Here is a 230,686-nt window from a genome sequence, read left to right on the forward strand (position 1 = left end):
AAACAATTCTTGTCGGATAACAAGTTGCAAGTATCTTTTTTGGGTTGGGTTCATTAAGCTGGTTTGGTGTTTGGCTAACTTCATGAATGCCATAAGTTCATTCTAATCTATAGCCTGCGGCTCGCTTAACATGTAAACACTTCTACGAGGCGCCGTGAACACTTCCCTGTGGGCTCTGCCAAAACGTCCTTGTTTCGGAAGCTCGCAGCCCCGTTCACACCTGATTATTTATCTCTTCGAACTAGAGTTTTTTGGTTGTAACTCACTTTTTGACATAAACGTGCAAGAGCATCGAGTCTAATTAAACTGACATTGATTAGAAAAATTATCTTGGTTTATTCGAAATCCCTAATTATCACCAAGCCTTTGTAGATAATTTATATACGACTAAGGCGAGGGGTGAAGTGCATTACTGCTGGCTTTACCTTTACACCATAGCCCACAGTTATGTTGCTTTTTGAAAGCACACATAGCATCCCAACGACCACTAATACCACTGTATTGGCGGCGAAACTCTTTTGCTGAGGTTATCCAGGCATCGGATGATATACCAAGTTCATCAAGTAATTTAGGGCGACTTGAGTCGATGAAACCTCTTTTGTCTGGCCTAATTGCTCTGCCAGTCCAATCGATAAGTTGTAAATAATCACAGAAATGAAATGGGACGCCTGATTGAGTCGCTAAATGAGCTGCACCATCAAATTGGGCAAGGGGTTTGAGTCGCTCACTCGAGATTAGTTCTGATTCATCATTTGGTTTAGTGTCTTTATCTGGTGTATTGAGCTCGTTAATGCGCTCCTGAATAGACGTATAATCAGAAGCTTGAAGTGTGTTGGCAATTCCCGCTCTAATAGGATTTAAATCAACATACATCATGCAGGCTAATAGTGCTTGCTCATCAAGTAAAGCTTGTGACTTAAAGCGCCCCTCCCAGAAAGCCCCTTTACATCCATCCTCACGATTGGCCCTACGCGCTATCTCTTCATTGAGGCACCTCATAAACCAAGAGATACTGGATAGACGTTCGTGCCACTCAGCCAATAACCCATCAAGTAGTAAACGCTCCCCCTCGATTAAGGTCTCTCCATTCATAAATTTAGTCGCTACATCATGCCCTTTTGTCACCTTACACCATCGACTAATAACCTGACGGTTACTCAATGACTTGGCTTTGTCGGTATCGATTTTAAGGACTAAATGATAGTGATTATTCATCACCGCATAGGCACAAACATCAATACAAAAAATAGCAGATAGAGCCTTAACTTTATCGACAATCCAGCCGCGTCTATGCTCATAGCTTTTAGCTGTGAGTTTATCCTCTCCGCACAAAAAAGCCCTTCTAACACAACGATTTATTATGTGATAAAACGGAGTCGATTCTGCATCGATAAGGATTCTTCGAGCTGAAGTCATAATCGTTATCCTGAACAAAACTAAGTTGAGGTAACTTAAAGGTTAGTAGAGGGGATGAGCTAAAGCACAAAAGATATGGCTGTCCCGTCTTTTTTCTCCCGTCTTTTTTCTTAGGATTAGTCCCAACAATAAACCCATTACTTCCTGTCGTTACTGCCATTCTATGGGTTTGACCGCCAAAGCCAACTTCATATATTGGTCTTCCAGTTCCCTTACCTTGATAGCCCACAACCTTACCTCTGGTTACCGCAGCCATGACAGCTTGAGGGATTTGAGATTGACTTATACCACGATTGGCAAAGTCGGCTCCGTGTCTCTGCACCATGTGTTGCAACCCTGCGCCCGAATTACCAGATTCAAGAAACATTATTTTACCGTCTGCATTCTTCCCTATTTGGACTATGTTCGCGGGGTTGTGTTTGATGCCTTGTTGAGTAAGTTGCGCTGTTAGAGATGTGGACAGAATAACTAAGACATCCATTCTTATTTAAATTTAGTTGCAATGTCTCATCATGAGGTGACTTCATTGAAAACTTTAGTATCGGTTTCAATGAAGCAATGTCTTCTCACTCATTAAACAATCATCTGTAAAGTATTGGCTATTTCGTTGAAATGCAAATACAAAGAAAACCAAACAGCAGTCCGGTTAGTGGTATTTCTATCGTAATTTGTAGCTGTTGTTATGCACTATCTAGCCATCGGTGGCAGTTGGCTGCACCTTGCCTTCGTTTACCCTCTAAATGTTCACAATATGCATCAAGTTCTTGAAGCGTCCCAACGGGACCTTTAAATAGTTTAGTAAACTCAATTGTTTTGAGCGTTGGCTAATCGCTCCACGCTTATCATCTCTAATGATGCGTCCTGTATCATCAAGGAGTTGTAAATAGTCTTTGGTATCAAATATCAAGCCTTTTGGCATATCTTTATTCTCATTTCCCATAAAGGGTAGCAGTGATGTAGGTTGCTCACCTTTCATGGCTGCTTGGATGCGTTTTTTAATACTGGTAAAATCAGAAGTATCTGGTGTCTTGGCTATTTTGGCTCGAATAGGATTGAGGTCTACGTAGGCCATACAGGCCAATACTGCAGTTTCATCTAGCAGTGCTTGAGACTTGAATCTTCCTTCCCAAAATCGGCCTTTACAATTGTCCTCAGTATTAGCTTTACGGGCGATAGGCTCGTTCAATGCTCGCATAAACCACGAGATATCCATTAGTCTTAGTCAATACTCTTTTGCCCGTTTATTGATGATAACCTGTTGATAGGACTCAAGTGGTTCACCTTCAACAAAGTCATGATTAAGGCTATCGCCTTTGAAAAGCTTTTGCCATTGAGCCACCACATCCCTATCAGACCAGTTTCGAACCAATTCATCATCGACCCGTAGTACGAGATGCAGATGATTACTCATTACGGCATAAGCACAAATATCGATAGCGAACACTGAAGCCAATTCTAACAATCGACTTTCAACCCAATCACGCCTATGCTCATAGGATTGACCTGTATAATGATCGACTCCACACAGAAAAACCTTTCTAACACAACGAGATATACAGTGATTAAATGGACCGACTCTTAAATAGAGAGTTCCAAACTTACTAATGCTTTCCTTGGTGTCGGCATAACCAATCCTCCTCAAAAACTCTTACCTAAGCTTAGTTAAGGGAGCTGGCTCTGACAATTTTGGGTGTTTTAGTTATCTTACAGAGCGTGCCATTAACCATGTCTGTCCTTATTTATTACTCAGCTATTCTTTGGTTGAAAATCATTCAAAGCATGCTCTCACCCTGCCTTGATATATAGTCAATTCATAATTAGCATAAATAAAATTTAATTAAAGTATAAATTAATTCAAATATTTATAATGTTGGTACAAGTATACTATTTATGCCTTTGATACAGTAAGTAAAAGGCTAAAAATGAAAGGGAAACATATATCATGCGCAGTTAATAACGTGGATGCACTATCTCACTTACCAGTACACTCTCAAAAAGTAGCATTAGTGACTGAAGGGGGAGGGCAACGTGGTATTTTTACTGCGGGGGTTCTAGATGCGTTCTTGGAGGCAAAGTTTTGCCCCTTTTCGTTAATGATAGGAACATCAGCAGGTTCACTTAATTTGGCGTCATATCTGTGCGGTCAAAGTAAGCATGCTTATGATGTAATCACTAAAGCGACCACTACTAATCATTTTTTTGATTTAACTAGATTTTTATCAGGTAAAGAAGGTTTAGATCTAGACTGGTTATTAAAAGAGATGCAAACAAAAATACCTCTGAATTGGCTGCAGGCTCGTGAAAGAATGCGCTCATGTACAGTGCTTGCTTGCGCTAGCCATGTAGATACTCATAGGCCATTTTATTTTGATCTATACGATGATAATTGGCAAACATCTTTACAGGCATCATGTTCAATTCCTGCATTACGAAAACAGCCAGTTTTAAACCAAAAACAGTATTGGATAGATGGGGGTTTAGGTGCACCTATTCCAGTTCAAGAGGCCTATAAGCGCGGGTATAAGGATATTGTTGTGATCCGTACTGTTCCGATCACAACTAAGTTCAATCATTGCTGGATGTCAATCCTAACTAAATCACTCGGGAGGAGTAAGCTTTCAAATTTAATTAGTTTGCTACTTGAACATGAAGAGAATTATCGGCGAACTCAATCCTTTCTAAACTCTCCACCAAGTGATGTAACTATTTATGAGATCTACCCCAAAAATGACCTACGCTCTAAATTAATTGGCAGTAGTAAGCATTCACTGGAAAGTGATTATGAACTCGGTTATCGTTCAGGCCGCTACTTTAAGGAAACTCTAGGTAAAAAACTTTTCAAACTAAATAACCAATAACCAATAACCAATAACCAATAAATAACAGAATATATATACAATAATAGATAGCATTATAACTTGCTAATCATCATCCTAAAGTTAGTACAGCATAATAGCTAAACGTAAGGAAATAAATATAAGAAAGTAACTTAAAAAGAATACACTTCACATAAAGTCAATTTATAAGAATGCTGCAACATTCCATCTTGACCAATCAAATAAAAGTCTGTTAGAGCAAACACATAGATTAAACCTATGGGTTAGAAATAATCTTCAGGGTAGATTTAATTTAACGGTAACACTTTCAATAATTAGGACGTAACGATGAAGATAGAAACAGAACTGTTAGATAGAGCTGAAGAACTTATAAAAAAATACGGCGCGTTAAATATTAGTATGGCAGAGGTACATCTTGGCGTGTGTTCATCAAGCCACATGTTCAGGATTTTTAAAAATAAGAATTCATTACTTGCAAGACTTTGTGTAAGAGAGATGATGAGCAATGTCGAAAAAATAAAGTCTGATGCTCCTGACTATATGAGTAGACATTTCAAGGTTGTAACTGACCCTTTTATTTACGATTATTTATCCATACAAGATAAATATATGGTTAAGTACTATTTAAATATCTTCCTATCTAAACTAAGAAAAAGTAATTTAGCTGGAGTAATAGGTTTCAAGCAAGCTTATGACGTTCAATAGTTTTATATAGAGTTATTCACACGCATCCCACAATAGTTATAGAAGATGTTTACTTATACGCATAAAAAACAACAGCCTAAGTAAATGTAACCCAATCTAAATTAAATTTAGTGATACCTATGCATAAATTTTCACATTCCCTATTAAACATATCTAATTGAGGTGTATTCATGTCAATAATTACCAGCTTAATGGCTGCTAGAGTCTATTCTGATTGCAAAATTCACGCCCTTAGTGAACAGCAAGCATCATTAGTTGCGAGTATCATAATAGCTCAAAGACACAATAATGGTATAAAAGGTGTACCGAACTCTCTATCAAATTTAAATAAAGATGAACTTTTTTTAGTTCAATTACAAGTTTGTAAATTCTTTAAATCTAATTGCCATGTTGAAATTTATGACAATATTAAAGACCCAAGTCATATTGAAATTGCAGCCGAACTACTAGTTGAGTCAATTTCAATATCCATTTTATACACATAAAACTCCAAACGAAGAAGTAAATAATCCAATGTAGTTGAATCCGCTCAGACTGCTCTGAAACCTGCACTTTGAAGTAGAATGGGTATCGTTCATTTGTTAGAATCCCCCTAATTTTTATGGCAACAATCCTGACATAGGGGCTTGCTGCCACACTCTGCTTGATTCTGAAGGTTTCGTACTGACTGTTTCGAACCGTTCATTTTCACACAGAGTATTCAGATTTTACGATTTAAAGGCAGGTTATGACCGTTCTTCTAATGACTCCACCTATGACCCAACTGAATACGCCCTACCCGGCAACAGCGTATTTAACTGGTTTTTTACGCTCTCGAGGCTATGAGGCGGTTCAGCGAGATCCTGCTATTGAGCTTTTCCTAGAAATGATGACAGCGCCTGCGCTGGAGATTATTCGTCAGCATGTGGAAGAAAACTTCGAGCACTTTGAAGACAATGAGCTGCCTGATGTGATCTTTAGTTTTCTGGCTGAGTTTGACCGTTACCACCAGACAGTTGAGCTTGCTATTCGCTTTTTGCAGGGCAAAGATCCAAGCCTTGCACTGCGTATTAACTCCCGTCGTTTTTTACCAGAAGGCCCGGCGTTTGACACTATTGCTCAGATGGAAGCGGTATCCGGCGATGTGATGCAAGCGGCCTTTGGTAATCTAGGCGTACAAGATAAAGCCAAATATCTAGCAACCCTGTTTATTAATGATCTGTCTCAGGTCATTACTCAGGGGGTTGATCCCTACTTTGAAGTGAGCCGTTATGGCGAGAAATTAGCGGCAGCCAACCCAAGCTTTGACAACCTCTACGATACCTTGATGGGCGAACCTAGTTTCAGCTCGGAAATTTTGGAACAATTGGTCGAGCAGTATCTGGAAGAAACTCAGCCTAGCGTAGTCGCGTTAACCGTGCCTTTCCCCGGAAATATGCTAGGAGCCTTACGTATTGCGCAAACTTGTAAAGCCATCAATCCTGATATTCCCATCGTAATGGGCGGTGGTTTTATCAATACCGAGCTGCGCGCACTGAAGGACCCTCGAGTATTTGAGTTTGTCGATTTTATCTGTCTCGACGACGGCGAACGTCCTTTTATCACGCTGCTGGAATACTTTGAAGGACAACGTGAGATAGACTCCCTGATGCGCACCTTTTTCCTCGCAGAGGATGAAAATGGCCAAGCATACGTACACTTCAATGAAAATGCGCAGCTCCACGATATCCCACAAACCGATGTCGGTGCACCGATATACGATGGCCTGCCATTGGGGGAATACCTGTCTTTGTGTGAAATGCTCAATCCGATGCACCGCATTTGGAGCGATGGACGCTGGAATAAACTGACCATAGCTCATGGTTGTTATTGGCGTAAATGCAGCTTTTGCGATGTCAGTCTGGACTATATCGACCGCTACGACACCGCTGGAGCCGATATTCTGGTGGATAGAATCGAACAACTCATCGAAGAAACCGGACAGACAGGTTTCCATTTCGTCGATGAAGCCCTACCGCCAAAGACGTTGTTTGCGCTAGCAAAACGGCTAATTGAACGCGGTGTAGTGATCAGCTGGTGGGGCAATATCCGTTTTGAGAGGACGTTTAGCCAAGCCCGTTGCCAGTTGCTGGCGGATTCTGGTTGTATAGCTGTTAGCGGCGGTCTTGAGGTGGCATCAGATCGTCTATTGAAACTGATGAAAAAAGGCGTGAGTGTTGAGCGGGTCGGCCACGTAACCAAAGCCTTCAGTGAAGCAGGTATATTAGTTCACGCCTATTTGATGTATGGCTTTCCAACACAAACCGAGCAAGAAACCATCGATTCGCTGGAAATGGTGCGTCAGATGATGGAGCAAGGTTGTTTCCAGTCCGCCTACTGGCACCGTTTTGTGGCCACGGTTCACAGTCCTATAGGCATGAACCCTGAGAAGTTTGGCATCACGCTTGCCGAGCGCCCTGAGATCTTATTCGCTGAAAACGATGTGGACTTCACCGATCCAACCGGCACGGATCATGAAATGCTTGGGGTCGGGCTTCGTATGGCGATCTACAATTATATGCACGGTATTGGCTTTGAGCAGCCGATGAGCTTCTGGTTTAAACAGCCTGTTGCACGCACTCAGATGAAAAAAGACCTGATATCAAAAGCGGTTAACAATCTAATCGCCAGCTGTGAAGGATAATTAGACTCAGGCGAATACCAATAGATTTAATCTATAAAAAGGCCACTTTCTTGTAAATCAGTCAGTATAGATGCAGCTGCGGGCTTCCCAAAAAGGGTGAGGTATCACGAAGTTATACTCTCCGAACGAAAGGCAGGGATGCCGAACTGGCCGTTAAACAAGGACGTTGTTTGATTTGGTAGAGCCCACAGGGGCTGTACTCGAATGATATCCTATCTAAAAGCCAGTTCGGCAAAATATGTCCAAATAACCAAGACACCCAGGATTGTCACTTGCCTGTATGGCCTCCCTTGTTCAAAGTAGAAGTGCACCACTCTCCACCAAGAGATAGGCTATCCGCGCTAAAATGGCTACTACACTTCAAATTTCACTAGCATTAAACTGCGTATCAAGGCAACGATACAAGGTGAGCAGCCAACATCACTGCAGCCCTTTGTCGGCAACGAGCATAAAGCAATGCCTAAAGGACTCATGTTCAGTGCTAAAGATTATCTGCAACTTGTTGATGATACAGGGCGAATAGTCAGAGCTGACAAGCGAGGCTCTATGAGTCAAGAGTCGGCTAATATTTTAAATAGACTTAATATCCCGCAAGAAAACAGGATAAAGCTGACCACAGAGTTTACCAAGATTTTCAAAGAGCCCGTGGGCAACACCCAAGAGTTAACTGTCTACTGTGAACATCTTGACCGCAAACGTAAGCAAGGGGCTGCCAACTGTCATCGATGGCTAGATAGCGCTTAATCAAGACCCTATATACCCAATTTAAAGTCATTTTTTCATACATAACCAAACCCTTGTTTGGGGTTTATGATGTTTTATTTTTAAGGAAATAGTCGATATTTCACTCATAACAGACTATTTGAGTATCGTTTGGTCTGTAATACCAATCGGTATAAAGGTGTGGTCACTCAGCAAGAGTTTAGCGCTTCAGAGGCAAGGCAACGAGTGAGGAACATAGTTATTCTACGTTTAAGTTCGTTAACGCCGTATCGGAAGTGCTAAAACTCGCCTTTCAGGAGTGTTTTTGGCAGCCTACTTCTGTGTTGAATGAGTTCAAAAGGGATCACCATTCCCTCACTCATCCACCTTGAATTATGCAGTCAAAAATAACTCTGAGTTGGCCACTTTCTTATACCGATTGGTATAAGTGGGCGGATTGATAAATCGAGGAGTTTATCTAGATGTGTTCGGCATTGACGATCTTGCTTAGAATAAGAATGGATGATGGGATGAACGCTCCCTAATTCGGCTCTGCTAAGTCCTTATAACTTGCCAATTATGAATGTCATGTTCAATCGACTTTGAACAATATTTTAGGATTAACCATGGTTTTCATTTCAAGAATATTGCCGTTCGGGTCTTCAATAAAAAAGGTTTCCTGTTCATATTTACTGTCTATAAAGCGACGATAAGGCTTGTCTAAATAGGCAATGCCAGCCGTTTCAATACGCTCTTTTAAGGCTTGAAACGCCCCATCAGGTAAATGTATACCAAAGTGGGGAACGAGGACGCTACCCATGTCCACTTCATGGCGTACTTTTGGCAAACGTTCTTCGCTTTGGTGTAAGGTCAATTCGTTGCCCCAAAAATCAATATCTACCCAATGGTCCTCCTCGCTATTGCCACTCTTACAGCCAAGTACATCGCAATAAAACTTTTTAGCCACATTTAAATCGCCCGCTGGAATGGCAAGATGAAAACAGTTGGTCATAAATGTCCCCTTGTTTTGTTTTATTTTAAACGCATGAATTAAATAGCTACTCTATTTTATAGAACACCAATCCATAGAACTCTACTTTAAAGCCAAATTTAATAAAAAGAGCTGCAATGCTTTGTTGCGCTGAGTAAAGACGCACGCGCTTTATATACCATATGTATGTTAAATAGAGGTTGAATTATTAATTGAATAAATTTAGCTAACTAACTATTCAACAGTTCAGCATTTGTTGGGTATTTCTCAAGTAACTCAACAAGTTTCCTAGCACCCTCTACAGGTTTAAGACCGGTAAGCGTCCTGCGCAACACGGTTACCTTTTCGAGCTCTTTCGAATTGAGCAGCAGTTCCTCACGACGCGTGCTGCTTTTAGCAATATCCAGCGCGGGAAAAATTCGTTGATTTGCAGCCTCACGCGATAAAACGACTTCCATATTACCCGTACCTTTAAACTCCTCAAATATCACCTGATCCATTCTGCTACCAGTATCAACCAGTATGGTTGCTAGAATGGTAAGCGAGCCACCATGCTCAATTTTTCTCGCTGCGCCAAACAATTTTCGTGGTATTTCCATCGCTCTAGCGTCAAGCCCGCCCGATAGGGTACGACCGCTGCTCCTTTGATTGGCATTATGTACTCGTGTCAGTCTTGTCAGAGAATCAATGACAATCATTACATCAAAGCCTTCACCTGCTTGCCGGCGAGCGACTTTAAGAAGGTCATTAGCTACACGAACGTGTTGGTCATAGTTTTCATCCGTGGATGAGGCGTATACTTGTGCCGGTACGCTGCGCTTAAAATCCGTCACCTCTTCGGGACGCTCATCAATGAGTAACGCATAAAGCTTTATTTCTGGATAAGCCTTCCCCACCGACTGACAAATATGTTTTAACAGGGTGGTTTTTCCGGAGCCTGGTGGAGCAACAATTAAACCTCGCTGCCCCATTCCTATTGGCGTGAACAGATCCATAGCTCGGGTGGAAAGTTGCTCAGAGCCTAATTCTAGGCGAATACACTGATGAGGATTGATGGCTACGCCATTTATAAAACGCTCTTGTGGGTCAACGTGAGGTACAACCTTGGCCACTTGCTCGACTTGTTTGGCGACCTTTTTTCTTTTCACATTCAAAGTTAATATTTTTCTTGTCATAATATCGGTTTATCAATAAAGGAATAAAGGTGTCAGAGCGAATAAGGTCAGATCTTGGCAGAACCAACAGGGATTTACAGAGCCAGGCTAGGAGGTTTCCCAACCCGACTAATATTTATTGCTAAGCGAAGAAGAGACGCCATAACCAGGAAGAGTCGAGATCTTCTTTACAGGTCTTATATTGTGCGGCGTAGCGCCTGGATCTGGCATCGACCTTAGCCGCAACCTTGATCAACCAGGCTTTCTGGTTATAGCTCTTTCGCTTATAACCACCCCAACCTTCGTGGTAATTCAGATACTGATTTCTGGCATCCCACTTAGAGACTCCGTTGATTTTATGAGTTTTATAGATAAACCAGCCCATAAAGTCCATGGCATCGTCGAAATTACTCCGACTTGACCAGGAGTTACCCGTCTCCCTGACGTAATCGTCCCAGGTCATGGTCTTAGCCTGAGCATAGCCATAGGCATCACTGGCGCGTCCAATGGGAATGAAGCCGAGAAAGTACTCCATAGGCGGCGCAGCATTGTGCTTAAAAGAGCTCTCCTGATACATCATGGCCAAGGGGACATGGACAGGCACACCCCACTTCTCTTGGGTTTTCTGTGCGGCGCTATACCAGTCGCGATTTTCCTGATAGATGGAGCATAAATTTTCAGGGTTTTCCGGCGGAGCCGTGGCGCAACCTGAGAGTAATAATGCCAAAAAAGCTGCTGTTAAAACCGAAAAGCCTTTCATAAGTGCGGATACCATGTGTAATGCTAAATTAAGTCATGAAACGAATCAAAACGTTAGTGTCACACCCTTAGGTTAAAGAAGCAATTATCCAAGCTCAAAAGTATCGAGTATTAACGTTATGTCACAGGTTACTTCACGGGTAATTCACACTCATGCGCTTCTTCAAGCCAGATCACCGGCTGCCAAAACCCAGAGTCATTGCCACGATAGCGTTTACCTGTATTAAATTTAGCCGCAAAATGATACCTGCGGTTAGCTTCGACTCTGATCACTAAGTCTTTAGGCGTCCTGGCAGCTAGCTTCACTTTCAGAGATGGCGCACTGATCAACTCGGCAAAGGTAAAGGTATGTTCACCGGGCGAGATCCGATAGTTTGGCTTAGAGATGACAGGCTTGCCGTCTAAATGAGTCACGACGGCTCTATAGAAATCTTGGCTTTGATCTGGATCGAGATAACCTGAGACTACACCACATCTAAGACCATCATCGGGCTGTGAGGCACAGCCCGAAAGCAACATAAACATGGAAAGTAGAACGAGTAATGGTTTCAAATCTTCACTCTCAACGAAAAGTTTTATCTAAGCCATCATTAAAATATCGACAGATAAGCTCAAACCATAGGCTAAAAAGTATTTAGCCTATGGTATTGCAACCTATGAAGGGATAGCGACCTGTTGTGCCGGTTTGTTCGATGTTTCATCTCGGAAATAATCTTCCAGAAAAGCCTCAAAACTTTGGCTAGACTCGGCCTCCATCTTAGCTTGCTTAGACAAGGAGTCTAACGCAGCCTGTTTGTATCGGGTGATGACTTGCTCTGGTAGTTCATATTCACTCAAATCTTTATAGTACTGCTTGGCTAAGCTCTTGACCCAGCAACCATGATCAATTTGACTCTCCAGCAAGTGCGACATGACCCTTCCAGAAAGGGTTAAATCAGGATCATTGACCGCAGCTAACCAGGTATCTAATGCCTGACGGTAATGATTTTCACCATCTTGATCCAATAGTTTGGCAATCGAAGTCAAAGATGAAAACATCTGCTTCATCCAATCGGTAAGGAGAACAGCGTGTCCATTATTGCTTAATTCCAGACCCGGCTTACGCCCTTCCATAATGACTCGGTTCAAGTTAGCGGATATTTCGGCTTCTTCATTCTCTCCCGATAAGGGGGAATCACTTAACAAACAATAGAGAAGGAACATGTCTAAGAAGCGTACCTGAGATGCTTCTATGCCTATCGCGCTGTATGGGTTGACATCCAGGGCTCGAACTTCAATATATTCCACTCCGGCTCGCGCCAGTGCCTGCGAAGGTTTTTCACCATCGAGAGTGACTCGCTTAGCCCGGATTGGCGAATAAAATTCATTCTCTATCTGCAGTACATTGGCATTAAGCTGCCTAAATTCTCCATCGACCTTAACGCCAATTTTCTCAAAATTAGACGAGGGCATGTTGATGGCATTTTGCATCCCTTGCAGAAACTGATCCAAAGAATCATAACTGATGCTTAAGCTGTCTTGCTCCTTATTGGTATAACCAAGGTCACTCATTCTCAATGAGGTGGCATAGGGAAGATACAAGGTCCCCTTGCCCATCTTCTCAAACTCGATGTCTGTCTGCTGGCCTTTAATGAACGAGCTACACAGGGCTGGGGAAGCGCCAAAAAGATAAGGCAACACCCAAACCATGCGTCGATAATTACGTATAAGTCCTAGGTAGGACTCAGAGATGAAATCGGTTTTGGAACTCTGCTGATCGCTTAAAAGGTACAACTTGTCCCAAAGCGGCTGAGATACGGAGAAGTTAAAATGAACCCCGGAGATAATCTGCATCTGAGCGCCGTATCGATAGGTTAATCCCTTACGATATAAGCGTTTCATCTGTCCTGAATTTGAATTGCCGTATTGAGCAATGGGAATTTCGCTCACATCACCGACATAACAGGGCATACTCACAGGCCATAAACCTTGTTGATTAAGATTTTGCACCGTAAATGCGTGGGTATAGGTCAGATCTTCCAGCAAGTCATCGATATCACTGAAAACAGGAGTGATAAATTCAAGCAAAGACTCACTATAATCTGTCGTTATCCTGGAATGAGTGAGCGCGGCACCTAGTTCTCTAGGGTGAGCATCTGTCGCCAGCTGACCTGACTCACTGATTCTTAATGCTTCGCGTTCTATACCGCGTTGCATCCCCTGTAGTGCTGCACGCCCCTCTGAGTCAGAGAGTTGTTCGATCGATGTATTGAAAGAGTTCAATATTTTATTCTCTAATTTTTGTCATCATTTAGGCTTGTCTGGATCAGACCCGCTAACAGTGCATTTTCTTTCATTAACACAATCGACGGTGGTTAACTCTCTCAGGCAAGTCATCTTTATCTAAGCCATAAAGCAGCGACATCCACTTCTAACGAGATGCCGCAACTTACTACCATTAGATATATGGCCTAATTCAGCGATTACAACTCTAAATCTTCCACCGGATAACCGAGTGCTTTAATATCCGCCTCGATCGACGCCTTATCACCCACGATTAATACCAGCATACTCTTAAGATCTAACTGTTTTCTAGCCAGCTGATTCAATTCATCTTTGCTGATTGAATTAGTGATCTTAGTTTGTTGCTTGGTGAAGTCAGCATCGAGCTGATAACGCTGTATGCGGCGCATGAAGCCCGCTTTTTGATAGGGCGTCTCATAATCCAGTGCATTTCCTTGAGAAACTGAGGCCCGCATAAATGCCAACTCCTCATCAGTCATTCCCGACTGGCTGTACTTGTTAATCTCATTGAAAAATTCCACCAGGGCCAGAGATGTCACATCCGTTCTCACGCTTGCCTGGGCTTCATAAACCCCCTGCTCAATGCCACCAGCAAAGTAACTACGGGCACCATAGGTATAACCTTTATCTTCGCGTAAGTTAAGGTTTATACGACTATTGAAGGCACCACCTAAGGGATAATTCATCAGATAAGATTTAAAGTACTCTCCCGTTGCATCATAGGGCAGCGCACGCTTACCAATTTTAATGACAGATTGCGCGGCGCCGGGCTTATCTAAAATATAGATCTTGCCCCCTTGGAGTTGAGGTAGATCTGCCAATTTAGGCAGAGGCGTAGCTTCGCCTTTCCAATGACTAAAGCCAGCTAACTTACCCATAATTTCGGATTCACTCAGATTACTCACCGCAATAATTTGTGCATTACCGGCTCGATACTGCTTTTGATAGAAAGCGTTAATATCATCTAAGGTTAACGAGGAAACAGACTCTAAGGTGCCGCTACTGCTCACCCCCAATGGGCTAGCACTGCCATACATCAAACTATCGAAAGCCGTATTGGCCAAAAAGTTAGGATCAGACATCATGTGCTGCAGACTCTGCAGTTGCTGCTGTTTCAGTCGGTCAAAATCTTCAGCCTTGAACGCCGGCTCAAATAATCGCTCCTGAGCAATAGCCAGTGTCTCATCGAGGCGTGAGGTCAGGCTCGAGATTTTCACATAACTCTGATAGGCACTGGAACCGAAGGTGACACTACTGCCTAGCATCTCTAATGCTTGAGCAAGCTCTTCTGAACTGCGTTTCTTACTCGACTCATTGAGCATGGCAGCGGTTAAGCCTGCAAGCCCCGCATCTTCGACCGGCACTAATCTATGACCGCCATTAAGATAGATGATGAGCTCGACCGTGGGCGTCTCCTCACTCTCTGTGCCCATCACCTGGATATTGTTAGCCAGTTTTCCAGTCCACAATTGGGGAACCTTAAGTACAGGTGCTGGTCCCGCAGCTGGCATTATGGTGCGATCGAAAGCCGAAACAATCTGCTTATGATCAGCCACCCCTTCTACCGCGGTGTTGGACACCGTTAGCTCTGGGGGCGTGAAAGTATCTTCATGGGCGATAAGCTGTTCTTGTCCCTCGGGAACCACGCTCATGACCACCATAGGTTTGTTCTTAATATATTTGTCGAATACCCGCATCACATCGGCCTTAGTCACGCTGGCGTAGCGCTTTAGATCCGATGAGATCATGTCGGGGTTACCGGAAAAAGTCTGGTTAAATGCTAAGGTAGAAACTTTACCCGATACGCTCTGCAAGCCAAAAATCGTCCCGGCTTCAAACTGCACTTTGACCTTCTCCAAGTCATCATCGGTAACACCACGCTGCTCAAATTCGGCAATGGATTGCTTCATTAGCTTCTCGATGTCGGCTAAATTACCTCCTTTAGCAGGATTAGCCAAAGCATACATAGAGAACTGACAAGCCAACTCCTGACAAGGGTGACTCACACCGGCCTGCACCGCATAGCCATCTTTAACCAGATTCTTGTAGAAGATTGAGGTCTTGCCGCCACCTAAGATATTAGACAGCAGATCTAGGGCAGCCTCATCCTGATGACGGGCGTAAACTGTTGGAAAGGCGATACGCAGCAATGGAAGATGAATCTTATCTTCCATTGAGATATAGCGAGTCTTATCTAAGGTCAATAAGTGCTTCTCATCGGCTTTAACTGCAGGACCTGCTGGGATCTCACCAAAATACGTGTTAACCCAAGCTAAAGTCTGAAATTCATCGAAATCTCCACCTATGGTGAGGGTGGCATTATTGGGGCCATACCAACGCTGGAAGAAGTGTTTCACGTCATCGAGATTGGCGCGTTCCAGATCATCCGGCCAGCCTATGACAGGCCAAGAATACTGATGACCTTGGGGATAAAAAGCTTGATTAAACTGCTCGCCCATTCGCCCGTATGGCTGATTATCGATGCGCTGTGCTCTCTCGTTCTTAACGGTCTCACGCTGAACTTCGAACTTCTCTTCCGTTAAAGCTGGCAAGAAGAATCCCATACGGTCAGACTCGAGCCAAAGCATCTTCTCAAGCTGGTTACTCGGCACAGTCTCGAAATAGTTTGTTCTGTCGGTATTGGTGGTGCCATTCAGTGTACCACCGGCCTCGGTGACGGTTTTGAAATGCTGTTCGTCGCCGACATGTTGTGATCCCTGAAACATCATGTGCTCAAATAGATGAGCGAAACCCGAACGGCCTTCAAACTCTCTGGCAGAGCCCACATGATAGGTCACATCCACATGGACTAAAGGATCTGAGTCGTCCTGATGGAGAATGACGATGAGTCCATTGGCAAGCTGATACTTCTTGTAAGGGATCCCAATCTCAGACTCGGCAACCTTAACCGTTTCTAACAAGGTCACTCCCGCAGGAAGATTGACTGGTGACTCTTGGCTGGCACACCCCGCTAAAGCAGCTGAGATGGCTATAGCTAATATCCATTTTTTCACTTTCAAATCCTTAATATCAAATTATCTGAAGTAACATTACCCAATCTAGAGCAGTCGCCGCGACCAATATAGAAGGTACACTTTTACCTGTCTATAACCAATGAAGTGCAAATGCGGCGACTAAAAAATAACGCACACTTTTACCTATTAATATCATCAGAGTCGATCTGAGTAAGGGAAGTTTCATCCACCCTGCTAATAAACACAATAGATCGCCGATAATCGGAGTCCAGGCTAACAATAGGGCCCAATATCCATATTTCTCGATGAGGGCAATAGAGCGCTTATATTTTCCTTTAGCCATCTCCTCCGGACTGCGGGCAAAACGACCTAAAGTCCCCAGATAATAACTGGTTATCGATCCTAATGTATTACCCACACTGGCAAGAATAACGAAAGCCAACCAGTTAGAACTGTCATCATTGAGTAATGCTACCAGTAAAATTTCTGATCCACCCGGTAACAAGGTTGCAGCAAGAAACGCCGCACTAAACATCAACCATAACTCTGTCATAAATGCTTACCTAATGAAAAAAAGCAATTTTTTGTGATAAACCCAGTGAAAAAAACCATGTTACTCAAGTGTTAACCTTTAAAGTTATTAAAACAAACTTAATTATCACAATAAGTTATAACGAAATCGGTTTGTTTTGCAAGCCACTCTGTCTATACAATGCAGCATCGGATAATTGTCTGATCTAATTTTGTTCTAAAAAGGCTTAGGCAAGTATTCAGCGCTTTTTTGAATGTTAATAATAAAAATCACTTGGAATTACATAATGTGGCAAACCATTAAACAGATCCCTTTTTGGCAGAAAGTCTTAGCAGGCTTTTTTTTAGGGGCAATGATAGGGGTGATCTTTGGCGAGTCAGCCACAGTACTTAAACCCTTAGGCGACCTCTTTATCGGCGCCATCAAGATGTTAGTGGCACCTTTGGTATTTTGTGCCATCGTTGTTAGCATCACAGCACTAGGCTCACAGGTGAGCTTGAAGCGTTTAAGTTTTAAAACGTTAGCCATGTTTATGTTTACCGGTACTTTAGCCTCCTTAATAGGCTTAACCGTAGGCTCGCTTATCGACATGGGCGGCAGCATGGATCTGGTTGCAACGGAAGTAAGAGAGCGTCATGTTCCCGGCTTTGTACAAGTATTGCTGGATATGATCCCGGTCAATCCTTTCGCCTCTCTGGCCGAAGGCAAGGTATTACAGATCATAGTGTTTGCGGCATTGATAGGCATAGCCATCAACAAGGTAGGCGAGAAGGCTGAGCCATTAAAACGCACCTTCGAAGCTGGTGCAGAAGTCATGTTCCAGCTGACCCGTATGGTCCTCCAATTGACTCCTATCGGTGTCTTTGGCTTGATGGCCTGGGTAGTGGGCGAATATGGCCTGTCTACCCTGTTGCCTTTAGGTAAGTTCATCGCCGCCATCTATATCGCAGCCTTTATCCATATCATCTTCGTCTATGGTGGCTTGATTAAATTTGTCGCTAAACTGAGTCCCCTCCAGTTTTTCCGTAAAGCCATGCCGGCACAAATTGTTGCATTTACCACAGCTTCCAGCTTCGGTACTCTACCGGCCAGTACACGCTGCACCGAGTCCATGGGTGTTTCGAAACGCTATGCCTCCTTCGTATTGCCTCTTGGCGCAACCATGAACATGGACGGTTGTGGTGGCATTTATCCTGCGATTGCAGCCATATTTATCGCACAAATCTACGGCATTTCACTGGATATGACCGATTACATGCTTATCGCAGTGACTGCAACAGTAGCCTCAGTAGGCACGGCAGGTGTACCAGGTAGTGCTATGGTGATGCTATCCGTGACTCTGGGTGTCGTCGGTTTACCATTAGAAGGCATCGCCTTCATCGCTGCCATCGATCGTATTATCGATATGATTAGAACCAGCACCAACGTCACTGGCGATATGATGACAGCTGTGGTCATAGGTAAGTCTGAAGGGCAACTTGATGAAGAGCAGTTCTACGCCGCAGAAGATGAGCCCCTAAAGCAAGAAGCAAGAAGCTAACACCTGCTAACCCTCAGTGTTAAAACAAGCCGCGATAGCGGCTTGTTTTCGAATAGCCTGTTCAAAATCCGTCTGCTGATATTAGAAGCAAAGGCAAAGCCCTTTATGCTATGTTAGATGTTCTAGAGATACGACTGAAAGATCAGATATTTAGTAGGATTGGTATTATACTTACCCCATCTTAATCTTGGCTTACAAGCCTGACTTGCAACACTGAAGGATACACAATGGCAAAAGTCTTTCTGCTCCCTATTTTTCTTTGTCTCTTATGGACACTTTTTTTGCATTTCAACGGTGTGCCCATTAAGCAAGGAAAGAAAGGTTTCATCTATATCATAGCCATTAGCGCGACGGTGATCCTCTCCCTGGGACTGTTACTCTGGGTGACTGCCGAGCAAAATATTCGCAGTTAATTTTCTGCTCTACACCCATAACCTTGTCTCATCAGTTTAGTATTTAGCGCCGTTTAACTGTCTAATAATCGCTATCGAATAGGGATTAATTGGAAATCTTGCCGCGTTTATAGTATAAGCTCACACAAATCTGCTTTATCTCATTTCTAACCGTTAACTCTGGAACAAATCATGTCAGATAAGTTTTTCTTCATGGGGCGTAAAACTCCAAAACCTAAGCACGAAAGCTATGGCTTTAACACTAAACGCACCCAAAAAGCTGGCACCAGTCAAAATCCACTGAGTCTATCCGTGGTTTCAGATGAGCGTAAATCAGAGGTAGAGGCCATTCTTGAGCAGCATGGGCTACTGGCGAACATAGAGGTCAATGCTGAGGGGGTTGAAGATATCATCGAGCTAGATGGCATCTTGAACAAGCCTGTCACGACTCGATTCGAGAAAACACCCAACAGGAATGATCCTTGCCCCTGTGGTAGCGGTAAGAAATATAAGAAGTGCTGTGGTTAGGACGTATTAACTACCGAGCAATGCAATAAAGCTACTGAACTCTCTGGGACAGTGGCTTTATTTTTATCGGTCAACTTATCGCTTTCTAAAACTATCGCATATGAATATTCCGCTTCTATTCTTTATTGACCAAGCTTTCTGAGATACACGTTAAGTGCATCTCTAATTCACCTTCCGTTGTAGGCATAGTGTCTAATTCAAATGATAGCGGGCTGCTACCGTTAAGCATGAATACCGCCGTCTCTCCATGGTCATAATGAAACCATTTCCCGTTGATACAAAGATCTGTATAGCAATTCGGCAATAACTCCATGGGTACACCTCTTATTGTTTTACGACATCTGGCTGCCGTCTGGTCATCTTTATTCGAGACTGTCTTAGCAACTAAAAGTTGTCACTGTGATTTGGATCACCTTTATAAGACCTCACATGACCTAGAGATGTCTTGATCTAAATCAAGCACGGATGCATTAGAGAATTTGAAATAAAATCACAGATAGATAAAACACTAAAAATCATTTTTCATCAGTTCACATTTAGATAGATACATCAGTTAAGAGGCGTTTTATAGCTGAATATATTAGGGGCTACAAAAAGGTTTTCATACCAGCATCTTTATCTTGCATACGTAAGGTTAGTCCTGTCGAAGACAGAGAAAGAATATCTCCCACAGGTCTATCTGAGTGATCTGTTAAGGTTACATTGAGCGGTGTTTGTACACGCCAACTACGATCGCTTCCATTGATGTCTATAATTTCTGGGGTACCCAAATTGGGCTTGAATTCCCCAAACTCATCAATATCTAGATGCAGTGGGATCCATAACTTATAACCTTATCCTTCGGCCAATAGTGATAAATTAGAATGTTGTAATATAGTGGCCAACCTATTGGGGATCTGCGTTTGAACCGAAAGAGTTCGAGAACTAACGGCGTCGGTTTGGGTCGGTTTATTTGAGAAGAGTTCCTTGAAAAAACCAATTCATCTGCTGAGAAATCCATATCTGCTTCGATGTAAAAAAAGGTGCGTTGATTATAAAGCCATCAATCCTTTGCTTCAATCTCACCATAGCTTTAGTCGAGATTATTTAATCTGAGTTAATACTTATGTGATCTACATCACCTAATAACACGGACATACTCATGCTTTCGTTTACTACAGCCACTGATTTTAAATCACTTAGCCAGAGATATTTCCAGATAAGAACAAAATCAGTTCATTAATCTAAAGCAGATTTTTTTGATAAGTTGCTCAAAGTCGAAGGGTTTAAGCATCACCTCATCCATACCTGCTAACTTACATGTCTGAGTTACCTCCTCAGAGACACTCGCCGTCACAGCAAAGATAGGCACCCGATTGCCATTAACTTCCATTTTACGTATTGCTTTTGTCGCGTCAAAACCATCCATGACAGGCATAAGACAGTCCATCAAAATCAAATCAATGTCGTGCATTTTGAAAAGTTCTACCGCTTGAGCCCCATTTTCGGCGAGGTATAATTGAGTATCTAACTCCTCAAGAGGCATTCTGATTATTTCCCTATTTAGCGCTATATCATCCACGATCAGAATACTTTTCCCCTTGATGATAGAAGCATCATGGCTGCGCGTTTCTTCTACACAGTGTCCCTTGCCAACGACAATGTCATGGCTTATATCCAAAGATAAATTGATAATAAACTGACTGCCTGCATTGGGGAGACTTGTTACATTAATAGTCCCCCCCATTTTTTCTACCAAGTGTTTACAAATCGATAAACCAAGGCCTGTTCCACCATACTCTCGGGTTGTAGAAAATGAATGCTGAATAAATGGATCAAAAATATGCTCAATTCTCTCCTCGGAAATACCGATACCTGTATCAGCCACTTTAAATGTCAGCTCACAAGATTTACTTATCCTTGATCTAAGCTCCAAGATGAAATTAACCTGTCCCTGATGCGTAAATTTGAGGGCATTGTTAACTAAGTTAATTAAGACCTGCTTTAACCTAATATCATCGACCATGACCAAAGGGATATCAGGACTCATTTGGGTATGGAACTCGACATTATGATCAGATAAAAGCTGATCACCACAAATTTTCGACACTTGAGTCATGATAGATGCCAGATCAGTGACTACCGGATGTAAAACTAACTCCGACGATTCTATTTTTGAATAATCCAGCACCTGATTGATCACTGCCAATAATTGCTGTCCTGAACAGTTTATAGTCTCCAAATAATGACTCTGAGAACTTGTTAAGCATGATCTACCTAGTTGCTGCACCATACCTAATATGCCGTTCAACGGGGTCCTTAATTCATGGCTCATTGCAGCAAGAAACTGATCTTTAGCGCTATTTGCCGCTTCCGCCTTTAACTTTTCCTCTAAGAGTAACTGGTTATTTTTCTCTAATAAAATGGCATGATTTTTAACTAATGCCTTCAAATGCTTATCAGAATTATTGACTGAAGCTTGAATAAGCAAGAACTCTTGGTTATCTAATAGAGAAATGGTACTGCAAATAAATTCTATTGTATCCTCACGAGAATGAATTGAATACGCTTGGAAAAAGCGATATTTTCGTTTTTTTTCAATCGAACGCTTAATGCGAACTATATCCTCAGCGTTAATGTGATCACTTAAATAGTTTTGGTTCGGCCCTAACTCTAACCAAGCAATCAGAGCTGAATTGGCCTCCAAGACCTCTAGAGTTCCCACAGAACACAAGCCGACGCCATGATCCATAAGGTCAAATAGCTCAAACGTTAATGGCCGCATATACTCATCCTAAGTTCAGTGCGATTATCTATGTTTGCATTACAATCTGATCTTGTAAGCTGCCTACTATCTGAATAATAGACTCGACATCATCACCTTCGACGCCAGCCTCTTCAAGTGACTCTTGGAGCAGTTCAGCAACTTCCAAAAAATGAGGCAATGTAATATCAAGGTTGATATGGGCCTGACGAAGATCGCGGCCTTCATAAGCATCGGGGCCACCTAGCGCTTTTGCTATGAAATTAGTTTGGTGAGCCATCAAATTATCCATATTAACGTTTCTAAAATAATGCTCCAGCTCATCGCTATCTAGCACCTTTTGATAAAAACGACTCACGACCAGAGTAAATGTGTCGAACCCTCCATATTTATCGAACAGAGATTCAGCCATAGTAAAGTCCTTTTAATTGACATAATTTTGAAACCACCCTCTACTGAGAATAGAAGATATACAAACAGAGTCAAACAGAGATACATAAAGGTAAAATGATAAGAATCAAACGAAAAGCGGACGGGAAATAAAAAGCCCATCAGATGATGGGCTCAATGTTATAAGGCTCTAACCAATTGGTATAAGGCTTAACCAAGCACAGCAATCAACACACCTGCGGCTACGGCGGAGCCAAGTACTCCAGCCACATTAGGGCCCATGGCATGCATTAACAGATAATTATGCTGATTCGCTTCCAGCCCCACCTTATTGACCACCCTCGCAGCCATAGGGACCGCTGAGACTCCAGCGGCACCAATCAGCGGGTTAATCTTACCGCCAGAGAGCTTACTCATTAGCTTAGCCATCAAGACGCCTGTAGCCGTGCCTATGGCGAAGGCTATCGCGCCGAGTATTAAGATCCCTAAGGTCTCGAGTTGAAGGAACTTATCGGCAGATAACTTAGATCCGACAGCCAAACCTAGGAAGATGGTCACAATATTAATAAGCTCGTTCTGAGCCGTGTTCGACAGTCTGTCGACTACACCGGATTCCCGCATCAGATTGCCCAGACAGAACATGCCGACCAGGGGCGTCGCAGCAGGCAGGAACAAGATAGTTAATCCCAGCACCATCAGAGGAAAGATGATCTTTTCTTTCTTGCTCACTTCACGCAGCTGCTCCATCTTTATCTGACGCTCAGACTCAGTGGTTAACAATCTCATGATAGGTGGTTGGATCAGAGGAACCAAGGCCATATAAGAGTATGCTGCTACCGCAATGGCTCCCAAGAGTTCAGGGGCGAGTTTAGAGGCTAAGAAGATGGCTGTAGGACCGTCGGCACCTCCTATGATCGCGATGGCGCCCGCGTCTTTCATGCTAAATTCGAAACCAGGTACCCAGTTAAGCGCTATTGCACCGATTAAGGTAGCAAAAATACCAAACTGGGCCGCTGCACCTAACAATAGCATCTTAGGATTCGCGATTAAGGCACCAAAATCGGTTAACGCCCCAACTCCCATGAAGATAAGCAGAGGGAACACCCCAGTTTCTATGCCTACATGATAGGCAAGAAACAGTAAGCCCCCTTCATCGATGAAGCCACCATTGGGAATATTGGCCAAGATAGCCCCGAATCCTATCGGCAATAATAACAGGGGCTCAAATCCCTTCACTATCGCCAGAAATAGCAACAAGGCACCGACAGCCATCATCAATACTTGGCCACCGGTAAAATTAGCAATTCCCGATGCAGCCCAAAAAGCAATTAATCCTTCCATTGAGACTCCTAAGCTATGCCAAGTAATTGATGACCAACGGCGACAGAGTCACCTTCTTTGACCCATACTTTGCTGATCACCCCATCGGTTTCAGCGCGAACTTCTGTTTCCATCTTCATCGCCTCTAAGATGATCACCACATCTCCCTCTCGGACCGTGTCACCCGGAGCCACATTCACTTTAAAGATATTGCCGGATAGAGGGGCATTCATCTCAAGTTTAATCACTGCTGCAACTTGAGGAGCGGCTTGAGCCACATTTGGCGCAACGAAAGGAACGACATTCTCACTGGATACTATTTGATTGATATCGCCGCCCGGTGAGACCTGCACCACATAACTCTGACCCTGAACATTGACAGTGTAAGTCTCTGAACCTCGTTCAGATACTGAAGCTGCAGGCTTAGCAGGAGTCGCTACACTCTCTCCAGGCTTAGGTTCGAATGCATCGGGGTTATTACGATTCTTGATAAACTTAAGACCAATTTGCGGAAATAGCGCATATGTCAATACATCATCGACCGACTCACTCGCAAGTTCAAGCCCCTCTGCATCAGCCTTCTGGTGTAATTCGGCGGTAAGCCTATCGAGCTCAGGAACAAGCAGATCCGCTGGACGACAGGTTATCGCCTCCTCCCCCTTAAGCACGCGCGCTTGTAGCTCGGCATTGACCGGGGCTGGAGTGGCGCCATACTCGCCTTTTAACACACCTTCAGTCTCTTTCGTCATCGACTTGTAGCGCTCACCAGTCAATATATTGATAACCGCTTGAGTACCGACAATTTGCGAGGTTGGCGTGACTAATGGCAGATAGCCAAGATCTTGCCTCACCTTAGGTATCTCTTCCAGCACTTGATCTAACTTGTCGCTAGCGCCCTGCTCTTTGAGCTGGATCTCCATGTTCGTCAGCATACCGCCGGGAACCTGAGCCCTGAGGATGCGAGAGTCAATGCCTTTGAGTTCACCTTCAAATTGCGCATATTTCTTACGTACGACTCTGAAATAGGCGGCAATCTCTTCGAGCAAGGCCATATCGTATCCCGTAGCCCTGTCAGTCCCCTCTAGCATGGCAACTAAGGTTTCGGTCGCACTATGGCCATAGGTCTGACTCATGGAAGACACTGCGGTGTCGAGCACGTCGATACCAGCTTCGATGGCTTTAAGATAAGTTGCAGTACTGAGTCCGGTTGTAGCATGACACTGCATCGAGACCAGTAGATCTGTCTGAGATTTTATTTGGCTAATCAAATCGAAAGCATCATAAGGTTTTAATAGGCCAGCCATGTCTTTAATACACAGTGAATGGCAACCCATATCTTCCAGACGTTTTGCCATGTCGACCCAAGAATCTAAGGTATGCACCGGGCTCGTGGTATAGCAGATAGTCCCCTGAGCGTGTCCACCGACTTCGACCACTGCCTTCACCGATGTTTCCAAATTACGTACATCATTCATGGCATCGAATATTCGAAACACATCGACGCCGTTTGTATGAGCTCTCTCGACAAACTTGTACACCAAATCATCGGCATAATGACGATAACCCAGTAAATTTTGTCCCCTTAACAGCATCTGCTGAGGTGTATTTGGCATCGCCTTCTTTAGCTCACGCAATCGCTCCCAGGGATCTTCACCAAGATAACGAATACAAGAGTCAAACGTCGCGCCTCCCCATGACTCCAGAGACCAGAAACCAACTTTATCTAGTTTGGATGCGATGGGGAGCATATCCTCGAGTCGAAGACGTGTGGCGAGGATTGATTGATGTGCATCTCTTAAGACAACATCAGTTAATGCAAGTGGATTGCTCATGAAAACTCCCTACTAATATTATTATGCTTTTGCGCGATATTGATGGATGGCCGAAGTGATCACCGCGACAATTTTTGGATCCATTCCTGTTGGCTGAGTGCTTTTATTCTCTGTAGTCCTTGTTGCTTTCTCTTGGGGCAAAGGGGCAAATTTCATCGCCACCAATTTAATGCCTAAAATGAGTATTGTCAGAAATACAAAGACCAGACCCATGCCTAAAAACATGATGCCTACGGCTTGCACAATTTGCTCAGATATCGAGTTCATATCATCCTCAGTATTAACAGAAGTTAGTTAGCGTCGTATGCACTCTCTACACAAGTATTCAAAATTGAATACAAACAGAACCATTCCAGTTTTTTATTCACTTACGAGCTATTTTTCATTATTTAAAAGATAAAATATAGTCGTCTAAAGAAGCATTAAGTGTCTATCACTAGAAAAACAATAACCAATCTATAACAAAATAGCGAGACACTTGTAAATTGGTCATACCAAGATTAGTAAAAACAAACACCCACCAATGAGAATACAATAACTAAAACCGGTATCTACCAAACATTCATCAATGAAAAGTCCGTGGAATGGAAATAACGATTAAAAAACAGATAATGTTCGGAAAGTGAATTCAGCTGAACGAACAGAAATAGCCATAAATGAGAATTTATGCAATTTAGAGTCGAAAATTGATGCAGGGATAAGCAAGAAGGAAAAGATTACTGAAACATAGATAAATAAAAGAGAAAATATCAGGCACAAAAAAACCCGCGGACATGAGTCGACGGGTCTATTGGTGATGACGCAGAGCGCTAGAGAAATTCGAACTCCTAACACTTGATTTGGAGCCGGTAACTCTATCCAGCTGAGCTACACAGGTAAATCTCGTCATCTTGGTTATCTAAACAAGATAACCCTATTTCCAATTAACATTCGTTAATCAGAAATGGAATATGGTGCGGATGGGAGGAGTCGAACCTCCGACCGCCTGGTTCGTAGCCAGGTACTCTATCCAGCTGAGCTACATCCGCATAAATAAAACTTTACTACTTTACTTTACTACTTTTTACATTGTATTGAATGGTGCGGATGGGAGGAGTCGAACCTCCGACCGCCTGGTTCGTAGCCAGGTACTCTATCCAGCTGAGCTACATCCGCAACGCTGTTCAATACTATTCTAATACAAAATGGTGCGGATGGGAGGAGTCGAACCTCCGACCGCCTGGTTCGTAGCCAGGTACTCTATCCAGCTGAGCTACATCCGCATATTTTGTATATCTGCTATCTGGCCAGAGATAACAACATTATTAGTAGAATATAAACCACTAGCAATGATTTGGGACAAAAAAGCCCGAAGACGTTGTCTACGGGCTTATTTGTAATGGCGGAGAGGGAGGGATTCGAACCCTCGATGGGATTTAAAGCCCATACTCCCTTAGCAGGGGAGCGCCTTCGGCCACTCGGCCACCTCTCCGAAAATCATAAAACGAGTAAATGGTGCGGATGGGAGGAGTCGAACCTCCGACCGCCTGGTTCGTAGCCAGGTACTCTATCCAGCTGAGCTACATCCGCAAATCTCGTTTTACTTAACTTTTCAATCAAACATCAATGAAAAATCAATAATTCCAGTCAATATATCAACTAGAAATTTAAATATGGTGCGGATGGGAGGAGTCGAACCTCCGACCGCCTGGTTCGTAGCCAGGTACTCTATCCAGCTGAGCTACATCCGCACAAATAAAACTTTACTACTTTTATATTATATTGAATGGTGCGGATGGGAGGAGTCGAACCTCCGACCGCCTGGTTCGTAGCCAGGTACTCTATCCAGCTGAGCTACATCCGCAACGCGTCTCAATATTCCCGTCAACTTACAAAAGATGGTGCGGATGGGAGGAGTCGAACCTCCGACCGCCTGGTTCGTAGCCAGGTACTCTATCCAGCTGAGCTACATCCGCAACTTTTTTTGCAAGTAAGAAATGGCGGAGAGGGAGGGATTCGAACCCTCGATGGGATTTAAAGCCCATACTCCCTTAGCAGGGGAGCGCCTTCGGCCACTCGGCCACCTCTCCGTTTCTTGGCGCACATATTACTGTTTGACGAAAATAAGTCAAACCATTTCTTATAAAGGTTTTCTGTTTGAGCTGTTTTTAAACAGATTAGTCAGATATCAATCAAACTCTGTATAAATCATCGTATTTATGTAATTAAAATGTCGTTCTAACACCGGAACACACTTAGACTATCAGTGTAAAAAAAACGAGAAACTAAAAGCCAGAAAACAAAAAAGTCAGTTAAAAACTGACTCTTCTATTTTAAGAGGTAACTCTTAAGACTTTTAAGGCTAGAAATTTCCACCCTCAGACGCATTGCCTGCTTTTTCAGACTGAATACGTTGGTAGATCTCTTCACGATGCACAGATACTTCTTTAGGTGCATTAACACCAATACGTACTTGATTACCCTTAACGCCTAAAACAGTGACAGTCACTTCATCACCAATCATCAGTGTTTCACCAACACGACGAGTCAATATCAGCATTCGTTTACTCCTTTAGTTCCAAATTTAGCTTTATACGATACTATTCCGTTATATGCTTATTATAAGGTTAGCTTAGTACAAATTAATAGTACCCTAGTGGAAAACCACCATTAAAATACACCTTATTTAAGTCAAAAGCGTGATCTAGTCCTCGAACAGCACTCCCATATGGCTAGATCCTCGAGCCCGCAGGATAACTATTATCAAACCATTAGATTAAATTAGCATTAAATCCCAGCCCTACCAAGGGTTAAAGCAGCACCCAAGCACAATGCATTAAATATTGACCATTTAACTTGACAAATTTTACATAAACAACTCAACAGAACTTACAACAAGCCAGAAAGCTTCACCTAGTAAGGGTTACAGTCGACGAAACTAAAAGCGTATTCTTTATACATCTCATTGCAATAATAGATTTTCTTCTCGCCTCAGTCTACTAATCATCAGCAACAACAAAGGAGCCTCTATGCATATAACGTCAATAAAAAAGGACGCTATATAAATATAGCGTCCTTTTGTTTACATTAGATAAGACATTGTAAAACTATCTAGTCGAATACAAATTTATGGCCTAATCAGCATCGGCTATGTCTTCACTTAATCTAAGCGCTCTTTTAACCAAGATGACACTTGAGCCAGAGCGGCATCTAAGTTCTCAGGCTGACTTCCGCCAGCCTGAGCCATATCAGGGCGACCGCCACCTTTACCACCGACTTGTGCAGCGATGTTAGCAACCAATTCACCGGCCTTTACTTTAGAGGTCAGATCTTTGGTCACGCCCACAATCAGGTTAACCTTAGCGTCACCTGCGATACCCAATACTACAATTCCTGATCCCAGCTTTTGCTTTAACTCGTCCAGTAAACCTCTTAAGGCACCTGGCTCGACGCCATCAAGCTTCTTAATTAAGACTTTAACGCCGTTAATCTCTTGAGCTTCACCCGCTAAATCTGCACTCGTGGCAGCCGCAAGCTTATCCTTTAGCTGAGATAACTGTTTCTCAAGCTGTTTCGTACGCTCTAGTTGCGCCTTAAGCTTAGTCACGACAGAGCTAGTATCGGCCTTGAGTAGCTTGGCTGCTTGATCTAACTCAGATTTTTGACCAGCCACATAAGCCATTGCAGCAGCGCCAGTCACAGCTTCGATACGGCGTATACCCGCCGCAATGCCGCCTTCCGAGGTGATCTTAAATAAACCTATATCTCCGGTGCGTCCTACATGGGTACCACCACAGAGCTCGATTGAGAAGTCTCCCATGGTAACGACACGCACTTCATCGGCATATTTCTCGCCGAACAAGGCCATAGCGCCCTTCTCTTTCGCCGCATCGATAGTCATGACTTGTGCTGTCAATTCATGATTGTGACGAATTTGGGTATTCACTAAGTCTTCAACGGCTTGCAACTCTTCAGGCTTAACCCCTTCAAAGTGTGAGAAATCGAAGCGTAAACGCTCAGGGTCGACCAATGAACCTTTCTGGCTCACATGAGTACCAAGTAACTGACGCAGCGCCGCGTGGAGCAGGTGAGTCACAGAATGGTTAAGCTCGGTGCGCTGACGCAGCGTCTTATCGACACTCGCCACTAGCGATTGCCCAACGACTAGGCTACCCGTCTTCAAGGCACCAAGATGACCGACGGCTTGGCCATACTTCTGAGTATCTTTAACGATAAACTCTATACCATCCGTACTTAGCGTACCCCTATCACCGCATTGACCACCTGACTCACCGTAAAAAGGCGTGGTATCGAGCACAACAACGGCCTCTTCGCCGGCATTTATCTCAGTAACAGATCCACCTTCTTTATATATAGCGGTGATTTTTGAGTTCGAAACAAGATCGATATAACCTGAAAATTCAGTCTCTTCATCTATCTTAAGTGATTCGTTGTAATCGGTATCGAACTGACCCGCTGCTTGTGCACGTTTTCTTTGCTCTGACATAGCAAGTTCAAAACCTGCTTCATCTACCGTTATTTCACGTTCACGGCAGACATCTGCTGTCAGGTCGACCGGAAAACCATAAGTATCGTAGAGTTTGAAAGCTGTCTCGCCATCGAGAACATTACCGCTAAGTGCGTTAAGCGCGCTGTCTAAGATCCCTAAACCACGTTCAAGAGTACGCGCAAACTGCTCCTCTTCAGCCTTCAATGATTTAACCACAATGGCTTGAGTTTCTACTAACCCCTTAGCCGCATCACCCATAACTTCGATTAAGGTTGGCACCAACTTATAGAAGAAGGAGTCGGTTGCACCTAACTTATTACCATGGCGAACCGCACGACGTATGATGCGACGAAGTACATAGCCCCGGCCTTCATTGGATGGCATCACACCATCAGCAATTAAGAATGCGCATGAGCGAATATGATCGGAGATAACTCTTAACGATTTGTTTTCTAAATCGGTCACAGCTAATATTTCGGCCGTCTTCTTGATCAGCGCCTGAAAAATATCAATCTCATAGTTAGAGTGCACACCCTGCATGATGGCCGCAATACGTTCAATTCCCATACCTGTATCGACAGAAGGCTTAGGAAGCGCCAACATGTCGCCATTGGACTGACGGTTATACTGCATGAAGACTATGTTCCAGATCTCGATGAATCTGTCACCATCTTCTTCTGGCGTACCAGGACGACCGCCCCAGATATCCTCGCCATGATCATAAAAAATTTCGGAGCAAGGACCACAAGGACCCGTGTCACCCATCTGCCAGAAGTTGTCAGAGGCATATGGAGCGCCTTTATTATCACCGATGCGGATCAAGTTTTCAGCCGGAACACCTATCTCTTTGGTCCAGATATCATAGGCTTCATCATCTGTATCATAAATGGTGACGCACAGACGCTCTTTAGGAATGTTCAGCTCTTGAGTCAGGAAGTTCCACGCAAATGTGATCGCTTCACGCTTAAAGTAATCACCGAAGCTGAAGTTACCTAACATCTCGAAGAAAGTATGATGACGTGCAGTGTAACCTACGTTATCTAAATCGTTATGTTTACCGCCGGCACGTACACAGCGCTGGGACGAGGTAGCACGAGTGTAATTACGTTTATCTTCACCCAGAAATACGTCTTTGAACTGGTTCATACCCGCGTTAGTAAAGAGTAACGTAGGATCGTTAACAGGGACCAGTGAACTGCTGTCCACAACCTGATGACCATTTTTGCGGAAATACTCCAAGAAAGCAGTTCTTAGCGCTGCAGTGCTTTGATACATGAAATCACCCTGAATTGAGATTACTTAAATTATTGGCATTGTGTTGGACGATTAATTAATCAAACTGACAATCGTTATTCAAAACACTTGCGCTATTTTGAGCCGTATTATAAGCAGTCTAAAGAATAACAACCAGAGTTTTAGGGAGGGTATTGCGCGAAATGAAGATAGAGTGTGAAAAAATAGGGCTTTACAACGGATGAACTCGATTAATCGTCAAAGCGATCCTAGTCCAGTATGAGGGGATTTGATCTTAGACGTAACCTATTTTAGTTATCACCTGTTTGATACGTGATGGGGGTTGGGCCATGGCCCTTACTGATATGGTTAGAAATAGTCGCGGCGCGCAAGTTGCGAAACCGCGATCTAGTGGGCCGAATGGCCCACCGAGTGACTTATATTCTATCGCCTGTGATTAAACACATCTCTAGAATACTTCACCAGTCTCGAGATCCACATTCTCATCACCAGTCGCTGATTCAGCCGCATCGGGAGATGCGAGTAACATGCCACGAAGTGCAGTTTCAATTTCTTCCGCAATTTCAGGATGTTCAATTAGATACTTACCTGCATTTGCACGGCCCTGACCAATTTTATTGCCTTTATAGCTGTACCAGGCACCCGCTTTCTCGACTAATTTATGTATCACACCAAGGTCGACGAGTTCACCAGTACGGTTGATGCCTTTTCCATAAAGAATTTGGAATTCAGCCTGTTTAAATGGTGCTGCTATCTTGTTTTTAACCACTTTGACACGGGTCTCGTTACCGATAACTTCGTCACGATCTTTGATTGCACCGATACGGCGAATATCGAGGCGAACAGAAGCGTAAAACTTAAGTGCATTACCACCGGTTGTGGTTTCAGGGTTACCGAACATTACACCAATCTTCATACGGATCTGGTTGATGAAGATAAGCATGGTATTGGTCTGCTTCAGGTTACCGGCAAGCTTACGCATCGCCTGACTCATCATACGGGCCGCAAGCCCCATGTGTGAATCACCGATTTCCCCTTCAATCTCAGCTTTCGGTGTCAAGGCCGCAACCGAATCGACGACGATGACATCGACGGCACCAGAACGGGTCAAGGCATCACAGATCTCTAACGCCTGCTCACCGGTATCTGGCTGAGAACAGAGTAGGTTATCGATATCGACACCTAACTTTTTAGCATATATAGGGTCTAACGCATGCTCTGCATCGATAAAGGCACATACTCTACCTTGGCGTTGTGCGGCAGCAATGACCTCTAACGTCAGTGTTGTCTTACCCGAAGATTCTGGTCCGTAAATCTCAACGATACGTCCTAAAGGAAGTCCACCGGCACCGAGTGCAACATCTAAAGAAAGTGATCCGGTAGAGATAGTCTCAACATCCATCGAGCGATTCTCGCCCAGTTTCATGATAGAGCCTTTACCGAACTGTTTCTCAATCTGACTTAAAACGGCATTCAGTGCTTTCTCTTTGTTCGCATCAATCTTCATTCCGATATCCTCTTCGCGCATAATCTAAGTCACGGCAACAACGCCGATATAAACTCGTGGCGACTCCGCTATTTGAGCTTAGGAAAACTTTATCCTGCTCGAATAGGGGTCTCAATATGCAAACTAGTATACTGTACAATCATACAGTATCAAGTGCTGATCATGATTATTTTTTTCTAGCCGTGTTCACTCAATTAGAAGCACTTGTTGCAGAAGAAAAATTCAATCTGACTATTTATTCTTTAAAGACGCAACTGGCTCGAAAAATTGCTAATATTGGCATCATATTTTTAAGGCGGCTCCAATGGAGCACCTTGCCTGTTCAATACCTCATAGAAGAAACGAGCTGTAGATGAATGCAATCGACACCCAAAACCTAGAAAAACACACACCTATGATGCGTCAATATTTGACGCTCAAGGCCGAAAACCCAGAAATGTTATTATTTTACCGCATGGGTGACTTCTACGAACTCTTCTATGACGATGCAAAGCGAGCATCCGAACTCTTAGGTATTTCGCTCACCGCCCGTGGTAAGAGTGGCGGCGATCCAATTCCCATGGCGGGACTGCCCTATCACGCCGTCGAAGGTTATCTCGCCAAACTTGTTCAGCTTAGGGTCTCTGTCGCTATTTGTGAGCAGATCGGCGATCCAGCTACCTCTAAGGGTCCGGTTGAGCGAAAAGTCGTTCGTCTCGTCACCCCAGGTACCCTGACCGACGAAGCTTTACTGCAAGAGAGACAAGATAACCTACTTGCTGCTGTATACCATGGCAAGGCAGGCTTTGGTTATGCCACCTTAGACTTAAGCTCCGGCCGTTTCGTGGTCAGTGAATTAGAGACAAGAGAAGGATTAGAGGCTGAGCTGCAACGTACTAATCCAGCCGAGCTTCTCTATAGTGAAGACTTCAGCGAGATGCCTCTCATCAAAGGATTCAATGGCAAACGCAGGCGCCCGGAATGGGAATTCGATTTCGATACCTCCCGTAAACTGCTCTTGGATCAATTTAAGACTAAAGATCTGCGCGGATTCGGCCTAGAAAACGCGCGTTTGTCACTGCAAGCGGCTGGATGCCTGATGCAGTACGTCAAAGATACTCAAAGAACCGCACTTCCCCACATCAACTCTATCGTGCTATTCAATCAAGATGACAGTATCGTGCTCGATGCCGCCACGAGAAGAAACTTAGAGCTGACAATCAACTTGCAAGGTGGGCGTGAAAATACCCTATCTGCCATATTAGATAATACAACGACCCCGATGGGCAGTCGTATGTTGCAACGTTGGATCCACGAACCGCTGAGAAATAAACAACAGATAGAATCTCGCTTAAGTGCACTCACCGAGTTGCTCGACAGCGGCCTGTTTGACACTCTGACTCCACATTTAAAAGCACTGGGCGACATAGAACGAATCACGGCCAGACTCGCACTGAGAAGCGCCAGGCCAAGGGATTTTTCTCGACTGAAGCAAGCATTATCTACCTTGCCCGACATTCAGCAGCTACTCATTGGTTGTCAGTCACCACATCTCAAGCGTTTAGCGACTATTATCGGTGAGTTCCCCGATGAGCTCGCGCTCCTCGACAGAGCAATCATAGACAATCCGCCTATGCTGATCCGCGATGGTGGCGTCTTGCGAGATGGCTACAACGAAGAGCTGGATCAATGGCGCGCCTTGAGTAAGGGGGCAACGGATTACCTCAAAGAGTTAGAGGCTCGTGAGAAAAATTCGACCGGTATATCTACCCTTAAAGTCGGCTATAACCGGGTTCATGGTTACTATATCGAAGTCAGCCGTCGGGAATCTGATCTGGTGCCTCTGAGCTACCAACGAAGACAGACCCTGAAGAATACCGAACGTTACATCATTGCCGAATTGAAAGAACATGAAGAGAAGGTACTCTCAAGTCAGGGCAAGGCACTGGCACTCGAAAAGCAGCTCTGGGAGCAGTTATTCGATCTTCTGTTACCGAAACTCCATGAGTTACAGCAATTCGCTCAGGGTGCGGCAGAGCTTGATGTCATCAGTAATTTTGCCGAACGCGCCGAAACGCTAAACTATCGATGCCCGACACTCACCGACACCTCGGGTATACATATAGAATCTGGCCGACATCCCGTGGTCGAGCAAGTCAGTCAAAGCCCTTTCATCGCGAATCCTGTGACCCTGAATTCGACGCGTAAAATGTTGATCGTCACTGGGCCAAATATGGGCGGTAAGTCAACCTATATGAGACAAGTAGCCTTGATCACTCTCATGGCACATATCGGCTCCTATGTACCGGCCCAAGACGCAATTATTGGTCCTGTTGATCGCATTTTTACACGCATAGGCGCATCTGATGATCTCGCTTCCGGTCGCTCAACCTTCATGGTGGAGATGACAGAAACGGCAAATATTCTCCATAATGCCACGACTCAGAGTTTGGTATTGATGGATGAAATAGGTCGTGGAACGTCGACATACGACGGACTCTCCCTAGCCTGGTCGGCAGCGGAATACCTGGCAGAAAAAATTGAGGCGATGACACTATTTGCGACCCACTACTTCGAACTCACCCAACTACCTGATCTCATAGATAATGTAGAAAACGTCCATCTTGATGCGATAGAACATGGAGACACCATAGTCTTCATGCATGCGGTACAAGAAGGCGCCGCAAGTAAAAGCTACGGTTTGCAGGTTGCCGCTCTGGCAGGTGTACCGGCCAGAGTCATTGCCGCAGCCAAGCATAAACTGCATCACTTAGAGAGCCGCGATAGCAAGGGGTCCACTCAGGAGTCACCACAACAGGCTATGGTCTTTCCTGAGCCACAAATATCGCCAGTCGAAGATGCATTGCAAGGTATTAATCCTGATGACCTCAGCCCGAAGCAAGCCTTAGAGATATTGTACAGACTAAAACAGCTAGCTTAGAAAATACCAAGCCTCCAGGAGAGGAGGTTTGCAGAGCTTGTGCAGTACAGAGTGACATAACTCTTTACAAGAGATGCCAGACACAAAAAGCGCACTAAAAGTGCGCTTTTTTTGTAGTGATATTGATATGTGATGCTAACAGCTATTTGTTAAGGCTATTTACTCAGTCCATTCACTAAAACAAATGACTAAGTCTACTTTCTGGGCCTAAACTTGAAAATCTAATCACGAATGCATCAATAGAAACTGTTATCCAAAAGATGGACAGGCTTGCTCAAAAAATACTCTCATACTCATAATGCGTGAGGATAGCCTTTACATTTACACCCTAACCAACAATAAAAGGTAAAAATAAACAGGTTACGACTAACTCTTAAAGATAGCCTCTACCGATAAACCCTGGGCACCGAGTAAGTCTTTAAGGCGTTTGAGGGCTTCGACTTGAATTTGGCGTACACGCTCTCGTGTGAGACCTATCTCTTTACCCACATTCTCCAGCGTAGATGGTTCATACCCCAACAAGCCAAAACGGCGCGCTAATACCTCTCTCTGCTTAGTGTTGAGTTCATCGAGCCATTTAACCACGGACTTTGACATGTCTTCGTCTTGTACCTTGTAATCTGGGCCCACATTATCATCGGCGGCAAGTACATCGAGCAAGGCTTTATCATTATCTCCACCTAAAGGCGTGTCGACCGAAGTGATCCTTTCATTAAGTTTCAACATACGACTGACATCAGAACTGGGCAGATCCAGTTTAGCCGCTATCTCTTCGGCGGTCGGCTCATGATCTAGCTTGTGAGCTAATTCTCTTGCAGTACGCAGATAGACATTGAGTTCTTTAACCACATGTATAGGTAGGCGAATCGTTCTGGTCTGATTCATGATGGCACGTTCTATGGTCTGTCTAATCCACCAAGTCGCATAGGTAGAAAATCTAAATCCTCTTTCAGGATCAAATTTCTCAACCGCTCGGATCAGGCCTAAATTACCCTCTTCAATAAGATCTAATAATGCGAGTCCACGGTTGTTATAGCGACGAGCTATCTTAACGACGAGTCTAAGATTACTTTCAATCATGCGGTTACGTGACTTACCACAACCTTTCAACGCTTTACGAGAGAAATACACTTCCTCTTCAGCGCTCAATAGAGGGGAAAAACCAATTTCACCTAAATACAACTGAGTTGCGTCCAGGTTTTTCTGCAGATCATCCTGAACCTGCTGTTCAAGCTCTGCTTCTTGTAACTTATTTCCTTTCTTTGTTTTTACGTCAGACTCGTTTTTTGACAAGTCCACTAAAGGCTCCGCTATTGCGGTACTAGTTCTACGACCCATAAAATGATCTCCCAAATTTCAATTTAAACTACTGCACTTTACTATCCTCCAAATGCCAAACTGGCTCCTAAACCATTATTGTTTAGGTAAATATTTAAGTGGGTTAACAGACTTCCCGTGATATCGGATTTCAAAATGTAACATGACCCGATCGGTACCCGTATTACCCATTGTTGCAAGCGTTTGCCCCATTGAGACAAACTGTTTTTCTTTGACTAAGATCTTATCGGCATGTGCATAAGCACTGAGAAAATTGTCACTATGTTTAATGATGACTAAATTTCCATACCCTCTAAGGGCACTGCCAGCATAAACAACTCGGCCATCGGCTGCAGACTTAATTATCTCACCTCGATTACCTGCGATCTTAATCCCTTTATTCCCTTGCTCATTGGCAGAGAATCGACCAATCAACTTTCCTCTCACTGGCCATAACCACTTGCTTACTTTAGTGGGTAGCTGAGTCGTCGGCCTGTGGACAGATTTGTTAATATCTTGTTGACTAGTCGTTACAGAATACGCAGACTCTTTGACAGGATCAAGTGGTTTCTTTTTAGCCACTTCAGGCTGCTTACTGGTCGTCACTACAGGAGTATGTGTTTGTTTTTTATTCGTTTTGGTCTTAGTTGATACGACTTTTGGAGGATTATTCGGCACTGTTTTAGTCGTTTGGCTATTTGTAACAGTAGATGTCAAACTAAGGTTTAACTTCTGTCCAGGATAGATAACATATGGCTTTTTAAGCTTATTTTTCTTAGCTAAATCAATGAAGTCATTGTTAGATGCCCAAGCAATAGAGTAAAGGGTATCCCCTCTCTTAACGAGATAAGAATCGGATTTTAATGACCCTTTATTATAAGTAGCCATGACGGGAGTCGTGACATTCACCACTGGAGCGGGTCTATCAGACTGAAAGCTACAGCCTACGAAGCAAATGCATAGCGCTAATAGAAGTAGATTCTTGCAATTCATCTTCAACCCAGTAATCAAAAATACACCCTACAATAATCAGCCAAGCAGGCTGATATAAGACCCAGTAAATATCTAAACTAAAAAACATTTAAAACTTAACAACAAGCTTTGGCCGGTTAAGCCAGCTCCCCATTAATAAGAGGGACAAAGCGAACCATTTCGACCACTTCTGAAGTAAAGCTCTCTCCCTTACGTACGACTTTCAGCAGTTGCTGGGACTCCTCTCCCACAGGAATAACCAGTACCCCGCCATCGACTAACTGAGTCAATAACGCTTGTGGAACACTGCTCGCCGCTGCCGTTACCATGATGGCATCAAATGGGCCTTTATTGGGCCAGCCTTTCCATCCATCACCATATTTGAACGATATATTATGAAGATCGATTTTTTTTAATCTTTGGCGAGCCTGGATCTGTAGACTCTTGATCCGCTCGACAGTACATAGCTCTGGCACAAGTTGAGCCAATATGGCTGACTGATATCCAGAGCCCGTACCGATTTCCAACACCTTAGATGGGTTACGATCCAGAAGTAGCTCGGTCATTCTTGCAACGATATAAGGCTGAGAAATTGTTTGCCCTTGCCCAATAGGTAAAGCAGTATTTTCATAAGCTTTATGTCCTAAAGCAGCGTCCAGAAAGAGTTCTCTGGGTGTATTGGCTAATGCCTGCAACACCTTCTCACTCTCTATACCGGACTCATGTAAACTTCTGGCTAAATTTAATGCTGAAGTCGTCGCAACACCATTCATATTTTATCAATCCATTCTTGCAGTGGTGTAATTCTCTCGAAAGCGGTCAAGTCTACAGTTAAAGGGGTCACTGATACATAGCCATGATTCACAGCATGAAAGTCCGTTCCTTCACTGGCATCCTGCTCATCTCCCGGGGGCCCCAACCAATAGATGTCTCTTCCCGCTGGATCTTGAGCCTTAATCATACCTTCGGCTCTATGTCTTGCCCCTAATCGAGTGACCTTAATCCCTTTAATCTCATCAATCGGTAGATCAGGAACATTAATATTTAAAATCTGATCCTGAGCAATAGGTTTGTTCAGTAAGCCCGCAATGATTCGACAAGCAAAATGGGCTGCCGTGTCGAAATGTGCCAATTTAGAGCCCACCAGTGAAACGGCAACGGCTGGCAAGCCAAGAAAACGCCCCTCCATTGCTGCCGCTACGGTACCGGAATACAAGGTGTCATCACCTAAATTAGCACCGGCATTAATCCCAGCTACCACCATATCGGGCTCATCGGAATACAACTCACGTATTGCAAGATGAACACTGTCGGTTGGTGTGCCACTTACAGAGACAAAACCATTACTTAACGTATTAATTCGTAAAGGGTTCGTCAAAGTTAATGAACTACTCGCTCCTGAGCAGTTACGATCAGGCCCCACAGTCATGACCTGATAGGACACTGATAATGCATCCGATAACGCCTTAATTCCCGGTGCAGTGACACCATCATCGTTACTTACTAGGATCTTTATCATTATTGACCTGCTATAAATAATTATACAAATATTTAATAAATCTGAAAATGGCACTGAAATCTTGGTGTTAACTTAAGGCTGAAAACCCCAATATTTCCTAGCTATGCTGAGCCTTGCTCTTGCTCACGTCGCTCTAACTGACGTTGACGAAATTCCCGTTCTCTAACATCTTCATAATCAAACACTTCTCGCAGCACGGACGTTGCGAAGCTGCCTGCAGGAAGTGCGAATTTAATGACTATCACATCGTCTCCCTCTTGTTGATATGATAAATGCTGAGGCTCTAGTAACAGAGGTCGGCGCTCTTGCTCTAATCCCGCATGTTCTAATCCATCACGATCTGTGTCAAACTCGGCTAACGCCTTAGCCTCGAAATCTGCCGCATTACCTTGAGGCAATGCCGATCCCCTGCCCCACATAGGTGCCGACAGCTGAATATCTTTTTCGTCCAGACGCTTAAGTAACGCATCATCCCATTGCTCGGCAACAAAATAACTTCTACTTCCCGCTAACATCACACTGTCGCCATCGAGTTTCTCGAGGCCGTGTTCGGTCAGCCTCATCGATGTAACGTAATTGAACAGATAGGAGCGAACGGCAGATAGATACATGCTGCGTTTTTTCCTGTCTTTCACCTTACGACCGGTAAACATCTGTCGACCAAAGACTAAATTTTTGCCGTCATGACCAAATCTTTGCTCACCGAAATAATTCGGCACCCCGGTCTCGTTTATTAGCGCTAATCTAGTAAGTACATCTTGCATATCGGTCACGTTACGCAGAGTCAAACTAAAGCGGTTACCGGCCAAGGCACCTATTCTTAACTTTTTACTGTGACGATCACTAGACAAGATAGTGAGTTCATCGCAATTTAAGCTGGCCCAATCCGGAGTCTCTTTACCTGGAATACGCACGCCGAACCACTGCTCAGTGACCGCATTCTTATCCTTCTGACCCGCATAGGTCACCTCTTTAGGGTGAACATGGGCAAAACCAGATAATATCTTAACCACATCGGCAGTATTTAGCCCCTCTTTACGTATATGCAGAAGGTGGTGCTCTCCCTCGCCCGTCGGGCTAAAAGGCAATATTTCCTGCACAATGAAATCGCTATTTTGCGTACGAAGATCGGCCTTGGATGCTGGTTTACCGTGTAAATAATGCAGTTCTATCATGGTCACTCTTATTCTCTAATTGGGTCAATTGAGTCTGTTTGAAAAACTTATATGGCTATCTTAGTGACCAATACGACGGCTTCGACGGCAATGCCCTCTTTACGACCGGTAAAGCCTAGCTTCTCGGTCGTGGTCGCCTTAACATTGATATTATCTATATTGGTCTCTAAGTCTTGGCTTAGCACTTCACGAATGGCTGCTATGTGGGGCGCCATTTTAGGTACTTGAGCGATAATGGTGACATCTAGGTTGCCAAGCTCGAAGCCTTTATCCCTTGCCAACTTGTAGCAATGGCGCAAAAGATGACGACTGTCGGCTCCCTTAAATTCTTCATCGGTATCGGGAAAATGCTTGCCGATATCCCCTAAGGCGACCGAGCCTAAAATAGCATCGGATATGGCGTGTAGCACGACATCGCCATCAGAATGTGCAATCAAGCCTAGCTCATAGGGGACATGCACACCGCCTAACAATAATGGGGCATCACCACCAAATTTATGTACATCAAAACCATGGCCTATGCGTATATTCATTATTTATTCCATTTAGCGTATTCAATTAACACGACGAGATAATCTAGATTAACAATTGAGATTATCTCCCGGTCAGTTTCCAGAGCCCATTAGCAAGCTAAGTTATTCTATTCACCCTGGCTCAGAAAGAGTTCAGCCAATCGAAGATCGTCCGGATGAGTGATCTTAATATTATCGGCTCTGCCTGTCACTAGTCCCGGCGCGATTCCGGCCCATTCCATGGCTGAGGCTTCGTCGGTAATGTTTACTTTCATCTTCAAGGATTTGGCTAAATTATCTCTGAGGGACACCACAGGAAAAAGTTGCGGAGTGAGGGCATGCCATAACTGTTCACGACATACTGTCTGTTCAATTTTGCCCTGTTTATTCCCTCTCTTCATGGTATCTCGAACGGGTGAAGCTAAAATGGCTCCCTGAGGAAATAAGCCTCTCGAATCTATAAGCTTGTCGATATCGCCGTGAGTCAAACAGGGACGGGCGGCGTCATGAACCATAGCCCAATCGTCTCCATCGACCCGATTCAGGCAGGCTAAGACTGAGTCTGCACGCTCTTCACCACCGACAACGCTGAGTAATTTGGGGTGTCTAGCCTCAGGTAGAGAGGAGAAATAACTATCTTGTGGGTGAAGCGCTACGATAACACGGTCGATTCCGGGATGAGTGAGGAGCACTTGTAAAGTTAAAGATAGAATTGGCTTGCCGGCTACTTTCAGATACTGCTTAGGAACATCGGCTCCCATGCGGCTGCCTATACCGGCAGCAGGGACTATGGCGACAATCTTTTCTTGGAAATCATTCATGGATAAATTTCTGCTTTTTTAAGATTAGGAGGTCAATCAGTTTGCAGGCTGTAGGCTACCACCCACGACACGAAAAAATGTTTCACCTTCTTTTACCATGCCCAGCTCATTTCGGGCACGCTCTTCAAGTGCTTCAGTGCCACTGCGAAGATCAATTATCTCTTCTCGCAACACTTGATTACGTGCAACTAACTTGGCATTGCCTTCTTGCTGAAGCGCTATTTGTTCGCGAAGTTGAACAGATCCAGGCAGGTTGTTTACCCCACACCATAACTGGTACTGGAGTACGCCTAACAAGCCGATCAATACAAATAGGAAACGTTTCATTACAATACCAATTATTCGACACTCAGCCGAGATAATACAACAAAAAAGGCCACCCTGTGGTGACCTTTTCATTAATAGCGACAATTTAATCTGGCTTACTGACTCATTCTATGGAGAGTATGTCTCTAATCCAGAATAGATCAGCGAGTCGATTATTATTGACCCTTTATTTCGCTACGACCAAGGTATGGCGCTTTCTCACCTAGCTGCTCTTCGATACGAAGAAGCTGGTTGTACTTGGCTATACGATCTGAACGGCTCAGAGAACCAGTCTTAATCTGACCGGCACAAGTCCCGACAGCGAGATCGGCGATAGTCGAATCTTCGGTCTCACCACTGCGGTGCGAGATGACCACGGTATAACCGGCTTCTTTCGCCATACGGATAGCCGCAAGCGTCTCAGTTAGTGTACCAATCTGGTTGAACTTGATCAGGATAGAGTTACCTATCTTGTTGTCGATACCGCGCTTGAGGATCTTAGTGTTAGTCACGAACAGATCGTCGCCCACTAACTGGATCTTATCACCTAAGATCTGAGTCTGGTATGCCCAACCATCCCAATCTGACTCATCTAAGCCATCTTCGATCGATGCGATAGGATATTCTTCAGTCAGCTCCTTAAGGAAATCAGAGAAACCGTTAGCGCTGAATACCTTACCTTCACCAGCGAGATTATACTGGCCATCTTTATAGAACTCAGAAGCCGCACAATCTAGCGCAAGCGTCACATCTTCACCTAGCTTGTAACCGGCTTTCTCGACAGCAACCTTGATCACAGCCAGAGCATCTGCGTTTGAAGCCAAATCTGGAGCAAAACCACCTTCATCACCAACAGCCGTGTTCAGACCTTTATCCTGAAGTACTTTCTTCAAGTTATGGAAAATCTCGGCGCCCATACGTAAGGCTTCGCGGAAGTTCTTAGCGCCAACAGGCTGAACCATGAACTCCTGAATGTCGACGTTATTATCGGCATGCTCGCCACCATTGATGATGTTCATCATAGGTACAGGCATAGTGTATTGGCCTGGAGTACCATTTAAGTCGGCGATATGTGCGTATAAAGGTACACCTTTAAATGCAGCTGCCGCTTTTGCCGCAGCTAAAGACACAGCCAAGATAGCGTTAGCGCCTAGCTTATCTTTGTTTTCGGTGCCATCGACATCGATCATGATCTGATCGATGTCGGCCTGAGCCGCAGCATCTTTACCTAGCAGGGCATCACGGATAGGACCATTGATGTTGGCAACGGCTTTAAGTACGCCCTTACCCATGTAGCGACTCTTGTCACCATCACGTAGCTCTAACGCTTCGCGACTACCTGTAGATGCCCCTGAGGGTGCTGCCGCCATGCCATGAAAGCCACCTTCTAAGTGTACTTCGGCTTCTACAGTTGGATTTCCGCGAGAATCCATGATTTCTCGACCAATGACATTAATAATTTTAGCCATAATTTCCTCGGTTTAAGTTTAAAAATAAAATCAAAAATATAATAAAACTAAAATTTGTTCATCCAAATTTACATCATCAGAAAACAAAAAAGCCGCTTCCAAACTTTGGAAGCGGCTTAACGTCACTGATTTAGCCTAAGTCGCGTTTTTGGTACGCGTTGGCTGCAGCAATAAAGCCTTTAAATAATGGCTGACCATCACGAGGCGTGGATGTAAATTCAGGGTGGAATTGACCGGCGACAAACCAAGGATGATTGGGTAGCTCGATCATTTCAACAAGCTGGCGATCAGAAGAAAGACCGCTGAATATTAGACCAGCTTGCTCTAAACGTTCTTTATAGTTGTTGTTCACTTCGAAACGATGACGATGACGCTCGACACAAGAATTGCCTTCGTAAGCTTCGGCAGCCTTACTTCCCTCTGAGAGGTGACATAGCTGTGCACCCAGGCGCATTGTACCGCCAAGATCTGATGATTCGTGACGCTCCTCTAGAGCCCCGTCTTCATTGAGCCACTCGGTGATCAAGCCAACGACAGGGTACGGCGTTTCCTTGTTAAATTCGGTAGAGTGAGCATTTTCCAAACCGGCTACGTTGCGTGCGAACTCGATTAATGCGACCTGCATACCCAGGCAGATGCCGAAATATGGCACATTATTTTCGCGAGCAAACCTGGCTGCCAGTATCTTACCTTCTATGCCACGCTCACCGAAACCACCCGGTACCAGGATACCGTCCAGGCCTTCCAGATCTTCGACACCCTTAGCTTCAAGGGTCTGAGAGTCGACATACTTGATATTCACCGATACCCGGTTAAACAGACCCGCATGCTTCAAGGCCTCATTGACAGACTTATAGGCATCTGGCAGTTCAATATACTTACCCACCATGCCGATAGTGACATCACCGGTAGGGTTGGCTTCTTGGTAGATCACTTGTTCCCACTCATGCAGATCGGCTTCTTTACATTCGATGCCGAAGCGCTTGACCACGATATCATCCAGGCTTTGAGCCTTGAGTAGCGCAGGGATCTTGTAGATGCTATCCACATCTTTGAGTGAGATAACTGCACGTTCTTCAACATTACAGAAGAGTGAGATTTTCGCTCTCTCGTTGGCAGGAAGCACACGATCACCACGACAGATAAGAATGTCCGGAGCGATACCGATAGAGCGCAGCTCTTTCACTGAGTGTTGTGTCGGCTTAGTCTTGACCTCACCTGCGGCGCCTAAGAAAGGCACCAGAGTCAGGTGCATATACAGGGTACGTTCACGCCCCAGTTCAACACCTAACTGACGAATAGCTTCTAAAAATGGCAGGGACTCAATATCACCTACCGTGCCGCCAATCTCGACGATAGCAACATCATGACCTTCACCGCCAGCAAGCACTCTGTCTTTGATGGCGTTAGTGATGTGAGGAATGACCTGAATGGTCGCACCTAAATAGTCACCACGACGCTCTTTACGAAGGACTTCTTCATAGATACGGCCTGTGGTGAAGTTATTACGACGGTTCATCTTGGTACGAATGAAGCGCTCATAATGACCTAGATCGAGATCTGTCTCTGCTCCGTCCTCGGTAACAAAAACTTCTCCGTGCTGAGTCGGGCTCATGGTGCCGGGATCCACGTTAATATATGGATCTAGCTTCATAATGGTTACGTTTAGGCCTCTAGCCTCTAAAATTGCCGCTAACGATGCTGCCGCAATGCCTTTACCTAGTGATGAAACCACACCACCAGTTACGAAGATATACCTTGTTGTCATTATGAACCTGAGAAAATGAGTTGGAAATATGTGCTTGTAAGAAAGCACTAGGACGGGGCGCAATTGTAGCAAAACTCCAGCGATACGACAAACAAGTTCAGCGATAATTTTTATCTATTTGTGCACTTCATTACGCTTGACTTGATCCCAATAGCCATCGAGTTCGATTAAACTATGCTCCTGCATCGACTTACCGCTCTTGCTCGCTAAGGTTTCTACGCCTCTGAAACGTCGTTCAAATTTTGCATTTGCCTGACGCAGGGCCTGTTCCGGTTCAATGCCTAAGTGACGTGCCAGATTAGTCACGGCAAACAGCAGATCGCCCATCTCATCTTGTATCTTCTCTTGTATAGGCTTATCTAACCTGACCTCATGCAAGACTTCGCCGATCTCCTCATGAATTTTATCTACCACAGGGCCGAGATCATCCCAGTCGAATCCGACTCGCGCGACGCGTTGCTGAATTTTGACCGAGCGAGTCAGTGCTGGTAAGGCTAGTGGAATGTTATCTAATACCGAGTGAAGGGATTTATCCTTTCGCTCTTTGGCTTTTATGGTTTCCCAATTTTGCTTCACTTGCTCGGCGCTCGCCTCTTTGAGAGAACCAAACACATGGGGATGTCTGGAGGTAAGCTTGTTGCATATTTTCTCTACGACATCTCCAAAATCGAACAAGCCTTGCTCTTTACCCAACTGACAATAGAACACCACCTGAAACAGCAAGTCTCCCAGCTCATCGGGAAGCTCGTCTAAGGCCATGCGCTCTATGGTATCGGCAACTTCATAGGCTTCCTCTAATGTGAAGGGCACGATAGTGCTAAATGATTGAGCGAGATCCCAGGGACAACCCGATTGAGGATCTCTGAGCCTTGCCATCACATCCAGCAGAGGTTGAATTTCACTGTTTTTCATCTTAATTCCGTAAGCATATAAAAGGCGGCAAAAGCCGCCTTAATGGGTCAATAATCCCAAATTAAACGTCCTCAGGATTATAAACGTCTGGCTTCACTCACGCCTTCCACCTGATTAATTTTCGCCAGTACCTTGGAGAGTCCATCGAGATTATACAATTCCAACTCGAGTTCGATAGCAGCCGTCTGTGTCTTAACATCCGATGATGTGCTCATCGCCATCACATGGGTTTTCTCGGCGGCGAGTACTGAGGTCAAATCACGCAACAGACCCGAACGGTCATTAGCTATGATACGCAGGCGGATCTTATAGCCGCCGGAGTAGTTTTCTCCCCACACCACATCGACAGTACGTTCAGGATGGGCGCGTATTAACTCTTTGACCTGATCACAATCTGCCCTGTGCACCGAGATCCCGCGGCCCTTAGTGATGAAACCGAAGATCTCATCGCCGGGTACCGGCTGGCAACAACGTGCGATATGACTCATCAAGTTGCCCACACCACTCACTTCAACCTGGCCCTTACCTTTCTTTCCTGCTTTACTCTGACTCTTTTTGACCAGATCTTCGACCGCTTCCTCATCGGATAGCTCATGCTTACGCATCTGGCTCTGTACATGATTAACCACCTGATTGAGCCTGACATCTCCGCCACCGATCGCGGCTAAAAGATCATCCATGCTCACCATATTAAACCGCTCGACCGCACTTTGAGCGTCTTTGAGCTTGAGTCCCACACGTGAAAGCTCAGTTTCCATCATCTCACGGCCGGCGGCACTGTTCTTATCTCTATCTTGCTGTTTAAACCAGTGCTGAATTTTAGAGCGGGCACGGGATGAACGAATGTAACCTAAGTGTGGATTTAGCCAGTCGCGCTTAGGATTAGGCTGCTTAGAAGTGATGATCTCGATGCGCTGGCCCGTTTCCACCTGATAGGTAAAAGGTACGATGCGACCATCTACTTTTGCCCCTATACACTTATGTCCCACATGGGAATGAATATAGTAGGCGAAATCGAGTACAGTCGAGCCAAGCGGCAGGTCGACCACCTCACCGCTGGGGGTAAACACATAAACCCTGTCTTCGAAGACCTGGCTGCGCACCTCTTCGACTAGATTACCACTCTCGGCCACATCCTCTTGCCACTGCAAAATCTTACGCAGCCAATTAATCTTCTCTTCATAACCAGTCTGCTTACTACTGCTGGTGCCCTCTTTATATTTCCAGTGAGCGGCAACCCCGAGCTCGGCATCTTCATGCATCTGCTCGGTGCGGATCTGGATCTCGACGGTTTTACCCTCGGGACCCACAACTATGGTATGAATAGACTGATAACCATTGGGTTTGGGATTAGCGACATAATCATCGAATTCCCGGGGGATATGATGCCAAAGCGTGTGCACCACACCTAAGGCGCCATAACAGTCCTGCAGTCTATCGGTGACAATCCGCACGGCGCGGACATCAAACAGTTCATCGAACTTAAGATCTTTACCCTTCATCTTCTTCCAGATGCTATAGATATGTTTAGGGCGGCCATACACCTTGGCCCTGATGTGATCTTTATCTAATCTGGCTTGCAGTTGACCGACAAAATTATCGATGAATGTCTCACGATCCAGCCGCTTACCATCGAGCTGTTTGGCGATATCTTTATAAGTTTGAGGATGAAGATAGCGAAATGAAATATCTTCCAGCTCCCACTTCAGCTGGCCGATTCCGAGTCTGTTGGCCAGTGGGGCATAGATATCGGCAATTTCACGGGCCAAAAGCACTCGCGTCTCTTCATCGGCATTTTTCACTTCTCTGAGCAAACAGATACGTTCGGCAAGCTTGATCACCACGGCGCGGACATCTTCCACCATGGCCAGCAACATACGGCGGATGTTATCTATCTGAGGCTCTGCGGCGCGGGACTGGTCATTGATTTTCAATGCACCAATGGCATTCATGGTTTCAACACTGCGCACTAAGGTGGCGAGGCCTTTACCGAAGGACTCCTCCAGTGACTCCTTAGATAAAATACCCGCATCATAGACCACGAAGATGACGGATGCCTGCAAGGTTTCGATGTCCATGTTCAGAGGCGCGAGAATTTCTATCAACTCTCTGGCACGCTGGAGCAAATTAGTATCATTGCCGTGCTCCGACACCATGGTCTCAATCTGACGCAGCAGTTCGAGTAAAGATTGGGCTTCGTCAGTGTCACTGATGTAACGATTGACCCACTCTTCTAACTGAAAATCCGGATCACTAAAATGTGCTTCTCGAACTGATACCATCTCAATAACATCCTTAACTTTAAATCTTAAAGTACGCTCAGGAACTTAATCCCTTCTCACCGAAGGCCCATCTTGAGCATTCCACTTCTAATGTCAATTAACAAACCTTGACTCAAGCGTTAATTAGTTACTAATTAAACAATTAACTCAGCTCAAACAAGGCCATGGCTTCGATGTGATGGGTTTGAGGAAACATATCGATCAAACCTAATTTTGTTAACTTGTAACCATGTTTTAACAGAGACTCACTGTCTCGAGCCAGGCTCGCCGGATCACATGACACATAGACGATGGATTTAGGCTTCATCTTCTTCAGCCATTGCAGACTCTCGAAAGCCCCTGCCCTAGCGGGGTCTAACAGCAATTTATCCACTTTACCTAGCCAGGACTCTTTAGAGAGGTCGGCGCTAAGATCGGTATGAAAGAAAGACACATTATCTAACCCACTCAGTGTGGCATTCATTTTGGCTTGTTGCACCATCTCAGGCACACCTTCGACACCTATCACCTCGGCGCCTTTCTTAGCTAATGGCAGACTGAAATTTCCGACACCACAAAAGAGATCTAACACCCGCTCATTGGCTTCGACGGATAACCAGTCCACGGCTTGATTGACCATGGCATTATTGATTTCGGCGTTGACCTGAACAAAATTCCCTGGGGTAAAACTTAGCTTAACCCCGTTATCCAGCTCATAATAGGGCAGTTCATCTGAGTCAAGGGTCAGCGTTTTGGGCGCATCACAAATCAAGGTTAAGTCTGAATCATTGCCTTGTACTATCAAGTTAATCCCGTGACTGAGGGCAAATGCTCGCAACTTATCGGTGTCTTTATCCGGCATAGTTTTTGTCATTCTTATCACGACAAAATGTCCATTATTGGCATCAATCAGTTCTACATGACCCAAGGCCTTTTTACTCGAGAGTTGATTGAGCAGCTTAGACAAAGGCAAGATGAGGTCTGACAAAGGCGTCGCCAGCACAGGACAATGCGCTATCTTAATGACTTGTTTACTCGCCTTAGCCCTGAAACCTAGCGTAGTGTACTTAGTATTTCGATCATAGAAAGTCGCGAGTCTAGCACGGCGTCGATAATCCCACTCTTGACCAATCAGTGCCGGCGCGAGCGTTTCTGCTTCAGCCTGACCTAGCTTAGCCATAAGACTGACTAGGGCATCTTGTTTATAGCTGCGTTGTTTATCGATTACCAGATGTTGTAGGTCACAGCCACCACACTGGTCATAATGAGCACATTTTGGCATGACTCGATCTGGGGACTGTGTGACTATCTGTTGCAATGTTGCCCGAGCGTGGCGCTTCTTCTGTTCGGTCAATTGCCCTCTCACGCTCTCTCCCGGTAACGCCCCCGGCACAAAGATAATCTTGCCATCCTGATGAGCAATACCCGCACCCAAATGATCGAGCTGAGTCACCTCTAAGCTTATTTTGGCTGATATTTGCTTAGATCTATTTGGTTTTGCTTTAAAAAACTGTGCCATTGAGGCCTCTAAATCGATAATAATACTGGCCAAGACCGCCTATTTTCTGGCAGTCTAGTGACACGTTTGTCAACAAACTGGTAGATTAGCTAACTTAATGAATAACGCCGATAACATGACGAAATACAGTCTCCGCTCTTGGGTACTTGTACTTGCGTTAGCGCCGACGATTCTCGTTGGTGTTCTACTGGGCAGCTATTTTACCATAAATCGTTTCTATGAACTCGAACAAACTCTCATAGAGCAAGGCAGTAATATTATTGAGCCACTGGCGATTGCTGCTGCCATTGGACTTGAGAACAATGACTTTGAAAGTACTAAAAAACTGATCACGGCCATCCAGCTAAATAAAGCCTCTTTAGTGCAGTTTATTGCCATTTTCGATACCAATAATCGTGTCATAGTCACCTCACATCATTATAAAAATCATGAAATGATGCGCTACGATCAGCCTTTTACCAGCCTACTCAACACTCAGCTCGAACAAGTCGGCGACAGCATAATACTTCGCACTCCTATTTTTTCATCCGATAATGAACTTCACCTTAATACCGATGAAAACAAAGATACTGAGCGCCTTATCGCGATTAAGCTCGGCTATATAGCGGTCTTAGTGAATAAAGAGAATGCACTACTCGAACAACATAGGGCCGCCGTTGCCGCATTTATTATCGTGTTAATCGGTGTTCAGCTGAATTTACTCTTCACCTTCAGATTGGTTAAAAACGTCACTCAACCCATCACAGAGATGGTACGAGTCGTGGCTAAGATCCGTGAAGGCAAGCTAGATACCCGGGTAGATGGTAACCTGATCGGCGAGCTGGATCTGCTCAAACGTGGCATTAACGCCATGGCAGGCTCCCTGTCCGAATATCACGATGAGATGCAACAGAATATCGATCAAGCCACCTCGGATTTAAGGGAAACCTTAGAGCAGATCGAGATCCAGAACGTCGAACTGGATCTCGCCAAGAAACGCGCGTTAGAGGCGAGTCGAATAAAATCAGAATTCCTGGCCAACATGTCCCATGAATTAAGGACTCCGCTCAACGGCGTCATCGGCTTTGCCAAACAGCTACTCAAAACGCCTCTGCATTCGAGTCAACAGGACTATGTCAATACCATAGAAAAAAGCGCGACTAACCTGCTGGGGATCATTAACGATATCTTAGATTTCTCGAAACTCGAAGCGGGAAAAATGGTGTTGGAGAACATGCCTTTCGCACTGAGAGAGACTTTAGACGATACCATCACCTTGTTATCTAACAGTGCCCGTGACAAGGATATTGAGTTAGTGGTAAATATCGACCAAGCGATACCGGAAGATCTCTCCGGCGATGCGATGCGGTTTAGCCAGATAATCACTAATCTGGTGGGAAATGCCATCAAATTCACCGATATCGGCAGCGTGCATTTAAAAGTACAGCTGACCGAAGCGACCGATGACAAGGTCAACCTAAGATGCGAAGTGATAGATACAGGTATTGGTATCGATGAGGATCAACAAAAACTGCTTTTTCAGGCATTTGGCCAGGCAGACTCATCCATTTCCCGTCGCTTTGGCGGAACGGGCCTTGGGCTTATCATCACTAAGCGACTGATCAACCGTATGGGCGGCCAGATAGGCTGTCATTCAAAGCCTAATACAGGGTCAACCTTCTGGTTCACCCTTCCTCTCAGCACCAGCATATATCCAATAGGTCAGATCCAGTCAGTGGATAAACTGCTCAATAAGACTATCTTGCTGCTTGAAGCCAGAGAGCTGTCTAACAACACCTTAGATCGTCAGATAAGGCATTGGGGAATGCGGCTGACTAACATTCGATCCAGTGAACAGCTGGCTCATCATTTCAGTCAGTACGATACTGTTTATGATTACGCCCTGATCAGCAATAAGGGCCTGGACCAAGACTGTGATATTGCCTCACAGCTGAAAAAAATTAAAACTAGGTGTCGCTATCTCATCCTGATCGGCGGAGATCTAGAGCATGAACTCCACTTTATCTTACCCTTTGTCGATAAAGTGGTGCCGGCACCAATAGGCGAAAAAGTACTGGCTCAGATCTTGATTGATCCCCAACCTAACTCAGAAAGCCAGCAACTACTCAAAGAATACACGCCTCCCGAGCCTATTTCGAAAGAAGCCATGAGCGTATTGGCTGTCGATGATAATCCGGCAAACCTAAAGCTCATCGATACCTTGCTAAAAGAAGTCGTCAGTCAAGTCACGGTAGTCAATAGCGGCCTGGGCGCCATCAAGCAGGCTCAGGAGCGTAGTTTCGACCTGATATTTATGGATATACAGATGCCTGGCACTGATGGCATCAGCGCCACTAAACAGATACGTCAACACTCCCTCAACCGTAACACTCCTATCATAGCGGTGACGGCACATACCATTGCCGAGGAGAGAGAACGAATCGAAAACAGTGGTATGGACGGTTACTTACCTAAGCCCATAGATGAAGCCTCCCTTAGAAGTGTCATCAGCCGCTGGAAGACCCGCCCCAGATTCACCCACTTCGATCAGTTCACCCTAAATTGGGATCTGTGTTTAACCCAAGCAAACAATAAGACTGACTTAGCCCTGGATATGCTTAAAATGTTGGTGGACTCACTACCTGAGACCACAGACCAGCTCCAAGACTCCTTAGATAGCTTCGATGAAAAACAGATGCTCACCACTGTGCATAAGCTACATGGCGCGAGTTGTTACTGCGGCGTACCGACGACACAGAAACTTTGCCATGAGATAGAATCTAGGTTAAAGCAAGGAATAGGTATCGCCGAGGTGGAACCTGAAATACTAGAGTTACTTGATGAACTAACTAAGGTAGAATCGGCGGCAAATCAAGTGTTATCACAGTTATCAACGGATGTATTAGATGACAAACAAGCTCGGCTTCTTTAAACGCGTAAAAGCGTTAGACTTGCAACAGAAAAAAGTATTCGCCATCGCATTGTGCCAACGTATGCTGCCTAACTATCAACTTTTTTCAGAGGTATGTGAGTTTGGTGATCCACAAGTACTCGATACTGCACTTAGCCTGCTATGGCAATCTATCTACGATAAAAAGTTAAAGCTCAATATTGATATCTACCTAGAAAGGTTAGAGCTAATCACTCCAGATCCTGCCGACTTCGATGTCTATGGTGTCTATCCAGCCATGGATGCGACCACGGCAATTATTGCCCTCTTGAGTGCCATACAGAGTAAAGTCGAAGAAGATATCGTCAACATCAGTAAACTCTCTTCGAGCACAGTCGCCAACTACATAGAAGCGATTTCCGATGTCGAACTTGACGAAGATGCGTTCGATGATTACATCTTTAATCATGAGGTCATGGTTGAAGAGAAGGAGCTGCAAGGCACACTACTTCAACTCATCGAAGACAATCCTAAGTTGAATGCCGACTTTGTAAAATCATTGCGAAAAGAGATCATTGAAGCGGGCGTATCAAACATAGGTATCGGACTGCCTGAGAGCTAAAGCTAAAGCTATCAATGAGAAAATTGATTTATGAAGGCTATATCCTGATTAATTCAGAGGGCCTAACAGACACTTGGAAACTCACAATAGGTGAGCAGACTAGAGTGGGCTCTCTGTTTGAATTAAGAAGACAGATCAACTTTTTTCAGGAGCTAGGCGTTCTCCCACCAATGCAGGGCCATATTCCAGCTCAAGCGCCCAAAGCAAGGCTCTCTAATAGAGACTCCACAAAGCAAAACCGAAACACCCCCTAAGACCTTAGCTTAATCCCATCCCAATGAAAAACTGTGTTACTTTGATAAGAAAGTATAAAAACACGACTCAAATAAGGGATGGTATTGATGTCACCTATCTTAACCCCATTGTTTGCCGTACTTGGGATCATGTTGCTAGGCTCGCTTATCCAGAAAAGCAGGATCCTGTCACCAGATACCGATCAGGTATTAAACCAATATGTCTATTACATCGCTTTTCCGGCGATCATGCTGATTGCCTTGGCAGAAACGCCTATCGAAGGGATCTTACAGTGGGGATTTATAGCCGGCTATAGCTTGGCTATGATACTGACCTATCTTTTGGTGATGCTGGTGTCCTATATCACCAACAAAGGCCGCACAGATATCGCATCACTCAGGGCGCTAAACACCACATTCGGTAACTGTGCTTTTATCGGCATGCCGCTACTCACCATACTGTTTCCGGATAATGCTAACGCATTAACGGCAGCGGCTATCGCGACGCTTCTATCGGTCATTATTTTTGCCCTAGTCTTAGTCACTATCGAGTTGTATCAAGGGCAGAAGCAGGCATCCCCCCTTGTCGTCATCCTTCAGTCCCTGGTACAGAACCCTATTGTGATTGGTAGCAGCATCGGCATGGCAATTTCGGCCCTCAACATTCAAGTCAATGAATCGTTATCGATTATGTTACGTCAGATAGGCATGACTTCTAGCCCCTGTGCCCTCTTCGCGATAGGCATGGTGCTCGTCAAAGCGAGCGCAGAGCAAGAACTCACTTTGACGTCGTCAGCCACCGGTGAGGCTCTTCAAGTAAAGGCTAAACAAGGGAGACTTCAGCATATCGCCGAATTGAGCTGGATTAATGTGTGCAAATTATTTATACAACCTGGCCTGGCCTATGTACTCTTAATGGCCTTTGGCATCGAGGGAGACTTGCTGATCATGGGGGTCCTGCTAGCTTCATTACCCACGGCAGCGAGTGTGTTCTTATTGGCACAAAGGTACCGAGTGAAAGCCAGCATCAGTGCTCAAGCTATCATGTTAGGGACAGTGTTGAGTATTGTGACCCTGCCCAGCATAGATTATCTACTGCGCAGTTAATCGGTTAAGCAAAGAGTGATACAAGCGACTCAGTGTCCCATTGAGTCATAATAATATTGAACACTATTCACTCGGAGCTTTACTGTATATAAAATCAGTATATACTGTTTAAAAACACAGTACATTAAAGGGATGTCATTATGCTCTGCCAACTCAGCATCAATAATTTCGCCATCGTCCGCTTTCTGGAGCTGGACTTCAAGCCTGGAATGACCAGTATTACCGGTGAAACCGGTGCGGGTAAATCGATTGCAATTGACGCCCTGGGTCTGTGTCTGGGTAACCGAGCCGATGCTGGCACGGTAAGGCCTGGGGCTACGAAAGCCGAGGTGAGCGCCAGATTTTCCTTAAATGATATCCCAGTTGCCAAACGTTGGCTCGAAGATAACGATCTCGACCACGATAATGACTGTATACTCAGGCGAACGGTTGGCAGTGATGGTCGCTCCAGGGCATACATCAATGGCAATCCGGTGCCCTTATCACAGGCTAAAAATCTTGGCCAACTGCTTATTGGTATTCACGGTCAACATGCACACCATGCCATGCTTAAGAGTGAACATCAGCTGACTCTGTTAGACAGTTACGCCAATCATAAAATGCTTCTCGACTCAGTCACCGCCGGTTACCAGCGCTGCAAGCTGGTAGAGAAGGAGCTTAAGGCCTTAACTCAGTCACAACATGAACGTATTTCTCGAAAGCAGCTGCTCCAGTACCAAGTAGAAGAACTCGATGAATTTAGCCTTTCTCCCGGTGAATTTGAACAGATAGAAGCTGAGCATAAGAAACTCGCCAATGGCACAGCCCTGGTCGAGGCCTGTAAAAATGAGCTGTTTATCTTGCAGGAGAATGATCAGGGCAGCGTCGAATCCTTGATCAACGCGGGTATCACTCAAGCCCAGGAGCTCGAGTCATATGATCCTCTGCTGACGAATGTCGTTAATATGCTAAATGAAGCCCTTATTCAAGTTCAGGAGAGCAGCAGCGAGCTGGAGAATTACTTAGCAGGATTAGAACTGGATCCGGAACATTTTGCCCACTTAGAACAAAGATTATCCCAAGCCATGCAGCTGGCGCGTAAGCATCACGTCAGCCCGAGTGAGCTGGCTGCCCACCATCTCACACTTAAAACTGAACTAAGCAACCTAGATTCTGACGAGGAAGCCTTGGACGATCTCAAGCAACAAGTTGCCGCCAGTCGAGACAGCTATCTGGTACATGCCAAGAAGCTCAGTCAGAGCCGTTGTCGTTATGCCAAAGAGTTAGACAAGCAGGTCACTCAATCTATCCATGAACTGAACATGCCGAAGGGAAAATTTACTATTTTGGTCACATTCAGTGAAGATCTCAGCTCACCGAATGGCTGTGACACCATAGAGTTTCTCGTCACCACGAACCCAGGACAGCCGCTTCAGCCCCTGTCTAAGGTCGCATCGGGTGGTGAATTATCCAGAATAGGCCTGGGTATCCAAGTCATTACCGCCAGAAAAGTATCGACACCAACGCTCATTTTTGATGAGGTCGATGTGGGTATTTCTGGGGCGACTGCGGCGGTGGTTGGACGAATGCTGAGAAAGCTAGGAGACTCCACTCAGGTATTGTGTGTGACCCATCTCCCTCAAGTTGCCGGCAATGGACACCAACACATGTTTGTCGACAAGAAGAGTAAGGCAGGAAAGACAGAGACGTCCATGACGCCATTGGACAAAAATCAGCGCATAGAGGAGCTGGCCCGTTTACTGGGCGGTGATGAGATCACTAACAATACATTGGCGAATGCTAAGGAGCTGTTGCGATTGTAGATTCTATATACCGACCTCATTAAATATTGGATATAGCGCTTCCCTTGGTCTATATTTTTCTTAGAGTCATTAGATGAATGGCTCTAAGGAAACGAGCTAATCGGTAATAAGGCAAGGGATATGAATTATTTACTGAACACATGGAAAAGTGCGGCCAAATACTCTCTCATTGTCGTCATTAAGACGCTTCATTTACTCGCTTATCTGATGCTTTTTTTCACACTCCCCAGCCAGGCGGATGGCAGTTTTTATGGTCATGCGACCGTTACTACAGATCATAGAGCCTATGGGGTGTCTTTGACGCAGACAGATCCAGCCGTACAGGTACTCGCCGGATACGACGTCGGTAATGGATTTTACCTGGGCACCTTCATATCGACATTCAATTTCATCGATGATGCCAGCCCCTATGAGGCTGGAGAAAACCTGGAGACCGATGTTTATGTTGGCTACCGTCATCTATTTAACGAAGAAGTGTATCTATCGGTCACCCTCTACCAATATCTTATTCAGGGCTCCAATGCGGCAGACATCAGTCTGGACTTTACCGAGTTGATGTTTGACCTGTACACCCCTTATGGACAATTCTCTTTTAGCCATACCTTAAATGATATCTTAGGGGACTTGAGTCAAGATAAAGCCTACCGAGTGGAATACAACAAGTCGCTGTCACTGTGGGATACCGGAGTAAGTTTAGATATGCAGCTAGGATGGTGGGACACCGAGGAGGCCCTAGGTGATGCTTATACCTATTTTAACTTAGGCTTAAGCTACCCCATAGGTCCGGTAACCGCGTGTATCACCTACAATGGTACCGATAACGCGGGACAAGACCTGTTTGGTCATATCGCCGACCCCACCTTTTTCGCCAAAGCCACCTGGGTGTTTTAAGCGAAATAGTAAGCTAACACCTGCAGACAAATCAGCGAGAAAATACCTGCCAGCACATCGTCAATCATGATCCCGAAGCCACCTTGTACCTTGGCATCCAGCCAACGAATGGGCCAAGGTTTCAAAATATCGAAGAAGCGAAACAAGGCGAATCCTATGACTAACCAGAGCCAACCCGCAGGCGCGGCAATCATAGTAATGAGTAATCCGGCAATTTCATCCCACACGATAGCACCATGATCGTGAACCCCCATGTCTTTAGCGGCCTTATCACAGATATAAAAACCAGCGAGCACACTCAATAAGGTGAGCGCCAGATACCAAGGTAAGCTAAGGGGTGCCATCAGGAGAAAAAGTGGAATAGCGGCCAAGGTACCGAAGGTCCCCGGCGCTTTTGCCACTAAGCCCGAACCAAACCCAAGCGCTAAAAAGTGAATGGGATTCTTCAGGGAGAGATGAGTTAACGCTTTGTCTTTAGATAATATGTTCATCAGGAGAAATGCTCGAAACCTATGTTGGTGAGATTAAATGGCTCTCCATTGCGTATCAATCTCAGTTGTTTATCTGACGTCACTTGTCCTACCTGGGTAAATTCGACACAGGCATGGGCTAACGCCATCTCCAAAGCGCCTTTTTGCGCCTCTGGAACGGTAAAGAGCAATTCGTAGTCCTCACCGCCAGATAACGCATAGCTTAAGGCTTCTTGCTCAGATACTGAGTCTTTTACGGCCTGGGATAACGGCAATAGATCCACATCGATAACCGCACCGACCTCAGAACGCTCCAGCACATGCAAAATATCCGATGCCAGACCATCGGAGAGATCGATGGCACTCGAGGCCAGGTTTCGCAGTGCTTGCCCCGCCAACACTCTCGGTGTCGGATAATAATGACGATTAATCAGATATTCGTTATATTCGGCATCGACTCGCCGGTTTCCGCGTATCACATCCAGACCCAATGCCGAATCACCTAAGGTGCCAGTGACATAGATCCAGTCACCATTTTTAGCACCACCTCGCGTCAGCGCGGTTCCCGTAGGTACTAATCCGTTGATGGTAATGCTGATTGCACGCGGGCCACGAGTCGTATCTCCACCTATGAGTGACACCCTGTAATACTCGGCGGCATCGAACAAACCGGTACTAAACTGCTCCAGCCAAGTCTCATCCACATCGGGCAAGGTTAATGCCAGTGTCATCCATGCGGGCTCGGCCCCCATGGAAGCAAGATCGGAGAGGTTAACGGCTAAGGATTTATAGCCCAAGGCTTGAGGTGGTATATCGGGATAGAAATGGACATTCTCGACTAAGGTGTCACAAGAGATAGCGATGGATTTATTCGGAGCGACTTGCACCAGAGCACAATCGTCACCTATGCCTAACTCGACATCACGGCGCGTTTGACCACGGCGATTAAAGAAGTGTTCGATTAATTGAAATTCTTTCAAGGATTAGTCTGCCCGTATCTGAGTAAGATAAGTACATCTGATTTTAGGATAAATACTAGGTTCGCGAGGCAAAAAAAATGGCATCCTGAGATGCCGTTTTTCGTATTACTTACGACCCACTATCTTGTCGAGAATACCGTTAACAAACTTATGGCCATCTTCTGCACCAAAGGTCTTTGCCAGTTCGATAGCTTCGTTAATCGCAACCTTATAGGGTACATCCTTGCGGAATGTAAGCTCGTAGGTCGCCATTCTCAGTACCGCTTTCTCGATAGGAGATACTTCGTTAAATGGACGCTCAACATGAGGAATAATTAGTTCATCTATTTGAGCGAGTTTCGTTGCCGTTCCAGTGAATAACTCACGGAAGTATGCGACATCGATACCATCGACTTTTTGCTCTGTAAGAAACTCATGCTCCACATCGGCAATATTATTTCCGCTTAACTGCCAAGAGTAGATGGCTTGTACGGCTAAACGGCGGGCCTTGCGGCGCTCAGAAGGTTTCATCTTTTTTCCTAATCTTGCAACTGCTGTTCTAGTTCTTGCAGCACGTTAATCATTTCAATCAGGCTAAGTGCAGCTTCGCCACCCTTATTGCCCGCTTTAATACCTGATCGCTCAATCGCTTGCTCTGTGGTATCGGTAGTCAACACACCGAATGCAACAGGAACATCGTACTCAAGTGCAACTTGACCTAATCCCTTATTACATACATCTGCAACTAAATCAAAGTGTGGCGTACCGCCACGGATAATTGCACCGAGGGCAATAATGCCATCAAACTTACCACTAGCGGCAACACGACGTGCAGCTAAAGGCAGCTCTACGGCTCCGGGGACTCGTACGACTGTGATGTTATCATCAGCGACTTGACCGAAACGCTTTAGTGTATCAACCGCACCCTCGAGTAAGCTCTCAACAAGAAAACTGTTGAAGCGAGATACTACGATAGCAACCTTGGCGTTTTTCGACTCGATATTACCTTGAACTATGTTCATTTATCTTACCTAAATTAGCTGATTTAACCGGCTCGGACACGGAAGAGGCGGTATGATATCACAGCCCCCTACGTTGTTCTCCATGCAAATCACCAGAATTGATTTAATTTGAACAGATTTTATCTATTCACTTATGTACTCGGTCACTTCTAAGCCAAAACCTGAAAGTGAATGATAACGTTTAGGTGAACTGAGCAGACGCATCTTAGTCACCCCCACATTGGCTAATATCTGCGAGCCGACACCCACTTGACGAGACGTTCCTTGCCACTTTGCAGGAGTGGGCGCCTGGCCACTGTCTTCGAGCTCGAATGCTTTTACTTTGGCAAGAATATCACTACTGTGTTCCTGGTTACCCAGAAGTACCAGTACTCCGCCTTCATCGGCAATACGTTGCATCGCCTTCTCGAGGGGCCAACTACGCTTCTGATCACGTTCCGAGTGCAACAGGTCATTGAAGGTATTTTGCAGATGCACGCGCACCAGCACTTCATCTTTAACTTCACCCTTGATCAAAACATAGTGGAGCTGATTATCGATAGTGTCTCTGAAAGTCAGCATATCGAACTCGCCGAAACGTGTGGGCAGTTTACACTTAGCCTCACGTACTACGTTGCTCTCTTTGGTATTACGATATTCGATAAGATCGGCGATGGTGCCCATCTTAAGACCATGTTTCTCGGCGAACACCTCAAGATCCGGGCGTCGAGCCATGGTGCCATCGTCATTCAATATTTCGACAATCACAGATGACGCTTCAAAACCTGCCAGCCTGGCTAAATCACAACCCGCCTCGGTATGACCCGCACGAATAAGCACTCCGCCCTCTTTCGCCATCAAGGGAAAGATATGACCCGGCTGCACTATGTCACTGGCCTTAGCCTCTTTTGCGACCGCAGCTTTCACCGTCACCGCTCTGTCTTGCGCCGATATACCGGTAGTCACTCCTTCAGCAGCCTCGATAGACATAGTGAAGTTAGTCGAAAACTGGGCATTATTATTGACGACCATCAAAGGTAAGTTCAGCTGCTGACAACGTGATTGAGTCAATGTCTGACAGATCAATCCGCGGCCGAAGGTCGCCATAAAGTTAATCGCTTGTGCCGTGATCATGTCTGCAGCCATGATCAGATCGCCTTCATTCTCACGATCTTCATCGTCCATCAAGATAACCATTTTACCGAGACGAATATCTTCGATGATCTCTTCTATACTGTGTAACGACATTGTAAGGCCTTAAATTTTATAGTTTCGAGTATCTGGTTTAGGCAAAACCTATGAACCGATATTTTATTATCAATTTAATCTTCTATTCACAGGTATTCTAGTGTCTAACGCAAAAAACCTGAGCGAGCTAACAGATCCATGGTCACATTTGACTCAGGCTGCGTTTCTTTATTGGTATATGTCATCAAACGCTCTAAATGACGGGCAATCAGGTCGACTTCGATATTCACCTTGTCACCCGCCTTGAGACTTTCAAGGGTCGTCTCTGTGGCGGTATGAGGCACAATAGTCAGTCTGAAGCGATTGTCTTGCACCTCATTCACGGTCAGGCTCACCCCATCTATGGTGATCGAGCCTTTGTGGGCGATATAACGGGCCAACTCTGCCGGTGCGCTCAGCCAGAACTCGATGGCCTTACCCCGGTATTGCCTGTCATCCACGGTCGCCACGCCATCAACATGACCGCTAACCATATGTCCACCTAATCGAGTGGTTGGCGTCACGGCTTTTTCAAGGTTAACTCTGGTACCCACCTGGTATTTGGCAAAGCCTGTCAGGCTCACTGTTTCAGCCGAGATATCGGCGACATAACCATCACTGAGGCATTCGACGACGGTCAAACAGACGCCATTGGTGGCTATGCTATCCCCTAGACGCACATCGGACAGGTCGAGTTTATTACTCGCCACGTTGAGGCGAATATCATCACCTAGCCGCTCTATCTTTCTTAAGGTTCCAACTGACTCTATGATCCCGGTAAACATGAATTATGACCTTATTTTTAACGTCAAACGGGTGTCATCACCCAATTTACGTTCATCGATTAATTCGATGGATGGAATGTCTGCCATATCTGTATAGTCAGGCAGAGAGATTAAATTACGTCCGTTCGAGCCTAAAAGCTTCATCGCCTGATAGAGGATTAACTCATCGGCATGATTCTGGCTAATGACACTGCCGGCCAGTGTTGCTCCTGCTTCGATTAACACTGAATTACAGGTTTTACCTAAGTGAGAAAACAGCGCCGTCAACTCGACTCTGCCGTCATCATCTGGGGCCAGTGTGAGCCCGGAGACATGCTTAGGCCAAGCGTCCTGTTCAGCCTGAGGATAATCGACACAAGAAACCAGTAAGATAGGGCTGGTGATAGCAAACAGTTTCGCTGATGATGTGAGTCTGGCGCGGCTGTCGAGTATGACTCTAAGTGGCTGGTGCAATGAGTCTGCATCGACTTGCTGCGATAACAAGCCTAATTCACTGTGACGCACATTGAGGGATGGGTCATCTAACAATACGGTTTCGATGCCAGTCACCAAGGCGCAGCTCCGCGCTCTTAAGCGCTGCACATCACGGCGAGACTCAGGGCCGGAGATCCATTTTGATGCGCCGTTACTCAAGGCCGTCTTGCCATCTAAGCTAGCGGCAAGTTTTACCGTCACCCAAGGAAGCGCGCTTTGCATACGCTTCATAAAGCCAGGATTAATTTGAGCAGCCTCATCACCAAGCAGGCCAACATCGACCTTTATGCCGGCATCCTTGAGCATCTTAATGCCTCGACCCGATACCTGAGGATTGGGATCTTCTACGGCCACCACGACACGGGATATACCGTGTTTAATCAGCGCCTCTGCGCAAGGAGGCGTGCGGCCATAATGGCTACAAGGCTCCAGGGTCACATAAGCTGTCGCGCCCTTTAGATCGGCTAGGCCGCCGGCGCGCTCCGTGGCCATGGCTAAGGCATGCACCTCGGCATGAGGGCCGCCGGCGCGAATATGAAAACCTTCACCGAGGATCTTATCATCTAATGTGATGACGCAACCGACACAGGGATTAGGGCGAGTGGTATATAAACCTCGACGTGCAAGTTTGATTGCACGGCTCATAAATTCAGTATCTTCTATTGACCACATAAGTTCACAGACCAAAAAAGTTTAAAAAATCACTAATCGATGGGATTGAAACTTTATTTACTTCTGCAGCTTGGCGATAGCATCACCAAACTCGGAAACATCTTCGAACGCCCGGTAGACCGAGGCAAAACGGATATAGGCGACCTTATCCAGGCCCACCAGCTGATCCATCATCAAATTGCCGATAAGCTCAGACTTGACCTCACGCTCGCCGGTTGCCCTCAGGGTCGACTTGATCTTAGTCAGGGCTTGCTCTATCTGATCAATAGAGACGGGGCGCTTCTCTACCGCCCTCAGCATGCCGCCCCTGAGTTTCTCTTCATCGAAAGGCTGGCGACTGCCGTCTTGCTTTATCACTCGGGGCATCACAAGTTCGGCACCTTCAAAAGTGGTATATCTCTCGTGACACTGGACGCACTCTCGGCGTCGTCTTACCTGATGTCCGCCGGCCACCAGACGAGAATCGATCACCTTAGTATCGGTTGCGCTACAGAAAGGACAATGCATCGAGCCTCCAAAAATAAGTGAGAAAAAAACTAATGGCATTTTTACTCTAACGAAAAAACCAACAAAAATGGCCGCTAAGTAGCGGCCATCGAAGTTTACCTGAATTAACCTTAAAGGTTAACCGTAAACAGGGAACTTAGCACACAGTTCCAGAACCTGCTTCTTAACACGCTCGATAGTGCCTTCATTAGTGATGTCATCCAACACATCACACATCCAGTTAGTCAGCTCAACTGCTTGCTCTTCCTTGAAGCCGCGGCGAGTGATGGCAGGAGAACCTATACGTAGACCCGAAGTCACAAATGGTGAACGTGGATCGTTTGGTACCGAATTCTTATTCACTGTGATGTTAGCAAGACCCAGCGCCGCATCGGCATCTTTACCCGTCATATCTTTGCTGATCAAATCCAGCAAGAATAGATGGTTATCGGTACCGCCAGAAACCACATCGTAGCCACGCTCGATGAAGGTCTTTGCCATCGCCTTGGCATTAACAACGACTTGCTTCTGATATACAGTAAACTCAGGCTCTAGCGCTTCTTTAAATGCAACCGCTTTAGCAGCGATAACGTGCATCAAAGGACCACCTTGACCACCAGGGAATACCGCAGAGTTTAGCTTCTTGTAGATAGCTTCATCATCGATAGCCGAAAGGATCAAACCACCACGCGGACCGGCTAAGGTCTTATGGGTTGTAGTAGTCACAACGTGAGCGTGTGGGAGAGGATTCGGGTAGATACCCGCAGCAATCAGGCCGGCAACGTGTGCCATATCGACGAACAGGTAAGCACCAACTTTATCGGCAATTTCACGGAACTTGCTCCAGTCGACGATGCCTGAATAAGCACTAAAACCTGCGATGATCATCTTAGGCTTATGCTCGATAGCAAGGCGCTCAACTTCGGCGTAATCTATCTTACCCGTAGTCTCATCGATACCGTATTGAACCGCATTATACAGTTTACCTGAGAAGCTAACGTGTGAACCGTGAGTCAGATGACCACCATGAGCCAGACTCATACCCAGTACAGTGTCGCCGCCTTGAAGCAGAGCCATAAATACTGCGGCATTTGCCTGTGAACCTGAGTGTGGCTGCACGTTGGCATAAGTGGCACCGAAAAGCTCTTTAGCGCGAGAGATAGCCAAGTCTTCTGCGATATCTACATACTCACAACCGCCATAGTAACGCTTACCTGGGTAACCTTCGGCGTACTTGTTGGTTAGCTGAGAACCTTGTGCTTCAAGAACACGAGGACTCGCGTAGTTTTCTGAAGCGATAAGTTCGATATGCTCTTCCTGGCGGCGAGTCTCATCTTCAATCGCTTTGAAAAGTTGTGGATCGTAGTCCGCGATATTCATATCTTTTTTCAGCATTAGTCACTCCAGCTGTCATTTCTTATAGGTAGGGTTGCGCGGTAGTCTACTCTGCTATCGATCACAATCCCAGTATTTACAACATGAAATTCCTTGGCTTTACTCATTAGTTATACTCAATACGCGCGCATCAAGCAGAGATGTTAGTATGATATTTATGCCATATCACAGGCCTAGATTATTCATATCCAAAGACACGAATCTGGATTCCACAGCCCAAACCCGTGCCATTCACGGGTTTATGATTAAGTGTAGAAACTAAGTTTAAAAGCCATAGCTGAAACCTAGCATGCCTCTAACTCCATAATATTCCACTTGTAGCGGCCTGGCTGGCGAGCCTTGATAATAGGTCAGAGGCTCATCGGTCAAATTATTCATCTCCAGGTATACCGAAGCACGCTTGCTCAGGTTATAGGAGGCCGACATGTCCAGACTTTGGTAGGACCCATAGTAGCGATCAGAATCCGACCTTCTGCCGTGAGACTCGATATATTCTCCCTTGTAATTCATCGCAACACGTAATGAGAAGGTGTCATCGTCATAATAGACAGTCAGGTTATATAGCCTATCGGCCTGACGGGGGATCTTAGTTTTCTCCTCCCGACCCGGCACCGTCATCTCTGAATCCATCAGGGTATAATTGGCCAGTATGCCGAAACTTTCCAGTGAGTCAGAGATGAAATCTAAACTCTGGCTCAGGGATAATTCTGCGCCATACAAGCGAGCATCATCACCATTTTCCGGGCGATTGATTAGCACGCCAGTCTTGCCCTTATATTCCCCTATGCTGGTATGTTCGAAGATGGGATCTTGGATATCTTTGTAGAAGAATCCCGCCGATATCAAGCCCACATTGTCGAAATAATATTCCGCCATCAGATCCAGATTATTGGAATAAGTAGGTTCGAGTTCCGGATTCCCCGTATTGAGCTCATTGTCAGCCTCGAAATAGGTCGACCCCGGAGATAAGGCACCAAAATCGGGACGACTAAAACCCCGGGTCAAGGCGAGTCGATAATTGGTCATCTCATCCGGCGAATATTTAACGTGCAAAGAGGGCAATACAGAAAGATAATCCTTGCCGCCTTTGGATGCCACCAAGGCATCCTCATCGGCAATATAGGTATAGCCCTTCACCTCTGTATCAGTCTGAGTCAGACGCAAGCCCCCCATCACGAACCACATGTCATTAAACTCATAGCTCGCCATGGCGTAGGCAGAAATATGAGTTTCATTGACATCGAAGTGACGTCCCAAGGCGCCGCCATTGGAGACCAGCAGAGATTCACTCTCATCTAAGATGAAGTTATCCCGATTCTGAGTCCAGAAATCGGCCAGTTCAGGCAGTGACGCCACCGGAGAAAATTGCTCATGATAATCACCATTAAGTGCCCCGAGATAATCAGCACCACCGGGCTGACCAGACAGGGGAAAATCACTCAGGGTCGGCACTGGCCCAGCACTGGGGTCCCAGGAGTAAAACTCGTCGGAGAATCGCGCATTACGCTCCTTGTTACGGTACTTAGCCCCTAACTTCAGGTTCAGCTCATAGCTGATATCCTGATTAAAATTTATCTGAGCGACTATCTTGTCTCTCTCTTTGACATTGACCTTGTATAACTCGACCCAAGACAACATAGACTTAGCGGGATCCATGATAAAATCATCTGACAGATGGGTATCTGGCCTGTTAGCGCTATCTTGGCCGCCATCGACCCGATTGTAGGCATTGTTCCCCTCGCCGCGATCTTCCAGCCCGGTATAACCCACATTTTGTTGATCGAAGCGCATCACAAAGTAACTGGCATCATCGCCATTTGGCGTGTCGCCATAACGAAACTCGTTGGTATAGCTCGCCAATTGCCAATCTATGCTCGATGCCTCACCGATAAAATGTTCACCACCAAGCTCGAATCCCGTCATTTCGGTGATCAACTCATTGCTGATATGCTGCACTTCGGCCCTGTCTTTATCGAAACGGTATCTGTGCTTGTAATGCAGTTCATCATCTCTCAGGGAGCCATAAATCATGCTGGCATAGAGCTTACCATCGTCGAGCAGGTACTCGAGTGCACCATTGAAACCATAGGTCTCCCGGGTACCCGTGTAATCTCTCAATTCGAGTCGATAGATCCCACCATCTTGATCTCGTCTGGGTTCATAATTATCCGTGGCCCAGTCTCTCGACCAAATATTGGCATTGATGATAAAGCCAAATTTATCGTCCGCACTGCGATCGCCGTAGAGCAGATTGGCAGTATAATCCAAGCCATCTTGGGCCTGAGCGTGTTGCCCGACTCCGGCTGAGAGGCTAAATGTCTGCTCCTTGGCAGCTTTACGGGTGATAAAATTGACGCTGCCTCCTATGGCATCTCCCTCTATGTCGGGAGTCAGTGCCTTAGTCACCTCTATGTATTCGATCATTTCCGATGGAAAGAAGTCGAATGCCGTCGAGCGACCTGTGGTTTCCTCTTCGGCGGTAGGGATACGATTGCCATTGATGGTGGCACTGTTCCACTCAGATGGCAGTCCGCGTACGGCAACGAAGCGCCCCTCTCCCTGATCTCGCTCGATTGATACACCTGGGATGCGCTGCACCGCTTCGGCGGCATTTCTATCGGGTAACTTACTGATCTCACCTGCTGAAATTACATTGATTATGGTATTGGAGTTTTTCTGGGTGTTGAGTGCCAGCATCTCGCCGCGCTGAATCGCTCCACGCACCTGAATGACCTCTAAGGTGTTACTGTCCAGATTCAGCACTAACTCGCCTAACTCAAGACGTTGCTCACCCTCTATCTTCAGTACCTGCTGGTATTTTTGATAACCCAGATAGGAGATCTCCAGCCGATACTCCCCCTCGGCCAGCTGATTAAGGCTAAAGTCACCGTTATAATCTGTCACGACTCTGATCCCTGTGCCCAGTACCACCACAGTCGCTCCGGCCAGAGCCGACTGATTGTCCTTTACCGTTCCCGTCACCAGGTGAGTCTGCGCCAATACCTGAGGTGAATGGGACAAGATGATGGCCACGACTAATGCTTTGAGCTTCATTGTTATTATCTCCTCGAATTTATTAACTGGTCTAGTCCAAATAAACTGAATAAATCCTAAGCAATATTTCTTACAGGGAGATGAAACAAATGTTAAAACTTGTAATGAATGGGATGAGGATAAGTTAAATCTTGAAGTCGAAGGCAGGTTTAACAGAAATGAAATAATGTGGACTAGACCAGATGCTATATTAAGCATAACTATTACTCTGTCAGGTCTTAACAATGCGACAAAATGAAGCATATCTATTACTCACACCGGGTCCGCTGACCACCTCTAATCGAGTCAAAGCCACCATGCTAAAAGATTGGTGTACCTGGGATGATGAATATAACGCTGGGGTCGTGCAGGATATTCGTCAGCGTCTGGTTGCCATCGCCACCACAGAAAAACACCAACATGACTATACCTGCGTACTCATGCAGGGCAGCGGAACGGCCAGTGTCGAATCTGTGATAGGCACGGCGCTGGGTAACAAGGATAAGCTACTGGTCATCAATAACGGGGCTTATGGTGCCAGGATGACTGAGATAGCCGACTATCTGGGCATAGATAACACTAGCCTAGATTATGTAGAGACTCAGATGCCGACGACGATCGAGCTGGAGCAAGTCTTGTCATCGGATCCTGACATCACCCATGTGGCTCTAGTACATTGTGAAACCACAACCGGCATGCTAAATCCAGTCGAAGCATTAGCTAAAATCATAAAAAAACACAATAAAGTCCTTATCCTCGATGCCATGAGCAGCTTCGGTGGCCTAGCACTGGATGTCGCCGAGCTGGGTGTCGACTTTTTAATAAGCTCGGCAAACAAGTGCATTCAGGGGGTGCCGGGATTTGGATTTATCATAGCCAAGACCCGTCAACTCGCAGCCTGTGAAGGCCGTGCCCGTTCGCTGAGTCTGGATCTCTATGCTCAGTGGCGCTGCATGGAAGACAATAACGGCAAATGGCGTTTCACCTCACCGACGCACACGGTGAGAGCCTTTCAACAGGCCTTAAATGAACTGGATGAGGAAGGTGGCGTCCCTGCCCGAGCCAAACGTTACCGTGAAAACCAGGCGCTTCTGGTCTCGGGCATGGAGAGGTTGGGCTTTAAGCCGCTGCTGCCCACCAGACAGCAATCTCCAATCATCAGCTCGTTTCACTCCCCCACACATCCGGGATATTGTTTCAGTGATTTCTATGAGCATTTAAAGCGCCAGGGCTTTGTCATCTATCCAGGCAAGGTATCCAATGCCGATTGTTTTCGCATCGGCAATATTGGGCATATTTTCATTGAAGACATCCAACGCCTACTCGAAGCGATGAAAATCAGCCTGCCGGAACTGGCAAATGCATAAATAAGTGAAGACAGTTAATAACTGGGTGTAGGAGTCATAGTTTGCCTATGGCTCCTACCCTATGGCTGAGAGCAGGATACTGAGTCTTAATTAGAAAGCTAAAAGAGATTAATGACTGGTCACCAACATCTCTATGGCGCCGTGTAACCAGTACTCGACATTAAGATCGATCAAGACGCCCTTCGCATCATAGCGGCGGCGAATAATTTTCAGGCAGGCGGCCCCATTGCCCGTCTCCAGACTGTTGGCAAAGATATCGGGCAGAGCCGTCACAGAAACCAAGCTGGTTTCAGATCTCACATGAATGTGATAGTCACTGGCCATGATCTCTGTGATAGAGGCGTCCAGCGCTTTATTTTCTATGCCGGGAAACATCTCGGTGGCAAAATGGATCTCTTCCAACATCACAGGCCTGCCATCCAAGAAACGGGTGCGCACCAGCTTAGTCAGAGACTGGCCAGCAAACTCCTGCCAATCCAGTCTCGAGTCTGCATCATCATTGAATGGCCCGATAGACAGCACCTGAGTTTTGGGCTCGAAGCCCTGCTCCCGTGCCAGGCCATAGAAATTGACCTTAGTCACTGGGTTCCATTTCAAGCGCTTGGGAGACACGAACCAGCCCTTACGTTGCCGACGATAGATAAGCCCCTCGGACTCCAACCTCAAGAGCGCATCGCGCACCGTGATCCTCGATGATGAGAAGACCTCCACCAGCTCCCGCTCGGAGGGTAACTTGCCGCCGTCACCGAAACTGCCGGCTTGAATCAAATCCTGGATATATTTGGCTATCTTTTGATACAAGAGCATGGCGGTTCACCTCCTTAGGTCATGGCCCCCACATTACGAACATGGAGACATATAAATACAAACGAAGCGCGATAAGCGCTCTGTTAAAAACCAGTAGATTATGCAAGTCTGTGGGGACAAATTCAATTCTGTATATCTAGTTGACTCAAGTCTGGCAATGCAAAACCGATTCAATGATCCGCCTTGCCAGCCGAAGCAGCCAGGTTTGCCACAGCGGTGATCACGCCTGGCACAGATAAATCTTGATCTTGGCGACGCTCCTGATATCGAATCGCGTTACGCACCAGATTAGCCCCAAGATAGCGAAACGGCTCAACGGGAAACAGTCCCCTTGGCCCCGTCACTAAGCCGGAACGCGTCCATGAATTATCCAACCCAAGCACCAAGGAAGATAAAATATCGCCCCCGAGATAGCTCTGCACCACACCGTTGCCCGAATAACCCAGTCCATAGAAAACGTTACTATGCTCGGTTAATCGACCAAAGAAGGGCATGCCGGTCACGGAGCGATCCGATGCGCCGGTCCAACTGCGCGCCAGCGGCAGACGAATACCGGGGAACATCCAGGCCAGTTTATCGGACAATTGTGACGAATAGACACTCGGCTCATCAAAAAAGTTTCTAACCCGATTCCCGAATGAGAAGGTGTTGCCTCCCTTACCTAACATCAATCGACCATCGGGAGTGCTACGATAATAATGCACGAAAGTGCGCGAATCTATCACTGCGGCTCCGTGGTTCAGACCGATTGAGGCCAATGACTCGGGCACAGGTTCGGTGATCACCATATCGGAGGAGACTAAGATTATACTGCGGCGAAGCTCGGGAACCAGCTCAGGCATCCAGGCATTAGTGGCCAAGACTAATGACTTGCAGATAAGCTCGCCCTCGTCGAAATTGAGTCTATTACAGCTACCATAGTCAATGCTATTAACCGAGCTTAGTTCATGGATCTCGACTCCGAGTTTGATTGCGATCCGTCGCAAACCCCTTACCAATTTCCCCGGATGTAAACTGCCAGCGGCTTCTGAGAAGTGCCCCTCCAGATGAACCTCAGAACCCGTTTTCTGCTTGAGTTCCTCCGGCGAACACCTATACCATGAATTAATATCATGCCGGTTCAATGACTGTAACATTGAGCTCATTCCGCCTAGCTGAGACGGATTCGTGGCGGTATAGAAAGTACCATCGGCTCTAATATCTGCATCGAGACCGTGAGAGAGACAAAAATCCCTGATCTCGCCAACACCAGCTTCAGATGCCTTGACTAAACGTATCGCCTCTTCCAAGCCATAAAGACGACACAGGCTGGGAAACTTACTTGACCAGGTCAACATGGCCCCACCATTGCGACCCGAGGCGCCACTGCCACACAAGTGTTTCTCCACTAGCGTCACCCGTAATTCAGGCCGGGCTAATTTCAGCTTGATACCGGTCCACAGGCCGGTGTAACCGCCACCGACGATAGCCACATCCGAGCTGTGCTTCCCCCTCAGCGCAGTGGGCTGAGTCTTATCGCCCGCCATGGCATCATCAAACCAGAATGCTTGATGACCCATCTAAGGGCGCTCTCCCCTCGCCAATCTGGAATTAATCAGCTGCATAACAGGGACTATGTCGGCTAAGGCATCCACCACATAATGAGCACCTGCCTCATACAAGGTGTCATAGGCAGCTTGAGTCAACTGCTCACGCTGCTCATCACTACATGCCTGCCATTCATCTTCTGTCATGCCTACGGCATTGCCCGTTATTGCTATACCGACAGTCCACATGCCAGCGTTAAGCCCTTCTTCTATGCCAGGCACAGAATCATCGACTTTAACGCAGGCCGCCACAGATTGAATTCCTAAGCGATTAACATTCTCCAACGCCATCCAGGGACCCGGACGCGAACCGGCAGCGAGCTCATCGCTGGCCACTACACAATCCGGCGCATAGCCTAAATCGGCGGCAACGGGAACCAGCACATCCATGACGGCCTTGGGATAACCCGAGCAGCTGCCAATCTTGATGTCCTTACCCTGCATCCAGGCAATGGCAGTCAATGCTCCCTTTATAGGCGCGGCATGCTCGACAACCTTGGCCTGTTGCATGGGCATAAATGTCCGATAGATGAGATCCACATTCTCATGACTCATGGGCTGACCGAATTGCTCTACCCAGCGGCTATTGACGCTGTCCAGTTCCCCCAAGGCACGAATATGATCCCACTTTCCCATCCCCATGGGCACTCTGGCCTCGGCCAGAGTAATTGGGAAATCGAAGGCCTGGGAGAAGGCCTCGACGAAAATAGTCGTGGGAGCAACAGAGCCATAATCGACGACTGTACCGGCCCAATCTAAAATAACTGCTTCTATGTGATTCATATTAAATCCTATGTTGAGAGTGGTGAGGTTAAATTTAAGAGACCCATTTGCTAGATGTGCTGGCCAGCCTTAACCGGCTCAGGTACAAGGCTAGGTCCCCGTAACAAGCTAGAGAAATAGGCCAATGAGGCCAGCACCAGCGTCCCAGCCACGATGGCGACCAGATAAGTGGTATTGATGAAAAATGTCAGCCAGCTCAATTCAGGTGATCCGAAGGTGCGATAGAGTAATATTCCCACGCTGCCCAGATAACCGGCCGAGTCCGATATATAGATGAGAAATCCGGCGTTGGCACTCACGCCGAGGGCGGAGATCATGCGATCGAACAGGAAGCAGTTATAGGGAATATAGGCAATATAGACACCGGCGCCCAAGGCCACCATCCAGGTCTTACCTTGGATCATGCCCGCTTCGAACATCAGGGTAGACAGGCCGAACAGGCAGATCCCCAACAGGATCACCAGATGATTGGCATAAAAGGCCTTCACGTTATTCTTGATCAGTACCATGGCTCCGAGCGCCAACAAGACGATGAAGGCGATACGGATCCCCGTATAAGCAAATATATTCGCCTCTTGGCCGTAACCCAGGGCGGCCCAGATCTCGGCTTCGAAATTATCTCTGAAATCCCTCAAGCCGGTTAACATCATGAAACTCAGCACCAGAAAAGTGATGCCTGGGGCGAAACGGCAGAAGAAGCGCCACCTTTCTTTGCCATTCATAGGCAACCTTTTCTGTCTCAGGGCAATATCCGCTGCCGAAGGGGGCGGCAGCTGACTCAACGCCACCACAGATACCAGCAAGGGCAGGATGAATATGCCACCGGTAAACGCAGGCATCCAGAGCTCGGGCACCCCCATATCGACAATCAGCCATTTGCCTATGGTACGAACCCAACCCGAGGCCACGATAAAAGTCACACTCAGCGCCGCGCCGAGGATCTCCGAGACCCGTCGTCCCTCGAGATAGCTAAACACCAGTCCCCAGATCATTCCAAGAGGTAAGCCGTTAAGGAAGAGTAAAATAAGATTATAAGGAGCGGGCACTAAAGGGAAAATGATCAAGGCCAGCTGAGCGAACATCACCAAGGCGAAGATGCAATAGGCCCGCTGGGACGCCTTCATCTCGGACACCACCTTGATGCCAATAATTTTAGATAACAAATAGCCAAATACCTGAGCCAGCACCAGGGCAACTTTAAAATCTATCTGAAAATCCCAGCCAGTGACTGTTTCATAGGTCGCAGCGGTGAAAGGTTTACGAAAAGCGTACATGCAAAAATAGGTCATAAAGGCGGCTGAGGAGGCATACACGATCAGCCAAAATTGAGATTGGTGTAATTTTTCTGTTAGCTTAAACACAACTCACTCCAAGTAGTCGACAACTGGTCTAGTCCAATCCTTAGAGATTAAATGAAGTGTGTGACGCTAATATGTCAGAAGTAAGACAATACGATTGATGAAATAATTCAGGATGAACCACAGTGCATCTGGCGAGTACAGAGCCAATTTAGTACACTGCCTGCAATTTCCGCTTCGCAGAGAACCATTATGGCTCAGTTCGTATATAGCATGCTTAGAGTCGGCAAGATTGTGCCGCCGAAAAAGCAAATTCTTAAAGATATTTCTCTTAGCTTCTTTCCCGGCGCCAAAATCGGTGTCCTGGGCCTCAACGGCTCGGGTAAGTCCACCCTACTTCGTATCATGGCCGGTATCGACACTGAGATTGAAGGCGAAGCACGCCCGATGCAGGATCTTAAAATTGGTTACCTGCCCCAGGAGCCTAAGCTCGATGAATCTCAAACCGTGCGTGAAGCCATCGAGGAAGCGGTTTCTGAAGCTAAGAATGCCCTGACTCGCTTAGATGAAGTCTATGCCCTGTACGCCGAACCCGATGCCGATTTCGATGCCTTGGCCAAAGAGCAAGGTCAACTGGAAGCCATCATACAATCTCAAGATGCCCACAATCTGGATAACATCTTAGAGCGCGCCGCGAATGCCCTGCGTCTTCCCGACTGGGATCAAAAGATTGCAGTGTTATCCGGTGGTGAACGTCGACGCGTCGCCATCTGTCGCCTGCTTCTGGAAAAACCAGACATGTTACTGCTCGATGAGCCAACTAACCACCTGGACGCCGAGTCTGTCGCCTGGCTGGAGCGCTTCCTCAAAGACTACACAGGTACAGTCGTGGCCATCACCCACGATAGATATTTCCTCGATAACGCGGCGGGTTGGATCTTAGAACTGGATCGTGGTGAAGGTATCCCGTGGGAAGGTAACTACTCCTCTTGGCTTGAGCAGAAAGATGCCCGCCTAAAGCAGGAATCCGCCACCCAAAGTGCTCGCCAGAAGACCATAGCCAAGGAACTCGAGTGGGTACGCCAAGGTGCCAAGGGCCGTCAGTCGAAAGGCAAGGCGCGTATGGCACGCTTCGAAGAGCTTAACACCAGCGATTATCAGAAACGTAACGAGACCAATGAGCTGTTCATTCCACCCGGACCGCGTCTGGGAGACAAGGTCATCGAAGTGAAGAACCTGACCAAGTCCTATGGCGATCGTGTACTCATAGATAACTTGAGTTTCTCGGTGCCAAAGGGTGCCATCGTCGGCATTATCGGTGCTAACGGCGCGGGTAAATCTACCCTGTTTAAGATGATCACAGGCGCAGAGCAGCCAGACAGTGGCACAGTGGAAATCGGTGAGAGTGTACAACTGGCTTCTGTAGATCAGTTCCGTGACTCCATGGATGATAAGAAAACCGTCTGGCAGGAGATCTCCGGCGGCCATGACATCATGCGCATCAACAACACAGAGGTTCCGAGCCGCGCCTATGTGGGCCGTTTCAACTTCCGCGGCGGCGATCAGCAGAAGATCATCGGCACCCTATCTGGCGGTGAACGTAACCGAGTACACTTGGCGAAACTTATCCAGTCAGGCGGCAACGTCTTGTTACTCGATGAGCCTACCAACGATCTCGACGTCGAGACCCTACGTGCACTGGAAGAGGCGATACTCGAGTTCCCGGGTTGCGCCATGGTCATCTCTCACGACCGTTGGTTCCTCGATCGCGTCGCCACCCATATCTTAGATTACCGCGACGAAGGTCAGGTGAGTTTCTACGAGGGTAACTACACCGAGTATTCGACTTGGCTCAAAGATACTTATGGTACCGATGTGGTTGAACCACATAGATTGAAATACAAGCGTATGAGCTAGCTCGTAGCTCGTAGCTCGTAGCTCGTAGCTCGTAGCTCGTAGCTCGTAGCTCGTAGCTCGTAGCTCGTAGCTCGTAGCTCAGCATAATAACTAGCCACCCTTTTTAGGGTGGCTTTTTTTGTTTTTACCAAGTAGGGTTGTTGTTTACTTGTCGGATAACAAGTTTCAAATATCCTTTGAGTTGGGTTCATTGGGCTGGTGTTGGGTTCGCTCACTGAATCATTTTACTTCAATTTTATCTATCACCTGCCGTGGGCTTAAGTACAAACGCTTCTGTGACTCGCTGTAAATATGTCCCTATACGCTCTGCGGTTTCATCCTTGAAACCGAAGGTCACAGCCGCGTTTGCACCTGAGTGTTTACTTCTTCGATTTGAGCTTTTATGTGCAGCTAAACACATTTTGGACAAAAGCTTGTTAGATCTTCTGCCCTAATCCCGTTGCTTCGGATAAGGTGTGGTATCTCAAACCACACTTTACCAACCCACGTTAAGCATTCCGCTACGCTCGCAATCGGGAAAAAGCGTGCGCCGCAGTTCCTACGTTTTTGGACACTTAAACACGCTGTCAGCGTCGGTTCAACACACTGCGGTCACCCGTGAAACCGCAAGACCACCTCAAATTAGGTGGCCTAATAAACCGTACCACTACAATATTCACATGCTATCTACAATGGATATCCTTGCTTAGCTTGATCGCTTGGGGCTTGTCCTTGAATCACTCATTCAATTACCGCGTTACAGGGCTGGTTGAGCAATTGCCCGTTTCAGCATCACAACTCAGGGCATCTACGGGGAGTGAATAGAGGTGTCCGTTGCCTGCTTTGCTTTCTAGCAAGACGCCAGCCTGTGCCATACTTTTTAACCGTGCCTGTGCTGCTTCGAAACTTATACCGTAGACGACTGCGATTTCCACAGGGGCCACTTTACCGTAGCGCGTAACAAAGTCCACAATCTGGGTAGCACTTTCAACAGGCGTCCTGCGGGACAAGGGTTCGGTAACCAGCTCCTTAAACCAATACTCAAATTGCTCATAACGTGTAAAGCTGCGCAGCATAGCTTCCGATTCTGGTCCCCGTAGCAGATAAGTCGGAAATCCCCGCACAGCTCGCTTACGGCATGCTAGGAGATCTTCCCGGAAGGCCTTTTCTGCATTGCCCTCGCTGATATCCCGGACAAAGCGGTCGACATTCAGGCCTGCCTCCCCGGCAATTTCAATCTGAACCTCGAGTCTATGTATGGCCCTGCTCTCGGCTGCGGCACCCGAGCGAAGGCGTCGCAGATAATCTGTTGCCGCCGTTTCACTCTGGAATTGAGCAGCCTTAAAGGCGATACAGGCTGGGTAGGTAGAACGATAATCGTCCTTGATGTCGAAGAAAATCTGTTCGTCCACCGGCATCTTATGCTGCTGTGATGCCTCCACCCAATGATCGGCAACCTTCGATACCATTGGCGGGATCGCTGAAATTGCCAATGTCCTCGACCAGCCCGCCCATGATATAGGAAATCTTCACCTGCCCGGCATACACCTCCTGGATTTTACGAAGAATAGGCTCCGATCCCCAGCACCAGGTACAATAGGGATCGGTAAAACAAATTATCTCTACTACTGGGTTATTCGTACTCTCGCTATCAATATCGACCAGTTCGTCTCTTTTCTTTGGCATCTTCAAAATCCTCATTTCACTCAGTTGACATGCAATGAAGTTTATCAATCGGCAAATTGGTCAACTAGATGGGAAACGCGAGTTATTCTATCCCGAAAATGGGACAACCAAGGATGTTGTCATTGCACCGAATGAGTCGATATTTTTCCAAGAGTCGCCATGAAGCTATACCCCCGGGTTCAGAAGCGAGTTTATCCGTCTTATGCCCGCTGCTAATAAAAGCGAGCACTGCCCATAAAATAGCTAATCACAGAGCTTAATCAGACCCAGCTGATTACTCACGCAAGTGGGACAGTGTAGCTTTATTTCACCATCTAGTTACCCAATAGCCCCCTTGTTAAGATTTATCCGTCGTTAAGCAAACATTAGGTTGGATAAGAACATGGTAGAAAATAAAGTCATAGTGGTAACAGGGGCAACAGGCAATCAAGGTGGCGCGGTAGTAAACACCTGATGAACAGCGGTTTTACTATCAAGGCGGTAAGCCGCAACCTGCAAAGCCAATCGGCGGACAGGTTACGCCAACAAGGTGTCGCAGTTGTCTATGGCGATCTGGACAAGCCGGAAACCCTCGCACAAATTTTGAAGGGGGCCTATGGCGTCTACTCGGTTCAGAATAACTGGACCAGTAGCATAGAGGTCGAAATTGCTCAGGGTAAGGCGTTGGCGGATGCGGATGCGGCAAAATCTGCCAGGGTGCAGCACTTTGTCTATTCTTCGGTGGGCGGGGCAGAACGTCAAACTGGCATCCCCCACTTTGATAGCAAGAGGGAAATTGAGCGCCATATACTCAACATAGGATTGCCATATACTTTTATCCGGCCCGCTTTTTTTATCGAAAACTTTCTGGCAACCGGCAGCTTCGCTTTTATCAACTGGAGCCTGTTGTCCTGGGCATTGAAAAAAATCGCAAGCTACAAATGGTTGCCGTCGATGATATCGGCGCCTTTGCCGCCCAGGTGTTTTCCCGTCCGGCACAATACCTGGAAAAGGGAGTCGAACTGGCCGGGGATGAAAAAACATTCAAAGAAATTAAGGCTATTTACACCCGAATGATGGGCCATAAGCCACGTTACCTGACCCTGCCAGCTTGGTTGTTCGCCCCAATGAGTAAGGAGATGTCCACCATGTTTACCTGGTTTAAGCAACAAGGCTTCCAGGCGGAAATCCCGAAAATTAAGGCCGCTATGCCTCAAGTTAAAGGCCTGCAACAAGCTCTGGCAGAGATTAAGCAGCCAAACTAAAAGAGGTGCTTAGCCTGCCCGTTTGCTGACATTGTGGATCATGTGATTTGCTCGATCACATGGTCCACAAACAAGCGAATATTTTGGGTTAAATATTTATGAGACTGATAGATGATGTACATATTGCCTGCTGGCATTTCGTAATCTGTCAGTATCAAGTTAAGCGAGTTATTTGCCAGATAAGGCTCAACAAGGGGCAAAGGCACCTTGGCAATGCCTAATCCGGCCACCGCAGCCTTAATTAATAAATGATTAGCATCTGTGGCATAGCGACCATTTATCGCAATATCTACTACCTCCTCCTTGTCTATAAATTTCCAATGCTGATTTTGAAGAGCATCACCCCATAATATACCAAGATGTTGAGTCAATTCTCTGGGGTGTAGCGGTTCACCATATCGGGCCAGATAATGGGGACTGGCACAGCAGACACTGTGCTTGGGTCTGATTCGACGCGCAACCAAATTGGAATCCTTCAGCACACCGGATCGAAAAGCGATATCAATTCTGTCATCTATCAGATCCAGCTGATGATCTGTTACTTTCAGCTCAATTTTAACCTCTGGATACCTGATAAGAAATTCATTGATCCAGGGTTGAGCGTATAGGGTGGCATAATCCAATGGAGAGGTTATTCGCAGAGTGCCTTTCGGCTGATTTTGAGCCTCAGTTACCAGCAGATTGGCCTCTTCAATTCCCATAAGATGCTGTTGGCATTGCCTGAAATAGAGCGCGCCCTGATCGGTAAGCGACAGCTTCCTGGTGCTTCTATGCAATAGCCGCACACCCAAACTCTCTTCCAACTGCTGAACCTTGCGGCTAACCGTGGTGGACGGTATGCCGAGCAGCCTTCCCCCGCCAACAAAACTACCGGCTTCGACAACCTTAATGAAAATATTAATTTCGTTGAGATCGACCATCTATTACACCTAAATATGGGGCAGACAAACCTAATTGTACCATCTATTCAGGGAATGAACTGTTATCTAGAATATAGTCATTCCAACGAAATCAGAGAGCAGATATTGAGCCGATTCATTCAAAAAATTCGTACTGGTGCAAATCATGGGCCTGTCGCCAGTTTTGTTTCCAGAGGCAATGTAACCGTATTGAACCCCTTTGTACTGTGGGATCACTTCTCTATTTCCGGTGCAGATAACACTGCTGGATTTGGCTTCCATGGTCATTCAGGTGTGGCTACCATCAGCTACCCTATGATTTCGAGTATCAAACATGAAGACACGGGGGGCATACTGGCCATCTACTTGCGGGTGGCATACAGGTCATGTCGGCAGGTAGTGGTGTCTTGCATAAAAAAACCGTTTATCCCGATGCGGGTAAAGCAGAGGCATTTCAACTGCGGACACTACTGCCAGCGGCTGACATTGAAATGGGCCCTGTCACCTATTATTCCGCTCAGAGTGATGCGTTACCTGAGGTGGAAAAACTCGAAAGTCGAACTAAAGTTCTTGTAGGTGAACATCAAGGGGTGTGCAGCCCAGTACAACATTCCGTTGCCATGACCTATCTCCATGTAAACCTTAAATCGAAATCTAAGTGGCAACATCAGGTCGCTAAAGGGCAGACAACAGCGTTTATTTATCTGCGTTCTGGCCAGTTGACGGTTGGTACCACTCATTTATCCGCAGGTGAAATGGGGATATTTAACGCCAGTGACAACGAGATCCAGGTTAGCACCACGAACAATGCCGTTGAGTTCTTGTTGGTTACGGGAAAACCATTAGCACAACCGATTATCAGTACAGGGCCATCGGTACACTCAAGCCGACACAATGCAATACTCGGCTCTCGTCAAATAAATAAGCTTCAAATGCAATTAACACATTAACAGCCAGTAATCGTAATGGCACAACCAAAGAGAGAGATAAAATGAATCACACTATATTTACTCCAGAAAATTCAGCGATGTTATTGATTGATCATCAAGTTGGTACCATGGGTTGGGTTAAGTCTGCGGATTTGGAAGAGATTAAGAGACATACGATTGCATTAGCGCGTGCAGCGAATGAAACGGACATGCCCTTGATTCTCACTTCGAGTATGGAAGATCAAGCCCAAGGCCCCTTGTTTGAGGAATTACAGAAAGCGGTACCTGAAGCGTTTGAAAAACGCGTCCAGCGTGCGGGTGTTGTCGATGCGATGAAAGATGCTGATTTTGCGGCCGCAGTTAAAGTAACGGGACGTAAAAACCTGATCATAGCGGGTATTACAACTGACGTTTGCGTCGTTTATCCCGCCATCACGTCAGTGTTGGAAGGGTATAATGTACAAGTCGTTGTTGATGGCTCTGGCTCACCAAGCAAAATAGCTGATGATACGGCACTGCGCCGCATGGAATCCCATGGTGTCACGCTCACCACAACCAATCAGTTGATAGCGGAATTAGCTCAGGACTGGAGTAGTGAGCATGGTCAAAAACTCATGCAGGTACTGTTTGAAGAAATTCTGTCTAAATTGCACGAATAACGCACGATATCTAAGAATGGCGTAGTGTTTACAACGCCATTCTTAGGGTAACTCATTATTTTATCCAAACTACCTCAAGATGCTTGGGTTGAATCGCCCCCATCACCAGATTAGTACTGGTATTGCAAATCAAGATGAACAGGGTACGAATGAGCAATCAATCTAAGTGGAAAAGGGGCAGAAGTGAGTTACAAACCCAGACTAGAGTTACTCACAAAACCCGAATCGATGAAGCTAGATGTTGAAGAATATATCCGGTATTACAACCACGAACGGCTGCATACTACGCTTGAGGATTTAACACCGATCAGCTATGAGAAATTACAAAGTAAGGTGTCCGGTTGGACTTGACCAGAATAGAGTTCACACACGACTAATGGGCAATAAAACCAGCTTTTATGCCGTCTTTTAATGTGAACTCATCACCCACTGAGCCCACTACCATATGCTTTCTATCCGAGTGAAGATGATCACGTAGGGTATAGAGCGCATCGATACCAGTGCAATGAATGCATTATGAAAAACCACATATCACCCCTGGGCGCGTTTCGCCTTAAACCTCTTTTATACCGCAGTATATTTGCTTCGAGCCTGCTACTTCCCGGCGTCAGTCAGGCAGTTGATTATAATAGCTTAGTTATTTGGAATGGCGATCAAGCCTATAGTGGCGGCGCTCAAGTTCAACATCTGGATATCGCTTACTCGGCTAACTGGTGGACAAAAGGCAATGACCCAGAGGCAAGGTCCGGCCCTATCAGGAATGGAGTAACTTAGGAGCTTGTGATGGCAGCCCGACAAACACCCCACCTCAGGTATCACTTACCTCTCCGTTAAATAACGCTTCTTTTAGCAAAAATAACAACGTTGTCATTGGCGTTAATGCCAGTGATAGCGATGGCACCGTCGCCAGTGTCGAGTATCTGGTGGACGGTGTGTCGATAGGCAGCGCTAGTCAGGCTCCTTATGATCATAGCTGGACAGCCAGCACAGGCAATCACGAGATTAAAGCCATAGCCACTGACGATCTTGGTGCCAATGCAACTGCCATAGTCAATATCAGCGTGGCCTCAGTAGGCGGTAATGTTCCGCCAAGTGTCACACAAACCAGTCCCACAGCCGATTCACAGATAACCGTCGGTGATATCACCTTACTCACAGCCGATGCAGCCGATAGTGATGGCGCGATCACTCAAGTCGACTTTTATCTCGATGATGCCTTACTTGCAACTGTTGCCAGCGCACCATTTGAACATAGTTGGACCGCAACAGAGGGGCTCCACAGTTTCAAGGTCAAGGCCACAGACAATGATGGAGCCCAGACCTTCAGCAGCTCTGTTCAGGTCAACAAAAGATATGGCTGTCCCGACTTTTCCTATTACTGCTTACCACGAAGAACAATGATAGAATAAATATATCTTATTCATAAATAGTTAAAACAAGCTATATTGGGGGGCTGGAACAATATCATTCGTTGATTCAACATTATTATGGTGATAAATCCATACCATATTGCTCCGAGGAAATTCGACTTTAAATGCCTTTTTAATCACTTTCCCAACCTCGGCAATATCACCTATAATAACTTCCTCTATATAGCCAAACTGCATTATTTTGAATTTATCATTCGTACTTTTAGCGACTCGAAATCCACGATCCTTTTTAAACGTCAACACTTCGAAGACATCACCCAATTGCATTGTTTTCATAAAACGTTCGCATGAAGATTTAACCTGACCAATATGTAATTTTGACATGCCTACCTCATTATTCTTTTTAATCAAGAAGAGCAGTTTTGGCTAATAACTTACAAAACTGTGCTTTAAATAATATATCGCTAATAAAGATCACCTTAATGGTATGCTTATCAACAGTAAAAGCCACTCGACATGCCATACATCCATCAAAAACCACCTTATATTCCAACACTTGCAACTGGTGATGTTTTGCATACTTTACGGGCTTAATTTTACCGTTATGCAACGTTAACAAACTGGGTAAACGTTCACTAATATCGCAAAGAATCTCAGTATGATAATCAGCATACTGATAAAAAAACTTACGCAAGTGGCGATTATCATCAATACAAATATTCATATTCATCGACTACCTAGTTTGAAAACACCTTAATACTATATTTAGTACATATTACACCGCTTAAAATAAATATGAGATACAAAAAAATTTAACCATTGTATAAATTTCATTTAATTATAGCGAAACTAAAATGCAGGGGCTGATCCTTAGGCATCCCCTCATAAAAACGACTGGTGACAAGTGGCCTGCGTAGAGGTAGCCTTCTCCGACCAAAAGTAACCTAGCACTCTCTCATGATTAACCAAGATCTTATTTACCAACATATCAATGAACTTTTTGGCCAAGATATGTACGCTAAACGAGTATTATCTTTAGCTAATGCAACTCATGCGGTGATAGAGAAAGGCTCTTTGGCTATTCATGCTATTGGGGTATTAACGTGTTACCAATTAAAGCTTAGGCTTACCAACAAAATCCAAATCGGAGAAATAACTTATCTTGTAAATCATCCAGTGTAGATAATTGGACTCCCCACTCTCTAATCAGTTACGTTATATCTCAATTCTCACGAGATTCCGGAGTCTAAAATGAAAGGGACTATTGTTGGCGTTGATCTGGCTAAAAATGTAATTCAAGTTTGTGTCTTCACAAATAACAAGGTGCACTCAAATACTGAAATGACACCGAATGAATTTATCGACTGGCTGGCCAACTTAGCCCCCGTAACTATAGTGTTCGAAGCGTGTGGAATGTCTAATTATTGGAAACAAAAAGCAATATTATTTGGTCATGAGGCTAAGTTAATTTCTGCTAAGTTAGTCTCAGCCGTCAAGCAAAATCAAAAAACGGACAAAAATGATGCTTTAGCGATTGTTCAGGCCGCACTGTTACCCGAGGTCAATTTCATCACAGGTAAAACGGTCGAGCAGCAACAACTGCAATCCATTATGAGATTACGAGAACTTACTATCAAACAAAAAACCGCGATGAGTAACCAGCTCACCTCGTTGTTGGCAGAGTTTAACCTTATGGTGTCAAGCAGAAATGGCGGCTTACGTGGTGTGATTGAATCCACGTTAGAAGACGCTGAAAATGATTTCTCTTCTGAGTTTCGAGCCGCACTTGAAGCTGCCTGACAACAGTATTTATCCGTAGTAACATCCATCACGACTTATGCTCTGTGTTTGGAAAAATCACTCGTCACTCATCCTGAGGCTCAAAAATCATTAAAAATTGAAGGGGTGGGCACTCTCAATGCGATTAATCTCTATATCGCATTAGGTTGCGCTGATATTAGTGTCGTTTCCACAGGAAAAGATGCATCCGCCTGTATTGGATTAACCTCGATTCAGTATTCTTCAGGTGGAAAGGTCAAACTGGGGTCCATAGGAAAACACGTTAAAAATAGCATTCTCAGAAGCCAGTTAATCACTGGCGCATTGTCAGCGGTCAGTCAAATGGTCAAAAGAGAAGCCAAGACGACGAAGGGGTGCTGGGTCCAGGCCTTGGTTGAGCGACGGGGTAAAAAATGTGCGGCAGTGGCGTTAGCCAATAAGACGGTCAGAACCGCCTACGCCATGCTCACACAGGATACAGAGTATAGAGCAGAGTTAATTTCGGCTTAAAAAGCGTTCAAACAACAAAAATGCACAATCGAAGATTAGAAATCAGCCAGTTAAGGTAGCCCGCATCAAAGAGTCTTGATGCTCGCAGTGTAGAATTATCAACTAGTTCGCGTAAATATCATAGAGCCTGAGTTCGCTACTCAATTGAGAGCTCGTACATAAGTTCGCATTTATTTCTTCAAGAGTGCCTGTTTGTTGTTGACACAGGGGAGTCCACATAAGATGCGGCTGTGGCCGTTGACAGCATGGCCAACAATGTTCCATACATTTTTCGGCATTCCCTACGTCCGTGTAGGTCAGATGCTGCCGCAGAGACTACAGGGATTGTACTCACGTCGACTCGCAGAAGCATCTGCACAACCCTCGCCTGACAGGCGTTAGGTAACATTGAAAGTACGACTTCAAACACACAACTAATGGGCAATAAAACCGGCTTTAACGCCATTTTTTAATGTAAATTCATCACCCACTGAGCCCACCACCATGTGCTTTCTATCTGAATTGAGGTGTCCGCGAAGGGTATAAAGCGCATCGATACCAGTGCAATGTGCACCAATCATCTGCTCTAGCCCGAAACCTTGCAGCTTTTTAGCAGTCCAGGCTAAATGCTCATCCGAAGCGGACACCAAGTGAAAGCCACCTATCGCCGTGGTAATTTTACCTGGGTGGATATGGGCTGTAATGTGCTCCATAGTATTAATTATTCCCGCGTGCCCGCAGCCAGAAACGAGTACGAAGCCGTCATCTGTATCTATGACTAATGACAAATCCTCTGGAATATTATCTTCAATCAAGCCTGAGTGTGTGGCAATCTGTCCTCTGCCACTCCAGTTTTTCTCAGCATGTATCCTAGGTACTTGTCCTGTTAACCAAACTCCAGGAAATATCTCAGTCGGCTCATCATAAACAATAAACTCACTGCCCAAGGCGATCAGTTTATCCCGGGTCTGCCAAATGCTATTTTTACTATTGGCACGCTCACTGAATATGCCTTTACCGACATGAACCCGGCTTAAGGCTTTAGGGTTTTGTTTGCGTAGCGCTTCTCTGAGATAAATTAACCCACCAGTGTGATCGCCATGGTTATGGCTTAAAATGACATCTTCTACATCGGACAGATCAATATCCAAATCTTTGGCATTTTGCAGCACAGTCTCCGGACGGTTACCGGTATCAAACAAGATCTTCTTGCCATCAACTTCAATAAGCGCAGCATAACCCCACTCACCTATGCCACGACTGGCAAGCATGGTTGATAAGGTCGTGACTTTTAGTGATGCAACCTGAGTAAATTCCTGTGCGTGAACGGTTTGAATGTGAAATATAAAGCTCGCCAAAAACACCGGCAATAATGCACATTTATTCATGTATCTTCCTTAATTATTTATATCGATTAGTAAATAGCCACTTTACATTCATCCCTAAAACACTTTAAGTTGAATTAAGAGTTAAGGAAAGACTCATCATCTAAGTGAATTTACCCTATCACTTCGAAATAAGAATAAACGGACAGTTGGATAAGTAATCAGAGTAACGCATACGACATGGCAGTTGGCCTATGGCTACATTTCGTGATGAAAACAAAAACAACATCAGGAATGCATTATGAAAAACCACATATCACCCCTGGGCGCGTTTCGCCTTAAACCTCTTTTATACCGCAGTATATTTGCTTCGAGCCTGCTACTTCCCGGCGTCAGTCAGGCAGTTGATTGTAATAGCTTAGTTATTTGGAATGGCGATCAAGCCTATAGTGGCGGCGCTCAAGTTCAACATCTGGATATCGCTTACTCGGCTAACTGGTGGACAAAAGGTAATGACCCAGAGTCAAGGTCCGGCCCCTATCAGGAATGGAGCAATTTAGGGGCTTGTAATGGCGGCCCGACAAACACCCCACCTCAGGTATCACTTACCTCTCCGTTAAATAACGCTTCTTTCAGCGAAAATGACAACGTTGTCATTGGCGTTAATGCCAGTGATAGCGATGGCACCGTCGCCAGTGTCGAGTATCTGGTGGACGGTGTGTCGATAGGCAGCGCTAGTCAGGCTCCTTATGATCATAGCTGGACAGCCAGCACAGGCAATCACGAGATTAAAGCCATAGCCACTGACGATCTTGGTGCCAATGCAACTGCCATAGTCAATATCAGCGTGGCCTCAGTAGGCGGTAATGTTCCGCCAAGTGTCACACAAACCAGTCCCACAGCCGATTCACAGATAACCGTCGGTGATATCACCTTACTCACAGCCGATGCAGCCGATAGTGATGGCGCGATCACTCAAGTCGACTTTTATCTCGATGATGCCTTACTTGCAACTGTTGCCAGCGCACCATTTGAACATAGTTGGACCGCAACAGAGGGGCTCCACAGTTTCAAGGTCAAGGCCACAGACAATGATGGAGCCCAGACCTTCAGCAGCTCGGTTCAGGTCAATGTCAGTAGCGGTCAAGTCGGTGGAGCTTGTGCTGGCGTGCCTGCATTTGTCGCAGGCAAGAGTTATCAGAGTGGCAACGAAGTCGAAAACATCAATCATAAGTATCGCTGTGATATTGCCGGTTGGTGTTCATCAAATGCCGCCTGGGCCTATGAGCCTGGCGTAGGTGAGCACTGGGGCGATGCCTGGAGCGATCTGGGTATCTGCGCCATAGTGCCTGAAATGACCATCACCTCACCTGCGGCTAATGCCGTGGTACTGGCTAATACCAGTGTCGATTTCAAGGTCGATGCCAGCGATAGTGATGGTAATGTCACCCAAGTGGAATTCTTCGCAGCAGGCGCTAGTTTAGGTGTCGATACCACGGCGCCCTACTCGGTCAGCTGGACTGCAACAAACACAGGTGACATTCAGCTCAAAGCCGTTGCCACTGACAACGAAGCTAATACGGCCGAAGAGACCTTGTTAGTCACAGTCAGTAACGAGCCCATTGTCGCCAGTATCAGCGCCACAAATACAAGCGGCACAGTCACACTGGGCAAAACCGTCAACTTTACCGCAACCGCCTCTTCCGTGGTGGGTGAGATAACAGCTATCGAATTTATGGTTAACGGCGCGGCGCTTTCCAGTGATAGCAACGAGCCCTACACGGCGAGCTGGACGCCGGGATCAATGGGAAGTTACACCATTACCGCCAAGGCCACAGACTCCCAAGGTAATAGCATCACAAGCTCGGCACTCAGCATCAATGTCATCGGTGCACCGGTCGGTCAAACTCATAAGTTGATTGGCTACTGGCATGACTTTGTGAACCCGGCAGGCTGTCCTATGCCGCTCAAAGAGATCTCATCGAAATGGGATGTTATCGATATCGCCTTTGCCGATAACGATAGAAACTCAAACGGCACTGTGCACTTCAATCTGTTCAGTGGTGATATTCACTCTACCTGTCCAGCCCTCGATGCCAGCGAATTTAAGCAAGACATGGCGGCGCTTCAGGCACAAGGTAAGAGAATCGTGCTGTCCTTAGGTGGGGCCGAAGGTAATATCACCCTCAATACCGATGCCGATGAAGCCAACTTCGTCTCCAGCCTGACTGAGATTATTGCCGAGTGGGGCTTCGATGGTTTAGATATCGATCTCGAGAGTGGTTCCAACCTGCTCCACGGCACCCAGATCCAGGCCAGATTACCTAGGGCTCTGAAGCAGATTGAAATCAATATGGGCGGTGACATGTATCTAACCATGGCACCAGAGCATCCCTATGTTCAGGGTGGCATGGTTGCCTACTCGGGGATTTGGGGGGCTTATATCCCACTCATCAACGAGCTAAGAGATACCTTAGACTTGCTTCACGTTCAGCTCTATAACAATGGTGGACTTGCCAATCCTTACATGAGTAGTGCAGCGCCAGAAGGCTCGGTAAACATGATGGTGGCCTCGGTCAAGATGTTAGTCGAAGGGTTCAAACTCGCCGACGGCTCTCAATTCTTGCCTCTGCGAGACGACCAAGTGGCCATAGGTTTGCCATCTGGACCCGCTTCAGCTAACTCGGGTCAGGCGCCGACACAGAACATCATAGATGCACTGGACTGCATCACCAAAGGCATCGCTTGTGGCAGCATAGTACCGAGTCAACACTTCCCCAACTTTGGGGGCGTGATGACCTGGTCAATCAACTGGGATAAGTATGATGGGTATAATTTCTCAGGGCCCATAGGCGATAAGATTGATGCCATGAACGCGGAGAATTAATAAAACTATGGGTTGTCACTTCTCAGGGGCATCTACATGGCGATAAGATTGATGCCATGAACGCGGAGAATTAATAAAACTACGGGTTATCACTTCTCAGGGTCACCTACATGGCGACAAAATAGATGCCATGAACGCGGAGAATTAATAAAACTACGGGTTATCACTTCTCAGGGTCACCTACATGGCGACAAAATAGACGCCATGTAGGCGGAGAATTAATAATTCAGCGATAAAATAGATTCAAGGAAGTAAAACGGTCAGTCTGTAACGGGTACAGTTGCAGGCTGGCTATTCAATCAGGTCTATCCACGCACAAAAAAATCCTGATTATTAAATATGACGAACCAAAAATCAGTAACCTCGTTTTTATCTCTATTCTCTATCTCTTCTATATCTTTTCTCTATGTTTGGCCTCTTCATGCCTAGATGCTCTGTTAAAGATAATGCTAGTATGTTGCCGGGCAGTGAATACGAGAAGGGATGCAGTGTGAATCAAGTCGTCGCCGCGAAAAATAGCGAAAATAAAAATAGCGAAATCGAAAAAGTTAATCCGCCAAAGAAAGCATTTCTCAACAGCATCAACCATTTCCGTGGTATCGCTATCATCTTTATTGTGATGGCCCATTGCTATAGACCCGCAGGCTGGCAAGTAGAAACCTTAGCCGACAAAGCTTGGTTTAACTTGATGATGAACGGCACCGTCTTCTTCGTGTTTATCTCAGGCTTCCTATTTCACCATGTATTCTCCCATAGACTGGATTATAAGAAATACATGAAAAATAAGACCAAGTTTGTTTTTCTGCCCTACCTGTTTTTGTCATTACCTTGGATTATTTGGCATATCACGGCGGGGACAGATCCGCTTATGCATCTCAACTATACCCAGCTCACTAACCCAGCTCACTAACCCAGCTGAAATTGCCAGTTGGTATGTGATAACAGGTCGAACGCTCACCGCATACTGGTATATCCCCATGGGCATGATGCTGTTTGCACTATCACCTTGGGTGATGCATCTTCTGAAGAAACAACACCTGATGCATTATGCCATCCCCCTCTTTATCATCGCCATGCTAATCCATAGACCCGAGTCGAACCTCAACGCCATTCAGTCTCTGTTCTATTTTCTTCCTGTCTACCTTTTCGGTGTCTGGAGCTCTGAGCACAGGGATAGCCTGTTCCCTTTTATCGGAAAATTTTGGATCCCCATGCTTATTGCAGCCATCGGTTTAGCCGTGGGGCAAGCCTACTTTTTGGGTGCGGGGACGCTAAACAAGCCGGCCTTTGAAATAACGGTTCCAGATCTTATGTTGCCACAAAAAATGCTATTAACTTTAGTGTTACTGGCCATTCTCAACAAGTTCGAGCATATCAGCATCAAACCACTGCAAAAGCTCGCAGAGGTTAGCTTTGCCATCTACTTTATCCATCCGTGGATAACCACACCTTGGTGGATGCTCTATGACAGCCCGGACATTTTTAATCTTCAGGGACAAGGCAATATTTTTACCACGCTTCTGGTTACCTTAGGCATAGTCGTCATCTCATACGCTGTTGCAGTCACGATAAAAAAACTGCTCAATAAACGTAGCCGTTACCTTATCGGTTGGTAAACAACAAGACTGGTAAATCGACAAATCAGAGAACTTCATGACTCTGACTATCAAATAAGAATAATAAAGAGTGAGATAACATTGAAAAAAACCAAAAAATTTGCAGCTATGAGCTTGTTATTAATCTGTCATATCGGCTTTGTCGGCGCGGTTGAAAAGCAACAAACCTCAGCACAGGATCCTCTCTACGACGGCCCCTATCTGTTCGAACAGACGAAAACACAGCAGTCTCAGCAAGCCTACTGGATCTGTGCCAGCGAACTTCAGGCAACACGAGTCATCAACAATGAACTCAAACGCCCTAATGAATGTGGCAAGTTACCCGAGCCAAAACTCAACCCTAAGGCTAAAGAGATCGCTGCCAACACTTATACTAATGTCAGCAAAATCGTCGCTCTGAGTGACGTTCATGGCCAATACGATGTACTTATCACACTGCTTAAAAATCAGAAGATAATCGATGAGCATAATAACTGGGCCTACGGTACCGGTCATATGGTGATGACCGGGGATATGTTCGACCGTGGTCATCAGGTCAACGAAGTCCTCTGGTTTATGTATAAGCTAGATAAACAGGCCAGTGATGCCGGCGGTAAGCTTCATTTGTTAATGGGTAACCATGAGCAGATGGTGATGCGCGGTGACTTAAGATACGTTAACGAGCGCTATCAAACCGCAGAAAAGCTACTGGAACGCAGCTACGATGAGCTCTATGACAGTAGCAGTGAAATCGGTCAGTGGCTGCGCAGTAAGCACACCATAGTCAAGATAAACGATAGCTTGTTTCTCCATGGCGGGATCAGTGGTGAGTGGGTCGACAGAGAGCTGACTTTAGACAAAGCTAACCAAGTGTACCGCGCCAATATCGATAAGAGTAAGCCTGAGTTAAAAAGTGATGACCTATTAAACTTCCTGTTTTTAGGCAACGGCCCGACTTGGTTCAGAGGCTATTTCGAAGATGATTACCAAGAGAGTGAAATCAATAGGGTATTGGCTTATTTCGATGTGAAACATATCGTCGTCGGCCACACCTCACAGACTAGAGTGTTAGGCTTATTTAACAACAAGGTATTAGCGGTCGATTCGAGCATCAAGAATGGCCAATCCGGCGAGCTGCTGTTAATCACCCCAAATGAAGGCCAAGACACATTAATCCGTGGCCTATACGATGGCAGCCGCGTGACTCTATAAATTACTGACATCCAATGAGCTTGCAAGCTGCAGGCTCACTAACCCTTTCTAGTTTATAAGTGAAGTAATATTGAGACCTGATCTTTCTTGGTCATCTTATCCACCACCAGCTGAAATGAGTTATCGATCATTCGCTCGATCTCACCCGCCGGGATTGAGCCGTCCAGAATAATGGTATTCCACAGCGCCTTGTTCATGTGGTAACCGGGAATAACGGCGGGAAAGATATCCCTCAATATTGCGGCTTCATCCGGGTCGCACTTTAGGTTCATCCACCAATGCTTATTACCTGAGTCATTATTAGAGTCATCACCTTTACCCATCTTGCCAATGGCCAAGGTGGCAAACATTTTCCTCTTCACCTTAAACACATAAACATCGGCGCCAAAGGGGAAATCCAGTACCGTTTCAGGTTTATTTATCAGGTATTTTTTTGCAGCATCAACATCCATTTGGACTCATCCTATCGAACAATCATCACTTTCAGCTTACGTTCATCTTCGCCTCTTTATAATCGATACACAATCAAAATAGGTGTTTGGAGACGATATGAAGATTCACACTCGACAGAATCGAACCGGGGAGCTCATAACCCTGTGTATGATTCTCACTCTTACGCTATTTACCCCCCTTTCAAAAGCACAAGCCGAGTCCAGCGGACAAGAGACCAGCTTTAGTGAAGCCGAGCTAGCGCAGATGCTCGCGCCTATCGCCCTGTATCCGGATAGCCTGCTGACTCATATTCTTATCGCATCGACCTACCCACTGGAAATCGTGCAGGCTAAACGCTTACAGAGCAAAAACAAACTACTCCCTACAGAGCAATTGATGGAGAAGGCCGAAGATGAAGAGTGGGACCCCAGTGTCACCGCCCTGCTTGCTTTTCCTACCGTACTCGACAAACTCAGTGAGGATTTAGAGTGGACACAAGATTTAGGCGATGCCTTTTTGCAAGATGAAGAGAGGATGCTCGCCAGCATTCAGACACTAAGACATCAGGCAGATAAAGCAGATAGCTTAGCCGAGATGGAAAATATGTCGGTAAGCCGTGTCGATAACCAGATCATCATAGAGCCAATCCAAAAAGAGATAGTCTACGTGCCCTATTACGATCCTAGAGTCGTCTATGGTCATTGGGCCTGGTATAACTACCCGCCTGTATATTGGGCACCCTATCCTTATTATGTACGTCCACCCTATGGTCATTTTTACTGGAACAGTGGCGTTCATATCTCTTTTAACTACTATTTTAGCGCCTTCCATTGGAACAAGCGTCATGTGGTGGTCGTTCACCATAACAATGCCCGTCACTATCGTCACCATGGCCGTATAGTAACCAGCCATGGTGCACAGAGATGGCACCATAAACCTGCACATCGCCGCGGCGTCGCTTATCGCAGCCCAGCAGTGAAACATAGATACAAGAGCCATCGTCCGAGCACGCTTTATAGCAAACAGGTACGTCAAGCCGATCGTCACACAATCAAACATGCGAGCACGAGCAATAAGCTTCACTCAAAGTCTATACATACTACACGCTCAACAAGCGTGAATAACCTAAGCCATTACAACAAACAGATAGCGAAACAGAGGGAGCAGAAGTTTGCCAACCAGATGCACCACAAGAGAAACATGCAGGTCAGTGACCGCTCAGTGAATAAGCACAAGGTAAGCAATCATCAAGATCGCACTCAAACACAGCAAAGATTGAAACAAGCATCAAGCAAGCCGTCACATTACAACCGGGCTCAAACGAGGTCGAGTCAGAAGCCAACTCACAAGGCGCACAATAGCTCACAACAGAACAAGCCATCACACTACAACCAGGTTCAAACGAAGGCGAGTCATAAGCCAACTCAGATGAGAAGCTCTGGCCCGTCTAACGCTAAGACACATCATCAAAAAAATGCTAATCACAAAAGTAATAGCCAGAGAAGTAATAGTCGATCTCACACTAAACAGAGAGACTAGCTGATACTTGAATCAAAACCAAAACAGCGAGCTTAAGCTCGCTGTTTTGGTTTTTTCTCATCTTTATGGTTAGCATCTATAGCTGATGACTCGGGCTAACATCTAAGGTTCACTTTCCACTCAGATATCGCCTTTCCAGCCACCAATGAGTCCAACTCTAAAGCACAAAACTAAAATCAAATAACCGACTCATAGCAATTAAACCCACTGACTTCATCTTCTGTCAGGTATCGCCACTCACCAAGTTCTATATCTAAGATCAATTTCCCCACCTGCAGTCGATGTAAGCCGACCACACGATTTCCCACGGTAAAGAACATACGTTTTACCTGGTGATAGCGTCCCTCACAAAGAGTTAACAGTACCTGATGCGACGCAATAACCTCAAGTTTAGCGGGTAGCGTCAGAGATTTTTCGCCCTGCAGCTGCAGTCCTTCTTCGAATCTGGATACCAGCTCATCGATACCCCCATCTTCGATAGGATCTCGCAGAGTCACCCGATAAGTTTTCTCACAGTGATACTTAGGGTTGATGATGTTAAACGACCAACGTCCATCATCAGTGAGCAGCAAGAGGCCTGTAGTATCGGCATCGAGCCTGCCTGTGATATGCAGGTCCTCGGCCCTGTCCACGTGGATATATTTCATTACCGAGGGATAGTCGCCATCGACGTTGGAACAAAGGGTATTGATTGGCTTATGCAGCATGATATAGCGCGAAGGCCTGGCAATCAGGCGCTGTCCGGCTAACATGATGTTGTTGTTTTCATGTACTTGCGTCTGGGGCGTGACAATAACAAGCCCGTTCACCCGCACCTTCCCGGTCTCAATCAAGTCAGTTGATTCGGCACGGGTGAAATCAGTACTCTTGCAGAGGAATTTATCGAGGCGCATTTATCGGTAATATATTGGAGGTGAAACGAGGTGCATCATTATCGCTATTCACCGGCAAGGGTCAAGCTTGTTTATTTTTCACTCGGAGCTTGATTATTTATCAGGCATGCAGCAGATTAATAAGCATATTTATACTTTTAGGGGGTAGCACTGATGTTAACTAACCAGTATAGGTACAGCATACGGTAATTAAGTATCAGCTAATGTCCTTCTGCGGCATGCTCTGCAATCACTGAATTACATATTATCGTTTTTAAGTCACAACTAACTGTGTCAATTCTCTTTTTTATGAGTTACAGGAGAAGTAATGATCAGATTTATATGCTGTTTAATACTCTTGAGTATCTCCACTCTTGTCTCTGCAGAAGAGAAAATGTTACACGCAGATTTCAGGCATAGGCCCCCTGAGATGATAGTCGAAAATAATCGAGCGGCAGGCCCACTGAAAGATGTGTTGGATGAGGCCGCTGACGTCATTGGCTACAAGATAGAGTGGCGTATAGCCCCCTTCGCCCGCAGTTTGAAAGGCTTGAAAAATGGTAAGGTAGATCTGGTACCCAGAGTGATTAAGACAAGCCAACGAGAGAAGTTTATCGATTTTCTCGGTCCGATTGGGCACAGGCAGAAAGATATCGTTTTTCTCGTCAGGAAAGGCAAAGAGAAAACGATTAACGACTACCATGACCTATATCAATTTGAAATAGGCATTAAACGCGATACCGCCTATTTTACCAAATTCGATGATGATAAAGCGCTGCATAAAATATTACTGCTCGATGACAGAAACATGTCCAGCATGTTTGCGGCCCATCGCTTCGACGTCATGGTGGTACTCGACAAAGACTCCATCGAATCAGCCTTCAAACAGATACACTTTACCGATTATGCTTACGCCCACTACAGGCATAAGCAAAATATCGGTATTTTTTACGGTCTATCTAAGCTATCTGCCAATACTAAGGTCAATTCCAAACTAAGCAAGGTACTGCTTAATATGTCACAATCGGGTAGGGTCGCTCAGATCTACCAGGACTATAAGCTAAAGCCTCCACTCAGGCTGTTTTAGGCTGGCAGCGCTACTTACCCCTTTAGCACGCTGAAGATATGCCTCCATTTCATTTTCGGGTACCATACCGCCAATGCCGATGGCTCAAGCTTAATAGCTTGTGAGTCATAAAGTAGCCCCAAAAGCCCATAAATCTCATCGTCTGTAATGGTGATATAGCCATCGTTCATTCGCTCCATGGCCTTGCCCACAAAGCCTGATAGCGCGCACTCAATCCGGCCTACATCTCAGGTATAATCTGAAGTGGTGACTCTATGATGCCAGCGCTGACTTAGGGTTCAGGAAAGACGCAATAGTTTTCCTATGCACATAAGTAACTGGCTTACCTTTCCGGGACAAATTAACTTCATGTAATCTGATGCTTAATACCCGTTTAGTTGGCCATCATTAGTTTAGAAACCACTGACTAATAATCCTTTCTGAAACAATAAACAGGAATTGAAACACTTGTGACACATTTCACAACTCGAGCAATAACAGTTAAACAAGTTGCATCTTTACACTGTAACCCTTGATAGTGAGATTGATTAGCATTAACATCCGCGAAATTGATCTTACATTCACATAAACATCTCATTACTGCGCGTAAAACATGATACGGCCATCACTTTTTATCTCAGATGCCTAGGGAAAGGCACCGCACACTTTGAGTCATTTAGGCTTACTCTATGAAGACCCAAGTTAAATTAATCTCTGCCGTCATCACCGCGATTCTTCACTCAACAGCATTCGCCGCCCCACAAATCAGTGAAACTCCAGATAAGACAATAGTGGCCAGCAATGCCCAAGCCAGTCAGGATATCGAGGTGATCACAGTCTTTGGTCGCCAGCAGCACTACAAAACTGATCAGGCTCATGCCGCCATGCGCTCAGATGTGTCTCTGCTTGATACCCCTCAGTCGGTGACCGTGATCCCAACTGAGATCATGGATGACCAGATGATCCTCACCTTGGGCGATGCACTGAGAAATGACGCCAGTGTATCCATCGGCCGTGTCACCACAGACAGAGAGAGATTTAGGCTGCGAGGCTTTAGCTTAGATGAGAGCACTAACCTGCTTAAAGATGGCCACCAGCACTTCTCAAAATACCGTTTACCTATGGCACTCGTGGATAGTATCGAAGTCCTCAAAGGCCCATCCAGTCTGCTTTATGGTCAGTCGACTCCCGGCGGCCTGGTTAACCTGGTGACCAAGAAGCCAACCTATGATTCATTTTTAGAAGTCGGCGTAAAAGGTGATGACAATGGCTCGCTGCGAGGTATGCTCGATGCGGGTGGCAGCTTAAATGAAGCACAAACCATACGTTACCGCGCCATTGTCGAGAAGCAAGACAACAAGAACTGGCGTGAATACCAAGATGGCAGCGCACAAGAGAGTGACTTCTTCGTCGGTAGCTTGATGACAGACTTCGACATAGGTGACAATCTCACCCTGTCACTACACTATGACACGTCTGACGAAGTGGCAGGCCAGGACAGCGGTTCTCTTATCGATGACCAAGGCAATGTCATCGGCGGCGATGAAACCATCTGGGATATGCCCTGGACTAAGATCGATGCTCAGAGCGAGAACTATGGCGCCGACATCAGCTACCAGTTAAGCGACGACTGGAATATAGATGCGGGCTATAACAAACAACATAACGAGCGTGAGCGTTGGGAAAGCAAGCCGCAAACTAGCAGCTACGATCCTGATACCGGCAGCTACAAGAACAAACCCTATAACAAGCTGGAAGATTGGCAGCAAGAGTCCTCCTATTTTGACTTAGTCGGCACCATAGAAGTTGGCGGCATGCAGCATGACCTGCTGGTCGGTGGTAACTATCTCAAGCACGAGTACAGCTCACTGAAAGTCAAAGGTAAGATGGACTCTGGTAATATCGATACAGGCATCATAGTGCCTCAGCCCGATCTGGACTACGCCGACGGCAAGTCAGAAACAGAGAATTACAAATACTATGGTGTATTCGCCCAAGACTTGATCACCTTCAACGATCAGTGGCAGCTGCTCCTGGGCGTACGTTACGACAAGCAGGAAAAAACCAATGCAGACAGTCAGTCGGTACTGCCTAAGTTTGGGATCATCTACCACCCTACAAATTATGCCTCTATCTACGCCAATTACAGCGAGAGCTTCGAGCCACAGGGCCGAGTAATGGATGATGAAGATGCCAACGATGGCATGGAGCTGGATCCAATCAAGGGCGAGATGTATGAGCTAGGCACTAAGTGGGAACTGCTATCGGGCAAACTTCGCCTCAACGCCGCCCTATTTGATATCAAACGCAGCAACATCATAGTCAACCAAGGTACATTCGATGACCCTATCACCACCCAAGGCGGCGTTCAGCGTCACAAGGGCTTCGAGTTAGGCGCTATCGGCCAGATCAACGATGACTTATCATTGATCACCTCACTCATGTATCTTGATGCTGAATATGAAACCCAAGATGAGTTTCAGGGTAACCGCCCCGAAGACGTCCCCGAGTGGACAGCCTCTATCTGGGCCAAATACTCGATCACAGATCGCGCCGCCTTCAACTTAGGTGCCTTCTACGAAGGAGCCCGTTTCGGCGACGCCGATAACACCTTCGAAAAATCCGCCTACACCCGTATCGACACTGGCATCAGCTATATATTACCTGTGGCCGGAAACGACCTGCAGCTAAGATTGAAAATCGAGAACCTATTCGATGCCGACTACTTAGGTGGCGGTGAAAATGGAGAGGTGAATGTGGGTAAACCGAGAACGCTGAAGTTTGGCATTAGCTACAAGATTTAACTAAGGAATTAGTCCAATATAAAAAAGCCGCTCTGTTCTAAGAGCGGCTTTTTAAGTTCTTATTGAGCTAATGAGTCACACTCATGCCTCACGTTAGGCATTCCCTATCCAAAGCACTGAATTGTTCTGGATAGGAATAATCAGCTTATTTACACTCCATGCGGACTTTTGTCCTAATCCCCTTGTTTCAGACAGCCTTACTATCGAGAGCATTAAACAACATTTAGCTGATTAACCCATCCAATAAACTCAGCATAAGCTCAACTGCATATGAGTTTACTCATCTAGATGTTTCGAACTGCCAACCGACCAACTTATAAGAGTTGTAAAAAGAGAGATAAGTATGACTGCACATATCAGCGGTAAGAAAGGCGACTTTGCCGAAACCATCATCATGCCAGGTGACCCACTGCGAGCGAAATATATTGCCGAGACCTTCCTAGATGATGCTGTAGAAGTAACCAAGATTCGTAATATGCTGGGCTACACAGGCTTCTACAAGGGTCAACGTATCTCTGTGATGGGTCACGGCATGGGGATCCCTTCCATGGTACTTTACGCCCATGAGCTGATTAATGATTTTGGCGTGAAGCGCATCATACGCGTGGGAAGCTTAGGCGCGACCCAAAAAGATGTGAAATTGCACGATGTGATTCTGGCCCAAGCTGCGGGCACCGACTCTCCAACCAATGCTAAACGTAGCAGCGGCTATCAGATGGCCACATCGGCCACCTTCGAGTTGCTTCATAAAGCCTATATGTCGGCATTAGATAAAAAGATCAGCGTCAAGGTAGGTAACATCTTCAGTGGCGATATGTACTATGACCCGGATGAAGATATGATCCCGGCCTTAGAGCGTTTTGGCGTTCTGGGAGTCGATATGGAAGTGGCTGGACTTTATGGCTTAGCCCATCAGCATGGTATCGAATCTTTAGCCATTCTGACAGTGTCTGACCACTGCTTAACCGGCGAAGAAACGTCGGCACAGGAGCGTCAACTATCATTTAATCAGATGATAGAGTTGGCCTTAGAGACGGCTTGTGGCTAATACAGGCTGCTGACTTTAGCCCCTTGTAAGACACTTTTAATAAGCAATTTATTTCAGCTTATGCTCGCAGTAAACCGATATCATTAATGGCAGGGTTAACCTTAACGCTAGCCAATAAAAAAATAACTAATGAATCAACTGCGAGCCTTTAAAACGATAACTAGGTATAGATGATGAAAAACAAAATTTCCTTAACCATTTTAAGCTTCCTCGCCAACTTTATCATGGCGGGCTTTGCGACTCAGTTCGGCATGTTGATTGAACCTATCGCCAGCAAGTTTGCAGCAAACGTCAACGAAGTCGCTTCGATCTTCTCTCTGCTCAACGGGGGCGCGTTAGCCGGGACCATAGCCGCCTTCTTCTTAATTGAGAAGATAGGCGTCAAGCGCATGACCTTACTCAGTTACCTTTGTATTGCCTTAAGTGCTGCCGCACTTCACTTCACCTCGTCACTCAATGTGGTGATGATTGCCATGACCATTATCGGTCTGTGTGGCGGTGTTGGACTCTGTATTGCCGGCACCATCGTGGTGTCGGTGTGGAAAGACAAAATCCAGAGCACCATGCTCGTTGTACAAGACGCTACGTTCAATGTGGCTGGCGTGGTCTTCCCACTCATTACCACTTATGCACTTAGCCATGCACTGTCATGGAGTTACAGTTACCTTGCGGTAGGATTAGTGGCGCTGGGCACGGCTATGATGGCCATGATGACTAATTTTGACTTATGCGAAAGTAAAAGTGAAAACTCGAATGAAACAGCTTCAGGCGGCGAAAAATCGGAGTGGAACTTCTCAATCATCAGTGCGGGTATTGGTTTATTCCTAGGCATGTTGGCGCTTTATACCTTCCTGACCTGGGCACCTATGTTTGTTAAGCAGAAGTTTGACATTCCCTTCGAAGAAGCCGGTAACATCATCACCCAATACTGGTCAGCGGCCCTTGTCGGCGCGCTCATTTCGACACTTATCGTGTCCAGAGTGAAGATCCAACACTTCCTGATGGGCATGATGACCTTAGCCTTAATCATCACCAGTCTCATTGTCACCACAGACAAACTGGAGTGGATGAGCTATCTGACCTATGGCTATGGTTTTGCCTGTGCAGCCCTCTATAATGCCTTTATCGCCTACGGGGTGTCATTTGTGAAACAGGCCAGCAGTAAGAATGTGTCTTACATCTTAATCAGCGGTAGCGCTGGCGCCATGTTTAGCCCGGCTATCAGCTCCATGTTTGAATCCGTGATAGGTTTGCAAACTGTGATGTACGCCATCCCCGTCATTTACGCCATCATTTTAGGCATGCTAGTTATGTCTCGTCGCCAAGCGGCAGAAAACAGTTTAGCCATGGCTTAGATTGGGACTTAAAATTGGTATTAAAAATCCGTATAATACCGGTAACTTTAATGTAGATAATGACAGATAAGCTAACTGCCATGCGCAAACCAAGAACGATTAGAGTTAAGAATAGAGTACGTAAAATCAGAAAGAGGCGAGCGAGTATACTCTGTTTGTTGATGAGGAAGGCCTGTCAGCAAGATGAGCAGCAGAGGAGCCTCAAGCTGCAAGAAAAATAATACTCCCTATTACATTAAGCCCCGGTAGTCTGACTGCCGGGGCTTAATTTTATTCAAACTATAATGCTGGCAATTCGGCTATTCAAGATAGGCTTTCAGTCCTTCTAGATTACTTATCACTATCCCCTCTTCCTTATCCTTGTGGATCAGGCCTAATTCCTCAAGCTTCTTGACGGCACGGCGATACACACGATCTGTCGTCGCAAAACGCTCAGCCTCCAGGTAGCACTTAGTGAAGCCATCTACAGGCAGATCGTCTAAATATTGATGGTAGAGGTCGTAAGCTATGTTATAGGCGATGGGATACAGCATTCTGCGAGTCAGGATATCGACGGTATCTTGATAATCGACGGCGATGGCACTGGCAAAAAACAGGGCAAACATAGGCTGCTTGATGAGCGCCTGCTGCAGCTTATCACCACAGATAACCTCAATTTCGACGTCATCTTCGGCCACGATATCCAACTGACACTTATAATCACTGAAAAACTCCATCTCACCAAACAGTTGAGAATCACACACCATAGTGCCTAACTGAAAACAGCGGCCATTGCGGGCCGTATAGCCCATAGAGATCCGGCCATGCTTGACTAAGATAAGCGAATCCACTTTCTGCCCCTGCCGCATCAGTTTTTGATGTGCCGGAACTAACTTAGTTTCACTGATGCACTCGAGCATGATCTGCTCAATTTCATCGTGTTCCTGTTCCCAAAGTGATTGGAATCGCCCTTTAGACAGAGGTTTTAGTTGCATCAAGTATGCTCAGTATCGACGTTCTAAACATCATTATAACAGTCAAAAACCATGACTAGCGAATATCCACATATATGCTGCTTCAAGCGAATTAAGCGTTAATAAACCGATTGGGCGTCTCCCCCATATGCTGCCGAAAAAAGCTGATAAAGGCGCTATCGCTGGAAAAATCCAGAGAAAAAGCCACTTCCGAGATACTTCGACCCTCGGCGAGTCGGACTATTGCCCCATGTAACCGCCACTGCTGGCGCCAAGCTTGATAAGGCATCCCGGTTTGCCTGATGAAGATACGCGAAATGGTTTTCTCACTGGCACCAATCCTTTTGGCCATTTGATTCAATGGCTGGGGCAAGGTCTCTCCAGACATCACTTGTGCCAGCCAAGGTTTCAAACGAGGATCATCAGGAATAGGCAGAGGTAACATCTCTTCCGGCGCAACCAACAACTCCTCAATAAACAGGGACAGTAGGTTCTTTTGTTGCTCGGCTGGCATGTCCCAGGGCCACAGAGACATACGCTCAATCAGTTGTTTAAACAGATCGTTAACGCCGATGATTTTGATCTTGTCAGGCAAATCGATAAAGGAGGCGGTATCGAAGTATAGGGAGCGACATGTCACCACCTCACGCATCTGCATTCTGGCGCAATGCTCTATTCCTGCGGGGATCCAGGCGGCCTTGGTCGGTGGCAATACATATTGCATCTGCTCCAGAGCTATGGTTATACACCCTGTGGGCGCATAGAGCAGCTGGGCCTTCTTATGGCTATGTACGCCTGAGTCATAATTTCCCACCCCAGATGCGATACCGACCACCTGAGCCTCAAAATCATCTAAGCTTGCCAACACCTCTGCTGCACAATCTGAGTTTAGGATCGCCATAAGTCTTATTTTTGATAGTTAATGTCCTTATCATTGTAATCGGACACGCGGCTGATCGCTATAGTTCCCGGCATCAAATTTAATATTCAATGCCACGGAGTCACCTCCCATGAAAACAATGCCAAATCTCTGGCTTATATTAGCCTTAGTTATGTTTCCACAAGTTGTCGAAACCATCTATAGCCCGACTCTACCTCATATTTCACAGGCGTTCGGGGTAACAGCCCAGACCGCTTCACAAACCATATCTGTGTACTTTATCGCTTTTGCCTTCGGGGTACTTGTCTGGGGAAGGCTGAGTGACACCATAGGTCGTCGAAAAGCCATGCTGCTTGGATTAGTCACCTATGGCGTGGGTGCCACACTGGCTATTTTTGCAACCAGCTTTGAGGCGCTGATGCTGGCAAGGATCATATCGGCTTTCGGTGCGGCCACAGGCTCAGTCGTGACTCAGGCCATGCTAAGAGATTGCTACCAGGGAACCGAACTGACGAAGGTATTCTCGGTGATCACCATGGGCGTTTCGATCAGTCCGGTTATTGGATTATTGAGTGGCGGCATCATAGTGACTCATTTTGGCTATAACGGGATATTCTGCAGCTTGCTGATGCTAGCCATCACACTCTGGCTGCTTGCCCTTATCACGTTATCCGAGACCAATCCGAAAGTGAATGCTAACGCCGAGTCAGTAAATCCCCAAAAAATTGGCGTTTTTCAGCTGGCCAAGCAGATGAGTCGAGACTCGAGTTTATGGTGCAACGCCGGTCTGATCGCAACCTTTAATATCATGCTATATAGCTACTACTCGCTCGGTCCCTTTATCTTTAATGATTTAGGCATGACATCGACCGAGTTTGGCTATAGCGGCATCGTGTTACCCATAGGAACGATACTGGGCAGCATGCTCAATAAGCGCTTGATATCGAAAGGCTGGCAGTCACACCACTTGATCTCTGCCGCCTCAGTTCTGGCCTTAACTTGCGCCTTTGGCGTCTGGTTACTCAGGTCTGATCTCTTGTTCCTAATACCTATGGTAGGTATGTTGCTTTGTATTGGCATGGCTTTGCCCAATATAATGAGTCAAGCGTTAGTAAATTATCGACACGCGGTTGGCACAGCTGGCGCCTTGTTTGGGTTAACTTACTACTTGCTGTTCGGTGCGGGTCTTGCGCTCACTGGGATATTACAAAATCTGGGGATGGTACTCATCTTGAGTGCAGGCTTATCTTGCTTACTCAGTGTAAAACTAAACCTTGGCACTGTTGCAAGAAAACAGTGCCAAGATAGCTAACCAAGCTCAAACGTAGTGATGCCAAATATCTTTCCATTATCGATATTTGGCATCCCTTTTTGATACATGCGCACTGTTGCAAACACCACCTGCATATCTTCACGTTCAGCCAAAGCAACGGCGGCGGGGTTATTTTCAGGCACATCTAAAATGAGAGTTTCCCCTTCGATACCTGACTGAGCTTGATTCAATAACACGCCCGCAATGTCAGCATTATCCGCAAATAACGGCCCGACTTTATAGCCTTCGATACAAGGGCGTCTGACTAAATACCCACTGATTTTCCCCTCTGAGCGGTAAACTAACGTCAATCCATCGCTCTGAGTCATCCAAGCCTTTAGAAAGGTCTCACGATTTGCAGGAAAGCATTGGCGGTCATAGAGGTTAATGGTATTTAACTCAGTACTGCTCACATTGTTATCTAGGACAGTAATGGCTTCAATTGACTGAGAACGATATGAAGCTAATTTTTGATATCTGCGATTCTGGTAATAAGGCTGATAACCGATACGCTGATATATTTCGACATTCTCAAGCACGCCATCGATGCCAACATTACGCTCACCGCAGTAAGCTAACCTGTGCTTAGTGAGTGCCAAGCCGTAACCTTTGCCTCTATGCTCTGGTGCGACGATATAGAGTCCACAAAAAGCAAAGTCCTTACCATAGGTTACTGCACTGCCTACCGCGACAATTTCCCCCTCTAGCTCACCGACAAAAAAGCCATTGGGATCGGCTCGGTAAAACAGAGCCGCATCGTTAAGACCAGGGTTCCAGCCCTCGGCTAGGGCCCACTTCAACGCCAACACCAGCTCATCGGCAGTCATATTGCGGATCAGTAATTTCAATTCAGTCATCTTGCCTCTCCTTTTACTCAGAACAACCTAGCTATTATCCTTGGATTCCAGCCACTGATTAGGCCCACTTCAGCGCCAACACCAGTTCATCGGCAGTCATCTTGCCTCTCCTTTTACATTCAATGACGCATTATGATTTGGCGGAAGCAGGTATCATATTTTTCAGTCACTTCCCCCACAGACCTATTCCAACTAATCCCTCAAACTAGCATCTGGCTTGATAAAAAGTACAGGTTATAAATCGATATTAATATCGCTAAAAGCAGCCTGTTCTATATGGATGACCCGGCTTACTCCGTCCCTGTTATCGACCATATCTGAAATAAGAGTCGAACCATCGGGCTGTTTATCTAGAGTGTACTCAGCTGAGCTACCGCTAAAGAACACGATGTTGGTTGCCGCATTACCCGTGATGCGGTTATCAAAGCCATTGACTATGACATTACTGCTCTTATCACCGGTTAAGGTGACATCTTTAAGGTACTGAGCATGATAGGTGTATCCTAAATCCGCATTAAATCTCAGGCTGAAATTGCCCTCAAAACTCGCATCAATGCGGGCATCATAGGTCAGATAAGGATGAAAGAATTTGTTATCCATCAGCTTAGCTCCCAAGAGATCTTCACTGGTGATCTCAGCTCTGGTTTTCGCCACATAACCTCCCCACATGCCGTGGGTTGAACTCTCACTCCAGGCCCCCCAGAGGCCATAATATGAGTCAATAACTGAGGCTAAATACTCCTGAGTCAGGCTGTTTTCCGGCGTGAGCTCGGCAATCCAATCAGGCATGCCAATACCCCATAACTTGTCATTAAGTGCGACAATCTGAGCGCTGCGAATTTCGGCCTGATAATCGGCTAACGCGCCAACAAATTCAGGGTTTTTATCGACGCCAATGCCGTAATCATGAACCAAGTGCAGTATCTCTTCGAAACTGGCATCACGATGACCATCATAAGTTTGATTGATATACCAGTTGCCTCCCTCGACCTGGATTTCATTCTGATAAAGCGGCTGACCGCCTAAATCTGTCGCCGGATTAGTACCGTCATCCTGGCCATTGAGCAGTAATAATATAGCGCCGTTATCTGCCATCTTAATCGCCACAGCAGACTTATCACTGCCATATTCTGAACCCGGATAATCGGTGAGATAGTGAATCAAGATAGAACGCGCTCTGACAATTTGATTGTCAGACAGTTTATCCTGAGCGATAAGGTGTATCGACTTGCCATTAGCGGCCTGCATTTGGGTGTAACGGTTAAATTTAAGCGCTGAGCTGTATGTCGCCGACAGAGAATCCGGCACACTGGTGATATCCAAGGCTAAGGTTGCAGCCGACAATTTACTTCCCGGGACCATAGTGTCAGTGTCAGTGTCAGTGTCTGTTTCTGTGCCCGTCGAATCAGGGGCTGATTTGGTACTTGAAGAATCTGAGTTACACGCCGCCACTGTCACTAAACTTGTTATCAGCAGACTTGCCAATAATACTTTAATCATAATATGTCCCCGGAATCATCGTATGAACAAAATTATCATGGGAAGAAAGAATAGAAAGTAAGCGGCTGTAAGCTAAGGGACAACCAATGTAAGCAGGTGTAAGCGCGCTATCATTAACGGTGAGAGTCTGTAAAAATAAGCGCTTCTAGCTGCTCACCTATAGCACTTGGTATTAGGAGTTTCTGTGGTAAAAGCGCACATACTCATCATAGAAGATGATTTAGAGATCTCACGATTGACCGCCATGTATCTGGAGGCGGAAAATTATGAGACTAAGATTGTCAATGATGGCCTACTCGCAGTCGATACCATTAAGCGCTATAAGCCTGATCTGGTCATACTCGATCTCATGTTACCCGGCTTAAATGGTATCGAAATATGCAGGCAATCCCGCAGTTTCTATTTTGGACCCATACTCGTACTCACTGCCTGCGCCGACGATATGAGCGAAGTCAGCTTGTTAAAACTGGGGGCCGATGATTATCTGACAAAACCCATACGCCCCCATGTGATGGTTGCGCGCATTGACGCTCTCCTCAGACGGGTTGGCAATCAGCCTCCGAGTACGGAAGTGATAGCGATAGGCCAGCTAAGGCTTGATACCGCCACGAGAGAAGTCAATCTTGGCCGACTCAAGCCTGTGCTCACAGAAGCGGAATATGACATCTTACTCCTGCTAGCCTCGAATCCTGGCAATATCGTCTCCAGAGATGACTGCTGCCGCTCCCTGCGCGGCATAGATTATGACGCTAATGACAGATCTGTGGATATGCGAATTTCAGGCTTAAGAAAAAAACTTGGCGATATCAGCTCACCTTATAAGCTTATCTTAACTGTGCGTAACAAGGGGTATATGTTAGTCAATGGCTAAATTTATTCCTCCCCTATTCGCCCGCCTCTATCTGGGGATAATACTCGCTCTGGGCGGCAGCGTATTTATCACTTTATCATTTAGCTATGAAGCTCTGGAACAAAGCGATCTACTAGATTTTAATGCCGATACCGATTACATTTTCAATGAAATATCTGTTGCTTTGGAAAACAATGATGTTGATCCAGAACAATATATTCAGTCCTTGCCAAAAACTCTGCTTACTTTCGATATAAAATGGCAAGAGACATGGGATGGCGCTCCAGAATGTAATATATGTGAGTACTTATATACCAGTGATAACAGTTTAATCTACAATCTCGATGATGAAAGATTGTTAGCCGTTTATCCCCTGGATAATGCTAAAGGTGCGATACTTATCAGCGACCAATATCACTTTTTTGATGGTACACACTCTGAGGTCGACGATGAAATAAAGCTGCAAAACTTAGCCATCTTATGGCAACAACATCCGGAAGACATACTCCCAGTGATACTGCTCTTTGTAGCCATATTCGCGATAAGTGCCCCCCTCTATTTTCCTATCCGACAATTACAGAAACAGATAAACCAGCTTATCGACACCAATGATAAATTTGGTCGCGGCGAGCTTATGGTACGCGCCTCCCCCAAGTTATCAGAGCCAGTGAAGGCCTTGGCGACGAGTTTTAACCAGATGGCTGAATCAATTACCGAAACCGTGAAAGAGAATCAGATATTCGCACAGGCCGTACCCCATGAAATGCGTACTCCTCTGAGCCGCATACAACTGGCCACAGGCCTGTTACGAAAGAGGAGTACCCAGCCACAACAAGTCGCCCTACTCGACAATATCGATACCTATATAGATGATATCGATGAGCTCACCAAACAAGTACTGACTTTCTCTAAACTCAATGCCGCAATTGATGAAGACAAGTCCATAGGCAAGCAAGTCATTAAACTCGAACCCTATTTAGACGAGCGTATAGCTCAGTTGAACCAGGATCAGACCAAGAAAGTTATCCTCTATTGTCATCAACAGGAGCTGGAGTGCGACCCTGCCTATCTCAGATTAATGTTCGATAACTTAGTTAAGAATGCCATCAGATATGCCAAGTCCACCGTGATCATCTCTGTTGAGATTAAAGAGGACTTAGATACGAGTAAAACCTTAATAGGGAAAAGCTCAGAGTGGATACTCTCAAAATGGAAAGTATCAAAATGGAAAGCCGCCAGCAAAAGAGTGAATCAAGCCGACACACAGCTCATCATCACAGTGGCAGATGATGGCCCGGGTATAGCGAAGGAAGATTTCGACACCATCTTTATCCCCTTCTCCCGCTTAGACAAGAGCCGAAATCAACAAACCGGCGGTTTAGGCCTAGGCCTAGCTATCGCCAAGGCCGCGACCAAACGCATGTCCGGTGAGTTGAGCATGAGTAGCAACTCGGCAGGGGGGGCCAGTTTCAGCTGCCGTATACCAAGTGGCTATTCACTCAAAAGCAATAGCTAGCTCCATTTAAGCTGTTTTCGCCTGAGTGCTGGATTTCTTAACAAAATCGGCAAGTTGAATTGTTAATTGGGCTACTTGTAGCTTGAGATCCTTGCTCTTTTCTTTACCGGATTCAGTCTTATCTCTGACTGATTCCTTCAACAGCTCCTTGATCAGTTTCAATTTCTTCTGCAAACGTTCTAGCTGTTATTCCAGTGACATTCATACAAATCTCTTTCTTTAAAAAGTGGCTATTTACGATACCAATCCAATTAACTATTACTTGCACTTGCATGTTGAATGCTAGCTTCAATATTTGGATCCCGATTCGATCTATGGCTAGCTTCTCAATTCTGGGTTCGGTATTCAGTAAGCGTATGTAAGCAGGAGCAATAACAAGGCTCTTATCTCAAGAGGAATTCAAATTACCTAGGCTTCTTTATACCTATAGGCAATAAGAAAACAATCGATTCAGAATTATCCACTAACAGACTGATTAAAATGAATAAGCAGCATTCCAGAGCTCAATCTTGAATCATCGAACACAAAAATAGACAACCAAAACGCCCAAGAAAGGCGAGTTTTACCGGTTCTGATATTGCGTTAATGACTGGCATAGGATTATCGCGACACAGATGTAACCAATGCCGTTAATATGCTAGTATCTTGTGAATATCAAGGCTTCATTGTGTACGATAATACATTGCATAATGAGAGAGTAATCTTGTTCCCAAACATCACCCAAACCAGTGTATTTTATTGGTTTTTTTACTAGTCAGATCGAATTTAATAACAAGATGTGCGCCTATTGATTGGTTGTAAAAACTTATCTGGGGGTTCGCCTAAGTTTGGGCGTTAGCTGCTAAGGCTGTAAGAAGAAAGTGCGGTACTCGACAACCACAGTTAGAAGAACGAAATGAGCAATAATGTGAATAAAATGAGCGTGCGTATTATTCGAGCAATTCTCTTAACCTTGATGATTATTCCAGGAGTTTCAGCTGCGTCAGACATTGCCAGCAGTGTCAGCGGTGGCGTAGAAGATCGCCTTGCCGATGGCGGTTACTTTGAACTCGGTGTCAGCGTTTATGGCGTCAATAAAGTCGATATCCGCCAAATAGATCATCAATCTGTGGAACCTTCGCTGTTGATCAGTGGTATGTACCAGTACAAAGGGCTCTTTGTGGAGATGATCCACCAATCTCAGGATGGAATTAACCTAGGATTTAACTTCTGGAATTCGGAAAACTGGTCCTTGGATCTACTGCTAGCCAATTTGCAAAGCTCCAGGAGCCGCCCGGAAGGTGTGGATCCCAGCATGCTTGATGAAGCCGACCGCAACGCCTACCTGATGTCGGAGGACTCCTGGTACGTAGGTGCTGGTTTCCGCGCCACCCGCTATTGGGGGGACCGCTACGTTTTCCAATACAGATTGGTGAGCGATTATTACGATGGTCAGGGGATATCGAGTACCGCCAGATTGGGGACATCCTGGCAGGTTCGTAATTGGAATTTCCACGCACTAGGCAGCATAGAATATTCATCAGCCACTTTGAATCGCCACTTTTTTAGCGTCAGCGACGAGGAAGCTACTGAGCTGTTCCCCGAATATCAGCCAGGCAGTTCCTTTAGTTACGGCATGGAGTTGGGAGTGGCTTATCCTCTGAGTGAGAGTTTTGTATTCCGTGCCATGTATCGCCTTAACGTGCTGTCCAATGAAGTGACTGACAGCCCCTTTAACCAAACTGGCTATGTGTCGTTCTTTAACGCCTCTATCAGTTATGTGTTTTAGGCGGACGACATGAATAAATTTACTCAATGGTTGGCTTTGGCGTTGTTGGGAGTTCCCATGACGGCCTGGAGTCAAGACGATTCAATAGCCTTTACCGCCACTCCTAAACGATGTATCGCCTTACACAAAGGCCAGACTTGCTATCAGGATGTACTGTTTCGTTGGCAGACACCTGAGCTCGGCCAGTATTGTCTGGTACTGAGCAAAGATCATCGCAAACTGACATGCTGGAATGGCAAAGCCATTCAGCAGTACCAGTACAGTTTTGAAGGGGACAAGACCACCAGCTTTAGTCTGATCCACAGTGATGAAACACAACCGCTGGCACAGCTAAAAGTGGTGGTAACTTGGGTTTATAAGGCCCCAAAACAGAGTGGATCCGGCTGGAGGTTATTCTAAACATGCCAGTTACAAAGCAGATATTGGTGGTGGAAGACGATGCCTCGCTAGCGGAATGGATTTGTGACTATTTACTGGACCATGGCTACGGGGTAACACTGGCGAGCCAGGGTGACTATGCGCTGGAGATGATCGCCGAAGAGCAGCCAGATCTGGTATTGCTGGACGTAATGATACCGGTGAAAAACGGATTCGATGTGTGCAAAGAAGCGAGGGAGTTTTATTCCAAGCCGATCCTATTTATGACTGCCTGCAGCGAAGACGGAGACGAGATTCAGGGGCTGGAGGTTGGGGCCGATGATTACCTCACTAAACCAATTCGTCCACGGGTGCTACTGGCGCGCATCAAAGCCCTGTTACGCCGTACCTGTGACGAGGAACTTAAACAACAACTGAAGTTTGGCTCGCTGGTCCTGAACGCGACCGCCAAATCGGTCACCATTGACCAGCAGTCGGTGGGCTTGAACGCCAATGAGTTCGATGTATTGTGGCAGTTAGCATTGAAGGCGGGCACCATAGTCAGTCGCATCGAACTGGTATCCCAGCTGAGAGGGATCGAATACGACGGTCTGGACCGTTCAATAGATATCCGCATCTCGCGCTTGCGTAAGAAACTGCAGGAAGCCCAGAGCCAACCTTATAAAGTCAAAACAGTCCGTGGCAAAGGATACCTTTTCTGTCGCGATGACAGTGAGCCAGCGTCATGAAAAAATTGATAGCCTCTCTGGTGTTAGTGGTACTCACCACCATCGCCAGCCTAGGCTGGTCAATCAGCGAGTTTGCAGCCCTTCAGAACCCTGATACAAATAATCCCAGTGTAGCCAACCGTCTTACGGCACTGAAACTCATGGGCAGCACGCTGGCACTGAGCCTAGATAACGACACCACCCACATTGATCTATTTATTGATAACTGGAATCGGCATAATTCCGAGCAGTTGTCTTTGATAACCGAAGCTGAGTTCGGCTTACCTGCCCCCTTGAAGGCACAATTCGATACCGAGGCAGCCCTGCTACTCGAGTCCGACGAAGGGATCTCCCTGCATTACCGAATGCCTCACAAAGGTCAAATACTGAACATCAATACAGAACTGATGACACCAATAGATGCCAATTGGAGCCTGAATAAACTGTATACCATGCTCTTCTACGTTGGCGTGATGCTGATTATGCTGCTATGGGTATCTCCCCTAATCCGGCGGCTGGTGAACCTAAGCAAGGCGACACAGGCGTTTGGCATGGGTGAATTACAGCAGCGAATTACGGTCAGCAAAACATCTTATATAGGCTCCATTGAAACCGAATTTAACCGCATGGCGGATCGTATTCAGCAATTGCTGGATGACAACAAACTGCTCAGTCGAGCGGTATCCCACGATCTGAAAACACCAATTGCACGGCTAAGATTTGGCATCGAGGCTCTGGAAGAAACTCAAAATGAACAGCTACGGGTTAAGTACTTCCAACGGCTAAACCGGAATCTTGACACCATGGAAGAGTTGGTGATGACTCTACTCAGTTATGCCCGCCTGGATCAGGCCAATATCCAGCCGGATTGGCAGTCCATTGAACTCAATGCCTGGTTGCAGGAAAAACTGGCATGCCTACTCGACCCATCTCACCCAATCGACTTCGTGCCATGTACAAAATCACTGACTGTCAGCACAGATCCCAAATACCTGTCGATGCAGGTGAATAATCTCCTCAGTAATGCTCAACGTTTTGGGCATTCACAGATTAAGTTAACAGTGGCTATTGAAGAAGGCCTTGTATGGATACATGTCGACGACGATGGCCAAGGCATCGATGCTCAGGAAGCAGACCAGGTGATAAAACCCTTTGTGCGAGGCCAACAAAGCCGAGACAATGCCGGCCACGGCATGGGCCTGGCCATTGTCGATCGCATTGGCTCTTGGATGGGATCGAAATTACGTATTGGCCGAGCTCCAGAATTAGGTGGTGCCCGCATGTCACTAAGGTTTGAGCCATTATCGCAAGCAACTTATACCAGTCCCACTAAGTAGGTGATCAGTTCAGAGCCATTCAGGCTTTTCAATTCAAGGCATTGATGAAGAGATGCTTGTTCCCTTTGAAGTTTACTTTCAAACCCTATACCGTTAAAGGTTAAGCTGTTTGGGTTATGTCGAAAACAGAGACCTAACCTTATATATGGAAAGGTCTACTCCCGCGATCTATTTTTAACCGATATAGCACAATTTTTTTAATTTACTTTCGCTAAACCAAATTGACTAAATTCCTCACTGGTCATCCAATGCTCGCCCTCTGCAGGAGCAGCGTTTAGTGTAAACAAATAAAATGGAATACCTTTTTTACCGAGCATCTTATTGAAGTAAGACCCTTGTTTATGATGACTTTCGTCGGAAAATGGAATATCTAACGCAACTTTTTCATCACCAGCCCAACTATGAACTCCGACCTGTTTATGTAGACTAATTTCAATGTCGCTATTTCTACTGTTAACTAGCCTCTCAACACCTGCTGAGAATAAATCGGTTCCTCCTGAAAATACAGAACCATTAGCACTAACTACAGTGTTCATTCCTCGGTCCCTAATCAGTAGGCCTGTATACATGTTAATATCATCATCACTGGAACCGTCAATGACACTGTCAAAGACGAGCGTCATTTTTAAAGCTGGATCTAAACTATTAACCAATTTTTCTAATTTAAGGTAGGTTGTAAACCCGAGATCAGAACTATCGCCAAACTCAGGGAAAACATTAACAGTTTTCAAAGTAACGCTAGTATCAGTCAAGTCTCGCACCTCAAAAGAAGTAGAGCCTATCGCGTTTATATATTGTGAAAACTCTAATCCCACATCATTTCCATTTAAAGTCGATTGAATAAATGTTAAATCCTCATTTTCACTTCGTTTATCGGCAGAGCAGCTAAATAACTTACTTTCAGTTTGAAAAAACAATTGGCAATACTGAGCTTCCTTCGTATTTTCTAAGGATGGAATAATCATATCTATCTCATCCCCTGTATCATTCTTTATTTTAAGTAAATCAAAAACATTAATTTTACCTGTTTCATCCTTAAAGCGAATTTCTTTCCCATATAACAAAGAAAAATAATCACCACCTACCGATAATTTAAATGAATTTAAAATTTTATGACGCTCTGAAATTATGTTCTCTTTATCCGTGGTGAAATCATAATCGATTTTAGGTTCTTTTAAAGCTGCTGACCCAGTATCGCCACAAGCCGATAGCAATATAATACTTAAACTAAAAGTTGCGATTTTTTTAATCATTTTTATTACCTTATAAAAATTGCCCCCCAAAATAGCAGGCGTTAATGAAGTTAAGTACCATGCCAATCAATGATTTCGATGCCTCATTACCACAATCCATCATCTTGTTAATTTCTGCATAGCAATACGGTTTTTTGTAAATATTATCCAGTGAGTGTCGGAGGTAGTACAAGAAAGGATAGAGTAGAGAGCGCCTGTCAACAGTGGCAGGCGCAGCTTAGTATTGGAAATTAGTCTTCGACATTCACATGGTTAAGAATGTAGTTGGTGTCATACACCCGTGAAGCGGCATTGCTAGGTTTGCTGCTCAGGCCAGTCACTTCGACCACTACCGAGGTCTCTTTATCAATGGTCGAACTACCCCACAGCAGGCTATTGCTGCTGTCCCCTATCCCGAACTGGCCCACAGAGTCGCGATCGGTTTGCTCACGAGTGAAAGTAAAGTAAGGGTAGCCAGCCTGTTGGCACAGCTCTGCCGACTTGCGCATAATGTACTTACGCGCTAATGCCCGATCTGTGCTGGTATTACCCACAAAGCTTATCTGCCAACCATCCGGGGCAATCTGCACGGTTTCAAATCCTTTACCGAAAGACCAGAACTGCTTTTCGGTATCATAGGGAGTTGCACAAGCTGCCAGCATCAAGGCCAGTCCAGCACACACCCATAAGTTTCTTATCGATTTCATCTCTTGGCTCATCAAGTTAGTTAGAAGCTGTAGTTCACACCCAGAGTTGTTACCCACTGGTTACTGCTGTCCACTAAAGGAGAGTCAGCCATGTTGGATGCCAGATGCGAATACCCGGTAGACTGAGTGATGTCCAAGTGTTTAGTGACTGGGATGACCATAGCATAACCCACATTGTAGGCTAGGCTGCCGCTGCCCTGATAAGCCGAACGCTTTGGGGTGACTTCCGAGCTAGATACGCCAGTGTAATAGTTTACGTAGTCTTTGCTGAAGTAGTGCACACCGGCGTAAGGCACCAGAGAGGCAAAGCCAAGATCCATTGGGTGGTAATAGGTGATGTCGGCCTGATAGCCTTTGTAAACACCGGTAACGTCGTGTTGAAATTTAGTCGATAAGGTTCCTTTTCCCAGATGGATATCGGCATTTAAACCCAAATCACCACTAATCTTGCGATCTTTCATGCCTGTTAAAATATCGGCATCGTCGGAGTCGAAACCAGGATTGGCAACCAAAAAGGCGCTGAAATTGACTAGGCTGTCGTTGTCGCCGAAAAAACGGTAGTTAATACCGGCCAGATCTATGTTGAAGTCTTCACCATGGTAGCCTCCGTTCAGGTAGACACCGGTCTTGTGGTCCTGATCTTTATAAAATTCGCTTCCAGTAGCAACGCCGGCACCGGCGAAAAATTGGCCCTGATGGCTGTAGATATTACCGTTGAGAATATAGGTATTGTTTTCTGCCATGGCGTGGCTGGACATCAAGGTTACTGAGATAATTAAGCATAACTTTTTCATTTTTTGATCCTTATTACATCTGTCGAATGACTGTGGAGGCACTATATTCCACTTGCAGACAGGACTCTGTATCCAAATGTAACCTGAGATCGGTTGAGGGCTTGGAGGCCCACTTATAAGACCGTATCTGCTAGATCGCAATGAGTAACAGTGCATCTAACCACTTAGTTATACTGTTTCCTGTTGATGATTCCCCCTCCTTAAAATATACTCGAATTCGTTAACTCTCTAACCCAACAATTTCAATATGTTAATGGCGATAAATGTTAAGTTGGCTGAATATAAATCCAAAATAACAATTTAACTCTTGTCTTTCTTATACAGGTTTTGCTATAACAATAGGAACGAATTAGATCCCCTCGAGGAAAGTAATGAAACGATTAATTGCAGTTGAGATAACCACCACCACATCAACCTAGAGTTGTTGTGTTGGCATTGTAATTACTGATTTATTACGCAAAAAATGGCTAACATGATTTCATGTTAGCCATTTTAGTTTTACCGCGCTTATTTTGATTTCATGTTGGTCTCCACTGAAGAAACGGAGATGTACAAGATGAAAAATGAACACAGAAAAATAGGCAGTGAACTTGAGCTATTTAGCCTCTCGGACTATGCATCCGGCATGGTGTCTTGGTATCCTAAGGGCTATGCAATCTATCGCAAGGTAGAGGCCTACCTCAGAGAGATTCAGGAACAATATCATTACCGCGAGATCCGCAGCCCCATTCTGGCCAACAGCCAATTATGGGATAAATCCGGCCATCTGGAAAAGTTCAGAGACGACATGTTTCTGCTGCAAAATGACGGTCAAGAACAGGCGCTTAAGCCGATGAATTGTCCTTTTCATATAGAGATGTTCAATCAGCTGTGTCAATCCTATCGGGAGCTACCCCTGAGGTTATCTGAGTTTGGTCTGTGCCATCGCAACGAGGCATCCGGAGCGCTGAACGGCCTGTTAAGGCTTAGAAGCTTCAATCAAGATGATGGTCATGTATTTTGCCGTGAACATCAGATCCAATCTGAGCTGATGTCCTTCGTCGAAATGCTTTATCGGGTCTATGACAAGTTCGGTTTCGATGCCGATAGCATAGAGGTCAGCATTTCACTGCGCGCTAATAACAAGGCCGGTAGCGAAGATGCCTGGGACCGCGCCGAGCAATACCTGCAAGATGGCCTCAAGCAGCTCAATATTCCTTTCAAGTTATTACCCAATGAAGGCGCCTTCTACGCCCCTAAGGTGGAGTTTGCCCTGAAAGACTCTCTGGGACGTCAATGGCAGTGCGGCACTTTTCAGCTGGATTTTGTGCTAGCCCAAAGGATGGATGCAACATTTATCAACGAGGAGAGCAAGTCTGAATATCCAGTCATACTCCACCGAGCGGTGCTTGGCTCATTGGAGCGATTTATTGCCATCTTACTCGAGCATTATCAGGGCAGGCTACCTTTGTGGTTAAACCCCAATGCCATCTCTATATTGCCCATCTCAGATAGCCATATCGCCCAGGCCAATGTCGTTTGTAACAGGCTTAAAAGCTTGGGTTACATGGTTAGCCTAGATAAGAGCCAAGATTCGGTAGGCTATAAATTGAGGCAACATTTCAAGCACAAGGGTCTCTATTGCCTCATCATAGGCGATGAAGAAGTCGAACAAGCTAAGGTGACTGTCAGGCAGAAAAAATCCAATGCCAAGATGAGTCTTAAAGACTTCATCAACATTTTGGAGGCCGCCTAGTACCACCACAAATCAGCGACTCCGATATCTGAGCCTTGTTCTAGGTCAGGGTTTGAGTCTGGGCCTGGGTATGAGTCCTACCGAGAGTTTACCCTTTAGTGTAAAAACACGCAGGCAGCGACGTCATATCGACCCGCTGCCATCCTAATCGCTCTCCCCCGAGGCCTATGAATAATCCCTCTCAAATAGATACCACAGGCCCTCTTATCTAATATATAGATATAACGTCATAAATCCTTAGTCATAGCTTAATATTCTCCTCCTAAGCTGACGCAAAATTGAAGGAGGCGACACCTCAAGTCCCTTCCCCCATGAATTGCCCTCTCTAAAATAACGGATGTACCTATGAATAAGAATCACCTCAGGCCCTGCGCGCTGCTACTGACGCTCGCCACAAGCCTGTTACTGACGGCCTGTAATGATAACGACCATACTGAGCCCCAGGAAAAAGTTGCCGCCCAAGTTGGCCCCAGACCTCTGTTTCTAGTGCGTCAGATGCAAGACAGTGAGCTAAAGACACAACTTGAGCAGTGCGCCAGTGACAATTTCTATCGCAGTGACTTCTCCATAGGTCATAGAGGCGCGTCGATGCAGTTCCCCGAGCACACCAAAGAATCTTATCAGGCGGCCATCGACTCGGGCGCCGGCATAGTGGAGTGCGATGTCACCTTCACCTCTGACAAAGCCTTAGTGTGTCGCCACTCTCAGTGCGATCTGGCTACCACCACCAATATACTGGCCATCCCTGAGCTTGCCAGCCAATGCAGTAGCCCTTTCATCCCCGCCGATCCCCTCAATGGCGTAACGGCTAGCGCAAGGTGCTGCACCAGTGATATTACCTTGGCCGAATTTAAAACCTTAAGAGGCAAGATGGATGGTGCCAATACCAATGCCACCAGCGTCGAAGAATATATGGACGGCACTGCCAACTGGCGAACCGATCTCTATTCCGGCAATGGCACCCTGATGACCCACGTCGAGAGTATCGAGATGTTCGACAAGGCAGGCATTAAGATGACCCCGGAGCTCAAAGAGGCCATGGTGCAGATGCCCTTCGATGGTTTTAGCCAGCAAGACTACGCCCAGAAGATGCTCGACGAATACACGGCAGCGGGTATCGACCCGGCTCGTGTCTATCCTCAATCTTTCCATCTCGAAGACATAGAGTATTGGATAGCTAATGCCCCGGAGTTTGCATCTCAAACCGTATTTCTCGATGACAGATACGATGATGCGGGCTTCGATCCCCTAAGTGAGACTAGCTGGACTCCCTCGATGGCGGACTTGAAGGCTCAGGGCGTGGAAATTATCGCTCCGCCTCTGTGGGTGTTGGTCACTCTGGATAACGAAGGCAAGCTAATCCCTTCTGAGTATGCCAATGCCGCCAACGATGCCGGACTGAAGATAATCACCTGGTCACTGGAACGCTCTGGCTTACTGATCGACGGTGGTGGCTGGTACTACCAAAGTATCTCTGATGCCATAGACAATGAAGGCGATGTGTTCGAGTTACTCGATGTATTGGCTAAAGATGTCGGTGTGATGGGGGTATTCTCCGATTGGCCGTCAACCGTCACTTACTACGCTAATTGCACTAGCAAATAATACCAAATGGGGCACAGGCTATTTCTGTGCCCACTCTCTTAACCGTCATTGATACGCTGTGGGTCCGTTTAATCCCTGACTTATTTTATCCAGACTAGTGTTTATATCAGTGGCAACTCCCTCGCCTGCTCCCTGAGATGATCCATGCCGGTGAGAAAGCCGACAAACATCTTCAAGGCGATAAATTGCCCCTGCTCCGTGGTGCGGTAGTTATCACCCCGTTTCACAATGGCCCCGGACGCCAGCAGAAAACTCATCTCCAACGGCAGCGCCTGCCACAAAGACCGCCCTGTATGGGCCTTCAACACCTGATTATCCAGATGTCCGTGCCCCATCATGATCATCAGATAATGCTGTATCAATGCCTTGCTCTCCAGAGGTTTGATGTAACAGGTACCAGATTGGACTCGATCGATAAGCCGGATATAATCGGCGATATCGAAGCTTGAGATGCGAAACTGCTCGCCGAAACGGCCAAAGGCCCCGGAGCCGACACCTAGGCAGTCCTCGCCATCGAGCACGTACTTATTTTGCACCGACTGGCCGAAACTACGACTGAAGGTCCAGGGAAACTCCATCACATAGCGATCAGCCAATGCCTGCTTCGCAGCCAGAAACTGCGGCCATAATTCATGGGCGGGTCCTGCCAAACAGCCGGCCTTCTTACGGTTCTTACCTATGCCAATCGTCAGAGGATAAGTCGTAATTTGATCTGGGTTGAGCGCCATGGTCTGCAACAGGTCTGCGTGCACCGAGTCGGCGGTCTGCATCTTAAAGCCATACATCATGTCCACATTCACCGTAGGAAACAGCTCGATGGCGCGACTAACATACTCGGCCTGTTGCAAGCCGGAGCCAAACTTCTCAAACCTGCCCGTGATCTTGAGTATGGCATCATCGAAGCTTTGCACCCCGATAGACATGCGGTCCACTAGCCCCTTGAGTAACTCAGGGTGTCCCTCTTTGAAATAGATAGGGTCACTTTCACAGGAGACTTCACGGATTGTCGTCAGGCTCTTGATAAGCTCTATGGTCTTTATCAACTCATCTTCGAGGATAGTGGTGGTACCGCCGCCGATATACACGCGGTTAAATCGGTAGCCTTTGGCTATGACCTGGCGTATCTCCTGTCTCAATGCTTGGAAGTATTCTCTGGCCAGAGACTCTTGAAACTTAACCTTATGAAATGAGCAAAACCGGCACAGGGTGTGACAGAAGGGAATATGAATATACAAGGTTTCTATGGGTTTATCCGGAACACAGTCAATTCCAGAGGATAAGGGCACGGCATCTTGTAATGAGAGGGATTGTTTAATACTGCGATTTATCATCCAATCCAGGCTATCTGTGGCCAGATACAGGCGAGTCCTCGAGAGAAAATGCGTCATTTTTGAATACCTTTGAACGAATACCGTTTGCCTCATATTGATCTTGATGAGTGCCAAATGGTGTTAAGAGAGATAAGGAAAATTCAGGGTAATCAAACTGAGGCAGAGAAACTGTCGTATCGACGGGAGATTGATGATTATCTATTGATATTTATTCGTTTTGTCGAGGGGCGCACATTATTTTAACTCTGTGACTCTCGATAACTGCATCTGGGGAAATTTAATCTACACTAGCATTAATATTTAACGGTTAATAATAAATTAATCATGCATATTATATAGACCATTGTAGATATCCAGATACCGTCTTAAAGACTTAGGTTAAATATTATCAAATTTAAAAATAAGTAATTAGACTTAGTACTTTTGTTTTATATACTCTATCGACACCCATGTTTATCAGCATATAAGTATACTACTAATAGATATCACCCCGTATATATTCATGCCTAAAAAAGAGCAGTGTTTTTAATGTGAATATTTAAATACTTAATAAAAACAACTAGAAAAAATAAAATATCACGAGAATCAAACAACCAAAATTAATTATAAAAACAATCAACTAAATATACTACTCCCCCTTCTAATACCAAAAGCATTGATTAATCTAAAGGGAAAACAAAAAATACGGTAATGCAATCTAAAACAACCACTTACCAGTATCATAGGAACAAACCAGAAAGTGAATAATCAGAAAAAACAAACTATACAACTTGACAGTTTTTATTTTAGATACTTAACTTCTCAAGCTGTTTAAACCCAGTAAGAACCAAGTAAAATCAACTTTAAAACTCATGAATAAGGATATTTATATGTTAGCTCCAATTACAGTCAAGATCGGCGAGCCAATAGTCATCACACTCGAGGATAACCCTTCTACGGGTTTCAATGTGTGCCTCACTGAATTACCCAGCTGCATCGCCCTAATAAGCGATGACTACATTCATGGTTCCAACCCCTTGGGCATGGTAGGAGTCCCCGGCACTCGCCGCTTCACTTTTATCGCCACCAAGGCGGGTGAAGGTGCGCTCAAATTTAATAAAATTAAATTTACTCACCCAGAACTCACCATCTTAGATGCCAATCCGATGGAAAATCGCTTCGTGAGTGTCGAAGGATAGCCATGTTTTTTAAAATGCCGTTCACCTCAGGTGAACGGCATTTTGAGCGTATCTCTACCGCTGTTTAGTAACCTCTGGCAGTTATCGGTGACCAGTTCTTTTCGACTTCCTCTTTAAGAAATGCCTGCTTCTCTTTAGTCAGTTCCTCGACAGAGATCCCAATGGCTTGATGGGCCTTCTCCTTGGTGCTGATATCAGGATAGTAAACATGCTTAACCTCCAGCTTACTCAATATCTCTTTCAGCTTTTCACGGGCGTAATTTGCCTGCTCAGTAGCCTTAGCCAGCAGTGCCTTGCCTTCTTGTGGATTGTGAGCATAGAGACCGTGGGATGCCATGGCAAAATCCCAGCGCCACTGAGCATGACGAATGGCCATAATGGCATCGTTCATGATTGGCCAACTCGCTCCGGCTACCCAGGCGGCTTTGGCTTCATAGTGCGCCTTTACCAACACGTTCTCTACATGTCGTGCGGCCTTATCGATGGCTTGCTTGTCTCTGTCTAACGCCTTCTCTATCTTACTTTGACTAGAGTGGCAGCTACTACAGGCCTTATCGAATTGCGCTAGTGCATTACCCACCTTATGGTTAGTATATTCCTTGCCATTTTTATCTGTCGCTGCCGGCATATGACAGGTGATACAGGTGACGCCACGCTTAGCATGCTTGCTGCGACTCCAATGTTCAAATTCCGGGTGGCGGGCCTTTAGAATTGGGGTCTTAGAGATAGGATGGATCCACTCATAGAAGCGACGGGTATCGTAGTACTTCTCAATCTTGTCGGCGTCGTTACCAAATATCCAGGGGATGTTGACCTTATTACTGCTCTCAGGCTGAAAATAATAGCTCACATGACATTGGCCGCAGACCTGAGCGCCTTGCATACTAGTGTCTTGTTTATCGAACGGCAGATGGATTTTAGTCATGGCATCTTGTGCATGAGGCCTGGGCAAAGCTAACTTTTCAGAGCCTTTAACATGACAATCGGTGCAGTAGACCACGCTCTTAATCTCACTGCCGAGGGAGGTGAAGTTTTTCCCCGAAAATCCCTGAACCCCAAGCTCATTCATTAAACGCGGTGCATCGGGCGTCTTACAGGTCCAGCAACTGGCCGATAGGCCTTTAGTTCCCGCTTCAGGTACCACACCGGTTCTCAAGGTATGAGTCACATCGGCTACGGCAAATTGATGACCTCTTGGGCTATGGTATTCCTTGGCGAATGAAGAGCCTGCCCACAAGATGATATTAGCCGGATAATTGGCGAGCATATCTTCGCGCTCAACCTGTTCCTCGGTGGCAGCCCAGCTATCAAACTGAGCAGGAAACTGAGTTTTATCTGCTAACTGCACCGAATCTATTTCAGCATCGGCCAAGGATAGACCTGAGAACATCACGCTCGTCAATAGAGTCACGCTTACTATAGTCCGAGAAATCCGTCTTATCATAAGATTGAATTACCTAAAGTTTTATTACTATCACTAGTCTAGATGAAAGGGGGGAAAGAAGATTCGAGCGCCAGTTAGAAATGATAACCAGCGCTACAATTTATACCTAAATAGGTAGAATTAAATAAATGTATTTAAACTAGCATGTTAACCCGGTTTTCCATCGATACGGGGACGAAATAACACAGGGGTGTAATGCCAGACAAACAGACCGAAGGCGATAAACCAGAGACCAGCGGAGATCCACAACCAAGTCTGATAATGATCCGGCATTAGGGTAGGCATCAGTGCTCTAAATATTGCCGCGAGAGCGATACTGGCAAAGGCTATCGACATCTTAGGTCCTGCATAGATATTGCGACCAGTGTGACCCAAAGAAACCCGAGAGATCATCGACAAACAGATACCTGCCAAGGTTCCTATGGCAAAAAGGTGCAGCAGACTGCGATAAGCCAGCAGGTTATCTATGTTCCAGGCAAGCGCTAGCAAGGTTACAGGTAGTAACAGATAACCTATATGCAGCGACCAGAGCATGGGTTCTTTCAGTGTTTTGTGTGGATTCCAGCGAGCCCATCGTATTAGATGCAGTACCCCAGCCACCACTAATAACCACTGCTCTACAGTCTTAGGTAAAAACTGACCTATGGCCTGGATCACCAACAGTAACATCACCAAGATTAAGGCGTTCTCTAACAGGGGAATAGACTCGGGCTTCTCCTGTTTAATTCGAATAGCGGTAAAGAAAGGAATGACTCGACCACCAACGATAGTGATGAGCAGTGCCATCCACCAGATCATCGCCTGCCAGATATGGTTTGAAAGCGTAAAGTCTCTCTCATTTAAGGCATAGTAACTCAGCAGGTTAATGCACAAGGCCAGAAACAACATGATAGGAAAGCCAATATTGTGCCACTGCTTAACTTTATAGATGCTAGTCCAGAGTTTGAAGGCGGTTAACCCTAAGAAGAGTGAATCAAACAGAGCGGGCACTAATAGCGGAATATCGAAAGGAAGCAAGAGCAAGACACGGGCGGTGAGCCAGCAGAAGAAAGTCACCGCTAAGCCAATGCCAGTCAAGCCGGGTTGATTGGTCCAGTTCTTCACCGCCGTTAGCAAGAAACCAGCGACAATCGCCATGGCGAAGCCAAACAGCATCTCATGGGGATGCCACCAGAGTGGCACTACCTTGCTCCAGAATTCAGTCTGAAACAGGCTGTATTGCGGCATAAACCAGGTGACTAACCAGAGTGGGATATACAAGGCAGCTAAGGTCGCGCCGCCTAAGAAGAAAGGTCTAAAAGCCAATCGCCAAATGGCCGGCGTCTTTTCTGTCACTGCTGGATCATCAATATTGAGCATCAAGGTCACTCCGGACTTAAACAGGCATTATTTATACATCTTTATATTTAGGCCTATTTTATGCCTGAGTCATACACATAACAATCAATATAGTTCTGAATTTAACCTTTATTGTTAAATCTGTGACATGTCCCCTTGAATGGTCTAAATCACTGCTTCTAATCCTAGTACACACCTCTCTGACATTAAGTTATCCGAGCTATATGACATTTTTTTCACTCAAAGCTAATAGACTCACGCAAAGACAAGCTCAAAACGTAACGACATTTATCGAACTTGGATTGATAAATAAGAGCAAGAGTAGCGAAAGTTTAACCCAATGAGCATAAAATGACTTCAACGACTAACCCCAGACATTTCTCTATCAGTAGGCACATTACTTACCCCTTGATAACATTTCTGTTAATCGCTGGCCTGTTCGAATACTTTCAATTCGATCTGTCGATAGCTAAGTTCATCTTCAATATTCAGGGCGGAGTCGATTACTGGCCATTAAGAGATCACTGGTTGACCGAGAATGTGCTGCACGAGGGGGGACGAAACTTTATTATTCTATTAGGCGTGTTACTGCTTTGTATCATAGGCACCAGCTTTAGACGCTCAACATGGTGTAAATACAGGCGCAGCCTGATCTGCTTGTTTATCAGCGTATTAACCAGTATTTTGCTGATAAAATTTGCAAAAGACTTCACACATGTCAGCTGCCCCTGGGATGTGATTCAATTTGGTGGCAGCCTTCCATACGTGCCTATCTTTAACGCCCTACCCGTGGGTGCACAATTTGGTCAATGTTTCCCCGGGGGACACTCCAGCGGCGGTTATGCCTGGGTAGCCTTGTACTATTTTTTCCTCCAGGAAAAACCTGAATATCGTAAGCTAGGTTTAGCCTTTGGTCTCTGCTTAGGTGGACTATTTAGCCTGACTCAGCAATTAAGAGGCGCACACTTCTTCTCCCATGGGATCTGGAGCCTGGCCATATCTTGGTTTGTGGCAACCTTAGTTTATTACTTACTGTTTGTTCGGCCTCGACTCGAAGCACACCAAACCAAAGAGCAGCCCCAGTTGGCTTAGCAGTAATAAAAAGGGCGCAACCTATGGTTGCGCCCTTTAAATAATCTTTCAGACATCATCAGCTAGGTGGCAAATGCCGCAATAGCTGATGCATCAAAGGAGAGTGGTAAGATTAGAAGCGGCCAACCACACCTAAGCCAAGACCGACACCGTCGACATCTGAATCTAGCACTTTAGATATTGCGAAGTTAGCCGAGAAGCTATCAGAGATGCGTAACCAATAAGCAGTACGAATATCAAAAGCATCGTCATCATCATTATTGGTATAACCAGCACCTACAGACCAAGAGTTATTCACGTACCAATCTGCACTGACATTGAACATGTCATCTGAGTCACTATGTTTCCAATTAGCCTGAAGATCGACACCCGCTGTGGATTGAAGCGCGATATAGCTACGTAGCTTTAATCCGTAGCTCTCTTCGACATTGTTGTCACCATCTTGATAGAAAGCAGAGACAGCAGAAGAATCATTGAAGTAATAACCTACTTCTGCGCCATAGGTATTAAAATCAAAGCTGCCAATATCAAATCTTTGGTAGTTAGCCGATACAAACCAGTTTGAATCGAAGACGAAAGTGCCATCGACTCCAATAGTATCCGTATCCAGAGTATCAAAGTTACTGTAGTTAGCGCCAATATTAGACTCTTGAGCCAGGAAGCCATTTAGCGCATATGGGCTCTTGCTCTGGTCAACACCTTTGAAATAGTAACGGTAATACGCATTCCAGATGCCATCACCGACTTCTTCAGAATTAGTACCGTAATTAAGACCGGCTTCATGTTGAAAATCGTTATCTTGTGCAGCAACGGCACTCATACTAGAAAGGCTAAGTAGGATGGCTAGCGCCGTAGTCGTGTGTTTCATCAATTTATTCCCTTATATTGTAGTGCTAGGAGAAAAATAGATGTATAGAGATAATATATGACTATAAAGATAGGTTTTATCAATCCTTGATATTATCCAGAGTCTAATTTAATTACATCAGACTCAGTGCTCTCCTAGCGGCGCACACAATAATCTAAACCATAAAAAAATCAAAACAAAAAAACCATCAAAAGCCAAATAACTTAACCAAACAAGTGGTTTTTACACCATCACCAACAAAATAAAACAACACGCAAACAAATAAATCACAATAAACAAACAAAAACACACTGTTTAAATGTGAGATATTCAATCTCAGATCTAAATAACGACTATAAATGAGTGCAACTCTCTAATGCGCTCAACGGGAAATAGGACTAATATCGAAAGGTGACTCAATATTCGGGCTCAATATTGGCTCGATAGCAAAATCGATACATTCACACTGGAGTGACTATGCATTTGATAATGAAGAGCCAGTTCGATGACTTGAGACTAAACGATGCTCACGAATACAGCGCCGATGATAAAGGCGGCAAGAAGGTGGTGAAAATTTTCAAGGACGGCCAGCTGATCGCTAAGAAAATAGTGGTTAAACGTTCGATACAATACTTCGGTGTCACGGGCGTCGAAGACTTCTTATACCATTCCGAGTAAGTATCTGATCATTCAGCGGGAGTTCAAAGCACTGTAGGCAAGGCGAATGTTTGAAGCTAATAGTTATTCTCGGCAACAAGCTCCTGCGTTGCTCTACCTCCTGCATCCATGCAGTCGTATATCGAGAATATTCAACGTAGCATAAAGGGCTTTGCCCTTTGCTTTAAAGATCAGCCGCACTGCGTGAGGCTCTCAGTGTTTACACTTCTGTGTTACATTGACTTAAAAGGGAATAACCATTTCCTCATCAATGTGCCTTGAATTGAAAAAACTGAGAGTCTCGAACTGACCAGATACTTATATGGAATGGTATTAACTCACTAATACCATCAACACCATAAATAAAAAAACATCCCTGAGCTGTTTTTTCATGTTTATCAGCTGGTGATACCCTTTGGTATACTAGTTAGCGCTTCTTATCCGTTCGACGGCTAGCATAGCTCGACTTAGCACCATCGGCTCGGCTCGACGGTTTGCCCTTATGTTTATTGGCAGGCTTGCCTTTACGTCTCTCAAATTTCTTTTTAGTTGTCGTCACGTCTTGAGTCTCCCGATATCGAGCTGGCAGAGGCGCGCCAAGCTCATACCCGGGCAGAACGATGCGCGGCAACTCAAGCTCAATCAGACTCTCAATCTCATCGAGCATCTCCTCATCGGACGGACAGACAAAAGAGATAGCCCTCCCGGTTAAGCCAGCGCGGCCAGTACGACCTATTCGATGAATATAATCCTCAGCCCCATATGGCAGCTCAAGGTTTATCACCAGAGGCAAGGCTTGGATATCTATCCCCCTCGCCGCTACGTCTGTAGCCACCATGACCCTGAGTTGACCCGACTTAAATTCTTCCAGGGTACGGTTTCTCGCCCCTTGCGTTCTATCGCCATGAAACACGCCACACTTGATGCCGTCTAAGGTTAGCTCACTCTTAAGATGCTCGGCGCTCTCCTTGGTTGTGGCAAAGACTAATACCTGCTGCCAGTTATTACGCCCGATGAGTTCAGAGAGCAGCTCAGCTTTACGGCGTTTATCGACCAGGTAGACCTCCTGCTCGACGCTGGCAGCAGAGCGAGTCTGAGCGACATTAATCCATTGGGGAGAGATCAACATCTTCTCGGCTAATAGCTTCACTTGGTCACTGTAGGTCGCCGAGAAAAAATGCGTTAAATGTTGTGATGCAACCAGAGACTTAACTCTCTCAATATCACGGACAAAACCCATGTCCAACATTCTATCCGCTTCATCTATGATAAGGCTGGTAACGTCAGATAAATTGAGTCCATGCTGGCCGACAAAATCGAACAATCGACCCGGTGTAGCCACTAAAATATCGACACCGGCATTCAATGCCTTACGTTGAGGGTTCATGTTCGCCCCACCATAGACGGCTAATGTCTTTAGAGAGGTAAACTGGCCATAGCGAGTGATATTCTCGGCCACTTGAATAGCCAACTCTCGGGTAGGCGTCAGAATAAGGCCGCGAAGACAAGGCGACTCATACTCTTCCTTGAGTAAGCGTTCTAATAAAGGTAAGGCAAATGAGGCCGTCTTGCCCGTTCCCGTTTCGGCGCACGCCATAAGATCGACCCCGGATAAGGCAACCGGTATGACTTCTGACTGAACCTGTGTGAGTTGCTGATAACCACATTCATCGATGGCATCGATCAATAAGGGGTTCAAGTCGAGGGCGTCAAATTTCATGGAAAACTCACGTGGGATAATAAATGAGCGCGGAGTCTATCAAAAACCGACTTCACTGGCTACGACGATACCTTTTCATGTCCCATCTCTGCGATAGCCCGTATATATTTCTGCTCAAAATCGGCTGCAGGAATGGGTCTTGAAAAAAGGTAGCCCTGACCATAGTCACACCCGGCCTTAGCTAAAAGATTTTTTTGGTACTCAGTTTCGACCCCTTCGGCTATGACCATCATGCCTAGCTTATGTGCCATAACAATAATCGCCTCACACAGGGTCACATCATCGGTATCAGATTCTAAATTACGGGTGAAGGACTGATCAATTTTGAGATAATCAATATCAAATTTTTTCAAATAAGCCAATGAGGAATACCCTGTGCCAAAATCATCCAGCGACACTTGTATCCCCGCATCGCGATAGGCTAATAACTTCTCCGATACTCCCATGCTCGCATCAAGTAACAGGCCTTCGGTGATCTCGACGCAGATACTGTTGCTAGCAAGATTTAGATCTTTTAGTTGCACAATCCAATCTTCGAAGCTGTCCCCCTCGTCTCTAAACTGTATTGGGGATTTATTGATACTGATCTGGATCTCGACGCCAAACTTGTCTCGCCAGTGTGCACTCTGTTTTGCCGCCTGGGAAAACACCCAATTACCTATATCTATGATAAGGCCAGTGTCTTCGGCAACAGGGATAAACTCGCTGGGCGACACCATGCCTCTTTCAGGATGATGCCAACGAATAAGGGCTTCGGCCTTATGCATCTCCCCGGTAGACAGATCAATAATGGGCTGATAAAAAATCTCAAACTCTTTCTTATTCACGGCCTGGCGTAAATCACGGATCAATATCATCCGATAACGAGCTTCTTCCTGCATCGAAGCAGTAAAGTAATGAAAACGATTTCTGCCCAGATCTTTAGCCGCATACATAGCCTGATCGGCATGTTTAAGTAGGCTATCTATCGTTGAAGCATCATCGGGATAGAGTGTAATACCGATACTCCCACTAATATAGGCCGTGTCATTCCCCAGGTTAAAGGGTTCAGATAAACGGGATAGAATATTACCCGCCACCCTATCGACGCCTTTATTATTTTCTATGGCCGAAAGCACGATCGTAAATTCATCTCCTCCCAACCTAGCCACGACATCGGATTCACGTATACAGCTTTTCAGCCTCTTGGCCGTTTCAATCAATAGCTGATCGCCCACATCATGGCCTAAGGTATCGTTGACCTCCTTGAAATAATCCAGATCTAAAAACATCAAGGCAAAGTGTTGGTTATTACGATCAGATTTGAGCAACTCAGTACCCAGATATTCCAGCAACATGCGACGATTGGGCAGTCCCGTCAGAGGATCATAATTCGCCTGTTTCCAGATGATCTGTTCGGTCTGTTTTTTTTCTGTGATATCGGAGAAGAGCGCGACACGTCGATAGACTTCGCCTCGGCTGTCATAGATGGTATTCATCGTTAACCAGACGATATATTCCGTCGCATTCTTATGTTTTAGCCAGAGCTCACCTTGCCACTTTCCAGTCTCCATAATTTGAAAAATCATCTGCTCAAACTGAGATTTATTGGTCCTTTCACATCTTAAAATTTCAATATGTTGGTCGATAATCTCATCTTCCCTATAACCTGTTATCTCAGAAAAAGCCGAGTTGATGGTGATGATTTTCCCCTGACTGTCTTGCACACTCATGGCTTCGCTGGAGTTATTGTAAACAGAAGCCGCTAGCTTTAACGACTCCTCGACCCTTTTTCTATCGGTAATGTCTGTGTGGGTGCCACACATACGCAGGGGTACACCTTTGGCATCTCTGCTGACGACCTTACCACTGTCTAAAATCCAACGAGTCTCTCCCGAAAGAGACACGAGTCGATACTCGATACTATGCTGAACACTCTCCCCTTTTAAATGAGCGTCTATAGAATGCAGCACAGCCACTCTATCCTGTGGATGTATGCCATTTATCCACAACCTCTCGTTATGCTTAAGCTCATCGACACTGCAACCTAATAGCTCCGCACATCGTTCATTCCGGTCGACTCCATTAGTTTTTATATCCCAATCCCATAAGCCTAACTCACTGCTACTAAGCACTAAGGCAAGCTGCTCCTGGCTCGAACGCATCGCCGATTCGGCTTGTTTCTGGGAGGTGATATCCAGCAAGCCTGAAATAATCAGCTGCACCTTATCGTTTATCCTTTGGCAAGCGACGGTCAAGTGGGTATAAACTATGCTCCCATCTTTAGCGACGAAACGTTTGTCCATCTCATACTCATCAATCTCACCTCGCAACATGCGTTCAAACTGAAGTAAATCTGTTTGAAGATCTTCAAAATGTGTCATCTCAACCCAAGTTTTTGTTAACAACTCGGCCTCGGTATATTTCAGCATCTGACAGACCCTAGGGTTCACTTTTACCCAATGCTGATCCACCGTAGAGATGCCAATGCCGATATTGCCGATATTAAACTGCGAGCGAAACATAAAGTCATCTTGTAACTGTATCTTGGCATCGCGTTCTATCTCCAGTCTTCTGGACAGGAGTAAGCCAAGTAAGGTGGTGGCCACTGGGAAAATCAGTAATACAGAAAAGCTCAGCTGTATCAGAATATTAATAGCCATCTCCAGGGGCAGCACAAACATCCAACTTAAACTGATCAGGTGAAGAATAAAGCCAAAAAGATAAAGCTCTTTATAGTTAAGCTCGGCGATCACCGCCTTACGCTTATAGCGCCATAAGCTGCCAAACAGACCCGAAGAAATAATCACTCCTATCCCTGCCCAAACTGCAACGCCTCCCTCCATTAGCCGGTAGGTAGCAGCGATGCAGACGGCGACAAAAGTAGGAAGACCGCCAAAAAACAGGCCCGAAATACCTAAAATCACCGAACGTGTATCGAAAAATATGCCACTCTGGTACTCCCAGGGCGTCATCATAGTCGTGATGGTGATCCCACCTATGATGGCTCCGAGCGATATCCGCCATATGAAAAAGTATTCACTCTGCTGCTTTCTAGGCACGGCATCATAGACAAACACCATAGCTAACAGTAATGCGGCATTCTGTACCAGGGAAAAAATCACTTCTGAATCCATGAGTCGCAGTTTTTCCTCAGTATATTTGGAAGTTTACAGCTTTGAGTGTAGCAGAAGCATACCATTAATGAGATGGGTCAAATTAAGCTCAAAATAGAAGACAAACATAAACTTGGAGTATCTCATTTCCGCCACAGATTTCTTAATTCAGGCTAAAGGAACGAAACAAAAAAAACATATAAATAAAAGTCACCGTCAATCAAAAATGGATTAAGATGGCACGGCAACTTATATGGATATTCAGGGTAAACGGACTCATGTCAGGACCAAACTTAGCCTTTTTGAAGGCAATTATATTTGCTAGCTCAACCTTGCTCAGCCCATGTAGCTATGCTCATGAAGATGACACTAACCAAGAGTCCCGTCGAGTCATCAAGCTTGCGGCAGAAGATAACTGGGCGCCATTTGCCAATGCCTCCGGCACAGGTATCTCTCATTCCATCATCAATTCGGCTTTCTCTCGGGTAGGCATTGAAGTCAAGAGCATAGTAGTGCCCTACTCACGAGCTGTAGTCATGGCCAAGAAAGGGCTCGTCGATGGTGTCTTCAATCTGGTTAAGGAAAAAAGCACCAAAAATCATTTTGTCTTCGGTGAACAACCTCTCTTCTCTGCAACGGCCTCTTTCTATCAGAATGTAAAAAAACCAGTCCAAGCCATAGATAAATGGCAGTTCCCGCCAAATACTAAGGTGGGAATTATCGAAGGCTATGAATATGGTGATGAACTTAACTTGCTGCCAAATGTTCACATATTTAAGCTTTCCAATCATAACCAGCTGATCAACTTGCTACTACTGGACAGAATTGATCTTGCTATCATGTATGATTTAGTCGCCGACCAATATATTCAACGCATGGGAGTCGCCGCAGATATAGAGAAGACCTTCACCAATCATACAGGCCAGGTCTATCTGGCTTTTTCTAAGGACAATCCACAGGCTGAAACCCTGGCAAAACTTCTGGATACCGGCCTGAACTCACTCAAGCAAGATGGTAGTTATCAAAAAATAATGACATCTATCGAATCTACTAATTAGAGACAAGTATTAAAATCTCTGTGCTAGACTAGCGCCAATTCTCAGAAGTATTGGCTCAAACAATCATCATGCACAAGACAGTTCAAAGCCCTAAAGAGCTGAATTACAGTTCTACATTCCATTTCCCGGTTCAAATCTATTACGAAGATACGGATTTTTCAGGCGTGGTTTACCACCCTAATTTTCTTAAATATTTTGAGCGAGCGAGAGAGCATGTCATCGGAGCTAAAACATTAGCTAGACTCTGGGATGAACAAGGATTAGGTTTTGCTGTCTATCGCAGTGATATGTTGTGTCATGACGGCGTTGAATTCGCCGATATTATAGACATCAGGACTCGTTTCTACTTCGAGAGTAAATACAGAACTGTCTGGCACCAGGAAATTTGGCGTCCGAATGCGAAAAAGCCAGCTGTCACCGCCAACATCGAAATGGTGTGCATGAATAAGGCGAGACAGCTGACGCCTATGTCGGCAGACTTATTGGCACATCTATGCCAGTCATTTACCGAGAGTCACCAAAGTGTGTCGCCTCTGTGATCCCAAAGAGCGCCAAGCAGATCACGGTATAATACCTGCAGATATTAGGCGGGCCGTATCTGCTCTGCTTCAATCTCTTTAGCTGTCATGGGTTTAGCAAAGAGATCGCCCTGGATTTTATCGGCCCCCATCTCAATCAGAGCAAGATTCACCGCTTGGGTTTCAACCCCTTCAACTGTGATACTAAAGCCCAGACCTTTCGCTAAATCTATGCTAGATCTCATGATATGTGCGGCACGTTTGTCAGTCAAAAGGTCATCGAGAAAGGCCTTATCAATTTTAACTTCATCGACAGGAAAGTTTTTTAGGTAAGCCAATGAGGAATGACCAGTTCCAAAATCATCTATAGCAACGCTTACTCCTATCTCTTTTAACTTCTCAATTGTGGCTATCGCCAACCCCATATCATCCATAAGATGGCTCTCAGTGATCTCGATAGAGAGTGAATCGGCTGACACACCATAACGGCCCAACTTAGCCTGAATATCGTCACACAGGGTGGCACTGATCATATCTTGGGTCGAAAGATTCACCGCAACCTGAAGACGAACATCCATGGCCTGCCACTTGGCCTGTTGAGAGAGCACTTGCTCTAACGCCCACTGGCTGAGCAGCTCGATCATGCCGGCATATTCGGCCAAAGGAATAAATTCAGCGGGAGAGATATGACCTAATTCACAGTGTTTCCATCTCATTAAGGCTTCTACTTGGGTGTAGGTTCCCGATGCCACATCTAATTTGGGCTGATAAACCATGTAAAGCTGACCTTGCTGGAGTGCCTTGGGAAGGTCATGAATAATGCTCAGTTCACGCTGCTGACTCAAATCATCTCCTTTAACATAACAGGCAAAGAAAGGTTTACGTGATTTGGCTTTTATCAGCGCGAGATCGAGACGCCTCAACAGGGCGCTGACATGAGTATGATGCAAATTGAGATCGACAACCCCCATCTGAATCTGTACGGAAATAGTACTCCCCTCTATTTCATAGGGAGTTTGTAGCTGCTCTTGCAGTGTCAACAAGATGCTTTCACTCTGTTGCGCCTCAAAATAAAGCAGGAACTCATCTTCATTCATTCTCGCCACATACACAGCCTGAGAGGCTGGAGCTATGAGTCGTTTCGACACTTGCCTGAGTAATTCATCGCCGACGGAGAATCCAAACAGATCGTTAACAAACCTAAACCGGTAGATATCGATTAAGACTAAGCTACCTTGCTTAATGGTACTCAATCCACTTAAACGTGATTTCACCCCCAGACGGTTAGGGAGTCCGGTCAACTTATCTTTATCGCTTGGACCGGGTAGCTCGAAGATGAGTCGTTGCAGCTCATGATACAGCCGGGCATATTTCTTGGGGGTTTTATCAGATGAAATGACATGCCCTTGGGAGTCAACCAATGGCTTGATCCCAAGCTTATCTCTTTGTTGCTGAAGCAGGCTTAGAAGATGTTGCAGAAAAGCTGTTTCACGCTTTTTATGCCGGTACCAAATGAGGATACCAGCGATACAAATTAACCATAAAACCCAATAGGGCCAGCCGCTTTCCACGCGAGTAATTTAACTCCTTAAAAAATATTTACTTAGATACTTGATCCATACTCTAACAGTCAATGACTCTACATTAGCTCATGAGTCAAATTAGCGGGCTACTCATAGCTCAACTTAATCGAATGATACTTATCGAGGAATTCATCGCTGGCTAACTCATCTGGCGACACAGGTAATCCACGCTGCACAAATACATCTAGCCTCTCTCCAAGATTGACTCCAGATCTGAGCTCGCCGGTATAGAAGGCTGCGGCTCGAACAAAATCCATATAAGAGACATTATCAGGCAGGTAAGAAAGATCTGACCACCGCTCGACAACTTCCATCACTTCCGGAGCAAAATCCCAGCTTTTCAGCACAGCGCGGCCTATGGGCCCCTGCATCTTTCGCACTAGCGCCCTAAGCTGATCGATACTGGTAAAGAGTTCAGGCTGAGACTCGGCTTCCGTCAATACAGGCAGAGCGCCGATATTATGCACCAATCCCGCCAGTGTCAGAGTATCAAAACTCAAGCCACAACCTTTATGAGACTTAATGTAGATCTGTAACATGGCGCAAGCTGCTGAGGTCACCTCGATAGAGGAACACCATACCTCATCCATCACCTCCCACACCATCTCGTTAGTCGAAATAAACAGCTGCTCCATGGCGACCGATGTTGCTATGGCCTTAATCTGAGTCAAGCCTATACGAGTGACGGCGCTATTAATGTTCTCGGCTTTCACTCCTCGGCTATACAGGGCACTGTTAGCCACTTTGATCATTCTTGCAGATATAGCTGCATCTTGGCCAATAATTTCGGCAACCTGTTTCGGACTTGAATCGGGTCTGGATACCACCTCCTGAACTCGCATAGCCACCTCAGGTAGCGTCGGCAAAACTAGGGAGTCAGCCTTTAATTTCTTTAAAAGCCTGACCAGTAGTTCATGTTCAGTAGACATTCGTGCTCCCATTATCTATTTAGCAACCAAATTTAACTCAATGAGTTTGCCGAGTATATCAGTGGTTACGTTAACTCGAGGTGTAAAAAGTATCCATGCAGTTAACATCTTGTTTAGATTCTAGCTAACTTTAGGATTATTAGGGAGTAAATTTCTGCTAAAGCTAGATCTAAAAGACCTACCAAAATCCGAAGACTTGATTTAGATCAAGTTAATGTAAGCTCAATTTGCTTAAGAATGCAGGCTCCGAGTAAAATGCCCGCCCGCTTGTTGCGCCTTTAACTGTTAATAGAGAATCATTATGTTTAAACCTGAGTTACTGTCTCCCGCTGGGACACTGAAAAATATGCGTTATGCGTTTGCCTACGGTGCAGATGCTGTCTACGCAGGCCAGCCAAGATACAGCCTTAGGGTGAGAAATAATGAATTCAAAATGGAAAACCTGGCAACAGGAATCCAGGAGGCCCATAGCTTAGGTAAGAAACTCTATGTGGTGAGCAATATTGCCCCCCATAACACTAAGCTAAAGACCTATATCAGGGATATGGAGCCAGTTGTCGCCATGAAACCCGACGCCTTGATCATGTCCGACCCAGGGCTAATCATGATGGTCAGAGAAGCCTTCCCGGAACAGGTGGTCCACCTATCGGTTCAGGCAAACGCCATCAACTGGGCCTCGGTAAAGTTTTGGCAGCAGCAAGGTATCAAACGAGTGATCTTATCCCGTGAACTTTCATTGGATGAAATTGAAGAGATACGTCAGCGTTGCCCGGATATCGAACTGGAAGTCTTCGTTCACGGTGCACTCTGTATGGCGTATTCGGGCCGCTGCCTACTGTCTGGCTATATCAACAAGCGCGATCCTAATCAGGGCACTTGCACCAACTCATGCCGTTGGAAGTACGACGTCCATGAAGCGAAGCAGACCGAGACAGGTGACATAGTTGCCGTAAACCCTCAAGCTCTTGTGGATCAACATGGTGTCCAAATTGAGAAGCCGACATTAGGTGAAGGGCAACCGACCGATCAGGTGGTATTATTACAAGAGGCTGGCAGACCCGGCGAGTATATGCCGGCATTCGAAGATGAGCATGGTACCTACATCATGAACTCCAAAGATCTGCGCGCCATTCAGCACGTCGATCGCCTGACTAAGATGGGTATCGACTCGTTGAAGATCGAAGGCCGGACTAAGTCTTTCTACTATGTAGCACGTACGGCCCAGCTCTATCGTCAGGCAATCGAAGATGCGGCATCGGGTAAAAACTTCGATCGCACCTTGATGCATAACCTCGAAGGCTTGGCACACCGAGGCTATACCGAAGGCTTCCTGCGTCGTCACGTCCATGACGAGTACCAGAACTATGACTATGGTTATTCGATCAGCGACACTCAACAATTTGTCGGCGAATTCACTGGCAAGCGTAACGATGCCGGCATGGTCGAGATTGACGTTAAGAATAAGTTCTCCGTCGGCGATAGCGTCGAGGTGATGACTCCTCAGGGCAATCTTACATTCAAGATTGAGCAGCTGATCAATCGCAAAGGCGCAAACGTCGAATCTGCATTAGGCTCGGGACATTTCGTCTTCCTGGCTCTGCCCGATGGTGTAGACATAGATAAGGCGGTTCTGCTGCGTAACTTGGCCCAGGGACAAGATACCCGTAATCCACACGCCTAGATACTAGGCTTTAGATCTTAGGTTCTAGGCTCTAGGACCTAAGTTTTAAGTTTTAGGTAAAGATAAAACAGGTAAAATACGAAAAGATGGCATTATTGATCGACGCCACTGATATACCAGGTATCGACTGCGGCAGTTGATACCTAAGACTAAACATTTATGCATGTACAACAGGTAAAATAGAAGAATGGCATTATTGATCGACGACAGCTGCATCAACTGCGACATGTGTGAGCCCGAATGTCCTAATCAGGCGATCACTATGGGCGAAGAGATCTATGAGATAGATGCAGATCTTTGTACCGAATGCGTCGGTCACTATGACAAGCCGACCTGTATTTCAGTATGCCCCATCGACTGTATCGACCCTGACCCTGCTCGCAAAGAAACTGACGATGAACTGTTAGCAAAATACCATTTGATCACAGGCAAGCCTGTCGAGTAAACCTTTAGCTATTTTTTACTTCATTGACTAAAATCAGCTCGCTTTAGTCAATAACTTATGCTTTTCATTAAAGGGCGCTTTATTCCTGCTACTTGTTTCTAAAAACGCCGTCAATCTACTTTTGTTTTGCTGTAAACTTTCCCCAGAAAGCAAACAGACAAACTCAGCTCTATAAAGCCTTGAAACATTATTACCTTTAAAAAAGTCACTCAATATCAGAGCAGATTTTTTCAATACCTCATCGGCACCTAAACAACCATAAGTCCAATAAAAATATAGTAGAAATATGAAAAAGTGAAAGATTGAGCTGTGAAGATCATAAAGAGATTAAATAACCTTTTGTTGAGACTGTAATAAAAGGTGTGTAATGACTTATTTATCCCATAAACCCTCACACATATGCATCACAACAATCAGTCTACATTTGAATCCAACAGCAAGAGTGTTAATCCCTTAAAGCACCTTGCTGAAAGGGTTCACAGCAATATAAATGACATGAAAGTGACATTTATTCTGGGGGAGTCTCCCAGCCAAGTTTATCTAACAATTAACAACGAGCACACCAAGCTTTCGTTAACAAGCTGAAGAGAAGCCAAGGTTAAAATCTCTGGTTTTTCTTACAAAAATATTGACTTGTAGCCGCGTCCGGAGACTAAAATTAAATTAGGGGTGATCTGAGTATTCTAAGGATGTCGACAGTGATTAAATATATGTTCCTCAAACAGGTGCTTATCTCGATATTGCTCGGGCTGCTAAGCGTTATTCCCCTTGCACAAGCCAGTACAGAAACCATCAACCTAGATAGACTCACTATACAAGTGAAAGGCATTGTCTGCTCATTCTGCGCCTTTGGGGTCGAAAAGAACCTGTCTAAGCTCCCCTTCTTAGATAAAACACAATTTGGCCAAAACGGGGTATTAATAGACATCAACACCCAAGAAATCACCTTAGCCTTACTAGCCGATAAATTCGTAGCCTATGCCGACATAGCCACGGCTATCATCAAGGGAGGTTATGATCCCGTCTCCTATCATGGCGTTATCGAAGGCAGGATCCAAAGCAGTGACGGCACATTGTACCTGGTCGACCAAGATAAAGAGCAAGTCTATAACTTACCTCAAACGGCCGAGTTAACCGATATTACCGGAAAACGAGTATTGATCGACATCACCCTCACCGCGGCTCAAGCCAAGGCCAGTAACGCCGAAGAGGTCTTAGTCTCTAAGTTTCATGTATCCCATGTCTACGAATTCAGTGAGCCAAGAATGCAGTATCCACAAGCTAAGTTCAGGCCATGATTTATGAATATCCGCCTGTCGTGCCTGCTTTACTTGATGTTGCTGACACTGACTCTGATTTTCACTTCCCAGCCAGCACTCGCCCACCAGCCCGTGATGGATATGGCTCCTCGTTGGGAAGATGGCTGGGGCTTTCAGCTACGCTGGCAAGATATTAGCTCGGATGTCTTGCTCGACGGTACATCGAAAATGGCCAATGAAGCCAAATGCAGCAGGAGCATAAACACACTCTGGCTCGAAGGCATCTATACCTTTAAACGTGAAGTCAGGCTCAGCTTCAAACTCCCCTATATAAAACAGAGCCGCACTGTGATTAAAGATATCGGTCCTGTACATGAAAGCGGATCGGGCATAGGCGATCTGATCATAGGCCTGCCTCTGAAACGATATAAGAATAAAGCAAACTCGACGGGAAATATTGCCATCACCCCCAGCATCCGCCTGCCCACGGGCAGTACAGATGCTAGCTTTCCAGTTGGAGATGGCAGCATAGATCTGGGCTTAAGCCTCTCAGCCAGCTTCGAGCAGGCCAAGCTGTATCAATACTACGATCTCTTCTACTGGGTAAATAACAAAGGTGACAAGGGAATAGATAAAGGCGATGAGCTCGGCCTGGACATCAACATAGGCTGGCACCCTTATCACGATAACCTAAGTAACACTGGTATATTTCTGATGCTGGATATCAGTGCCAGACTCGAACAAGAAGGCCGAGACTCTGCAGGGACGACCGGAGGAAAACGATTGTCCGCCGGTCCCATATTCGTCTGGTATCGCGCCGGTATCATGTTTCGCGCCGAATATAAGTTGCCCCTGTATGAAGATGTCGAGGGCATTCAAGTGTCATATGGCGAGGAGTTTACGCTCGGCATAGGCTTCGTGTTTTGAAAGCGTTATTTAAATAACATGAGTTTTATAAGAGACGTGAATTTATAGGTAATAGAATGAGACGGTACAAAGATGCTTAATCGAGACAAGCTCACCACCAACGTCTCCTTACTGGGAGGCTTTAGTCTAGCCCTGATTGGCACGACCTGCTGCGCCCTACCGATACTATTGGTGGCTCTGGGTATGGGCAGCGCCGTCGTCGCTATGGTCTCGACCTTACCCTGGTTAGTCACGGTGTCTCAATACAAACACATCACCTTCACGCTCACAGCTATCATACTGGCTTACTGTTTTTGGAGGCTCACTAGGATGACGGCATGTGAACCAGGCTCACAAAACACACTGAAATGGCAACGACGAGCACTATGGTTCAGTAGCGCTATTTTGATCATTTCTATGTTTACCGCCTATCTGTTACTTCCCTTAAGCCTTTGGCTGGATAGCTAAACTAGTTCGATCTATTTTAATCCGTTTCATGTCATTAAAAGTAAGCCAAATAGAAAGAAGCACGAGTCAAACGCTACAACAAGCACCCTTGCCTTTCTGAGCCGGTGCCAGCTGGATCGGTGGGCAAGGCACTGAGCCGTAGGAGCAATACACGCAGCAGTCTCCGGTCTTAGGTTTTAACAGGCTATGACATCGCTCACATTCATAGAACCATTGGCAGGCATTGGTTGGCATGGTCTCCATCTTGCTATTACCGCACTCAGGACAGGTTAATACCGACTCCAAAATCACCTTATCAGTCATGACTCATTCCCTTTATTAACGTTACTGTGTTCTTTACTGTCATTGTTTTTACGCGCTTCTATAACTTCGGAGGGATAACCTGCATCTTTGGTCGCCTCCATCAAACGCTCCACGCTAACCTTGTCATCATCGAAGATAACCCAGGCTGTCTTATCGCCAAAATCTACCTTAGCCTGCTCCACACCATCGAGATTTTCCAATGCCTTACGCACTGTGATGGGACACATGTCACAATCCATCGTTGGCACCATTAAGTTAACACTGCGGGTCTCGGCCAGAGCCGTTGTAGGCATGATGCCCAGTGCTGAGGCCAGCAGTACGAGGGACATAACAGTGGTAGCAGTGCTCTTTTTACTCATCAATATCCGTGGTTTCATCTCTTTCTCCAGATCCAATCAAAATTATGCCATCAGCCAAACCAGCCAATAGGGGCTCGAGACCAAAATGGCGGCGATAAGGCTCGTCAGCCAGAACACGACCTTAGAGCGGCGGCGATTATCTGGTACCGAGCAGACCCCGTCAGCGCTACACAGATCTAGCGGGCGATAAACTTTCCAGCCCGCCCAAAGAAACAGGCCGACGACAAGGGCAATAAAGTAAGGCCTTAAGGGATCAAATGCCGCTAAGGTGCTAATCCATGAGCCACTGATCCCCAGCATAAGCAACACGAAAGGACCGGCGCAACATAGGCTGGCACCTATAGCGGCCAACACTCCACCCACCATAGGCCAGGCAGGAGAGTCTGTTTTCAAGGTTTTATCATCTGTCTCAGTATTCATAGGCTCTAGTTATCAAGTCTATCCACAAGGAAGTGTGATTATATTCAGAGTGTAAAGCCTGTACCTAGATACGGAGTCAATAGACGAGTACTAAAATTCGTTTTAGAGGTGCTATGGCTAGTTTTAAGATGCCATAGCGAGTTTTAAGAAGTGCTATGCTCGGGAACCAAGGAGCTGATGATGGGGCAGCAGGCTTCATCGGGATTATGGCGACACTCATCGACCAGATTGGCCAAACTGTGCTCCAGTCGTTGCAGATCGTCTATCTTTGTCCGCACCGCTAGTAACTTCTTCTCGGCCAGTAGCTGAATATCGCTGCAGTGTCCCGCGCTCAAGGAGATCAAGGAAGCGATCTCATTGAGCGTAAAACCCAGTCCTTGGGCACGACGGATAAACATCAGCCTGAGCAGGGCATCTTGTGGGTAACGTCGATAACCCTGAACGGGTTTAGGTGGCTGCTTTATCAAGCCTTGTCTTTCATAATAGCGCACCGTTTCAACATTAACCTCGGCGGCTTTAGCGAGTTGTCCAATAGTAAACATATGGCCTCGGGATAACGTTTGTGGTTACCCCTATAATAACATTCCATATAAGTATGTGGTCAATTCAGAGACTCTCAGTTTTTTCAATTCAAGGCACATTGATGACGAAATAGTTATTCCCTTTAGAATCAATGCAACACAGAAGTGGAAACACTGAGAGCCTCACGTAGTGCGGGGTTCAAAACACTTTATGCTACGTTGAATGTTCTCGATATACGACTGCATGGATGCAGGAGGTAGAGCAACGCAGGAGCTTGTTGCCGAGAATAACTATTAGCTTCAAACATCCGCCTTGCCTGCAGCGCTTTGAACTCCCGCTGAATGATCAGATACTTACTCGGAATGGTATAATACCCAGCTCCCTAGAGCTCAGCAATAAGCTTCACATTTATGCCATTTGACACTCGTTATACTTACGCCATCTCAGGTTCGGCCTTAATCTGCAGCTGGCGGATAACCAGTGCCAGCTTTTCAATACTGTGCCTGATCGGTGATGGTAAGGTATCGAACTCGACGCTGAGCAGCAGGTTCTTCACCTCTAATCCCAGCTCGGTGTCGCCTTCGATGGACAACTTACGCTGGAAAAAAAGCGTATCGGGATCTTCTTTCCCCGCCGCGATCAGGAGCAGTTCTTTCGAATGTCCCGTAAACACCACTTGTGCATCGGTTCTTGGGCGTACCAACCAACGAGAGTCATAGCTGACTTCAAACTCCAATCCCATGTCCTCAACATGAATAGCCACCCAACGTCCAGATAAAAATTCCAACTCTTCATCTTCCCCCTGCTGCTTGAGCATTAATCTCAGCAGGCGAACTAACACATCGGCCTTCAACTTGAATGGCACCATAGCCAATGGTTGGCGCATAAGCTTAGGCGCAAGATTGAGGAGTTGCTTGGCGATATTACCTGAAAGTGGTATCTGCATATTAATCTGGTATCCGATAGCCTATATAACACTCTGCCTACAGCAGGAGAGTCAAAAAGAAAACGATTTTACCCATATTTTATGATCACAAACCTGTTTTACATCAAGTATTGGATAGCCAATCCCTTTTACACTCACTTTTCGATTTTTGGGAGTACCTTGGAGTAAGAATATGGAACTGCTGTGTCCGGCAGGTAATTTAGCATCGCTGAAAACTGCACTCAATGCAGGGGCCGATGCCGTCTACCTAGGTTTAAAGAATGACACCAATGCCAGATCCTTCGCGGGTCTCAACTTTACCCCGAAAAAACTTCAGCAAGCAGCCGAATACACTAAGAAGCGGGGAAAGAAGATCTTCCTGACCATCAACACCTTTCCCAAACCCGGAGAGGAGAAACGTTGGTACGAAGCGGTCGATATTGCAGCCAATACCGGGATCGATGCCTTGATCATGGCCGACCTTTCATTGCTGGACTATGCCCACAGCCACTACCCTCACCTGCCACTGCATCTATCTGTGCAGGCCAGTGCCACCAACTTGGGTGCATTGAAGCTCTACAAGGAAGAGTTCAACATAGAGCGCGCCGTATTGCCCAGGGTCTTATCGATGAAACAGGTGAGAGATCTCTCTAAGGTCACTCCGGTGGATTTGGAAGTGTTTGCTTTTGGCAGCCTCTGCATCATGGCCGAAGGCCGCTGCCACCTCTCCTCTTATGTGACTGGCCAGTCACCCAACACAGGTGGCTCCTGTTCACCGGCTAAGCACGTTCGCTGGCAGGAGAAAGATGGCACCCGATTGACACGCCTCAACGAGGTCCTTATTGATAAATCCTCCATAGACGAACAGATGGGTTACCCCGTGGTCTGCAAGGGGCGATATACCACACAGGATAACAGTGAGCCGACATACCTGCTCGAGTCGCCCACAAGTTTAAATACATTAAGCCTACTCCCTGAGCTCGCCAAAGCAAAAGTGGTGTCTTTAAAAATTGAGGGCCGACAACGCAGCCCGGCTTACGTAGAGCAAGTCACCTCGGTGTGGCGACGTGCCATCGATACCTATCTCGATAACCCGGACCAATATCAAACCCAAGATGAATGGAACAGAGCGCTATCTAAGGTCTCAGAGGGGCAAACCACCACATTAGGCGCCTATGAGCGCACTTGGCAATAACCTTAGCCAATACCTCTACGATTACCTTTGAATTGACCTTATGCGCTAAGCATTTAAGTTAAGATTCAAGCAAGCATTCAAGAAAACACGCGATGAAACTGCAAGGTGCCATGGCCAAACCATGAACACTGGTGGCAATAAGACCTGAATATCAGGCAGTCTGGCAGATGTCATACCACATAGGAAAACAGATGAAAGTATCACTCGGGCCATTATTATATTGTTGGCCGAAAGAGAAGGTTATCGAATTTTATCAATCCGTTGCCGATAGCCAAATCCCACTGGTGTATCTGGGCGAGACCATATGCAGTCGCCGCCGGGAGCTTAAGTTTACTGATTATATGGACTTAGCTCGTATGCTCAAAGCCTCGGGAAAAGAGGTGGTACTCTCTACTCTGGCACTGCTGGAAGCACCATCTGAATATACCGAACTGAAGAAACAGGTCGACAATGGTGAGTTTACCATCGAAGCCAACGACATGGGCGCGGTACAGGCGGCCAAAGAGCTGGGTTTGCCCTTTATCTGTGGTCCCACGGTCAATAACTACAACTTAGCCAGCTTGAAGAAACTACATAGCTGGGGCATGCAGCGTTTCGTCATGCCGGTGGAACTCTCTAAACATTGGCTCGACAAAGTTATCTCAATCGAAGCACCCGCTTTCGAAATCGAGGTGTTTGGCCATGGCTTTATGCCCCTAGCTCTCTCGGCGCGCTGCTTTACCGCCAGACACAAGGGACTGACCAAAGATAAGTGTCAGACCATCTGTATCTCAAATCCTAAGGGACTGCTAGCTCAGACTCAGGAATCGGAGCCCCTGTTACGCCTCAACGGCATACAGACTCAGTCCGCGGCCTGCATAGATCTCTCGTCAGAAAAAGCCGATATGGAAAAAATGGGTATAGATTATTTCAGGCTTTCTCCCTCGGGCATGGGAAGTGTCGAGCTTGCGGATAAACTATTTGATGACGAGCATCAGCTGCACGTGCAACAAGAAAAGAGCGGCTCTGAGCTCAGTTGCAACGGTTACTGGCACCAGGAAGCGGGCTTCAGCACTGTTTAAAGCAGACACACAAAAAACTATACGTCATTCCGCATACCTATGGCCGGAATCCAGTTTTTAGCTGTAAGGCACAAGACCAGATAAGAAAGCTATAAGACTGGAAGGTTACAAGCCTTCAAGCCTTCGAGCGACTAAATCATCCTCTGGACCTTAAGCTAGTGACCAGGCCTAAGGTCCAGAGCATAAATAACCCAATACAGATCCACTCCAACGTCGCAGGCCACCAGATATCCGGTCTGGGCAAGCTCATCACCATCTCCTGATAAAAGGGTCTACCTGCGGTCGTTAACCCCAAAGGTTTATGGGGAAACAATAGAAAGCTTAAGAAACTGATGAAGGTCAAAATACCTGTGAGTGCATTCCAGCGAGAATAGAAGAGCCTGCCCCTCATCAGAATATAAATAAGGTAGAGGAATGAGCTCACTACCCCTGAATAAAAAAAGTACTTTAATGCCGCTGTGTGCAGATGGTACACATTAACAGGAAATAACCCCGCAGCTGCCAGTGAAATAAACGTACAAACGAGTGCAATTAATAATGGATATAGGGCTCTATTATCCATAAGCTGGATAGAGAAAAGACAAAACATAATCAGACTTAAACTACCAAAAAATAGCCCGCCATTGATAACCACGGCAAATTTAGAATGACCATAGTGCCCCAGCTCACTGAGCGTGTGGTTGAGAAAATTAAAGCCATGCCCCTCAAAGTCCTGAAATCCAATCACAGATAACACAGTGCCGATAATTAAACCGACACTCCCAAGTACACCAAACTTAAACGCTAAACTGGATAGCTTTCTGCTCTTCTCTGCCATTTTTCCTTAGTTCACCCATCTCACACTCCCTTAACATACATGGAAGCAGAATTGATTAAAGAGGTCTAGCACTGATTTTTAGCCATTTAAATCGAGAACGGTCGCTTTATTTACAAGAAAAGGTATAACTCCTTAGATATCATAGTCTAAATTAAATCAACCGTCCGACAGATCATCTTTATTACTGCATGGTTTTAGGCGATTATTTGATAGTAACTCTCTATGACAAAATTATCCCCCATAAAGATAAACCTGATAAAATGCAAATAAAACAAACACATAAGCGGTATAGTTTATTAATAAAAATAATGACCGACAAAAAATCTGATACGGATCTCGCAGTTTTGAACGGAAAGTAGCATGAAAAATCACCTTACAAGAACCACCAGCCGAGAGATAAAACTCGCAGCTGGTGAAGAACTGATCTCAAATACAGACAGACGTGGGGTCATTACCTACGTAAACCAAACTTTTATCGATATCTCCGGCTTCAGGGAATCAGAACTGATCGGCCATAGCCACAATCTAGTCAGGCATCAAGACATGCCGGCTGCCGCCTTTAAAGAACTGTGGAATAAACTCAAGTTGGGTCAACCTTGGCGGGGCGTGGTCAAGAACCGCTGTAAGGATGGTTCCTATTACTGGGTCGATGCTTTCGTCTCTCCTCTGGTTGAGAAAGGCGAGATAATAGGTTATCAATCGGTTCGCATAAAAGCTTCTGATGAGCTTATCACCAGAGCTCTGCAGATCTACACTCGCCTCAATCAGGGAAAAACCGTCTCCGATCCCCTGAGTTTAAATCAAAAACGCATCTTATCCGCAATCTGTGCCACCTCAGGCCTGGCTGTGGCGGGGGCTCTCTGGGGTTGGGGCATCATTCTAGCTGGCGCGCTGCTCATGGGTCTCAACTTAGCCATCTTCTACGACGAAGCCTTCAGAATCCCCGCTAAATTAATGAAGATGAAGCAAGACTATGATTCCGTGAGCCGCTTCGTCTATTGCGGCCGCGATACTTCCTCCCTACTCGACTTTCAGATGTTGATGCAAAAAGCAAAACTACAGGGGGTCTTGGGACGCTCTCAAGACAATGCCAAACATATCGATGAAATAGCCGATGAGCTCATCGTCGCAGCGAATCAAACCCATGCAGGTTTAGAACATGAGAGTCAGCAAGTGGAGCAGATAGCCAGCGCCATGGAGGAGATGGGTTCAACCATAGCCGAGGTGGCACTCAATACTCAATCGACCTCGAACAGCATCGACGAAACCTATCAGCTGTGTCATGACAGCCGCATCAAGATGCAATCTAATACCAGTAATATTGCCTCACTCACCCAAGCAGTAACTGAAGCGGCGGCTAACGCACACTTACTCAACAAGGAAGCCGAACAAGTGGCTTCAGCCATGTCAGAAATTGATGCCATCGCCGAGCAAACAAACTTGCTGGCGCTCAATGCCGCCATAGAAGCTGCGCGCGCCGGCGAACAGGGACGAGGTTTTGCCGTGGTCGCCGATGAAGTCAGAGCCCTGTCGAAACGCACACAAGAATCGACTAACAGTATCTCCCACAGCGTCGATAAGATGTTCGCCATGATAACCAGCTGGGCCGGTCAGATGGATTTGAGCCGGGCTCAAGCCGAGTTGTGTGCCACCGATACCCAAGCATCGGCACAGAAGATAGATACTATCTATCAGGCAATCAGCACCATACACTCACTGGCACAGCAAAACTCGGTAGCCGCAGATCAGCAAAAGCAGGTGGTCGATGAGATCAATCAAAATATTGCCGCTATCAGCCTAGCCAGTAACGATAACTTACGCGCCGTGCAAACCGTCGAAGCATCGGTACTCGAACTGAAGATCAATGCCGACAAAGCCAAGGGCATGAGAGATACTTTCGGTTAGTTAGTTGATTAGTAAAAGGGCAAGTTAAGCTTTAAAACTTGCCCTTTTACTATGACCAAGTGGTGTGGAGGCTTGCCAGGTTAATTGCTTAGTTGAGGGTCATAAGATTGAATAATCCTATTAAGGCTACCGTCCTGTTTCATTGAGTTCATCGCCTCATCAAACCTATCACGAATATCGGTAAGTTGATTTTGTTTAGAGAATGCCAAATAAGCAAGCCTTGCATCTATAGCTGGGGTTAACGCTATAATTTTTTTACAGCGTGTCAACTGCGGGTAGGTTTCTTTGATTAGCTGGTTAAACACATACTCACTATTACGCCTCTCCCCAACCATGATATCAGTGACCCCGGTACATAGTTTCACTAGTAGTTGCGGTATATCCACTTCATAAGTGAGTTTAGTGAGCTTATTCTGGGCGACTAAATCATCAAAATAAGGTCCGTAACTAAAGTCTTTTTTTACCCCGAAGCGAAAGTGACTAAGCTTAGTCAGATCTTCGCTATATTCAATATTTGAGCCCTCAGTAACGAACAGGTGTATCTGTGCCTTCGAGAGTGGAAGCTTACTGTAGTCAATATACTCCAGTCGCTCTGGACGAATAAATACCCCTACCATGCCATCAATCTTACCAAGTCTGAGCCAGATCAATGCACGACTCCAAGGCATGACATTGAACTCAATAGGGGTCTCAGTTCGTCTAAAAGCCTCCTCTATTATGCGAATCGATATCCCTTCAACGCCATCACCTGAAGTGAAATGATAAGGAGGATACTCAACAAAGGCGATAGATAGGGGTTGCTCGACACTGAAAAGATATGAGGGAATAAGTAAGGTTATTAGCGCTAGGATCCTAAGTTTGAGTTTCATCTACTCCTCTCCTTATTCATTAACATGTAGGTGGCGCCACCTTTTATCTATCAAGTTTAGCCATCACTGACAATAATGCCTTAATGCTAACTGACAGAATAATTATCATTAGAGGTGGCAGTGTCATTCATATCAATCCCCCGAAGCTTAGGCACTCGAACTGAAGATGAATGCCGACAAAGCCAAGAGCATGAGAGAGACTTTCGGCTAACCTTGCTTTATCACCTCGAACAATAGCGGCGTGACTCCATGAGCACGTCGATTTCCTTTGCAAAAACGCCACCAAACACATAAAAGAAACACAAACCAAACACCTGCAACCACAAAAATTAACCACAGCAAAACCAAAAACATACATCATGTATCCTTGTCTATTTCACTAAGATATAAATACTCAGAAAGGTGTAATAACTATGCTTTAACGGTGATTAATCCCATCAAGCCTGAGAATCGTTTTACATACAGGATTTAAGGGGGTAATCTTGCCCCCCTCGATTTGAATGGATATTCAAAATTAATTTCAAATCGGATGAAATGTTAACTTATTGCAATTGTGCCAAAACGGTAATTTAGGGTAAAAAAAGTGGCTGAAAAACAAACCCATAACATAAAAACGATATTGACGTTTATTATTCCGTCATTGATAGGTCTACTGTTGTTTATGACGCCTATCAGTTATAACGACGCTATCACTATCCCAATCGCTATCGTATCTAAGGGGCTACAGAGCCTACTTGGTAACACGATCACAGCTATAGTCACCGCGATTATCGCGATAACAACCACGGCGAGTGTGATCACTAAACTGTTTAAGCCTGCGATGATCATCAATCATGCATTCTTCAACTCACTGCTCAATGTCACGCCAGCCTGGCTGGTTGTTCGCTTACTTGGCGCCATATTCGTAGTGATGACCTTCTTCGGTGTGGGTCCTGAAGCGATCACATCTGGTGATACTGGTGCGCTGATCTTAAATGACCTCTTGCCATCACTATTTAGTGTGTTCATTTTCGCAGGTATGTTACTGCCGTTACTGATGAATTTTGGTTTACTCGAATTTATCGGCACGTTATTAACTAAAATAATGCGTCCAGTATTTAACTTGCCAGGACGTAGCGCCGTCGACTGTATGGCATCTTGGTTAGGTGATGGCAGCGTCGCCATCTTAATGACCAGTAAGCAATATGAGAAGCGTTTATATACTCAGAGAGAAGCCGCGGTTATTGGCACCACTTTCTCTGCGGTGTCAATTACCTTCTCCCTGGTAGTAATCTCTCAGGTCAGACTCGAGCATATGTTTGTGCCTTTCTACTTAACCGTTTGTTTAGCAGGCATCTTGGCTGCGATTATCGTCCCTAAACTCCCTCCCCTGCGTTGGAAGAAAGATAACTATATCGACAACACCCCAAGACACCCAGATGATGAAGTGATCCCACAGGGACACGGTGTATTTTCCTGGGGCTTAGAACAGGCTCTCGCCAAAGCTGGACAAGCCAACGGTATCAAGCAGACATTTACAGATGGCATAAAGAATGTCATCGACATGGTGTTTGGCGTTATTCCTGTTGTCATGGGGATCGGCACTATTGCCTTGATTATCGCGGAATATACACCAGTATTTCAGTATTTAGGTATGCCTTTTATCCCGCTTTTAGAGCTGTTACAGGTCCCTGAAGCGGCCGAAGCATCCAAAACCATAGTGGTCGGTTTTGCCGATATGTTTATCCCTTCGATTCTTGCTAGCTCAATCGAGTCGGATATGACACGTTTCATCATTGCCGCATTGTCTGTGACTCAGCTTATCTACATGAGTGAAGTTGGCGCGCTATTGATGGGCAGCAAGATCCCAATCAACATTTTCGAGCTTTTCGTGGTATTTATCCTGCGTACTCTGGTCACTCTGCCTATCATTGCTGGTGTAGCGCATCTGATATTCTAAGTTACCTCCTCCCAAAAAAAGAGTGGCTCTGCCACTCTTTTTTTTTGTCTATTTTTTATTGCCCCTCTTGTACGCACTTTTATTGTTAGCTTCTAAACTTAAAGACTAAATCACTTATAGAACCCTAAACTCAGTATAATGAGAAGTCTTACCTTTCTGTCTTTCTTACTCGTGGCGAATCTTGCCTGGGCCAGCCCAGTCAAATTCGACTTTTATGAAGCTAAGCATGGCTTGTCCATGAATACAGTCACAGATATCGCTACTGATGATGCTGGCTACCTGTGGGTCGCGACCCAAGATGGGTTAAATCGGTTTGACGGAGAACAATTTAAAATCTATCGGGTGACCGGTGATAATCGCGGTCCAACCGAAAAACACATAAAAAAACTATTCTTCGGCAGAAAAAAACAACTTTGGTTACTCACCAAAAGTGATGGATTAAATCTTTATCAGGCGTCGACCGACACCTTTAAATCTTACAACAGTGAAAATACCCTACTCCCCAAGGCGATGTATACAGACATAGGCCAAGATGGCCAAGGAAATTTATGGCTAGCAACGAACTCAATAGGACTGATCCGATACTCTCCAGCAAGCAATGAAATTATCAAACATTATCGCCAAGCGAGTGATCAGCTCAACAGCAATCATGTCAAACAAGTCTTCGTCGATAAGTTCGACAGGCTATGGTTAATCACAGACAAAGGCCTATCCCAGATAAATAGCAAGGGTGAAGTGATTGATTACCCCAATATTCAATCTAAAATCATGGATAGCATCACCAGCCTCGAAGTAGGACACAGCAATACCCTGTGGATTGGAACGAAAAGCAAAGGGTTATACTTATTCGATATCTATACAGGTTCACTAAAAGAGATCACGTCTGCGTCTAGTCTCAGAGGAAGAAAAATAACCAATATACAACAAGGCAGATTCGGTAAACTTTGGCTTGGAGTAGAATCCGTCGGGTTAGCCAGATACTCACCTCAGAACAAAACAATCCAATATTTCATCAGCGACCCAGACAAGGCATATAGTTTGAGTAGCCCGATAGTGACAGCCTTAAGCTTAGATAGTGAGAATCAGCTCTGGATTGGCACCCAAGGAGGTGGGCTCAATAAGATCTATCTCGAAGCCGAAACCTTCGGCCATATACATCCCTTCAGTTTCACTGATAATAATCTACACAACGGTAATATCAGGAGTATTTACAGAGACAGGCATCAGCAACTCTGGATTGGTACGTCTATGGGGCTCTATCGTGCACAAGAAAATAAGCACAAAAAGATCACTGGCTTCGAGTTATTCGAGGTGCCAGGATCTAGGCTCTCCCAGAGTTTTATCAGTTTTATCATAGAAGATAAACAAGATAGGTTTTGGGTCGGCACCCGAGGTGAAGGCTTATTCATCTTCACTGCAGATAAGCAAAGTTATGTGCATTATAAGCATGAGCCTAATAACCCCAATGGCCTGCCAAGCGATCTGGTATTGAGCATATACTTCGATCATCAAGACAATGCCTGGCTCACAACCCGCAATGCCGGAGTCGCTAAGTATATAGACGAAGAGCATGGCTTTACCCAATATAAACATAAGCGGGATGACGCAAACTCCATAGCGAGTAACGAAGTTAATGCGGTGATACAAGATAAAGCGAATAATTATTGGTTTGCTTCATATACCGCAGGTTTAAGTAAACTATCCCCGGAAGGAAAATTCACCCATTTCAGCACTGACACAGAATCCCCCATCCCCAACAGGCATCTATTGGCTCTGTTTGAAAGCGATACCGGCCTGCTTTGGCTTGGGTCTACCGAAGGGGTTTTCTCTTTCGATCCCATCACATATGAAAGCCAAGTGTTCAACATGGATAATGGCCTCATAGGCGATACGGCCTACCTCACCATCTTAGATAAACAGCAGCGACTCTGGATTGGTACTTCATCAGGTCTAAGCCAATTAAACACCCAGAATTTCAATATAAAAAACTACACCATTATTGATGGTCTGCAGGATAATGAATTTAATTATGGGGCAGGTTTTATCGACGATGACAATCGTGTTTACCTTGGAGGAATCAATGGTTTTAATTATTTCTTTGCCTCTCAACTTCCCAAATTACCAGCACCAAGAAAACCGGTAATTAATCGCCTCTCGGTGAGAAGCTCAACAGACCCTGCTCGTATACAGCATTCACCAATAGCCCAGGAAACTAAGTTAACCTTAACCTATGAAGATGACCTATTCACGTTTCATTTTCATAGTCCTGAGCTTCACCGGGCCACCCGCTTAAGTTATGAATATAGGATGATAGGCCTGCATGACAAATGGCTAGCCACCAATAAAGATCAATCGGTCCATTTCACGGGTTTAGCTGCTGGTGCCTATATTTTCCTCCTGAAAGCTAAAGACATTAATGGCCAATCTAGTCCGGTCAGACAAGTAAACGTAAAAATTCTGCCCTCCCCTTGGCGATCGTGGTGGGCTTATGCGCTATATTCGCTGGCACTAATCTCAATATTTTCAATGACATTTTACTCAAGAGTGAATAAGTTCAATCAGCAGGCACGTTTACTTCGAGATAAAGAGAAGAGTGAGCAGAGACTACAACTCTCATTGTGGGGCAGCGGAGATGAGTTCTGGGATTGGGATGTAAAAAATAGCAAGGTGGTACGCACCAATACTTTTCTCAATTATCCAAGCAATGAAACTCACCTGCAAGAGACGCTGAAAACCTGTATTCACCCTGACGATCTAGTCGATATCAAACCCAAAATGGATGCATGTATAAATCAAGGTATAGATAAGTTCGAGATGATTTATCGTGGCAAGATGATGAATGGCCACTGGCTATGGGTACAGAACCGAGGTCAAGTCATCGACAGGGATAATCTGGGCGCTCCAACCAGGCTAGCTGGCACTATTAAGAACATTCAATCACAGAAGGAGACTGAGGCAGAACTCATCACTTTGAATCAAGATTTAGAAAAAAGAGTACTGGGGAGAACGCTACAGTTTCAACAAAGCAACGATGAACTTAAGCAGGCCTTAGAAAAACTCGAATTTACTCAGAGTGAGCTCATTAACAAAGAGAAGATGGCCACATTAGGTGGACTCGTTGCCAGTATCACCCATGAGATCAATACACCAATAGGCATCAGTGTCACAGCGGCATCTCATCTACAAGAAAGCGTGAAGGTATTTAACAAGAAGTATACCGAAGGCGATGTCTCCCATGAAGACTTTGAGCAATATCAAAATGAAGTCTATGAGGCCTCGATACTTTTACTCTCCAATTTAGACCGGGCAGCTAAGCTAATTAAGAGTTTTAAACAGGTCTCGGTGGATCAATCCCATGAAGATATTCAGGAGTTCAACTTAAAAGTCTACCTGGATGAGATCTTCCTCGCGCTAAACCCTTTACTGTCGAGAACCGGGCATCAGTATTCCTATCAATGCCCCGATAACCTCATGGTTAAGAGCCGCCCAGGGGTGTTCTATCAAATCATCAGTAACTTGTTCAATAACTCGGTCGTACATGGCTTTCCTGACGGTCACTCAGGGAAATTAACCCTCAACGTCATTAAGGTTGAGAGTGGTATCGAGATGATCTACCAAGATAATGGTTGTGGTATGTCTGCATCAGTTCAAGAGCAGATATTCGATCCCTTCTTCACCACTAAGCGAGGTAAGGGAGGCAGTGGTTTAGGCATGAATATCGTCTATAACTTAGTGACTCGGGAACTAGAGGGGGAAATACGCCTGCATTCGGAACTCGGTGCCGGCTGCACTTTTAATATTTCACTGCCTATGAGTACATTGGTATAACCCATAGAAGATTAACTTCCCTCCACCTTATCTAACTGTTATAAATATGTAAACACTCACATTTATGTTTTGTGAAGGGAGGCTTATATGGACTTAAAGCTGGATATAAGAGTATCAGAGATCATGATCACCCGCATCGTCACCATAGAGATGGACGATAGGCTCACAGTGGCCAAAGAGATATTTGATAATGCGCCCTTCCATCACCTACTGGTTATCGAACACGATGAACTGCAGGGAATACTGTCTGAACGCGACTATCTACGAGCGTTGAGCCCTAATATAGGCAATATCAACGAAACCGAACGCGACAGTGAAACCCTGCAAAGAAGAGCTCATCAGGTGATGACAAGAAAACCAGTCACCATAGCCCCAAATAAAACCATCAAGCAGGCCAGTAAGCTGCTACTCGAGCATGATATAGGCTCATTACCCGTTTTAGATAAGGGAAAGCTTGTGGGCATCATCACCTGGAAAGATCTGTTAAAAGCTTTTTCGAGCTAAGAGATAGGTCCTAGGAACTTACTCCTAGGACCTATATTCCATTATATCGCCCAACCACCCATATAGAAGATAACTAGGCCTAAGGTAATGGCTATTACACCGGGCTTGAGCGCGCGCCATTCACCGCTGCATAAACGGCCAATCACCAGAGTGACAAACCCCAGCATGATGCCGGTGACGATGTTCGAACTTAAGATGATGAAGATGGCACAGGTCAATCCTGCCATAGCATCGACCTTGTCATTAAAATCCAGCTTAGTGACATTACTCAGCATCAATAGACCCACATACATAAGCGCTGGCGCCGTGGCGTAAGCTGGCACCAGATAGCTCAGCGGTGCGAGGAACATCATCATGACAAACAGCAGACCGACTATGGTTGCAGTAAGTCCCGTCTTACCGCCGGCTGCGGTGCCAGCGGCTGACTCGATATACACGGCGGCAGGTGCTCCCCCAACGGCACCGGCGACGATACTGCTGACCGAGTCTGAAGTTAGTGCCCTTCCTCCACCGATTATCTTGTCATCTTTATCCAGCAAGCCGGCTTGCCCTGCAACGGCGCGTATCGTGCCGGTCGCATCGAATATCGCCGTCATCACCAAGGCTAATACAATTGGCAAGACCACTGGATTCAGGGCGCCCATGATATCCAGCTGACCGATAAGAGACTGCTCAGACATAAGATCCGGCCAAGCGAATAGACCTTGATATTTAACTGCAGGGTCGAATATCAGACCAAAAACTGACAAGGCAACGATCACGATCAATATCCCGCCTGGTATGCCGCGACGCTCGAAACCTATGGTGGCTGCCAGACCGACAATGGCAGCAATCACAGGCAGGCTGGTAATATCACCCAGTTTCACAGGCAGCCCGGCATCACTGCCGACGATGAGCTGTACACTGTTAGTGGCGATCAACAATAGAAACAATCCGATACCGATACCAGTCCCATGGGCTATGCCCTTTGGCAGGTTAGTCAGTATCCACTGACGTAGACCGGTCACACTCACAAATGTGAATACCACTCCCATCAAGAAAATGGCGCCTAAAGTCACGGGGATTGAGATGCCCTGACCCAACACCATGCTAAAAGCGGTAAAAGCCGTTAATGAAATGGCGCAACCTATGGCCATGGGTAAGTTAGCCCATAAGCCCATCAATAAAGAGCCGAATGCGGCTATCATACAGGTGGAAATAAACACGGCGCCGGGATCGAAGCCCGCGGCTCCCAACATATTAGGCACCACGATCACCGAGTAGACCATAGCCAGGAAGGTGGTTAATCCCGCGATGAGTTCACGCTTTAGGGTGCTGCCACGTCGAGTAATACTGAAGTAGTTATCCAGGAAAGAACTGGAATTAGCTTGTGTATCTAACGATGTATCTTGTGTAGGGCTCGTCTGTTCAGACTGCATAATTTTATACCTTTGATCTCTTAAATTTATAAGGCTGTGGCAGGTGAGAGCCCCGTTAATCAAACGGGTGAGAGATCCACGAATACTTGATTGTATTTTATTGTGACCTGCGGATAATCAACACTCTGGTTAACTATCATCGGCGTTAAACACGCTAAATCACAGCCTTTGTTGACGCCGAAGTTTACAGCATCTAATACTTTAGACCTAGAAAATGAGTGGCTGATCTTACAATTGTTCTAAAAAACGAACGAGTGCGACTATTCTGTTATGGTTTTTTTGAGCCTAAGGTTTATACCGTATTGCTATTGTATGTATCAGATAATGAACTTCCATAGACTCGGCATCTCAAATAACTTTCCAATTTGGCAGTTAGTGGCGATAAATATCTAATTCCTAGGTTCTAGAATCTAAGAACTAAGTCGTTTACTTGTTCCTCTGTCAGGCCTGTAATAATCATTACAGCACCTAACCTCATCTGAACGGTTGCAACATTTACTGCTTTCCCATCAAGCAACACTGCCATCTGCTTACCAATATTATTTGCCGTTGCACTTGATAACTTAGCTGCGCCATTTTGAGTCAGCTCTATGCTCACAGCGTTAGCTGAATGAGCTTCAAGTCTTAATATATCTTGGTTTCCTATAATTTCACTTCCAAGAAAGCGGTAATGATTGCCACGAAACCCGATAATGTTTTCAAGATCACCCTCCCCTTTCTCCAGGATCTCAGCACCTTTTTCGATCTGAGAAATCCAAATAAAACTAAGCTGTGCCACTCTGACTTGATCTGAATGTCTATTATGATCACTTAAATTTGTATCATGAGCACTTGGGTTTGTATCGTGACTCCAAGCCCCAAAAGAGCATACACCCAACAGTAAAATGAGCATAAATGAGGTGAAAGATCTCATCGTCAACAACCTAATAAAAATGGCCAAAAGTGGATTGGATATTATCCCAGTTTCTCTAATATCGATAGCCATTTCAGAGCCCTAATTTATGGTCATGTCAGCGAGAGTTAGCCGGTGGCAGATTTTGTTCATATTTCTTCATATTTTGTCAAAACTCATTCATTCCATGCATGACTCCTGTTCATATTCCTGCTCTATATTGGTGTCATCAGAGATAAGATCACTAGAGAGAGTCCGCTATGACACAGCAAACGTCATCAGAATCAGTCAAGCAAGTTAAAACCAAAGAGCTTAAAGCCCTAGGTTTTATCATCTTCCTGTTGTTTCCCATCGTCACCATCACAGGCATCAGTGCCTATGGCTTCATTATTTGGATGATCCAGGCATTTGGCGGAGTCGTCGGCCACTAATAGCGAATTAACAACACGTAAAAAAACTCAAACGACGAAACAAATTTTTAGATTTAAAGGATGCTGTTATGAAGTGGTTTATCAACATTTGGCGCACACTGACCAAGCCTGCCAAGTACCTAACCTTAGGCACAGTCAGTCTCTCGGCCTTTCTTATGGGTGTCATCTTCTGGGGCGGTTTTAACACGGCTCTTGAGATGACCAATACCGAAGAGTTCTGTATCAGCTGTCACAGTATGGAGAGCATGCCATACAAGGAGCTACAGGAAACCGTCCACTGGTCGAATCATTCCGGCGTGCGAGCGACCTGCCCCGATTGTCACGTGCCACACAACTGGAGCCGTAAGATTGCCCGTAAGATTGAGGCCTCTCACGACATGTGGGGTTGGATGCTACAGACGGTAAATACCCCAGAAAAATTTGAAGATAAACGTCTCGAGATGGCCAGCCGTGAGTGGAAACGATTCGATCGTGATAACTCTCTCGCCTGTAAAAACTGTCATAACTACGACTCGATGAAGTGGGAAGACATGTCAAAACTGGCTCAGAAGCAGATGAAGCGAGCCGCCGAGATAGATCAAAGCTGTATCGATTGTCACAAGGGAATCGCACACAAGTTACCCGATATGGGTACCTCACGCGCCCCGGAGCTCATCGCTCAAGTAGGCTCTGGTGAAAGGTCACTGCAAACCGAACAGTTCTACTTCACCGCGTTAACTAAGCCATTATTCTACAACGATAAGACAGACGTTGAAGCGGGAACTCTGAACATAGCCACTAAGGTCAAGGTACTAGAGACCAAAGGCAACCGCGTTAAGGTACGCATAGACGGCTGGCGTAAGAAGATCGGTGCGGGTCGCGTCATCTATTACGATTTCGGCCTCAACATACTGTCTGCGCAACTGACCAAAGATGCGGCGCTCGAAGAGGGCGTGATGCAGGTCTTCGAAGAGAAGGAAGATCCTATGACAGGCCTGACTTGGCAACGTGTCGAGGCTAAGATCTGGACAGAAAAAGACTATCTTGTCACCGATCTTCAACCTCTGTGGGACTATGCCCGCTCGACATATTCCACCAGCTGTAGCGTATGTCACACCCAGCCTGACGAGAATCACTTCGATGCCAACAGCTGGCCGGGTATGTTCCAGGGCATGATAGCCTTCGTCAACATGGACCAAGATACGCAAGCCTTAGTGCAGAAGTACCTGCAAGAGCACTCATCTACTTTCGACAAGTCAGCGCATTAATCATAAGGACTGGAACTATGAATATCAAAATAAAAAATAATCAGTCTGATTGCAGCGCACTTATACACAAATTCCGACAAGTCAGCGCACTAGTATTGAGGACTGGAACTATGAATATCAAAATAGAAATGATCAGTCTGATTGCAACGCATCATACCCAAATTTCGACAAGTCAGCGCATTAATTTAGGACAACAGACATGAACAGAAGACACTTTTTAAAAGGACTTGTATCGACATCTTATGTGGTCCTGAGCGGCGCATCGGTACTGGCACCACTCAATGCGCTGGCGGCTTCGGGCGCTAAGTCGAAAGATGGTTGGTTAACCACGGGCACTCACTTCGGCGCGTTTAAGATAAAACGTAAGAACGGCGTTATCGATCAGGTTAAGCCATTCGACTTAGACAAGTATCCTACGGATATGATTAACGGCATCAAGGGCCTGGTCTACAACCCATCTCGGGTTCGCTACCCTATGGTGCGTCTCGACTTCCTGCTAAACGGACATAAGAGTGACACCACACAGCGCGGCGATTTTCGCTTCGTCCGTGTCACCTGGGACAAGGCGCTTAATCTGCTGAAAGATTCACTCGATGAGGTGCAAACTAAGTACGGTCCATCTGGCCTGCATGCGGGTCAAACCGGCTGGCGCGCCACCGGCCAACTGCATTCGAGCACCAGCCATATGCAGCGCGCCATCGGCATGCATGGCAACTTCGTTAAGAAGATTGGCGACTATTCCACAGGTGCCGGACAGACCATCATGCCTTACATCTTAGGCTCCACCGAAGTCTATGCCCAGGGCACCTCCTGGCCACTGATCCTCGAGGAATCTAAGACCATCATCTTGTGGTCAAACGACCCTTACAAGAACCTGCAGGTGGGTTGGAACGCTGAGACCCATGAGTCCTTCGCTTACCTTGCTCAGCTCAAGGAGAAGGTTAAGCAAGGTAAGATCCGCGTGATCAGCATAGATCCTGTGATCACTAAGACTCAGAAATACCTGGGCTGTGAGCAGCTCTACGTTAATCCACAGACAGATGTGGCACTTATGCTAGGTATCGCCCATGAGATGGTTACTAAGGGTTTACACGATAAGACGTTTATCGATGGTTACAGCCTAGGTTTCGACAGATTCCTGCCTTACCTGCTCGGTGAGAGCGACGGCGTAGCCAAGACACCCGAATGGGCCAGTAAAATCTCAGGGGTAACCCCAGAGATCATCCGCGATCTGGCTAAGGTAATGACCCAGGGCCGTACTCAGTTGATGATGGGCTGGTGTATTCAGCGCCAGCAACACGGCGAGCAGCCCTACTGGATGGCGGCGGTTCTGGCCACCATGATTGGCCAAATAGGCCTACCCGGCGGCGGCATCAGCTATGGACACCACTACTCGAGTATCGGTGTGCCTTCATCGGGCGCTGCTGCACCTGGGGCATTTCCACGTAACCTGGATGAAGATCAGAAGCCATTGTTCGATAGCAATGATTTCAAGGGCGCCAGCAGCACCATTCCGGTTGCCCGCTGGATCGACGCGATTATGGAACCCGGCAAGACTATCGATGCCAACGGCTCTAAGGTCACCTTCCCTGATATCAAGATGATGGTGTTCTCGGGCAACAATCCCTGGAACCATCATCAAGACAGAAACAAGATGAAGCAGGCGTTCCATAAGCTTGAGTGTGTGGTCACTATCGATATGAACTGGACCGCCACCTGCCGCTTCTCAGACATAGTTCTGCCGGCTTGTACCACGCTTGAGCGTAACGATATCGATGTGTACGGCAGCTACGCCAACCGCGGCATACTCGCGATGCACAAGATGGTTGAGCCCCTATTCGAGAGTCTGTCTGACTTCGAGATCTTCACCCGTTTCGCCGCGGTCATGGGTAAAGAGAAAGAATATACTCGTAACATGAGCGAGCAGGACTGGTTGAAGAAGCTGTATAACGATTGTAAATCAGCCAATGCTGGCAAGTTCGCTATGCCGGACTTCGATACTTTCTGGAAGGATGGTTATGTTCACTTCGGTGAAGGTAAGCCATGGACCCGACATGCGGACTTCAGAGAAGACCCTGAGATCAATCCATTGGGCACCCCATCGGGGCTTATCGAGATCTTCAGCCGCAAGATAGCTCAATTTGGCTATGATGATTGTCCCGGCCATCCAACCTGGATGGAGAAGACAGAACGTAGCCATGGCGGTCCGGGTTCAAACAAGTTCCCGGTTTGGATGCAGTCATGTCATCCAGATAAACGCCTCCACTCACAGATGTGTGAGTCGCAAGAGTACCGTGAAACCTATACGGTTCAAGGCCGTGAGCCGGTATACCTGAGCCCCGAAGATGCCAAGTCTCGTGGCATCAAGGATGGTGATATCGTCCGGGTGTTTAACGACCGTGGTCAACTACTTGCCGGCGCTGTGATATCGGACAGCTTCCCGAAAGGCATCATACGCATCCACGAAGGCGCTTGGTATGGCCCAGTTGGTAAAGATGGCAGCAAGGAAGGCGGAGCCGAAGTTGGCGCCCTGTGTAGCTATGGCGATCCAAACACGCTAACCCAAGATATCGGCACCTCTAAGCTCGCTCAAGCCTGCGCCGCTTACACTTGCCAGGTTGAGTTTGAGAAGTTCCGTGGCAAGGTGCCTCAGGTCAGTTCATTCGATGGCCCGGTTGAGACCTTGGTATAACCAGCAAAGAATAGTGATAATATGGAAAACAGCATAACTAACCCGGCAATATCAGAGGATCAGATGAATAACACAGACATGAATAAAGCACGAGCCATGGTCTATCGCCTGCTCTCCTCCCTGTTTGCTAAGGAGATCGATCATCAACTGCTCCATGAGCTGACCAGTGAGCCTGCCAAAGCATTCTGGGCTCAGCTCGCCAGTGAGCCAAGCTTTAAGCAAGATGTCGATGCCATGGTTAGCGTGCTGGAAAGCTTAACGTCAGATAAGGCTCTGATGGAGCTTGCCGCAGATTATTGCGGCCTGTTTTTGGTGGGCACCAAACACAGTGCCTCACCCTATGCCAGCCTCTATCTCCAAGATACAAGCAAGAGCGCTAAGGGTGGCGATCAGCCCTTACTGTTTGGTGAGCAGCATCAGCTGATGGTGCTGTTTCTTAAACAGAGCCAGCTGCAGGTGCAAACCAGCTTCCCTGAGCCTGCGGATCACTTAGCGGTGATCTTGGCTTATGTTGAGCATCTATGCTTATCGGCTAGCGACGAAGAGCAGCTCAGCTTTATCGAGTCATACCTCAACAGCTGGCTAGGCAAGTTTGCCGCTAAAGTGACTCAGTGTGACAGTGGCGACTTTTACTGTGCATTAGCAAGATTGACGCAATCTTGGGTCAACTCAGACTTAGCAGGATTAACAGAAGAAAGTTAAATCTGCTGCAAAGATCCTAGGACCTAGATCCTAGGATCTTAATGTATTAAATCATTTTCAACTTGCCCTTGGCGGCCGCGATGCTTGAATACTGCTTAGCGACCATTATGCTATCGAGCTCCTTAGCAATCCTATCGAAGCACTCAACCCCCTCCTTCTCGAAACAAGTCGCGACTTGTACCGCCGACGCGCCAGCCAGCAGATACTCAAACGCATCAGTGCCGGTTTTGATTCCGCCAACTCCTATGATATCTATGCTCGAAGGCAGAAGCTGACTAAAAGCCCTAACATTGGCAAGACCGATAGGCTTAATGTAATCACCGCACAAGCCGCCGAAGCCGCCCTTTGGCTTGATGATGGCACTCTCGGTTTCCGGGTCTATCACTAAGGTGTTACCCACGGAGTTGATGCAGGTGATAAAGCTCACCGGAAACTTCTTGATGATATTAGCCATGGTGATGAAATGGGAAAAATCGAAATAAGGTGGCAATTTTAAACCTATAGGCTTACTGCCTAGCTGGCATAATTGCTCCAATGCTCGCTCAGTCTGCTCAAAATCGTATCCGACCTGAGGCTTGCCTTCGATATTGGGGCAAGAAAAATTGACTTCGATAAGGTCGGCGCAGCTGGCTTGAAACGCCTTAACCATGACCACATTATCAGTGATTGAGAAGCCTGAAACACTCACCACTATCGGCTTATTGGTTTGGGGAGAGATAGCTTGCTTTAACCTAGGCAGCATCTCCAGATATGCCTGATAACCTAAGTTAGGTAACCCCATAGACTGTATAGAGCCCAGAGGCAAAGCTTGGTATCTCGGCTCGGCATTGCCCTCTCTGGGCTTCAGAGTGCAGGATTTAGTCATGATGGCAGCAGAAGCTGAGGCTCCAAGCAAGTTAAGTTCATCTTCCTCGGTACAACGTGGGCCCGATGCATTGAAGATAAAACTCGCTAATGGAACTTGTGCAATGCTGGTACTGATGCGCTTATTCACGCAACGATTAACAGCTTCAATCGATGAGGTATTATCATTATGGATAGGATTAGACATGTGAGGCTCCGTTTCTGTTCACAAACGGGAGATGAGACTAACAGCTTACTTAGGGTAAAAAATTGATCCTCAGCCGATTTAAAACAAGGAGTTCAGATACAGGTTTTATTTGGTGATCTTAATATCTAGATCAGACAAAGTTTACCCCCATCTGATCTCATTTACGCAGCCGAGCTAACAGAATATCAGTAATTTTAACGTTCGACTCTAGTATTAACGACCTCGCCTACCGCCATTAGCTCGCTTCTTGGCGCGCTGCTTGTGGGCATTTCGCCCCCCTTTCTTGGGTGTATCTACACTCTTAGTCAGATCAGGCTCAAAGCCTGCTAACCACTGCTGAGGAAGCCGCTTATCGAGCACGGCTTCAACTTCTTCGAGCAGATGCTCATCTTCACGACAGAGTAATGTGATTGCAACGCCCTTATTACCAGCGCGGCCCGTGCGGCCGATACGATGAACATAATCCTCGGCCTTATAGGGCAATTCATAGTTGACCACATAGTTAAGGTCGATAATATCGATCCCCCTTGCAGCAACGTCTGTCGCCACCAGCACGCGAACTTCACCATCCTTAAAACTTTGCAGCACCTTTTCCCGTGCGCCCTGAGAGAGATCGCCATGAAAAGCCTGAGCCGAAATCCCCGCCTTGATTAAGTTAGCGGCCAGCTTGTCGGCGGCCACCTTCTTACGGCTAAAAATGAGTACCTGCTGTAACTTACCCGACTCGATAAGATGAGTGATTAAGCCAAGCTTTCTGTCACTGTCGACGGCATAAACCCGCTGCTCAATTTCGACAGCCGCGGCATTTCGCTCACCTACCTCGATAAGTTTAGGATCGCGTAATAGTGATTGACTCAAGCCATAGAGTGATTCATCGAAGGTAGCAGAAAACAACAAGGTTTGGCGAGTCTTAGGCAGCTGTTTGACGATGGCATCTATCTCATCTTTAAAGCCCATATCCAACATACGATCGGCTTCATCGAATACCAAAAATTCAAGTAAACTAAGGCTCAGAGAACCACGCCTTAAGTGATCCAGCAGACGCCCAGGGGTGGCAACCAAGATATCGACCCCAGCCGCTAAGATCTGAGCCTGAGCATCTATGCTTACACCGCCATATACCAGAGCAGATTTAAGCTGAGTCTGCTTAGCGTATTTAACGAAGCTCCCATGGACCTGCAAAGCCAGCTCACGGGTTGGCGTCAACACTAGGGCATGAATAGCAGGTTTGTCGACAGAGTTTTGCGCTTCAGGCTTTTGCAGACAGGTTTGTGCGCTTAACCTATTGAGAATGGGCAGCGCAAACGCGGCGGTTTTTCCCGAGCCGGTTTGAGCACCGGCCATGATGTCCTGTCCGGCTAAAATTGCCGGAATCGCCTGAGTCTGAATCGGTGTAGGCTGACTATAGCCTAATTCAGTCAACACCTGCAGCAATTCTGGTTTTAGGGATAGAGATGAAAATCCATGATTAGCAGCAGGGTTAGCGCGATCAGACATACGGGGGAATACCTAGATTAAAACAAGAAAGAAACTGCCGCGAATTGTATCACTGTTTAGCTGGAATAAGGATTCAACGACGTCTTATGCTTCCAAATATACTCTCAGCGCTTCGATTGAACGAGTTAAGCAGCCGTTCAACTGTTCATGTTGGCTGGCTCGATATTGATTTTTCTCCAGTGACTGACAAAGCTTAGACAGGGCTAACAGCCCCATGCTTGCACTGCTGCCCTTGAGGGCATGGAGTAACCTTGGGCTGTTAGCGGTAAAGGTTTGCAGCTCAGAGAGCTGAGCTTGGCTCGACTCAATAAACAGAGCCAGCATGTCAATCACTGCCTCCTGTCCCAGATATTCAATATCTTGCTCAATCTGAGTCAGATCCAGCAGGTGAGATATCTCACCTGCTGCTCTTGCTTGGGTGAGCGTCTCGGCTATGACTGCAATATTTTCTGCGTCTTCGACATTTGTCTCACTCGCCAGCCCTATCCAGGCGGCCAAAGATTGCATGTTGAGGGGTTTACCTAACACGATATCGAAGCCAGCCTGTTGATAATGGGAGAGATCATCGGCCTGGAGCTGAGCGGTAAATGCAGCAATAGGCACTCGATGATCGGCCCTTTGATTCACTTTATAGTTTACCGCTCTTAAGTCACTAACGAGTTCAAACCCGGAGCCATCCCCCAACTGAATGTCCAACATGATGGCATCAAATTTATCAGCAGTATTCTCACCGTATAGTATACGCGCCTGCTCACAGCTACTCGCCAGGACTGACTCATGACCTAAGTGGGCCAGGAACCCTTGGGCCACCATGGCATTGACCTTGTTATCCTCAACCACTAAGACACGTTTTTTCGTCACATGTTCCAAGTCCTGAGCCCCGCTATCATTCACTCGCTGACACTCTATCAGAGGCAAGCTAAAGCCAAAACTGCTGCCACGACCCGACTGACTCTTAACCCAAAGGGAATCCACCTGGCAATTGACTTGGCCAGCCCTCTCTAGTGTCTTCTCTTGTAACGCCTCATTTGAAACTTCATGTGAAGTAGGGACCTGCTTCATCAAGTCCACCAGCTCTTTACTGATTGCCAGCCCCAGACCGGTTCCTCTAGAGCGCCCTTTATTGAGCTGAGCGCTATAGGCTTTAAACAGATGCGGCATGGCATCAGCACCTATACCTAAACCAGTATCAATCACCTCGAAATACAATTGGATTTCATCGAAAGAGACTCTCAGCCTCACTTCCCCCTCCGGGGTAAACTTGATACCGTTACCAATAAGATTAAACAGCACTTGGCGAAGTTTGGGGCCATCCAAGCTGACCCATGCGGGTAAACGCGGACTCTCGAGCACCAGCTGCAAACCGGCGAGACCAGCCCCGGCAAGCATTATAGCCACCACTTCATCGATGAGTTCATTGATGGCCACTGGCCTAGTTTCATTGGTGAGCTTGCCTTGCTCTAACCTGGAGAAATCCAAGATATCGTTAAGCACGGTTTGCAGCAGGGTGCCGCTATATTGGGACAGAGCCAACATCTGCTTCTGTGCAAGGGGCAAGTCTGAGTGGCCGAGTAAGGTCAAGGTGCCAAGCAGGCCATTGAGGGGAGTGCGGATCTCATGACTCATAGTGGCTAAAAACAGTGACTTGGCCTGACTCGCCTGCTCTGCCATCTTTCTGGCTTGAGCGTGGCCTCTGGCCTCGGCATCCAATTGTCTGTTGGCGATGGCTAATTCCAGAGTTCGCGCCTCGACGGTACTCTCCAGCTCTGCCTTGTGCTGAGTTAGCTCGGCTGCAGTGTCGAGCAGCTGAGCCTGTAGCTTTTGATTGTGAGCGGTCTTCTGCTTAAATGCTTGAATCGCATTGGCCATGGCGGTCAATTCATCATCACCATGGGAATTAAGGCTCACATCTGTATCTCCCAAGCTCAACCTAGACAAGGCATGGGTCGCCTCGTTAAGCCTGACGGCAATACCTTTATAGATAACCCTATACATGACAAACAAGATCACCAGCAGCATCAAGACTCCCGTACTCCAAAGACCTGTTTTTGCCCAAAAGAGTTGCTGTAGGTAATCTCCCCGAGCCAACTCGGCTTTGGCCTGTTGGCTAGCCATAGCACTGTCTAAGGTACGGTTCAAGCCGGTTAATTTATCCGAGAGTAATCTCAGCAGCTTATCCTGAGCCCTCAGTAAATGAACATACTGTCTCTGAGCCGCCAACCCTTCGCCAACCCGGCGCAATACCACTAATTCTGCGGTCAACTCATGCTCTCTGACAGGATCTCTTATCAAGCCCTTGAGTAACTCCAACGCCATCAGATCGATTTGAGGTCCTGCGTTATTCAGATCAGGAGAGTTAGGCAGGCCTTGAGAGCTATTAATGATCTGATAGGTTGAAGACAAGCTGACAGTCTGTTGTTGTGACAGTGAACTGAGCAAGGTTGCCAGCGCAGCCTCATGCTCTGGTGATTGCAGCAATTGGCCCACCAGAGCAATATGATGTATCACCTTGAGTGCACGGTTGAGGCGCTCCTGAATATCTAGATCTTGCTCAATCACGTCGTCCAGCAGATGTGCACTGTTAACCTTACCGGCGATCTGCGGATAAGCCAGACTCAACTTGGCCAAGATGGCCGAGTTAACAACAGCAAGCTCGGCTTCAAGCAACTCAGTGCTGTGACTGGCTGAATCAACCAGAGCCTTGCCCACTCGAGACAACTGCCCCGCCACTTCCAGACGCTTACCTACCTGCGTACCTAAGCGAGCCAGTTCATGAATTATCTCTCCAGCAGAGAGCTCTAACCTATGATCCTTCTGCACCCCTAGTGATTTAAGGCTGGCAATGGTACCGAGTAAGTTACTGCTATTAATCGACAGCATTCGGCCAATGAACTGTCTTTGTGCCTCCTCCTCGACGGTGCCGAGTGCCTGTGCATTTTCAGCCAATGCATTAGAGGATTGCACCAAACTACGCGCAGCCTGTGATGCAGGTAGCGCCTCATCATAGAGAAATTTATCCGCCAACTTCACCCAGTAGAGGCTCAAGCTTCCCACGGATACGAGTAACATAAGCAAGAAGGCGAGTAAGCAGAAGGACAACATGAGACGTCCAACTAGACTCTTTCCCGATAGCGTGAAGGGCATCTTTTTCCTTAACCTGATACAATAAATTTAGACATTTTACCTTCAATGATGGCATGGCAATGACGCTGCAAAATGGTGCGACTCTTATAGATACTCAAATTCCAGTTAGCAGAACCTCAGCAGCTAAAATCAGAGTCTCAACATTCATAGATACTGCAACCAAGATCACCAGAATATTAGCAGTCGAAACCTTAAATATAAGAACCGACACAAATAGATACGTAACCGCTCTTGCCGGGCTAATATTCTTTATTGTACTTTCCATTTTGGGCGGAAACTTCGCCCATGCCAGCACAAACTCTTCGGCCTGGTCATTAGAGCAGCGTAGCCCCTTCAATGTCAAAGTCCAACAGGCTAAAACTCAAGCATACTATCCCCTTAAACGCGCCAAACAAGCCTGGAAAATATGTACACTGGTGCCACATCTTAAAGACGCCTACTGGATCGGCATAGATTATGGTCTAGTGCAGCACGCCAGAGCACTGAATATAACATTAGAGCTCTTCGAGGCTGGCAGCTATTACGGAAAAGATAAACAACTCAGCCAGCTATCACACTGCATGGATGGCGATTATGATGCCATATTGCTTGGCACTGTCGATCCTAAACTTCTCGCCTCTTTTCACCAGCCCATCACTAAGCCCGTTATCGCCCTGGTTAATAGAATAGACAACCACAAGGTGACGACCCGTATCGGTGTCAACTGGTACCGAATGGGTTGGTTTGCTGGCAACTTCATCAAACAAGATGTCGAACATAGTAAAGCTCAACAGGCAAGTGTTGCCCTGCTGACCGGCCCTGAAAAGCAAGGAGGTAGCGATTGGGTCGAGGAAGGGATCATGGCCGCTCTGCAACCTGACTCTACATCGAGCTCGAGTGACAGTGCTAATACCAGTTCGAAAAGCAGCAAGATCACTATCTCTTCTATCCGCCATGCCGATAACAACCGTAACCTCTATCGAGATCAACTCTACCACCTGCTCAAAGATCAGACTCCAGATTATATCTTAGGCAGTGCGGTTGCTATCGAGGCGGCCGTCGGAGAGTTGGCCATCAGACAGGCGCGCCATGGCTCTAAGTCACCACACTCTGAGCTAGAGCCTCAGCTAAGTGAAATGCCTCAAATAAAGCTAGTGAGCAGTTACCTGTCCCCCGCCGTACTCAGGGGCTTGTTCAGGCACAGAGTCGCATTCAGTGCTGATGACTCTGTGGTACTCCAGGGAAAACTGGCGATAGATGTCGTCGTTCGAGAACTTGAAGGCGCTAAGCCCTTCGGTGATATAGGTCCGGCGATTCAAGGCTTACAAGGTGATGTGTTGAAAAAACATAAGCTTGAAAATAGCCTGGCACCGGCAGAGTTTTATCCGATATATAGGGTAAATCCAAGGAACTAGGTTCTAGACCTTAGTTCCTTGGCTAACATTTACTCCCCGACTTTTGCCGAGAACAGATAACCTTCACCATGAATAGTGGTAAACAGCTCAGGGTTGAGTTTGTTTCTCAGTCTTCTGATGATCACATCTATGGTCCTGTCGTTGACATCTTGGTTTCTGTGACTGGTATTCTGCATCAGACGTTCACGTGACAGCACTTGCTGGGGATGCAATGTAAAAGTCGCCAACAATTCGAATTCGGCCTTGGTGAGTTTGATTATCTCATCACCATGCTTAAGCTTGCGACTGTTGAGTTCAAGAATATATCCCTCGAAAGCGATCACATCATCATTCTCATCGAGCTGCTCTATCACAGCTTGTTCAGCCTTCTTGACCAGAGAGATCCGCCAAAGTAGATTTTTGACCCTGACCAACAACTCACGCAATTCGAATGGTTTAGTCACATAATCATCGGCGCCCATCTCTAAGCCGATTATCTTATCTATGGCCTCATCACGTCCGGTCACTAAGATGATGCCAACATCTGAACGGCTACGTAATTCTCTTGCCAGGCTTAAGCCATCGACCCCGGGAAGATTGATATCTAACATGACCAGATCTACGTGTTGGCGGCCGAACTCATACCACATCTGCTCACCATCTTCGGCCTCGAGGACGCGATAGCCCTCTTTCTCAAAGTATCCTTTAAGACGGGCTCTGATAACGGCTTCGTCATCGACAACCAATACGGTATGAGGTGTAGAGTGTGCAATTGAATTAGCCATAGTCTCTAGAGCCGAAGGCTCACTCCTGATGAAAAGTGCGTCTTGAAAAGCGAGTAAACATCACTCACCTTACATTATTCACATTTTTTCATAATTGCATATAAGCAAGAGTGAAAATAGCGACTTGGGCATTACTTTCTTTGGTTTCTCCTCTTTTTAGCGACTTCTTCCTAATAAAAACGCTAAGAATTTTTACACTCATTATAAGTTGGCATATGCTTATACTAATGCCATGCTATAGCTGAACTAAAGCTAAAGCATTTATGATTAAAGGTTATAAAGGAAGCGTTATGGACGAGAAACGTAAATTTTCAAGGATCCTATTTGCTACAGGCGCACAGCTAACTCAAGCAGATAAGGTCTGGGCGACCAAGATTCTCGATCTCAGTCTCAATGGGGCACTCGTTGAGGAACCCGACTCCTTTGCAGTAGATAATACGCCCATCATTCTCAGTTTCACTCTACAGGGCTCGGATATCGAAGTGCAGATGGAGACTCACCTTATCCATCAAAAATCTGGCCACCTAGGTCTTAGGTGTACACATATTGATGTAGATAGCATCAGTCACCTTCGCCGCATGATCGAACTCAATACTGGTGATTCATCTATGCTTAATCGTGAACTTGAGCTATTTATTGCAGACCACGAAAGTTCGTAACTGCTCATTTTTAGCCATATTATGTTAAGGGTAAACCCCTGATAAACTATATGACGGCTGAGTGAAGTCGGCAGCACATTCGTGATGACTAACGCTAGCCTTTAATTGCCGTCTCTAGTGCCAACGTCAGCATCTGATTAAAGCTGGTTTGTCGCTCTAAGGGACTCATCTCCCCGCCCTTAACCACGTGATCCGACACGGTAAGAATACTCAATGCCTGTACGCGACTTTCTGCTGCTATAGCAAACAGAGCTGCCGACTCCATATCTAAAGCCAAGATATTCATCTTAAGTAATGCCGGCAGCAGATTATCGGGATCGTCATAGAAAAAATCATTGGTAAATATGCCACCATAGCGAACAGGAGTCTCTAGCGCCTCGGCTGTTCGGAGCGAGTTTATAGCCGCGTGGTGAATCAACTCATCGAAATGGATCTTATCGAGAAGCTAGACAATCAACTCCACATCAAAGATATGCAAAAGCTAGCTCAATTCCTTGAAATGAAATAAGTCATAAATCTGAATCGTGAAAGGTATGCAAGTGCATAAACTGTCACCTTTATTTGCGACAGAAGCGATAAACTCTACTGCTTACATTTCATCTGTCACTATACAAAGGCCTGTAACCGCCTCTTCATCGTAAACTTGTACTGTAGCAAACAACTTGTGGTCAGCTAACGGATATTGGTTGTATGAAAGATAGGTAGGCGTTGCGCTAATGTCTTGACCATCAACCCCATCGATTCGATAAATGTTACCTAGTATAGGTGACTTGTACCCACCATCAATCTTAACTATCGACTCATTCGACCGCAGAATATTAATATTAGTCATAGTAATATCACCACCTTTGATCTTGCATGTTAGGTCACTTGCCTGCGCCACACCCGTCACTGCTGCAATGCTTAAGGTTGAGGCTAATAGGACTGTATTAAATATATTCATTGGGTGTTATCTCATTATATGGAATGGTTAGTGTGTGCTTGCACTGGTTAACTAGTTTGTGCCATGAATTTAGTAGAGTCATAAAAAAATATTCGCTATGACCCCGCTGGTGTTAAGCAGTGATATCTAAGAATATGCTTAATATGGCATAAAACTATCGCGCCATATGTTAGGTAGATCAACATTCTTTCAGGCCACCTTTGCCAAACCACATAATTTCGTCTTCCTTGAGCATAATTAACAACAAATTAAACCACTCAATGTTAATGGCATGCCTTTGAACCTCTTACTAAGCATTGAAAGATGCGCTTAAGTAGGAGGTAAATTTGCCCAGACCACGAAGCACTCATATAAGTATTGAGCAAAAGCGCCATTTATCATTGCTGTAGTACAACTGTTAGACTACGCCTACCTTAAGGGAGTTGATTATTATTCAAAAATATTATGAACATAGATGCGGCTAGAGTGATAAGTTCTGGCCTGTTGGCTTATGCAGTGTGTATATTTCATGCAGTAGATAGATGAAAATTTCTGTTTTGGGTGCATTTAACTATTTTCATATTGGGCGGTGTGTTTGAAGGTCTAGCCATCATTGTTATCTATTGCCTCCGGCGAGGGATGTGCACTCTTACTTTTACAAGGGTCTGCGAGACGCTGGTTCTTGATTTCAAAAGAGCCGCAACTGACATGCTCCGCGACTCCAAACAATGTCATGCATAACGGTCTGTTCAGCTTCCACGCTTCTGTTATTTAAAATTCTAGTTTTCACCAAACACACAAACCTACAACAACTGAAAATAAGCGGGGAAAGTCTCTGTAAAAATAGTTGACAATATAAGGTGATTGAAACTGACTACAAATACAAAGCAGACGTCAAAACCCAGTGGGGGAATACGTAAAAGAACAATTAATATCAAGCACTTACCTTGCCTACCTTTAAATAAATAGCTACAGTAAAGATACAAATCGCTATAGCATAGAAAATGCCAATAGCGCAGAATAAGTGAATGTAGGGGATGTGGCATAGGCCAATTCCAACAAGCTAGTTAATGCCTTAAAAACCAGGCAACACAGAAGCACTAAGACGTTATGAGGGTGGAGTATGGTGGGAATATATAAAAGCAAGGACAAGCTTGTCATAAGAAAAATATCCATTCGCTTCTACTTATTAATTTTTGTATTATTTGTTATTGGTATTATAGGTTCGAGTTTACTTGTAAACCTGAGTTCTCATATCGATGATTATATTATTATTGACAAGGCAACAACCGCTTTAGATAAAGCAAGATTAAATGAACTTGTTTACACCATAGATGGAAGATTACTCTCTTCTGATGAAATTAAGTTCAACATGGATGTGCTGATGAAGAGCTTTGAAGGACAGGAGTTAACTGGATACTTTAATGATTACCCAAATAAAGAAAAAGAATTCACTACTGCGCTAGAAAGATATAAGAAACAATTTAAGACTTTTATAGAACACCAACGTATGTTCAACGAAGGCAAAAAATCTATCATATTATCAGCAAAGAACTTAACTTCTAACCTGATAAAACTAACTCAATTTAAAAAAGATGAAACAAATGACAACCTTATAAAAATAAAGCAATTATCATCGAGTGCGGACATTGCACACAATGTAGTTAAAACAACTGCTGACGTTAGAATTAAAGCGCAAAGAATAATGAACTTATTGAGAAATTATGAAGGGGATGATGCTGATAGAAACATCATGATTTCTCAAGTGAGTTCAATAATTGAAAATTTATCCATGACAAACAAAGAAGAGTTTTTAATCACAATCAACAAGGCAAATAGTTTTTTAACCTTGTTATTGGGAAAATCAACGCGAAATAAATTACAAGTTGCAGGTGTAAGCCTTATTGATGCGGTAAATATTCTTGACAATTTTCAACATGAAATGTTAAGCGGGGCTGAACATCGAGTTTTAAATGCTGAAAAATTAATGTTAAACGAAGTAAGCTCACTAAAGGAGGTCAACCTTCTTACTTTAGATATTACCGAATTAAGATTGTATGAAGATGAATTCTACACATCTATGAGTGAAAACTCTTTTTTCAATAAGAATATAGTCCTAAAACACCTCAAACATACGCAAGAGCAAGCTATTTTAGTCACGAAGCAAAGTATTGGAGATAAAGAAGCTAAATTGCTAAGCGTAATAACTCATGCATTGGATCAATATAGACAGAACTTCGAATCATCCATTAACAAGTCAATTGAAATAGCAGCTATAAAAGCGAGTATGCATGCTTCTGCGATTACAGCAGACAGTTATCTAGTTGACATGCAAGAAAAAGAATCACAAGGCATTAAACAAGCGAATAAAATAACTCAAAATATCTGGTGGCTTGCAGGGCTGTTTTTTATGTCTCTGACTGCCTTATTAATGTCAGTTCGCCGCTCTCATAATGAAGTAGTAGAGCTCACCCAGAATTTAAATCAAGCCATCACTGACGCGGAGCGGGCAAAAGAAGCAAAATCCTTTTTCTTGGCAAATATGAGCCATGAGATCCGCACCCCAATGAATGCCATTATTGGAATGACAGATCTAGCACTTCAAAATGATATCGACTCTGAAACAAGTTCTTATATCCGTGATGCTAATCATTCGGCCAAATTATTATTAGGGATCATTGATGATATTTTAGATTTTTCTAAAATTGAAGCCGAGAAGTTGACTCTGGAAGAGGTCGATTTTGATATCAGAAATGTCATCAGAGATTTTGAGACTGTTATCCGTAACAGGGCCCAGGAATCGAGTGTGACCTTAAGAGTTAACATAGATGATAAGGTCCCACATATTTTAAGAGGTGATCCATTACGTGTGTATCAAGTACTGCTCAACCTGGGGAGTAATGCGGTTAAGTTTACCCATCAAGGCTGCGTTTGCTTATCAGTAAGCAATATCAGTGATACAAGTGACCCAGCTCGTTTAGGATTGTTTATAGAAGTCCAAGATACAGGTATCGGAATGAGCCAACAGGAGACCGAGAATTTATTCCAGTCTTTCACCCAGGCTGACTCATCTACCTCACGTCACTTTGGAGGGACGGGATTAGGGTTAGCTATCACCAAACAGCTAGTCGAGTCCATGGATGGGGATATTCGCATCGAAAGTGAAAAAGGCGTGGGCACCAAATTTATGGTTAACGTCTATTTTAAATCCCCTATTTCTACACTTATTTCTGATGGGCTTGCTGATGCAACTAAAGAGGCTATGGCTGACAATATTGCCGCCATTCGCGGGAAAAAAATCTTACTCGCAGAGGATAATGAAACAAACCAGAGGTTGATAAACGCTTTGTTTCAGAAAAAAGGGCTCAATATCACCATAGTGAACAATGGACTTGAGGCGGTTAAAATTTTAGAAAGAGAGCAATTCGATGCTGTGTTAATGGATTGTCAAATGCCTGTTTTAGATGGTTATCATGCAACACAGAGGATAAGGGCTGAACTAAAGTTACATGAACTCCCTATCATCGCCCTCACTGCCAACATCATGTACGAAGATAAGCAGAGAGCATTTGCATCAGGCATGAATGATGTCATAGGCAAACCTATCAATTTCGAAAAACTTCTCGCCTCTCTGGCTCAACATCTGACTAAAGATGATATACCTTGGATTCAGCCCCACGATGCAAGTTTGCCGATGAATGTCGACTTAGAAGATGTAAGCAAAAAAGATAAGCTGATCTTAGATCTGGATGCGGGATTAAGGATAACAGATCATGACGAGGAGCTATATGCAGAGCTGCTCGAATATTTTATTGAGAGTTATTCCAACTTAGATATGTCATCTATTCATAGAACAAATAATGAAGTCAGCAACTTACTACATGAACTAAAAGGTGTTGCATCCAACATAGGGGCAACGGCATTAGCTGAACTTAGTTCAAAATATGAGATTGAATCTAAATCAGTAGCCTTGAATAAACAGCAAATCTTGTCATTCAACAGTTTGCTGAACCAAACCAATAGAGAGATTAGCGAGTATTTATCTCTTAGCCGAGCGTAATACATTCAGCTTTCAACTTGGTTGTATCCATCAGCAACAAGTCATGCAAAGCATGTAGGGCGGATATCTTTATCAGTTAAGAAACCTATTCACAGACCATTCAAACGAATCTAGCTTTAAATGCTGATGGACTTAACCCTATAATTTTTATAAACACTTTACGAAAACTATTTACGTCATCATAACCAATATTCTGGGCTATTTTCTCAAAACTCTGAGGAGTAGTTTCTAATAATTCACACGCTTTTTGAACCCTAACCTTCTGAATATACTGTATGGGCTTTAAGTTTGTTACATTGGTAAATTGACGTAAAAATGTTCGCTCACTCATACAGGCTAATGTGGCTAACACGGGAACATTCAGTGTTTCACTGTAATTTGCTTGGATGTAGTGCTGAGCTTGCAATATTTGTTTATTGCCGTGATTAAATTTTGGCGTAAAACTGCCATAGTAACGTTGCTCCCTTTTACCAGTATCAACAATAAGAAATTTTCCAAGTGTACGCATAATGTGTGGCTTGGCGAAAAGAGCAACTAATTCTAGCCCTAAATCAATCCACGACATTAGGCCTCCTGCACTAATTATATCTCCATCATTGACAAGCAAACTCTCAATTTCAAGCGATACCTTGGGGAAAAGTTCATTAAATTCATCAGCTAATTGCCAGTGTGTTGTAGCCACTCGATTGTCTAACAAACCCGTTTTGGCAAGTATATATGCCCCCGCGCAGGCAGAGCATAATATTGCTCCCTTTTGATGCGCATCGTTGAGATATTGCAATAAACCTGGTTGAGGCGTGAGGTAATAATTGCCATCGAAATTCGGCGGGAGAATAACAATATCATGCCGACTCATTCCATCTAAGTCTCTGTCAGGTTGAATGAGCTCGACAGTAAACTGAATTTCAAGCTGATTGTCTTGAATGACCTTATTGGCTAATAAAAACAGCTCTCTGAAACCCTGTACTGCACTTTGCAGGGCATTAGGGTAGTCGATAATTACGATATGAATACACTTTGTCATTTTTAGACTGATTTTTGGCTATTTCGCCATAGGTACAATTGATTGGTGTTTTGCATAATAGCCTCAACAAACAACCTGAACAACACAAGAGAGATGATTATGTCTAATACCGCTTTGTTACTCATTGATTTTCAAAATGACTATTACCCATCATATGCTGGTGCTAAATGGCCTTTATCAGGCACAGAAGCAGCCGCATCAAATGCAACAAGGCTATTAACAGCGTTTCGTAAGCAAGGTTTGCCTGTAATACATGTTCGTCATGAGTTTCCTTCGTCTGACGCGCCGTTTTTTTTGCCTGAATCTGAAGGTGCAAAAATTCACAACAGCGTAGCACCGCTTGAGGGGGAACCCGTTATCTTGAAACATCAGATTAATAGCTTTCGAGGTACAGGGTTACAAAATATCCTTGATGAATTAAATGTAGGTAAATTAGTTATCCTTGGTGCAATGAGTCATATGTGCATTGACGCTGTTACTCGTGCAGCAGTTGATTTGGGCTATGAATGCAACGTAGCTCACGATGCATGCGCAACATTGGATCTCGAGTTTAATGGCATCACAGTACCAGCCAGTCACGTACATCATGCTTTTATGGCGGCATTAAGTTTTGGTTATTGCAATGTAGACAGTACCGATAAATTATTAGACTTAGTTGGTTAGTAACCCTAACCACTGACAATATTCAAAGTGCAAGGGAAGCTATGCTTCCCTGTTTTAAGTTAATAGATTTCATATTGATAGTTAAGGCAATAAACAATGCAGAAAATGACAACATTTGAATTTCAGGCAAAAGAAGGACAATCAGAAGCTTTACTGTCTTTCTTTAAAAAAATATTACCTGCAACAAGGAGTTTCCCTGGCAATAAAGGAGTTGAGACTTCACGTTTATCTGAGAGTGAATTCATTATCATTGCTTACTGGGAGCTTGAAAGTCACTTAGGAAAATATCTTGATTGGAGAGAGAAAAGCGGTGATTTTTCCATTCTACTTAGTTTCCTTGTCCAAGCACCTAAAATAATAACTTATGAAGTACTTGAAGGAGTTTAGCTTAGCTAAAAAACATATTGAATTACCTTGTTATGATCTGTTTTCTATTTGAGAGGCATATGGTGTCTATCGAAAAGAAGGTAATAAGATATTAGGATCGCCCATCTATCGGGTTATGCTATTGACTCTCAATACTGGTTTCCCAGCGATTTCACCTCTTCCGGCGTCGGGGGGGAAATAATCAGGGTGTGTTTTAGGTAACAAACGCGGCCAATGTCAAAATGCTTCAATGGTTACGGCAGTAGCACGACCCGATTCTGGACAGGGCGAACTCATAAAATGAACTCCGCTTAGGGTGTTACGTTTATGGGCTGCTCCGCATTTTTTAGAGGCCAGTTCTATGACCGCAACAGTGACTTATAACCTGCATATTTCAGAAAAGAAGACTTTAATCGAAGAGATAAATAATGAGGTGTAAAGCGGCTGTGCTCTTCTACAGTAGGGACGCAGCCATAGAGGCTGCAGGACCACTTTTTCCGTTAAATATAAAAAGCTTAGCGTCACATAAGTGTTTGCACATAAGGTCATTCACATCTATCCCATAAGGATATGAGACATGTCTCGAGGTGTAGGGAGCATCTCTGACCATGTGTACGGACATACGTATATCCGTACACAACAGCCACCGCAGATGATAGGTTAAATTAAAGCTATGGACTTCAATAAACTAAACTAACACCAAACCTGCCAAATGAAGCCACAAAAAAATTAGTAGAGTTAATTTATTAACTCAAGAAAATCATGGATAGTCTTCACCGGATGAATCTTAGCCCCTAGCCCTTCCATCGACTTATGATAGTTGCGGTGCGGAATATAGATCTCGGTAAAGCCATGCTGCACCGCTTCTTTCACTCTAGGTACACCGCTATCTATGGGGCGCACATCACCATTCAAGCTGAGCTCACCCATGATGCAGGTGGTTCTGGGCACCACAAAATCATTTAAGCTACTGAGTAATGCGGTGACTAATGCCAAGTCGATACAGGTTTCAGATTCATCGATTTTCAAGCCGCCGACTAAGTTGAAGTAGGTATCATGAAAAATCTTAGTTCGAGTATGCTTACGCAGTATGCCAGTCAGCATCTTAATACGGTTCATATTGAGGCCGACACAGACTCGCTGCGGAAACTCACCTTCAGTTTCCGTGGTTAAACACTGGATCTCGAGCAACAAATTACGGTTACCCTTGCGAATACAGGTGATCGCCGCTCCTGGAGATTCAGTCGTCGAACCCGAGAGGAAAATCTCGCTGGGGTTATCGACACTGAGCATGCCCCGTTCAGTCATCTTGAAGATACCAACAGTATCGACATCACCGAAGCGGTTCTTATTAGCTCTGAGGGTACGAATTTGACCATCGTTGCACTCGAGATGAGTGAGGCAATCCACGATATGGATCAGTGTCTGTGGGCCGGCAGTTTCATTATTTTTATTGACGTGGGCCACGAGGAACATGGTGACGTTATTTTGCTTACAGTATTGGGTCAGCGCCTGAGCACTGCTCTTCACTTGAGAGGGGGAGCCTGGACTCCCATTGGCGAGATCTGTGACGACCGCCTGAATCGAGTCGATGACGGCAAATTTAATCTGCTTAGCATCGAGCTCGGCAATGATGGCTTCGACGCTCGTTTCAGCCATCAGGTACAAGTTGTCTTCATTACAGCTTAACTTAAGACGATTCACACGATTCTTAAACTGTGACAAGGACTCTTCAGCGGTACAGTATAGCGATGGCATCACTTGGGACATGCGAGATATAAGGTCTGATAACAGAGTCGTCTTGCCCGCTCCAGGGTCACCTGAAATAATATTCACTGAGCCTGTGGTTAAACCACCACACAGCACCCGGTCTAGTTCACCAATGCCAGTGAGCATCTTCTCGGCTTCGACTTCTCTAATTTCGTTGAGTTTCTTAGAGCCACCGCCAACCGCACCCGCATAACCAGACACAGAAGAACCCGCTGACTTGATTGACCCTAAGCGTACCTCTGTGATGGTATTCCACTCGGTACAGGCGCTACACTGCCCCTGCCAGCGAGGAAAATCCTGCCCACATTCATTACATACAAATGCTGTTTTATTTTTAGCCATAGCTCTTTATTACAATAAGTTAAAAAATTGAGTTAACTTAACAATTAACCCATAAGTTCAAGAAGAATAACGTACAACGAAAGCCAATAATGACTTAAAATAAAAGTGAATGAACACATACTATTTGAGGCTTAAGTGGGTATGCCGATATACGGCAACACAGATAACCAGTGTTCGTCAATAATAATAACGACTTAAATACGATAACTGGCCTTATTAAGTATCAAGTAATACCAGATTTTGCCGACATGATACTATTAACCGCCTTAGTTTTCAGCCCACAAGACTAGTAGATACGATTGCATAAGCCCTCTAAGAAGAAGCGAGTAGATGAGTTTAGACGAACATAGTGCCCTAATTGAACAGCTCAAGCCCCTGCTAATGGAACCCGATTTCCATGAGCTATTTGATAGTCTGACCACAGACGAATCGAATTCAACTCGCTTCTTACTCAAGATGGAGCTCAATCGCATCTCCTCGCTCTGCACTCGCATCATAGATCTAAGAGACAAATCTGAATTGCCCTGTGAAGAACTTATCCATGGTAAGCAGCAGCACTTCTTAGATGATCCAGCCAAAGAGAGTTTCCTCGAATCGGTGGCACTCTACCGTGATCAGTACACCTTAGGTGTTTATGAGAATGTCATCGAAGCCCACAAACTCAGAAAGCTAAAACTGAGGGGGGGGAAAAACCAGGATGATCTTCCATTCGCTCCCTACCTGGCACAAGGGGTTGTCTTAGGCAGTTATTTCAATCGTAGTGAAGAGAGAATGAACTACAGCATACGTATCTCGGTACTTCAGCCTAACCGCACAGAGATACAAGGGATCACGGTAGACTTGTCTGTCGGCGGAGCCAGAATTCGGCTCCCCCTAAAACATCATTTCGAGCTGGATAAACCCATCAGAGTTAAGTTACTCGAACTAGGTGAAGAATATTATTATGAAGACTTGCAACAAGGAGTCGACTACGAAATAGTCGATACACAAACCAGCAATGAATATTGCTGGTTGCGGCTCAAACGTGTCGGTGGATCCGACGCTCTATCAGAAATGCTATCTAACCTGATCAGAGGCTATAAATTCAGATATAAAGTCGATATCAACGATGTGCTAGTGGCGGCTACCGGCTTAGGCTTCGAACGCCACTATCTGCCTCACCTGCCTCATTTGCCTCTGTATCTTGAATCCATTGAGGATACGTATCAAATTACCCATAAATTGCTCAGTCGGGATAACCAACAACTACAGTATTACTTTCAAGACGAACATGATATTAGCCAGCTATCGGGGATGCTATCCGATAGTCGCTTGAAAACCCTGTTTAATGAGCCTGAAAATAAAGACCACCAACTATTTTTTTGCTTTACCTTTCATACTCAAGGGCACATCTACTTCTATTCAGCGACATTGGCCGAGCTTAAACAGCAAGATTTACTGGCACTCTTCTTTAGTTTCGGTGCCAGTAAGCCTTCCTGGAAAGTCTTTAAGCTGGCACACCATGAGATCGATCACGCAAAATCCTACAAGGCCTCCATGCTCCCCGGTGATGACGTCAATTACAGCGCCCTAACTGAAGCCCAGCTAAAACGCTTTACCCATGTGCTACAGCTTATGGACCTCACGACTGCTGAATCCCAGCAAGATTACCTGTCTTGGGGCAACATATGTAAAAGCAAAGCTAATGAATTAAAAGTTTTCGGACAACAGAAAGTCAAAAGCAATCCGATAAAGCTGCTTTCGCTTCAGTTCAGTGAACGCCGAAATGAGGCACGCTACTCCTTCAAGACTCAGGTGAAGTTAAGCCAAGGTAAGCTATCAATCACAGGGTCGACCCATGATATATCGAGCAAGGGACTACAATTAACCTTAGATGAAGCCACTCAATTTGATAAAACGGCGCCGATACACCTTGGATTTCCAAAGCTACAGCAGATATCGGGTAAGGTTCAACTCAGCCATCTTCCCTATCGATTGATCAAGACCCGTAAAAAAGGCGGTACAGTTCATCTCGCTGCGGTAATGGGACATACTCCCCATATCGGAGTCGAGTTTATCAATAAGCTCATCATTCATAACAGAGACAAGTTAGAGAAGATTACCGAAGCCAACAGCGAGAAGAAAGAGCTCGCCGATGGTTTAAAGAACTTATTGATGCGTCACCTGGACTCTGTACCCTATTTTGTAGAAAAAACACAAAAATCGGCAAAAATCTCGATGATTGGAGTCGGTACTCATAAGAATGTCATCACAGATATATTTGCCGCTTCAACGAGCCAATCATTGGAATATAACTTAGAGTCATTGCTCAAAGATGGTCGTTTAAAGAGAGATTTTATCGATCCGATCCGCGCTCTTAAGCCCCAGGATGGCCTAGAATACTTTGAAACCTATCTGCAGGTGTCCAGACAATCTCAGGGAAAAGTCAGAGTAAAGTGTATTTCACCCGATGAGATAGGCGATCTCAATGCCAGACAACACTTTATCCGCCAGAGCAATAATTTAGGTCGGTTTATGGCCCTCAGGATCTACCGAGGTGCGACAGGAAAACCCGACCTCAACTATATTCGACGTGAAATGGAATATATCGGCATTCACGCTCATCACAAATGCAAGAAGCTCGAAGAGCTAATGTGGCGGATCATAGGTGTCGGTGAACTACTGGACATCACAGAAGAAGTATTACTGAGATACCCGCAGCTTCATCAGACAGAGCCAGGCCTCACAGCAGATGCTGGTTAAATTAATTATCTAGAATATGAGTTCCTAGGATCTAGGAACTCGCCCCTTCAGACTGTTCATACCACATCTTTACCTGCTCGAAGTGATCACCCGCTGCATCTCTGTGAGTCAACATATCGGCATGACCGTAATCATGGCGATAACCTTCAGCCTTTGACAACAAGGTGTAGCGAACGTCCGAGAACTGACATTCCTGAATCATTCTTAGCACATCTTCTGGGTGTCCCAACACCTCGTCTCCAAGTCCGGCAATAAACCAGGCTTTGGGCCACTTGCCTTGCTTAGCCGTGTTGATGGCGGCTTTGCCATAATCGAAACCATCATCGTGATCGATCCAATCACCGCGCACCCAATCAATACTCTGAGCCAGAGAGGAGCGACTCTCATTATCCATCCCCATACGCCAACGATCGGCGGCCAGATAACCATGAGACCAAGCTATTAGCGGCGCCACCTTGTTCCAGCCGATATCGACCATCATCCATTTTTTCAGGGATTTAATCTTGATGCTACGCTTAGTACCAAAGGTAACCAGAGAAGCTATGCTCTCTTGGAACAACGGGAATCTGGATATGGCACTGGCCATCAGCACACCGCCCCACGAATGGCCGCACCAGTGAATGGGTGGATTATTCGGATGCAGGGAAACGATATAGTGATGTATTAAGGGTAACTGATCTCGAATGACCTGACCTTGACCGGGTTTAGATCCCCGCCGTAATTTAGGCGTACTCAATCCACGACCATATGTGTCGAGCACATATACCACAAAACCCGACTCTGCCAGAAAACAGGCCAAGCCCTTACCTGAGTCACTGTAAAATACCCGACCGTTAGACATGGCACCATGGAGCATGAATATTGGCGGTTTGCTCATGTCTGCATTCACAGGCTTAATTTGTCGAAGGTGCAGTTTCCCATCCAGATAGGGAATAAATATCGAGTGTTGTTCAATGGCCACGGCGTATATCTTATTTTATATAGAGATTAAATTAGCTAATAAATTACTGAGTCAACAAACAAAAAACAAGCGCAATTACTCAATCTGACTCGAGTCAAACAAGCGACGAAGGAAAACCTAAGTGATCAGAGGTTATAGAGGACAGTTTTAAACGAAAAATGAAATACGATACAAATACACTCGATCGGAAGAGATAAACCTCCCTTCCGACCAAATAACATCTCACACCACTAGACTAATGTTACCCACTAACTCAGTAGCAACAAGTAGGGTAGAGCCTTAAGGTTGAGCTTGCTGATGGCGACATCGGCCGCCTGCTCGAGTTTAGGTTTCCCATGGTAAGCGATACCGTAATCCGCGGTCTCGATCATGGGGATATCATTGGCACCATCGCCGATGGCGAGTCTTTGACCCACAGGAATTTGCCACCGCTCGGCGCAGCTGAGCACAGTGTCGGCCTTAAATTGCGCATCGACAACCTGGCCGGTAACGGTTCCGGCAAGTTTACCTTGTTCGATAACCAACTCGTTTGCATATGCGGCATCTAAACCCAGAAGCTGTTTCAGATGACCAACGAAAGGGGTGAAGCCGCCGGAGGCCACCACGAGTTTCCAGCCATAAGACTGTAACTCTTCGACTGACTCGACGAGTCCGGGCATCAAGGGCAGCCGATCGCACAAGTCTTGAATGATCTTCTCATCGGCACCTTCGAGCTGAGCCACACGCGCACGCAGGCTCTCTTCGAAATCCAATTCGCCTTGCATGGCACGCTCAGTCACTTCGGCAACCGCTGCACCGACTCCGGCCATCACGGCGAGCTCATCGATACACTCGATCTCTATCGCCGTGGAGTCCATGTCCATCACTAAAAGGCCAGGCTGATTTAACTTCGCCTGCTTATCTGAAATAGGAAAGGTCTCAACCCCTTGGATGGAGGATATCAGTTGCATCTGTGCCTGATTTAGCGGCTCAGCGGCACAAATTTCGATGCAATTGAGTCCAGTTTTACGCTCAATAATCGCTAAACTCAAATCTTGCTGCAACTGACCTATGGCCGCGACGAGTGCAGCTTCATCTGATTTATTATCAAAGACACAACGAATTCTCATCTCGCAGAGCGGAGCATGGGTCTCCGTATGCTTGGCCAAAGTCTGACTCTGATATTGAAAACGGTTATTTTCTCCACTCGATAACCAAGAAAACAGCAAGGTATGGCTCAGACTTTTCATTAGTAATGCTTCTCCAACTACCGGGCAAGGCAATAATCAATTATGATTAGCTAAACCCTTCAAAAATACAGGTATATAGTGTTTTTTCTTAAAGGTCTGAAAAAGAGCCATAGAATTAGCAGGCTAGTGCAGATGGTAATAGCCATCACCTTAGCCGTGGGTCTTATCCAGTTGTGGGAAACTAGCCTACTACAAGGGCAGCAGCTTCTAAAGTCCCAAACACAAAAGATGGCCAGATTACTGGTTCAACAAACGGCTTATGGCGCAGCTCCGGCGCTGCAACTGCAAAATGATGAACAACTACAATGGTTAGCCAGCACACTGGTTTTAGACCCTAAGGTGATGTCAGCCAGCATTTTCAGTGAGGACGGACAGAGGCTAGCATTTGCCCAGAGCGTTACCGATGAGGAGTTGGAGCCAGACTCACAGGAGTTGAGCCAGCTATTGGAACGCTACCCACCTTATGTCGAAGCGGTAACCCAAGATGGTAATAACTTGGGTTTTATCGAGGTGAGACTGGAACCCAGACTCTTCTTCAATGAGATAAAAGAAGCCCATCAGATCCATATGGAACAGCAGCAGATGATGCTCGTCATAGCGGGTCTGATAGGCATGCTATTGTCCCGTTCACTGTCATTTAAACGTGCCGATTTCGACAGACGTAAGACTCGCGCAAAATTAAGAAAGAAGCCAAAGCTGTTGAAGAAGAATAAAGTGAAAAAGGAAGAAGGGACGAGTTCCTAGAACCTAGGAACTCGATTTGAGTTCTAAGTAAATAGACAATTAAGCATAGTTTTGGAACACAGCTTATTGTCTTTTCCACTAGGGCAAAGCACGTCGTACAGGCGTAGCCGTCCCTGCAACGATAGGCCGAAGGCCTTCGTCTAAACGTTTGACTTTAATGTCAGACACAAAAAAGGGCTCTAATGAGCCCCTATTTTGTACATGAATGTACTTATCCCCGATCGCACGGATAGCGATGGAGGGGATTATAAACAACTAAAAGTGAAATTACAGAGTAATAGCCGCTTCTAGTGTCATTTCGATCATTTCGTTGAAGGTAGACTGACGCTCATCGGCAGACGTCTTCTCACCAGTACGGATATGATCAGATACAGTAACGACACATAAAGCCTTAGCACCGAACTCTTTCGCTACACCGTAAAGACCGGCAGCTTCCATCTCGACACCTAGAATGTCCATCTTTTCCATCACGTCGAACATCTCTGGATCCGGTGTGTAGAAAAGATCTGCTGAGAACAAGTTACCGACGCGGTACTTAATACCTTTAGCATCGGCAGCCTTAACAACAGCGCTAAGCAGACCGTAATCGGCGATAGCAGCGAAATCTTGGCCCTTGAAACGTAGACGGTTAGCTTGTGAATCAGTACTTGCACCCATACCGATCAATACGTCACGTACTTTAACGTCTGTGCTAACAGCGCCACAAGTTCCAACACGGATCAGGTTCTTAACGCCGTAATCTCTGATAAGTTCAGTAGCATAGATAGAGCAAGAAGGAATGCCCATGCCTGAACCCATAACTGAGATACGAACGCCTTTATAAGTACCGGTAAAACCAAACATGTTACGCACGTCAGTCACTTGCTCAACGTTCTCCAGGAACGTCTCAGCTATGTATTTAGCGCGAAGTGGATCGCCTGGAAAAAGAACAGTATCCGCGAATGCGCCGTCAACAGCATTAATATGTGGTGTAGCCATCTATATAACCCCTTATATATTTGTAACTTAAACTAGTACTAAAATTAGTATTAAGTCTTATTTATGGCGGCCATCATCTAAACCGCCAAACTTAAAAGCAGTACTAAGCTAATCGATATCAACTTAGTACTAAAATGTATTACTTAACGAAAGACTCGCCATATTCCATCGGCTCTAACTTGAAATAAGTTGCGATAGATTGACCTATATCAGCGAAACTCTTACGACGTCCCAGAGAACCGGCTTCGAGTCCGGCGCCCAATGCCAATACAGGCACACGTTCACGAGTATGATCTGTGCCTTTCCAGCTTGGATCACAGCCGTGATCGGCTGTTAATATCAGCAGGTCATCTTCGTTGAGCAGTTCAAGCATCTCAGGCATACGGGAATCGAAATATTCCAGCGCCTTGGCATAACCGGCGATATCGCGGCGATGACCGTAATGAGAGTCGAAATCAACAAAGTTAGTGAAAACTATGCTTCTGTCACCCGCTTGTTTAACTTGCTCAAGCGTTGCATCAAACAAGGCTTCGAGGCCAGTCGCCTTCACCTTCTTGGTAATGCCGCAGTGTGCGTAGATATCGGCAATTTTGCCGACACTGACCACTTCCCCGCCATCGGCAGCAAGTTTGTCCAGTACCGTCTTCGCAGGTGGCTCTACCGCATAATCACGACGATTACCGGTCCGCTCAAAATCGCTGGCACAAGTACCGACGAAGGCGCGCGCAATCACACGGCCAATATTATATGGCTCAAGCTCTTCTCGCGCAATTTGGCATAGAGTGTAAAGATTCTCTAGGCCGAATGACTCTTCATGACAGGCGATCTGAAAAACTGAATCAGCCGAAGTATAGAAGATAGGCTGGCCGTTGCGCATATGCTCTTCGCCCAGCTCTTCTAATATCGCCGTACCAGACGCATGACAATTACCCATGTAGCTGTCGAGTCCAGCACGGGCTAGAATCTTATCGGTCAGCTCTTTCGGAAAAGAATTAGTCAGATCGGAGAAGTATCCCCACTCGTATAAGACTGGCACACCCGCCATTTCCCAATGACCACTAGGCGTATCTTTACCTGTGCTCAGCTCATCGGCATGCCCATAGGCGCCGATCACTTCGACATTGTCACTAAAACCCGCGGCAAATTCACCAGTACTCTCTTTACCCGCCATGGCTAGACCAAGACGACAAAGATTAGGTAATTTAAGTGGTCCTTGACGGCCGATATCGGCTTTACCTTCGGCACAAGCTTTAGCTATGCTACCGAAAGTATCGGATCCTATATCGCCGAAAGATGCTGCATCACTTGCAGCTCCTACACCGAATGAGTCCATCATCATGATGATTGTTCTTTTCATAAAAACCTCTTACGCAGCCTATTTACAGATCTTCGGCGCGTATATAACGATAAATTTCAGGCGTCTTCTCGGGGCGAGTCTCTGCAACCTGAATAGCATTTCTTACAGCAGTAGACGCTTCTTCGAAAGCGCTCTCTGACTGAGCGTGGATCATGGCAATCGGCTTGTCCTTGGTGATCTCATCACCTAAGGCGCAAACCTGAGTCAAGCCGACACTGTAATCCAGTGCGTCACCAGGTTTACGGCGTCCACCACCTAAGGTGACCACAGCCATACCTAGCTCTCGGGTATCCATGGCTGAGGCGAAACCTGTTTGCTCGGCATAAACCGGGCGCACAATTTTAGACTCAGGCAGATACAGACCTGGATTTTCGATAAAATCTGTCGGACCACCGAGTCCTGATATCATGCGGCCAAAAATTTCAGCAGCCTTACCATTGTCGAGTACTTTATTCAGTTTAACTCGCGCTTCAGCTTCATTTGCGGCTAGGCCACCGAGTTGCAGCATTTCTGCACATAGACCCATGGTGACTTCGTATAAACGTGGATTGCGGTATTTTCCGGTAAGAAAATCCACCGCCTCTTTCACTTCGACGGCATTACCGGCACAAGAAGCTAAGACCTGGTTCATATCGGTAAGTAGTGCTGTTGTCTTAGTCCCGGCACCGTTCGCTACGGCAGTAATGCTACGAGCCAGCTCTTCAGAGGCTTCATAGGTTGGCATAAATGCGCCACTGCCGACTTTGACGTCCATTGCCAGAGCATCGAGACCCGCTGCCAATTTCTTAGAAAGAATTGAAGCAGTAATAAGGGAAATTGATTCGACGGTGGCGGTATTGTCACGGATAGAATAGAAACGTTTATCGGCAGGAACCAGATCGCCGGTTTGACCTATGATGGCCACGCCCGCCTCTTTAACCACTTTTCTGAACAGGGCACTATCTGGCTCGGTTTGATAACCTGGAATAGCATCAAACTTATCTAAGGTGCCACCGGTATGACCTAGGCCACGACCCGATATCATAGGCACATAACCACCACAAGCGGCAGCCATTGGGCCAAGCATCAAGCTGATCACGTCACCGACGCCGCCAGTGCTGTGCTTATCTATGATAGGACCGTTAAGGTCCAAACTCTGCCAGTTGAGTACTGTGCCTGAGTCACGCATGCATGTGGTCAGCGCAATACGCTCATCCATGTTCATGTCGTTGAAGTAGACTGCCATACCAAAGGCCGCAATTTGACCTTCTGAAACAGTATTGTCGGTGATGCCTTTAACGAAGAATAGGATCTCTTCTTTAGACAAGGCTTCTGCGTTGCGTTTTTTACGAATTATCTCTTGTGCTAGAAACATGGTACTGCCTCCAAGTCTGTAACTAAAATTCAGTTTTAAGCCACAAACTCTTTTATAAAACACTAAAACTGTAACTTTGCTACATTTGATACTAGCCGAGTTTCAGTGCCTTCAATTAGATTTAGATCACACTTAACTAAAAAGATTAGCCTTATTCTTCACATTAAAAGAATAAGGCTATTGTGACTTAGTAGCCCTGCTTACCTTTAGCAGCTTCACCAAGCTCTAAAGTGTGCAGCAGGTTAACTAGTAGACTAGAAGCACCGAAACGGAAGGTACGTGGAGTAGCCCAATCATCGCCAAGAAGACGAGCGGCTACGCCTAAAAATTCTTTGGCAGCTGCGGCATCACGAACACCACCTGCAGGCTTGAAACCCACTTTAGTGTTCTTCTCACTGATCACTGTCATCATGATCTCAGCCGCTTCTAGCGTGGCATTGACCGCGACTTTACCGGTTGATGTCTTGATGAAATCGGCACCGGCATCGATACAAAGCTCAGAGGCTTTACGGATAAGGGCTGGATCTTGAAGCACACCAGACTCGATGATAACTTTTAGCAGAACATCTTCACCACAGGCTTCTTTACAGGCTTTAACTAGCTCGAAACCAACAGTTTCGTTACCTGCCATCAGGGCGCGGTATGGGAAAACCACATCGACCTCATCTGCACCGTAAGCAACGGCTGCACGAGTCTCTAATACTGCGATAGCGATATCATCGTTGCCGTGTGGGAAGTTAGTCACTGTCGCGATACGTACGCTTTCAGCGCCCATTTCGTTCAGTGTCTTACGGGCAATAGGGATGAAACGTGGATAGATACAGATAGCGGCGGTGTTACCTGCTGCAGTCTGGGCTTTATGACAAAGCTCGATCACTTTCTGATCGGTATCGTCGTCATTAAGGGTAGTTAAGTCCATTAATTCAATGGCTTTTTGTGCAGCTTGTTTTAAATCGCTCATAATAGTTCTCCGAAACAATATTCAATGTGTAAAAGTTCAAATAGTAAAATTGAAATAGAAATCTACTTATGACAGTGCCAATAGGGGGCATTTTGATTATTGTTATGGCCGGGCCTTCGGGCAATGCCTAAGATATCGAAATTCGATATCTGTTTATTCAGGTATTCAGCGTTGCTCGCGATTTTTTAATCATAATCGGTAACAACAATCCTGACACTAGGTCACGACTTGAATCCTTGAAGACCGGGAAGGGGAACTGAGTCATTACAACTAGAGTGCTAGGTTCCTGCCTTTCCGCGAAAAATCCATTTTAGCGCGTAAAACGTGTTTAACATTTACGTAAATATGCCATTAAATCTTGCATACTTAAGTAAATGTTAACACTCAATACCGGACTCGATTCCGAGTATTGAGTGTTAAGTAGAGCCAGCAACTCTGGCTCTATATCTACTTACTTATTTCTAAGTACCAGCCTAAGAGCGGGTCTTAGAACTTGTAAGTAGCTGTTAGGTAGTGTGCGAAACCAGTCGTTTCTAGACCAACAATACCGGCACCATCTTCAAGTAGGTAAACGTCTTGGTATGCTTTTAAGCCATAACCCAATGCGTAGTTGTCTGAATGCCAATGTACGCCGAAGTAAGCAGCACCGCCGTTTGAAGACATAGGAACAAATTCGTTACCGTAGTCGTCATCAGCACCGAACTGGTAATCGATATAACCCTGGAATGAAACGAAGCTACCGTTGTCAAAGTTAACGAAAGGCTTAAACCAGTTCATAGAGAATTGGTAACCGTTCCACTCTTTGCCATTCATGTCGTAATGAGCGTAAAGGTTCATGCCAGTCTTACCTAACCATGGAACCATAACGTCAGCACCGATACCCCAGAAAGATGCGTTCACATCTTCACCAACAGCACCGCCACCCCAATTGAAAAGAGTCGAGAAGTAAACTTCCTGGATAGGACCAGCTGAAAGATCCCAACCTGTGATTGCATCGATAGAGAAACGCGGGGCAAACTTCATGAACATCTTGCTCTTACCAGAACCATCTGCCTTGTCGCCTGAATCACCCGTAGCTAAGTTGAACACATCAACATAACCGTATAGGTCTACGAAGCCAGCGCGGCCGCCGAATTCCATTTCCAGGTAATCGTGTCCGCCATCATCAGCATCAGTACGTGGTAGCTCGTTGAACGCATACATTGCATTGAACTGCATCCAGCTGTAATCGCCAGAACGGATATCATCGCCGCGGTCTGCTGCGAATGTTGGTGCAGACATAGCAGCTGTTGCTGCTAGTGCTGTAGCTAGTGCTATAGTTTTAACGTTTTTCATCATCAACCCCATTTATTTTATGGTATGCCGCTCTTTTCGAGTCAGCGTTCTTTTCTTATGGCGCCGCATTCTACCCAATTTATCGTAAAGCACAATATAATTTGTGTGAAAATGCGAACACAAAATTCTAACAAATGAACAAACTTCTGATTCTTCATGCTATTTAACAACAGCTATCGCGAAAAACCTGATTTTTAACTGTGTTTATTCGAACACAGCTCTTCCCGCAAAGGTAAGGAAGAACTAGATGTAATCTTGTATTACTGTGAAAAATGGTTGAGCTAACTTGGACCCTGCCCCCATGAACAGAGCCCAATTGTGGGAATCCCCACAGGATTTACCTTAGACATAAAACAAGGCAGCTCATATGAACTGCCTGACGATTATAGTGCTAAGAATAGACCCGCTAGTGTCGCACTCATTAGGTTCGCAAGCGATGCTGCGATAACGGCACGTACGCCTAGCTTAGCTAAGTCATGACGACGGCTTGGAGCCATGGCGCCTAGACCACCAAGTAGAATAGCGATTGAAGATAGGTTAGCGAATCCACATAGTGCGAATGAGATGATAGCTTTAGTTCTATCAGTCATAGCAAGACCCGTTTCAGCAACAACCATACCGCCATCGGCAATATCTTTAAGGTAAGGAGCGAAGTTCAGGTAAGCGACGAATTCGTTCACGATGATCTTCTGACCGATGAATGAACCGGCAACCAGTGCTTCATTCCAAGGTACACCGATTAGGAATGCAAGAGGCATGAAGATGTAACCTAGGATAAGCTCCAGAGTTAAGTTCTCGATACCAACAAGACCACCTAGTCCACCGATCATGCCGTTAAGCATGGCAATAAGACCAACGAAGGCTAATAGCATAGCGCCAACGTTAAGTGCTAAGTGCATACCAGATGCGGCACCAGATGCGGCAGCGTCAATAACGTTAGCTGGCTTGTCTGCATCTTCAGGCAAGTCGTTCATGTCGTTGTTAGTTTCTTCGGTCTCTGGATGCATAAGCTTAGCCATCATAAGACCACCAGGCGCCGCCATAAATGACGCTGCAACCAGATACTCAATCTTAACGCCCATGCCAGCGTAGCCAGCAAGTACCGCACCAGCGATAGAAGCCAGACCACCAACCATGATGGCGAAAAGCTCTGAATTAGTCATAGTCGCGATAAACGGACGAACAACTAGAGGAGCTTCAGTTTGACCGACGAAGATGTTTGCCGTAGCAGACATAGACTCAGTACGGCTTGTACCTAATGCTTTTTGCAATGCGCCACCGATAAACTTGATGACAAGTTGCATGATGCCTAGGTAGTAAAGTACTGCTATTAAAGAAGAGAAGAAGATAATGACAGGTAGAACGCGGATAGCGAAGACGAAGCCAACACCGTTTGCGAACATAGCGTCAGTACCCAAACCACCGAAGAGGAAGTTGATACCAGCTTGAGAGTAACCAATGACACTGGCTACGCCCATTGAAACGCCACCTAGTACTTCTTGACCAATTGGAACATAAAGCACGAAGCCACCAAAAGCAGCTTGAATTGCTAACGCACCACCAACGGTACGGTAGTTGATTGACTTCTTACCATTCGATAGTAAGAAACCAATTGTAAGTAAGGTGACCACCCCTACTAGACTCATTAAAATATCCATTAACCATCACCCTATTGTTAATACTTTTTAATTATGTTGTTAACCAACCTTTTTCGAGGTCGATTATACCCGAGCAATAGCTCAAAAGCGTCGTTTCGATCAAGTTTTTGAAGTTTAATTTCAGCACCTTAGTCACAACTTACGATGCGATTCACATCTGTTTAAATTAAAATTAATTTAAGGTCAAAGAGTTGCACCGCATTCCGAAACGCATGTTCTGAAATCAGAACACTGGATTTTTTATGTAAATTTGCTATTTCTGCGATGATTGACTGCAAAATAAGGGGAGTATTGCGTGATTCTGCTGCATTTCGAGGTGTCATAGCAGGAGAATCTGTCTCAATTAACAAACTTTCGAGGGGAAGTTGAGCGACACAGGTTTTCAGTTTTCTGGCACTCGTATTTAAAATTAAACCCCCTATCCCCAGCTTAAAACCTAGCTTAATGTACTCGCTGGCGATTTCTAAGCTGCCGTAGAAACCGTGGATCACTCCACCTCTGGGCAGAGAGTAGCGTTTCAAGATGGCCAGCATCTCACTATGTGCTTTAACGACATGCAAGATAACCGGCAAATTTAGCTGCTGAGCCATAGAGAGTTGAGCCTCCAGAGCAATGATTTGTCCATCCCAATTATCTTTACGTATCTTATCCAGACCGCACTCGCCGATGGCGACCAAGTATGGGTCTTCTCTATAGCGATTGAGTTTATCTGTTAATTGCTTCAAGGCCTGCTGAGGGTTGTCTTCACAAAACCAAGGATGAATGCCTAGCCCATAGGGACATGAGTACCGCTTTGCTATATCCAGTTGCTTGTCCCAGCGCTCGGGGCTGACTCCCGGGATGATAGCCGTTTCTATGCCTGTTTGAGCCATAGACTCGAAGAGTTCGTCACGGTCAGTATCGAACAAGTCATCGTCAAGATGAGCATGGCTATCAAGTATTCGCATCGTCGACATTATTCGCTCATTTAATGAATTTAATTTAGTCATACCAAAATCGGCTTTTATCTTTTGTGGCTTAAGAAAATGGCCCAGAAACCTTCCAGTAACAAAACCGATACATATATAGATAATACCATTCCATATAAGTATCTGGTCAGTTCAGAGGCTCTCAGTTTTTTCAATTCAAGACGCATTGATGAGGAAATGGTTATTCCCTTTTAAGTCAATGCAACACAGAAGTGGAAACACTGAGAGCCTCACGCAGTGCGGGTTTCAAAGCCCTTTATGCTACGTTGAATGTTCTCGATATACGACTGCATGGATGCAGGAGGTAGAGCAACGCAGGAGCTTGTTGCCGAGAATAACTATTAGCTTCAAACATTCGCCTTGCCTACAGTGCTTTGAACTCCCGCTGAATAATCAGATACTTACTCGGAATGGTATAATAAACGATTCAATAAAAAAGCCCCAATCTTTCGAATGGGGCTTAAATAAAATATCTGGGCACAGGGAACCAAACGCTAGTGTAGATTAATTCTCACGAGTCTTGGCAAACTGAACGTCAGGATAGCGCTCCATAGACAGATTAAGATTAACCATAGTCGGGGCGATATAGGTCAGGTTATTGCCACCATCCAGCGCTAAGTTAGGGCTGCACTTACGTCTGAACTCGTCCAGTTTCTTCTCATCGTCACAATACACCCAACGGGCTGTGGCTACATGGATAGCTTCATAGATGGCTTCGACCTTATATTCGCTCTTCAATCGGCCAACAACTACTTCAAACTGAAGTACACCAACAGCACCAACGATAAGATCGTTCGAATCTATCGGTCTGAATACCTGCACGGCACCCTCTTCGGCAAGCTGGACTAAGCCTTTAAGTAGCTGCTTCTGTTTCAACGGATCTTTTAAACGAATACGACGGAACATCTCAGGAGCAAAGTTAGGTATGCCGGTGAAACGCAACTTCTCACCTTGGGTAAATGTATCGCCGATACGCATGGTGCCGTGGTTATGCAGGCCAATAATATCGCCTGGATATGCCACTATGGCGCGATTACGATCGCCAGCCATAAAGGTTAACGCATCACTGACATTGACATCTTTACCTAGACGGACATGGTGCATCTTCATGCCCTGCTCATACTTACCAGAACAGATCCGCATAAATGCGACTCTATCTCTGTGTCTTGGATCCATGTTTGCTTGGATCTTAAACACGAAGCCAGAGAACTTCTCCTCTTGGGGCAGTACATCTCTCGCCTCGGTTTCACGAGGCTGAGGTGTAGGAGCCCATTCGACCATACCGTCGAGGATATGATCGACACCAAAGTTACCCAATGCGGTACCGAAAAATACCGGCGTCAGCTCTCCCTTGAGGAACAGCTCGAGATCGAACTCGGTCGCGGCACCAAGAACCAATTCTAACTCTTCGCGCACTTCATCGGCATAGGCGCCGATAGCATCATCAAGCTCTGGGTTATCCAGCCCCTTGATGATCTTAGAATCCTGAATCGTATGGCCCTGACCACTCTGGTATAAAATCACCTCATCACGTAATAGGTGGTAAACACCTTTAAACTCTTTACCTGAGCCGATAGGCCAGGTAATGGGTGCACAGGCAATATTCAGTACATCTTCGACCTCGTCCATCAGCTCTAATGGCTCGCGAATGTCACGGTCTAACTTGTTCATGAAAGTGACGATAGGCGTATCACGCAGGCGCGTGACTTCCATTAGCTTAATCGTTCTTTGCTCTACACCTTTGGCCGAGTCGATCACCATCAGACAGGAATCGACGGCAGTCAGGGTACGATAGGTATCTTCCGAGAAGTCTTCGTGACCCGGAGTATCGAGAAGATTGATTAAAGCCTCTTTATAGGGAAACTGCATGACAGATGTGGTGATCGAGATCCCACGCTCTTTCTCCATCTCCATCCAATCAGACTTTGCATGTTGACCTGACTTCTTACCTTTTACGGTTCCGGCCTTCTGTAAGGCATTACCGAACAAGAGTACTTTTTCGGTAATGGTGGTTTTACCCGCATCCGGGTGAGAGATAATGGCGAAAGTGCGACGTTTGCCGACCTCAACTGTATTGCCTGACATGGTAACCTGCAGATTGGTGATGTGCTAAAAAGGCGGCAATTATAGCGCCAAGCGTGCAAATTAGCTAGGTGACTAATCCCAGAGTCTGCATTTTAATAAAGACATAAAAAATGCCATCTTTTTGGGATGGCATTACGCTTTTAATAACAAAATACTTGAGCTCAATTATTGACTCTGCAACTCTTGCTGCATGATGCTATTTAGCTTAGCTAACTCGATTCGCGCATATCTATGCTCGACAAAGTCATAGATGTTTGTCGCGAGTGCCAGCCTGAAATAATTTGCCGCATCGCTATACTGACCTTGCTCTTGGGCTATCTTTGCAATATAGAAGTAGGCTTCACATAGACGTTCCGCATATTCATTGGGGTGAGAAAGCCCCATTTTAGCCGCAGAAAATACCGCTTCCCTGGATTTTTTTCCAAGATAATAATCCACCAGTACACTCGACCAGGCATTTGGCACAAGCTCAGCCTGGTTCACTTCCAGGTTAGCTTTGGCTTGCTCAGTATCCTGGGCACTTTCCGTCAAATATAACCATAAGGCACGGTAGCCATCTTTAGGGTCCAATGAGTAGAATGATTGCATATCGGCAACCGCTAACTCGTAACGCTGACCATAATAGAGGGCAATACCACGGTTTAAGAATGCGTAATCATATTCGGGTGACAGCTCCAGCACAGCATCGAAAGCTTCATATGCACTCTCGAACTGACCTTCCTGGGTATAATAGATCCCGATGAAGTTATAGGCATCGGCGAGATTAGGCTGAAGTTTCAATGCTTGATGAAAGTCGATTCGGCTCAGAATCCGTAAACCTACGCTGTCATAGATGACACCCCGGTCATAATGGAATCGTGCTTTTTGCTCTTGAGTTAAATCGGCTGAGGATAAAATTTCATTTAACTTGGCAAGCGTTATTTCTAGCTTGTAATCGGGCATGACGGGCTCAACCATCACCTTACCTTGCTCGCTGCCACCAGACTGAGTCGACACACATCCGGTCAGGAAAATACTCATACCAGCCAAAACAGCGATTGCGGTGGTCCGCACTTTTTGATTCATCCATTTAACCCTTTGAGTTCAACTATGACGCTAATCATAGCAATCCCCTATCGCTACTGCTATCAGGGATTTAAATTTTTCTCAATTCATTCAGCTTATTGCTAGTAAAAAGTATAAGTTTACAAAAAATGAAGTCAAGCATAGATAAATATCTGCAAATTATTCACTAAAACATCACCAAACCCAATCACCGAGTACAAAAAAGGAGACCCTAAGGTCTCCTTTGTTAATTCACTAAATAGTGATTACTCGGCAGCAGGTGCTGACTCGGCTTTAGGCTGTGCTTCTTTCATAGAAAGACGTACGCGACCCTGACGATCAACTTCCATCACCTTAACTTTGACTTCTTGACCAGTCTGTAGGTAATCAGAAACGTTGGCAACACGCTCTTCAGCTATCTGAGAGATGTGAACCAAACCATCTTTACCTGGCAAGATTGTCACGAAGGCACCGAAATCAACGATACGAACGACCTTACCGTTATAGATAGTACCGACTTCGACTTCAGCAGTGATCTCTTCGATACGACGGATAGCTTCTTTAGTCGCTTCGCCGTTAGAAGATGCGATCTTAACTGTACCATCATCTTCTAGCTCGATAGTGGTACCAGTTTCTTCTGTAAGCGCACGGATTGTAGCGCCACCTTTACCAATCACATCACGGATTTTTTCTGGGTTGATCTTGATGGTGGTAATACGTGGTGCGTGAGCTGAAATATCATCACGATGTGTACCAATAGCCTGGTCCATCACGTTAAGGATATGAACTCGAGCGCCATAAGCTTGCTGAAGTGCAATCTGCATGATCTCTTGCGTGATACCTTCGATCTTGATATCCATCTGCAGTGCAGTGATACCGTCACGAGTACCAGCCACTTTGAAGTCCATATCACCTAAGTGATCTTCATCACCTAAAATGTCAGAAAGAACGACGAAATCGTCACCCTCTTTAACCAGACCCATGGCGATACCGGCAACAGATGTCTTGATTGGTACACCCGCATCCATTAACGCAAGAGAAGTACCACATACAGAAGCCATAGAGCTTGAACCGTTTGATTCAGTGATCTCTGATACGACGCGAATGCTGTATGGGAATTCTTCTGCAGACGGCATAACCGCGTTAATACCACGCCAAGCTAGCTTACCGTGACCAATTTCACGACGCTTAGGTGAACCAACAAAACCCGTCTCGCCCACACAGTAAGGAGGGAAGTTGTAGTGCAGCATAAAGCGGTTAGTGTATTCGCCCATGATGCTGTCAACTTTCTGTGCATCACGCTCGGTACCTAGAGTACAAGTCACTAGTGCTTGAGTCTCACCACGGGTAAATATCGCGCTACCGTGAGTACGTGGAAGTACACCTGCCATTACGTTAAGACCACGAACCATATCTGGCTCACGACCATCGATACGTGGCTTACCCGCTATGATACGGCCACGTACGACTTGCTTCTCAACGCTACTTAATATCTTACCGACTTCACGTAAGTCGACATCCGCGTTTTCAGCAACTAGTTTCTCGATAGCGTCACTCTTAAGTGCGTTAACCGAGTCACGACGTTCACTCTTATCAGCAATCTGGTATGCAGCTGAGAATTTCTCTTCTGCAAGCGCCTTAATTTTGGCGACCAAATCTTCATCAGATACAGGTGCAGACCAATCCCATGCAGGCTTGCCCGCTTCAGCTTTAAGCTCCTTGATGGCAGTGATCACAACTTGCTGTTGCTCGTGACCATAGGCGACGCTGCCTAGCATAACTTCTTCTGGCAATGAGGCGGCTTCAGACTCCACCATCAATACTGCGCCTTCGGTACCCGCGACGATTAGGTCCAGGTCACTCTCGGCTAACTGACTAACTTCAGGGTTAAGGATATATTCGCCGTTGATGTAACCAACACGCGCCACACCCAATGGACCATTGAATGGCAGACCTGAGATAGCTAAGGCTGCAGAAGTACCTATCATAGAGATGACATCAGGGTTGATTTCAGGATCCACAGAAACGACTGTGATAATTACCTGAACTTCATTCTTGAAGCCATTAGGGAATAGAGGACGAATGGGACGATCGATAAGACGTGCGATCAGCGTTTCACTCTCAGATGGACGACCTTCACGCTTGAAGAAACCACCAGGGATCTTACCGGCAGCGTAAGTTCTTTCCTGATAATTCACTGTAAGTGGGAAAAAGTCGCGACCCGGCTCTTCGTGTTTCTTTCCTACCACAGTAACCAAGACTGTAGTATCACCCATACTTGCTAAAACGGCAGCATCTGCTTGACGTGCAATAACCCCAGTCTCTAATGTGACTGTGTGCTGACCATACTCAAAACTCTTTACGATTGGATTCACGTGAACCATTCCTTAAATTTAATTATCTTAATTACGCGCGTAAGTATACTTCATCTCTATTCAAGAGATAAAGGGCACAGATTGATGACAAAGCCGAAACTTTTCTCTAAAGTGAATAATATCAGGATTATTTTGTTATGGAATGCCTAAATAGTTCCGTTTCTAATATCAGTTCACTGATTAATGGATGAGTTAATGACTGCCAGCTTTAAATCGCTTACATGGAAACAAACCAGCCTTGTCGTTTTTTCGGCACTCTTTTTCGCTGTCGCCATTTTTATCGTCGAAATTGCCTTAGTCGGTGTAACCACCAGGGATGAACTTAAAGCGTCGCAGAAAGAGTTGTTAGACTCGGTAGAGCAACCCGCCTCTAACGCTGTCTGGGCATTGGACGATAACTTAGCCAAACAAACCATAGAGGGGGTGTTAAAAGTCGCCCATGTGGGTTCGGCAGTTATCGAACTCGATGACGGCTCCATGTTTGTCTCAGTCGCCTCACCTCTCTCTTCTCCGAATATATTCGATCAATTAAGTAAAAAACTCTTTGGCGACCTTAGAGAAATCTCGCGCCCCCTTTATCGACCCTTTGATTTTAAAGACAGTGAGAAACAGCAGCTCATAGGGACATTAACCATCTTCTATGACACCCAGGAACTCACTGACTCACTCTTTTCACAACTTAGATTCAGTTTAGTCGCAACCTTGATCCGCGCCCTGCTTATCACTCTTTTGCTTTCGATTGTTTTTCATCGCTTCTTGACCAAGCCCATCGCCGAGATCAGTGAGGCAATTGACAAGATAGATCCTGAATCACCCGATGAGAACTTACTGCCGGTATCTAAGGCTCACATGGACGATGAACTAGGTCTGGTTACATCAAAATTTAACCAGATCCTGATTCAGTTCGGTCAGACCCAAAGTAAACTAAGAAAAATGGCGACTCGAGACCCACTCACAGGGTTACCTAACCGCACGCTGCTACTGGAAACCATAGCGGTTACCATTCAAAGGGCCCGTGTACATAAACACCAATTTTGCATGTTATTTATCGATCTAGACAGATTTAAAAATATCAATGACTCCTTGGGTCATGCCATAGGCGATCAATTTCTTACCCGAATAGCTCAAGTTCTCGAGCGCGTCGTTGCGGATAAAGGCACTGTGGCTCGCTTGGGCGGGGATGAATTCGTAATATTAGCCGATGAAATACGGAACCCGGATCAAGCAGCCGACTTTGTTGAACACCTGCTTTTTCAGTTGAACACCCCCATGCAACTCAACGAGCACACCATTCATCCAGCCGCATCAGTCGGGATCTCTATCTACCCCGATGACGGTATGAGCGCCGAAGATCTGATCCGCCATTCTGATATCGCCATGTATAGCGCAAAAGCTGCCGGCTCAAATCAATGGGCCTTCTTCAAGCAACAAATGACAGAGCGTGCAGCGGTTAGATTACGTACAGAGGCCTCTCTACACGATGCACTAAAGAACAATGAATTTGTCTTACATTACCAACCAAAATTCGATATCAAGACTGGAAGAGTCGTTGCCTGTGAGGCACTCATTCGCTGGCAGAAAGATGGTCGCCTGATAAGCCCCATGTCCTTTATCCCAGTAGCCGAAGAAACCGGAATCATCATCCCTATAGGTCGCTGGGTCATAGAGCAGGCATGTAAAACAATCAAGGAGTGGCAAAAAAACTACAATTTTGCGTTACCTATTGCGGTCAATGTAGCTTCACAGCAATTTGAAGATCCAAGTCTGGTTCCAGATATAAAGCAGCTCTCCCTTAGATACCAAATAAGGCCTGAGCTGTTAGAGATAGAGATAACCGAAACTTCCTTGATGAATAACGTAGAGAAAGCCATTACCAAGTTAGAACAGCTAAAATCGGCTGGATTTGGTATTGCCGTGGATGATTTCGGTACAGGCTATTCATCATTATCTTATTTACGTCACCTTCCCATTACCACCATGAAGATCGATCGCTGTTTCGTTACCGACCTGCCTCAAGAGAGCGCCATAGCCTCGACCATCTTAATGTTAGGTAAACAACTTAAGCTCAATATCGTCGCGGAAGGAATAGAAACGCAGGATCAGTTGGATTGGCTCAAGGCCAATGATTGTCAGATGGGACAAGGTTTCTTTTTCAGTAAACCTCTGTCTCAGCATGAATTTGAAGAAAAATTTATCAAACCACATACGGCGACTATCAGTCAGATTTAATCACTAGAATCTAGGAACTTTGCTTTCGCCTTCTTTTTTACAGGCAATAAAAAAGGAGGCCTAAGCCTCCTTATCCAGGTTTAATCGTTAAAATTAACGACGTAGACCTAGCTTCTTGATTAGTTCCTGGTAACGAACATTTTCAGTACGCTTTAGGTATGCAAGAAGTTTACGACGTGTGCTAACCATACGTAGTAGACCACGACGAGAGTGATGATCGTGGATGTGCTGCTTGAAATGGCCCTGTAGATGATTAATCTGAGCAGTTAAAAGAGCAACCTGAACTTCAGAAGAACCAGTATCGTTTTCACAACGACCGAAGTCAGCCAGGATTTTTGCAGTTTGTTCAGCATTTAGTGACATTTTGTCTCTCCAAATAATGCATTAATAAATCTTTAGCCAATCACTAACTCAGCTAAAGGAGCGCGGCATTTTACCCATTCCCGGTGAGATACGCAACCAGCAAAGTAAAATAACCGCCAAAAGGTAACGTTAAGTGGTTTCTAAGCTATCTCTCAGTACGATAAGGCGCTTAGGTGCCAGCAAGCCATCATCATTAATTGAGCCTATACCGACAAACTTATGCTCTTCACCTATAGTGAGGCGCACGAGTTCTCCATCGGCTAACTCACAATTTCCAGGATTCTGTACCGGATTGCCATTCATTAGATAAGGTGCAACAGTGTCGGCTAAGTTGATTTCTTGAAACTTACTGACCGCCGTATCCATGGGCAACAATAACTCATCCAGAATAGCTTTAGGATCTGCACCTTCGGCCTCAGCCTTTTCAACCATTTCATTTAACTGAGTTAAGCTTACGATGCGATCATAAGGGTAGTTTGCAACTTGAGTACGTCTGAGCATTATCACGTGGGCGCCGCATCCCAACATTTCACCGAGATCATCTGTGATGGTACGAATGTAGGTTCCCTTAGAACAATGTATGTCTAAGGTCAGCTCATCGCCTTCTAAAGAGATAAAGTTTAGCTCAAATACCGTGATGGGTCTGGCTTCTCTGGGCACTTCGATGCCTTCACGGGCGTACTTATAAAGGGGCTGTCCCTTATGCTTTAGCGCCGAGAACATGGAAGGCACCTGCATAGTCTCTCCACGGAAATAATCCAGAGACTCAATCAATAAGTCTTGGGTAAAATCCAGGGGACGAGTCTGCACCACTTCACCGTCAGAATCACTAGTATCGGTTCGCACACCAAGTTTAGCCGTGACCAGATAGCGCTTATCCGCATCGAGAAGGTGCTGAGAAAACTTGGTAGCTTCGCCCAGGCATATCGGTAACATACCTGTGGCTAAGGGATCTAAGGCGCCAGTATGGCCCGCTTTATTGGCATCGAAAAGCCGTTTTACCCTTTGCAGGGCAAAGTTAGAGCTCATCCCTGTCTCTTTATCCAAGAGCAAGATCCCATCAATGAAGCGACCACGCTGACGACGCCCCATTAATCCTCACCTTGCTGATCTTTATCTTCACTTTGTTCATCACGATTGGCATGTTTCTGTTTAGCTTCATCGTTATGAATAACGCGCGTTACAAGGTTTGACATGCGCATGCCTTCAACCAAGGATGCATCATAGATGAACCTAAGCTCTGGCATCACTCGCAATTTCATGCGACCCGCGACTAAAGAACGTATGTAACCAGCGGCACTGCTGAGTGCTTCAAGCTTCTCTGCCACTATCTTGTCATCTTCCTCGAAGAAGGTGACAAAAACTTTGGCGTAACTCAGATCACGAGAGACTTCCACATCATTGACCGTTACCATGCCGACACGAGGATCTTTGATATCACGATGCAATACTTGGGCTAACTCTTGTTGTAACTGTTGCCCGATACGGCGTGTACGACTAAATTCTTTTGCCATAATATTTGGCCTTAATATTTTATTCTGCTGTTTGCAGCTATAAACAAAAAGGGCGGCTTTCGCCGCCCTATTACGCTTTACGCTTCTAAGGAGCGAGCAATCTCGATGGTTTCGAAGACCTCTATCTGATCGCCTACTCTGACGTCATTATAGTTCTTCACACCGATACCACATTCCATACCGTTACGTACGTCTGCCACATCATCTTTGAAACGACGCAGTGATTCTAGCTCACCTTCGTAGATAACGATGTTTTCACGTAGTACGCGGATAGGAGCACTCTTCTTGATGGTACCTTCAGTCACCATACAACCGGCAATTGCGCCAATCTTAGGAGACTTAAACACATCACGAACTTCAGCAAGACCGATAATCACTTGCTTGAACTCAGGAGCAAGTAGACCGCTCATCGCATCTCTAACTTCATCGATCAAGTTGTAGATGACACTGTAGTAGCGAAGGTCGACGCTTTCGCTGTCGATAACCTTACGCGCTTGTGCATCGGCACGAATGTTGAAACCTATCATGATAGCGTTCGAAGCTGATGCTAATGTCGCATCAGTTTCGGTCAGACCACCGACACCACGTGCGATGATGTTAACCTTAACTTCATCGGTAGACAGCTTGTTTAGCGAGTCAGCGATAGCCTCGAGTGAACCTTGTACATCGGCCTTAAGCACGATATTAAGTTCCTCTACTTCGCCTTCGGTCATGTTCGCGAACATGTTCTCAAGCTTAGACTTCTGCTGACGTGCTAGCTTAACATCGCGGAACTTACCTTGACGATACAGGGCAACTTCACGAGCCTTACGCTCATCACGTACGACAGTAGCTTCATCACCGGCAGCAGGAACACCCGAGAGACCAAGAATCTCAACGGGGAACGACGGACCCGCTTCCTTAATTGCTCTACCATTCTCATCGCGCATGGCACGGATTTTACCGTACTCAAGACCACAAAGAACGATATCGCCTTGCTTAAGTGTACCTTCTTGTACCAGAACGGTAGCAACCGGGCCGCGGCCTTTATCTAGCTTAGATTCGATGACAACACCAGCCGCCATGCCTTCTTTGATAGCTTTAAGTTCGAGAACTTCGGATTCAAGCAAAATGCCTTCCAGCAGTTCATCGATACCTTGACCTGTCTTAGCCGAAACGCTAACAAACATGTTGTTGCCGCCCCAATCTTCAGACATGATGCCGTGTTGAGAAAGCTCACTCTTAACACGCTCTGCATCCGCATCAGGCTTATCCATCTTGTTGACTGCAACAATCAGAGGCACTTTACCGGCCTTAGCATGTTGAATCGCTTCGATAGTCTGTGGCATAACACCATCATCGGCTGCAACAACCAAGATAACGATATCAGTCGCCTTAGCACCACGAGCACGCATAGACGTAAACGCCGCGTGACCAGGAGTATCTAAGAAGGTGATCATGCCATTGTCTGTTTCAACATGGTATGCACCGATATGCTGAGTAATACCACCGGCTTCACCTGAGGCAACTTTTGCCTTACGAATATAATCAAGCAGCGATGTCTTACCATGGTCGACGTGACCCATGATGGTCACTACCGGCGCACGAGTTACGGCTTCGATGTTACCATCACGATCCGCTAGCACCTGGTGCTCAAGCTCGTTTTCGCGAGTCAGTGTTACCTTGTGACCCATCTCTTCAGCCACTAGCTGAGCGGTTTCCTGATCAAGCACCTGGTTAATCGTAACCATGGAGCCCATCTTCATCATAGCCTTGATGATCTCGGTTGCCTTTACTGCCATCTTCTGAGCGAGCTCAGACACTGAAACAGTTTCACCTATGCTCACATCGGCTTTAACGACAACTGCAGGCTTAGTGAATGCATGGTCCATAGACTCAGGCGCTATGCTACGTGTGTTACGAGAGTTACGGCCGCCACGTGAGTTACGTGAGTTACGGTTATCTCTGCCGCCGCGACGCTTGCCTTTACCTGTAGTGGCAGGAACTGGAGTCGGAGCTTTACGAGGACGACGATCGCGCTTCTCAGCATTAGCATCGGCGGTATCTTCCGCTGCACGAGCTTCTGTTGAAGTGGTGATATGGTGATCGCCAGTCTTCTCAGCCTCTTTACGAGACTTCTCTTCTTCGGCCCAACGCCCCGAGTTCTCTTCAGCTAGTTTACGCGCAGTTTCAGCTGCCGCATTGGCTTCTTCATCAGCCTTAGCTTTAGCTACTTGCTCTTGAGCAGTTTGTAACTTGTCAGCCTCAATTCTGGCAGCTTTTTCTTCTGCCGTTTCGACTACTGGCTTAGCTTTTTCAGCTGCTGCCGCTTTCGCTTTTTCTTTCGCTTCTTCGGCCACTTTTGATTTCTCTTGGGCTAGTGCATCGGCTGCCGACTTCGCATCAGCATCGGCTTTGGCTTTCAGCTCTGCATCGGCTGCAGCTTTAGTCTCTTGTTCGGCATTTGCCGCAGCTTCTGCTGCCGGATCGCGCTTCACAAAGGTACGCTTCTTACGCACTTCAACTTTGACATCTTTAGTGTCACGGCCAGAGCCCACACTTAAAGTTGAAACAGATTTACGCTGCAACGTCATCTTAGTTGGAGTGGCATCGCCGCCATGTTGTTTCTTTAAAAAATCCAGCAGTTGCTGCTTCTCTGATTCAGAAACTGTGTCTAATTTACTTTTTTTAATTCCAGCATCAGATAACTGCTCGACTAATCTGTCTGCAGTTTTTCCTATTTCGCCGGCCAGTTTTTCTACTGTTGTATCTGCCATATGTTCAATCCCCTCTGTTGAGCGAGTTATTCTTCGTCGCCAAACCAACAGATATTACGGGCTGCCATGATGAGCTCACCAGCCTTTTCTTCTGTCAATTCTTCAATATCGATCAAGTCATCAATGCCTTGCTCGGCTAAATGTTCAAGTGTTATCACACCTTTACTTGCAAAAACGAAAGCCAGGTGTTTTTCCAGCCCTTCCAGTGCAAGAAGCTCTTCACTTGGTTCTGCACCGTCGAGTGCTTCTTCTGTTGCCAATGCTCGAGTCGAAATTGCCGCTTTAGCACGTTCTCTCAATGCTTCGACGGTATCTTCATCAAAACCATCGATCTCCATCAGTTCGGCGGCAGGTACATAAGCTATCTCTTCCAATGAAGTAAAGCCTTCATCTGCAAGTACCTGAGCGAAATCTTCATCAACTTCTAAAGATGCAACAAACAGGCTGACTACTTTTGCACTTTCAGCCTGATGTTTTTCCTGCAGATCTTCTACAGTCATTACATTCAACTCCCAACCGGAGAGTTGAGTGGCTAAGCGGACATTCTGACCATTACGACCAATGGCCTGAGCCAAGTTGTCAGCCTCGACTGCAATATCCATAGAATGGCTATCTTCGTCAACGACGATAGAAGCCACATCGGCAGGCGCCATGGCATTGATCACGAACTGAGCCGGGTTATCATCCCAAAGCACAATATCGACACGCTCGCCGTTTAGCTCGTTAGATACCGCTTGAACTCGAGCACCACGCATGCCAACACAGGCACCGATAGGATCAATTCTACGGTCATTCGACTTAACCGCAATCTTAGCGCGAGAACCTGGATCACGAGCCGCGCCCATGATTTCAATCATCTCATCGGCAATTTCCGGCACTTCTACGCGGAAAAGTTCAATAAGCATTTCGGGCTTAGTACGAGTCATGAACAGTTGTGCACCACGAGCTTCAGGGCGAACCGAGAAGAGTAAGGCACGAATTCTATCGCCAGGACGGAAGTTCTCACGTGAAATGAGGTCTTCTTTGAACAGAACGGCATCGGCATTACCGCCAAGATCGACAACCACACTCTCGCGGTTGCTCTTCTTCACGATACCTGTGATCAACTCACCTTCACGGTCCTGAAACTGCTCAACGACTTGAGCTCGCTCAGCTTCACGTACCTTCTGTACGATAACCTGCTTGGCTGTCTGCGTCGTGATACGGTCGAACGTAACTGACTCCATATCATCTTCGACATAGTCACCAAGTTGTATTTCAGGATCTTCATACTGAGCAGCTTCTAGTGTTATTTCACCATAAGGGTTCTCTAATGGTTCACCTGTATCTTCTACAACTTGCCAGCGACGGAAAGTTTCGTAAGCACCGGTCTTACGATCGATTTCGACGCGAACTTCAATCTCACCTACGTGCTTCTTTTTTGTTGCTGTGGCTAAAGCAATTTCCAACGCTTCGAAAATCTTCTCGCGAGGAACACCTTTCTCATTTGAAACCGCCTCAGCGACTAGCAGAATCTCTTTATTCATCCTCTTGCCTCGTTGATTTTTGAATCCATCAAAACTTAGCGATTAGGTTGCCTCTACGGATATTATCCAAGGCAATAATCAGTTCGTTACCATCTACAGAAAGCGTGAGCGTCTGCCCCTCGATCCCTATAACGGTACCTTTTAAATTACGACTACCCGCAACAGGCATAGTCAGTTGAATTTTTACAGTCTCATCGATGTAGCTCCCATACTGCTCAGCACTGAACAGTGGCCTGTCTACACCGGGAGAAGAAACTTCTAATGTATATTCGGTTGAAATAGGATCCTCAACATCGAGCACAGCACTTATCTGGCGACTGGTTTCGGCGCAATCTTCGATAAAGATACCTTTATCATTATCGATATACACTCTAAGTGTTGAATGTTTGCCCGCTTGGATATATTCCAAGCCCCAAAGTCTATGCCCCAATGCTTCAACTGGAGATTTAAGCATCTCTTCCAGTTTTTTTTCTATAGTAGCCAAGGTTACCCCCCGAAAAACAAAAAAGGGCTAGATAGCCCCGGTATAACACTGCAAAAGCAGCATTTTATAAGTTACAGATAACAAAAAACCCCGTAATAACGAGGTCGTTGAATTTAAAACCTGTAACCAATATTAGGCTATTTTAGCCTGATATTGGGAAGCTGGTTGCGGGGACCGGATTTGAACCGATGACCTTCGGGTTATGAGCCCGACGAGCTACCAAACTGCTCCACCCCGCGTCAACTGCTGCAAGTATATTGAGTTATCTCTACACTTGCAATAACAAAGCGAATAAGCTCTCGCTTTATTACTCTCGACCTCAAAATTGAAATCAAAAGTTGGTGCGGATGGGGGGACTTGAACCCCCACGAGCTTGCGCTCACCAGCCCCTCAAGCTGGCGTGTCTACCAATTCCACCACATCCGCATGTGACTGACCGTTTTTACATCTTGGTTTAGATGTTTACCACAAACTGGCGTGTCTAACTTACTATCAAGACACCACCACATCCGTATGTGACTGACCGTTTTTACATCTTGGTTTAGATGTTTACCACAAAATGGCGTGTCTAACTTACTATCAAGACACCACCACATCCGTATGTGACTGACCGTTTTTACATCTTGGTTTAGATGTTTACCACAAACTGGCGTGTCTAACTTACTATCAAGACACCACCACATCCGTATGTGACACTAACCTATATTTTATATCCTGGTTAAGATAACGAATATCTAAATCCGCATGTAACTTTTACATCGACAATCTATATCTATCTGACTAATTTGAGGTTAGCCACAGATTATCTTAATCAGGAATCTTATCTTCCGTCTGTTGTACTTCTTCACTAACTTGTTCAACAACTTGTGCTGCATCGTTAGTTAGATCATTCCAAGCGTCTTCTGACTTGGTATGATTGGCACTTAAATTACCAATAATCAAACTAAGTGCAAAGAAGCCAATCGCTAATACAGCAGTAGAACGAGTTAAAAAGTTACCCGCACCAGATGACCCGAATAGAGTAGCCGAAGCACCGGCGCCGAAAGAGGCTCCCATGTCAGCACCTTTACCTTGTTGAATCAGAATTAGTCCAACTAGACCAATCGCAACCAACAAGTAAACAACCATTAGAACTTCATACATATTATGCGCTCATCGCTATGGAACATAAACTTAAAAACTCGGTTGAATTTAAGCTTACGCCGCCAATCAATCCACCATCTACATCAGGTTGAGCAAAAAGATCTGCTGCATTACTCGGTGTTACGCTACCACCGTACAAAATCCTGATATTTTCTCCAATAAATGGAGACACTTCAGACAGACGCTTGCGTATAAACGCGTGTACTTCTTGCGCCTGTTCTGGCGTAGCACTCTTACCAGTCCCTACAGCCCATAAAGGCTCGTAAGCGATAATTGCATTATCAAAAGCCATGGTGCCATTTTTCTTAATGACTATGTCTAGCTCTTCGGCGATAACTTCAAAAGTTCTTCTCGCTTCTCTAGCTGGACCAGACTCACCGACACATAATATCGGAGTTAAACCATGTTTTTGAGCCGCAGCAAATTTCTCTGCCACTATGTCACTCGTCTCTCCGTACATACGGCGACGTTCGGAATGGCCGATAATCACATATCGACATCCTGAATCTTTCAACATCTGCCCAGACACTTCACCAGTATAAGCACCGAAGTCGTGTTGACTCAGGTTTTGTGCGCCCATTCTGACTAAACAACCATTTAAGGCTTCTTTGTTCATGTCTAGCTGTTGTCGTACGCTTTCGAGATAAATACTCGGTGGACACAAGACCACTTCCGCTGAATCATCTTGAAGCTTGGTAGCAAACTTTTTGAAAAGCTCTTGTGCCAACTGGGCACTGCCATTCATTTTCCAGTTACCAGCAACCATCGGACGTCTTAATGCCATTACCATCTCCTCTGAAAGCGGCGTGAATAATAGCGAACCACTTGTTAAGTTACAATAGCTAAATCGCTAATTTTTTAGATTAATGGTCGGAGCGTTGCTTTTTCCGCCGCCCCAAGCTAATTATTCATCGTTGTGAGTATAAATAGCACTATATAGGGGTAACCATCATGGATGTCCCCCTACTATTTAGCAGTAACCTAAACTAAATTTCTGACTTTATCGGCAATATAATTTGCATGCATAAGGACATCCGCTTCGATATCTCCCTCAACCATGACCCGAATCAAAGGCTCGGTGCCGGACTTTCTCAGTAAAACTCTGCCTCGCTCACCCAATTTAGCCTCGACCTCTAATTTAGCGTCGAGCACTTCTTCTGACTCTAACGGATTATGCTCGCCTTCAAAACGCACATTAACCAACACCTGAGGCAGCATCTTAATATTCTCAGTCAAGTCTTCAAGGCTTGCATTGCGTCTTCTCATAGCGGCAAGCACCAATATCCCTGCAACGATACCATCTCCTGTGGTGCCATGATCTAAGTTCAGGATATGACCTGAATTCTCGCCGCCTATGCGCCAGTCATTCTCTTTTAATAGCTGCATCACGTAACGGTCGCCCACTTTGGAACGCAGGAAGGGAATATCCAGATCGGCTAAAGCCAGTTCAAGCCCTAAGTTAGACATCAAGGTGCCGACTACGCCGCCCTGAAGCACGCCTCTTGATTTAGCATCGCACGCCAAAATATAAAGTATCTCATCACCGTCGATCACACGCCCATGACGATCAACCATCATTATACGGTCGCCGTCACCATCCAGGGCAATACCGAGATCGGCCCCTTCAGCTATTACAGTTTCACAGATTTTAGCCATAGAAGTCGCGCCCACTTCATGGTTAATGTTCAAGCCATCGGGCTTATCACCTATGGCTATCACATCGGCGCCCAATTCACGAAAGACATTGGGTGCAATATGATAAGTAGCGCCATGGGCACAATCGACCACAATCTTTAAACCACGAAGCGTCTGATCGGCAGGAAAGTTACCTTTACAGTATTCGATGTAGCGTCCGGGAGCATCATCGATGCGGGAGACTTTCCCTAACAGGTGCGACTCGACGCAGACCAAAGGTTTTTCCAGTTCACGTTCAATCTCCAGCTCTATTTCATCAGCGAGTTTACTGCCATCGGTGGAGAAAAACTTGATGCCGTTGTCGTAATAGGGGTTGTGGGATGCGCTGATAACCACCCCGGCTTCGGCTCTAAAGGTCCGGGTTAAATAAGCAACTGCTGGCGTAGGCATAGGGCCCATCAACATCACATTTAAGCCTGCCGCCGATAGACCCGCTTCCATTGCAGATTCGAACAGATAGCCTGAAATACGGGTATCTTTACCTATGATGACTTTATTCGTACCGCTTCTCGACAGAACACGGCCGGCAGCCCAACCCAGTTTCAACGCTAGCTCAGGTGTCATCTTACCTGCACCTACCTTGCCACGTATACCATCTGTTCCAAAAAATTTCTTCACTTTACAACCCCGTTTGTCATCCCATTCTGGGATGAAATTTGTACTAATTTACAGTTTATTTGCTGACTCAAGCTGAATGATGATTAAAAAGACTGGTCTAATCTGGTTAACCACAGCAACTTAGAATCAAATCAAGTGTCGGTAATCATTGCTAGCTTGGAATACGTTTAGACAATCTAAAGTTTCAGCCACATCATGTACCCTTAAAATATTGGCGCCTTTCTGCGCCGCGATCAAGCCGCCAGCCAGACTCGCCGCCAAGCGTTGTTTAGGCTCGCGCTTGAGCAGATTACCCAGCATAGATTTTCTGGATAAGCCGATCAGTAACGGTAACTCTAACGCCTTAAACTCATCTAATCGGTTAAGTAACTCATAATTATGGGATAAGGTTTTACCAAAGCCGAACCCTGGGTCCAACAATATATTGTGACGTTTAATTCCAGCCTCAATACATGCATGGATTCTTCGTTCAAAAAAATCGATGACATCAGCAATGATATCCCGATAATCCGGTGCATCTTGCATAGTATCCGGTTGCCCCTGCATATGCATTAGACAAACAGGCACATCAAGTAGGGCTGCGCGCTCCAAGGCACCTGGAGTCTGTAAGGCTCGAACATCATTAATCAGGTGCGCCCCGGCTTTAACCGCTCGCTCCATGACCTCAGGCTTACTGGTATCGATGGAGATCCAAGCGTCATGATGCTTAGCGATATACTCGACTAAGGGCAACACCCTGCTTAGCTCTTCATCTAGAGTGACCTCGGCTGCACCTGGACGAGTCGATTCACCGCCTATGTCGATAATTTTAGCGCCTTGCGACACCATAGTATCGACATGCTGGCAGGCTAAATCAAAGGAGGAGAATTCACCACCATCGGAAAAAGAATCAGGGGTGACATTTAAAATGCCCATGACCAAGGTTTTATCTAAAATTAGTGTACGTTTACCACTTTCGATTCGAAACACATCAACTCCATGAAAGGTAATAATTTTTTCGATAAGACTCAAGTAAACAAAATCGCAAACACTAAAAACAAGAAAACCCCATAACGGGGTTTTCTTTATTCAGTAATGATAGCTACTTAGCTGTAGATTCGTCGGCATCTTTGATATCCGGCGTCACTTCAGAGTCGGCTTTTTCTTCACTCTCGGTGGAGCTTGCCTCCTCAGTCTTAACTGAATCTCCATCCTTATCATCCTTGCTGGAACCATTATCATCCATGTCCCAATCGGCCGGAGCACGGACTTCACGACGCTGCATCAAGTCTTCAATCATGTTGGCATCTATGGTTTCATATTTCATCAAGGCATCTTTCATCGCATGAAGAATATCCATATTATCATTTAGATATACCTTGGCACGATCGAAGTTGTTATCGATGAGCAGCCTAACTTCGGCATCGATCAGACTCGCGGTTTCATCGGACATATGTTGAGTCTTACCCATGCTACGTCCTAAGAAAACTTCATTTTCATCTTCTGCGTACAAGACAGGGCCTAGCTTCTCGGAGAAGCCCCACTGAGTCACCATGTTACGGGCAATCGAAGTGGCGTACTTGATATCCTGAGAAGCACCGGTAGAAATCCTTTCACTGCCATAGATTATCTCTTCGGCAAGACGTCCACCGTATGCAACAGAGATCTGACTCTCCAGCTTACGTCGAGTCTGGCTGATAGCATCGGCTTCCGGCAGGAAGAAGGTCACACCCAAGGCACGGCCACGAGGTATAATGGTCACCTTATGCACAGGATCATGCTCTGGCACTAAACAACCAACAATTGCATGACCGGCTTCATGGTACGCCGTCATCGCTTTCTCTTCTTCTGACATCACCATGGAGCGACGTTCTGCGCCCATCATGATCTTATCTTTAGCACTCTCGAACTCTTCCATGCTGACGATACGGCGATTGCCGCGAGCGGCAAACAAGGCAGCCTCGTTAACCAGGTTAGCGAGATCCGCACCAGAGAAACCAGGAGTACCACGAGCGATAACACTCGCCTTAACATCATCAGCCAAAGGCACTTTACGCATATGCACTTTAAGTATCTGCTCACGACCACGTACATCGGGAAGACCAACCACCACCTGACGATCGAAACGACCCGGGCGCAGTAGCGCGGCATCGAGGACATCGGGTCTGTTCGTCGCAGCGATGACGATAACACCTTCATTACCTTCGAAACCATCCATCTCTACCAACATCTGGTTCAATGTTTGCTCACGCTCATCGTGACCACCACCGACACCAGCGCCACGTTGACGGCCGACGGCATCGATCTCATCGATAAAGATGATACAAGGTGCTGACTTCTTCGCTTGTTCGAACATGTCACGTACACGAGAAGCACCGACACCAACAAACATCTCAACGAAATCTGAACCTGAGATAGTGAAGAAAGGCACTTTTGCCTCACCGGCAATAGCCTTAGCCAGCAAGGTCTTACCCGTACCCGGAGGACCTACGAGGAGTATACCAGTGGGAATACGCCCACCTAGCTTCTGAAACCTTGTCGGTTCTTTGAGGTAATCGACCAGTTCCTTAACGTCCTCTTTCGCTTCATCACAGCCAGCAACGTCACTAAAAGTTGTCTTGATCTGATCTTCACTCATCAGCTTAGCCTTGCTCTTACCGAACGACATGGCACCTTTGCCACCGCCGCCCTGCATCTGACGCATGAAGAAGATCCATACACCAATAAGCAATAACATAGGAAACCAGGAGATAAAGATCTGGGTTAGGAACCCGGACTCTTCGGCTTCTTGCCCTTTCATACTCACGCCTTTACGATCGAGATCGTTAATCAGATCTTGATCATACATGGGCATGATAGTCGTGAATTTTTCTCCGGTACGTTTCGTCCCTTCAATCGTACGTTGATCGCTCTTGATTTCGACGGTGTTTATCTGACCACTACGAACATCATCTAAAAAAGCAGAATAATCCATCTTCGACGCAGTGGTAGAAGAGGGGGAGTAGCCCTGAAATACAGACATCAACACAACAGCGATGACTACCCAGAGAATTAAATTTTTTGCCATATCACTCAAAATTACTAGACCTCATACAGTCTTGCGATAACAGACGTTAGGGTACTACAACTTGTACCCAGTCGCCACAAGATAGACTTCCCGCGAACGTGCTCGCGAAGAGTCTGGCTTACGTGTTTTAACCGTTTTAAATGCGGCTCTCACCGACTTCATGTACTCTTCAAAGCCCTCCCCCTGAAAGACTTTGACTGCGAAACAGCCATTTGGAGCCATCACCTGATGGCACATGTCTAAGGCTAATTCCACCAGATACATGGCCCGGGGCTGATCGACACCACCGGTACCACTCATGTTCGGTGCCATGTCAGACAAGACCACATCCACTTTCCCATCTCCGACTCGGGTAAGCAAGGCATCGAGTACCTTTTCTTCCCGAAAATCACCCTGAAGAAAGTCTACACCAACTATGGGATCCATAGCTAAAATATCACAAGCGATAACTTTCCCTCTGTCTCCGGCAAGTTTAACGGCAACTTGGGACCAACCACCGGGGGCAGCCCCTAAATCCACCACCGTCATACCAGGGCGAATCAACTTATCTTTCTCCTGGATCTCCTCTAATTTAAACGCGGCGCGCGAGCGCAATCCCCGTTTTTGAGCTAATTTGACATAGTGATCGTCAAAATGTTCCTGCAACCAACGGGAGGAACTCGCTGTTCGTTTTTTACCTGACATTCAACATCCGCAACAAATGAGAGTTACATAAACTGTATATAAGGGTAGAATAGCCGTTTTTCAATAGTAACTCAGCATAAAGTTGGTATAAATGAACTTAACAACCAAACAAAAACAACACTTGAAAGGCTTAGCGCATGATTTGAAGCCTGTAGTGATGCTTGGTTCCAATGGTCTGACTGAAGGTGTACTGGCGGAAATTGATAATGCACTCACTCACCATGAACTGATCAAAGTGAAAGTCGCCTCGGGTGACAGAGAGTTAAAAAAAGCAATTGTCGACGCCATTGTTCGTGAGACTCAAGCCGTACAAGTACAGCTTATCGGTCACGTGCTTGTACTTTTCCGCCAGTCTGAAGAGATGAAAATCGCCATTCCTAAGGCAAAGTAAGCACCTTCTATCGAAAAACGGAGCCAAATTAATCTTTGGCTCCGTTTTTTTATGCCTGTTCTAAACTAGACTAGCTAAGGCGTATCAGAAACAGGCACGAGACGATAATGCTCCGAGTTGAGCTTAAACACCTCGGGAAAACAGGTTCCCACGGATATCGACGACCAGGTGCCGGTCAGGATACCGATAAACATGGCGATGGAAAAACTTTCCAACGGCCCCCCTCCCATCACCCACAGCGCGATGACCGTCATCAAGGTAGTACCACTGGTCACCATAGTGCGGGAAAATGTCGCCTTCACAGCCCTGTCATTGATCTCGGCTATCGGCAAGCCAGATTCCGTTCGCAATCCCTCTCTGATCCTGTCCGCTATGATTATCGAATCATTGAGTGAATAGCCTAATATTGCCAGTACCGCCGCGAGCACGGTCAGATTAAACTCAGTCTGAGTCAATGAAAAGAATGCCAACACGAAGATCACATCATGAAACAGGGCGAGCAAGGCACCACTGGCCAGACGCCATTCGAATCGATAACTCAGATAAGCCATGATGCACAACATGGCAACCAGCAAGGCCAAACCACCTTGCTCGGCCAACTCCTGGCCAATCTGCGGCCCGACTATGCTGCTGTTGAGCACCTCTACCTCACTACTGAGAGGTTGCAATACCTGCTCTATATCCATTGCATGCTGACTGACATCTTCCTGAGTCGATGGCAGACTATATCTTAGTACCCAACGCCCAGGCTCTCCCGCGGAAATCACACTCACCTCCTGCTCAGACGCTAAACTCAATAAAGCAGAGATATCTTTACTGGTCACCTTGCTATCAAGCTTCACCTCGGTGACGACTCCACCGGTGAAATCCAGGCCCCAATTGAATCCCTTAACCGCAATCACAGAAAGGGACAATATCATTAAGCTAAGTGATATCAGACTACTGAAATAACGTAATTTAGTTAACGTTTTCATCTCTGTAAACTTGGTGTTAACCAGCTTCAAATTAAATAAACTCATGATTACACCCTCACATCACGGTTAAAGTTACGTCCATACGCCCAGTTGATAAGGGCGCGAGAGGCAAAGATGCCGGTAAACATGCTAGTCAGCAGTCCCAGGCCCAGTGTCAGGGCAAAGCCCTGGATCGGACCATTACCGATAGAATAGAGCACAACTGCGGTGATCATGGTGGTGAAATTGGCATCTAAAATGGTACCAAAGGCGCTATCGAAGCCCCTGTCTATAGCGTGGGCGAAATCTCTCCCTAGTTTCAGGTTATCTTTGATCCGCTCGAAGATGAGCACATTGGTATCCACGGCCATGCCAACAGTAAGCACTAAGCCTGCTATGCCAGGCAAGGTCAATACCGCCCCCGGGATCAGGGCCAGTAGCCCAAACAGAATCACCATGTTAGCAATAAGCGCCACATTAGCCACCCAGCCTAAACGTCGATACCAGAAGCCCATAAACACTAAGGTCATCGCCATGCCTAGGGCTAACGCGGCAAAACCATTGACGATATTCTCGGCGCCAAGACTCGGGCCTATGGTTCGCTCTTCGACTATGGTCACCGGCGCTGTCATAGAGCCTGCACGTAATAACAATGCCAGTTGCTGTGCCTCTTGGTAATCTCCGGCTCCGGTAATACTGAAACGATTGCCTAACTGGCTTTGTATCGTGGCAATACTAATCACTCGTGTCTGTTGACTCACCTCGCCTTGAGCATTACGGCTGTATTCACTGTAAGATGTGGCCATGGGATGACCTATGTTGTCTCTGGAAAAAGCCGACATCAATTTACCGCCAGCGCTGTCTAAGCTGATATTCACTTCAGCCCCCCCCATCTCACCAATCCCCGCCCTGGCATCTACAATATGCTCACCTCCCAACACGGGTTTGCGCGATACATACACTGGGGTCTGGGAGTCATCACGCAAGATTTTCGCGTTAACGGAACCCGGCGGTTTAACTTCATAGAAAGCCAGGCTGGCGGTTGCACCTATAACGCTCTTCGCTGCGGCAGGATCTTGAACGCCAGGCAGCTCAATACGTATTCTATGCTCTCCCTGGCGCTGCACTACTGCCTCGGTTATCCCAAGTTGAGATATGCGACTACGCATGGTCTGTAAATTTTGTTTAACGGTGAGATCCCGCAGCAGGTCTTTTTCAGTTTGCTTTAAACTGACCGTCAAGATGCCATCCCCGTCCTGTTTCACTTGCCAGCGAGGATGTTGACTACGGAGAAATTGTCGATATTGGTGACTGGTTTCTGAGTTGGCCAGCACTAAGGTGATAATGTCATCGTCCTCATAACGCACTTGAGTACCCATCAACTTTTGCTCACGGGAAAACTGTTTGATTGAATCGACTAAGCTTTCACCATGAAGTCGATAAACGGGTTCCAGATCCACATCCAAGAGAAACTGCACACCTCCCCTAAGATCTAAGCCCAACTTTATCGGTGCAACTCCCAGACTGAGTAACCAGGATGGCGCCGCCGGAGCGAGTGCCAGAGTGAGATGTTCTGGTTTAGCGACTAACTTAGCCAGCAGTTGCTTCGTTTGCGTTTGTTGAGCCTGCTTAGCAAGTACGATCAATGTTTGGCCATCGGCCTGCTCTATACGCTTGATATCTATCCCAACCAGCTGCAGTTGCTTGTGCAGCTCAATCAAGGAAACAGATAAACCCGCCTTATCACTGACTTCAATAGCCGCATCTTCACCAAACAGAGACGGCAGTGCACTCAATAGCATGACGATAATAGTGACGATTAACACCCCATATTTCCATGGAGAGTTATGGTTGAGTAATTTTTTTCTTGTTTGTCTTTTCATAGCGTAATTTGCCCTGAAGGCACCTTGCTTTCTAACGAGTTTTCCCGCTCTTTCTCCCAAGGTTCGCCATTTATACGAATTGGTATAAATGGCTCAACCAAGTACGCGCAGCCCAAAGGATGGCCAATAGGAAGATGCTTCTTGAGAAAGAGAGATTTAGCTGGCTAAGGTTCGACGCCAGCCGATAACAAGTTAGCTAACGGATTTTTGCTGAGAAAAGCGGTAGAGCAGATTCGATTCCTTCCAACCCGAAAGTCTGGAAGGCTTTTCATTAGCATGGAGGGACCAATCCAGACTCCGGACAAAGTCTATCCGATACCCAATGGAAAAAGAGGGACTTGGAGGGGAAACAAACTCATAGGCCAACAGATAGCTAGGCCTTACTTGATGTAGATCGTGTTGAGAAAAACTTAACAGGCGCATCGAGATAAGAGGAACAAACTCTTGCTCACTTGGATCATGATGCTCGAGTCCTGTGTGAGTGCTAGGTGTATCTTGATGCCCAAAGAGAGTGTTCATCGATACACAAGAGTTAGATTTAAATGCTTCCTGTGACCCTGAGTCCTGACACAAGCTGTGGACGGACTGAATAGGGTTATCCTTTTTCATATATTCAGAAGCATTCGCACTCGTGCCGGAGAGAAATATTCCTCCCAGCAAGATCAGCATTAGCCCTATACGAAAAAGTCCCGACACATTAAGCCCCATGATATTCAATATTTTGATTCTAACCAGAAAAACCGAAAAAACAAATTAACAATTAAACATCTTGCAGGCTTCGATTGACAAATAAGTCGAGTAACCGCTCCGGTATCGCATCAAATAGCGAAAGTTAAGCAACAAAAAAGCCGCTATTAGCGGCTTTTTAACATGGAGTGATTTTACACAGGTGTTTCCCACCATTAGCAATGAATGGGATACATATAAGATCTGCTTAGATATACTCTACGGCGATAATCTCATACTCGGTGATACCACCGGGAGTCTGAATATTCACCTCATCATCTAAGCTTTTGCCCACCAAACCACGTGCAATAGGTGAAGTCACAGAGATTAAATTATCTTTGATGTTCGCCTCATCCTCACCCACGATACGGTAAGTCGCTTCAGCTTCGGTATCGACATTTAAGATAGTAACAGTCGTACCGAAAATAATACGACCGGTATTTTCCATCTTAGTCACGTCTATGATCTGCACATTCGAAAGCTTACCTTCGATATCACGAATTCGCGCCTCACAAATACCCTGCTCTTCGCGCGCAGCATGATACTCGGCATTCTCTTTAAGATCGCCAAGCTCTCTGGCTGTGCCTATCGCCTGAGTAATACTGGGACGCTGCTCGAATTTCAGATGTGTTAACTCTTTTCGCAGTTGCTCGGCACCGACAACTGTCATAGGAACCTTATTCATAATCCTCTTTCGTCTCCTTAAAACAAAAGCAGTCTCTATCGGCACATGCTGGGCCAATAAAGTAAAGTATCTCGAGAATAACCTCATTCTATACGTTCATCACCTCAGATGCTATCCCACTTTTCCACATAACTATTTGTCTCAGTCAAAGTCTTAAGTGTGCCGAGGCACAGTCAAGCCAGTATAAATAACATTTAAGCGTCCTAAGTCTCTTAAAATAAAAGAGTTAACTGAACCGAAGGAATTATCACCATCTTGGTGCAATTATAATACTCGTTAATTAGCAATAAGTTAAAACTGCACTACACTTCAATTGATCTATCCAGCTTGTACCTAGAGTCCAAGGATAATCAACTCACTTTATCACCCCATTTAAATCGATGAAGTAGGGTTAAGCTTATAAACAAAAATAAGCAATAATGATAAATAGGGAATGAATATGAAACATCACATTGGATATGCAGTCGCATTGTGCTGCACTCTCACATTAGCCCCACCAACATTAGCCACAGAAGGCTTATCGGCCAACATAAGTGTCACTAATAATTACATCTGGCGTGGTGTAACTCAGACCGATGATAAGCCCGCGGTATCTGGCGGAATAGATTACGCTATGGAGTCTGGCATCTATATAGGCACCTGGGCATCTAACGTCGATTTTGGTGATGATGCCACCACAGAACTCGATCTCTATCTAGGCTTTGGCAATGATTTTGGTGAATTGAGCTATGATTTTGGTTATGTCTACTACGGTTATCCCGACGGCGATGACCTCAACTTCGGTGAGGTTTATGGCTCAATCGGCTGGAGTGTACTCTCAATAGGCATTTCTACCACGGCACATTCTGACTGGTCATCTGACTTTGGTGACGATATCTATTTTGAAGCCAATGTGGCATTTGAAATATTAGGCGATGCCGAACTCGGGCTACACTTCGGTAGTTACGATTTCGATGATGGCCTCGATTATCAGGACTATAACGTCAGCATCAGCAAGAGTGGTTTTAGCTTCTTAGTCAGTCAAGTAAGTGAAGATGAAATAGATGACGATTATAAGGTCGTGGTTTCTTATACCTATGATATCGATCTCTAATCCATATAAATAAACAAAAAAGAGGCCTGAACAGGCCTCTTTTTTAATGCAACACTTTCGGATTAAACGGAGTGTTAATCTCAACAGCTCCTAACCAATCTAAAGCTTAAATTCACGCATTTTTTCTTCCAGGTTAGTCACTAGTTCACTCAAGTTTTCGAGATCTCCCTTACTGAGCTCCGCCTTAGTGGAGATCCTCTGTGAGGTATCGGCTATCTCTGTAATATTTTGATTAATTTCGCCAACCACAGCACTTTGCTGCTCCGAGGCCGTCGCTATCTGCATATTCATATCACTGAGCTGAGACACAAGCACTACCACCTCGGCCAATATCTTTCTGTTTTCTTCACAGGTACCTATACTGGCATTGGCCATCTCATTAGACGAGGTCACCATCTTGACGGTTATCTCAGTCTCATGTTGCAAAGAGTTGATTTTTTCCCGAATATCTTCGGTAGATTTCTGAGTACGTGATGCTAATGTCCTCACTTCATCGGCGACAACCGCAAAACCTCTTCCCTGCTCTCCCGCCCTTGCCGCTTCGATAGCTGCATTGAGCGCCAACAAATTAGTCTGCTCCGCTATGGCCTGAATGACATCGAGCACAGAACCAATTGATTCACTCTCCTGAGCCAGTTTTTCGATGGACTGAGACGCCGAAGCCATTTGTGCGTTTAACTCCTCCATATCATGTTCCAAACGCTCGGCCCCTTGAGTACTCTCCAAACACTTATCATTGGTTTCACGTACCGAATCGGCGGCGCCAGCTGCATTGCGTGCCACCTCCTGGATTGTCGCTAGCAACTGGTTCGTTGCCACCGCCACACTGTCTGCACTGTCTGATTGCAGCATGGTTTGATCGGTCGTTTCCTGGATTTCCTCCATCATCTTACTCGTCGATTGCAACAGAGTCGCGGCCAACTCCTCGACACTATTGAGAATACTCTGTAATTCCTGAAGCAGCTGATTGAATGAGCTCGCTAGAGAAAACAGCTCGTCTTTACCTTGATAATCGATCCTGGTGGTCAGGTCTTTATTCTGAGTGACTCGATTGACCTGAGCAATAAAATCATTGATTGGATTAGATATTCCCCGACCGACCATGAAACCTGCGAGTAGAGTAATAGGAATTAAGATCAACATAATGACACTGATAGTCAACCAGATAGCTGAAAGCATGTCTTCTTTATCCTGCATCGCCTCGGCAACATCGATCTCACTCAAAATGGCCCATTTAACCCCGGCTATCTGCAGTGGAGCGAATGCAGACAACACTTCAACATTACGATAGTCCATGACAGTTTTAATGCCAGACTGGCCAGATAATGCGAGTCTAGCCCCCTCGCTATCAACCTTTTGATAACCTATGGCTGAGCCACTTGCCTCAATCTTGTCGACTGTATTAGCGTCCATGCCCGACTCTCTGAGCGCCTTAATATAGCCTGTTTTATCATCATGCAAGAAACGGCTCTGACTACGAAGCAAGTTATCATCCCCCACTAAATAGGTTTCACCTGAGCTTCCCAGACCGACCTTGTCCCACTCCTGCTCATAGGTCATCAAACTATTAATCTCATCGATTGGCATCTGAAAAATCAATACACCCAGTTTCTCTCCTTCAGCGGAAAATACCGGTGAGGAGATAAATGCTGCGGCTGCCTCATAGGAGGGGAAATAGGGTTTAAAGTCGATGAGAAAGGTTTCATTTTTATTTCTGGTGTTATTGGCTGCCCTAAAAGCTTGAGCGAGGCCCGTGTCCCTGTAGGGACCATCCATCAAGGAGGTGGCGTAATCCAGCTCCTTAAATACAGAATAGATCACATACCCGGTATCCGGTTCGACCAAAAAGATATCGTAGAAACCGAATGCTTCCAGATATTGATTAAAATGAGGGTGATACTTCTTGTGAGTCTTGCTGTAGTCGGTGCCGTCATTAGCAAACTCTAAAGAATTTTTACTGCCCAATGGATTAGCGTTACCACTGATATAGGCATGCTGAATCGCTTTAGTATTGCTATTTAACATCGAGAGTTTACTCGCCGCACTGCCTACTGCCGACGGATTCTGACTGCGGTATACTTTATCGAATTGATCTGTGTAATACCGCTTCAAAGCTGAGTCATCTCTCATGCTGGTCTGCTGAGCATACTTGAAAAACTCTTGAGGAAGATGATGCATCACGTCGATCACCATCTCATCGTTAGACAGGGTGATCATCTCTTTCTCAATCGTTGAGAAATATCTTTCTACCTGAGATTTTTGAATTTCTCGTATGGCAACAAGCTGCTCAAACGCCCGTTTCTCTAAGGCAACTGATGCGATAGATGAAGACTTCCAACCAACCAGCGACCCTGCTGTAAAAATTCCAATCCCGGATAACAACACCGACGCCAACACGATTTTGCTGGAAATTTTCATGAGCCGCTTACCACCTAAACATGACTAGTCTTTAAAGTTTAGTAGAAATGCGCGAACTCGCTGAAAAGGGGATATTTTAGATCCTGAAACAATAAAAAGGCCGCGAATGCGGCCTTTTTATTAAGTAACGCGTCTTACTTGATGCGTTTATGCAACTCTTGTATCGAAGTCACTGTGTTTCTGTCATCGGCGGCATGTGCCATACACGTGGCAAATGCGGCATTCAAGGTCGTGGTGTAATCCACCTTGTATCGTAATGCACCGCGTCGAAGCTGGCGAGAATCTTCAATCGCCTGACGACCTTCGGTGGTGTTAACAATATAGGTGTATTCGCCATTCTTGATACGGTCAAGAATGTGCGGACGCCCTTCATGTACCTTGTTGACCAGACGTGGATTGATCCCCGCCTCGCCTAAGATTATTGCAGTACCATGAGTTGCATCGATTTCATATCCGAGAGCAATCAGGTTCGAAGCCAAGTCAGCTACCCTTTGCTTATCGCTGTCACGAACCGATAGCAAGGCACGACCGGACTTAGGCACGGAGGCGGTGGCACCCAGTTGCGCCTTGGCATACGCTTCGGCGAAAGTATCACCTACGCCCATGACCTCACCGGTAGATCGCATCTCAGGGCCAAGCATAGGATCGACACCCGGGAACTTGTTAAACGGCAAAACAACTTCTTTCACCGAGAAGAAAGGTGGAATCACTTCCTTGGTAAAGTTTTGCGACTTAAGGCTTTGACCCGCCATCACACGAGCGGCTATCTTAGCTAAAGGTACGCCAGTCGCCTTAGAAACGAATGGTACAGTACGTGCGGCGCGAGGGTTAACTTCGATCATATAGATCTCATCATCTTTCACGGCAAACTGCACATTCATCAAGCCAATAACCCCAAGTTCTATGGCCAGCTTACCCACCTGCTCACGCATGCGGTTCTGCACATCTTCACTTAAGCTATAAGGAGGCAATGAACAACCTGAATCCCCTGAATGTACCCCAGCTTGCTCGATATGTTCCATGATAGAGCCAATAACCACAGTCTCACCATCACAGATGGCATCGATATCTATTTCGATAGCATTATCTAAGAAACGGTCAAGTAATACAGGGGAGGAGTTTGATACGCTCACGGCTTCATTGAAGTAGCGACGTAAATCTTGCTCATCGTAGACTATCTCCATCGCACGACCACCGAGTACGTATGATGGACGAACGACTAGCGGATAACCGATACGCTCGGCCGAGATAATGGCACTTTCGACTGTAGTCACGGTATCATTTTCTGGCTGTTTCATCTCCAGACGATGAATCGCCTGCTGGAAACGCTCTCTGTCTTCGGCGCGGTCGATGGCATCAGGACTAGTACCGATTATAGGTACACCGGCAGCTTCGAGTTCACGGGCTAACTTAAGCGGTGTTTGACCACCATATTGCACAATAACGCCCTTAGGCTTCTCGATACGAACAATCTCGAGCACATCTTCCAGAGTCACAGATTCAAAATAGAGTCTGTCGGACGTGTCGTAATCGGTTGATACGGTTTCAGGGTTACAGTTGACCATGATGGTCTCATAACCGTCTTCACGCAATGCGAGAGCCGCATGGACACAGCAATAATCGAACTCGATACCCTGGCCAATTCTGTTTGGTCCGCCGCCTAAGATCATGATCTTGTCACGATTAGATGGGTTCGCCTCACACTCTTCTTCATAAGTAGAGTACATATAGGCGGTATCGGTTGAGAACTCGGCGGCGCAAGTATCGACGCGCTTATACACAGGATGAATCGCATGTTTATGACGTAACTTGCGAACTTCAGCCTCATTGACACCGAGCAGGTCCGACAAACGTAAATCGGAGAAGCCTTTACGCTTAAGTTGGCGCAAGAAGACCTCATTCAAACCCGACATGCCAGCGTCTTTAACCTGAGTTTCAAAATTAAGCAAATCTTGTATCTGTACCAGGAACCAAGGGTCGACATTAGTCAGCTCGAAGATATCATCGAGAGAAAGACCGGCGCGGAAGGCATCGGCAATATACCAAATTCTGTCTGCACCAGGTTCTGTAAGCTCGTGGCGAATTCTTTTCATCGCATCGGCACTTTCGATATCAATAATTGGATCTAGGCCATTCTTACCGACTTCGAGTCCACGCAATGCTTTTTGCAGTGATTCCTGGAACGTACGGCCAATGGACATCACTTCACCAACCGACTTCATCTGAGTGGTTAGACGGTCATTTGCACCGGCAAACTTTTCGAAGTTGAAACGTGGCATCTTGGTAACCACATAATCGATAGCTGGCTCGAATGAAGCAGGGGTAGCACCGCCTGTGATATCATTCTTAAGCTCATCTAGAGTGTAACCAACTGCCAGCTTGGCCGCGATTTTAGCAATCGGGAAGCCCGTCGCCTTAGACGCTAATGCTGAAGAGCGAGATACTCTTGGGTTCATCTCGATGATAACCATACGGCCATCTTTCGGATTGATGCCGAACTGTACGTTAGAACCGCCCGTCTCCACACCGATCTCACGCAGAACCGCAATAGAAGCGTTACGCATCAACTGATATTCTTTATCCGTCAATGTCTGAGCTGGAGCCACAGTGATCGAGTCGCCGGTGTGCACGCCCATGGCATCGAAGTTCTCGATAGAGCAGACTATGATGCAGTTATCATTCTTGTCACGCACCACTTCCATCTCGTACTCTTTCCAACCGATAAGCGACTCATCGATTAGCAGCTCGCTAGTTGGCGACAGGTCCAGTCCTTGAGTACAGATCTCTTCGAATTCTTCTATGTTATAAGCAATACCGCCGCCGCTGCCACCCATGGTGAAAGACGGGCGAATAATACACGGGAAACCCAAAGTTTCCTGCACCGCGAATGCCTCTGCCATCGTATGGGCAAAACCCGCACGTGGACACTCGAGGCCAATGGCTTTCATCGCCTTATCGAAACGGCCACGGTCTTCGGCTTTGTCTATGGCGTCGGCTGTCGCGCCAATCATCTCGACATTAAACTCTTTCAGCACGCCCTTGCTTTCCAGCTCCAGCGCACAGTTAAGCGCCGTCTGGCCGCCCATGGTAGGCAGAATCGCATCGGGACGCTCTTTGGCAATAATATTACGCACAACTTCCCAATGAATTGGTTCGATATACGTCGCATCGGCCATCTCAGGATCTGTCATGATAGTGGCTGGGTTAGAGTTAACCAGAATAACTCGATAACCCTCTTCACGTAGCGCTTTACACGCCTGGGCACCGGAGTAATCAAACTCACATGCCTGACCGATAACAATCGGGCCTGCACCCAGGATAAGAATACTTTTAATATCTGTACGTTTTGGCATTGCTTAAACCTTCTCCTGATTACTTGGCGTTTTGACGATATAGCTCGATAAGTTCAATAAAGTGATTGAACAAAGGCGCTGCATCATGTGGACCCGGACTCGCTTCAGGGTGTCCCTGGAAGCTAAATGCAGGCTTATCTGTCAAATGTATACCTTGCAATGAACCATCAAACAATGACTTATGAGTCACCTTGATGTTGGCTGGCAGGCTAGTTTCATCAGCAGCAAAACCGTGGTTTTGGCTAGTGATCATCACATTACCTTTCTCAAGGTCGCTCACAGGATGGTTGGCACCATGATGACCAAACTTCATTTTAAGGGTTTTAGCGCCAGAGGCGAGAGCCAACAGCTGATGACCGAGACAAATACCAAACACAGGAATCTCTGTCTTGAGGATCTCCTGAATCGCCTTGATAGCATAATCACATGGCTCTGGGTCACCAGGGCCATTCGAGAGGAATATCCCATCAGGCTTCATCGCCAGCACTTCAGATGCTGGTGTCTGGGCCGGAACCACAGTGACATCACAACCACGATCTACCAGCATACGTAAGATATTACGCTTCACACCGTAGTCGTAAGCAACGATCTTGTATTTAAGCTCTGATTCAGGCTTATCTTCGGGTAAACCACCGACTAAACGCCAGCTACCGCTACGCCATTGATAGGCTTTTTCTGTTGTGACTTCTTTGGCTAAATCCATGCCTTTTAAACCAGGGAACGCTTTCGCTTCGGCTAGTGCCTTAGCTATGTCATCCTCACCGACTAAGATACAGCCCGCTTGCGCACCTTTCTCTCGTAAAATACGAGTCAACTTTCGAGTATCAATATCTGCGATGCCAACAATATTGTTAGCTTTCAGATATTCACTCAAGCATTGCTGATTACGAAAGTTACTGGCGAGAAGAGGAAGATCTCTGATGATCAGACCACAAGCATGGACTGCATCGGATTCTGTATCTTCATCATTGGTTCCAGTGTTACCAATATGAGGATAAGTTAGAGTTACGATCTGGCGAGAATAAGAGGGATCTGTCAGGATCTCCTGGTATCCTGTCATTGAAGTGTTAAAAACAACTTCACCAACAGCATGTCCATCGGCACCAATTGCTGTGCCAGAGAATACAGTTCCATCTTCGAGTACGAGTAAGGCAGACTTTGTCAACGCGACCTCCATAAAGAGCCAAGCCACTAAAATATAATGTTTTTTATTGCTTTAATAATACCAATATTCACATAAATACGAAATTTTGGCAAATTCGGACAACTATATACGTGTTTATTTAGCTTGTCTACAAATTAAAAATTTAAATTATCAACTTATTTTGATAAAACATAACTCCCCTCCTACACCACCTTGGCGTTCGGGGATAACTCTTCCAAAAACAGTTCCGTGTATAAACCCCCTCCTACACCATCCATGGTGTCCGGGGATAAATACTTACAAAAACAGTTCCGTGTATAAACCCCCTCCTACATCATCCATGGTGTCCGGGGATAAATACTTACAAAAACAGTTCCGTGTATAAACCCCCTCCTACACCATCCATGGTGTCCGGGGATAAATACTTACAAAAACAGTTCCGTGTATAAACCCCCTCCTACACCATCCATGGTGTCCGGGGATAAATACTTACAAAAACAGTTCCGTGTATAAACCCCCTCCTACACCATCCATGGTGTCCGGGGATAAATACTTCCGTGTATAAAAAAACCGCCTGATTGGCGGTTTTAAAAAATAGTAATTATTTGAGACCCAATACCTGCTGCATATCGTAGAGCCCGACATCTTGATTGACTAACCAGACCGATGCTCTCATGGCACCATTAGCGAAAGTCATACGACTCGATGCCTTATGAGTGATCTCCAACCGCTCACCAATATCGGCAAACATGGCGGTATGCTCACCAACAAGATCCCCTGCACGTATGGTAGAGAAACCTATCGTTTCGCGGTCACGCTCTCCGGTCATCCCTTCACGGCCGTAAACGGCACATTTGTTAAGATCACGACCCAAAGTTTTGGCGATCACTTCGCCCATCTTGAGTGCCGTGCCAGAAGGCGCATCTTTCTTATACCTGTGATGACCCTCGATGATCTCTATATCCGTGTAATCACCCATGACTTCTGCCGCTAACTCGAGCAGTTTCCACATAAGGTTAACCCCGACAGCCATATTAGGCGCCATCACAACAGGTATCTTATCTGCATAAGCAGAGATCTTTGATTTTTGAGCATCGGTGAAGCCAGTAGTGCCTATAACAATAGCCTTACCATGTCTGGCACACCAATCGGCATGAATTACACTCGCTTCAGGGGAGGTAAAATCGATGAGCACATCGAAATCATCGACAGCTTTATCGAGCGAATCAGTAATAGGTACGTTCATCGACCCCACACCAGCAAGCTCACCAGCATCAACCCCTATCAGAGTCGAGCCAGCTCTTTCAATCGCAGCACCTAGATAGATAGCAGGCTGAATTCGTGCAGCTTCAATAAGAGTACGTCCCATACGACCACTGCCGCCTGTAATA

185 protein-coding genes, 11 tRNA genes and 7 pseudogenes (1 of these 203 running past the window's edge) are annotated in these 230,686 nt (G+C 45.7%); 73 read left to right on the forward strand and 130 right to left on the reverse strand.

What is annotated here, in order from left to right; all coding sequences use genetic code 11:
- Nucleotides 1-387 precede the first annotated feature (387 nt).
- Together FS373_RS08045 and FS373_RS31870 are read right to left on the reverse strand one after the other, a co-directional pair.
- Nucleotides 388-1,416, reverse strand: a complete 1,029-nt coding sequence (locus tag FS373_RS08045) for a transposase (protein WP_144045522.1) — start codon at nucleotides 1,414-1,416, stop codon at nucleotides 388-390.
- Nucleotides 1,417-2,096: 680 nt separating this feature from the next.
- A pseudogene (locus FS373_RS31870) lies at nucleotides 2,097-3,042 on the reverse strand (transposase).
- A gap of 296 nt (nucleotides 3,043-3,338) precedes the next feature.
- Between FS373_RS31870 and FS373_RS08065 the strand changes: the two are divergent.
- The 5 genes and pseudogenes from FS373_RS08065 to FS373_RS08085 all read left to right on the forward strand — a co-directional run.
- A complete protein-coding gene (locus tag FS373_RS08065; protein WP_144045520.1) occupies nucleotides 3,339-4,274 on the forward strand; it encodes a patatin-like phospholipase family protein in 936 nt (311 codons plus the stop codon).
- 306 nt (nucleotides 4,275-4,580) lie between these two features.
- Nucleotides 4,581-4,958 carry a helix-turn-helix transcriptional regulator gene (locus tag FS373_RS08070; RefSeq protein ID WP_144045519.1) on the forward strand — a complete coding sequence of 126 codons (378 nt, stop codon included), beginning with the start codon at nucleotides 4,581-4,583 and terminating at the stop codon, nucleotides 4,956-4,958.
- A gap of 170 nt (nucleotides 4,959-5,128) precedes the next feature.
- Complete coding sequence (locus FS373_RS08075; RefSeq protein WP_144045518.1) at nucleotides 5,129-5,443, forward strand: hypothetical protein; 315 nt, start codon at nucleotides 5,129-5,131, stop codon at nucleotides 5,441-5,443.
- 242 nt (nucleotides 5,444-5,685) lie between these two features.
- Nucleotides 5,686-7,620, forward strand: a complete 1,935-nt coding sequence (locus tag FS373_RS08080) for a B12-binding domain-containing radical SAM protein (RefSeq protein WP_152829236.1) — start codon at nucleotides 5,686-5,688, stop codon at nucleotides 7,618-7,620.
- Nucleotides 7,621-7,977: 357 nt separating this feature from the next.
- Nucleotides 7,978-8,364: pseudogene (locus FS373_RS08085) on the forward strand (hypothetical protein); the annotation flags it as partial.
- A gap of 550 nt (nucleotides 8,365-8,914) precedes the next feature.
- Here FS373_RS08085 and FS373_RS08095 read toward each other — a convergent pair.
- The 7 genes from FS373_RS08095 to FS373_RS08125 form a co-directional block, all read right to left on the reverse strand.
- Nucleotides 8,915-9,334 (reverse strand): VOC family protein, encoded by a 420-nt coding sequence (locus FS373_RS08095; RefSeq protein WP_144045517.1) that lies wholly within the window; start codon nucleotides 9,332-9,334, stop codon nucleotides 8,915-8,917.
- A gap of 209 nt (nucleotides 9,335-9,543) precedes the next feature.
- Nucleotides 9,544-10,488, reverse strand: coding sequence for a transcription termination factor Rho (rho, locus tag FS373_RS08100; protein WP_144045516.1), 945 nt, complete (start codon nucleotides 10,486-10,488; stop codon nucleotides 9,544-9,546).
- A gap of 121 nt (nucleotides 10,489-10,609) precedes the next feature.
- Entirely contained in the window at nucleotides 10,610-11,227 is a 618-nt protein-coding gene (locus tag FS373_RS08105) for a hypothetical protein (protein WP_144048880.1), read from the reverse strand.
- Nucleotides 11,228-11,355: 128 nt separating this feature from the next.
- Complete coding sequence (locus FS373_RS08110; protein ID WP_407695654.1) at nucleotides 11,356-11,751, reverse strand: hypothetical protein; 396 nt, start codon at nucleotides 11,749-11,751, stop codon at nucleotides 11,356-11,358.
- A 129-nt stretch (nucleotides 11,752-11,880) separates the two neighbouring features.
- The gene (gene gshA, locus FS373_RS08115) at nucleotides 11,881-13,488 is read right to left on the reverse strand and encodes a glutamate--cysteine ligase (RefSeq protein WP_144045514.1); all 1,608 of its coding nucleotides are present in this window, start codon (nucleotides 13,486-13,488) and stop codon (nucleotides 11,881-11,883) included.
- 200 nt (nucleotides 13,489-13,688) lie between these two features.
- Nucleotides 13,689-16,523 carry a pitrilysin family protein gene (locus tag FS373_RS08120; RefSeq protein WP_322619467.1) on the reverse strand — a complete coding sequence of 945 codons (2,835 nt, stop codon included), beginning with the start codon at nucleotides 16,521-16,523 and terminating at the stop codon, nucleotides 13,689-13,691.
- 91 nt (nucleotides 16,524-16,614) lie between these two features.
- Nucleotides 16,615-17,037 carry a YqaA family protein gene (locus tag FS373_RS08125; protein WP_152829238.1) on the reverse strand — a complete coding sequence of 141 codons (423 nt, stop codon included), beginning with the start codon at nucleotides 17,035-17,037 and terminating at the stop codon, nucleotides 16,615-16,617.
- A gap of 262 nt (nucleotides 17,038-17,299) precedes the next feature.
- Between FS373_RS08125 and FS373_RS08130 the strand changes: the two genes are divergently transcribed.
- The 3 genes from FS373_RS08130 (at nucleotide 17,300) to FS373_RS08140 (ending at nucleotide 19,476) form a co-directional block, all read left to right on the forward strand.
- Nucleotides 17,300-18,556 (forward strand): dicarboxylate/amino acid:cation symporter, encoded by a 1,257-nt coding sequence (locus FS373_RS08130; RefSeq protein ID WP_144048879.1) that lies wholly within the window; start codon nucleotides 17,300-17,302, stop codon nucleotides 18,554-18,556.
- Nucleotides 18,557-18,783: 227 nt separating this feature from the next.
- The gene (locus tag FS373_RS08135) at nucleotides 18,784-18,969 is read left to right on the forward strand and encodes a hypothetical protein (RefSeq protein ID WP_144045511.1); all 186 of its coding nucleotides are present in this window, start codon (nucleotides 18,784-18,786) and stop codon (nucleotides 18,967-18,969) included.
- 171 nt (nucleotides 18,970-19,140) lie between these two features.
- On the forward strand, nucleotides 19,141-19,476 hold the full coding sequence (locus FS373_RS08140) for a PBPRA1643 family SWIM/SEC-C metal-binding motif protein (RefSeq protein ID WP_144045510.1): 336 nt from the start codon (nucleotides 19,141-19,143) through the stop codon (nucleotides 19,474-19,476).
- A 115-nt stretch (nucleotides 19,477-19,591) separates the two neighbouring features.
- Here FS373_RS08140 and FS373_RS08145 read toward each other — a convergent pair whose 3' ends face one another.
- The 19 genes from FS373_RS08145 to recA all read right to left on the reverse strand — a co-directional run bounded on the left by FS373_RS08145 (nucleotide 19,592) and on the right by recA (nucleotide 33,011).
- Entirely contained in the window at nucleotides 19,592-19,789 is a 198-nt protein-coding gene (locus tag FS373_RS08145) for a hypothetical protein (RefSeq protein ID WP_144045509.1), read from the reverse strand.
- Nucleotides 19,790-20,063: 274 nt separating this feature from the next.
- Nucleotides 20,064-20,246: a hypothetical protein gene (locus tag FS373_RS08150; RefSeq protein ID WP_144045508.1), complete on the reverse strand. Its 183-nt coding sequence runs from the start codon at nucleotides 20,244-20,246 to the stop codon at nucleotides 20,064-20,066.
- A 440-nt stretch (nucleotides 20,247-20,686) separates the two neighbouring features.
- Nucleotides 20,687-22,240, reverse strand: a complete 1,554-nt coding sequence (locus FS373_RS08155) for an ATP-binding protein (protein ID WP_152829240.1) — start codon at nucleotides 22,238-22,240, stop codon at nucleotides 20,687-20,689.
- Nucleotides 22,241-22,268: 28 nt separating this feature from the next.
- Complete coding sequence (locus FS373_RS08160) at nucleotides 22,269-22,631, reverse strand: group I truncated hemoglobin (protein ID WP_144045505.1); 363 nt, start codon at nucleotides 22,629-22,631, stop codon at nucleotides 22,269-22,271.
- Nucleotides 22,632-22,819: 188 nt separating this feature from the next.
- A complete protein-coding gene (locus FS373_RS08165) occupies nucleotides 22,820-23,950 on the reverse strand; it encodes a sodium ion-translocating decarboxylase subunit beta (RefSeq protein WP_144045504.1) in 1,131 nt (376 codons plus the stop codon).
- Between the two features lie 8 nt (nucleotides 23,951-23,958).
- The gene (gene oadA, locus FS373_RS08170) at nucleotides 23,959-25,761 is read right to left on the reverse strand and encodes a sodium-extruding oxaloacetate decarboxylase subunit alpha (RefSeq protein WP_144045503.1); all 1,803 of its coding nucleotides are present in this window, start codon (nucleotides 25,759-25,761) and stop codon (nucleotides 23,959-23,961) included.
- Nucleotides 25,762-25,782: 21 nt separating this feature from the next.
- Entirely contained in the window at nucleotides 25,783-26,028 is a 246-nt protein-coding gene (locus tag FS373_RS08175; RefSeq protein ID WP_144045502.1) for an OadG family protein, read from the reverse strand.
- 684 nt (nucleotides 26,029-26,712) lie between these two features.
- A tRNA-Arg gene (locus tag FS373_RS08180) sits at nucleotides 26,713-26,789 on the reverse strand.
- Nucleotides 26,790-26,839: 50 nt separating this feature from the next.
- Nucleotides 26,840-26,916, reverse strand: a tRNA-Arg gene (locus FS373_RS08185).
- A 30-nt stretch (nucleotides 26,917-26,946) separates the two neighbouring features.
- Nucleotides 26,947-27,023, reverse strand: a tRNA-Arg gene (locus tag FS373_RS08190).
- Between the two features lie 117 nt (nucleotides 27,024-27,140).
- Nucleotides 27,141-27,232, reverse strand: a tRNA-Ser gene (locus FS373_RS08195).
- Nucleotides 27,233-27,253: 21 nt separating this feature from the next.
- A tRNA-Arg gene (locus tag FS373_RS08200) sits at nucleotides 27,254-27,330 on the reverse strand.
- Nucleotides 27,331-27,414: 84 nt separating this feature from the next.
- Nucleotides 27,415-27,491: transfer RNA gene (locus tag FS373_RS08205), tRNA-Arg, on the reverse strand.
- Between the two features lie 36 nt (nucleotides 27,492-27,527).
- Nucleotides 27,528-27,604, reverse strand: a tRNA-Arg gene (locus tag FS373_RS08210).
- A 35-nt stretch (nucleotides 27,605-27,639) separates the two neighbouring features.
- Nucleotides 27,640-27,716 (reverse strand) — tRNA-Arg (locus FS373_RS08215).
- 22 nt (nucleotides 27,717-27,738) lie between these two features.
- Nucleotides 27,739-27,830, reverse strand: a tRNA-Ser gene (locus FS373_RS08220).
- Between the two features lie 272 nt (nucleotides 27,831-28,102).
- Nucleotides 28,103-28,300 carry a carbon storage regulator CsrA gene (gene csrA / locus FS373_RS08225; RefSeq protein ID WP_076416871.1) on the reverse strand — a complete coding sequence of 66 codons (198 nt, stop codon included), beginning with the start codon at nucleotides 28,298-28,300 and terminating at the stop codon, nucleotides 28,103-28,105.
- Between the two features lie 600 nt (nucleotides 28,301-28,900).
- Nucleotides 28,901-31,525, reverse strand: a complete 2,625-nt coding sequence (gene alaS / locus FS373_RS08230) for an alanine--tRNA ligase (protein WP_152829241.1) — start codon at nucleotides 31,523-31,525, stop codon at nucleotides 28,901-28,903.
- A 427-nt stretch (nucleotides 31,526-31,952) separates the two neighbouring features.
- Nucleotides 31,953-33,011, reverse strand: a complete 1,059-nt coding sequence (gene recA / locus FS373_RS08235) for a recombinase RecA (RefSeq protein ID WP_144045500.1) — start codon at nucleotides 33,009-33,011, stop codon at nucleotides 31,953-31,955.
- A gap of 352 nt (nucleotides 33,012-33,363) precedes the next feature.
- Between recA and mutS the strand changes: the two genes are divergently transcribed.
- Entirely contained in the window at nucleotides 33,364-35,931 is a 2,568-nt protein-coding gene (mutS, locus tag FS373_RS08240; RefSeq protein WP_144045499.1) for a DNA mismatch repair protein MutS, read from the forward strand.
- Nucleotides 35,932-36,297: 366 nt separating this feature from the next.
- Here mutS and rpoS read toward each other — a convergent pair whose 3' ends face one another.
- The 13 genes from rpoS to rlmD form a co-directional block, all read right to left on the reverse strand.
- Nucleotides 36,298-37,269, reverse strand: a complete 972-nt coding sequence (gene rpoS / locus FS373_RS08245; RefSeq protein ID WP_144045498.1) for an RNA polymerase sigma factor RpoS — start codon at nucleotides 37,267-37,269, stop codon at nucleotides 36,298-36,300.
- Nucleotides 37,270-37,344: 75 nt separating this feature from the next.
- Nucleotides 37,345-38,241, reverse strand: a complete 897-nt coding sequence (locus FS373_RS08250; protein WP_144045497.1) for a peptidoglycan DD-metalloendopeptidase family protein — start codon at nucleotides 38,239-38,241, stop codon at nucleotides 37,345-37,347.
- A gap of 116 nt (nucleotides 38,242-38,357) precedes the next feature.
- A complete protein-coding gene (locus tag FS373_RS08255; RefSeq protein ID WP_144045496.1) occupies nucleotides 38,358-38,993 on the reverse strand; it encodes a protein-L-isoaspartate(D-aspartate) O-methyltransferase in 636 nt (211 codons plus the stop codon).
- On the reverse strand, nucleotides 38,990-39,739 hold the full coding sequence (surE, locus tag FS373_RS08260; protein WP_144045495.1) for a 5'/3'-nucleotidase SurE: 750 nt from the start codon (nucleotides 39,737-39,739) through the stop codon (nucleotides 38,990-38,992). The genes FS373_RS08255 and surE overlap by 4 nt, the downstream gene beginning before the upstream one ends.
- A 101-nt stretch (nucleotides 39,740-39,840) precedes the next feature.
- Nucleotides 39,841-40,914, reverse strand: coding sequence for a tRNA pseudouridine(13) synthase TruD (gene truD, locus FS373_RS08265; RefSeq protein WP_144045494.1), 1,074 nt, complete (start codon nucleotides 40,912-40,914; stop codon nucleotides 39,841-39,843).
- Nucleotides 40,915-40,961: 47 nt separating this feature from the next.
- A complete protein-coding gene (ispF, locus tag FS373_RS08270) occupies nucleotides 40,962-41,447 on the reverse strand; it encodes a 2-C-methyl-D-erythritol 2,4-cyclodiphosphate synthase (RefSeq protein WP_144045493.1) in 486 nt (161 codons plus the stop codon).
- Between the two features lie 107 nt (nucleotides 41,448-41,554).
- Entirely contained in the window at nucleotides 41,555-42,247 is a 693-nt protein-coding gene (gene ispD, locus FS373_RS08275) for a 2-C-methyl-D-erythritol 4-phosphate cytidylyltransferase (protein WP_144045492.1), read from the reverse strand.
- Between the two features lie 36 nt (nucleotides 42,248-42,283).
- Nucleotides 42,284-42,574: a cell division protein FtsB gene (gene ftsB, locus FS373_RS08280; protein WP_144045491.1), complete on the reverse strand. Its 291-nt coding sequence runs from the start codon at nucleotides 42,572-42,574 to the stop codon at nucleotides 42,284-42,286.
- Between the two features lie 155 nt (nucleotides 42,575-42,729).
- Nucleotides 42,730-44,022 carry a phosphopyruvate hydratase gene (eno, locus tag FS373_RS08285; protein WP_144045490.1) on the reverse strand — a complete coding sequence of 431 codons (1,293 nt, stop codon included), beginning with the start codon at nucleotides 44,020-44,022 and terminating at the stop codon, nucleotides 42,730-42,732.
- A gap of 130 nt (nucleotides 44,023-44,152) precedes the next feature.
- On the reverse strand, nucleotides 44,153-45,790 hold the full coding sequence (locus tag FS373_RS08290) for a CTP synthase (RefSeq protein ID WP_144045489.1): 1,638 nt from the start codon (nucleotides 45,788-45,790) through the stop codon (nucleotides 44,153-44,155).
- Nucleotides 45,791-45,904: 114 nt separating this feature from the next.
- On the reverse strand, nucleotides 45,905-46,702 hold the full coding sequence (gene mazG, locus FS373_RS08295) for a nucleoside triphosphate pyrophosphohydrolase (RefSeq protein ID WP_144045488.1): 798 nt from the start codon (nucleotides 46,700-46,702) through the stop codon (nucleotides 45,905-45,907).
- A 77-nt stretch (nucleotides 46,703-46,779) separates the two neighbouring features.
- Nucleotides 46,780-48,984, reverse strand: a complete 2,205-nt coding sequence (gene relA, locus FS373_RS08300) for a GTP diphosphokinase (RefSeq protein ID WP_144045487.1) — start codon at nucleotides 48,982-48,984, stop codon at nucleotides 46,780-46,782.
- 142 nt (nucleotides 48,985-49,126) lie between these two features.
- Nucleotides 49,127-50,482 (reverse strand): 23S rRNA (uracil(1939)-C(5))-methyltransferase RlmD, encoded by a 1,356-nt coding sequence (rlmD, locus tag FS373_RS08305; RefSeq protein ID WP_144045486.1) that lies wholly within the window; start codon nucleotides 50,480-50,482, stop codon nucleotides 49,127-49,129.
- A gap of 97 nt (nucleotides 50,483-50,579) precedes the next feature.
- Between rlmD and barA the strand changes: the two genes are divergently transcribed.
- From barA to FS373_RS08335, 5 genes are all read left to right on the forward strand, one after another.
- A complete protein-coding gene (gene barA, locus FS373_RS08310; protein WP_144045485.1) occupies nucleotides 50,580-53,393 on the forward strand; it encodes a two-component sensor histidine kinase BarA in 2,814 nt (937 codons plus the stop codon).
- Nucleotides 53,368-53,973: a YjaG family protein gene (locus tag FS373_RS08315; RefSeq protein ID WP_144045484.1), complete on the forward strand. Its 606-nt coding sequence runs from the start codon at nucleotides 53,368-53,370 to the stop codon at nucleotides 53,971-53,973. The genes barA and FS373_RS08315 overlap by 26 nt, the downstream gene beginning before the upstream one ends.
- Nucleotides 53,974-54,314: 341 nt before the next feature.
- Nucleotides 54,315-55,313 carry an AEC family transporter gene (locus tag FS373_RS08325; RefSeq protein ID WP_144045482.1) on the forward strand — a complete coding sequence of 333 codons (999 nt, stop codon included), beginning with the start codon at nucleotides 54,315-54,317 and terminating at the stop codon, nucleotides 55,311-55,313.
- 140 nt (nucleotides 55,314-55,453) lie between these two features.
- Nucleotides 55,454-57,115, forward strand: a complete 1,662-nt coding sequence (gene recN, locus FS373_RS08330) for a DNA repair protein RecN (RefSeq protein ID WP_144045481.1) — start codon at nucleotides 55,454-55,456, stop codon at nucleotides 57,113-57,115.
- A 120-nt stretch (nucleotides 57,116-57,235) separates the two neighbouring features.
- Nucleotides 57,236-58,006 carry a TorF family putative porin gene (locus tag FS373_RS08335; RefSeq protein ID WP_144045480.1) on the forward strand — a complete coding sequence of 257 codons (771 nt, stop codon included), beginning with the start codon at nucleotides 57,236-57,238 and terminating at the stop codon, nucleotides 58,004-58,006.
- On the opposite strand, the gene FS373_RS08340 is transcribed toward FS373_RS08335, so the two are convergent.
- The 10 genes from FS373_RS08340 to FS373_RS08385 all read right to left on the reverse strand — a co-directional run bounded on the left by FS373_RS08340 (nucleotide 58,003) and on the right by FS373_RS08385 (nucleotide 68,529).
- Nucleotides 58,003-58,497 carry a phosphatidylglycerophosphatase A gene (locus tag FS373_RS08340; protein WP_144045479.1) on the reverse strand — a complete coding sequence of 165 codons (495 nt, stop codon included), beginning with the start codon at nucleotides 58,495-58,497 and terminating at the stop codon, nucleotides 58,003-58,005. The genes FS373_RS08335 and FS373_RS08340 overlap by 4 nt on opposite strands.
- Entirely contained in the window at nucleotides 58,497-59,456 is a 960-nt protein-coding gene (thiL, locus tag FS373_RS08345; RefSeq protein ID WP_152829242.1) for a thiamine-phosphate kinase, read from the reverse strand. The genes FS373_RS08340 and thiL overlap by 1 nt, the downstream gene beginning before the upstream one ends.
- Before the next feature lie 105 nt (nucleotides 59,457-59,561).
- Nucleotides 59,562-59,966 (reverse strand): transcription antitermination factor NusB, encoded by a 405-nt coding sequence (nusB, locus tag FS373_RS08350; RefSeq protein WP_144045477.1) that lies wholly within the window; start codon nucleotides 59,964-59,966, stop codon nucleotides 59,562-59,564.
- 8 nt (nucleotides 59,967-59,974) lie between these two features.
- Nucleotides 59,975-60,457 (reverse strand): 6,7-dimethyl-8-ribityllumazine synthase, encoded by a 483-nt coding sequence (gene ribE, locus FS373_RS08355; RefSeq protein ID WP_144045476.1) that lies wholly within the window; start codon nucleotides 60,455-60,457, stop codon nucleotides 59,975-59,977.
- A 123-nt stretch (nucleotides 60,458-60,580) separates the two neighbouring features.
- Nucleotides 60,581-61,684: a bifunctional 3,4-dihydroxy-2-butanone-4-phosphate synthase/GTP cyclohydrolase II gene (gene ribBA, locus FS373_RS08360; RefSeq protein WP_144045475.1), complete on the reverse strand. Its 1,104-nt coding sequence runs from the start codon at nucleotides 61,682-61,684 to the stop codon at nucleotides 60,581-60,583.
- A 104-nt stretch (nucleotides 61,685-61,788) separates the two neighbouring features.
- Nucleotides 61,789-62,448 (reverse strand): riboflavin synthase, encoded by a 660-nt coding sequence (locus tag FS373_RS08365; RefSeq protein WP_144045474.1) that lies wholly within the window; start codon nucleotides 62,446-62,448, stop codon nucleotides 61,789-61,791.
- A 3-nt stretch (nucleotides 62,449-62,451) separates the two neighbouring features.
- Nucleotides 62,452-63,594 carry a bifunctional diaminohydroxyphosphoribosylaminopyrimidine deaminase/5-amino-6-(5-phosphoribosylamino)uracil reductase RibD gene (gene ribD / locus FS373_RS08370; protein ID WP_144045473.1) on the reverse strand — a complete coding sequence of 381 codons (1,143 nt, stop codon included), beginning with the start codon at nucleotides 63,592-63,594 and terminating at the stop codon, nucleotides 62,452-62,454.
- A 57-nt stretch (nucleotides 63,595-63,651) separates the two neighbouring features.
- Nucleotides 63,652-64,101 carry a transcriptional regulator NrdR gene (nrdR, locus tag FS373_RS08375; protein WP_144048878.1) on the reverse strand — a complete coding sequence of 150 codons (450 nt, stop codon included), beginning with the start codon at nucleotides 64,099-64,101 and terminating at the stop codon, nucleotides 63,652-63,654.
- Nucleotides 64,102-64,218: 117 nt separating this feature from the next.
- Nucleotides 64,219-65,475, reverse strand: a complete 1,257-nt coding sequence (gene glyA, locus FS373_RS08380) for a serine hydroxymethyltransferase (RefSeq protein WP_144045472.1) — start codon at nucleotides 65,473-65,475, stop codon at nucleotides 64,219-64,221.
- Between the two features lie 264 nt (nucleotides 65,476-65,739).
- The gene (locus tag FS373_RS08385; protein WP_152829243.1) at nucleotides 65,740-68,529 is read right to left on the reverse strand and encodes a TonB-dependent receptor; all 2,790 of its coding nucleotides are present in this window, start codon (nucleotides 68,527-68,529) and stop codon (nucleotides 65,740-65,742) included.
- A gap of 224 nt (nucleotides 68,530-68,753) precedes the next feature.
- On the opposite strand from FS373_RS08385, the gene phnW reads away from it, so the two are divergent.
- Nucleotides 68,754-69,875, forward strand: a complete 1,122-nt coding sequence (gene phnW, locus FS373_RS08390; protein ID WP_152829244.1) for a 2-aminoethylphosphonate--pyruvate transaminase — start codon at nucleotides 68,754-68,756, stop codon at nucleotides 69,873-69,875.
- Between the two features lie 108 nt (nucleotides 69,876-69,983).
- Here phnW and FS373_RS08395 read toward each other — a convergent pair whose 3' ends face one another.
- The 4 genes from FS373_RS08395 to FS373_RS08410 form a co-directional block, all read right to left on the reverse strand.
- Nucleotides 69,984-70,682 carry a UTRA domain-containing protein gene (locus FS373_RS08395; RefSeq protein WP_144045469.1) on the reverse strand — a complete coding sequence of 233 codons (699 nt, stop codon included), beginning with the start codon at nucleotides 70,680-70,682 and terminating at the stop codon, nucleotides 69,984-69,986.
- Between the two features lie 170 nt (nucleotides 70,683-70,852).
- Nucleotides 70,853-72,241, reverse strand: a complete 1,389-nt coding sequence (locus FS373_RS08400; protein WP_152829245.1) for an FAD-dependent oxidoreductase — start codon at nucleotides 72,239-72,241, stop codon at nucleotides 70,853-70,855.
- Entirely contained in the window at nucleotides 72,242-73,051 is an 810-nt protein-coding gene (gene phnX, locus FS373_RS08405; RefSeq protein ID WP_144045467.1) for a phosphonoacetaldehyde hydrolase, read from the reverse strand.
- A 50-nt stretch (nucleotides 73,052-73,101) separates the two neighbouring features.
- Nucleotides 73,102-74,412, reverse strand: a complete 1,311-nt coding sequence (locus FS373_RS08410) for a DUF5690 family protein (protein WP_144045466.1) — start codon at nucleotides 74,410-74,412, stop codon at nucleotides 73,102-73,104.
- Nucleotides 74,413-74,601: 189 nt separating this feature from the next.
- On the opposite strand from FS373_RS08410, the gene ettA reads away from it, so the two are divergent.
- Complete coding sequence (gene ettA / locus FS373_RS08415) at nucleotides 74,602-76,266, forward strand: energy-dependent translational throttle protein EttA (RefSeq protein ID WP_144045465.1); 1,665 nt, start codon at nucleotides 74,602-74,604, stop codon at nucleotides 76,264-76,266.
- A gap of 728 nt (nucleotides 76,267-76,994) precedes the next feature.
- Here the strand turns inward: ettA and FS373_RS08420 are convergent.
- Nucleotides 76,995-77,714: a DsbA family oxidoreductase gene (locus tag FS373_RS08420; protein WP_152829246.1), complete on the reverse strand. Its 720-nt coding sequence runs from the start codon at nucleotides 77,712-77,714 to the stop codon at nucleotides 76,995-76,997.
- Nucleotides 77,665-77,931 carry a DsbA family protein gene (locus FS373_RS32420; protein WP_194165829.1) on the reverse strand — a complete coding sequence of 89 codons (267 nt, stop codon included), beginning with the start codon at nucleotides 77,929-77,931 and terminating at the stop codon, nucleotides 77,665-77,667. The genes FS373_RS08420 and FS373_RS32420 overlap by 50 nt, the downstream gene beginning before the upstream one ends.
- Nucleotides 77,932-78,384: 453 nt before the next feature.
- Here FS373_RS32420 and FS373_RS08430 point away from each other — a divergent pair, with 453 nt between their 5' ends.
- Nucleotides 78,385-78,987 carry an NmrA family NAD(P)-binding protein gene (locus FS373_RS08430; RefSeq protein WP_152829248.1) on the forward strand — a complete coding sequence of 201 codons (603 nt, stop codon included), beginning with the start codon at nucleotides 78,385-78,387 and terminating at the stop codon, nucleotides 78,985-78,987.
- The gene (locus FS373_RS32715) at nucleotides 78,870-79,175 is read left to right on the forward strand and encodes a hypothetical protein (RefSeq protein WP_416221755.1); all 306 of its coding nucleotides are present in this window, start codon (nucleotides 78,870-78,872) and stop codon (nucleotides 79,173-79,175) included. Before FS373_RS08430 ends, FS373_RS32715 begins: the two co-directional genes overlap by 118 nt.
- A gap of 38 nt (nucleotides 79,176-79,213) precedes the next feature.
- On the opposite strand, the gene FS373_RS08440 is transcribed toward FS373_RS32715, so the two are convergent.
- Nucleotides 79,214-80,095, reverse strand: a complete 882-nt coding sequence (locus FS373_RS08440) for a LysR family transcriptional regulator (protein ID WP_152829250.1) — start codon at nucleotides 80,093-80,095, stop codon at nucleotides 79,214-79,216.
- Between the two features lie 365 nt (nucleotides 80,096-80,460).
- Between FS373_RS08440 and FS373_RS08445 the strand changes: the two genes are divergently transcribed.
- From FS373_RS08445 to FS373_RS32555, 6 genes and pseudogenes are all read left to right on the forward strand, one after another.
- Nucleotides 80,461-81,024, forward strand: a complete 564-nt coding sequence (locus FS373_RS08445) for a pirin-like C-terminal cupin domain-containing protein (RefSeq protein ID WP_227992614.1) — start codon at nucleotides 80,461-80,463, stop codon at nucleotides 81,022-81,024.
- Nucleotides 81,025-81,065: 41 nt separating this feature from the next.
- Entirely contained in the window at nucleotides 81,066-81,662 is a 597-nt protein-coding gene (locus tag FS373_RS08450) for an isochorismatase family protein (protein ID WP_152829251.1), read from the forward strand.
- Nucleotides 81,663-81,884: 222 nt separating this feature from the next.
- Nucleotides 81,885-82,013 (forward strand): annotated as a pseudogene (locus tag FS373_RS32720) (IS3 family transposase); the annotation flags it as partial.
- 165 nt (nucleotides 82,014-82,178) lie between these two features.
- Nucleotides 82,179-82,436 carry a carbohydrate-binding protein gene (locus FS373_RS08465; RefSeq protein WP_152829253.1) on the forward strand — a complete coding sequence of 86 codons (258 nt, stop codon included), beginning with the start codon at nucleotides 82,179-82,181 and terminating at the stop codon, nucleotides 82,434-82,436.
- 92 nt (nucleotides 82,437-82,528) lie between these two features.
- A pseudogene (locus FS373_RS32550) lies at nucleotides 82,529-82,612 on the forward strand (Ig-like domain-containing protein); the annotation flags it as partial.
- Entirely contained in the window at nucleotides 82,595-83,071 is a 477-nt protein-coding gene (locus tag FS373_RS32555) for an Ig-like domain-containing protein (protein ID WP_152829254.1), read from the forward strand. The pseudogene FS373_RS32550 and the gene FS373_RS32555, both read left to right, overlap by 18 nt.
- 21 nt (nucleotides 83,072-83,092) lie before the next feature.
- Here the strand turns inward: FS373_RS32555 and FS373_RS08475 are convergent, their stop codons facing one another.
- Both FS373_RS08475 and FS373_RS08480 read right to left on the reverse strand, forming a co-directional pair.
- On the reverse strand, nucleotides 83,093-83,416 hold the full coding sequence (locus FS373_RS08475) for a hypothetical protein (RefSeq protein WP_152829255.1): 324 nt from the start codon (nucleotides 83,414-83,416) through the stop codon (nucleotides 83,093-83,095).
- 19 nt (nucleotides 83,417-83,435) lie between these two features.
- Complete coding sequence (locus FS373_RS08480; protein WP_221937477.1) at nucleotides 83,436-83,762, reverse strand: hypothetical protein; 327 nt, start codon at nucleotides 83,760-83,762, stop codon at nucleotides 83,436-83,438.
- 227 nt (nucleotides 83,763-83,989) lie between these two features.
- Here FS373_RS08480 and FS373_RS08485 point away from each other — a divergent pair.
- A pseudogene (locus FS373_RS08485) lies at nucleotides 83,990-84,127 on the forward strand (IS4 family transposase); the annotation flags it as partial.
- Nucleotides 84,128-84,283: 156 nt separating this feature from the next.
- A pseudogene (locus FS373_RS08490) lies at nucleotides 84,284-85,321 on the forward strand (IS110 family transposase).
- 413 nt (nucleotides 85,322-85,734) lie between these two features.
- Here FS373_RS08490 and FS373_RS08495 read toward each other — a convergent pair.
- On the reverse strand, nucleotides 85,735-86,688 hold the full coding sequence (locus FS373_RS08495) for an MBL fold metallo-hydrolase (protein ID WP_152829256.1): 954 nt from the start codon (nucleotides 86,686-86,688) through the stop codon (nucleotides 85,735-85,737).
- A 238-nt stretch (nucleotides 86,689-86,926) separates the two neighbouring features.
- Here FS373_RS08495 and FS373_RS08500 point away from each other — a divergent pair, with 238 nt between their 5' ends.
- From FS373_RS08500 to FS373_RS08510, 3 genes and pseudogenes are all read left to right on the forward strand, one after another.
- Nucleotides 86,927-89,512: an Ig-like domain-containing protein gene (locus FS373_RS08500; protein ID WP_152829257.1), complete on the forward strand. Its 2,586-nt coding sequence runs from the start codon at nucleotides 86,927-86,929 to the stop codon at nucleotides 89,510-89,512.
- A gap of 619 nt (nucleotides 89,513-90,131) precedes the next feature.
- Nucleotides 90,132-91,128: pseudogene (locus FS373_RS32435) on the forward strand (acyltransferase family protein).
- Between the two features lie 108 nt (nucleotides 91,129-91,236).
- Nucleotides 91,237-92,319, forward strand: a complete 1,083-nt coding sequence (locus FS373_RS08510) for a metallophosphoesterase (protein ID WP_152829326.1) — start codon at nucleotides 91,237-91,239, stop codon at nucleotides 92,317-92,319.
- 53 nt (nucleotides 92,320-92,372) lie between these two features.
- On the opposite strand, the gene FS373_RS08515 is transcribed toward FS373_RS08510, so the two are convergent.
- Entirely contained in the window at nucleotides 92,373-92,771 is a 399-nt protein-coding gene (locus tag FS373_RS08515; protein WP_152829258.1) for an MmcQ/YjbR family DNA-binding protein, read from the reverse strand.
- A gap of 97 nt (nucleotides 92,772-92,868) precedes the next feature.
- Between FS373_RS08515 and FS373_RS08520 the strand changes: the two genes are divergently transcribed.
- Nucleotides 92,869-94,290: a DUF3300 domain-containing protein gene (locus FS373_RS08520; protein ID WP_227992618.1), complete on the forward strand. Its 1,422-nt coding sequence runs from the start codon at nucleotides 92,869-92,871 to the stop codon at nucleotides 94,288-94,290.
- A gap of 176 nt (nucleotides 94,291-94,466) precedes the next feature.
- On the opposite strand, the gene FS373_RS08525 is transcribed toward FS373_RS08520, so the two are convergent.
- Complete coding sequence (locus FS373_RS08525) at nucleotides 94,467-95,183, reverse strand: pseudouridine synthase (RefSeq protein ID WP_144045455.1); 717 nt, start codon at nucleotides 95,181-95,183, stop codon at nucleotides 94,467-94,469.
- A 307-nt stretch (nucleotides 95,184-95,490) separates the two neighbouring features.
- Between FS373_RS08525 and FS373_RS08530 the strand changes: the two genes are divergently transcribed.
- The 4 genes from FS373_RS08530 to tsgA all read left to right on the forward strand — a co-directional run bounded on the left by FS373_RS08530 (nucleotide 95,491) and on the right by tsgA (nucleotide 101,435).
- On the forward strand, nucleotides 95,491-96,249 hold the full coding sequence (locus FS373_RS08530) for a substrate-binding periplasmic protein (RefSeq protein WP_144045454.1): 759 nt from the start codon (nucleotides 95,491-95,493) through the stop codon (nucleotides 96,247-96,249).
- Between the two features lie 668 nt (nucleotides 96,250-96,917).
- Nucleotides 96,918-99,032 (forward strand): TonB-dependent siderophore receptor, encoded by a 2,115-nt coding sequence (locus FS373_RS08540; protein WP_152829259.1) that lies wholly within the window; start codon nucleotides 96,918-96,920, stop codon nucleotides 99,030-99,032.
- Between the two features lie 343 nt (nucleotides 99,033-99,375).
- On the forward strand, nucleotides 99,376-100,080 hold the full coding sequence (deoD, locus tag FS373_RS08545; RefSeq protein ID WP_144045452.1) for a purine-nucleoside phosphorylase: 705 nt from the start codon (nucleotides 99,376-99,378) through the stop codon (nucleotides 100,078-100,080).
- Nucleotides 100,081-100,253: 173 nt separating this feature from the next.
- Complete coding sequence (gene tsgA / locus FS373_RS08550) at nucleotides 100,254-101,435, forward strand: MFS transporter TsgA (protein ID WP_144048872.1); 1,182 nt, start codon at nucleotides 100,254-100,256, stop codon at nucleotides 101,433-101,435.
- A 299-nt stretch (nucleotides 101,436-101,734) separates the two neighbouring features.
- Here the strand turns inward: tsgA and FS373_RS08555 are convergent, their stop codons facing one another.
- Both FS373_RS08555 and FS373_RS08560 read right to left on the reverse strand, forming a co-directional pair.
- A complete protein-coding gene (locus FS373_RS08555; RefSeq protein WP_144045451.1) occupies nucleotides 101,735-102,409 on the reverse strand; it encodes a Crp/Fnr family transcriptional regulator in 675 nt (224 codons plus the stop codon).
- A 91-nt stretch (nucleotides 102,410-102,500) separates the two neighbouring features.
- Nucleotides 102,501-103,289, reverse strand: a complete 789-nt coding sequence (locus FS373_RS08560) for an AraC family transcriptional regulator (RefSeq protein WP_227992619.1) — start codon at nucleotides 103,287-103,289, stop codon at nucleotides 102,501-102,503.
- A gap of 109 nt (nucleotides 103,290-103,398) precedes the next feature.
- On the opposite strand from FS373_RS08560, the gene FS373_RS08565 reads away from it, so the two are divergent.
- A complete protein-coding gene (locus tag FS373_RS08565; protein ID WP_152829260.1) occupies nucleotides 103,399-104,580 on the forward strand; it encodes a multidrug effflux MFS transporter in 1,182 nt (393 codons plus the stop codon).
- Here the strand turns inward: FS373_RS08565 and FS373_RS08570 are convergent.
- Together FS373_RS08570 and FS373_RS08575 are read right to left on the reverse strand one after the other, a co-directional pair.
- Nucleotides 104,577-105,437 carry a GNAT family N-acetyltransferase gene (locus tag FS373_RS08570; protein ID WP_144045449.1) on the reverse strand — a complete coding sequence of 287 codons (861 nt, stop codon included), beginning with the start codon at nucleotides 105,435-105,437 and terminating at the stop codon, nucleotides 104,577-104,579. The two genes, FS373_RS08565 and FS373_RS08570, sit on opposite strands and share 4 nt — an antisense overlap.
- Before the next feature lie 234 nt (nucleotides 105,438-105,671).
- On the reverse strand, nucleotides 105,672-106,937 hold the full coding sequence (locus FS373_RS08575) for a hypothetical protein (RefSeq protein WP_227992621.1): 1,266 nt from the start codon (nucleotides 106,935-106,937) through the stop codon (nucleotides 105,672-105,674).
- A 184-nt stretch (nucleotides 106,938-107,121) separates the two neighbouring features.
- Between FS373_RS08575 and FS373_RS08580 the strand changes: the two genes are divergently transcribed.
- Complete coding sequence (locus tag FS373_RS08580; RefSeq protein ID WP_322619469.1) at nucleotides 107,122-107,808, forward strand: response regulator transcription factor; 687 nt, start codon at nucleotides 107,122-107,124, stop codon at nucleotides 107,806-107,808.
- Entirely contained in the window at nucleotides 107,801-109,303 is a 1,503-nt protein-coding gene (locus tag FS373_RS08585; protein WP_152829261.1) for a sensor histidine kinase, read from the forward strand. Before FS373_RS08580 ends, FS373_RS08585 begins: the two co-directional genes overlap by 8 nt.
- A gap of 118 nt (nucleotides 109,304-109,421) precedes the next feature.
- On the opposite strand, the gene FS373_RS31440 is transcribed toward FS373_RS08585, so the two are convergent.
- Entirely contained in the window at nucleotides 109,422-109,577 is a 156-nt protein-coding gene (locus FS373_RS31440) for a hypothetical protein (protein ID WP_185976974.1), read from the reverse strand.
- Between the two features lie 642 nt (nucleotides 109,578-110,219).
- On the opposite strand from FS373_RS31440, the gene FS373_RS08590 reads away from it, so the two are divergent.
- Genes FS373_RS08590 through FS373_RS08605 form a run of 4 tightly spaced genes read left to right on the forward strand, consistent with a single transcriptional unit; the run spans nucleotide 110,220 to nucleotide 113,493 of the window.
- The gene (locus FS373_RS08590; RefSeq protein WP_144048869.1) at nucleotides 110,220-111,071 is read left to right on the forward strand and encodes a MipA/OmpV family protein; all 852 of its coding nucleotides are present in this window, start codon (nucleotides 110,220-110,222) and stop codon (nucleotides 111,069-111,071) included.
- Between the two features lie 9 nt (nucleotides 111,072-111,080).
- A complete protein-coding gene (locus FS373_RS08595; protein ID WP_144045446.1) occupies nucleotides 111,081-111,470 on the forward strand; it encodes a DUF3019 domain-containing protein in 390 nt (129 codons plus the stop codon).
- 2 nt (nucleotides 111,471-111,472) lie between these two features.
- Entirely contained in the window at nucleotides 111,473-112,177 is a 705-nt protein-coding gene (locus FS373_RS08600) for a response regulator transcription factor (RefSeq protein ID WP_144045445.1), read from the forward strand.
- The gene (locus FS373_RS08605; RefSeq protein ID WP_152829262.1) at nucleotides 112,174-113,493 is read left to right on the forward strand and encodes an ATP-binding protein; all 1,320 of its coding nucleotides are present in this window, start codon (nucleotides 112,174-112,176) and stop codon (nucleotides 113,491-113,493) included. The genes FS373_RS08600 and FS373_RS08605 overlap by 4 nt, the downstream gene beginning before the upstream one ends.
- A 197-nt stretch (nucleotides 113,494-113,690) precedes the next feature.
- Here FS373_RS08605 and FS373_RS08610 read toward each other — a convergent pair whose 3' ends face one another.
- The 3 genes from FS373_RS08610 to ompV all read right to left on the reverse strand — a co-directional run bounded on the left by FS373_RS08610 (nucleotide 113,691) and on the right by ompV (nucleotide 116,226).
- Nucleotides 113,691-114,746: an alpha/beta hydrolase gene (locus FS373_RS08610; RefSeq protein WP_152829263.1), complete on the reverse strand. Its 1,056-nt coding sequence runs from the start codon at nucleotides 114,744-114,746 to the stop codon at nucleotides 113,691-113,693.
- A 230-nt stretch (nucleotides 114,747-114,976) separates the two neighbouring features.
- On the reverse strand, nucleotides 114,977-115,432 hold the full coding sequence (locus FS373_RS08615) for a CC0125/CC1285 family lipoprotein (protein WP_144045442.1): 456 nt from the start codon (nucleotides 115,430-115,432) through the stop codon (nucleotides 114,977-114,979).
- A gap of 20 nt (nucleotides 115,433-115,452) precedes the next feature.
- Nucleotides 115,453-116,226 (reverse strand): outer membrane protein OmpV, encoded by a 774-nt coding sequence (gene ompV, locus FS373_RS08620; RefSeq protein WP_144045441.1) that lies wholly within the window; start codon nucleotides 116,224-116,226, stop codon nucleotides 115,453-115,455.
- A 547-nt stretch (nucleotides 116,227-116,773) separates the two neighbouring features.
- Here ompV and thrS point away from each other — a divergent pair.
- The gene (gene thrS / locus FS373_RS08625) at nucleotides 116,774-117,961 is read left to right on the forward strand and encodes a threonine--tRNA ligase (RefSeq protein WP_227992625.1); all 1,188 of its coding nucleotides are present in this window, start codon (nucleotides 116,774-116,776) and stop codon (nucleotides 117,959-117,961) included.
- A gap of 345 nt (nucleotides 117,962-118,306) precedes the next feature.
- On the forward strand, nucleotides 118,307-119,566 hold the full coding sequence (locus FS373_RS08630) for a glycerophosphodiester phosphodiesterase family protein (RefSeq protein ID WP_144045439.1): 1,260 nt from the start codon (nucleotides 118,307-118,309) through the stop codon (nucleotides 119,564-119,566).
- Between the two features lie 101 nt (nucleotides 119,567-119,667).
- Here the strand turns inward: FS373_RS08630 and FS373_RS08635 are convergent, their stop codons facing one another.
- The gene (locus FS373_RS08635) at nucleotides 119,668-120,954 is read right to left on the reverse strand and encodes a coproporphyrinogen III oxidase family protein (RefSeq protein WP_144045438.1); all 1,287 of its coding nucleotides are present in this window, start codon (nucleotides 120,952-120,954) and stop codon (nucleotides 119,668-119,670) included.
- Between the two features lie 812 nt (nucleotides 120,955-121,766).
- On the opposite strand from FS373_RS08635, the gene FS373_RS08640 reads away from it, so the two are divergent.
- Nucleotides 121,767-122,075 (forward strand): protease inhibitor I42 family protein, encoded by a 309-nt coding sequence (locus tag FS373_RS08640; protein ID WP_185976972.1) that lies wholly within the window; start codon nucleotides 121,767-121,769, stop codon nucleotides 122,073-122,075.
- A 64-nt stretch (nucleotides 122,076-122,139) separates the two neighbouring features.
- Here FS373_RS08640 and FS373_RS08645 read toward each other — a convergent pair whose 3' ends face one another.
- The gene (locus FS373_RS08645) at nucleotides 122,140-123,465 is read right to left on the reverse strand and encodes an ammonia-forming cytochrome c nitrite reductase subunit c552 (protein ID WP_152829331.1); all 1,326 of its coding nucleotides are present in this window, start codon (nucleotides 123,463-123,465) and stop codon (nucleotides 122,140-122,142) included.
- Nucleotides 123,466-123,666: 201 nt separating this feature from the next.
- Nucleotides 123,667-124,878: an NnrS family protein gene (locus FS373_RS08650; protein ID WP_152829265.1), complete on the reverse strand. Its 1,212-nt coding sequence runs from the start codon at nucleotides 124,876-124,878 to the stop codon at nucleotides 123,667-123,669.
- A gap of 330 nt (nucleotides 124,879-125,208) precedes the next feature.
- Between FS373_RS08650 and FS373_RS08655 the strand changes: the two genes are divergently transcribed.
- Nucleotides 125,209-125,949 (forward strand): phosphatase PAP2 family protein, encoded by a 741-nt coding sequence (locus FS373_RS08655; RefSeq protein ID WP_152829266.1) that lies wholly within the window; start codon nucleotides 125,209-125,211, stop codon nucleotides 125,947-125,949.
- Between the two features lie 112 nt (nucleotides 125,950-126,061).
- Here the strand turns inward: FS373_RS08655 and FS373_RS08660 are convergent, their stop codons facing one another.
- Nucleotides 126,062-126,817, reverse strand: a complete 756-nt coding sequence (locus tag FS373_RS08660) for a putative porin (RefSeq protein WP_144045435.1) — start codon at nucleotides 126,815-126,817, stop codon at nucleotides 126,062-126,064.
- A gap of 456 nt (nucleotides 126,818-127,273) precedes the next feature.
- Here FS373_RS08660 and FS373_RS08665 point away from each other — a divergent pair, with 456 nt between their 5' ends.
- On the forward strand, nucleotides 127,274-127,474 hold the full coding sequence (locus tag FS373_RS08665; RefSeq protein ID WP_144045434.1) for a hypothetical protein: 201 nt from the start codon (nucleotides 127,274-127,276) through the stop codon (nucleotides 127,472-127,474).
- A gap of 406 nt (nucleotides 127,475-127,880) precedes the next feature.
- Here FS373_RS08665 and FS373_RS08670 read toward each other — a convergent pair whose 3' ends face one another.
- Both FS373_RS08670 and FS373_RS08675 read right to left on the reverse strand, forming a co-directional pair.
- Nucleotides 127,881-129,173 (reverse strand): DEAD/DEAH box helicase, encoded by a 1,293-nt coding sequence (locus FS373_RS08670; protein ID WP_144045433.1) that lies wholly within the window; start codon nucleotides 129,171-129,173, stop codon nucleotides 127,881-127,883.
- Between the two features lie 59 nt (nucleotides 129,174-129,232).
- Nucleotides 129,233-132,289, reverse strand: coding sequence for an EAL domain-containing protein (locus FS373_RS08675; protein ID WP_144045432.1), 3,057 nt, complete (start codon nucleotides 132,287-132,289; stop codon nucleotides 129,233-129,235).
- Between the two features lie 257 nt (nucleotides 132,290-132,546).
- Here FS373_RS08675 and FS373_RS08680 point away from each other — a divergent pair, with 257 nt between their 5' ends.
- The gene (locus FS373_RS08680) at nucleotides 132,547-133,326 is read left to right on the forward strand and encodes a substrate-binding periplasmic protein (protein ID WP_152829267.1); all 780 of its coding nucleotides are present in this window, start codon (nucleotides 132,547-132,549) and stop codon (nucleotides 133,324-133,326) included.
- Nucleotides 133,327-133,394: 68 nt separating this feature from the next.
- The gene (locus tag FS373_RS08685) at nucleotides 133,395-133,865 is read left to right on the forward strand and encodes a thioesterase family protein (RefSeq protein WP_152829268.1); all 471 of its coding nucleotides are present in this window, start codon (nucleotides 133,395-133,397) and stop codon (nucleotides 133,863-133,865) included.
- 44 nt (nucleotides 133,866-133,909) lie between these two features.
- On the opposite strand, the gene FS373_RS08690 is transcribed toward FS373_RS08685, so the two are convergent.
- Nucleotides 133,910-135,415: a bifunctional diguanylate cyclase/phosphodiesterase gene (locus FS373_RS08690; RefSeq protein ID WP_322619470.1), complete on the reverse strand. Its 1,506-nt coding sequence runs from the start codon at nucleotides 135,413-135,415 to the stop codon at nucleotides 133,910-133,912.
- 98 nt (nucleotides 135,416-135,513) lie between these two features.
- On the reverse strand, nucleotides 135,514-136,356 hold the full coding sequence (locus FS373_RS08695) for an HDOD domain-containing protein (protein ID WP_144045428.1): 843 nt from the start codon (nucleotides 136,354-136,356) through the stop codon (nucleotides 135,514-135,516).
- A 301-nt stretch (nucleotides 136,357-136,657) separates the two neighbouring features.
- On the opposite strand from FS373_RS08695, the gene yegQ reads away from it, so the two are divergent.
- The 5 genes from yegQ to FS373_RS08720 all read left to right on the forward strand — a co-directional run bounded on the left by yegQ (nucleotide 136,658) and on the right by FS373_RS08720 (nucleotide 141,115).
- Nucleotides 136,658-138,037, forward strand: a complete 1,380-nt coding sequence (gene yegQ / locus FS373_RS08700) for a tRNA 5-hydroxyuridine modification protein YegQ (RefSeq protein ID WP_152829269.1) — start codon at nucleotides 136,658-136,660, stop codon at nucleotides 138,035-138,037.
- A 187-nt stretch (nucleotides 138,038-138,224) separates the two neighbouring features.
- A complete protein-coding gene (locus FS373_RS08705; RefSeq protein ID WP_144045426.1) occupies nucleotides 138,225-138,482 on the forward strand; it encodes a YfhL family 4Fe-4S dicluster ferredoxin in 258 nt (85 codons plus the stop codon).
- Nucleotides 138,483-139,180: 698 nt separating this feature from the next.
- Nucleotides 139,181-139,780, forward strand: a complete 600-nt coding sequence (locus FS373_RS08710) for a heavy-metal-associated domain-containing protein (protein WP_229381108.1) — start codon at nucleotides 139,181-139,183, stop codon at nucleotides 139,778-139,780.
- Between the two features lie 3 nt (nucleotides 139,781-139,783).
- A complete protein-coding gene (locus tag FS373_RS08715; protein ID WP_152829270.1) occupies nucleotides 139,784-140,668 on the forward strand; it encodes a transporter in 885 nt (294 codons plus the stop codon).
- A gap of 72 nt (nucleotides 140,669-140,740) precedes the next feature.
- A complete protein-coding gene (locus FS373_RS08720; protein ID WP_144045425.1) occupies nucleotides 140,741-141,115 on the forward strand; it encodes a mercuric transporter MerT family protein in 375 nt (124 codons plus the stop codon).
- Between the two features lie 66 nt (nucleotides 141,116-141,181).
- On the opposite strand, the gene FS373_RS08725 is transcribed toward FS373_RS08720, so the two are convergent.
- From FS373_RS08725 to ubiT, 5 genes are all read right to left on the reverse strand, one after another.
- Nucleotides 141,182-141,418 (reverse strand): GDCCVxC domain-containing (seleno)protein, encoded by a 237-nt coding sequence (locus tag FS373_RS08725; protein ID WP_144045424.1) that lies wholly within the window; start codon nucleotides 141,416-141,418, stop codon nucleotides 141,182-141,184.
- Complete coding sequence (gene merP, locus FS373_RS08730) at nucleotides 141,415-141,795, reverse strand: mercury resistance system periplasmic binding protein MerP (RefSeq protein WP_322619471.1); 381 nt, start codon at nucleotides 141,793-141,795, stop codon at nucleotides 141,415-141,417. The genes FS373_RS08725 and merP overlap by 4 nt, the downstream gene beginning before the upstream one ends.
- A 24-nt stretch (nucleotides 141,796-141,819) precedes the next feature.
- Nucleotides 141,820-142,197, reverse strand: coding sequence for a mercuric transporter MerT family protein (locus tag FS373_RS08735; protein ID WP_144045423.1), 378 nt, complete (start codon nucleotides 142,195-142,197; stop codon nucleotides 141,820-141,822).
- Between the two features lie 143 nt (nucleotides 142,198-142,340).
- Nucleotides 142,341-142,739, reverse strand: a complete 399-nt coding sequence (merR, locus tag FS373_RS08740) for an Hg(II)-responsive transcriptional regulator (protein ID WP_152829271.1) — start codon at nucleotides 142,737-142,739, stop codon at nucleotides 142,341-142,343.
- Between the two features lie 413 nt (nucleotides 142,740-143,152).
- On the reverse strand, nucleotides 143,153-143,665 hold the full coding sequence (ubiT, locus tag FS373_RS08745) for a ubiquinone anaerobic biosynthesis accessory factor UbiT (protein WP_144045421.1): 513 nt from the start codon (nucleotides 143,663-143,665) through the stop codon (nucleotides 143,153-143,155).
- Nucleotides 143,666-143,837: 172 nt separating this feature from the next.
- On the opposite strand from ubiT, the gene ubiU reads away from it, so the two are divergent.
- Together ubiU and FS373_RS08755 are read left to right on the forward strand one after the other, a co-directional pair.
- The gene (gene ubiU, locus FS373_RS08750; RefSeq protein WP_144045420.1) at nucleotides 143,838-144,839 is read left to right on the forward strand and encodes a ubiquinone anaerobic biosynthesis protein UbiU; all 1,002 of its coding nucleotides are present in this window, start codon (nucleotides 143,838-143,840) and stop codon (nucleotides 144,837-144,839) included.
- A gap of 191 nt (nucleotides 144,840-145,030) precedes the next feature.
- Nucleotides 145,031-145,900 carry a U32 family peptidase gene (locus FS373_RS08755; protein ID WP_144045419.1) on the forward strand — a complete coding sequence of 290 codons (870 nt, stop codon included), beginning with the start codon at nucleotides 145,031-145,033 and terminating at the stop codon, nucleotides 145,898-145,900.
- A 136-nt stretch (nucleotides 145,901-146,036) separates the two neighbouring features.
- Here the strand turns inward: FS373_RS08755 and FS373_RS08760 are convergent, their stop codons facing one another.
- A complete protein-coding gene (locus tag FS373_RS08760) occupies nucleotides 146,037-146,717 on the reverse strand; it encodes a DUF998 domain-containing protein (protein ID WP_144045418.1) in 681 nt (226 codons plus the stop codon).
- 360 nt (nucleotides 146,718-147,077) lie between these two features.
- Here FS373_RS08760 and FS373_RS08765 point away from each other — a divergent pair, with 360 nt between their 5' ends.
- Entirely contained in the window at nucleotides 147,078-148,622 is a 1,545-nt protein-coding gene (locus FS373_RS08765) for a methyl-accepting chemotaxis protein (RefSeq protein WP_144045417.1), read from the forward strand.
- 80 nt (nucleotides 148,623-148,702) lie between these two features.
- Here the strand turns inward: FS373_RS08765 and FS373_RS08770 are convergent, their stop codons facing one another.
- Nucleotides 148,703-149,491 (reverse strand): substrate-binding periplasmic protein, encoded by a 789-nt coding sequence (locus tag FS373_RS08770; protein ID WP_152829272.1) that lies wholly within the window; start codon nucleotides 149,489-149,491, stop codon nucleotides 148,703-148,705.
- A gap of 583 nt (nucleotides 149,492-150,074) precedes the next feature.
- Here FS373_RS08770 and FS373_RS08775 point away from each other — a divergent pair.
- From FS373_RS08775 to FS373_RS08785, 3 genes are all read left to right on the forward strand, one after another.
- Nucleotides 150,075-151,430 (forward strand): YjiH family protein, encoded by a 1,356-nt coding sequence (locus tag FS373_RS08775; RefSeq protein ID WP_322619472.1) that lies wholly within the window; start codon nucleotides 150,075-150,077, stop codon nucleotides 151,428-151,430.
- A 138-nt stretch (nucleotides 151,431-151,568) separates the two neighbouring features.
- Nucleotides 151,569-155,258, forward strand: coding sequence for a two-component regulator propeller domain-containing protein (locus FS373_RS08780; RefSeq protein ID WP_144045414.1), 3,690 nt, complete (start codon nucleotides 151,569-151,571; stop codon nucleotides 155,256-155,258).
- Nucleotides 155,259-155,345: 87 nt separating this feature from the next.
- On the forward strand, nucleotides 155,346-155,762 hold the full coding sequence (locus tag FS373_RS08785) for a CBS domain-containing protein (protein WP_152829273.1): 417 nt from the start codon (nucleotides 155,346-155,348) through the stop codon (nucleotides 155,760-155,762).
- A gap of 41 nt (nucleotides 155,763-155,803) precedes the next feature.
- Here the strand turns inward: FS373_RS08785 and FS373_RS08790 are convergent, their stop codons facing one another.
- Nucleotides 155,804-157,180, reverse strand: coding sequence for an NCS2 family permease (locus tag FS373_RS08790; RefSeq protein ID WP_227992627.1), 1,377 nt, complete (start codon nucleotides 157,178-157,180; stop codon nucleotides 155,804-155,806).
- A 403-nt stretch (nucleotides 157,181-157,583) separates the two neighbouring features.
- Nucleotides 157,584-158,165 (reverse strand): SecDF P1 head subdomain-containing protein, encoded by a 582-nt coding sequence (locus FS373_RS08795; RefSeq protein ID WP_152829274.1) that lies wholly within the window; start codon nucleotides 158,163-158,165, stop codon nucleotides 157,584-157,586.
- 167 nt (nucleotides 158,166-158,332) lie between these two features.
- On the opposite strand from FS373_RS08795, the gene torE reads away from it, so the two are divergent.
- The 4 genes from torE (at nucleotide 158,333) to torD (ending at nucleotide 163,144) form a co-directional block, all read left to right on the forward strand.
- The gene (torE, locus tag FS373_RS08800) at nucleotides 158,333-158,503 is read left to right on the forward strand and encodes a trimethylamine N-oxide reductase system protein TorE (RefSeq protein WP_152829275.1); all 171 of its coding nucleotides are present in this window, start codon (nucleotides 158,333-158,335) and stop codon (nucleotides 158,501-158,503) included.
- 68 nt (nucleotides 158,504-158,571) lie between these two features.
- Complete coding sequence (torC, locus tag FS373_RS08805; protein WP_152829276.1) at nucleotides 158,572-159,750, forward strand: pentaheme c-type cytochrome TorC; 1,179 nt, start codon at nucleotides 158,572-158,574, stop codon at nucleotides 159,748-159,750.
- Nucleotides 159,751-159,949: 199 nt separating this feature from the next.
- Nucleotides 159,950-162,442 (forward strand): trimethylamine-N-oxide reductase TorA, encoded by a 2,493-nt coding sequence (gene torA / locus FS373_RS08810; protein ID WP_144045409.1) that lies wholly within the window; start codon nucleotides 159,950-159,952, stop codon nucleotides 162,440-162,442.
- A gap of 63 nt (nucleotides 162,443-162,505) precedes the next feature.
- Nucleotides 162,506-163,144 carry a molecular chaperone TorD gene (gene torD, locus FS373_RS08815; RefSeq protein WP_144048863.1) on the forward strand — a complete coding sequence of 213 codons (639 nt, stop codon included), beginning with the start codon at nucleotides 162,506-162,508 and terminating at the stop codon, nucleotides 163,142-163,144.
- A gap of 46 nt (nucleotides 163,145-163,190) precedes the next feature.
- On the opposite strand, the gene FS373_RS08820 is transcribed toward torD, so the two are convergent.
- The 3 genes from FS373_RS08820 to torS form a co-directional block, all read right to left on the reverse strand.
- Nucleotides 163,191-164,195 carry a dihydroorotate oxidase gene (locus FS373_RS08820; RefSeq protein WP_144045408.1) on the reverse strand — a complete coding sequence of 335 codons (1,005 nt, stop codon included), beginning with the start codon at nucleotides 164,193-164,195 and terminating at the stop codon, nucleotides 163,191-163,193.
- Nucleotides 164,196-164,408: 213 nt separating this feature from the next.
- On the reverse strand, nucleotides 164,409-165,692 hold the full coding sequence (locus FS373_RS08825) for a DEAD/DEAH box helicase (RefSeq protein ID WP_144045407.1): 1,284 nt from the start codon (nucleotides 165,690-165,692) through the stop codon (nucleotides 164,409-164,411).
- An 84-nt stretch (nucleotides 165,693-165,776) separates the two neighbouring features.
- A complete protein-coding gene (gene torS, locus FS373_RS08830; RefSeq protein ID WP_152829277.1) occupies nucleotides 165,777-168,836 on the reverse strand; it encodes a TMAO reductase system sensor histidine kinase/response regulator TorS in 3,060 nt (1,019 codons plus the stop codon).
- Nucleotides 168,837-168,895: 59 nt separating this feature from the next.
- Here torS and torT point away from each other — a divergent pair, with 59 nt between their 5' ends.
- A complete protein-coding gene (torT, locus tag FS373_RS08835) occupies nucleotides 168,896-170,230 on the forward strand; it encodes a TMAO reductase system periplasmic protein TorT (RefSeq protein WP_152829278.1) in 1,335 nt (444 codons plus the stop codon).
- Nucleotides 170,231-170,259: 29 nt separating this feature from the next.
- Here torT and torR read toward each other — a convergent pair whose 3' ends face one another.
- Complete coding sequence (gene torR, locus FS373_RS08840; protein WP_152829279.1) at nucleotides 170,260-170,994, reverse strand: two-component system response regulator TorR; 735 nt, start codon at nucleotides 170,992-170,994, stop codon at nucleotides 170,260-170,262.
- Between the two features lie 290 nt (nucleotides 170,995-171,284).
- Between torR and FS373_RS08845 the strand changes: the two genes are divergently transcribed.
- A complete protein-coding gene (locus FS373_RS08845) occupies nucleotides 171,285-171,653 on the forward strand; it encodes a PilZ domain-containing protein (RefSeq protein WP_144045404.1) in 369 nt (122 codons plus the stop codon).
- A gap of 94 nt (nucleotides 171,654-171,747) precedes the next feature.
- Here FS373_RS08845 and FS373_RS08850 read toward each other — a convergent pair whose 3' ends face one another.
- Both FS373_RS08850 and FS373_RS08855 read right to left on the reverse strand, forming a co-directional pair.
- Nucleotides 171,748-172,071 (reverse strand): hypothetical protein, encoded by a 324-nt coding sequence (locus FS373_RS08850; protein WP_227992629.1) that lies wholly within the window; start codon nucleotides 172,069-172,071, stop codon nucleotides 171,748-171,750.
- Nucleotides 172,072-172,242: 171 nt separating this feature from the next.
- Nucleotides 172,243-172,596, reverse strand: coding sequence for a hypothetical protein (locus tag FS373_RS08855; protein ID WP_152829280.1), 354 nt, complete (start codon nucleotides 172,594-172,596; stop codon nucleotides 172,243-172,245).
- A 1,102-nt stretch (nucleotides 172,597-173,698) separates the two neighbouring features.
- On the opposite strand from FS373_RS08855, the gene FS373_RS08860 reads away from it, so the two are divergent.
- The gene (locus FS373_RS08860; protein WP_152829281.1) at nucleotides 173,699-176,635 is read left to right on the forward strand and encodes a hybrid sensor histidine kinase/response regulator; all 2,937 of its coding nucleotides are present in this window, start codon (nucleotides 173,699-173,701) and stop codon (nucleotides 176,633-176,635) included.
- Nucleotides 176,636-176,735: 100 nt separating this feature from the next.
- Here the strand turns inward: FS373_RS08860 and FS373_RS08865 are convergent, their stop codons facing one another.
- A complete protein-coding gene (locus tag FS373_RS08865; RefSeq protein WP_152829282.1) occupies nucleotides 176,736-177,659 on the reverse strand; it encodes a GlxA family transcriptional regulator in 924 nt (307 codons plus the stop codon).
- A 99-nt stretch (nucleotides 177,660-177,758) separates the two neighbouring features.
- Between FS373_RS08865 and FS373_RS08870 the strand changes: the two genes are divergently transcribed.
- Nucleotides 177,759-178,322 (forward strand): cysteine hydrolase family protein, encoded by a 564-nt coding sequence (locus FS373_RS08870; protein WP_152829283.1) that lies wholly within the window; start codon nucleotides 177,759-177,761, stop codon nucleotides 178,320-178,322.
- A gap of 96 nt (nucleotides 178,323-178,418) precedes the next feature.
- Complete coding sequence (locus FS373_RS08875; RefSeq protein ID WP_221937476.1) at nucleotides 178,419-178,709, forward strand: putative quinol monooxygenase; 291 nt, start codon at nucleotides 178,419-178,421, stop codon at nucleotides 178,707-178,709.
- A 717-nt stretch (nucleotides 178,710-179,426) separates the two neighbouring features.
- On the opposite strand, the gene radA is transcribed toward FS373_RS08875, so the two are convergent.
- Nucleotides 179,427-180,800, reverse strand: coding sequence for a DNA repair protein RadA (gene radA, locus FS373_RS08880; protein WP_144045400.1), 1,374 nt, complete (start codon nucleotides 180,798-180,800; stop codon nucleotides 179,427-179,429).
- A 330-nt stretch (nucleotides 180,801-181,130) separates the two neighbouring features.
- Here radA and FS373_RS08885 point away from each other — a divergent pair, with 330 nt between their 5' ends.
- Complete coding sequence (locus FS373_RS08885) at nucleotides 181,131-183,542, forward strand: PilZ domain-containing protein (RefSeq protein WP_152829284.1); 2,412 nt, start codon at nucleotides 181,131-181,133, stop codon at nucleotides 183,540-183,542.
- Nucleotides 183,543-183,573: 31 nt separating this feature from the next.
- On the opposite strand, the gene FS373_RS08890 is transcribed toward FS373_RS08885, so the two are convergent.
- Together FS373_RS08890 and serB are read right to left on the reverse strand one after the other, a co-directional pair.
- Nucleotides 183,574-184,503: an alpha/beta fold hydrolase gene (locus FS373_RS08890; protein ID WP_322619473.1), complete on the reverse strand. Its 930-nt coding sequence runs from the start codon at nucleotides 184,501-184,503 to the stop codon at nucleotides 183,574-183,576.
- Between the two features lie 248 nt (nucleotides 184,504-184,751).
- The gene (gene serB, locus FS373_RS08895) at nucleotides 184,752-185,732 is read right to left on the reverse strand and encodes a phosphoserine phosphatase SerB (protein WP_152829285.1); all 981 of its coding nucleotides are present in this window, start codon (nucleotides 185,730-185,732) and stop codon (nucleotides 184,752-184,754) included.
- A gap of 78 nt (nucleotides 185,733-185,810) precedes the next feature.
- Between serB and FS373_RS08900 the strand changes: the two genes are divergently transcribed.
- Nucleotides 185,811-186,476 carry a YtjB family periplasmic protein gene (locus tag FS373_RS08900; protein ID WP_322619474.1) on the forward strand — a complete coding sequence of 222 codons (666 nt, stop codon included), beginning with the start codon at nucleotides 185,811-185,813 and terminating at the stop codon, nucleotides 186,474-186,476.
- Nucleotides 186,477-186,743: 267 nt separating this feature from the next.
- Here FS373_RS08900 and deoD (FS373_RS08905) read toward each other — a convergent pair whose 3' ends face one another.
- From deoD (FS373_RS08905) to pnp, 10 genes are all read right to left on the reverse strand, one after another.
- Nucleotides 186,744-187,454, reverse strand: a complete 711-nt coding sequence (deoD, locus tag FS373_RS08905) for a purine-nucleoside phosphorylase (RefSeq protein WP_144045395.1) — start codon at nucleotides 187,452-187,454, stop codon at nucleotides 186,744-186,746.
- A gap of 139 nt (nucleotides 187,455-187,593) precedes the next feature.
- Nucleotides 187,594-188,811 carry a phosphopentomutase gene (locus tag FS373_RS08910; RefSeq protein WP_144045394.1) on the reverse strand — a complete coding sequence of 406 codons (1,218 nt, stop codon included), beginning with the start codon at nucleotides 188,809-188,811 and terminating at the stop codon, nucleotides 187,594-187,596.
- Nucleotides 188,812-188,833: 22 nt separating this feature from the next.
- Nucleotides 188,834-190,165 carry a thymidine phosphorylase gene (gene deoA, locus FS373_RS08915; RefSeq protein ID WP_144045393.1) on the reverse strand — a complete coding sequence of 444 codons (1,332 nt, stop codon included), beginning with the start codon at nucleotides 190,163-190,165 and terminating at the stop codon, nucleotides 188,834-188,836.
- A gap of 187 nt (nucleotides 190,166-190,352) precedes the next feature.
- Nucleotides 190,353-191,126 (reverse strand): deoxyribose-phosphate aldolase, encoded by a 774-nt coding sequence (deoC, locus tag FS373_RS08920; RefSeq protein WP_144045392.1) that lies wholly within the window; start codon nucleotides 191,124-191,126, stop codon nucleotides 190,353-190,355.
- 486 nt (nucleotides 191,127-191,612) lie between these two features.
- Nucleotides 191,613-192,461: an outer membrane protein OmpK gene (locus tag FS373_RS08925; protein WP_144045391.1), complete on the reverse strand. Its 849-nt coding sequence runs from the start codon at nucleotides 192,459-192,461 to the stop codon at nucleotides 191,613-191,615.
- Nucleotides 192,462-192,844: 383 nt separating this feature from the next.
- Nucleotides 192,845-194,119, reverse strand: coding sequence for a NupC/NupG family nucleoside CNT transporter (locus tag FS373_RS08930; RefSeq protein WP_144045390.1), 1,275 nt, complete (start codon nucleotides 194,117-194,119; stop codon nucleotides 192,845-192,847).
- A 161-nt stretch (nucleotides 194,120-194,280) separates the two neighbouring features.
- On the reverse strand, nucleotides 194,281-195,075 hold the full coding sequence (locus FS373_RS08935; RefSeq protein WP_227992630.1) for a TatD family hydrolase: 795 nt from the start codon (nucleotides 195,073-195,075) through the stop codon (nucleotides 194,281-194,283).
- A 516-nt stretch (nucleotides 195,076-195,591) separates the two neighbouring features.
- Nucleotides 195,592-197,172 (reverse strand): peptide chain release factor 3, encoded by a 1,581-nt coding sequence (gene prfC, locus FS373_RS08945; protein WP_144045387.1) that lies wholly within the window; start codon nucleotides 197,170-197,172, stop codon nucleotides 195,592-195,594.
- A 165-nt stretch (nucleotides 197,173-197,337) separates the two neighbouring features.
- The gene (gene nlpI, locus FS373_RS08950) at nucleotides 197,338-198,237 is read right to left on the reverse strand and encodes a lipoprotein NlpI (RefSeq protein WP_144045386.1); all 900 of its coding nucleotides are present in this window, start codon (nucleotides 198,235-198,237) and stop codon (nucleotides 197,338-197,340) included.
- 245 nt (nucleotides 198,238-198,482) lie between these two features.
- Nucleotides 198,483-200,591: a polyribonucleotide nucleotidyltransferase gene (gene pnp, locus FS373_RS08955; RefSeq protein ID WP_144045385.1), complete on the reverse strand. Its 2,109-nt coding sequence runs from the start codon at nucleotides 200,589-200,591 to the stop codon at nucleotides 198,483-198,485.
- A gap of 195 nt (nucleotides 200,592-200,786) precedes the next feature.
- On the opposite strand from pnp, the gene FS373_RS08960 reads away from it, so the two are divergent.
- The gene (locus tag FS373_RS08960) at nucleotides 200,787-202,820 is read left to right on the forward strand and encodes a putative bifunctional diguanylate cyclase/phosphodiesterase (RefSeq protein WP_144045384.1); all 2,034 of its coding nucleotides are present in this window, start codon (nucleotides 200,787-200,789) and stop codon (nucleotides 202,818-202,820) included.
- Nucleotides 202,821-202,913: 93 nt separating this feature from the next.
- Here the strand turns inward: FS373_RS08960 and rpsO are convergent, their stop codons facing one another.
- From rpsO to rlmE, 14 genes are all read right to left on the reverse strand, one after another.
- Nucleotides 202,914-203,183, reverse strand: coding sequence for a 30S ribosomal protein S15 (gene rpsO / locus FS373_RS08965; protein WP_005503004.1), 270 nt, complete (start codon nucleotides 203,181-203,183; stop codon nucleotides 202,914-202,916).
- Between the two features lie 129 nt (nucleotides 203,184-203,312).
- Complete coding sequence (gene truB / locus FS373_RS08970) at nucleotides 203,313-204,275, reverse strand: tRNA pseudouridine(55) synthase TruB (RefSeq protein WP_152829287.1); 963 nt, start codon at nucleotides 204,273-204,275, stop codon at nucleotides 203,313-203,315.
- Nucleotides 204,275-204,697 carry a 30S ribosome-binding factor RbfA gene (gene rbfA / locus FS373_RS08975; protein ID WP_144045382.1) on the reverse strand — a complete coding sequence of 141 codons (423 nt, stop codon included), beginning with the start codon at nucleotides 204,695-204,697 and terminating at the stop codon, nucleotides 204,275-204,277. Before rbfA ends, truB begins: the two co-directional genes overlap by 1 nt.
- Nucleotides 204,698-204,774: 77 nt before the next feature.
- Nucleotides 204,775-207,453, reverse strand: coding sequence for a translation initiation factor IF-2 (gene infB / locus FS373_RS08980; RefSeq protein WP_144045381.1), 2,679 nt, complete (start codon nucleotides 207,451-207,453; stop codon nucleotides 204,775-204,777).
- A gap of 26 nt (nucleotides 207,454-207,479) precedes the next feature.
- Complete coding sequence (gene nusA, locus FS373_RS08985) at nucleotides 207,480-208,979, reverse strand: transcription termination factor NusA (protein ID WP_144045380.1); 1,500 nt, start codon at nucleotides 208,977-208,979, stop codon at nucleotides 207,480-207,482.
- Nucleotides 208,980-209,007: 28 nt separating this feature from the next.
- The gene (gene rimP, locus FS373_RS08990) at nucleotides 209,008-209,463 is read right to left on the reverse strand and encodes a ribosome maturation factor RimP (RefSeq protein ID WP_144045379.1); all 456 of its coding nucleotides are present in this window, start codon (nucleotides 209,461-209,463) and stop codon (nucleotides 209,008-209,010) included.
- A gap of 162 nt (nucleotides 209,464-209,625) precedes the next feature.
- A tRNA-Met gene (locus tag FS373_RS08995) sits at nucleotides 209,626-209,702 on the reverse strand.
- Between the two features lie 100 nt (nucleotides 209,703-209,802).
- A tRNA-Leu gene (locus FS373_RS09000) sits at nucleotides 209,803-209,889 on the reverse strand.
- A gap of 381 nt (nucleotides 209,890-210,270) precedes the next feature.
- Nucleotides 210,271-210,606: a preprotein translocase subunit SecG gene (secG, locus tag FS373_RS09005; protein ID WP_144045378.1), complete on the reverse strand. Its 336-nt coding sequence runs from the start codon at nucleotides 210,604-210,606 to the stop codon at nucleotides 210,271-210,273.
- 1 nt (nucleotide 210,607) lies between these two features.
- On the reverse strand, nucleotides 210,608-211,390 hold the full coding sequence (gene tpiA / locus FS373_RS09010) for a triose-phosphate isomerase (protein ID WP_144045377.1): 783 nt from the start codon (nucleotides 211,388-211,390) through the stop codon (nucleotides 210,608-210,610).
- A 197-nt stretch (nucleotides 211,391-211,587) separates the two neighbouring features.
- Nucleotides 211,588-212,919, reverse strand: coding sequence for a phosphoglucosamine mutase (gene glmM / locus FS373_RS09015; protein ID WP_144045376.1), 1,332 nt, complete (start codon nucleotides 212,917-212,919; stop codon nucleotides 211,588-211,590).
- 126 nt (nucleotides 212,920-213,045) lie between these two features.
- A complete protein-coding gene (gene folP / locus FS373_RS09020) occupies nucleotides 213,046-213,834 on the reverse strand; it encodes a dihydropteroate synthase (protein ID WP_152829337.1) in 789 nt (262 codons plus the stop codon).
- A 166-nt stretch (nucleotides 213,835-214,000) separates the two neighbouring features.
- Nucleotides 214,001-215,974, reverse strand: a complete 1,974-nt coding sequence (ftsH, locus tag FS373_RS09025) for an ATP-dependent zinc metalloprotease FtsH (protein WP_144045374.1) — start codon at nucleotides 215,972-215,974, stop codon at nucleotides 214,001-214,003.
- Between the two features lie 45 nt (nucleotides 215,975-216,019).
- Nucleotides 216,020-216,649, reverse strand: coding sequence for a 23S rRNA (uridine(2552)-2'-O)-methyltransferase RlmE (gene rlmE / locus FS373_RS09030; RefSeq protein ID WP_013052563.1), 630 nt, complete (start codon nucleotides 216,647-216,649; stop codon nucleotides 216,020-216,022).
- 91 nt (nucleotides 216,650-216,740) lie between these two features.
- Here rlmE and yhbY point away from each other — a divergent pair, with 91 nt between their 5' ends.
- On the forward strand, nucleotides 216,741-217,040 hold the full coding sequence (gene yhbY / locus FS373_RS09035) for a ribosome assembly RNA-binding protein YhbY (RefSeq protein ID WP_144045373.1): 300 nt from the start codon (nucleotides 216,741-216,743) through the stop codon (nucleotides 217,038-217,040).
- A 74-nt stretch (nucleotides 217,041-217,114) separates the two neighbouring features.
- Here the strand turns inward: yhbY and secF are convergent, their stop codons facing one another.
- The 4 genes from secF to greA all read right to left on the reverse strand — a co-directional run bounded on the left by secF (nucleotide 217,115) and on the right by greA (nucleotide 221,287).
- On the reverse strand, nucleotides 217,115-218,059 hold the full coding sequence (secF, locus tag FS373_RS09040) for a protein translocase subunit SecF (protein WP_407695634.1): 945 nt from the start codon (nucleotides 218,057-218,059) through the stop codon (nucleotides 217,115-217,117).
- Nucleotides 218,060-218,061: 2 nt separating this feature from the next.
- The gene (secD, locus tag FS373_RS09045; protein ID WP_152829288.1) at nucleotides 218,062-219,876 is read right to left on the reverse strand and encodes a protein translocase subunit SecD; all 1,815 of its coding nucleotides are present in this window, start codon (nucleotides 219,874-219,876) and stop codon (nucleotides 218,062-218,064) included.
- Nucleotides 219,877-220,068: 192 nt separating this feature from the next.
- Complete coding sequence (locus tag FS373_RS09050) at nucleotides 220,069-220,572, reverse strand: hypothetical protein (RefSeq protein WP_144045372.1); 504 nt, start codon at nucleotides 220,570-220,572, stop codon at nucleotides 220,069-220,071.
- A 238-nt stretch (nucleotides 220,573-220,810) separates the two neighbouring features.
- Nucleotides 220,811-221,287: a transcription elongation factor GreA gene (gene greA / locus FS373_RS09055; protein WP_144045371.1), complete on the reverse strand. Its 477-nt coding sequence runs from the start codon at nucleotides 221,285-221,287 to the stop codon at nucleotides 220,811-220,813.
- A 439-nt stretch (nucleotides 221,288-221,726) separates the two neighbouring features.
- Between greA and FS373_RS09060 the strand changes: the two genes are divergently transcribed.
- Nucleotides 221,727-222,380, forward strand: coding sequence for a TorF family putative porin (locus FS373_RS09060; RefSeq protein WP_227992632.1), 654 nt, complete (start codon nucleotides 221,727-221,729; stop codon nucleotides 222,378-222,380).
- 99 nt (nucleotides 222,381-222,479) lie between these two features.
- Here the strand turns inward: FS373_RS09060 and FS373_RS09065 are convergent, their stop codons facing one another.
- The 4 genes from FS373_RS09065 to dapB form a co-directional block, all read right to left on the reverse strand.
- Entirely contained in the window at nucleotides 222,480-224,798 is a 2,319-nt protein-coding gene (locus tag FS373_RS09065) for a methyl-accepting chemotaxis protein (protein ID WP_144045369.1), read from the reverse strand.
- A 134-nt stretch (nucleotides 224,799-224,932) separates the two neighbouring features.
- Nucleotides 224,933-228,151: a carbamoyl-phosphate synthase large subunit gene (gene carB, locus FS373_RS09070; RefSeq protein WP_152829289.1), complete on the reverse strand. Its 3,219-nt coding sequence runs from the start codon at nucleotides 228,149-228,151 to the stop codon at nucleotides 224,933-224,935.
- 19 nt (nucleotides 228,152-228,170) lie between these two features.
- A complete protein-coding gene (carA, locus tag FS373_RS09075) occupies nucleotides 228,171-229,328 on the reverse strand; it encodes a glutamine-hydrolyzing carbamoyl-phosphate synthase small subunit (RefSeq protein ID WP_144045367.1) in 1,158 nt (385 codons plus the stop codon).
- Between the two features lie 568 nt (nucleotides 229,329-229,896).
- Nucleotides 229,897-230,686 carry the 3' portion of a 4-hydroxy-tetrahydrodipicolinate reductase gene (dapB, locus tag FS373_RS09080; RefSeq protein WP_144045366.1) on the reverse strand. It continues 23 nt past the right edge of the window, so only the last 790 of its 813 coding nucleotides appear in the window; its start codon lies beyond the right edge, outside the window; it ends in the stop codon at nucleotides 229,897-229,899.

The sequence above is a fragment of the Shewanella sp. YLB-07 genome, from assembly GCF_009377275.1.

What these genes read in the sequence shown, in the direction of transcription:
- tpiA (WP_144045377.1), bottom strand. Translation starts at nt 211,390, where the DNA reads ATGGCATTAAGACGTCCGATGGTTGCTGGTAACTGGAAAATGAATGGC.
- FS373_RS08720 (WP_144045425.1), top strand. Translation starts at nt 140,741, where the DNA reads ATGCTTAATCGAGACAAGCTCACCACCAACGTCTCCTTACTGGGAGGC.
- FS373_RS08960 (WP_144045384.1), top strand. Translation starts at nt 200,787, where the DNA reads ATGACTGCCAGCTTTAAATCGCTTACATGGAAACAAACCAGCCTTGTC.
- ispF (WP_144045493.1), bottom strand. Translation starts at nt 41,447, where the DNA reads ATGAATATACGCATAGGCCATGGTTTTGATGTACATAAATTTGGTGGT.
- FS373_RS08935 (WP_227992630.1), bottom strand. Translation starts at nt 195,075, where the DNA reads ATGTCGACGATGCGAATACTTGATAGCCATGCTCATCTTGACGATGAC.
- FS373_RS08930 (WP_144045390.1), bottom strand. Translation starts at nt 194,119, where the DNA reads ATGGATATTTTAATGAGTCTAGTAGGGGTGGTCACCTTACTTACAATT.
- recN (WP_144045481.1), top strand. Translation starts at nt 55,454, where the DNA reads ATGCTCTGCCAACTCAGCATCAATAATTTCGCCATCGTCCGCTTTCTG.
- greA (WP_144045371.1), bottom strand. Translation starts at nt 221,287, where the DNA reads ATGAATAAGGTTCCTATGACAGTTGTCGGTGCCGAGCAACTGCGAAAA.
- ubiT (WP_144045421.1), bottom strand. Translation starts at nt 143,665, where the DNA reads ATGCAGATACCACTTTCAGGTAATATCGCCAAGCAACTCCTCAATCTT.
- phnX (WP_144045467.1), bottom strand. Translation starts at nt 73,051, where the DNA reads ATGAATCACATAGAAGCAGTTATTTTAGATTGGGCCGGTACAGTCGTC.
- FS373_RS08335 (WP_144045480.1), top strand. Translation starts at nt 57,236, where the DNA reads ATGAATTATTTACTGAACACATGGAAAAGTGCGGCCAAATACTCTCTC.
- FS373_RS08765 (WP_144045417.1), top strand. Translation starts at nt 147,078, where the DNA reads ATGAAAAATCACCTTACAAGAACCACCAGCCGAGAGATAAAACTCGCA.
- thrS (WP_227992625.1), top strand. Translation starts at nt 116,774, where the DNA reads ATGTACAAGATGAAAAATGAACACAGAAAAATAGGCAGTGAACTTGAG.
- barA (WP_144045485.1), top strand. Translation starts at nt 50,580, where the DNA reads ATGAATAACGCCGATAACATGACGAAATACAGTCTCCGCTCTTGGGTA.
- FS373_RS08315 (WP_144045484.1), top strand. Translation starts at nt 53,368, where the DNA reads ATGACAAACAAGCTCGGCTTCTTTAAACGCGTAAAAGCGTTAGACTTG.
- FS373_RS08825 (WP_144045407.1), bottom strand. Translation starts at nt 165,692, where the DNA reads ATGTCTGATCGCGCTAACCCTGCTGCTAATCATGGATTTTCATCTCTA.
- FS373_RS08770 (WP_152829272.1), bottom strand. Translation starts at nt 149,491, where the DNA reads ATGAAACTCAAACTTAGGATCCTAGCGCTAATAACCTTACTTATTCCC.
- FS373_RS08125 (WP_152829238.1), bottom strand. Translation starts at nt 17,037, where the DNA reads ATGACAGAGTTATGGTTGATGTTTAGTGCGGCGTTTCTTGCTGCAACC.
- prfC (WP_144045387.1), bottom strand. Translation starts at nt 197,172, where the DNA reads ATGTCAGGCAATACAGTTGAGGTCGGCAAACGTCGCACTTTCGCCATT.
- ettA (WP_144045465.1), top strand. Translation starts at nt 74,602, where the DNA reads ATGGCTCAGTTCGTATATAGCATGCTTAGAGTCGGCAAGATTGTGCCG.
- FS373_RS08075 (WP_144045518.1), top strand. Translation starts at nt 5,129, where the DNA reads ATGTCAATAATTACCAGCTTAATGGCTGCTAGAGTCTATTCTGATTGC.
- FS373_RS08870 (WP_152829283.1), top strand. Translation starts at nt 177,759, where the DNA reads ATGTCTAATACCGCTTTGTTACTCATTGATTTTCAAAATGACTATTAC.
- FS373_RS31440 (WP_185976974.1), bottom strand. Translation starts at nt 109,577, where the DNA reads ATGCAAGTGCAAGTAATAGTTAATTGGATTGGTATCGTAAATAGCCAC.
- truB (WP_152829287.1), bottom strand. Translation starts at nt 204,275, where the DNA reads ATGGGGCGTCGTCAGCGTGGTCGCTTCATTGATGGGATCTTGCTCTTG.
- FS373_RS08585 (WP_152829261.1), top strand. Translation starts at nt 107,801, where the DNA reads ATGGCTAAATTTATTCCTCCCCTATTCGCCCGCCTCTATCTGGGGATA.
- FS373_RS08385 (WP_152829243.1), bottom strand. Translation starts at nt 68,529, where the DNA reads ATGAAGCTCAAAGCATTAGTCGTGGCCATCATCTTGTCCCATTCACCT.
- ubiU (WP_144045420.1), top strand. Translation starts at nt 143,838, where the DNA reads ATGGAACTGCTGTGTCCGGCAGGTAATTTAGCATCGCTGAAAACTGCA.
- FS373_RS08555 (WP_144045451.1), bottom strand. Translation starts at nt 102,409, where the DNA reads ATGCAACTAAAACCTCTGTCTAAAGGGCGATTCCAATCACTTTGGGAA.
- FS373_RS08845 (WP_144045404.1), top strand. Translation starts at nt 171,285, where the DNA reads ATGGACGAGAAACGTAAATTTTCAAGGATCCTATTTGCTACAGGCGCA.
- nusB (WP_144045477.1), bottom strand. Translation starts at nt 59,966, where the DNA reads ATGAAACCTTCTGAGCGCCGCAAGGCCCGCCGTTTAGCCGTACAAGCC.
- yegQ (WP_152829269.1), top strand. Translation starts at nt 136,658, where the DNA reads ATGTTTAAACCTGAGTTACTGTCTCCCGCTGGGACACTGAAAAATATG.
- tsgA (WP_144048872.1), top strand. Translation starts at nt 100,254, where the DNA reads ATGAAAAACAAAATTTCCTTAACCATTTTAAGCTTCCTCGCCAACTTT.
- FS373_RS08670 (WP_144045433.1), bottom strand. Translation starts at nt 129,173, where the DNA reads ATGAAATTTGACGCCCTCGACTTGAACCCCTTATTGATCGATGCCATC.
- FS373_RS08450 (WP_152829251.1), top strand. Translation starts at nt 81,066, where the DNA reads ATGAATCACACTATATTTACTCCAGAAAATTCAGCGATGTTATTGATT.
- FS373_RS08325 (WP_144045482.1), top strand. Translation starts at nt 54,315, where the DNA reads ATGTCACCTATCTTAACCCCATTGTTTGCCGTACTTGGGATCATGTTG.
- FS373_RS08610 (WP_152829263.1), bottom strand. Translation starts at nt 114,746, where the DNA reads ATGATTAAAAAAATCGCAACTTTTAGTTTAAGTATTATATTGCTATCG.
- FS373_RS08520 (WP_227992618.1), top strand. Translation starts at nt 92,869, where the DNA reads ATGAAGATTCACACTCGACAGAATCGAACCGGGGAGCTCATAACCCTG.
- FS373_RS08590 (WP_144048869.1), top strand. Translation starts at nt 110,220, where the DNA reads ATGAGCGTGCGTATTATTCGAGCAATTCTCTTAACCTTGATGATTATT.
- secD (WP_152829288.1), bottom strand. Translation starts at nt 219,876, where the DNA reads ATGAAAAGACAAACAAGAAAAAAATTACTCAACCATAACTCTCCATGG.
- FS373_RS08570 (WP_144045449.1), bottom strand. Translation starts at nt 105,437, where the DNA reads ATGACTGAATTGAAATTACTGATCCGCAATATGACTGCCGATGAGCTG.
- FS373_RS08445 (WP_227992614.1), top strand. Translation starts at nt 80,461, where the DNA reads ATGTCGGCAGGTAGTGGTGTCTTGCATAAAAAAACCGTTTATCCCGAT.
- phnW (WP_152829244.1), top strand. Translation starts at nt 68,754, where the DNA reads ATGCGACAAAATGAAGCATATCTATTACTCACACCGGGTCCGCTGACC.
- nrdR (WP_144048878.1), bottom strand. Translation starts at nt 64,101, where the DNA reads ATGCATTGTCCTTTCTGTAGCGCAACCGATACTAAGGTGATCGATTCT.
- FS373_RS08400 (WP_152829245.1), bottom strand. Translation starts at nt 72,241, where the DNA reads ATGGGTCATCAAGCATTCTGGTTTGATGATGCCATGGCGGGCGATAAG.
- rpoS (WP_144045498.1), bottom strand. Translation starts at nt 37,269, where the DNA reads ATGGGTCGTAGAACTAGTACCGCAATAGCGGAGCCTTTAGTGGACTTG.
- rlmD (WP_144045486.1), bottom strand. Translation starts at nt 50,482, where the DNA reads ATGGCACAGTTTTTTAAAGCAAAACCAAATAGATCTAAGCAAATATCA.
- FS373_RS08515 (WP_152829258.1), bottom strand. Translation starts at nt 92,771, where the DNA reads ATGGATGTTGATGCTGCAAAAAAATACCTGATAAATAAACCTGAAACG.
- FS373_RS08480 (WP_221937477.1), bottom strand. Translation starts at nt 83,762, where the DNA reads ATGAATATGAATATTTGTATTGATGATAATCGCCACTTGCGTAAGTTT.
- FS373_RS08250 (WP_144045497.1), bottom strand. Translation starts at nt 38,241, where the DNA reads ATGAATTGCAAGAATCTACTTCTATTAGCGCTATGCATTTGCTTCGTA.
- FS373_RS08760 (WP_144045418.1), bottom strand. Translation starts at nt 146,717, where the DNA reads ATGGCAGAGAAGAGCAGAAAGCTATCCAGTTTAGCGTTTAAGTTTGGT.
- FS373_RS08725 (WP_144045424.1), bottom strand. Translation starts at nt 141,418, where the DNA reads ATGACTGATAAGGTGATTTTGGAGTCGGTATTAACCTGTCCTGAGTGC.
- csrA (WP_076416871.1), bottom strand. Translation starts at nt 28,300, where the DNA reads ATGCTGATATTGACTCGTCGTGTTGGTGAAACACTGATGATTGGTGAT.
- FS373_RS08650 (WP_152829265.1), bottom strand. Translation starts at nt 124,878, where the DNA reads ATGCTCAATATTGATGATCCAGCAGTGACAGAAAAGACGCCGGCCATT.
- merR (WP_152829271.1), bottom strand. Translation starts at nt 142,739, where the DNA reads ATGTTTACTATTGGACAACTCGCTAAAGCCGCCGAGGTTAATGTTGAA.
- FS373_RS08155 (WP_152829240.1), bottom strand. Translation starts at nt 22,240, where the DNA reads ATGCGGCCATTAACGTTTGAGCTATTTGACCTTATGGATCATGGCGTC.
- FS373_RS08070 (WP_144045519.1), top strand. Translation starts at nt 4,581, where the DNA reads ATGAAGATAGAAACAGAACTGTTAGATAGAGCTGAAGAACTTATAAAA.
- ribE (WP_144045476.1), bottom strand. Translation starts at nt 60,457, where the DNA reads ATGAACATAGTTCAAGGTAATATCGAGTCGAAAAACGCCAAGGTTGCT.
- FS373_RS08565 (WP_152829260.1), top strand. Translation starts at nt 103,399, where the DNA reads ATGAAAACAATGCCAAATCTCTGGCTTATATTAGCCTTAGTTATGTTT.
- FS373_RS32420 (WP_194165829.1), bottom strand. Translation starts at nt 77,931, where the DNA reads ATGCCAAAGAAAAGAGACGAACTGGTCGATATTGATAGCGAGAGTACG.
- ftsB (WP_144045491.1), bottom strand. Translation starts at nt 42,574, where the DNA reads ATGAAACGTTTCCTATTTGTATTGATCGGCTTGTTAGGCGTACTCCAG.
- FS373_RS08820 (WP_144045408.1), bottom strand. Translation starts at nt 164,195, where the DNA reads ATGTCTAATCCTATCCATAATGATAATACCTCATCGATTGAAGCTGTT.
- torS (WP_152829277.1), bottom strand. Translation starts at nt 168,836, where the DNA reads ATGCCCTTCACGCTATCGGGAAAGAGTCTAGTTGGACGTCTCATGTTG.
- FS373_RS08110 (WP_407695654.1), bottom strand. Translation starts at nt 11,751, where the DNA reads ATGTTTATGTTGCTTTCGGGCTGTGCCTCACAGCCCGATGATGGTCTT.
- FS373_RS08790 (WP_227992627.1), bottom strand. Translation starts at nt 157,180, where the DNA reads ATGCAGTCTGAACAGACGAGCCCTACACAAGATACATCGTTAGATACA.
- FS373_RS08530 (WP_144045454.1), top strand. Translation starts at nt 95,491, where the DNA reads ATGATCAGATTTATATGCTGTTTAATACTCTTGAGTATCTCCACTCTT.
- torT (WP_152829278.1), top strand. Translation starts at nt 168,896, where the DNA reads ATGACGCTGCAAAATGGTGCGACTCTTATAGATACTCAAATTCCAGTT.
- FS373_RS08465 (WP_152829253.1), top strand. Translation starts at nt 82,179, where the DNA reads ATGAAAAACCACATATCACCCCTGGGCGCGTTTCGCCTTAAACCTCTT.
- FS373_RS08685 (WP_152829268.1), top strand. Translation starts at nt 133,395, where the DNA reads ATGCACAAGACAGTTCAAAGCCCTAAAGAGCTGAATTACAGTTCTACA.
- FS373_RS08255 (WP_144045496.1), bottom strand. Translation starts at nt 38,993, where the DNA reads ATGAATGGTGTTGCGACGACTTCAGCATTAAATTTAGCCAGAAGTTTA.
- FS373_RS08695 (WP_144045428.1), bottom strand. Translation starts at nt 136,356, where the DNA reads ATGTCTACTGAACATGAACTACTGGTCAGGCTTTTAAAGAAATTAAAG.
- FS373_RS08615 (WP_144045442.1), bottom strand. Translation starts at nt 115,432, where the DNA reads ATGAAATCGATAAGAAACTTATGGGTGTGTGCTGGACTGGCCTTGATG.
- FS373_RS08475 (WP_152829255.1), bottom strand. Translation starts at nt 83,416, where the DNA reads ATGTCAAAATTACATATTGGTCAGGTTAAATCTTCATGCGAACGTTTT.
- relA (WP_144045487.1), bottom strand. Translation starts at nt 48,984, where the DNA reads ATGGTATCAGTTCGAGAAGCACATTTTAGTGATCCGGATTTTCAGTTA.
- FS373_RS09065 (WP_144045369.1), bottom strand. Translation starts at nt 224,798, where the DNA reads ATGAAAATTTCCAGCAAAATCGTGTTGGCGTCGGTGTTGTTATCCGGG.
- FS373_RS08365 (WP_144045474.1), bottom strand. Translation starts at nt 62,448, where the DNA reads ATGTTTACCGGGATCATAGAGTCAGTTGGAACCTTAAGAAAGATAGAG.
- alaS (WP_152829241.1), bottom strand. Translation starts at nt 31,525, where the DNA reads ATGTATCAAAGCACTGCAGCGCTAAGAACTGCTTTCTTGGAGTATTTC.
- FS373_RS08575 (WP_227992621.1), bottom strand. Translation starts at nt 106,937, where the DNA reads ATGATTAAAGTATTATTGGCAAGTCTGCTGATAACAAGTTTAGTGACA.
- glyA (WP_144045472.1), bottom strand. Translation starts at nt 65,475, where the DNA reads ATGCTGAAAAAAGATATGAATATCGCGGACTACGATCCACAACTTTTC.
- torA (WP_144045409.1), top strand. Translation starts at nt 159,950, where the DNA reads ATGAACAGAAGACACTTTTTAAAAGGACTTGTATCGACATCTTATGTG.
- FS373_RS08135 (WP_144045511.1), top strand. Translation starts at nt 18,784, where the DNA reads ATGGCAAAAGTCTTTCTGCTCCCTATTTTTCTTTGTCTCTTATGGACA.
- rbfA (WP_144045382.1), bottom strand. Translation starts at nt 204,697, where the DNA reads ATGGCAAAAGAATTTAGTCGTACACGCCGTATCGGGCAACAGTTACAA.
- FS373_RS08105 (WP_144048880.1), bottom strand. Translation starts at nt 11,227, where the DNA reads ATGAAAGGCTTTTCGGTTTTAACAGCAGCTTTTTTGGCATTATTACTC.
- FS373_RS08045 (WP_144045522.1), bottom strand. Translation starts at nt 1,416, where the DNA reads ATGACTTCAGCTCGAAGAATCCTTATCGATGCAGAATCGACTCCGTTT.
- FS373_RS08065 (WP_144045520.1), top strand. Translation starts at nt 3,339, where the DNA reads ATGAAAGGGAAACATATATCATGCGCAGTTAATAACGTGGATGCACTA.
- FS373_RS08855 (WP_152829280.1), bottom strand. Translation starts at nt 172,596, where the DNA reads ATGAATATATTTAATACAGTCCTATTAGCCTCAACCTTAAGCATTGCA.
- FS373_RS08395 (WP_144045469.1), bottom strand. Translation starts at nt 70,682, where the DNA reads ATGCTCTTGTATCAAAAGATAGCCAAATATATCCAGGATTTGATTCAA.
- eno (WP_144045490.1), bottom strand. Translation starts at nt 44,022, where the DNA reads ATGGCTAAAATTATTAATGTCATTGGTCGAGAAATCATGGATTCTCGC.
- nlpI (WP_144045386.1), bottom strand. Translation starts at nt 198,237, where the DNA reads ATGAATCAAAAAGTGCGGACCACCGCAATCGCTGTTTTGGCTGGTATG.
- ispD (WP_144045492.1), bottom strand. Translation starts at nt 42,247, where the DNA reads ATGAATGATTTCCAAGAAAAGATTGTCGCCATAGTCCCTGCTGCCGGT.
- FS373_RS08925 (WP_144045391.1), bottom strand. Translation starts at nt 192,461, where the DNA reads ATGAAAAACGTTAAAACTATAGCACTAGCTACAGCACTAGCAGCAACA.
- FS373_RS08705 (WP_144045426.1), top strand. Translation starts at nt 138,225, where the DNA reads ATGGCATTATTGATCGACGACAGCTGCATCAACTGCGACATGTGTGAG.
- FS373_RS08715 (WP_152829270.1), top strand. Translation starts at nt 139,784, where the DNA reads ATGAATATCCGCCTGTCGTGCCTGCTTTACTTGATGTTGCTGACACTG.
- FS373_RS08640 (WP_185976972.1), top strand. Translation starts at nt 121,767, where the DNA reads ATGTTAGCTCCAATTACAGTCAAGATCGGCGAGCCAATAGTCATCACA.
- secF (WP_407695634.1), bottom strand. Translation starts at nt 218,059, where the DNA reads ATGAGTTTATTTAATTTGAAGCTGGTTAACACCAAGTTTACAGAGATG.
- FS373_RS08290 (WP_144045489.1), bottom strand. Translation starts at nt 45,790, where the DNA reads ATGACAACAAGGTATATCTTCGTAACTGGTGGTGTGGTTTCATCACTA.
- FS373_RS08560 (WP_227992619.1), bottom strand. Translation starts at nt 103,289, where the DNA reads ATGGCGATCCTAAACTCAGATTGTGCAGCAGAGGTGTTGGCAAGCTTA.
- FS373_RS08795 (WP_152829274.1), bottom strand. Translation starts at nt 158,165, where the DNA reads ATGGCTATCGATATTAGAGAAACTGGGATAATATCCAATCCACTTTTG.
- oadA (WP_144045503.1), bottom strand. Translation starts at nt 25,761, where the DNA reads ATGAGCAATCCACTTGCATTAACTGATGTTGTCTTAAGAGATGCACAT.
- FS373_RS08500 (WP_152829257.1), top strand. Translation starts at nt 86,927, where the DNA reads ATGAAAAACCACATATCACCCCTGGGCGCGTTTCGCCTTAAACCTCTT.
- FS373_RS08875 (WP_221937476.1), top strand. Translation starts at nt 178,419, where the DNA reads ATGCAGAAAATGACAACATTTGAATTTCAGGCAAAAGAAGGACAATCA.
- rpsO (WP_005503004.1), bottom strand. Translation starts at nt 203,183, where the DNA reads ATGTCACTAAATGCTGAACAAACTGCAAAAATCCTGGCTGACTTCGGT.
- FS373_RS08510 (WP_152829326.1), top strand. Translation starts at nt 91,237, where the DNA reads ATGAGCTTGTTATTAATCTGTCATATCGGCTTTGTCGGCGCGGTTGAA.
- secG (WP_144045378.1), bottom strand. Translation starts at nt 210,606, where the DNA reads ATGTATGAAGTTCTAATGGTTGTTTACTTGTTGGTTGCGATTGGTCTA.
- FS373_RS08910 (WP_144045394.1), bottom strand. Translation starts at nt 188,811, where the DNA reads ATGAAAAGAACAATCATCATGATGATGGACTCATTCGGTGTAGGAGCT.
- FS373_RS08160 (WP_144045505.1), bottom strand. Translation starts at nt 22,631, where the DNA reads ATGGCTGAATCTCTGTTCGATAAATATGGAGGGTTCGACACATTTACT.
- torR (WP_152829279.1), bottom strand. Translation starts at nt 170,994, where the DNA reads ATGGCTAATTCAATTGCACACTCTACACCTCATACCGTATTGGTTGTC.
- FS373_RS08630 (WP_144045439.1), top strand. Translation starts at nt 118,307, where the DNA reads ATGAATAAGAATCACCTCAGGCCCTGCGCGCTGCTACTGACGCTCGCC.
- FS373_RS08140 (WP_144045510.1), top strand. Translation starts at nt 19,141, where the DNA reads ATGTCAGATAAGTTTTTCTTCATGGGGCGTAAAACTCCAAAACCTAAG.
- surE (WP_144045495.1), bottom strand. Translation starts at nt 39,739, where the DNA reads ATGATAAAGATCCTAGTAAGTAACGATGATGGTGTCACTGCACCGGGA.
- FS373_RS08680 (WP_152829267.1), top strand. Translation starts at nt 132,547, where the DNA reads ATGTCAGGACCAAACTTAGCCTTTTTGAAGGCAATTATATTTGCTAGC.
- torD (WP_144048863.1), top strand. Translation starts at nt 162,506, where the DNA reads ATGAATAACACAGACATGAATAAAGCACGAGCCATGGTCTATCGCCTG.
- mazG (WP_144045488.1), bottom strand. Translation starts at nt 46,702, where the DNA reads ATGAAAAACAGTGAAATTCAACCTCTGCTGGATGTGATGGCAAGGCTC.
- ribD (WP_144045473.1), bottom strand. Translation starts at nt 63,594, where the DNA reads ATGTGGTCAATAGAAGATACTGAATTTATGAGCCGTGCAATCAAACTT.
- ompV (WP_144045441.1), bottom strand. Translation starts at nt 116,226, where the DNA reads ATGAAAAAGTTATGCTTAATTATCTCAGTAACCTTGATGTCCAGCCAC.
- FS373_RS08595 (WP_144045446.1), top strand. Translation starts at nt 111,081, where the DNA reads ATGAATAAATTTACTCAATGGTTGGCTTTGGCGTTGTTGGGAGTTCCC.
- FS373_RS08495 (WP_152829256.1), bottom strand. Translation starts at nt 86,688, where the DNA reads ATGAATAAATGTGCATTATTGCCGGTGTTTTTGGCGAGCTTTATATTT.
- deoD (WP_144045452.1), top strand. Translation starts at nt 99,376, where the DNA reads ATGACTGCACATATCAGCGGTAAGAAAGGCGACTTTGCCGAAACCATC.
- deoC (WP_144045392.1), bottom strand. Translation starts at nt 191,126, where the DNA reads ATGAGCGATTTAAAACAAGCTGCACAAAAAGCCATTGAATTAATGGAC.
- carB (WP_152829289.1), bottom strand. Translation starts at nt 228,151, where the DNA reads ATGCCAAAACGTACAGATATTAAAAGTATTCTTATCCTGGGTGCAGGC.
- nusA (WP_144045380.1), bottom strand. Translation starts at nt 208,979, where the DNA reads ATGAATAAAGAGATTCTGCTAGTCGCTGAGGCGGTTTCAAATGAGAAA.
- FS373_RS08780 (WP_144045414.1), top strand. Translation starts at nt 151,569, where the DNA reads ATGAGAAGTCTTACCTTTCTGTCTTTCTTACTCGTGGCGAATCTTGCC.
- FS373_RS08655 (WP_152829266.1), top strand. Translation starts at nt 125,209, where the DNA reads ATGACTTCAACGACTAACCCCAGACATTTCTCTATCAGTAGGCACATT.
- torC (WP_152829276.1), top strand. Translation starts at nt 158,572, where the DNA reads ATGAAGTGGTTTATCAACATTTGGCGCACACTGACCAAGCCTGCCAAG.
- FS373_RS08430 (WP_152829248.1), top strand. Translation starts at nt 78,385, where the DNA reads ATGAACAGCGGTTTTACTATCAAGGCGGTAAGCCGCAACCTGCAAAGC.
- deoA (WP_144045393.1), bottom strand. Translation starts at nt 190,165, where the DNA reads ATGTTTCTAGCACAAGAGATAATTCGTAAAAAACGCAACGCAGAAGCC.
- FS373_RS08675 (WP_144045432.1), bottom strand. Translation starts at nt 132,289, where the DNA reads ATGGATTCAGAAGTGATTTTTTCCCTGGTACAGAATGCCGCATTACTG.
- FS373_RS09060 (WP_227992632.1), top strand. Translation starts at nt 221,727, where the DNA reads ATGAAACATCACATTGGATATGCAGTCGCATTGTGCTGCACTCTCACA.
- rlmE (WP_013052563.1), bottom strand. Translation starts at nt 216,649, where the DNA reads ATGTCAGGTAAAAAACGAACAGCGAGTTCCTCCCGTTGGTTGCAGGAA.
- yhbY (WP_144045373.1), top strand. Translation starts at nt 216,741, where the DNA reads ATGAACTTAACAACCAAACAAAAACAACACTTGAAAGGCTTAGCGCAT.
- FS373_RS08540 (WP_152829259.1), top strand. Translation starts at nt 96,918, where the DNA reads ATGAAGACCCAAGTTAAATTAATCTCTGCCGTCATCACCGCGATTCTT.
- serB (WP_152829285.1), bottom strand. Translation starts at nt 185,732, where the DNA reads ATGAAAAGTCTGAGCCATACCTTGCTGTTTTCTTGGTTATCGAGTGGA.
- FS373_RS08420 (WP_152829246.1), bottom strand. Translation starts at nt 77,714, where the DNA reads ATGGTATCGAAGGTTGCCGATCATTGGGTGGAGGCATCACAGCAGCAT.
- carA (WP_144045367.1), bottom strand. Translation starts at nt 229,328, where the DNA reads ATGGAGGTCGCGTTGACAAAGTCTGCCTTACTCGTACTCGAAGATGGA.
- FS373_RS08095 (WP_144045517.1), bottom strand. Translation starts at nt 9,334, where the DNA reads ATGACCAACTGTTTTCATCTTGCCATTCCAGCGGGCGATTTAAATGTG.
- ribBA (WP_144045475.1), bottom strand. Translation starts at nt 61,684, where the DNA reads ATGTCGTTACACAGTATAGAAGAGATCATCGAAGATATTCGTCTCGGT.
- FS373_RS08600 (WP_144045445.1), top strand. Translation starts at nt 111,473, where the DNA reads ATGCCAGTTACAAAGCAGATATTGGTGGTGGAAGACGATGCCTCGCTA.
- FS373_RS08665 (WP_144045434.1), top strand. Translation starts at nt 127,274, where the DNA reads ATGCATTTGATAATGAAGAGCCAGTTCGATGACTTGAGACTAAACGAT.
- FS373_RS08860 (WP_152829281.1), top strand. Translation starts at nt 173,699, where the DNA reads ATGGTGGGAATATATAAAAGCAAGGACAAGCTTGTCATAAGAAAAATA.
- FS373_RS08635 (WP_144045438.1), bottom strand. Translation starts at nt 120,954, where the DNA reads ATGACGCATTTTCTCTCGAGGACTCGCCTGTATCTGGCCACAGATAGC.
- FS373_RS08660 (WP_144045435.1), bottom strand. Translation starts at nt 126,817, where the DNA reads ATGAAACACACGACTACGGCGCTAGCCATCCTACTTAGCCTTTCTAGT.
- FS373_RS08175 (WP_144045502.1), bottom strand. Translation starts at nt 26,028, where the DNA reads ATGAACTCGATATCTGAGCAAATTGTGCAAGCCGTAGGCATCATGTTT.
- FS373_RS08440 (WP_152829250.1), bottom strand. Translation starts at nt 80,095, where the DNA reads ATGGTCGATCTCAACGAAATTAATATTTTCATTAAGGTTGTCGAAGCC.
- FS373_RS08525 (WP_144045455.1), bottom strand. Translation starts at nt 95,183, where the DNA reads ATGCGCCTCGATAAATTCCTCTGCAAGAGTACTGATTTCACCCGTGCC.
- truD (WP_144045494.1), bottom strand. Translation starts at nt 40,914, where the DNA reads ATGATAGAACTGCATTATTTACACGGTAAACCAGCATCCAAGGCCGAT.
- deoD (WP_144045395.1), bottom strand. Translation starts at nt 187,454, where the DNA reads ATGGCTACACCACATATTAATGCTGTTGACGGCGCATTCGCGGATACT.
- folP (WP_152829337.1), bottom strand. Translation starts at nt 213,834, where the DNA reads ATGGGCATTTTAAATGTCACCCCTGATTCTTTTTCCGATGGTGGTGAA.
- FS373_RS08755 (WP_144045419.1), top strand. Translation starts at nt 145,031, where the DNA reads ATGAAAGTATCACTCGGGCCATTATTATATTGTTGGCCGAAAGAGAAG.
- recA (WP_144045500.1), bottom strand. Translation starts at nt 33,011, where the DNA reads ATGAAGATTGATGCGAACAAAGAGAAAGCACTGAATGCCGTTTTAAGT.
- FS373_RS08145 (WP_144045509.1), bottom strand. Translation starts at nt 19,789, where the DNA reads ATGGAGTTATTGCCGAATTGCTATACAGATCTTTGTATCAACGGGAAA.
- FS373_RS08340 (WP_144045479.1), bottom strand. Translation starts at nt 58,497, where the DNA reads ATGAACATATTATCTAAAGACAAAGCGTTAACTCATCTCTCCCTGAAG.
- FS373_RS08885 (WP_152829284.1), top strand. Translation starts at nt 181,131, where the DNA reads ATGAGTTTAGACGAACATAGTGCCCTAATTGAACAGCTCAAGCCCCTG.
- infB (WP_144045381.1), bottom strand. Translation starts at nt 207,453, where the DNA reads ATGGCAGATACAACAGTAGAAAAACTGGCCGGCGAAATAGGAAAAACT.
- FS373_RS08785 (WP_152829273.1), top strand. Translation starts at nt 155,346, where the DNA reads ATGGACTTAAAGCTGGATATAAGAGTATCAGAGATCATGATCACCCGC.
- FS373_RS08080 (WP_152829236.1), top strand. Translation starts at nt 5,686, where the DNA reads ATGACCGTTCTTCTAATGACTCCACCTATGACCCAACTGAATACGCCC.
- torE (WP_152829275.1), top strand. Translation starts at nt 158,333, where the DNA reads ATGACACAGCAAACGTCATCAGAATCAGTCAAGCAAGTTAAAACCAAA.
- FS373_RS08165 (WP_144045504.1), bottom strand. Translation starts at nt 23,950, where the DNA reads ATGGAAGGATTAATTGCTTTTTGGGCTGCATCGGGAATTGCTAATTTT.
- FS373_RS08645 (WP_152829331.1), bottom strand. Translation starts at nt 123,465, where the DNA reads ATGTTCTCAGGTCTATCCTTGGCCGATGCTGAAATAGATTCGGTGCAG.
- FS373_RS08735 (WP_144045423.1), bottom strand. Translation starts at nt 142,197, where the DNA reads ATGAATACTGAGACAGATGATAAAACCTTGAAAACAGACTCTCCTGCC.
- FS373_RS08865 (WP_152829282.1), bottom strand. Translation starts at nt 177,659, where the DNA reads ATGACAAAGTGTATTCATATCGTAATTATCGACTACCCTAATGCCCTG.
- mutS (WP_144045499.1), top strand. Translation starts at nt 33,364, where the DNA reads ATGAATGCAATCGACACCCAAAACCTAGAAAAACACACACCTATGATG.
- radA (WP_144045400.1), bottom strand. Translation starts at nt 180,800, where the DNA reads ATGGCTAAAAATAAAACAGCATTTGTATGTAATGAATGTGGGCAGGAT.
- merP (WP_322619471.1), bottom strand. Translation starts at nt 141,795, where the DNA reads ATGAAACCACGGATATTGATGAGTAAAAAGAGCACTGCTACCACTGTT.
- FS373_RS08605 (WP_152829262.1), top strand. Translation starts at nt 112,174, where the DNA reads ATGAAAAAATTGATAGCCTCTCTGGTGTTAGTGGTACTCACCACCATC.
- rho (WP_144045516.1), bottom strand. Translation starts at nt 10,488, where the DNA reads ATGACAAGAAAAATATTAACTTTGAATGTGAAAAGAAAAAAGGTCGCC.